At 64.0% G+C, this 217,758-nt stretch carries 228 protein-coding genes, 2 tRNA genes and 1 pseudogene (2 of these 231 running past the window's edge); 124 read left to right on the top strand and 107 right to left on the bottom strand.

The genetic code is table 11. The annotated features are described in order from the left end of the window. On the bottom strand, nt 1–1,107 hold the 5' portion of the coding sequence (locus ACFPWW_RS22450) for a class I SAM-dependent RNA methyltransferase (RefSeq protein WP_377313250.1). It extends 144 nt beyond the left edge of the window; 1,107 of the gene's 1,251 nt are visible here — the first part of the coding sequence; the start codon lies at nt 1,105–1,107; the stop codon falls past the left edge of the window. After that, nucleotides 1,104–1,889 (bottom strand): TlyA family RNA methyltransferase, encoded by a 786-nt coding sequence (locus tag ACFPWW_RS22445; RefSeq protein ID WP_377313249.1) that lies wholly within the window; start codon nt 1,887–1,889, stop codon nt 1,104–1,106. The genes ACFPWW_RS22450 and ACFPWW_RS22445 overlap by 4 nt, the downstream gene beginning before the upstream one ends. A gap of 274 nt (nt 1,890–2,163) precedes the next feature. Here ACFPWW_RS22445 and ACFPWW_RS22440 point away from each other — a divergent pair, with 274 nt between their 5' ends. After that, nucleotides 2,164–4,110, top strand: a complete 1,947-nt coding sequence (locus ACFPWW_RS22440) for a methyl-accepting chemotaxis protein (protein WP_377313248.1) — start codon at nt 2,164–2,166, stop codon at nt 4,108–4,110. Between the two features lie 65 nt (nt 4,111–4,175). On the opposite strand, the gene ACFPWW_RS22435 is transcribed toward ACFPWW_RS22440, so the two are convergent. Beyond that, nucleotides 4,176–5,051 (bottom strand): AraC family transcriptional regulator, encoded by an 876-nt coding sequence (locus ACFPWW_RS22435; RefSeq protein ID WP_112704323.1) that lies wholly within the window; start codon nt 5,049–5,051, stop codon nt 4,176–4,178. Between the two features lie 174 nt (nt 5,052–5,225). Between ACFPWW_RS22435 and ACFPWW_RS22430 the strand changes: the two genes are divergently transcribed. Both ACFPWW_RS22430 and ACFPWW_RS22425 read left to right on the top strand, forming a co-directional pair. After that, nucleotides 5,226–5,963, top strand: coding sequence for an SDR family oxidoreductase (locus tag ACFPWW_RS22430; RefSeq protein ID WP_113414483.1), 738 nt, complete (start codon nt 5,226–5,228; stop codon nt 5,961–5,963). A 41-nt stretch (nt 5,964–6,004) separates the two neighbouring features. Beyond that, nucleotides 6,005–6,295 (top strand): Atu4866 domain-containing protein, encoded by a 291-nt coding sequence (locus tag ACFPWW_RS22425; RefSeq protein WP_377313827.1) that lies wholly within the window; start codon nt 6,005–6,007, stop codon nt 6,293–6,295. Nucleotides 6,296–6,317: 22 nt separating this feature from the next. Here the strand turns inward: ACFPWW_RS22425 and dxs are convergent, their stop codons facing one another. Continuing rightward, nucleotides 6,318–8,234, bottom strand: coding sequence for a 1-deoxy-D-xylulose-5-phosphate synthase (gene dxs / locus ACFPWW_RS22420; protein ID WP_377313247.1), 1,917 nt, complete (start codon nt 8,232–8,234; stop codon nt 6,318–6,320). A 102-nt stretch (nt 8,235–8,336) separates the two neighbouring features. Beyond that, on the bottom strand, nt 8,337–9,260 hold the full coding sequence (locus ACFPWW_RS22415) for a pirin family protein (protein WP_377313246.1): 924 nt from the start codon (nt 9,258–9,260) through the stop codon (nt 8,337–8,339). Nucleotides 9,261–9,500: 240 nt separating this feature from the next. Between ACFPWW_RS22415 and ACFPWW_RS22410 the strand changes: the two genes are divergently transcribed. Continuing rightward, complete coding sequence (locus ACFPWW_RS22410; RefSeq protein WP_377313245.1) at nt 9,501–10,271, top strand: hypothetical protein; 771 nt, start codon at nt 9,501–9,503, stop codon at nt 10,269–10,271. Nucleotides 10,272–10,406: 135 nt separating this feature from the next. Here the strand turns inward: ACFPWW_RS22410 and ACFPWW_RS22405 are convergent, their stop codons facing one another. The 3 genes from ACFPWW_RS22405 to ACFPWW_RS22395 form a co-directional block, all read right to left on the bottom strand. Further along, nucleotides 10,407–11,174, bottom strand: a complete 768-nt coding sequence (locus ACFPWW_RS22405; protein ID WP_112573353.1) for an SDR family NAD(P)-dependent oxidoreductase — start codon at nt 11,172–11,174, stop codon at nt 10,407–10,409. Between the two features lie 86 nt (nt 11,175–11,260). Next, nucleotides 11,261–11,512, bottom strand: coding sequence for an exodeoxyribonuclease VII small subunit (locus ACFPWW_RS22400; protein ID WP_003545921.1), 252 nt, complete (start codon nt 11,510–11,512; stop codon nt 11,261–11,263). Nucleotides 11,513–11,514: 2 nt separating this feature from the next. Beyond that, complete coding sequence (locus tag ACFPWW_RS22395) at nt 11,515–12,450, bottom strand: histone deacetylase family protein (protein ID WP_377313244.1); 936 nt, start codon at nt 12,448–12,450, stop codon at nt 11,515–11,517. A 188-nt stretch (nt 12,451–12,638) separates the two neighbouring features. Between ACFPWW_RS22395 and ACFPWW_RS22390 the strand changes: the two genes are divergently transcribed. Further along, nucleotides 12,639–13,040, top strand: coding sequence for an acyl-CoA thioesterase (locus ACFPWW_RS22390; protein WP_112573357.1), 402 nt, complete (start codon nt 12,639–12,641; stop codon nt 13,038–13,040). A gap of 24 nt (nt 13,041–13,064) precedes the next feature. Here ACFPWW_RS22390 and ACFPWW_RS22385 read toward each other — a convergent pair whose 3' ends face one another. From ACFPWW_RS22385 to ACFPWW_RS22375, 3 genes are read right to left on the bottom strand one after another with little or no spacing between them, the layout of a single operon-like run. Further along, nucleotides 13,065–13,628, bottom strand: a complete 564-nt coding sequence (locus ACFPWW_RS22385) for a biotin transporter BioY (RefSeq protein ID WP_113414471.1) — start codon at nt 13,626–13,628, stop codon at nt 13,065–13,067. Nucleotides 13,629–13,651: 23 nt separating this feature from the next. Then, nucleotides 13,652–14,260: a CbiQ family ECF transporter T component gene (locus ACFPWW_RS22380; protein ID WP_112573361.1), complete on the bottom strand. Its 609-nt coding sequence runs from the start codon at nt 14,258–14,260 to the stop codon at nt 13,652–13,654. Then, nucleotides 14,260–14,934, bottom strand: a complete 675-nt coding sequence (locus ACFPWW_RS22375; protein WP_112758183.1) for an energy-coupling factor ABC transporter ATP-binding protein — start codon at nt 14,932–14,934, stop codon at nt 14,260–14,262. The genes ACFPWW_RS22380 and ACFPWW_RS22375 overlap by 1 nt, the downstream gene beginning before the upstream one ends. A 124-nt stretch (nt 14,935–15,058) precedes the next feature. Here ACFPWW_RS22375 and ACFPWW_RS22370 point away from each other — a divergent pair, with 124 nt between their 5' ends. Continuing rightward, complete coding sequence (locus tag ACFPWW_RS22370) at nt 15,059–16,249, top strand: winged helix-turn-helix domain-containing protein (protein WP_377313243.1); 1,191 nt, start codon at nt 15,059–15,061, stop codon at nt 16,247–16,249. Between the two features lie 155 nt (nt 16,250–16,404). Here ACFPWW_RS22370 and ribB read toward each other — a convergent pair whose 3' ends face one another. From ribB to ACFPWW_RS22355, 3 genes are all read right to left on the bottom strand, one after another. Then, nucleotides 16,405–17,508, bottom strand: a complete 1,104-nt coding sequence (gene ribB, locus ACFPWW_RS22365) for a 3,4-dihydroxy-2-butanone-4-phosphate synthase (protein WP_112573367.1) — start codon at nt 17,506–17,508, stop codon at nt 16,405–16,407. A 10-nt stretch (nt 17,509–17,518) separates the two neighbouring features. After that, a complete protein-coding gene (gene aroC / locus ACFPWW_RS22360) occupies nt 17,519–18,616 on the bottom strand; it encodes a chorismate synthase (protein ID WP_112704316.1) in 1,098 nt (365 codons plus the stop codon). A gap of 175 nt (nt 18,617–18,791) precedes the next feature. Beyond that, nucleotides 18,792–21,965 carry an EAL domain-containing protein gene (locus ACFPWW_RS22355; RefSeq protein WP_377313242.1) on the bottom strand — a complete coding sequence of 1,058 codons (3,174 nt, stop codon included), beginning with the start codon at nt 21,963–21,965 and terminating at the stop codon, nt 18,792–18,794. A gap of 246 nt (nt 21,966–22,211) precedes the next feature. On the opposite strand from ACFPWW_RS22355, the gene ACFPWW_RS22350 reads away from it, so the two are divergent. Then, nucleotides 22,212–22,472, top strand: a complete 261-nt coding sequence (locus tag ACFPWW_RS22350; RefSeq protein WP_112573373.1) for a DUF1344 domain-containing protein — start codon at nt 22,212–22,214, stop codon at nt 22,470–22,472. Between the two features lie 14 nt (nt 22,473–22,486). Here the strand turns inward: ACFPWW_RS22350 and ACFPWW_RS22345 are convergent, their stop codons facing one another. The 4 genes from ACFPWW_RS22345 to ACFPWW_RS22330 form a co-directional block, all read right to left on the bottom strand. After that, the gene (locus ACFPWW_RS22345; protein ID WP_112573375.1) at nt 22,487–23,077 is read right to left on the bottom strand and encodes a histidine phosphatase family protein; all 591 of its coding nucleotides are present in this window, start codon (nt 23,075–23,077) and stop codon (nt 22,487–22,489) included. Nucleotides 23,078–23,106: 29 nt separating this feature from the next. Further along, nucleotides 23,107–23,925 carry an enoyl-ACP reductase FabI gene (gene fabI / locus ACFPWW_RS22340; RefSeq protein WP_112573377.1) on the bottom strand — a complete coding sequence of 273 codons (819 nt, stop codon included), beginning with the start codon at nt 23,923–23,925 and terminating at the stop codon, nt 23,107–23,109. Between the two features lie 122 nt (nt 23,926–24,047). Continuing rightward, nucleotides 24,048–25,262, bottom strand: a complete 1,215-nt coding sequence (locus tag ACFPWW_RS22335; protein ID WP_377313241.1) for a J domain-containing protein — start codon at nt 25,260–25,262, stop codon at nt 24,048–24,050. A 291-nt stretch (nt 25,263–25,553) separates the two neighbouring features. Beyond that, the gene (locus tag ACFPWW_RS22330) at nt 25,554–26,012 is read right to left on the bottom strand and encodes an RT0821/Lpp0805 family surface protein (RefSeq protein ID WP_112573381.1); all 459 of its coding nucleotides are present in this window, start codon (nt 26,010–26,012) and stop codon (nt 25,554–25,556) included. Between the two features lie 63 nt (nt 26,013–26,075). On the opposite strand from ACFPWW_RS22330, the gene pdxH reads away from it, so the two are divergent. Next, a complete protein-coding gene (gene pdxH / locus ACFPWW_RS22325) occupies nt 26,076–26,696 on the top strand; it encodes a pyridoxamine 5'-phosphate oxidase (RefSeq protein ID WP_377313240.1) in 621 nt (206 codons plus the stop codon). A 5-nt stretch (nt 26,697–26,701) separates the two neighbouring features. On the opposite strand, the gene ACFPWW_RS22320 is transcribed toward pdxH, so the two are convergent. Further along, nucleotides 26,702–27,736 (bottom strand): polysaccharide deacetylase family protein, encoded by a 1,035-nt coding sequence (locus ACFPWW_RS22320; RefSeq protein ID WP_377313239.1) that lies wholly within the window; start codon nt 27,734–27,736, stop codon nt 26,702–26,704. A 232-nt stretch (nt 27,737–27,968) separates the two neighbouring features. Between ACFPWW_RS22320 and ACFPWW_RS22315 the strand changes: the two genes are divergently transcribed. Then, the gene (locus ACFPWW_RS22315; RefSeq protein ID WP_377313238.1) at nt 27,969–29,255 is read left to right on the top strand and encodes a D-alanyl-D-alanine carboxypeptidase family protein; all 1,287 of its coding nucleotides are present in this window, start codon (nt 27,969–27,971) and stop codon (nt 29,253–29,255) included. A gap of 62 nt (nt 29,256–29,317) precedes the next feature. Next, on the top strand, nt 29,318–29,623 hold the full coding sequence (locus ACFPWW_RS22310; protein WP_112704312.1) for a pyrophosphatase: 306 nt from the start codon (nt 29,318–29,320) through the stop codon (nt 29,621–29,623). Between the two features lie 110 nt (nt 29,624–29,733). On the opposite strand, the gene ACFPWW_RS22305 is transcribed toward ACFPWW_RS22310, so the two are convergent. From ACFPWW_RS22305 to ACFPWW_RS22295, 3 genes are all read right to left on the bottom strand, one after another. Then, nucleotides 29,734–30,231 (bottom strand): GNAT family N-acetyltransferase, encoded by a 498-nt coding sequence (locus ACFPWW_RS22305; RefSeq protein ID WP_112758201.1) that lies wholly within the window; start codon nt 30,229–30,231, stop codon nt 29,734–29,736. Between the two features lie 11 nt (nt 30,232–30,242). Further along, nucleotides 30,243–31,658, bottom strand: a complete 1,416-nt coding sequence (gene tldD, locus ACFPWW_RS22300) for a metalloprotease TldD (RefSeq protein WP_377313237.1) — start codon at nt 31,656–31,658, stop codon at nt 30,243–30,245. 80 nt (nt 31,659–31,738) lie between these two features. After that, nucleotides 31,739–32,404 carry an invasion associated locus B family protein gene (locus ACFPWW_RS22295; protein ID WP_377313236.1) on the bottom strand — a complete coding sequence of 222 codons (666 nt, stop codon included), beginning with the start codon at nt 32,402–32,404 and terminating at the stop codon, nt 31,739–31,741. A gap of 313 nt (nt 32,405–32,717) precedes the next feature. Here ACFPWW_RS22295 and coxB point away from each other — a divergent pair, with 313 nt between their 5' ends. From coxB to ACFPWW_RS22265, 6 genes are all read left to right on the top strand, one after another. Next, the gene (gene coxB, locus ACFPWW_RS22290; RefSeq protein ID WP_112568313.1) at nt 32,718–33,611 is read left to right on the top strand and encodes a cytochrome c oxidase subunit II; all 894 of its coding nucleotides are present in this window, start codon (nt 32,718–32,720) and stop codon (nt 33,609–33,611) included. Nucleotides 33,612–33,628: 17 nt separating this feature from the next. Continuing rightward, nucleotides 33,629–35,332 carry a cytochrome c oxidase subunit I gene (ctaD, locus tag ACFPWW_RS22285; protein WP_112758205.1) on the top strand — a complete coding sequence of 568 codons (1,704 nt, stop codon included), beginning with the start codon at nt 33,629–33,631 and terminating at the stop codon, nt 35,330–35,332. A gap of 64 nt (nt 35,333–35,396) precedes the next feature. Further along, nucleotides 35,397–36,353 (top strand): heme o synthase, encoded by a 957-nt coding sequence (locus tag ACFPWW_RS22280; RefSeq protein WP_112568744.1) that lies wholly within the window; start codon nt 35,397–35,399, stop codon nt 36,351–36,353. Next, complete coding sequence (locus ACFPWW_RS22275; RefSeq protein WP_377313235.1) at nt 36,353–36,490, top strand: hypothetical protein; 138 nt, start codon at nt 36,353–36,355, stop codon at nt 36,488–36,490. The genes ACFPWW_RS22280 and ACFPWW_RS22275 overlap by 1 nt, the downstream gene beginning before the upstream one ends. A gap of 4 nt (nt 36,491–36,494) precedes the next feature. Next, the gene (locus ACFPWW_RS22270) at nt 36,495–37,100 is read left to right on the top strand and encodes a cytochrome c oxidase assembly protein (protein ID WP_112568317.1); all 606 of its coding nucleotides are present in this window, start codon (nt 36,495–36,497) and stop codon (nt 37,098–37,100) included. Nucleotides 37,101–37,157: 57 nt separating this feature from the next. After that, complete coding sequence (locus ACFPWW_RS22265) at nt 37,158–38,036, top strand: cytochrome c oxidase subunit 3 (RefSeq protein ID WP_112704309.1); 879 nt, start codon at nt 37,158–37,160, stop codon at nt 38,034–38,036. Between the two features lie 78 nt (nt 38,037–38,114). Here ACFPWW_RS22265 and ACFPWW_RS22260 read toward each other — a convergent pair whose 3' ends face one another. After that, nucleotides 38,115–38,756: a chloramphenicol phosphotransferase CPT family protein gene (locus ACFPWW_RS22260; RefSeq protein ID WP_112704308.1), complete on the bottom strand. Its 642-nt coding sequence runs from the start codon at nt 38,754–38,756 to the stop codon at nt 38,115–38,117. Between the two features lie 126 nt (nt 38,757–38,882). On the opposite strand from ACFPWW_RS22260, the gene ACFPWW_RS22255 reads away from it, so the two are divergent. From ACFPWW_RS22255 to rnhA, 5 genes are all read left to right on the top strand, one after another. Further along, entirely contained in the window at nt 38,883–39,263 is a 381-nt protein-coding gene (locus ACFPWW_RS22255) for a DUF983 domain-containing protein (RefSeq protein ID WP_112704307.1), read from the top strand. Further along, nucleotides 39,256–40,008, top strand: coding sequence for an SURF1 family protein (locus ACFPWW_RS22250; RefSeq protein ID WP_377313234.1), 753 nt, complete (start codon nt 39,256–39,258; stop codon nt 40,006–40,008). Before ACFPWW_RS22255 ends, ACFPWW_RS22250 begins: the two co-directional genes overlap by 8 nt. Nucleotides 40,009–40,069: 61 nt before the next feature. Then, nucleotides 40,070–41,074 (top strand): 4-hydroxy-3-methylbut-2-enyl diphosphate reductase, encoded by a 1,005-nt coding sequence (gene ispH / locus ACFPWW_RS22245; RefSeq protein ID WP_112568327.1) that lies wholly within the window; start codon nt 40,070–40,072, stop codon nt 41,072–41,074. Between the two features lie 58 nt (nt 41,075–41,132). After that, complete coding sequence (locus tag ACFPWW_RS22240) at nt 41,133–42,098, top strand: homoserine kinase (protein WP_377313233.1); 966 nt, start codon at nt 41,133–41,135, stop codon at nt 42,096–42,098. Continuing rightward, nucleotides 42,095–42,547: a ribonuclease HI gene (gene rnhA, locus ACFPWW_RS22235; protein WP_112568331.1), complete on the top strand. Its 453-nt coding sequence runs from the start codon at nt 42,095–42,097 to the stop codon at nt 42,545–42,547. The genes ACFPWW_RS22240 and rnhA overlap by 4 nt, the downstream gene beginning before the upstream one ends. Here the strand turns inward: rnhA and ACFPWW_RS22230 are convergent, their stop codons facing one another. From ACFPWW_RS22230 to ACFPWW_RS22220, 3 genes are all read right to left on the bottom strand, one after another. Then, nucleotides 42,548–43,624: a zinc-binding metallopeptidase family protein gene (locus ACFPWW_RS22230; RefSeq protein ID WP_377313232.1), complete on the bottom strand. Its 1,077-nt coding sequence runs from the start codon at nt 43,622–43,624 to the stop codon at nt 42,548–42,550. A gap of 85 nt (nt 43,625–43,709) precedes the next feature. Then, on the bottom strand, nt 43,710–43,901 hold the full coding sequence (locus ACFPWW_RS22225) for a CsbD family protein (protein ID WP_377313231.1): 192 nt from the start codon (nt 43,899–43,901) through the stop codon (nt 43,710–43,712). An 89-nt stretch (nt 43,902–43,990) separates the two neighbouring features. Beyond that, nucleotides 43,991–44,596 carry a YqgE/AlgH family protein gene (locus tag ACFPWW_RS22220; protein ID WP_112568337.1) on the bottom strand — a complete coding sequence of 202 codons (606 nt, stop codon included), beginning with the start codon at nt 44,594–44,596 and terminating at the stop codon, nt 43,991–43,993. Between the two features lie 141 nt (nt 44,597–44,737). Between ACFPWW_RS22220 and ACFPWW_RS22215 the strand changes: the two genes are divergently transcribed. Both ACFPWW_RS22215 and ACFPWW_RS22210 read left to right on the top strand, forming a co-directional pair. Next, nucleotides 44,738–45,577 (top strand): protein-disulfide reductase DsbD domain-containing protein, encoded by an 840-nt coding sequence (locus ACFPWW_RS22215; RefSeq protein WP_377313230.1) that lies wholly within the window; start codon nt 44,738–44,740, stop codon nt 45,575–45,577. 70 nt (nt 45,578–45,647) lie between these two features. Further along, nucleotides 45,648–46,133: a peroxiredoxin gene (locus ACFPWW_RS22210; RefSeq protein ID WP_112568341.1), complete on the top strand. Its 486-nt coding sequence runs from the start codon at nt 45,648–45,650 to the stop codon at nt 46,131–46,133. Between the two features lie 50 nt (nt 46,134–46,183). Here the strand turns inward: ACFPWW_RS22210 and ACFPWW_RS22205 are convergent, their stop codons facing one another. Then, nucleotides 46,184–46,492, bottom strand: coding sequence for a type II toxin-antitoxin system RelE/ParE family toxin (locus ACFPWW_RS22205; RefSeq protein ID WP_112568343.1), 309 nt, complete (start codon nt 46,490–46,492; stop codon nt 46,184–46,186). A gap of 3 nt (nt 46,493–46,495) precedes the next feature. Beyond that, nucleotides 46,496–46,741: a type II toxin-antitoxin system ParD family antitoxin gene (locus ACFPWW_RS22200; protein WP_112568345.1), complete on the bottom strand. Its 246-nt coding sequence runs from the start codon at nt 46,739–46,741 to the stop codon at nt 46,496–46,498. 132 nt (nt 46,742–46,873) lie between these two features. On the opposite strand from ACFPWW_RS22200, the gene ACFPWW_RS22195 reads away from it, so the two are divergent. From ACFPWW_RS22195 to ACFPWW_RS22180, 4 genes are read left to right on the top strand one after another with little or no spacing between them, the layout of a single operon-like run. Next, nucleotides 46,874–47,002: a hypothetical protein gene (locus ACFPWW_RS22195; RefSeq protein ID WP_377313229.1), complete on the top strand. Its 129-nt coding sequence runs from the start codon at nt 46,874–46,876 to the stop codon at nt 47,000–47,002. Continuing rightward, entirely contained in the window at nt 46,999–47,739 is a 741-nt protein-coding gene (locus tag ACFPWW_RS22190) for a metal ABC transporter ATP-binding protein (protein ID WP_377313228.1), read from the top strand. Before ACFPWW_RS22195 ends, ACFPWW_RS22190 begins: the two co-directional genes overlap by 4 nt. Then, the gene (locus ACFPWW_RS22185; RefSeq protein ID WP_112758443.1) at nt 47,736–48,608 is read left to right on the top strand and encodes a metal ABC transporter permease; all 873 of its coding nucleotides are present in this window, start codon (nt 47,736–47,738) and stop codon (nt 48,606–48,608) included. The genes ACFPWW_RS22190 and ACFPWW_RS22185 overlap by 4 nt, the downstream gene beginning before the upstream one ends. 15 nt (nt 48,609–48,623) lie before the next feature. Next, complete coding sequence (locus tag ACFPWW_RS22180; protein ID WP_377313227.1) at nt 48,624–49,523, top strand: metal ABC transporter substrate-binding protein; 900 nt, start codon at nt 48,624–48,626, stop codon at nt 49,521–49,523. Nucleotides 49,524–49,534: 11 nt separating this feature from the next. Here ACFPWW_RS22180 and ACFPWW_RS22175 read toward each other — a convergent pair whose 3' ends face one another. From ACFPWW_RS22175 to thrC, 5 genes are all read right to left on the bottom strand, one after another. Beyond that, the gene (locus ACFPWW_RS22175; RefSeq protein WP_112568353.1) at nt 49,535–49,843 is read right to left on the bottom strand and encodes a Dabb family protein; all 309 of its coding nucleotides are present in this window, start codon (nt 49,841–49,843) and stop codon (nt 49,535–49,537) included. 114 nt (nt 49,844–49,957) lie between these two features. Continuing rightward, entirely contained in the window at nt 49,958–52,870 is a 2,913-nt protein-coding gene (locus ACFPWW_RS22170) for an EAL domain-containing protein (protein WP_112568355.1), read from the bottom strand. After that, on the bottom strand, nt 52,867–53,481 hold the full coding sequence (locus ACFPWW_RS22165) for a GNAT family N-acetyltransferase (RefSeq protein ID WP_377313226.1): 615 nt from the start codon (nt 53,479–53,481) through the stop codon (nt 52,867–52,869). The genes ACFPWW_RS22170 and ACFPWW_RS22165 overlap by 4 nt, the downstream gene beginning before the upstream one ends. Nucleotides 53,482–53,508: 27 nt before the next feature. Next, nucleotides 53,509–54,807, bottom strand: coding sequence for a M16 family metallopeptidase (locus ACFPWW_RS22160; RefSeq protein ID WP_112568359.1), 1,299 nt, complete (start codon nt 54,805–54,807; stop codon nt 53,509–53,511). A gap of 27 nt (nt 54,808–54,834) precedes the next feature. Further along, nucleotides 54,835–56,235 (bottom strand): threonine synthase, encoded by a 1,401-nt coding sequence (thrC, locus tag ACFPWW_RS22155; protein WP_377313225.1) that lies wholly within the window; start codon nt 56,233–56,235, stop codon nt 54,835–54,837. 265 nt (nt 56,236–56,500) lie between these two features. Between thrC and ACFPWW_RS22150 the strand changes: the two genes are divergently transcribed. Beyond that, complete coding sequence (locus ACFPWW_RS22150) at nt 56,501–57,178, top strand: hypothetical protein (protein WP_377313825.1); 678 nt, start codon at nt 56,501–56,503, stop codon at nt 57,176–57,178. Between the two features lie 246 nt (nt 57,179–57,424). On the opposite strand, the gene ACFPWW_RS22145 is transcribed toward ACFPWW_RS22150, so the two are convergent. Then, nucleotides 57,425–58,114: an HAD-IA family hydrolase gene (locus tag ACFPWW_RS22145; protein WP_112758221.1), complete on the bottom strand. Its 690-nt coding sequence runs from the start codon at nt 58,112–58,114 to the stop codon at nt 57,425–57,427. A 160-nt stretch (nt 58,115–58,274) separates the two neighbouring features. On the opposite strand from ACFPWW_RS22145, the gene ACFPWW_RS22140 reads away from it, so the two are divergent. The 3 genes from ACFPWW_RS22140 (at nt 58,275) to ACFPWW_RS22130 (ending at nt 60,149) form a co-directional block, all read left to right on the top strand. Next, a complete protein-coding gene (locus ACFPWW_RS22140; RefSeq protein WP_112568367.1) occupies nt 58,275–58,946 on the top strand; it encodes a GntR family transcriptional regulator in 672 nt (223 codons plus the stop codon). A gap of 191 nt (nt 58,947–59,137) precedes the next feature. Further along, nucleotides 59,138–59,719: a biotin transporter BioY gene (locus ACFPWW_RS22135; protein ID WP_377313224.1), complete on the top strand. Its 582-nt coding sequence runs from the start codon at nt 59,138–59,140 to the stop codon at nt 59,717–59,719. A gap of 4 nt (nt 59,720–59,723) precedes the next feature. Beyond that, the gene (locus tag ACFPWW_RS22130; RefSeq protein ID WP_112568746.1) at nt 59,724–60,149 is read left to right on the top strand and encodes a DUF1284 domain-containing protein; all 426 of its coding nucleotides are present in this window, start codon (nt 59,724–59,726) and stop codon (nt 60,147–60,149) included. Here the strand turns inward: ACFPWW_RS22130 and ACFPWW_RS22125 are convergent. Continuing rightward, nucleotides 60,146–60,832, bottom strand: coding sequence for an ArsR/SmtB family transcription factor (locus ACFPWW_RS22125; protein WP_113414462.1), 687 nt, complete (start codon nt 60,830–60,832; stop codon nt 60,146–60,148). The genes ACFPWW_RS22130 and ACFPWW_RS22125 overlap by 4 nt on opposite strands. A 72-nt stretch (nt 60,833–60,904) precedes the next feature. Between ACFPWW_RS22125 and ACFPWW_RS22120 the strand changes: the two genes are divergently transcribed. The 3 genes from ACFPWW_RS22120 to ACFPWW_RS22110 all read left to right on the top strand — a co-directional run bounded on the left by ACFPWW_RS22120 (nt 60,905) and on the right by ACFPWW_RS22110 (nt 62,870). Further along, a complete protein-coding gene (locus ACFPWW_RS22120; protein ID WP_113414461.1) occupies nt 60,905–61,234 on the top strand; it encodes an NIPSNAP family protein in 330 nt (109 codons plus the stop codon). After that, nucleotides 61,231–61,590, top strand: coding sequence for an antibiotic biosynthesis monooxygenase family protein (locus ACFPWW_RS22115; protein WP_377313223.1), 360 nt, complete (start codon nt 61,231–61,233; stop codon nt 61,588–61,590). The genes ACFPWW_RS22120 and ACFPWW_RS22115 overlap by 4 nt, the downstream gene beginning before the upstream one ends. Nucleotides 61,591–61,739: 149 nt before the next feature. Then, a complete protein-coding gene (locus ACFPWW_RS22110) occupies nt 61,740–62,870 on the top strand; it encodes a site-specific DNA-methyltransferase (protein ID WP_112568377.1) in 1,131 nt (376 codons plus the stop codon). Between the two features lie 175 nt (nt 62,871–63,045). Here ACFPWW_RS22110 and ACFPWW_RS22105 read toward each other — a convergent pair whose 3' ends face one another. The 3 genes from ACFPWW_RS22105 to mutY are packed head-to-tail and all read right to left on the bottom strand — an operon-like array spanning nt 63,046 to nt 65,123. After that, the gene (locus tag ACFPWW_RS22105) at nt 63,046–63,411 is read right to left on the bottom strand and encodes a nuclear transport factor 2 family protein (RefSeq protein ID WP_112704292.1); all 366 of its coding nucleotides are present in this window, start codon (nt 63,409–63,411) and stop codon (nt 63,046–63,048) included. A gap of 3 nt (nt 63,412–63,414) precedes the next feature. After that, on the bottom strand, nt 63,415–64,029 hold the full coding sequence (locus tag ACFPWW_RS22100; protein WP_112568381.1) for an HAD family hydrolase: 615 nt from the start codon (nt 64,027–64,029) through the stop codon (nt 63,415–63,417). 2 nt (nt 64,030–64,031) lie between these two features. Next, nucleotides 64,032–65,123, bottom strand: a complete 1,092-nt coding sequence (mutY, locus tag ACFPWW_RS22095) for an A/G-specific adenine glycosylase (RefSeq protein ID WP_377313222.1) — start codon at nt 65,121–65,123, stop codon at nt 64,032–64,034. 97 nt (nt 65,124–65,220) lie between these two features. Here mutY and ACFPWW_RS22090 point away from each other — a divergent pair, with 97 nt between their 5' ends. The 6 genes from ACFPWW_RS22090 to ppdK all read left to right on the top strand — a co-directional run bounded on the left by ACFPWW_RS22090 (nt 65,221) and on the right by ppdK (nt 73,880). Continuing rightward, complete coding sequence (locus ACFPWW_RS22090; protein ID WP_377313221.1) at nt 65,221–65,709, top strand: DUF721 domain-containing protein; 489 nt, start codon at nt 65,221–65,223, stop codon at nt 65,707–65,709. Between the two features lie 58 nt (nt 65,710–65,767). Continuing rightward, nucleotides 65,768–65,992, top strand: a complete 225-nt coding sequence (locus tag ACFPWW_RS22085; RefSeq protein WP_112568387.1) for a DUF6290 family protein — start codon at nt 65,768–65,770, stop codon at nt 65,990–65,992. Continuing rightward, nucleotides 65,976–66,245: a type II toxin-antitoxin system RelE family toxin gene (locus ACFPWW_RS22080; RefSeq protein ID WP_377313220.1), complete on the top strand. Its 270-nt coding sequence runs from the start codon at nt 65,976–65,978 to the stop codon at nt 66,243–66,245. The genes ACFPWW_RS22085 and ACFPWW_RS22080 overlap by 17 nt, the downstream gene beginning before the upstream one ends. A gap of 139 nt (nt 66,246–66,384) precedes the next feature. Continuing rightward, nucleotides 66,385–67,077: a DsbA family protein gene (locus ACFPWW_RS22075; protein WP_112568391.1), complete on the top strand. Its 693-nt coding sequence runs from the start codon at nt 66,385–66,387 to the stop codon at nt 67,075–67,077. Between the two features lie 78 nt (nt 67,078–67,155). Further along, the gene (locus ACFPWW_RS22070) at nt 67,156–70,614 is read left to right on the top strand and encodes a chromosome segregation SMC family protein (RefSeq protein ID WP_112704278.1); all 3,459 of its coding nucleotides are present in this window, start codon (nt 67,156–67,158) and stop codon (nt 70,612–70,614) included. A 599-nt stretch (nt 70,615–71,213) separates the two neighbouring features. Beyond that, the gene (gene ppdK / locus ACFPWW_RS22065) at nt 71,214–73,880 is read left to right on the top strand and encodes a pyruvate, phosphate dikinase (RefSeq protein WP_112758429.1); all 2,667 of its coding nucleotides are present in this window, start codon (nt 71,214–71,216) and stop codon (nt 73,878–73,880) included. On the opposite strand, the gene ACFPWW_RS22060 is transcribed toward ppdK, so the two are convergent. Then, complete coding sequence (locus ACFPWW_RS22060; RefSeq protein ID WP_112568401.1) at nt 73,874–74,149, bottom strand: hypothetical protein; 276 nt, start codon at nt 74,147–74,149, stop codon at nt 73,874–73,876. The two genes, ppdK and ACFPWW_RS22060, sit on opposite strands and share 7 nt — an antisense overlap. Before the next feature lie 248 nt (nt 74,150–74,397). Between ACFPWW_RS22060 and ACFPWW_RS22055 the strand changes: the two genes are divergently transcribed. Further along, a complete protein-coding gene (locus ACFPWW_RS22055) occupies nt 74,398–74,643 on the top strand; it encodes a hypothetical protein (protein WP_112568403.1) in 246 nt (81 codons plus the stop codon). 85 nt (nt 74,644–74,728) lie between these two features. On the opposite strand, the gene ACFPWW_RS22050 is transcribed toward ACFPWW_RS22055, so the two are convergent. Continuing rightward, the gene (locus ACFPWW_RS22050) at nt 74,729–75,118 is read right to left on the bottom strand and encodes a hypothetical protein (protein WP_112704272.1); all 390 of its coding nucleotides are present in this window, start codon (nt 75,116–75,118) and stop codon (nt 74,729–74,731) included. Nucleotides 75,119–75,344: 226 nt separating this feature from the next. On the opposite strand from ACFPWW_RS22050, the gene ACFPWW_RS22045 reads away from it, so the two are divergent. Next, a complete protein-coding gene (locus tag ACFPWW_RS22045; RefSeq protein ID WP_112704270.1) occupies nt 75,345–76,250 on the top strand; it encodes a DUF1499 domain-containing protein in 906 nt (301 codons plus the stop codon). A 178-nt stretch (nt 76,251–76,428) separates the two neighbouring features. Here ACFPWW_RS22045 and ACFPWW_RS22040 read toward each other — a convergent pair whose 3' ends face one another. The 3 genes from ACFPWW_RS22040 to ACFPWW_RS22030 are packed head-to-tail and all read right to left on the bottom strand — an operon-like array spanning nt 76,429 to nt 78,103. Then, complete coding sequence (locus tag ACFPWW_RS22040; RefSeq protein WP_377313219.1) at nt 76,429–76,887, bottom strand: thiol-disulfide oxidoreductase DCC family protein; 459 nt, start codon at nt 76,885–76,887, stop codon at nt 76,429–76,431. Nucleotides 76,888–76,889: 2 nt separating this feature from the next. Then, nucleotides 76,890–77,804: an MBL fold metallo-hydrolase gene (locus ACFPWW_RS22035; protein ID WP_112568409.1), complete on the bottom strand. Its 915-nt coding sequence runs from the start codon at nt 77,802–77,804 to the stop codon at nt 76,890–76,892. Nucleotides 77,805–77,806: 2 nt separating this feature from the next. Beyond that, on the bottom strand, nt 77,807–78,103 hold the full coding sequence (locus tag ACFPWW_RS22030) for a cupin domain-containing protein (protein WP_112568411.1): 297 nt from the start codon (nt 78,101–78,103) through the stop codon (nt 77,807–77,809). 159 nt (nt 78,104–78,262) lie between these two features. On the opposite strand from ACFPWW_RS22030, the gene ACFPWW_RS22025 reads away from it, so the two are divergent. Then, nucleotides 78,263–78,337, top strand: a tRNA-Gln gene (locus ACFPWW_RS22025). A 127-nt stretch (nt 78,338–78,464) separates the two neighbouring features. On the opposite strand, the gene ACFPWW_RS22020 is transcribed toward ACFPWW_RS22025, so the two are convergent. After that, complete coding sequence (locus tag ACFPWW_RS22020) at nt 78,465–78,875, bottom strand: hypothetical protein (protein ID WP_112704265.1); 411 nt, start codon at nt 78,873–78,875, stop codon at nt 78,465–78,467. A gap of 261 nt (nt 78,876–79,136) precedes the next feature. Here ACFPWW_RS22020 and ACFPWW_RS22015 point away from each other — a divergent pair. Beyond that, nucleotides 79,137–79,213 (top strand) — tRNA-Pro (locus ACFPWW_RS22015). 212 nt (nt 79,214–79,425) lie between these two features. Continuing rightward, the gene (locus ACFPWW_RS22010; RefSeq protein WP_112568417.1) at nt 79,426–79,611 is read left to right on the top strand and encodes a hypothetical protein; all 186 of its coding nucleotides are present in this window, start codon (nt 79,426–79,428) and stop codon (nt 79,609–79,611) included. Between the two features lie 336 nt (nt 79,612–79,947). Here ACFPWW_RS22010 and yghU read toward each other — a convergent pair whose 3' ends face one another. Continuing rightward, on the bottom strand, nt 79,948–80,826 hold the full coding sequence (yghU, locus tag ACFPWW_RS22005; protein ID WP_112756681.1) for a glutathione-dependent disulfide-bond oxidoreductase: 879 nt from the start codon (nt 80,824–80,826) through the stop codon (nt 79,948–79,950). Nucleotides 80,827–80,974: 148 nt separating this feature from the next. Beyond that, nucleotides 80,975–81,640, bottom strand: a complete 666-nt coding sequence (locus ACFPWW_RS22000) for a GNAT family N-acetyltransferase (protein ID WP_112756779.1) — start codon at nt 81,638–81,640, stop codon at nt 80,975–80,977. A 133-nt stretch (nt 81,641–81,773) separates the two neighbouring features. Here ACFPWW_RS22000 and ACFPWW_RS21995 point away from each other — a divergent pair, with 133 nt between their 5' ends. Beyond that, entirely contained in the window at nt 81,774–83,180 is a 1,407-nt protein-coding gene (locus tag ACFPWW_RS21995) for a PLP-dependent aminotransferase family protein (protein ID WP_377313218.1), read from the top strand. 161 nt (nt 83,181–83,341) lie between these two features. Here ACFPWW_RS21995 and ACFPWW_RS21990 read toward each other — a convergent pair whose 3' ends face one another. Continuing rightward, nucleotides 83,342–84,841, bottom strand: a complete 1,500-nt coding sequence (locus ACFPWW_RS21990; RefSeq protein ID WP_377313217.1) for a DegQ family serine endoprotease — start codon at nt 84,839–84,841, stop codon at nt 83,342–83,344. 519 nt (nt 84,842–85,360) lie between these two features. Between ACFPWW_RS21990 and ACFPWW_RS21985 the strand changes: the two genes are divergently transcribed. Beyond that, nucleotides 85,361–86,413, top strand: a complete 1,053-nt coding sequence (locus tag ACFPWW_RS21985) for a LacI family DNA-binding transcriptional regulator (RefSeq protein ID WP_377313216.1) — start codon at nt 85,361–85,363, stop codon at nt 86,411–86,413. 51 nt (nt 86,414–86,464) lie between these two features. On the opposite strand, the gene cysN is transcribed toward ACFPWW_RS21985, so the two are convergent. The 3 genes from cysN to ACFPWW_RS21970 are packed head-to-tail and all read right to left on the bottom strand — an operon-like array spanning nt 86,465 to nt 89,665. Then, nucleotides 86,465–87,949 carry a sulfate adenylyltransferase subunit CysN gene (cysN, locus tag ACFPWW_RS21980; RefSeq protein WP_112704256.1) on the bottom strand — a complete coding sequence of 495 codons (1,485 nt, stop codon included), beginning with the start codon at nt 87,947–87,949 and terminating at the stop codon, nt 86,465–86,467. A gap of 1 nt (nt 87,950) precedes the next feature. Beyond that, on the bottom strand, nt 87,951–88,904 hold the full coding sequence (gene cysD / locus ACFPWW_RS21975; protein ID WP_113414450.1) for a sulfate adenylyltransferase subunit CysD: 954 nt from the start codon (nt 88,902–88,904) through the stop codon (nt 87,951–87,953). Nucleotides 88,905–88,921: 17 nt separating this feature from the next. Next, nucleotides 88,922–89,665, bottom strand: coding sequence for a phosphoadenylyl-sulfate reductase (locus tag ACFPWW_RS21970; protein WP_377313215.1), 744 nt, complete (start codon nt 89,663–89,665; stop codon nt 88,922–88,924). Between the two features lie 420 nt (nt 89,666–90,085). Here ACFPWW_RS21970 and ACFPWW_RS21965 point away from each other — a divergent pair, with 420 nt between their 5' ends. The 3 genes from ACFPWW_RS21965 to ACFPWW_RS21955 all read left to right on the top strand — a co-directional run bounded on the left by ACFPWW_RS21965 (nt 90,086) and on the right by ACFPWW_RS21955 (nt 91,501). After that, nucleotides 90,086–90,532, top strand: coding sequence for an RrF2 family transcriptional regulator (locus ACFPWW_RS21965; protein ID WP_112568433.1), 447 nt, complete (start codon nt 90,086–90,088; stop codon nt 90,530–90,532). A 101-nt stretch (nt 90,533–90,633) separates the two neighbouring features. Continuing rightward, nucleotides 90,634–91,020: a DUF6152 family protein gene (locus tag ACFPWW_RS21960; RefSeq protein ID WP_112568436.1), complete on the top strand. Its 387-nt coding sequence runs from the start codon at nt 90,634–90,636 to the stop codon at nt 91,018–91,020. 10 nt (nt 91,021–91,030) lie between these two features. Further along, nucleotides 91,031–91,501 (top strand): DUF6644 family protein, encoded by a 471-nt coding sequence (locus ACFPWW_RS21955; RefSeq protein WP_113414448.1) that lies wholly within the window; start codon nt 91,031–91,033, stop codon nt 91,499–91,501. Between the two features lie 213 nt (nt 91,502–91,714). Here the strand turns inward: ACFPWW_RS21955 and betA are convergent, their stop codons facing one another. Genes betA through betI form a run of 3 tightly spaced genes read right to left on the bottom strand, consistent with a single transcriptional unit; the run spans nt 91,715 to nt 95,506 of the window. Then, on the bottom strand, nt 91,715–93,367 hold the full coding sequence (gene betA / locus ACFPWW_RS21950; protein ID WP_377313214.1) for a choline dehydrogenase: 1,653 nt from the start codon (nt 93,365–93,367) through the stop codon (nt 91,715–91,717). A gap of 52 nt (nt 93,368–93,419) precedes the next feature. Beyond that, nucleotides 93,420–94,883, bottom strand: a complete 1,464-nt coding sequence (gene betB / locus ACFPWW_RS21945; RefSeq protein WP_112704250.1) for a betaine-aldehyde dehydrogenase — start codon at nt 94,881–94,883, stop codon at nt 93,420–93,422. Continuing rightward, nucleotides 94,880–95,506 carry a transcriptional regulator BetI gene (gene betI / locus ACFPWW_RS21940; protein ID WP_112568444.1) on the bottom strand — a complete coding sequence of 209 codons (627 nt, stop codon included), beginning with the start codon at nt 95,504–95,506 and terminating at the stop codon, nt 94,880–94,882. The genes betB and betI overlap by 4 nt, the downstream gene beginning before the upstream one ends. Nucleotides 95,507–95,661: 155 nt before the next feature. Here betI and ACFPWW_RS21935 point away from each other — a divergent pair, with 155 nt between their 5' ends. The 4 genes from ACFPWW_RS21935 to ACFPWW_RS21920 all read left to right on the top strand — a co-directional run bounded on the left by ACFPWW_RS21935 (nt 95,662) and on the right by ACFPWW_RS21920 (nt 99,689). Further along, nucleotides 95,662–96,210 (top strand): HdeD family acid-resistance protein, encoded by a 549-nt coding sequence (locus ACFPWW_RS21935; RefSeq protein ID WP_112568445.1) that lies wholly within the window; start codon nt 95,662–95,664, stop codon nt 96,208–96,210. 203 nt (nt 96,211–96,413) lie between these two features. Continuing rightward, the gene (locus tag ACFPWW_RS21930; protein WP_112568447.1) at nt 96,414–96,656 is read left to right on the top strand and encodes a ribbon-helix-helix domain-containing protein; all 243 of its coding nucleotides are present in this window, start codon (nt 96,414–96,416) and stop codon (nt 96,654–96,656) included. Between the two features lie 153 nt (nt 96,657–96,809). Continuing rightward, entirely contained in the window at nt 96,810–98,615 is a 1,806-nt protein-coding gene (locus tag ACFPWW_RS21925; protein ID WP_112568449.1) for a GGDEF domain-containing protein, read from the top strand. A gap of 78 nt (nt 98,616–98,693) precedes the next feature. Then, on the top strand, nt 98,694–99,689 hold the full coding sequence (locus tag ACFPWW_RS21920) for an NAD(P)H-quinone oxidoreductase (RefSeq protein WP_112704242.1): 996 nt from the start codon (nt 98,694–98,696) through the stop codon (nt 99,687–99,689). Between the two features lie 10 nt (nt 99,690–99,699). On the opposite strand, the gene ACFPWW_RS21915 is transcribed toward ACFPWW_RS21920, so the two are convergent. Beyond that, a complete protein-coding gene (locus ACFPWW_RS21915) occupies nt 99,700–101,157 on the bottom strand; it encodes an MFS transporter (RefSeq protein WP_112756664.1) in 1,458 nt (485 codons plus the stop codon). A gap of 101 nt (nt 101,158–101,258) precedes the next feature. On the opposite strand from ACFPWW_RS21915, the gene ACFPWW_RS21910 reads away from it, so the two are divergent. Next, nucleotides 101,259–101,882, top strand: coding sequence for a helix-turn-helix transcriptional regulator (locus ACFPWW_RS21910; protein ID WP_377313213.1), 624 nt, complete (start codon nt 101,259–101,261; stop codon nt 101,880–101,882). A gap of 15 nt (nt 101,883–101,897) precedes the next feature. On the opposite strand, the gene ACFPWW_RS21905 is transcribed toward ACFPWW_RS21910, so the two are convergent. After that, nucleotides 101,898–103,109, bottom strand: a complete 1,212-nt coding sequence (locus tag ACFPWW_RS21905) for an MFS transporter (protein ID WP_377313212.1) — start codon at nt 103,107–103,109, stop codon at nt 101,898–101,900. Between the two features lie 196 nt (nt 103,110–103,305). On the opposite strand from ACFPWW_RS21905, the gene ACFPWW_RS21900 reads away from it, so the two are divergent. Both ACFPWW_RS21900 and ACFPWW_RS21895 read left to right on the top strand, forming a co-directional pair. After that, a complete protein-coding gene (locus ACFPWW_RS21900; protein WP_377313211.1) occupies nt 103,306–104,310 on the top strand; it encodes an asparaginase in 1,005 nt (334 codons plus the stop codon). 148 nt (nt 104,311–104,458) lie between these two features. Further along, nucleotides 104,459–105,196: a hypothetical protein gene (locus ACFPWW_RS21895; protein ID WP_377313210.1), complete on the top strand. Its 738-nt coding sequence runs from the start codon at nt 104,459–104,461 to the stop codon at nt 105,194–105,196. Here ACFPWW_RS21895 and ACFPWW_RS21890 read toward each other — a convergent pair. Then, nucleotides 105,171–105,926, bottom strand: a complete 756-nt coding sequence (locus ACFPWW_RS21890; RefSeq protein WP_377313209.1) for a DeoR/GlpR family DNA-binding transcription regulator — start codon at nt 105,924–105,926, stop codon at nt 105,171–105,173. The genes ACFPWW_RS21895 and ACFPWW_RS21890 overlap by 26 nt on opposite strands. Before the next feature lie 123 nt (nt 105,927–106,049). On the opposite strand from ACFPWW_RS21890, the gene ACFPWW_RS21885 reads away from it, so the two are divergent. Continuing rightward, a complete protein-coding gene (locus tag ACFPWW_RS21885) occupies nt 106,050–106,406 on the top strand; it encodes a DUF4406 domain-containing protein (RefSeq protein WP_112568754.1) in 357 nt (118 codons plus the stop codon). Nucleotides 106,407–106,495: 89 nt separating this feature from the next. Beyond that, the gene (locus ACFPWW_RS21880) at nt 106,496–107,116 is read left to right on the top strand and encodes a glutathione S-transferase family protein (RefSeq protein WP_112757978.1); all 621 of its coding nucleotides are present in this window, start codon (nt 106,496–106,498) and stop codon (nt 107,114–107,116) included. On the opposite strand, the gene ACFPWW_RS21875 is transcribed toward ACFPWW_RS21880, so the two are convergent. Together ACFPWW_RS21875 and ACFPWW_RS21870 are read right to left on the bottom strand one after the other, a co-directional pair. Further along, nucleotides 107,113–107,472: an MmcQ/YjbR family DNA-binding protein gene (locus ACFPWW_RS21875; RefSeq protein ID WP_112568463.1), complete on the bottom strand. Its 360-nt coding sequence runs from the start codon at nt 107,470–107,472 to the stop codon at nt 107,113–107,115. The two genes, ACFPWW_RS21880 and ACFPWW_RS21875, sit on opposite strands and share 4 nt — an antisense overlap. Nucleotides 107,473–107,515: 43 nt before the next feature. Next, nucleotides 107,516–107,689 carry a hypothetical protein gene (locus tag ACFPWW_RS21870; protein WP_377313208.1) on the bottom strand — a complete coding sequence of 58 codons (174 nt, stop codon included), beginning with the start codon at nt 107,687–107,689 and terminating at the stop codon, nt 107,516–107,518. 191 nt (nt 107,690–107,880) lie between these two features. Here ACFPWW_RS21870 and ACFPWW_RS21865 point away from each other — a divergent pair, with 191 nt between their 5' ends. Then, the gene (locus ACFPWW_RS21865) at nt 107,881–108,777 is read left to right on the top strand and encodes a LysR substrate-binding domain-containing protein (RefSeq protein ID WP_112756651.1); all 897 of its coding nucleotides are present in this window, start codon (nt 107,881–107,883) and stop codon (nt 108,775–108,777) included. Between the two features lie 2 nt (nt 108,778–108,779). Here the strand turns inward: ACFPWW_RS21865 and ACFPWW_RS21860 are convergent, their stop codons facing one another. Together ACFPWW_RS21860 and ACFPWW_RS21855 are read right to left on the bottom strand one after the other, a co-directional pair. Next, nucleotides 108,780–109,445 (bottom strand): glutathione S-transferase family protein, encoded by a 666-nt coding sequence (locus tag ACFPWW_RS21860; protein ID WP_112568469.1) that lies wholly within the window; start codon nt 109,443–109,445, stop codon nt 108,780–108,782. 95 nt (nt 109,446–109,540) lie between these two features. After that, nucleotides 109,541–110,923: a TIGR03808 family TAT-translocated repetitive protein gene (locus ACFPWW_RS21855; RefSeq protein ID WP_377313207.1), complete on the bottom strand. Its 1,383-nt coding sequence runs from the start codon at nt 110,921–110,923 to the stop codon at nt 109,541–109,543. 223 nt (nt 110,924–111,146) lie between these two features. Between ACFPWW_RS21855 and ACFPWW_RS21850 the strand changes: the two genes are divergently transcribed. Next, nucleotides 111,147–113,444, top strand: a complete 2,298-nt coding sequence (locus ACFPWW_RS21850) for a putative bifunctional diguanylate cyclase/phosphodiesterase (protein ID WP_377313206.1) — start codon at nt 111,147–111,149, stop codon at nt 113,442–113,444. Here the strand turns inward: ACFPWW_RS21850 and ACFPWW_RS21845 are convergent, their stop codons facing one another. Further along, nucleotides 113,445–114,416 (bottom strand): glycerophosphodiester phosphodiesterase family protein, encoded by a 972-nt coding sequence (locus ACFPWW_RS21845; RefSeq protein ID WP_377313823.1) that lies wholly within the window; start codon nt 114,414–114,416, stop codon nt 113,445–113,447. 96 nt (nt 114,417–114,512) lie between these two features. On the opposite strand from ACFPWW_RS21845, the gene ACFPWW_RS21840 reads away from it, so the two are divergent. Beyond that, entirely contained in the window at nt 114,513–115,121 is a 609-nt protein-coding gene (locus ACFPWW_RS21840) for a dienelactone hydrolase family protein (protein ID WP_377313821.1), read from the top strand. A 5-nt stretch (nt 115,122–115,126) separates the two neighbouring features. Here the strand turns inward: ACFPWW_RS21840 and ACFPWW_RS21835 are convergent, their stop codons facing one another. Further along, nucleotides 115,127–115,723, bottom strand: a complete 597-nt coding sequence (locus ACFPWW_RS21835; RefSeq protein ID WP_377313205.1) for a DUF922 domain-containing Zn-dependent protease — start codon at nt 115,721–115,723, stop codon at nt 115,127–115,129. Nucleotides 115,724–115,863: 140 nt separating this feature from the next. On the opposite strand from ACFPWW_RS21835, the gene ACFPWW_RS21830 reads away from it, so the two are divergent. From ACFPWW_RS21830 to ACFPWW_RS21810, 5 genes are all read left to right on the top strand, one after another. Continuing rightward, nucleotides 115,864–116,874, top strand: coding sequence for a ligase-associated DNA damage response exonuclease (locus ACFPWW_RS21830; RefSeq protein ID WP_377313204.1), 1,011 nt, complete (start codon nt 115,864–115,866; stop codon nt 116,872–116,874). 106 nt (nt 116,875–116,980) lie between these two features. Then, nucleotides 116,981–118,606 (top strand): cisplatin damage response ATP-dependent DNA ligase, encoded by a 1,626-nt coding sequence (locus tag ACFPWW_RS21825; RefSeq protein WP_377313203.1) that lies wholly within the window; start codon nt 116,981–116,983, stop codon nt 118,604–118,606. A gap of 115 nt (nt 118,607–118,721) precedes the next feature. Continuing rightward, on the top strand, nt 118,722–119,645 hold the full coding sequence (locus tag ACFPWW_RS21820; RefSeq protein ID WP_112568481.1) for an alpha/beta hydrolase family protein: 924 nt from the start codon (nt 118,722–118,724) through the stop codon (nt 119,643–119,645). A 112-nt stretch (nt 119,646–119,757) separates the two neighbouring features. Further along, on the top strand, nt 119,758–120,570 hold the full coding sequence (locus ACFPWW_RS21815) for a L,D-transpeptidase (RefSeq protein WP_377313202.1): 813 nt from the start codon (nt 119,758–119,760) through the stop codon (nt 120,568–120,570). Nucleotides 120,571–120,846: 276 nt separating this feature from the next. Further along, a complete protein-coding gene (locus ACFPWW_RS21810) occupies nt 120,847–121,572 on the top strand; it encodes a L,D-transpeptidase (protein WP_112568485.1) in 726 nt (241 codons plus the stop codon). A 277-nt stretch (nt 121,573–121,849) separates the two neighbouring features. On the opposite strand, the gene ACFPWW_RS21805 is transcribed toward ACFPWW_RS21810, so the two are convergent. Next, nucleotides 121,850–122,812, bottom strand: a complete 963-nt coding sequence (locus ACFPWW_RS21805; RefSeq protein WP_377313201.1) for a LysR substrate-binding domain-containing protein — start codon at nt 122,810–122,812, stop codon at nt 121,850–121,852. A 123-nt stretch (nt 122,813–122,935) separates the two neighbouring features. On the opposite strand from ACFPWW_RS21805, the gene ACFPWW_RS21800 reads away from it, so the two are divergent. Continuing rightward, nucleotides 122,936–124,336: an MFS transporter gene (locus tag ACFPWW_RS21800; protein ID WP_377313200.1), complete on the top strand. Its 1,401-nt coding sequence runs from the start codon at nt 122,936–122,938 to the stop codon at nt 124,334–124,336. A gap of 63 nt (nt 124,337–124,399) precedes the next feature. On the opposite strand, the gene ACFPWW_RS21795 is transcribed toward ACFPWW_RS21800, so the two are convergent. Beyond that, entirely contained in the window at nt 124,400–124,876 is a 477-nt protein-coding gene (locus ACFPWW_RS21795) for a MarR family winged helix-turn-helix transcriptional regulator (protein ID WP_112568491.1), read from the bottom strand. A 128-nt stretch (nt 124,877–125,004) separates the two neighbouring features. Here ACFPWW_RS21795 and ACFPWW_RS21790 point away from each other — a divergent pair, with 128 nt between their 5' ends. After that, complete coding sequence (locus tag ACFPWW_RS21790; protein ID WP_007818814.1) at nt 125,005–125,427, top strand: organic hydroperoxide resistance protein; 423 nt, start codon at nt 125,005–125,007, stop codon at nt 125,425–125,427. Between the two features lie 60 nt (nt 125,428–125,487). On the opposite strand, the gene ACFPWW_RS21785 is transcribed toward ACFPWW_RS21790, so the two are convergent. Further along, nucleotides 125,488–126,786, bottom strand: coding sequence for a cytochrome-c peroxidase (locus ACFPWW_RS21785; protein ID WP_113414438.1), 1,299 nt, complete (start codon nt 126,784–126,786; stop codon nt 125,488–125,490). Nucleotides 126,787–126,997: 211 nt separating this feature from the next. Between ACFPWW_RS21785 and ACFPWW_RS21780 the strand changes: the two genes are divergently transcribed. Beyond that, complete coding sequence (locus ACFPWW_RS21780; protein WP_112704214.1) at nt 126,998–128,542, top strand: acid phosphatase; 1,545 nt, start codon at nt 126,998–127,000, stop codon at nt 128,540–128,542. Between the two features lie 101 nt (nt 128,543–128,643). On the opposite strand, the gene ACFPWW_RS21775 is transcribed toward ACFPWW_RS21780, so the two are convergent. Further along, on the bottom strand, nt 128,644–129,090 hold the full coding sequence (locus ACFPWW_RS21775; protein WP_112704213.1) for a MarR family winged helix-turn-helix transcriptional regulator: 447 nt from the start codon (nt 129,088–129,090) through the stop codon (nt 128,644–128,646). A gap of 104 nt (nt 129,091–129,194) precedes the next feature. On the opposite strand from ACFPWW_RS21775, the gene ACFPWW_RS21770 reads away from it, so the two are divergent. The 3 genes from ACFPWW_RS21770 (at nt 129,195) to ACFPWW_RS21760 (ending at nt 131,363) form a co-directional block, all read left to right on the top strand. Continuing rightward, complete coding sequence (locus tag ACFPWW_RS21770; RefSeq protein WP_112568760.1) at nt 129,195–129,923, top strand: DUF899 domain-containing protein; 729 nt, start codon at nt 129,195–129,197, stop codon at nt 129,921–129,923. An 86-nt stretch (nt 129,924–130,009) separates the two neighbouring features. Next, complete coding sequence (locus ACFPWW_RS21765; protein ID WP_377313199.1) at nt 130,010–130,474, top strand: DUF1579 domain-containing protein; 465 nt, start codon at nt 130,010–130,012, stop codon at nt 130,472–130,474. A gap of 112 nt (nt 130,475–130,586) precedes the next feature. Further along, nucleotides 130,587–131,363, top strand: a complete 777-nt coding sequence (locus ACFPWW_RS21760) for a VOC family protein (protein WP_377313198.1) — start codon at nt 130,587–130,589, stop codon at nt 131,361–131,363. Between the two features lie 206 nt (nt 131,364–131,569). Here ACFPWW_RS21760 and ACFPWW_RS21755 read toward each other — a convergent pair whose 3' ends face one another. Then, complete coding sequence (locus ACFPWW_RS21755; RefSeq protein WP_377313197.1) at nt 131,570–133,087, bottom strand: ABC-F family ATP-binding cassette domain-containing protein; 1,518 nt, start codon at nt 133,085–133,087, stop codon at nt 131,570–131,572. Between the two features lie 379 nt (nt 133,088–133,466). Between ACFPWW_RS21755 and ACFPWW_RS21750 the strand changes: the two genes are divergently transcribed. Then, a complete protein-coding gene (locus ACFPWW_RS21750) occupies nt 133,467–133,970 on the top strand; it encodes a GNAT family N-acetyltransferase (RefSeq protein WP_112704209.1) in 504 nt (167 codons plus the stop codon). Between the two features lie 111 nt (nt 133,971–134,081). Continuing rightward, a complete protein-coding gene (locus ACFPWW_RS21745; protein WP_112568508.1) occupies nt 134,082–134,384 on the top strand; it encodes an alkylphosphonate utilization protein in 303 nt (100 codons plus the stop codon). Nucleotides 134,385–134,495: 111 nt separating this feature from the next. On the opposite strand, the gene ACFPWW_RS21740 is transcribed toward ACFPWW_RS21745, so the two are convergent. Beyond that, nucleotides 134,496–136,058: a helicase HerA-like C-terminal domain-containing protein gene (locus ACFPWW_RS21740; RefSeq protein ID WP_112704207.1), complete on the bottom strand. Its 1,563-nt coding sequence runs from the start codon at nt 136,056–136,058 to the stop codon at nt 134,496–134,498. A 227-nt stretch (nt 136,059–136,285) separates the two neighbouring features. Here ACFPWW_RS21740 and ACFPWW_RS21735 point away from each other — a divergent pair, with 227 nt between their 5' ends. From ACFPWW_RS21735 to ACFPWW_RS21720, 4 genes are all read left to right on the top strand, one after another. Continuing rightward, entirely contained in the window at nt 136,286–136,681 is a 396-nt protein-coding gene (locus tag ACFPWW_RS21735) for a hypothetical protein (RefSeq protein WP_112704206.1), read from the top strand. Nucleotides 136,682–136,789: 108 nt separating this feature from the next. Further along, a complete protein-coding gene (locus ACFPWW_RS21730) occupies nt 136,790–137,668 on the top strand; it encodes a MurR/RpiR family transcriptional regulator (RefSeq protein WP_377313196.1) in 879 nt (292 codons plus the stop codon). Nucleotides 137,669–138,018: 350 nt separating this feature from the next. Next, nucleotides 138,019–140,199: a TonB-dependent receptor family protein gene (locus tag ACFPWW_RS21725; RefSeq protein WP_377313195.1), complete on the top strand. Its 2,181-nt coding sequence runs from the start codon at nt 138,019–138,021 to the stop codon at nt 140,197–140,199. Nucleotides 140,200–140,360: 161 nt separating this feature from the next. Next, nucleotides 140,361–140,651: a hypothetical protein gene (locus ACFPWW_RS21720; protein WP_112568762.1), complete on the top strand. Its 291-nt coding sequence runs from the start codon at nt 140,361–140,363 to the stop codon at nt 140,649–140,651. Nucleotides 140,652–140,685: 34 nt separating this feature from the next. Here the strand turns inward: ACFPWW_RS21720 and zwf are convergent, their stop codons facing one another. From zwf to ACFPWW_RS21700, 4 genes are all read right to left on the bottom strand, one after another. Further along, nucleotides 140,686–142,194, bottom strand: coding sequence for a glucose-6-phosphate dehydrogenase (gene zwf / locus ACFPWW_RS21715; protein WP_377313194.1), 1,509 nt, complete (start codon nt 142,192–142,194; stop codon nt 140,686–140,688). Between the two features lie 152 nt (nt 142,195–142,346). After that, nucleotides 142,347–143,072 carry a hypothetical protein gene (locus tag ACFPWW_RS21710; RefSeq protein ID WP_377313193.1) on the bottom strand — a complete coding sequence of 242 codons (726 nt, stop codon included), beginning with the start codon at nt 143,070–143,072 and terminating at the stop codon, nt 142,347–142,349. Nucleotides 143,073–143,282: 210 nt separating this feature from the next. Continuing rightward, nucleotides 143,283–144,053, bottom strand: a complete 771-nt coding sequence (gene tam / locus ACFPWW_RS21705; protein ID WP_112704202.1) for a trans-aconitate 2-methyltransferase — start codon at nt 144,051–144,053, stop codon at nt 143,283–143,285. A gap of 360 nt (nt 144,054–144,413) precedes the next feature. Beyond that, nucleotides 144,414–144,878, bottom strand: a complete 465-nt coding sequence (locus ACFPWW_RS21700; protein ID WP_112568764.1) for a cupin domain-containing protein — start codon at nt 144,876–144,878, stop codon at nt 144,414–144,416. A gap of 273 nt (nt 144,879–145,151) precedes the next feature. On the opposite strand from ACFPWW_RS21700, the gene ACFPWW_RS21695 reads away from it, so the two are divergent. Beyond that, nucleotides 145,152–145,970: a sugar phosphate isomerase/epimerase family protein gene (locus ACFPWW_RS21695; RefSeq protein WP_377313192.1), complete on the top strand. Its 819-nt coding sequence runs from the start codon at nt 145,152–145,154 to the stop codon at nt 145,968–145,970. A 39-nt stretch (nt 145,971–146,009) separates the two neighbouring features. Here ACFPWW_RS21695 and ACFPWW_RS21690 read toward each other — a convergent pair whose 3' ends face one another. Then, nucleotides 146,010–146,933 carry an adenylate/guanylate cyclase domain-containing protein gene (locus ACFPWW_RS21690; protein ID WP_377313191.1) on the bottom strand — a complete coding sequence of 308 codons (924 nt, stop codon included), beginning with the start codon at nt 146,931–146,933 and terminating at the stop codon, nt 146,010–146,012. Nucleotides 146,934–147,093: 160 nt separating this feature from the next. Beyond that, the gene (locus ACFPWW_RS21685) at nt 147,094–148,134 is read right to left on the bottom strand and encodes a zinc-dependent alcohol dehydrogenase family protein (RefSeq protein WP_112704201.1); all 1,041 of its coding nucleotides are present in this window, start codon (nt 148,132–148,134) and stop codon (nt 147,094–147,096) included. 250 nt (nt 148,135–148,384) lie between these two features. Here ACFPWW_RS21685 and ACFPWW_RS21680 point away from each other — a divergent pair, with 250 nt between their 5' ends. Beyond that, on the top strand, nt 148,385–149,272 hold the full coding sequence (locus ACFPWW_RS21680; RefSeq protein WP_377313190.1) for a branched-chain amino acid aminotransferase: 888 nt from the start codon (nt 148,385–148,387) through the stop codon (nt 149,270–149,272). 12 nt (nt 149,273–149,284) lie between these two features. Here ACFPWW_RS21680 and ACFPWW_RS21675 read toward each other — a convergent pair whose 3' ends face one another. The 3 genes from ACFPWW_RS21675 to ACFPWW_RS21665 all read right to left on the bottom strand — a co-directional run bounded on the left by ACFPWW_RS21675 (nt 149,285) and on the right by ACFPWW_RS21665 (nt 153,445). Continuing rightward, nucleotides 149,285–150,511, bottom strand: coding sequence for an adenylate/guanylate cyclase domain-containing protein (locus ACFPWW_RS21675; RefSeq protein WP_377313189.1), 1,227 nt, complete (start codon nt 150,509–150,511; stop codon nt 149,285–149,287). Between the two features lie 29 nt (nt 150,512–150,540). Then, nucleotides 150,541–152,163: an MDR family MFS transporter gene (locus tag ACFPWW_RS21670; protein WP_377313188.1), complete on the bottom strand. Its 1,623-nt coding sequence runs from the start codon at nt 152,161–152,163 to the stop codon at nt 150,541–150,543. Between the two features lie 76 nt (nt 152,164–152,239). Further along, nucleotides 152,240–153,445 carry an HlyD family secretion protein gene (locus ACFPWW_RS21665; protein ID WP_112568532.1) on the bottom strand — a complete coding sequence of 402 codons (1,206 nt, stop codon included), beginning with the start codon at nt 153,443–153,445 and terminating at the stop codon, nt 152,240–152,242. Between the two features lie 137 nt (nt 153,446–153,582). Here ACFPWW_RS21665 and ACFPWW_RS21660 point away from each other — a divergent pair, with 137 nt between their 5' ends. Together ACFPWW_RS21660 and ACFPWW_RS21655 are read left to right on the top strand one after the other, a co-directional pair. Beyond that, nucleotides 153,583–154,485, top strand: coding sequence for a LysR family transcriptional regulator (locus ACFPWW_RS21660; RefSeq protein ID WP_113414424.1), 903 nt, complete (start codon nt 153,583–153,585; stop codon nt 154,483–154,485). Between the two features lie 40 nt (nt 154,486–154,525). Next, nucleotides 154,526–154,945 (top strand): annotated as a pseudogene (locus ACFPWW_RS21655) (TetR family transcriptional regulator C-terminal domain-containing protein); the annotation flags it as partial. Between the two features lie 4 nt (nt 154,946–154,949). Here ACFPWW_RS21655 and ACFPWW_RS21650 read toward each other — a convergent pair. The 4 genes from ACFPWW_RS21650 to ACFPWW_RS21635 all read right to left on the bottom strand — a co-directional run bounded on the left by ACFPWW_RS21650 (nt 154,950) and on the right by ACFPWW_RS21635 (nt 158,860). Continuing rightward, nucleotides 154,950–156,179, bottom strand: a complete 1,230-nt coding sequence (locus ACFPWW_RS21650; protein WP_377313187.1) for an MFS transporter — start codon at nt 156,177–156,179, stop codon at nt 154,950–154,952. A gap of 54 nt (nt 156,180–156,233) precedes the next feature. Further along, nucleotides 156,234–156,461 (bottom strand): hypothetical protein, encoded by a 228-nt coding sequence (locus tag ACFPWW_RS21645; RefSeq protein ID WP_377313186.1) that lies wholly within the window; start codon nt 156,459–156,461, stop codon nt 156,234–156,236. 34 nt (nt 156,462–156,495) lie between these two features. Continuing rightward, nucleotides 156,496–157,182 (bottom strand): class I SAM-dependent methyltransferase, encoded by a 687-nt coding sequence (locus ACFPWW_RS21640; RefSeq protein WP_377313185.1) that lies wholly within the window; start codon nt 157,180–157,182, stop codon nt 156,496–156,498. A gap of 130 nt (nt 157,183–157,312) precedes the next feature. Continuing rightward, nucleotides 157,313–158,860 (bottom strand): hypothetical protein, encoded by a 1,548-nt coding sequence (locus ACFPWW_RS21635; RefSeq protein ID WP_377313184.1) that lies wholly within the window; start codon nt 158,858–158,860, stop codon nt 157,313–157,315. A gap of 506 nt (nt 158,861–159,366) precedes the next feature. On the opposite strand from ACFPWW_RS21635, the gene ACFPWW_RS21630 reads away from it, so the two are divergent. The 5 genes from ACFPWW_RS21630 (at nt 159,367) to ACFPWW_RS21610 (ending at nt 162,043) form a co-directional block, all read left to right on the top strand. Then, nucleotides 159,367–159,969, top strand: coding sequence for a superoxide dismutase (locus ACFPWW_RS21630; RefSeq protein WP_112704194.1), 603 nt, complete (start codon nt 159,367–159,369; stop codon nt 159,967–159,969). Nucleotides 159,970–160,135: 166 nt separating this feature from the next. After that, on the top strand, nt 160,136–160,459 hold the full coding sequence (locus ACFPWW_RS21625) for an ArsR/SmtB family transcription factor (RefSeq protein WP_112568549.1): 324 nt from the start codon (nt 160,136–160,138) through the stop codon (nt 160,457–160,459). After that, entirely contained in the window at nt 160,456–160,860 is a 405-nt protein-coding gene (locus ACFPWW_RS21620; protein WP_377313183.1) for an SRPBCC family protein, read from the top strand. Before ACFPWW_RS21625 ends, ACFPWW_RS21620 begins: the two co-directional genes overlap by 4 nt. Before the next feature lie 41 nt (nt 160,861–160,901). Continuing rightward, the gene (locus ACFPWW_RS21615) at nt 160,902–161,123 is read left to right on the top strand and encodes a hypothetical protein (protein ID WP_112568551.1); all 222 of its coding nucleotides are present in this window, start codon (nt 160,902–160,904) and stop codon (nt 161,121–161,123) included. Between the two features lie 74 nt (nt 161,124–161,197). Further along, complete coding sequence (locus ACFPWW_RS21610) at nt 161,198–162,043, top strand: metallophosphoesterase (RefSeq protein WP_112704192.1); 846 nt, start codon at nt 161,198–161,200, stop codon at nt 162,041–162,043. Here ACFPWW_RS21610 and ACFPWW_RS21605 read toward each other — a convergent pair. Beyond that, entirely contained in the window at nt 162,040–162,954 is a 915-nt protein-coding gene (locus tag ACFPWW_RS21605; protein WP_377313182.1) for an AraC family transcriptional regulator, read from the bottom strand. The genes ACFPWW_RS21610 and ACFPWW_RS21605 overlap by 4 nt on opposite strands. A 165-nt stretch (nt 162,955–163,119) precedes the next feature. On the opposite strand from ACFPWW_RS21605, the gene ACFPWW_RS21600 reads away from it, so the two are divergent. Continuing rightward, a complete protein-coding gene (locus ACFPWW_RS21600) occupies nt 163,120–163,890 on the top strand; it encodes an SDR family NAD(P)-dependent oxidoreductase (protein WP_112568557.1) in 771 nt (256 codons plus the stop codon). Between the two features lie 35 nt (nt 163,891–163,925). Here the strand turns inward: ACFPWW_RS21600 and ACFPWW_RS21595 are convergent, their stop codons facing one another. After that, the gene (locus ACFPWW_RS21595; RefSeq protein WP_377313181.1) at nt 163,926–164,627 is read right to left on the bottom strand and encodes a helix-turn-helix transcriptional regulator; all 702 of its coding nucleotides are present in this window, start codon (nt 164,625–164,627) and stop codon (nt 163,926–163,928) included. A gap of 127 nt (nt 164,628–164,754) precedes the next feature. On the opposite strand from ACFPWW_RS21595, the gene ACFPWW_RS21590 reads away from it, so the two are divergent. The 4 genes from ACFPWW_RS21590 to ACFPWW_RS21575 all read left to right on the top strand — a co-directional run bounded on the left by ACFPWW_RS21590 (nt 164,755) and on the right by ACFPWW_RS21575 (nt 167,338). Next, on the top strand, nt 164,755–165,390 hold the full coding sequence (locus ACFPWW_RS21590) for a LysE family translocator (protein WP_377313180.1): 636 nt from the start codon (nt 164,755–164,757) through the stop codon (nt 165,388–165,390). Between the two features lie 133 nt (nt 165,391–165,523). Then, on the top strand, nt 165,524–165,964 hold the full coding sequence (locus ACFPWW_RS21585) for a c-type cytochrome (RefSeq protein ID WP_377313179.1): 441 nt from the start codon (nt 165,524–165,526) through the stop codon (nt 165,962–165,964). Nucleotides 165,965–166,106: 142 nt separating this feature from the next. Next, nucleotides 166,107–167,021, top strand: a complete 915-nt coding sequence (locus tag ACFPWW_RS21580) for a cytochrome c (RefSeq protein WP_377313178.1) — start codon at nt 166,107–166,109, stop codon at nt 167,019–167,021. 38 nt (nt 167,022–167,059) lie between these two features. Continuing rightward, nucleotides 167,060–167,338, top strand: a complete 279-nt coding sequence (locus ACFPWW_RS21575; protein ID WP_377313177.1) for a hypothetical protein — start codon at nt 167,060–167,062, stop codon at nt 167,336–167,338. A gap of 19 nt (nt 167,339–167,357) precedes the next feature. Here the strand turns inward: ACFPWW_RS21575 and ACFPWW_RS21570 are convergent, their stop codons facing one another. After that, entirely contained in the window at nt 167,358–167,936 is a 579-nt protein-coding gene (locus tag ACFPWW_RS21570; protein WP_377313176.1) for a type 1 glutamine amidotransferase family protein, read from the bottom strand. Nucleotides 167,937–167,976: 40 nt separating this feature from the next. Further along, the gene (locus ACFPWW_RS21565; RefSeq protein WP_112568768.1) at nt 167,977–168,471 is read right to left on the bottom strand and encodes a GNAT family N-acetyltransferase; all 495 of its coding nucleotides are present in this window, start codon (nt 168,469–168,471) and stop codon (nt 167,977–167,979) included. A 323-nt stretch (nt 168,472–168,794) separates the two neighbouring features. On the opposite strand from ACFPWW_RS21565, the gene dmeR reads away from it, so the two are divergent. The 3 genes from dmeR to bla all read left to right on the top strand — a co-directional run bounded on the left by dmeR (nt 168,795) and on the right by bla (nt 171,003). Beyond that, complete coding sequence (gene dmeR, locus ACFPWW_RS21560) at nt 168,795–169,067, top strand: Ni(II)/Co(II)-sensing transcriptional repressor DmeR (protein WP_112568571.1); 273 nt, start codon at nt 168,795–168,797, stop codon at nt 169,065–169,067. A gap of 23 nt (nt 169,068–169,090) precedes the next feature. Beyond that, entirely contained in the window at nt 169,091–170,047 is a 957-nt protein-coding gene (gene dmeF, locus ACFPWW_RS21555) for a CDF family Co(II)/Ni(II) efflux transporter DmeF (protein ID WP_377313175.1), read from the top strand. Nucleotides 170,048–170,118: 71 nt separating this feature from the next. After that, nucleotides 170,119–171,003 carry a class A beta-lactamase gene (gene bla / locus ACFPWW_RS21550; RefSeq protein ID WP_112705462.1) on the top strand — a complete coding sequence of 295 codons (885 nt, stop codon included), beginning with the start codon at nt 170,119–170,121 and terminating at the stop codon, nt 171,001–171,003. Nucleotides 171,004–171,098: 95 nt separating this feature from the next. Here the strand turns inward: bla and ACFPWW_RS21545 are convergent, their stop codons facing one another. From ACFPWW_RS21545 to ACFPWW_RS21530, 4 genes are all read right to left on the bottom strand, one after another. Next, nucleotides 171,099–171,602, bottom strand: a complete 504-nt coding sequence (locus ACFPWW_RS21545; RefSeq protein ID WP_377313174.1) for a hypothetical protein — start codon at nt 171,600–171,602, stop codon at nt 171,099–171,101. A gap of 74 nt (nt 171,603–171,676) precedes the next feature. Continuing rightward, on the bottom strand, nt 171,677–174,016 hold the full coding sequence (locus ACFPWW_RS21540; protein WP_377313173.1) for a glucose/quinate/shikimate family membrane-bound PQQ-dependent dehydrogenase: 2,340 nt from the start codon (nt 174,014–174,016) through the stop codon (nt 171,677–171,679). Nucleotides 174,017–174,137: 121 nt separating this feature from the next. Continuing rightward, entirely contained in the window at nt 174,138–174,683 is a 546-nt protein-coding gene (locus ACFPWW_RS21535; protein ID WP_377313172.1) for a glutathione peroxidase, read from the bottom strand. 34 nt (nt 174,684–174,717) lie between these two features. Further along, nucleotides 174,718–176,220, bottom strand: a complete 1,503-nt coding sequence (locus ACFPWW_RS21530; RefSeq protein WP_377313171.1) for a protein adenylyltransferase SelO — start codon at nt 176,218–176,220, stop codon at nt 174,718–174,720. 257 nt (nt 176,221–176,477) lie between these two features. Here ACFPWW_RS21530 and ACFPWW_RS21525 point away from each other — a divergent pair, with 257 nt between their 5' ends. Next, nucleotides 176,478–177,932, top strand: a complete 1,455-nt coding sequence (locus tag ACFPWW_RS21525) for an MDR family MFS transporter (protein ID WP_112756587.1) — start codon at nt 176,478–176,480, stop codon at nt 177,930–177,932. Nucleotides 177,933–177,947: 15 nt separating this feature from the next. Here ACFPWW_RS21525 and ACFPWW_RS21520 read toward each other — a convergent pair whose 3' ends face one another. Next, a complete protein-coding gene (locus ACFPWW_RS21520) occupies nt 177,948–178,187 on the bottom strand; it encodes a hypothetical protein (RefSeq protein WP_377313170.1) in 240 nt (79 codons plus the stop codon). Between the two features lie 18 nt (nt 178,188–178,205). After that, the gene (locus tag ACFPWW_RS21515) at nt 178,206–179,153 is read right to left on the bottom strand and encodes a homocysteine S-methyltransferase family protein (RefSeq protein ID WP_112756585.1); all 948 of its coding nucleotides are present in this window, start codon (nt 179,151–179,153) and stop codon (nt 178,206–178,208) included. 219 nt (nt 179,154–179,372) lie between these two features. Between ACFPWW_RS21515 and ACFPWW_RS21510 the strand changes: the two genes are divergently transcribed. Then, nucleotides 179,373–180,050 carry a TetR/AcrR family transcriptional regulator gene (locus ACFPWW_RS21510; RefSeq protein ID WP_112568587.1) on the top strand — a complete coding sequence of 226 codons (678 nt, stop codon included), beginning with the start codon at nt 179,373–179,375 and terminating at the stop codon, nt 180,048–180,050. On the opposite strand, the gene ACFPWW_RS21505 is transcribed toward ACFPWW_RS21510, so the two are convergent. Next, on the bottom strand, nt 180,047–180,571 hold the full coding sequence (locus ACFPWW_RS21505) for a DUF1697 domain-containing protein (protein ID WP_112756583.1): 525 nt from the start codon (nt 180,569–180,571) through the stop codon (nt 180,047–180,049). The two genes, ACFPWW_RS21510 and ACFPWW_RS21505, sit on opposite strands and share 4 nt — an antisense overlap. A 51-nt stretch (nt 180,572–180,622) precedes the next feature. Then, a complete protein-coding gene (locus ACFPWW_RS21500) occupies nt 180,623–182,731 on the bottom strand; it encodes a S9 family peptidase (RefSeq protein ID WP_112756581.1) in 2,109 nt (702 codons plus the stop codon). 232 nt (nt 182,732–182,963) lie between these two features. Between ACFPWW_RS21500 and ACFPWW_RS21495 the strand changes: the two genes are divergently transcribed. Both ACFPWW_RS21495 and ACFPWW_RS21490 read left to right on the top strand, forming a co-directional pair. Continuing rightward, entirely contained in the window at nt 182,964–183,356 is a 393-nt protein-coding gene (locus ACFPWW_RS21495; RefSeq protein WP_112568593.1) for a DUF930 domain-containing protein, read from the top strand. 150 nt (nt 183,357–183,506) lie between these two features. Then, nucleotides 183,507–184,292, top strand: a complete 786-nt coding sequence (locus ACFPWW_RS21490) for a polysaccharide deacetylase family protein (protein WP_112756579.1) — start codon at nt 183,507–183,509, stop codon at nt 184,290–184,292. 37 nt (nt 184,293–184,329) lie between these two features. On the opposite strand, the gene ACFPWW_RS21485 is transcribed toward ACFPWW_RS21490, so the two are convergent. The 3 genes from ACFPWW_RS21485 to ACFPWW_RS21475 form a co-directional block, all read right to left on the bottom strand. Beyond that, nucleotides 184,330–185,496 carry an AI-2E family transporter gene (locus ACFPWW_RS21485; RefSeq protein WP_112756577.1) on the bottom strand — a complete coding sequence of 389 codons (1,167 nt, stop codon included), beginning with the start codon at nt 185,494–185,496 and terminating at the stop codon, nt 184,330–184,332. Between the two features lie 80 nt (nt 185,497–185,576). Continuing rightward, entirely contained in the window at nt 185,577–185,981 is a 405-nt protein-coding gene (locus ACFPWW_RS21480; protein ID WP_112756575.1) for a DUF1398 family protein, read from the bottom strand. A gap of 41 nt (nt 185,982–186,022) precedes the next feature. Then, nucleotides 186,023–186,481 (bottom strand): MarR family winged helix-turn-helix transcriptional regulator, encoded by a 459-nt coding sequence (locus ACFPWW_RS21475; protein ID WP_377313169.1) that lies wholly within the window; start codon nt 186,479–186,481, stop codon nt 186,023–186,025. 142 nt (nt 186,482–186,623) lie between these two features. Here ACFPWW_RS21475 and ACFPWW_RS21470 point away from each other — a divergent pair, with 142 nt between their 5' ends. Continuing rightward, a complete protein-coding gene (locus ACFPWW_RS21470; protein ID WP_112568601.1) occupies nt 186,624–186,884 on the top strand; it encodes a LysR family transcriptional regulator in 261 nt (86 codons plus the stop codon). On the opposite strand, the gene ACFPWW_RS21465 is transcribed toward ACFPWW_RS21470, so the two are convergent. Beyond that, nucleotides 186,856–187,758, bottom strand: coding sequence for a LysR family transcriptional regulator (locus ACFPWW_RS21465; RefSeq protein ID WP_112756573.1), 903 nt, complete (start codon nt 187,756–187,758; stop codon nt 186,856–186,858). The two genes, ACFPWW_RS21470 and ACFPWW_RS21465, sit on opposite strands and share 29 nt — an antisense overlap. 96 nt (nt 187,759–187,854) lie before the next feature. Here ACFPWW_RS21465 and ACFPWW_RS21460 point away from each other — a divergent pair, with 96 nt between their 5' ends. Beyond that, nucleotides 187,855–188,928 (top strand): aldo/keto reductase, encoded by a 1,074-nt coding sequence (locus ACFPWW_RS21460; protein ID WP_112756571.1) that lies wholly within the window; start codon nt 187,855–187,857, stop codon nt 188,926–188,928. A gap of 43 nt (nt 188,929–188,971) precedes the next feature. Here ACFPWW_RS21460 and ACFPWW_RS21455 read toward each other — a convergent pair whose 3' ends face one another. Continuing rightward, nucleotides 188,972–191,791 (bottom strand): phospholipase D-like domain-containing protein, encoded by a 2,820-nt coding sequence (locus ACFPWW_RS21455; RefSeq protein ID WP_377313168.1) that lies wholly within the window; start codon nt 191,789–191,791, stop codon nt 188,972–188,974. 246 nt (nt 191,792–192,037) lie between these two features. Then, nucleotides 192,038–193,018: a VOC family protein gene (locus tag ACFPWW_RS21450; protein ID WP_377313167.1), complete on the bottom strand. Its 981-nt coding sequence runs from the start codon at nt 193,016–193,018 to the stop codon at nt 192,038–192,040. 198 nt (nt 193,019–193,216) lie between these two features. Here ACFPWW_RS21450 and ACFPWW_RS21445 point away from each other — a divergent pair, with 198 nt between their 5' ends. From ACFPWW_RS21445 to ACFPWW_RS21425, 5 genes are all read left to right on the top strand, one after another. After that, complete coding sequence (locus tag ACFPWW_RS21445; protein WP_112568610.1) at nt 193,217–193,627, top strand: universal stress protein; 411 nt, start codon at nt 193,217–193,219, stop codon at nt 193,625–193,627. An 11-nt stretch (nt 193,628–193,638) separates the two neighbouring features. After that, on the top strand, nt 193,639–193,959 hold the full coding sequence (locus tag ACFPWW_RS21440) for a TraR/DksA family transcriptional regulator (RefSeq protein ID WP_112568612.1): 321 nt from the start codon (nt 193,639–193,641) through the stop codon (nt 193,957–193,959). Between the two features lie 120 nt (nt 193,960–194,079). Continuing rightward, on the top strand, nt 194,080–194,748 hold the full coding sequence (gene trhA / locus ACFPWW_RS21435; protein WP_112568614.1) for a PAQR family membrane homeostasis protein TrhA: 669 nt from the start codon (nt 194,080–194,082) through the stop codon (nt 194,746–194,748). Nucleotides 194,749–194,847: 99 nt separating this feature from the next. Beyond that, nucleotides 194,848–195,357 (top strand): GNAT family N-acetyltransferase, encoded by a 510-nt coding sequence (locus ACFPWW_RS21430; protein WP_112568616.1) that lies wholly within the window; start codon nt 194,848–194,850, stop codon nt 195,355–195,357. A gap of 105 nt (nt 195,358–195,462) precedes the next feature. After that, complete coding sequence (locus ACFPWW_RS21425) at nt 195,463–196,161, top strand: pentapeptide repeat-containing protein (RefSeq protein ID WP_112568618.1); 699 nt, start codon at nt 195,463–195,465, stop codon at nt 196,159–196,161. A gap of 1 nt (nt 196,162) precedes the next feature. Here ACFPWW_RS21425 and ACFPWW_RS21420 read toward each other — a convergent pair whose 3' ends face one another. After that, nucleotides 196,163–196,909 (bottom strand): class I SAM-dependent methyltransferase, encoded by a 747-nt coding sequence (locus ACFPWW_RS21420; protein WP_377313166.1) that lies wholly within the window; start codon nt 196,907–196,909, stop codon nt 196,163–196,165. Between the two features lie 4 nt (nt 196,910–196,913). Continuing rightward, complete coding sequence (locus tag ACFPWW_RS21415) at nt 196,914–197,444, bottom strand: GNAT family N-acetyltransferase (protein WP_113413667.1); 531 nt, start codon at nt 197,442–197,444, stop codon at nt 196,914–196,916. A gap of 76 nt (nt 197,445–197,520) precedes the next feature. Between ACFPWW_RS21415 and ACFPWW_RS21410 the strand changes: the two genes are divergently transcribed. Then, entirely contained in the window at nt 197,521–198,588 is a 1,068-nt protein-coding gene (locus ACFPWW_RS21410; RefSeq protein ID WP_377313165.1) for an NAD(P)/FAD-dependent oxidoreductase, read from the top strand. A 45-nt stretch (nt 198,589–198,633) separates the two neighbouring features. Here the strand turns inward: ACFPWW_RS21410 and msrB are convergent, their stop codons facing one another. Beyond that, nucleotides 198,634–199,047, bottom strand: a complete 414-nt coding sequence (gene msrB, locus ACFPWW_RS21405; protein WP_112705446.1) for a peptide-methionine (R)-S-oxide reductase MsrB — start codon at nt 199,045–199,047, stop codon at nt 198,634–198,636. Nucleotides 199,048–199,262: 215 nt separating this feature from the next. Here msrB and ACFPWW_RS21400 point away from each other — a divergent pair, with 215 nt between their 5' ends. From ACFPWW_RS21400 to ACFPWW_RS21360, 9 genes are all read left to right on the top strand, one after another. Continuing rightward, on the top strand, nt 199,263–199,466 hold the full coding sequence (locus ACFPWW_RS21400) for a hypothetical protein (RefSeq protein WP_113500533.1): 204 nt from the start codon (nt 199,263–199,265) through the stop codon (nt 199,464–199,466). Between the two features lie 122 nt (nt 199,467–199,588). Continuing rightward, nucleotides 199,589–201,946: a putative monovalent cation/H+ antiporter subunit A gene (locus ACFPWW_RS21395; RefSeq protein ID WP_377313164.1), complete on the top strand. Its 2,358-nt coding sequence runs from the start codon at nt 199,589–199,591 to the stop codon at nt 201,944–201,946. Nucleotides 201,947–202,142: 196 nt separating this feature from the next. After that, nucleotides 202,143–202,562, top strand: a complete 420-nt coding sequence (locus ACFPWW_RS21390; RefSeq protein WP_112756559.1) for a Na+/H+ antiporter subunit B — start codon at nt 202,143–202,145, stop codon at nt 202,560–202,562. Beyond that, entirely contained in the window at nt 202,562–202,939 is a 378-nt protein-coding gene (locus ACFPWW_RS21385) for a Na+/H+ antiporter subunit C (protein WP_112568631.1), read from the top strand. The genes ACFPWW_RS21390 and ACFPWW_RS21385 overlap by 1 nt, the downstream gene beginning before the upstream one ends. Nucleotides 202,940–202,979: 40 nt before the next feature. Continuing rightward, entirely contained in the window at nt 202,980–204,527 is a 1,548-nt protein-coding gene (locus ACFPWW_RS21380; protein WP_377313163.1) for a Na+/H+ antiporter subunit D, read from the top strand. Continuing rightward, the gene (locus tag ACFPWW_RS21375; RefSeq protein WP_112568635.1) at nt 204,524–205,003 is read left to right on the top strand and encodes a Na+/H+ antiporter subunit E; all 480 of its coding nucleotides are present in this window, start codon (nt 204,524–204,526) and stop codon (nt 205,001–205,003) included. The genes ACFPWW_RS21380 and ACFPWW_RS21375 overlap by 4 nt, the downstream gene beginning before the upstream one ends. Continuing rightward, on the top strand, nt 205,000–205,311 hold the full coding sequence (locus ACFPWW_RS21370) for a cation:proton antiporter (protein ID WP_377313162.1): 312 nt from the start codon (nt 205,000–205,002) through the stop codon (nt 205,309–205,311). The genes ACFPWW_RS21375 and ACFPWW_RS21370 overlap by 4 nt, the downstream gene beginning before the upstream one ends. A gap of 2 nt (nt 205,312–205,313) precedes the next feature. Further along, nucleotides 205,314–205,646, top strand: a complete 333-nt coding sequence (gene mnhG, locus ACFPWW_RS21365) for a monovalent cation/H(+) antiporter subunit G (protein WP_377313819.1) — start codon at nt 205,314–205,316, stop codon at nt 205,644–205,646. A 437-nt stretch (nt 205,647–206,083) separates the two neighbouring features. After that, complete coding sequence (locus ACFPWW_RS21360) at nt 206,084–206,515, top strand: MucR family transcriptional regulator (protein ID WP_112568639.1); 432 nt, start codon at nt 206,084–206,086, stop codon at nt 206,513–206,515. Here ACFPWW_RS21360 and ACFPWW_RS21355 read toward each other — a convergent pair. Then, entirely contained in the window at nt 206,443–207,003 is a 561-nt protein-coding gene (locus tag ACFPWW_RS21355) for a hypothetical protein (protein WP_377313861.1), read from the bottom strand. The genes ACFPWW_RS21360 and ACFPWW_RS21355 overlap by 73 nt on opposite strands. On the opposite strand from ACFPWW_RS21355, the gene ACFPWW_RS21350 reads away from it, so the two are divergent. Continuing rightward, nucleotides 206,945–207,370 carry a YciI family protein gene (locus tag ACFPWW_RS21350; protein ID WP_377313161.1) on the top strand — a complete coding sequence of 142 codons (426 nt, stop codon included), beginning with the start codon at nt 206,945–206,947 and terminating at the stop codon, nt 207,368–207,370. The genes ACFPWW_RS21355 and ACFPWW_RS21350 overlap by 59 nt on opposite strands. A gap of 89 nt (nt 207,371–207,459) precedes the next feature. On the opposite strand, the gene ACFPWW_RS21345 is transcribed toward ACFPWW_RS21350, so the two are convergent. After that, a complete protein-coding gene (locus ACFPWW_RS21345) occupies nt 207,460–207,882 on the bottom strand; it encodes a SufE family protein (RefSeq protein ID WP_112568643.1) in 423 nt (140 codons plus the stop codon). A gap of 209 nt (nt 207,883–208,091) precedes the next feature. Then, the gene (locus ACFPWW_RS21340) at nt 208,092–208,622 is read right to left on the bottom strand and encodes a DUF5330 domain-containing protein (protein ID WP_112568778.1); all 531 of its coding nucleotides are present in this window, start codon (nt 208,620–208,622) and stop codon (nt 208,092–208,094) included. 450 nt (nt 208,623–209,072) lie between these two features. Here ACFPWW_RS21340 and ACFPWW_RS21335 point away from each other — a divergent pair, with 450 nt between their 5' ends. Continuing rightward, complete coding sequence (locus ACFPWW_RS21335; protein WP_377313160.1) at nt 209,073–210,611, top strand: sensor histidine kinase; 1,539 nt, start codon at nt 209,073–209,075, stop codon at nt 210,609–210,611. Next, a complete protein-coding gene (locus ACFPWW_RS21330; RefSeq protein ID WP_112568647.1) occupies nt 210,583–211,536 on the top strand; it encodes a peptidoglycan-binding protein in 954 nt (317 codons plus the stop codon). Before ACFPWW_RS21335 ends, ACFPWW_RS21330 begins: the two co-directional genes overlap by 29 nt. 72 nt (nt 211,537–211,608) lie before the next feature. Here the strand turns inward: ACFPWW_RS21330 and ACFPWW_RS21325 are convergent, their stop codons facing one another. Beyond that, nucleotides 211,609–212,676 carry an AraC family transcriptional regulator gene (locus ACFPWW_RS21325; protein WP_377313159.1) on the bottom strand — a complete coding sequence of 356 codons (1,068 nt, stop codon included), beginning with the start codon at nt 212,674–212,676 and terminating at the stop codon, nt 211,609–211,611. A 55-nt stretch (nt 212,677–212,731) separates the two neighbouring features. Here ACFPWW_RS21325 and ACFPWW_RS21320 point away from each other — a divergent pair, with 55 nt between their 5' ends. The 4 genes from ACFPWW_RS21320 (at nt 212,732) to ACFPWW_RS21305 (ending at nt 217,390) form a co-directional block, all read left to right on the top strand. Then, a complete protein-coding gene (locus ACFPWW_RS21320) occupies nt 212,732–213,706 on the top strand; it encodes an oxidoreductase (protein WP_377313158.1) in 975 nt (324 codons plus the stop codon). Nucleotides 213,707–213,820: 114 nt separating this feature from the next. Continuing rightward, complete coding sequence (locus ACFPWW_RS21315; protein ID WP_112705435.1) at nt 213,821–215,269, top strand: methyl-accepting chemotaxis protein; 1,449 nt, start codon at nt 213,821–213,823, stop codon at nt 215,267–215,269. Nucleotides 215,270–215,306: 37 nt separating this feature from the next. Next, nucleotides 215,307–215,645, top strand: a complete 339-nt coding sequence (locus ACFPWW_RS21310) for a DUF1491 family protein (protein WP_377313157.1) — start codon at nt 215,307–215,309, stop codon at nt 215,643–215,645. A gap of 122 nt (nt 215,646–215,767) precedes the next feature. Further along, a complete protein-coding gene (locus tag ACFPWW_RS21305; protein WP_377313156.1) occupies nt 215,768–217,390 on the top strand; it encodes an ABC-F family ATP-binding cassette domain-containing protein in 1,623 nt (540 codons plus the stop codon). On the opposite strand, the gene ACFPWW_RS21300 is transcribed toward ACFPWW_RS21305, so the two are convergent. Continuing rightward, a protein-coding gene (locus ACFPWW_RS21300) for an oxidoreductase (RefSeq protein ID WP_377313155.1) crosses the window boundary here: on the bottom strand, nt 217,377–217,758 show its 3' end. 590 nt of this gene lie beyond the right edge of the window; only the last 382 of its 972 coding nucleotides appear in the window; its start codon lies beyond the right edge, outside the window; it ends in the stop codon at nt 217,377–217,379. The genes ACFPWW_RS21305 and ACFPWW_RS21300 overlap by 14 nt on opposite strands.

The following is a 217,758-nucleotide window of genomic DNA, read 5'->3' as shown; positions in this document are numbered from 1 at the left end:
GATCTTCTTCACCGCCGAGCGCGCCAGTTCCTTGCACTGGAATTCGGCGCCCGCACGTGGCGGGTCGAAGACCACGGCGTCATAGACCTTGAGTTCGGATGTCATCAGCGGGCGGCGGAAGAGATCGCGTTTTTCGACGGTGACGGGCTTCAGCCCCTGCGTGTTGCGCGCCGCATGGTCGAGGGCCGCAACCGCCTTGCCGTCGCCTTCGACGGCGTGCACGCGGCCGATACGGGCAAGCTGCAGCGAAAACGTGCCGGCACCGGCGAAGAGATCGGCGATGCGCTTGGCCTTGCCGACATGGGCGAGCACCAGTTCGGCCATCGCCTCTTCGGCAGGCTTCGTCGCCTGTGTGAAGCCGCCGGCAGGCGGTGAGACCTTGACGCCGCCGAATTCGACGAGGGGCTTCGCCGGCTCGATCAGGATTTCGCCGTCGAGCGAGACACGCGCGATGCCGCGAAGGCCAAGAACCACCTCGATCGCCTTGCGCCGCTGCTGGTCGGAAAGCTTGCTTGCGCCCTCGACGGCAAGATCGAGGCCGGTGAGTGTTTCGAGAACCGCGATGCGGAACGCATTGGCGTTGGTCGCGACGGCCGCGCCGACGGCCTTGATCGCCGGCAGCCGGGACATGATCCCCGCCGAGGAGATGGGACATTCCTCGATGGCGACGATATGGTGGCTTTCGGCCTGGTTGAAGCCGATGAGCATGTCCTTCTCGGTCTTGCGCGCGGCAAAGACCACGCGCCGCCGCTCGCCGGGATGGGCCGGGACGATCTCCCTCACCTCTGCCGTCAGCCCCTTGGATTTCAGCGCGTCCATGACGAGCTGCCGCTTGAAGGCGCGGTAGGGGATGTCGGCCATATGCTGCAGCGTGCAGCCGCCGCAGGTGCCGTTGACGCCGTCAGGCCCGAAATGCCGGCAGACCGGCTCCTGGCGGTCGGCGGAGGCAGACGCGATCGACATGACCGTTCCGTGGTTCTTGACACGGGCGATCGCGACCGTCTCGCCGGGTAGCGTGAAGGGCACGTAGACCGGCCCGTCCTTGCCGCTGGCAATGCCGTCGCCCTGTGCGCCGAGCCTGTCGATGGTAATGGTTTCCGTGCTCACGCTTTCGTCCCTGCCAGTAGATATTCCTGATTGCCGTCGCCGCCCGAAATCGGCGAGGGGATGAGGCCGAAACTCTTCCAGCCCATATCCGCCGTGAACCAGCGTTCCAGCTCAGCCGCCACGTCAGGCCCGCAGGCCGGGTCCTTGAGCAGCCCGCCCTTGCCGATCGCCTCGCGTCCCGCCTCGAATTGCGGCTTGACGAGAATGGCGGCGATGGAACCGGGCTGCGCTAGATCGAGAGCCGGGGCCAGCGCCAGTTTCAGCGAGATGAAGGAGACATCCGAGACGACGAAGTCGACGGGCGCACCGATATCCTCGGCCGTCAGGTTGCGGGCGTTCAGCCCCTCGATATTGGTGACGCGGGGATCGGCCGAAATCCGCGGATGCATCTGCCCGTGGCCGACATCGACAGCCGTCACATGCGCGGCACCCCGCTCCAGCAGCACTTCCGTGAAACCGCCGGTCGAGGCACCGACGTCGAGACAGTGCCGTCCCGCCGGGTCGAGCCCGAAATGGTCGAGGGCTGCGACAAGCTTCAGGGCCGCGCGCGAAACATAGTCCTGCGCCGGGTCGTCGATCTCGATTGCCGCATCCGGGCCGAAGAGGGCGCCGGCCTTCGTCACGACCCTGCCGGCGACCTTCACCGTGCCGCGCGAGACGGCATCGCGCGCCCGCGAACGGCTCGCAAAGAGGCCGAGGGTGACGAGAAGCTGGTCGAGGCGCTGGCTGTTGTGATCGGACATCGGCTGTGAATGACGGGCAAAGCCGTCGGTTGCAAGCATTTTGTTGGCATTCCGGATGCGCGGGCACGACCCGGCATTGCCGGGAGCGCAATAATTTAAACTGATCTCTATTGCGGCGCACAAATTTAAACAAATTTAAATCCCTGCCCGCATAGGTTCACCTCGATTGCAGCGGTTCGCTTTTGAATCGCTTCGTGCCATGAAGGCTCCCGCGTCCTCCCCGCCGATCATGTTCCTCATCAAGAAGTCTTGTGGCCGCGCCTGTGCGTGGTCGCCCCTTGTCGCGCCTGATGTCGCCAGGAGAAATTGACCGATGTTCGCCCGAAACATATCCTTGAATGGCAAGCTTGCGGCCACGTTCGCAGCACTCATCCTCATCTTCGTATCCGTTTCCGCTTTCGTCTATTCCAAGGCAAACACGTCGGCGAGCGCTTCGGCCGAGCAGGAAAAATCCGAGCTTCTTGTCAACCAGATCGACGACGCGCTGCAGGCCATGCTCGAGCAGGCCGTCAACCTGCGCGGCTTCATTCTGTTCCGCAGCGACAGCACCTATGGCGACATTTTCGCCAACCGCGAACGCATGCTGAAGGCGATCGCCGCCGCCAAGCAGACCGCCGCCGCCGAGCCTCAGCTGGTCGCGATGATCGACGACATGCAGAAGGCCGCCGACCTCTACTTCCACGAACTCGCCGAGCCGCAGGCCAAGGCCCGCAAGGAAACCGAAACGCCGATCGCAGACGTCGTCAAGATCGGCGTCAACGCCACCAAGGGCCAGCTCGACGGCTTCCGCGCCGCCTCCGCCAAGATCAAGTCGCTGGCGCGCGAGAAGTCCACGGCCCTTGCCGCCGCTCAAGCCGATGCCAACAGCGATCTCAAGACCACGCTTCTGGCCGGCGGCATTGCCGCAGCACTCGCCGCAGCCGCGCTCGCCTGGGCTCTGTCGCGCACCATCGTCCGCCCGATCGTCGGTATGACGGCCGCCATGGACCGTCTGGCCGGCGGCGACCACAATATCGAGGTGCCGGCGACCGGCCGCCAGGACGAAGTCGGCCGCATGGCGCAGTCGGTGCTGGTCTTCAAGGAAGCCGCCATCGAAAAGCAGCAGCTGGCCGGCGAAACCGACCGCATGCGCGGCGAAGCCGAGCGTCAGCGCCAGTTGAGCGACGAGCAGAAGGCCCGTGAAGAGGGCGAGATCCGCTTTGCCGTCGAAGCGCTGGCCGGCGGCCTTGCCGGCCTTGCCAACGGCGATGTCGCCGCCCGCATCAACACGGCCTTCGCGCCGCAATATGACAGCCTGCGCAACGACTTCAACCATGCCGTCGAAAAGCTGCAGGCCGCCCTGCAGTCCGTCGGCCGCAACGCTTCGGCCATCAATGCCGGCGCCGGCGAAATCCGCTCCGCGGCCGACGATCTCGCCCGCCGCACCGAGCAGCAGGCGGCCGCCGTCGAAGAAACGGCAGCCGCTTTGGAAGAAGTCACGACCACGGTTCGCGACTCCGCCAAGCGCGCCGAAGATGTCGGCAACCTCGTCGAGCGCACCCGCCTCGGCGCTGAAAAGTCCGGTGAAGTCGTCCGCCGCGCGGTTTCGGCCATGCAGCAGATCGAAAAGTCTTCGGGCGAGATCTCCAACATCATCGGCGTCATCGACGATATCGCCTTCCAGACCAATCTCCTGGCGCTGAACGCCGGTGTCGAAGCCGCGCGTGCCGGTGAAGCCGGCAAGGGCTTTGCGGTCGTCGCCCAGGAAGTGCGCGAACTGGCCCAGCGCTCGGCCAACGCCGCCAAGGAAATCAAGGCGCTGATCACCACGTCGAGCGAACAGGTCAATGCCGGCGTCGGCCTGGTCGGCGAAACCGGCAAGGCGCTGGAAGCGATCGTCGCCGAGGTTCAGGAAATCAACCGCCATGTCGGCGCGATCGTCACGGCCACCCGCGAACAGTCGATCGGCCTGCAGGAGATCAACACGGCCGTCAACAACATGGACCAGGGCACCCAGCAAAACGCCGCCATGGTCGAAGAACAGACGGCCGCCAGCCACGCGCTCGCCCAGGAGGCGGCCGCCCTCGACGACCTGCTGCGCCAGTTCAAGCTCGGCGCCCAGGCCGCCGCTCCGGCCCCGCGGACCGTTGCCGCAACCCCGGCGTCCCGCCCGGTCGCCTCGCCGGCCCGTGCGCTCGCCAGCAAGGTCAACAAGGCTTTCGGCGGCAAGCAGGCCACCGCTGCCGCAGCCGTGGTCCAGGAAGACTGGACCGAATTCTGAGAGTGATCTCCCGACAGATGAACGGGGAGGGGGCGGCATTCGATGTCGCCCTTTCTTTTTGCAAACTAGCCGGCCGCCGCGCGCAGGCGCTCGATATCCCGCCGTGGCGGCACATGATGCACCCGGACATAATCGCGGCTGAACTGCGAGGGGCTGTCGTAGCCGACGCGGAAACCCGCCTCGGCGGCACTCAGGCCCTCCGTCACCATCAGCCGCCGCGCCTCCTGCAGGCGCAGCTGGGTGCGAAACTGCAAGGGGCTCATCGCCATCACGGTCCTGAAATGTTCGTAGAAGGATGAGGCGCTCATGCCGGCCACCGAGGCCAGGTGTTCGATGGCGAAGGGCTCGCTGAAATTCTTCCGCACGAAATCGATGGCCCGGCCGATCTGGTTGAGCCTGCTCTCGCCATTGGCGATCTGCCGCAGAAGCGCGCTCTGCGGCCCGCGAACGAGCCGGTAGAGAATTTCCCGCTCGATCAAGGGCGCCAGGATCTCCGCATCCTCGGGCGCATCGAGCAGCCGCAGCAGGCGCACGGCGGCATCGAGGAGTTCCGGCGTCGTGGCGCTGACGCCGGCTGCCGCGCTTTCCGGCGGACGACCCTGCGCCGCCGGCAGCATTTCGGCCAATAGGCCGCGCTCGAGCTGCAGCCTGAGACACAGATAGGGCCGGTCGGCGCTCGCCTCCACGACGGCGCCGATGACGGGCAGGTCGACGCCGACGACGAGATAGTGCGCGGCGTCGTAGACATGCGCGATCTCGCCGATGACGGCGCGTTTGCGCCCCTGCGCGACGATGCAGAGCGACGGTTCGTAAAGCGTGTGGATCGGCTCGGTGCGGGCGGAGGATCGTATGATGCCGACACGCGGCAAGGACGTCTCAAAACTGCCGTCCATGCGCGTGTGGCGATCGATCAGGTCTGCGAGTTCGGCAAGCTTTTCCATACGCTCAGCATGACCGACGCTGCGGCAAATGCCAAGCGCTGCGATCCGGTTTCGGACGATCGTGCAAGAAATCCGGAGAAGCTTGCTATCGGTTTGCGCCCCTCAGGCCCAATTTCATGCGCATGGACCGGCGGCATCCGGCTGCGGTCCGGATGCAAGCATGAGGACAGGAACATGAGTGGTATCAAGGACAAGACGGTTCTGATTACGGGTGCCAGCAGCGGCATCGGCGCCGGCACCGCGCGCGAACTGGCCGCCGCGGGCGCCAGGCTGATGATCGGCGCGCGCCGCACCGACCGGCTGGAAGCGCTGGCAAGGGAGATCCGCGAAAGCGGCGGCACGGTCGAGTTCCGCGCGCTCGACGTCACCGACCGGGCCGATGCGGAGGCCTTCGCCAGGGCGGCGGTGGACGCTTTCGGTCGCATCGACGTGCTCGTCAACAATGCCGGCATCATGCCGCTGTCGCTGATGGCCTCGCTCAAGGTCGAGGAATGGGACCGGATGATCGACGTCAACATCAAGGGCGTGCTCTACGGCATCGCCGCCGTATTGCCGATCATGAACGCGCAGGAGCGCGGCCAGATCATCAACATCTCCTCGATCGGCGGCCTGTCCGTCGTGCCGACGGCAGCCGTCTATTGTGCTACGAAATATGCGGTGCGCGCGATCTCCGACGGCCTTCGGCAGGAAAACAGGAAACTGCGCGTGACCTGCATCTATCCCGGCGTCGTCGAATCCGAACTGGCCGAGACGATCACCGAGCCCTTCGCGGCCGAGGCGATGGTGGCTTTTCGTGAGATCGCCCTGAAGCCGGACGCCATCGCCAGAGCGATCCGTTTCGCCATCGAGCAGCCCGAGGATGTCGACGTCAACGACATTACCGTGCGACCGACCTTGAGCGTGGGGATGTGACCGTGGCGATCCGCACAGCCCTTGCGGGAGCGGTCCTTTCGCTGGCCGCCTCCACGCCGGCTTTGCCAGAGGAGCAAAAAATGCAGAACCACCCCTATCTCGGCATGTGGATCACCGGCGACGGACATGTCCGCCAGGAATTGCTGCCGAACGGCCGTTACGACGAGGCGCGCGGCACGCGAAAGAGCGCCTATCAGGGGCGCTACGAAGTGACCGGCGACCATATCGAATATTGGGACGATACCGGCTTTTCCGCCGACGGCGATTTCGTCGGCGACGTGCTGCATCACGGCGGCATGGTCTTCTACCGCGACGGCAGGAAGCCGGAATAACAAAACCGGTCGGCCTGTTGCCTTAGCCGGCCACGCCGACCGCCACACCACGGCCGAGCGCGTTGAAGACGGTCGAGACGATGCCGGCGCGGTCGAGCCCGGCATGGGCGATCATCGCCTCCGGTTTTGCCTGCTCCATCCAGATGTCGGGCATCACGAGCGAGCGCACCTTCAGCCCGCGGTCGAGCAGCCCGTCCATCGCCATGAACTGCATCACCTGGCTGCCGAAGCCACCGACCGAGCCTTCTTCCACCGTGATGAGAATCTCGTGGTGGCGGGCAAGCTGGCGGATGAGGGCATGGTCGAGCGGCTTTGCGAAACGCGCATCGGCAACCGTCGTCGAAAGGCCGGCCGCATCGAGGTCCTCGGCGGCGAGAAGACAGTCGGCAAGCCGCGTGCCGAAGGAGAGAAGCGCGACCTTCGTGCCTTCCTTGACGATGCGCCCCTTGCCGATCTCGAGGATCTGGCCCCGTTCCGGCATGTCGACGCCCACACCTTCGCCGCGCGGATAGCGGAACGAGATCGGGCCGGCATCATAGGCGACGGCGGTGCGCACCATATGCTTCAGCTCCGCCTCATCTGCTGCCGCCATGACGACGAAGCCGGGCAGGGTGGAAAGGAAAGCCGTGTCGAAGGAACCGGCATGGGTCGGGCCGTCGGCGCCGACGAAACCGGCGCGGTCGATCGGGAAACGCACCGGCAGGCCCTGGATCGCCACGTCATGCACCACCTGGTCGTAGGCGCGCTGCAGGAAGGTGGAATAGAGTGCGGTGAACGGCTTGAAACCTTCGGCGGCAAGGCCGGCGGCGAAGGTCACGGCATGCTGTTCGGCAATGCCGACGTCGAAGGTGCGGGACGGGAAGATCCCGGCGAACTTGTCGAGGCCGGTGCCGCTCGGCATGGCCGCCGTGATGCCGACGATGCGGTCGTCGAGAGTGGCTTCCTGGATCAGCGACTCGGCAAAGACATTGGTGTAGCTCGGCGCGTTCGGCTTCACCTTCGCCTGCGCGCCGGTGATGACGTCGAACTTGTTGACGCCGTGATACTTGTCGGCTGCGGCTTCGGCCGGCGGATAGCCCTTGCCCTTCTGCGTCACGACATGGATCAGCACCGGGCCGTTGGCATTGTCGCGCACGTTGCGCAGCACCGGCAGAAGGTGGTCGAAGGAATGACCGTCGATCGGCCCGATATGGTAGAAGCCCATTTCCTCGAACATCGTGCCGCCCGTCACGTAGCCGCGCGCATGTTCGACGGCGCGGGTAATGGCGCGGTCGACATTCTTGCCGAGATAGGCCGTCAGTTTCTTGCCGAAATCGCGGAAGCCCATATAGGTGCGCCCGGAGGCGAGGCGGGCGAGATAGGCGCTCATCGCCCCCGTCGGCGGGGCGATCGACATGTCGTTGTCGTTAAGGATGACGATGAGGCGGGCATCGAGCGCGCCGGCATTGTTGAGCGCCTCGTAAGCCATGCCGGCCGAGAGCGCGCCGTCGCCGATGACGGCGATCACGCGCCGATCCGTCCTGTCGATATCGGCGGCGACCGCCATGCCGAGGCCGGCGGAAATCGAGGTCGAGGAATGCGCCGCACCGAAGGGGTCGTATTCGCTTTCGGCCCGGCGGGTGAAGCCGGAGAGGCCGTTTTCCTGGCGCAGCGTGCGAATGCGGTCGCGCCGCCCGGTCAGGATCTTGTGCGGATAACATTGATGGCCGACATCGAAGATCAGCCGGTCGTCAGGCGTGTTGAAGACGCTGTGAATGGCGATCGTCAGTTCCACCACGCCGAGGCCGGCGCCGAGATGCCCGCCGGTGCGGGAAACGGCATCGATCATTTCGTCCCTGACCTCGCGTGCAAGCTGCGGCAGTTCGCGATCCTCGAGCTTGCGCAGGTCGGCCGGATAGTTGACCTGATCGAGCAGCGGGGTCTTCGGGGATTGTGTCACGGGCGGGCGCTCTTCTTTGACTGATCGGCTTTGCTTTATTCGATTGAATTGCGGCAAAACAACTACTTTTGCATAACCGCAAGATTTTCACCTTAGTGCACTTCAGCCCTCCGGCAAAGGCACGAATTCCTCTTCGTCGCCGGGAACGATATCGAAGCGGCCGGTGCGCCATTCCTCCTTGGCCTTCTCGATGCGCTCCTTTGAGGAGGAAACGAAATTCCACCATATGTAGCGCCTGGAATTGAGCGCAGCACCCCCGAACAGCATCAGGTGACAGCCTTGCGCGCCGGCTTCCAGCGTGATCGAGTCCCCCGGCCGGAAGACGAGAAGCTGGTCTGCCGCAAACCTGTCGCCGGCAATGACGACCTCGCCCGAGAGCACATAGATCGCGCGCTCTTCGTGGGCAGCACCGAAGGGAAATTTCGAGCCCGGCTGCAGGGCGATATCGGCATAGAGCGTATCGGTGAAGACCTTGACTGGCGAGCTCAGCCCCTCGAACGAGCCGATGACGACGCGGCCGGCAACGCCGCCCTCGTCGATGACCGGCATGTCGCTCTTTTCGGTATGGGCGAAGGACGGGTCGATCTCCTCCTTGTCGTCGGGCAGCGCCAGCCATGTCTGCAGCCCGGACATGGACAGCGGATGGCCTCGCAGGTTGTCCGGCGTGCGCTCCGAATGCACGATGCCGCGGCCGGCCGTCATCAGGTTGATGTCGCCGGGGCGGATGACCTTTTCGGTGCCGAGACTGTCACGATGGCGGATTTCGCCGTCGAAGAGATAGGTGACGGTCGAAAGCCCGATATGCGGATGCGGCTTCACGTCCAGCGCCTCGTCCGGCTTCAGGATCGCCGGCCCCATGCGGTCGAAGAAGATGAACGGCCCGACAAGCCGGCGCTGGCGCGTCGGCAGGGCGCGACGCACCTGGAACCCGCCGATATCGCTGCTGCGCGGAATGATCAGGTTCTCGATCGCATCGCAGGCTAAGGCGTCGCCGGGCAGGGGATCTTTACCGGGGAAGAAGGACATGACGGGTCTCCGTTCGGACGGCGCACCTTAGCCGGAACAGCGACGGAGGCAAGCTCCACCACAAGACCCGGTATGCGGACCGCTCAATCTGTTCTTTCCCATAAATGACTCCTTCACCAAAGTACACTTTTACGATGTATGAAAGCGAAAAATCCTTGCTTGTGGTTGAGGTAACTGCAACCAAAAGAGGCATTTGATGGCCATGAATATGCACGACATATTGGATACTACGGATTTAAAATGAGAAATAAGCGACTGCTGGCTGCCGGCCTGATTGCGGCCCTGACCGTTCTTTCATCCTGCGCGGCAAATCCCAATTCGCTGAAAATGAGCGAGAGCGCCAAGGCCGCCGGCAAGCGGGCGCAATCCATGGTTCAGGAGAAAGGCGCGGCAGCCGTGGTGCGTGTCTCTTGGGACGGCGTATATTGCGCGCGCGGACGCGTTCGCCTCCAGAAGGTCGTCGATGGCAGGATCGATCCGGGACCCTTCGTCGAGATAGGACAGCCTACCGGCGTTTATGGCAATGCGGCATTGAAGGACTTCGCCAAGCTTTCGCTTCAGATGATGACGTTCAACCTGCCTGCGGTTGCCAAGGCCGCTGCCGTTGAGGACATCCGCACGTCGTTCCGGGCAATCGAATCCGGTCGCTATATCATCACCATGGTCTATTGCGACAACGGCAACAACAACGCGGCGATGGGGTCCGCCAATCTCGGATGGATGGGCGAGAACGGGGACAAGCCCCAGATCCCATTGCTCGGAGACAACTCCATCGTGATCGGCCAGGGTGAAATCGTCGATGCTGGTATCGTCGATATCGTGTCCACGGGTTCGACAGGGTTCCTTTTCGGCCGCGATACGGCCCGCCTTGCCGGATCCGAAGCACCGCAGCCCATGCGGGAGGCGATGAAGCTCAATCTGCCGGAAGTCTATGCCCGCACGACCTACACCAGGTTTTCGGCCTACAGTGGCCTCCTCCTTCCGGAAAGTCCGCAGCCCAAGGAAAAATAGGATCATGCCATCGCCAAGGGCTCCGCTCCCGGCATGACCGGAAGGGCGGCCCGCGTCGTCGTCGGCCTGAAATAGCCTTGGCGCTGCTTCCGGTGGCTGGAATCAGCGTCTCCCGAGATGTCGCAAGAGGGCTCGTCAGATCGCGGTAAAGCCGTTGTCGACGAACAGATGCGCACCGTTGACGAAGCTCGATTCGTCGCTGGCAAGATAGAGTGCGGCACGGGCGACATCCTCCGGCTCGCCGATCCGCCCCTGCTGGGCGGCAATCGCCGCATCGGAAACATCGACGCCATGCGCCTGCAGCTCCTTCACTTCCCGCAGGCCGTGCGGCGTGCGGATGAAGCCGGGGCAGACGGCATTGCAGCGGATGTTGCGGTCGCGGAATTCCACCGCGATGGCGCGCGCGAACATATGCACCGCGCCCTTGGTCGTATCGTAGAGCACCTCCATCGGCGTGGCGGCGACCGCCGAGATCGAGGACGTGCAGACAATCGATCCGCCGCCGGCCTCGATCATCCTCGGCAGCACGGCCTTGGTCATCAGGAACATGGAGCGCACGTTGACGGCGTGCAGCCAGTCCCATTCCTGCAGCGTGGTTTCCAGGAACGGCTTGATGACGATCGTGCCGGCATGGTTGAACAGGACGGTGACAGGGCCGAAACGCTGTTCGACATCGGTGACGGCGGCATTGACGGCCGCCTCTTGCGAAACGTCGGCCGTCCAGAAATCGGCCTCGCCGCCGGCGTCGCGGATCTGCCTGACGGTTTCGGCGGCTGCCTCGCCGTTGCGGTCGATGATCGCAACCCGCGCGCCTTCGGCCGCAAAGAGCCTGGAGGCGGCCCCTCCCATGCCGGTCGCGCCGCCCGAGATAATGGCGACCTTGTCCTTCAATCTGTCCGTCATCGCTCAGTCCCCCTTTTTCTTGAAAGGGGATCATAGATCGGTCGGAAGTGGGTCGCCAAGCGGCTTGGGGAGAGTTTCGCCGTTCGTCAGGCGCCGTCGAGCGGTTCCACGCCCTGCGGCTTGCCGGCGCGGTCGAGACGGATCTTCTCGATGCGGTTCTCGGCGGCCGAAAGCAGCGTCTCGCAATGCTTCTTCAGCGCTTCGCCGCGCTCGTAGATCTCGATGGATTCGTCCAGCGCCACGTCGCCGCGTTCGAGGCGCGCAACGATGCTTTCGAGTTCGGCAACCGCCTTTTCGAAGGAGAGGCCGGAAACCTCCGGCTTGGCGCTGTCAGTCATTCTCAACCCTTCATCATTCTGAGGATATGCATGCCCGCCGACTCGGCGAGTCCCTCCAGATCATAACCGCCTTCGAGCAGGCTGACGACCCGGTTATTGGCGCTGCGGTCGGCAACCTCCAGAAGCCGCCCCGTCGCCCAGTCGAAATCCTCGCCCGTCAGGTTGATCTGCGCCAGCGGATCGCGGTGATGCGCGTCGAAGCCGGCCGAGATGATGATGAGGTCCGGGCGGAAGTCGTTCAGCGCCGGCAGCACGCGCGATTTGAACGCCTCGCGGAAATGGTCGCTGCCGACATTGGGCGACAGCGGCGCATTGACGATCGTGCCATGCGCGCCGTTTTCGTCCTTGGCGCCCGTACCGGGATAGAGCGGCATCTGGTGGGTGGAGCAGAACAGCACTGAGGGATCGTCCCAGAAAATATCCTGCGTGCCGTTGCCGTGATGCACGTCCCAGTCGACGATGGCGACACGTTCCGCGCCGTGCGCCTTCTGCGCATGGCGGGCGGCAATCGCCGCATTGTTGAAGAAGCAGAAGCCCATGGCCGCCATCTTTTCGGCATGGTGCCCCGGCGGGCGGGCCGCGACGAAGACATTGTCGGCCTTGCCGCGGAACACGTCGTCGATGGCCGCCATCGCCCCGCCAATGCCGGTCAGCGCCGCCTGCAGGCTCTTCTGGCTGGCATAGGTATCGGCTTCGAGCTGGTTGATCCGGTCTTCCTCTTCCGGGATCTGCCGCATGACGGCGATCAGGTGCTCCTCCGGATGGGCAAGCAGCACCGCGTCTTCATTGGCCTGCGGCGCCTGCCTGCGGTCCAGCCGCCCGAAATTCGGATGCTCCAGCGCCACATTCAGCGCACGGATACGGTCGGAGCGTTCGGGATGGCCCGATGGGGTCACGTGCTCGAGAAAGATCGGATGTTCGTAAAGACGGGTGCTCATGCCGGCACTCTATCGATCGTATATGTCATGATCCACACGAGATGGGGCGCTGTGCGTTGATTTCAACAAGCCGCGTCGTCGCGGTTAACGGCCCGCCACCCGCCGTTTACGCTATTTTAATTGTTTCGTTTACTTCGCCGGACCCCCTCGCTAGGCTTACCGGGAAAACCTGCAAGGCAGACCAGTAAATGAGTAAGACGAACCGCCCGGATGTGGTGGACATACGAGTACCGTTTCGTGATGTGGACATGAACGGCCAGATGTTTCTGGCCTCCTATATTTCCTATGCCGAATCCGCACTCGCGGGCTTCTGGTCGTTGAGACCGGACGTGGAGGACGAGCCTGCCTATACTGCCGCCAAGGTTTCCTGCATCCTTCACCGGCCGCTGCACTACCATGAGGCCGTGACGTTCACCGCCGCCGTCGACAAGATCGGCGTGCGCTCCATCGGCTTCCTCATCGCCGCCGAGATCGACGACGAACGGGCCGCCGAGGTCGAAATCACCTGGCAGGCACGCAGCCGCGACGACGGCTCGCCGGCCGCGCTCCCCGAAGAGACGCGCGACTGGCTCTACGGTTTTCTGGATTAGCGCCTTCCCGATCAGCGGGAAGGATCAGGCGCGGATCGGCAGCAGCGGATATCCGGCCATGACGGCGCGGCCCACGAGCGCTGCGACAAAAGCCTTGACGACGTCGCCGGGAATGAAGGCCATGCTGCCGACGAATGCCTGCTTCAGGGTCGTATCGGTGGCGAAGGCGAGATAGGCGATGCCGAAAGCGTAGAGCACGACGATACCGCCGATCATCGCGGCCAGGAAGAAGCTGACCGTCTGCACGAGGCCGGACTGCTCTGCACGGACAAGCCGTTCGCTGAGAAAGCCCGTGACGAAAGCGGCAAAGGCCCAGCCGTACAGGAAGCCTGATGTCGGAGCCACGAAAGCGGCAAAGCCGCCGCGACCGCCCGAAAGCACCGGCAGGCCGACTGCGACAAGCACCAGCACGATCAGCACGGCAACCACGCTGCGCCTCGCGCCGAGCACGACGCCTGCCATCATCACGCCGAGCGATTGGGCCGTGATCGGCACCGGGATAAAGCCGAGATAGATCGGCGGCAGCAGGCCGAGAGCCACGATAATAGCGGCGAAAAGGGCGGCAAGAACGAGGTCGCGCGTGCTCATCGTCATCTCCAGTTCATGAATCGTTAACTGACATGCCGCCGAATGCCGCGCGCGTCAATCGCAGCCGCGATGTTATCCGCATCCCTGAGCGTCAGAATGATGAGCGGGATAAGGATCGTCGTCGCCCGCACCTTCAGCCCGCGTGCCGCATGCGCCTCGCCGATCGCGTGGTAGCGGGCCACGATGTCTGGCACGAACCGCAGGACGAGGCCGACGGCGAGCCCTATGTCGTCGGCTCTCACCCAGCCCGTCCGCTCCAGCGGGCGGGCAAGTGCTGCTATCTCGTCCATGAACTGGGTGATCGTCGTCGTGGCCGTGACCGCGGCGGCAAACAGCATCAGGGCCGTCAGCCGCAGAAGCGTCGCCAGCGCCTCGTGCCAGGGGTTGACGATGAGGGTGAAGAGAGCCACGACCGCAATCGTCAGGAAGATGGGCCGCAACCGGGCGGCCGATTGCCTCAACGACAGGCCGACGCTGCCGTAGATCAGCGCCGTCAGCAGCGTGACGGCGGCAAGCAGGGAAAGATTGCCGCCGATGAAAAGCAGGAAGCCGAGCAGGAACAGCGAGACGATCTTGACCCGAGGCGAAAGCCGGTGCAGCGCGCTGTTGCCTTCGACATAGAACGATTGCATCAGGCAGCAAGCTCCCTGTAGCGTGCGATCGCTTCGGCCGCCGGCGCATCGGCTGCCAGCTTGCCGTCGTGGAACAGCAGCACCCGCTCGAAGCCGGAAATCAGCTCGAGATCGTGGGTGATGACGACGACGTTTTCTTCCAGCCCCTCGATCGTCTTCTGCACCAGCACGCGGTTTCTAAGATCGAGCTGGTTGGTCGGCTCGTCGAGGATCAGTATATCGGGGCCGGTCGCCAGCACCGAGCAGAGGGCGGCGATCTGCAGCTCGCCGCCGGAAAGCTCGTGCGCGCGGCGATCGGCCAGTGCCTCGGCATTGAAGCGGGAAAGCACGCGCTCGACTTGGCGCTCGATCTCCGCCTTGCTGAGGCCGCGGCCTTTCAGCCCGAAAGCGATATCGTCCCTGACGATCGGCAGGATGATCTGGTTCTGCGGCGACTGGAAGATGAAGCCGACATCGGCAAGCGCCGCCTTCGCCTCGCGCGTATCCTTTCCGTTGACGAGGACCTTGCCGGTCGTGGGTTTCATCAGCCCGTTGATCATCCGCGCGAAGGTCGTCTTGCCCGAACCGTTGAGGCCGATGATGCCGAGGCGGTGTTCGGTGAGAGACAATGTCAGCGGCTCGACCGCGACCCTTGCTCCGAAACTGGCGCCTGCGCTCTCGAAACGAATATCCAATGATGCTCCCCTTGTTGGAGCCCTGCTTCTATAAGGCCGTGACGATGCGATAAAGGATCAAAATCGGCGCGTCGCAAATATGCTATCGGGTGGCTAGGAAGATTTTCCGCGCTATGATGGCGCCATGACGAATCTTCTTTCCAATTCCGATGCCCGCCGCGTCTTTCTTGCCAAGCAGGGGCTGAGCGCCCCGCCGAACCGCGCATTGACCAAGGCCGGCCTGCTGGACCTCATCCACGATCTCGGCTTCGTACAGGTGGACAGTATCCAGACCGTCGAGCGCGCCCACCATCAGATCCTCTTTTCCCGCAACCAGACCTACCGGCGCGAACACCTGACCGCGCTTCTGGAAAAGGACGGCGCGCTCTTCGAACACTGGACGCATGATGCCTCCATCCTGCCGAGCGCCTTCTTCAAATACTGGAAGCACAAGTTCCGCGCCGAGGAACTGGCGATCGTCGAGCGCTGGCGCAAATGGCGCGGCGAGGGTTTCGAAGCCTCCTTCGAGGAGACCTACGACCGGGTGGTGAAGGACGGGGCGATCCTTGCCCGCGACATGAAGGCGGACGGCCATGTCTCCGGCGGCTGGTGGAACTGGCACCCGAACAAGACGGCGCTCGAATATTTCTGGCGCACCGGCAAATTCGCCATTGCCGGCCGCTCCAATTTCCAGAAGATCTACGATCTTGCCGAGCGCGTCATTCCCGCCGAATTCCACGAGCCGGAGGTCAGCCGCGAGGAATTCGTCGACTGGGCCTGTCGCAGCGCGCTTTCCCGCCTCGGCTTTGCCACCCACGGCGAAATCGCCGCCTTCTGGGATCTGCTGTCGCCGGACGAGGCCAAGGCCTGGGTGGCCGGGCACCGCGACGCACTGGTCGAAGTGCTGATCGAGCCGGCGCTCGGCGGCAAGCCGCGCGCCTCATGGGCCTTTGCCGATTTCCTCGGCACGCTCGATGCCTATCCGGAAGCCCCGGCCCGAATCCGGGTGCTCAGCCCGTTTGACCCGATGATCCGCGACCGAAACCGGACAGAAAGACTGTTCGGCTTTTTCTATCGCATCGAGATCTTCGTGCCGGAACCGAAGCGCGAATATGGCTATTACGTTTTCCCGCTCCTGGAAGGCGACAGGCTGATCGGCCGCATCGACATGAAGGCCGACCGCAGGAAGGGCACGCTCGACGTGAAGCGCCTGTGGCTGGAGCCGCGCGTCAGGCCATCGGCCGGACGGCTGGAAAAGCTGGAAGCCGAGCTGGAGCGTCTGGCCCGTTTCGCCGGCGTGGAAAAGGTCGTCTATCTCGACGGCTGGAAGGGATAGGCCTTCGCCCCACCGGTGTTCAGACCGGGGAGAAGGTGCAGCAGCCGGATAAGGGGGCGGCAAACGCCAAGGGCGAATTATGGCGAGGGCAGCACGAGAGACCCCCTCATCCGACCCTTCGGGCCGCCTTCTCCCCGCGCGGGAGAAGGTGCCGATCAGCAGATCTCGGTCTTGGAAATCTTGATGCCGAAGCCTTCCAGGCCGACATAATGGCGCTCGCGGCTGGTCAGAAGCTTGATCGAGCCGACGCCGAGGTCCTTCAGGATCTGCGCGCCGAGGCCGATTTCCAGCCATTCGCTGTCGCGTGTCTGCGCTTCGGCATGAGCTTCGCGGCCCTGGTTGCGCGCCTTGCGGCCATTGTCGTAATGGCCGACGCCGACGGAACCTTCGCGCAGGTAGACAATGATGCCGCGACCCGCTTCGGCGATCTTCTGCATGTAGAAATCGACCGGCTTGCGCTTGCCGAACAGGTCGTCGGCCACGTTTTCCGGATGCAGGCGCACCGGGATATCGACGCCGTCGCGGATATCGCCGAAAACGACGGCCAGATGCTGCATCGGATCCCAGGGCAGGGAATAGGTATGCGCCTTGGCCTTGCCGAACGGCGTTTCGATATCGAAGCTCGAGCCGAGCTCGATCAGCGTTTCCTTGCGCTGGCGATAGGCGATGAGATCGGCGACCGAGACGAGCTTCAGCCCGTGCTGTTCGGCAAAATCCACAACCTGCTGGCCACGCGTCACCGTGCCGTCGTCATTGACGAGTTCGCAGATGACGCCGATCGGCGGCAGGCCGGCAAGCTTGCAGAGATCGACCGCCGCTTCCGTATGGCCCGAGCGCATCAGCACGCCGCCTTCGCGCGAAACGAGCGGGAAGATATGGCCGGGGCGGACGAAATCGGCTGCGCCGACATTCGGATTGGCAAGGTTGCGCACCGTCAGCGTGCGGTCGTCGGCGGAAATGCCCGTTGTCGTGCCGTGCTTGAAATCGACCGAAACCGTAAAGGCGGTGGTATGCGCGGAATCGTTTTCCGCCACCATGGCGTTGAGGTTCAGGCGCTTGGCCTCCTCCTTCGGCATCGGCGCGCAGACGATGCCGGACGTATGGCGCACGATGAAGGCCATCTTTTCCGGCGTCGCATGCACGGCGGCAACGATCAGGTCGCCCTCGTTTTCACGGTCGTTGTCGTCCATGACGACGACGATCTCGCCGGCTTCGAAAGCCCTGATAGCATCGACAACGCGTTTCTGATCGTAAGGCATGGGACTGGTCCTATTTCAGCCGGCCGGTCTGGCCGCGGTCGCGAAGATAATGGTCGGCAATGGCGCAGGCGACCATCGCCTCGCCGATCGGCACCGCGCGGATGCCGACGCAGGGGTCGTGACGGCCCTTGGTGCGGATATCGACATTCTTGCCGTCCGCATCGATCGACTGCCGTTCGGTGAGAATGGAGGAGGTCGGCTTGACGGCGAAGCGGGCGACGACCGGCTGGCCGGTCGAGATGCCGCCGAGGATGCCGCCGGCATTGTTGGACAGGAAGATCGGCTTGCCGTCATTGCCCATGCGCATCTCGTCGGCATTGTCCTCGCCGCTCGTCTCGGCCGCCGCAAAGCCGTTGCCGATCTCGACACCCTTGACGGCGTTGATCGACATCAGGAGCGAGGCGATATCCTGGTCGAGCTTGCCGTAGATCGGCGCGCCGAGGCCGGCCGGTACACCTTCGGCGATCACTTCGATGACGGCGCCGATGGAGGAGCCGGCCTTGCGGATGCCGTCGAGATAGTCTTCCCAGACCGGCACGATCTCGGCATCGGGCGCGAAGAAGGGATTCTGCCCGACCTGATCCCAGTCCCAGTTGGCGCGGTTGATCTTGTGTTTGCCGATCTGCACCAGCGCGCCGCGGATGGTAACGCCGGGCACGACGAGCCGGGCGATGCCGCCGGCGGCGACCCTTGCTGCCGTCTCGCGGGCGGACGAACGGCCGCCGCCGCGATAGTCGCGGATGCCGTATTTCGTGTCGTAGGTATAGTCGGCATGGCCGGGGCGGTATTGCCGGGCGATCTCGCCATAGTCCTTGGAGCGCTGGTCGGTATTCTCGATCAGCATGGAAATCGGCGTGCCGGTCGAAATCATCGTCTCGCCGTCGGCATCCATCATCACGCCGGAGAGAACCTTGACCAGATCGTCCTCGCGTCGCTGGGTGACGAAGCGGCTCTGGCCGGGCTTGCGCTTGTCGAGCCAGACCTGCAGGTCCTCGAGCTTGAAGCGCAGCCCCGGAGGGCAGCCGTCGACGACGGCGCCGAGCGCCGGCCCGTGGCTTTCGCCCCAGGTGGTTACACGGAAGAGATGACCGAATGTATTGTGCGACATGTGTTCCCGCCGGATGCGCGAAACCAGTCGTCACCGGCCGCGCCACTACGTAAAAAGGCGCGACACTCATAGGCCAAAAAGCCGTTCAGGCAAAAGCCTTTCTTTGCGCCTGAAGGCGCGATCGGGGAAATGGTATTTCCGGCCTCTGCCGGGGATGGCCTCGCACGTTCCGGCGTCAGGACGCCAGCAGCCAGGCCGTGCCGCGCGCCTCGATGGAAAAATCGTCGAAGGAGAGGGGGCGTGCGAAGGCGTAGCCCTGCAGCAGATCGCAGCCGAGATCGCGCAGCAGTTCGGCATGGTCAAGCGTCTCGACGCCCTCGGCCACGGTTTCGACGCCGAGCGAACGGGCAATGTCGATGATGGAGCTGACGAGCGCGCGCTCCTGCGAGGAGGCGACGATCGGCTGCACGAGCTGCCGGTCGATCTTCAGGCGCTTCGGCTTGAGCTTCAGCAGCGAGACGATCGACGTATGGCCCGTGCCGAAATCGTCGATCTCGATATCGATGCCGAGCGCCTTGATCCGTTCGAGGTTCTGCGAAACGACGTCCTCGCTCTCGTCGAGGAAGATGGATTCCACCAGCTCGAAGGAGATTTCGCCGGGGCCGATCTGCAGGTCGCCAAGCGATTCCAGCAGGCTGCCGTCATGCAGGCGCCGGGCCGAAACGTTGACGGAGATTTTCGGCACATGGATGCCCTGCGCGGCCCAGCGCATCTTGTCGCGCAGCGCCGTCTCCAGCACGATGCGGTCGAGCGTCTGCACGACGTTGATCTCGTCGGCGATGCGCAGGAATTTGTCGGGCGTCAGCAGGCCCCTGGAGGGATGGCGCCAGCGCACCAGCGCCTCGACGCCGGTCAGCTTCATCGAGCGGGCGCAGAACTGCGGCTGGTACCAGGCCGTGAACTCGCCATTGTCGATGCCGGCGAGGATCTCGTCGGCCGTGCGCTTGTTGTTGATGATATCGGCCTGCAGATTGTGATTGAAGAATTCGAAGCGGTTGCGGCCGAGGCTCTTGGCGCGGTAGAGCGCGATATCGGCGTTGATCAGCACCTTGCGGGCGTCGACATGGATGCCGTTTGCCAGCGCAATGCCGATCGACACGCCGCAGCGGCAGGCAAAGCCCTGGAAATCGATCGGCTGGCGCATTTCCTCGATGATGCGGCCGGCAAGCTCCGCCATGTCCCCGTCGCCCGCGTCGAAGGAGAGGATGACGAATTCGTCGCCGCCGATGCGGGCGACGACGTCGCTGTCGCGCAGGTTCCTGGAAAGCACGCGCGACGCATGCACCAGCATCGCGTCGCCGGCGGCGTGGCCCAGCGTGTCGTTGATTTCCTTGAATCGGTCGAGATCGATATGCAGGATCGCGAATTTCTGCCGCTCGCTGCGGCCGGCGTCGGTGAGGGTTTCCAGCGCGATATCGAGCTTGCGGCGGTTGGCGAGCGAAGTCAGCGGGTCGTGCAGCGAATTGTGCTCGATCCTGTTCTTGGCGAGTTCAAGTTCGATATTTTTCGCGATCGCCTCGTCCTTGGCGGCCTTGAGGCGCAGCGTCATCAGGGCGTCCTCGGTGGAATCGAAGGCGATGCCGATGATCTTCATCTCGCCGGTCGGCGTACGGTGCACCTTGCCGACCGAACGCACATAGCGCACGCCGCCGTTTTCGTCGGGTACGCGGCAGACCAGCGTATGCGTATCCCCGACCTGCTTGAAATGCCGTGCGCTTTCGAGCGCCAGCCCGCGGTCGTCGGGGTGGATGCGGGAGAGCCAGGTCTCTTCGGTGACGAAGGCATTGCTCTGCTTCAATCCGTAGAGTTCGTGCATGCGCTCGTCCCAGATCGAGCCGGCCTTGCCGAGAACGGCTTCCCAGATGCCGCATTGATAGGAATCGAGCGCCAGGTCGAGCTTGCCGGAAAGCTCGGAAAGCTCCGCCTCGCGGCTTGACAGTTCCTCCAGCGCCAGTTCCAGCTCGGCATTCTTGAGTTCGCTCGTTTCCTTGGCGAGGCGAAGCGTGTTGGTGACTTCCGCATCCGCCGTCACGTCCCAGACGATGCCGATCGTCTTCCCGGTGCCGCCGGCATCGGTATAGAAGGCGCCGATGGAGCGCAGGTGGCGGATACGGCCGTCCTCGCGCGTTACCCGGTACTGTGCCGTGCAGGCCTCTCCGGCGATGCTGCAGCCCAGGAAATGAACCTCGGCGATTTCCCGGTCCTCGGGCACGATCGTCGAAAGCCACACTTCCAGCGGCCGGCTGCCTTCGACGGCCTTGAGGCCGTGAAGGGTGGAGGCGCGGGCGTCCCAGGCAAGGCTGGTGGCGTTTTCCTGCAGTTCCCATATGCCGATCCGCGAGGATTCCAGCGCCAGGTTGAGGCGCTGCGACAGTTCCAGAAGCTTGGCCTCGCGGGCCTCGAGCTCGGCGATATTGCGGTTGCGCTCGCCAAGCAGCAGGGTGGCGAAAAAAATCGGGATGATGATCACGCAGCCCGCGGCCACGATGATCAGCCGCAGTTCGGTCTGGTTTTCGGGCACGGCATGCCATCCGCCGTTCGGCACCGCCGCCAGTTCCCACCGCCCGCCCGCGAAGCTGATTTTGCGCCGCAGCGGTTGCATGCCGTAAATATCGGCGGGACCGAAGAAGGGCGCGGCCGTCTCGTCGGGCACGCCGATGTCGCGCACGGCGATCGACAGATGGTCGAGATGCGGGTAGCGCTCCTGGTTTTCGCTGTTGCGCGCCGGCTTCAGGCCCGTCGCCTCGTAGAACATGTCCTGGTCGATGACCACTTCGACCGCGCCCCAGATGCGGCGCTGGCCGTTCTGCTTGACGAAGACAGGAAAGAAGATCGCAAAGGCGTCTTCCCCGTCCGTCGTCCTGAAGGGACCGTAGAAGCGGGCCGACTGGTCGCCCGAATTGCGGCTGATCGACATGCGTTCCATCAGCCGCTCGCGCACGTCCTTGCCGATCCTGTCCTTGCCCGATTGCGCCGGAAAGACCGACCGGACGATGAAATCCGGCGCGAGCGCGATATGGATGAAATGCGGGTTCTGGATCAGCAGCCAGTTGATCTGCCGCTCCATCTCGACCTCGTTTGCCTGCGTGCTCAGCGAGATCAGGTTGGAAAGGTCGCGGACGGCGGTAATGTCCATGTTGATCTGCGCCGTCATGCGGGCGCGGATCAGGTTCGTCTCGTTTTCCGTGCGGATTTGCAGCTCGCGCAGGTAGGCGGCAGTATTGGCTCGGTCGAGGGCGAAGCCGACGGCAATAACGACGACCGCCACCAGGGCGGAAACCAGCAGGGAAACGCGCGTATTCTTCAGAATACGCCGCAGCTGGTTGCCGTTGCTCAGCCGAGATTGCAAATCACCCACCCCTACATTCGGGCTGACTGTAGGGTGCAGGAGTTAATTTACGATTGCGCGAATTCGGGCCTGCTAAATCGCGCAAACAGAGAGAAAAAGACGGTGAACAGAGCCTCTTGATTATCCGTAAAATCCTATTCATCAATTGGGCGCGCAAAGCCATTCTTCCGGGCAATTTTCGCCATATTCAGGAGTTTATCTGTGGCCATTCGATATCTACGGCAGCGTTTCAAAGGGATTGCCGACATGCGTTTCGTTATTGCTACGCTTCTGGCCACGGCAAATTTTCTGTCGCCCATGAACAGTTTTGCCGAGAGCGCCGATGTCGAGGCGACGATCAAGAAGGTCGACACGACCAATCTCGTGCTGACGCTCGATGACGGCAAGACCTATCAGGCGCCTGCCGAATTCGATTTCGAGGGGCTGAAGGCCGGCGTCAAGGTGGTGATTTTCTACACGGAAGTCGACGGCAAGCGCGTCATCAACGATCTCGACATCGTCAAGTAAGCGGCCACACGGGCTCAGATCCAGCCGATCTGGCCCTGCGACGTCTCGATCCTCAAGATCCGGTCTTGCGGGATTTCACCCTCCGAGGCGACGTCCTTCGGCAGGTTGGAAATCATTTTGAACAGGCTTCTGATGACGCCGCCATGGGTGACGCACACGGTCGGCCTGTCGACCGAATTCAGCCAGGCGCCGGTGCGCCACGACATGATCTCGTAGCTTTCCGCATCCTCGCCCGGCGGAATGAAATCCCACTTGTTGATGTTGCGTTCGCTCACGCGCTCGGCCTGCGAGGCCCTGAGCTGCTTCAGCGTATAGCCTTCCCAGTCGCCGAAGGAGACTTCGACCAGCCGCTCGTCTGTGCGGTAGTCCTTGGGCGGCAGCCCCATGGCCGATCGCATGATCTCCATGGTTTCGCGCGTGCGCCCGAGCGGGCTGGCGACGAAATCGAATTCGCCGTCCTTGCCCTTCAGGATCGCCGCAAGGGCGATCCCGTTCTGTCTTGCCTGTTCGCGGCCGATCGCGTTGATCGGAATATCCTTCTGCCCCTGCAGGCGGCGTTCCGCATTCCAGTCGGTCTGGCCGTGTCTGATCACATAGATAAGCACGGGGATCGGCTCCGCTTGGGGAAGGACGATCAGTCCTTGATGACAGAAATATCCGGCGCGTCCACAGCCTTCATGCCGATGACATGATAGCCGCTGTCGGCGTGATGCACTTCACCCGTCACCGAACGCGACAGGTCCGAGAGAAGATAGAGGCCGACATCGCCCACTTCCTCGATCGTCACGGTACGGCGCAGCGGCGCATTGTATTCGTTCCACTTGAGGATGTAGCGGAAATCGCCGATGCCGGAGGCGGCAAGCGTCTTGATCGGGCCGGCCGAAACGGCGTTGACGCGGATGTTCTTCGGTCCGAGATCGACGGCGAGATATTTGACGCTCGCTTCGAGGGCAGCCTTGGCGACACCCATGACGTTGTAGTTCGGCATCACCTTTTCCGCACCGTAATAGGTGAGGGTGAGCATCGAGCCGCCTTCCGTCATCAGCTTCTCGGCGCGGCGAGCGACCGAGGTGAAGGAATAGACGGAGATCTGCATCGTCTTGGCGAAGTTGTCGGGCGTCGTATCGACGTAACGGCCGGTCAGTTCGTCCTTGTCGGAGAAGCCGATCGCATGCACGATGAAATCGATCTTGCCCCACAGTTTCTCGACATTCTCGAACACCGCATCGATCGTGGATTCGTCGCTCACGTCGCAATGGCCGACCATGACGGCGCCGATTTCAGCGGCCAGCGGCTCCACGCGCTTCTTCAGGGCGTCACCCTGATAGGTGAATGCAACTTCTCCGCCCTGCGCATGAATGGCCTTGGCAATACCCCACGCAATCGAACGATTGTTGGCGACACCCATGATGACGCCGCGTTTGCCTGCCATGAGGCCGGATGCTTGAGCCATATTTCGCTTCCCTAGGAATTCTGATGATCCTGCCTATGGCATAGGCCGTTAATCGGTTCAAGCAGGCCAAAGATCATCAACTGTTAGGGATCGTAACAAAGGGTGCGATTGTCACCGAAATTTCATAAAAACAGCCCTTCACGCATGCTGCGCATGAGGTCCGTGACTTTTGCGTCGGGCTTTTCCCACAACATAATACGCAACTCGACGACGAGATCGCCTTTTCCGCCGCTGTCGTTGGGCAGGCCCTGACCGGGGATGCGGATCGTCTTGTCGGAACCGGACCAGGCCGGCACCGTCACGTTGACCGGCCCAAGCGGGCCGTCCACGCGCGCCTCGGTGCCGAGCACCGCGTTTTCGATGTTGAGCGGCAGCACGGCATGCACGTCGAAACCGTCGACGGAAAAACGCGCATCGGGCGCGATGTGGATATTGATGACGGCATCGCCGCGCTGCATGCCCGGCAGCTTGAAGCCCTGGCCCTTGAGCCGGATCTGATGGCCCTCGGTCGTGCCGGCGGGCAGGGCGAAGCCCACTTCGCGTCCCTCGGGAAGGGAAACCGTCGTCCAGCTTCCGTTCATGATGTCTTCGATCGTCACCGTCGCGGTCGCCACCTCGTCGGGAGCCTTCTCCAGGCCCGGCTGGCCGGCACCGGTGAAGCGGCGCACGAGCGAGGTGAGCAGGCTGAGCGGCAGCGACATGTTGGCGCCGGCGGCAACGGCGGCGTCCATGTGCTCCTCTTCCGCCCTGGCGGCTTCGGAGTCCGTCGTTTCGTGTTCAGGCGGCCTTGCCGCGTCGGCCGCATGCGGCTTGGCCTGCGTTTGCTGAGGATGGGCCTGCTGAGCGTGCGCCTGCTGGGAATGGGTCTGCGACTGGCCCTGTGCGCCGGCGGCGCGGGCGGCCTGCGCGCCAAAAATGCGTTCGACCATTTCTTCCGCGGCTTCGGATGCGCCGGCCTGCTGCTGTCTTGCGCCGGCGGCGGCGGCCTTCTGCGCGCTGGCGTTGGCGCGTGCGAGCTCTTCCATCACGCGCTCGGCATTGGCCTGCGCCGCCTTGGCGCGGGCGGCGGCCTCGCGGGCAGCCTGGCGCTGCTGCATGATCGTCTGTTCCTGCTTCTTGGCTTCCGCCATGCGCAGGGCATTGTCGAAAAGATTGCGCTTGCGCGGGTCCTTCAGCGTTTCGTAGGCGCGGCCGATCTCGGCGAAACGTGCGCTCGCCGTCGGGTCGCCCTGATTGTGATCGGGGTGCACGGCCTTGGCCATGTTGCGCCAGGCCGCCTTGATTTCGTCCGCACCCGCGTCGCGCTTGACGCCCAGCACCTTGTATGGATCACGCATTGTTCGCACCGCCGCTGTCGCAATCCGGGAGGCATGTACCTCGTGGCCGTTCCCGGAAACCGAAACTCAACTCATGGCATGCCCTCCCGTCCGCTCTGGCGACAGGAAAGCCCGCTCGAAAGGCGATCGTGCGGGAGAGTTGCTAATCACTTCTTATTTCCGGAGCCGGATATGGGGTGTTTTGCCGCGAATGGTTAGTCTTTCACTAAACATTGAAGCGAATCGGCACGGTGCATTAACCCTGAGGCGCCAGGGCTCGCATCGCTGCGAAACAGGCTAAAGGGGGCGGGATCAGCTTTCCGGCTGGAAGCTCAGGAGCTGCCAGTTGCCGCCGCCGACAAGGCAGGTCTTGCCGTAGAATTTGGCGATGCCGACATAGGAGTGACGCGTCGTGCGGAACTGGCGGCAGACCTGGCCGGAATCGGTATTTTCCACGATCGTGTCGATCACGCCGGCGCTGCCGGTGGAGGCGTTCGCCCAGGGAAGCGGCTGCCCTTCGAGCTTCTGGATATCGGCCGAGGTCACGGCATTGCGCACCGTCATCTCGTCGGAAAGCGTATCGGTACTGGGGGCGGGCTGCGGCACCGTGCCGGTTGCGACCGAGCGATCCACCTTTGCCGAGCTCAGGAAATCGAACCCTCCGGCCACGCAGCCGGAAAGTGACAGGATCGCGATACCGACGATGGAGAGTCTGGCGCTGCGGCGCAGCGAACCCTTTGTATGGCGATGTGTCTTTGCTATGACTTCCACCCTGTATCCTTCCCCAGTCCGAGCGGCTGGGTCAGTTTAAAAAACCTCGGGATTTGAATTAATATGTCGGCAAACGGGTTAACAGGTGGTGACTTTACTGAAAGTGAGGAGCCCTTCAAGCTCTTTGGAGAATGGCTGAAGGAGGCGGAGGCTTCCGAACTCAACGACCCCAACGCCGTGGCGCTGGCAACGGTCGATGAAGAGGGGCTGCCCAATGTTCGCATGGTTCTCCTGAAGGGTTTCGATAGCAACGGATTCGTCTTCTACACGAATTTCGAGAGCCAGAAAGGTCGCGAAATCTTGGGGCAGAAGAAAGCCGCCATGTGTTTCCATTGGAAAACGCTGCGCCGGCAGGTGCGCGCGCGCGGCCCTGTGGAAATCGTCAGCGAGGCCGAGGCCGACGCCTATTTTGCCACCCGCGCCCGCGGCAGCCGCATCGGCGCCTGGGCTTCCAGGCAGTCGCGCCCGCTGGAAAGCCGTTTTGCCCTGGAAAAGGCCGTCGCCGAATATACGGCACGCTACGCCATCGGCGACATTCCGCGCCCGTCCTACTGGTCCGGCTTCCGCATCCGCCCGACCTCGATCGAGTTCTGGAAAGACCAGAAGTTCCGCCTGCACGACCGGATCGAGTTTCGCCGGCCGACGCCCGAAGGCGCCTGGGACAAGGTGCGGATGTACCCGTAGGGGCCTTATTTCCCGAGCAGTTTCAATGGAATGCCTGATGCGAGCGCAGAAACGTATCGCGGCTTCTGGTAAAAGCCGTTGAGCGAGATGCGCGGCATGTAGGTGGGGTGGCCCGCGGCCGGAAAACCCGGCTGCGTTGTCACCGCCACCGTGAAACCGAGCTTTGCCGCAAGGCCGGCGTCGCGATCCGTTGCCGCCTCCGGCGTGCCGTAGGGAAAGGCGATCGCCCGAGGGCGGATGCCGGTGATCTCCTCGACGTAGTCCGCCGAGATTTCCATCTCGATGCGCGCTTCCGCATCCGGCAGGCGGGCGAGCGCCCTGTGGCTGATCGTGTGCGCGCCGAGACTGGCAAGCGGGCTTGCCGAAAGCTTCCGCAGGTCCCGCGGCCCCATCACCAGTTCGCGCGTCACGTCGACCGGCTCGATTCCATGTCGCCGTGCCAGCGCATCGACGTCGGAGACGGCGCGGCTTTCGTCCTGCCTGTGGATAAACTCGGCGAACCGGTCGAAGGCGTCCCATTTCCGGACGGGCGTATCCAGCGCCAGCCTCTCCCTGCCGCGGCCGAAATTGAACTCGATGCTGTTTTCCCTGCCGAGCAGCAGCGCCAGCGTTTCCCACCAGATGCTGTGCGAGCCCTCGGCAAAACCCTGCGTTATGAAAACGGTGAAGGGTGCGCCATGCCGCTCGAAGACGGGCAGCGCATGGACGAGATTGTTGCGATATCCGTCGTCCAGCGTGAAAGCGGCGAACAGGCGGTCGTCCTGCGGGTCCGACAGGAGGGAGGGCAGCGCATCGAGCCGGACGAAACGATAGCCGGCCCGCTTCAGCCGCCGCAGCGCCGAATCCAGGAATTCAGGAGTGATTTCAAGATGTTGATTCGGCTCGAACGGCCGCGCCACATGCGGGCGGACATGATGGAGCGTGAAGATGACGCCGCGTCCGCGGGCCTCCTTCATGAGCCCGGCAGCACTTGCCAGCCACGCCGCTTCCAGCCCGCCGCCGATCGCGATGCGTTTCAGGCGCCGCTTCCACTGCCCCATTTTTTCCGTGACCCCGCTTTGTATTCGTGTCACACAGGCTAGCAATGCCGCCGTTAAACCTTGCTGAATCCGACTGGAGAAACGGTTTCTTTATCGGCCATTAACCAAGCGGAACAAAAGCTTGGAAAAATCTTGGCCGTTGCCTCAAAGTCGCGACAGATTGTGGGCATCTGTCGCAATACGGGACATATTCCGGTTGCATCGGTTCGCCGGAAATAATGAGGGGAAGTGCATGAGAAGGCTTTGGGCTGCCATTCTGACCGCGACGCTGGCACTTTCTGCACCCGTTGCGGCCTTCGCCGGCAGCGCCTCTCTCGTGCTCGATGCCCGCACCGGCAAGGTCCTCGCCTCCGAAAACGGCGATGTGCTGAACTATCCGGCTTCGCTGACGAAGATGATGACGCTCTATCTCACCTTCGAGGCGTTGAACCGTGGCAAGATCACCTGGGACACGCCGATCACCATGTCGAAATATGCGGCCTCCCGTCCGCCGACGAAGCTCGGTGTCAGGGCAGGCGGTACGATCACCGTGCGCGAGGCGGTCTACGGCATGATCGTCAAATCCGCCAATGACGCGGCCGCTGCGATGGGCGAGAAGCTCGGCGGTTCGGAAAGCAATTTTGCCCGGTTGATGACCCAGAGGGCTCGCCAGCTCGGCATGAGCCGCACCAGTTTCTTCAACGCCTCCGGCCTGCCGGACAAGCGTCAGGTCACGACGGCACGCGACATGTCCACGCTCGCCGTGGCGCTGATGAGGAACTATCCGAACGAATATCGCCTCTTCTCCATCGCCAGCTTCAATTTCCGCGGCAAGACCATCCGCGGCCACAACAATCTCATGTACCGCTATCAGGGCATGGACGGCATCAAGACCGGCTATACCAATGCCTCCGGCTTCAACATCGTCAGCGCCGTCAGGGACGGCAACCGCCGCCTCGTCGGCGTGGTGCTCGGCGGGCGCACCGCCCGCGCCCGCGACGCCAAGATGGCCGGATTGCTGGACCGTTACATGGGACGCGCTTCCTCCGGCAGCGCCGGGCTGACCGCCAGCGTCAACGCCAAGCAGCAGGTCGAGGTCGCTTCCGCCGCTGACGATGCCGATGTTCCGGTCCCGGCCAACGCGCCGCGCCCTGCGGACGATGCGGCAGCACCGGCGCCGAAGGCGCTCGGTTTTGCCGATGGCGGCGTTATCCCGCTGGAGCGCCCGGCGGCAATGGACGAGATCATGAATGCCGGCAAGACGGCAAAGGCGCCGGCCGGCAAGGCCGGCGGCTGGCAGATCCAGATTTCCGCCGCCCCGAGTGCCGATGCCGCCCGCGCGCTTCTTGCCCAGGCGCAGTCCGAGGCCGGCGCGCCGCTCCTGTCGGCTTCGCCCTATACGGAAGCTGTCGGCAAGGGTGCCAATGCTGTTTACCGCGCCCGTTTCGTCGGCTTCCAGAGCAAGGAAGACGCGACCTCTGCCTGCGATGCGCTGAGGAAGCGCTCCTATGATTGCATGCTCCTGCCGAACCAGGGCTGATCTGCCGGCTCTGGACAATATCGGGGAATCGGCGCTCTCCTCATAAACAAAAGGAGAACGCCATGCTGCAACGCCTCGCCGACCAGTTCGAGATCTCGTCGTCCGCCTACGCCGCCGCCAACGACATCGAGCGCGATGCCGACTGGTTCCTGCTGAAGCTGCAGGAGGAAATGGGCGAACTGACCCAGGCCTGGAACCGCCTGACCGGCCGCGGCCGCACCAAGGGCCGCTCGCCCGAGGACATGGAGCGCGACCTCGCCGACGAGACCGCCGATATCTTGGGCCACGTGCTGCTCTTTGCCCGGCGCCATGAGGTAGACCTCGCCGCCGCAATCGAGCGGAAATGGAAGTTCAGGCCCGACGCCTGATTCGCTGCCAAAGCAATTCCAGCAAAGGTGGGAACCGGTTTTGCGTCCGGAATTTCAGGAAAACAATGAGTTAGAGCATTGAAGGCGACTCCGTTTTCGCCGGAAATGCTCTAGTTTGCGACCACCTTGCGCCGATAGAACTTGCTGTCGACGGCCATCAGCGGAAACGACCGGGGCAGGTCTCTCTCGGAAACCTCTGTAAAGCCGTTCTTTTCGTAAAACCGGTGCGCGGCGATAAACTTGTCCGTCGTGCCGAGGAAGATATCGGTCACGCCGACCTTGCCGGCATGGGCAAAGAGGGCTTCGAGCAGCCGGGCGGCGACGCCGTGCTCGCGCCCGCGCACCTCGGACGCTACGAACATCTTGCGAAGTGCGGTCTGATTGTTGCCGATATCCTTGAGGCCGAGCGTGCCGACGATGGCGCCGTCTTTGACCGCAACCCAGAACTGGCCCTTTCCGGACTGATAGAAGTCGGGAATGACGCGCAGGTCCGGCTGCGCGTCGGCGGTGATGTCGATGCCGAACTCTTCGCGCTGGATCGGCAGGATGACGGAGATCACGCCGTCGGCATCATCAGGCGCAAAGGTTCTGATTTCGATTTCGACCATGGCAGCACCTCTCAGGCCTGTGTGCCGCCGACGGTCACCTGATCCATGCGCAGATGCGGCTGGCCGACGCCGACCGGAACCCACTGGCCGGCCTTGCCGCAATTGCCGATGCCGGTATCGAGCTTCATGTCGTTGCCGATCATCGATACGCGCTTCATCGCATCCGGGCCGTTGCCGATCAGCATGGCGCCCTTGATCGGCGCGCCGATCTTGCCGTTTTCGATGAGATAGGCCTCTGTGCAGCCGAAGACGAACTTGCCCGACGTGATATCCACCTGGCCGCCGCCGAAGGAGACGGCGTAAATGCCCTTCTTGACCGAGGCGATGATCTCTTCCGGCGTCTTGTCGCCGCCGAGCATATAGGTGTTGGTCATGCGCGGCATCGGCACGTGCGCATAGCCCTGGCGGCGGCCGTTGCCGGTCGGCGCCATGCCCATCAGCCGGGCGTTCTGCCGGTCCTGCATGTAGCCGACGAGCCTGCCGTTTTCGATCAGCACGTTGTAGGCGGACGGCGTGCCTTCGTCGTCGATGGTGATCGAGCCGCGGCGGCTGTCGATCGTGCCGTCGTCGACGACGGTGATGCCGGGGGCGGCCACCATCTGGCCGAGCAGGCCTGCAAAGGCGGACGTCTTCTTGCGGTTGAAGTCGCCTTCAAGCCCGTGGCCGACGGCCTCGTGCAGCATGACGCCCGGCCAGCCGGAGCCGAGCACCACATCCATCGTGCCGGCCGGCGCATCGATTGCTTCGAGATTGACGAGCGCCTGGCGCAGCGCCTCGTCCGCACCGTGCTGCCAGCTGCCGGTCGCGATGAAATCGCCGAAACCGATGCGGCCGCCCTGACCGTAGGAGCCGCTTTCCTGGCGGTCGCCTTCGCCGACCACGACCGAGATGTTGATGCGCGTCATCGGCCGGATATCCTGCACGCGATGGCCGTCGGCGCGCAGGATGTCGACCACCTGCCAGCTTGCGGCAACCGATGCCGTGACCTGCCGCACCTTGTCGTTCTTGCCGCGCAGATAGGCGTCGATATCCGTCAGCACCTTCACCTTCTCCTCGAAGGTCGGCGAGCCGATCGGGTTCTCGTCGGTATAGAGCTTGCGGTTGGTGCCCTGGGGGGCGGCGGCGTAGGAGCCGGAATAGCCGCGCGTGACGGCGCCGACCGCATCGGCCGCCCGCTTCAGCGCCGAAACGGAGAGATCCCCTGCATGCGCATAGCCGACGGCCTCGCCGGCCACCGCGCGCAGACCAAAACCCTGCTCGGTATTGAAGCTGCCGCCCTTGAGGCGGCCGTTGTCGAAGCTCAGCGATTCCGCCTGCGCGTGCTCGATGAAAAGCTCGCCGTCGTCGGCGCCGGAGAGCGCCTCGGCGACATGCTTGCGCATCGTCGCTTCATCGGCATCGAAAAGCGTCAGGAGATCGGTGGTCATGCTTGTTTGCTCCGCAGGAAGAGCGGGAATGCTCAATAGCCGATGTAGGTCCGTTGTGCTGCGCGAGCAAGCCCTGCCGGTCAGGGCAGGGCGTCGTAGCCTTCCGCGAAGCCTTTGAGGTCGACGGGGATGCCGATGCCTTCCTCCGGCGTCTGGAAGACGATGAAGGTTGCCTGCGCGCCGCTGCGGAAGGTCTTCAGCAGTTCGTCCTCGAGCACGACTTCGGCATAGCAGCCGTCCGCAAAGCAGCGCACGAAATAGGCGCGGCCGATATCCTTGCCGTCGACATTGAGGCCGAGGCCGTTGGGCAGCAGCACGCCGAGCGGCGCCAGCACGCGCAGGATCTTCGACTTGCGGTCGGCCGTCTTCAGGATGACGACGGAGAGGCCCACCTCCGGACGGTCTTCGGCGATGACGTTCTGCATCAGCGCGCACTGCTCGGTCGAGGCGCCGGCCGGCTTGTCGCAGACGACGGACCATGCGCCGTGGTTGGAACGGACCGTGCCGGGAGCCTGCGGCTGCGTCTGGCTGGGCGTCACCTGCTCGACATTCGGGGTCGCGGGCGGGGCGGCCTGCGGCGCCGGAGCGGCGGGCTTCGCAGCCGGCGTGGCGGGGCGCGACTGTGCCGGCGTCGGCGTCTGCTGCGCGAAAACGGGGCTCGTCGCGGCGGCCGCGATGCCTGCGGTCAGAAGAAGCGACCGCGAGAGGGAACGGAAACCCATGAAAACCTCTGGATATCGAATCATTGCCGCTATTTGTGAAGCTGCCCACAGAAAATGAAAAGCCCCACCCCGTGAAAACCGGGGGACTGCGGCAGAAATAGGACCTCGCCAAAAGAATGTGCAGCGGGCGGATTGGCCCTCGGGCGCGTTTTTCGTATGCTGATGAAAAGCTTGCAATGTTTTGTCGCGGGCGGGGAGGCGGCCTTTGAGCAAAAATGCCGCATAGACAATTGCTTCTGCCTGTTGCGGCGGATGCCAAACTGTGGTTTGAAGCGCAGAAGATGGCAAGATTCTGCGTCCTATTTGATGTAGATCAGCGCTCGAGGGAGATTTTAAGGTGATAAAGAAGGCTTTTGCAGCTCTGACCGCGCTGGTCTGTCTGCTTTTTGCTTCCGGCACATATGCCGATCAGCCGATGCCGTGGCAGGCGACCCTGCAGCCGGCAGCAACGCCGATCATGCGGGAGATCCACTGGTTCGAACAATATACGCTGTGGTTCATCGTTCCGATCACGCTGTTCGTTCTCGTTCTGCTCGTCGTGGTCTGCGTGAAGTTCCGCGCTTCGGCGAACCCGGTTCCCTCCAAGACGAGCCACAACACGCTGATCGAAGTCATCTGGACCGTGGGGCCGGTCCTCGTGCTTCTCTTCCTTGCCGTTCCCTCCTTCAACCTGCTGACCGCGCAGCTCACCCTGCCGGAAAACCCCGATGTCACCATCAAGGCGACCGCGACCCAGTGGCAGTGGAACTACGAATATGAAGGTTCTGGCGAAACGCCCGTCGCCTTCGATTCCTATCTTCTGAAGGAGCCGGATCGCGCCGCTGCCGGCAAGACCGATCTTTCCGTCTATCCGCGCCTGCTCGCCGTCGACAACGAACTCGTTCTGCCGGTCAACAAGACCGTCCGCGTGCTCGTCACAGCCGCGCCGACCGACGTTATCCACGCTTTCGCCATGCCGTCCTTCGGCATCAAGATCGACGCCGTTCCGGGCCGCCTGAACGAGACCTGGTTCCGCGCCGAGCGCGAAGGTCTCTTCTACGGCCAGTGTTCCGAGCTTTGCGGCAAGGACCATGCGTTCATGCCGATCGCCATCCGCGTCGTCTCCGAGGACAAGTACAAGCAGTGGCTGACCACGGCCGCCACCGACTTGCCCGGCGCCTACAAGACACTGATCGCCGCTGCCGATGGTCCTGCAAAGACCGTCGATGTCGCTGAAAACGTCGCAAAGTAAGATAGGGATCGGGACAAATGGCTGGACCTTCCGCTCACGACGATCATTCTCATGATCACCACGCTCATGACGCCCATGCGCATGACGACCATCACGATCACGCACATGCGCCGAGCTTTGCCGACCGCTGGTTCTTCTCCACGAACCACAAGGACATCGGCACGCTCTACCTGATCTTTGCGATCTTTGCCGGCATCATCGGCGGCCTTCTCTCCGTTGCCATGCGCATGGAGCTGCAGGAGCCGGGCATCCAGATCTTCCACGGCCTGGCCTCCATGGTCTACGGCTACGAAGGCGATGCGGCGATCGACGGCGCCAAGCATATGTTCAACGTCTTCACCACCGCTCACGCGCTGATCATGATCTTCTTCATGGTCATGCCGGCGATGATCGGCGGTTTCGCCAACTGGATGGTGCCGATCATGATCGGCGCGCCGGATATGGCCTTCCCGCGCCTGAACAACATTTCCTTCTGGCTGATCGTTCCGGCATTCCTGCTGCTGGTCATTTCGATGTTCGTCGAAGGCCCGGCTGGCGCCTATGGCGCGGGCGGCGGCTGGACCATGTATCCGCCGCTTGCCGTCGGCGGCCATCCGGGGCCTGCGGTCGACCTTGCGATCTTTGCGCTGCATATCGCCGGTGCGTCCTCGATCCTCGGCGCGATCAACTTCATCACCACGATCCTGAACATGCGCGCTCCGGGCATGACGCTGCACAAGATGCCGCTCTTCGCCTGGGCCGTTCTGATCACCGCCTTCCTGCTGCTGCTGTCGCTGCCGGTCCTGGCCGGCGCCATCACCATGCTTTTGACCGACCGTAACTTCGGTACGGCCTTCTTCGCGCCGGAAGGCGGCGGGGACCCGATCCTCTACCAGCACCTGTTCTGGTTCTTCGGTCATCCGGAAGTCTACATCCTGATCCTGCCGGGCTTCGGCATCATCAGCCACATCGTATCGACCTTCTCGAAGAAGCCGGTCTTCGGTTATCTCGGCATGGCCTATGCCATGGTCGCCATCGGCGCCGTCGGCTTCGTCGTCTGGGCGCACCACATGTACACGGTCGGCCTGTCGCTCGACGCGCAGCGCTACTTCGTCTTCGCGACGATGGTCATCGCCGTTCCGACGGGCGTGAAGATCTTCTCCTGGATCGCGACGATGTGGGGTGGCTCGATCACCTTCCGCACCCCGATGATCTGGGCGATCGGCTTCATCTTCCTCTTCACCGTCGGTGGCGTGACGGGCGTCCAGCTCGCCAATGCCGGCCTCGACCGCTCGCTGCATGACACCTACTACGTCGTGGCGCACTTCCACTACGTTCTGTCGCTCGGCGCCGTCTTCGCCATCTTCGCTGCCTGGTACTACTGGTTCCCGAAGATGACCGGCTACATGTACAACGAGTTCCTCGGCAAGCTGCACTTCTGGGTGATGTTTGTCGGCGTCAACCTCGTGTTCTTCCCGCAGCACTTCCTCGGCCTCGCCGGCATGCCGCGCCGCTACATCGACTATCCCGATGCGTTCGCCGGCTGGAACTATGTCTCGTCGGTCGGCTCCTACATTTCCTTCGTCGGCGTGATCATCTTCCTCGTCGGCGTCTGGGAAGCCTTCGCCAGGAAGCGCGTTGCCGGTGACAATCCCTGGGGCGAGGGCGCAACGACGCTCGAATGGCAGCTGCCTTCGCCGCCGCCCTACCACCAGTGGGAACAGCTTCCGCGCATCAAGTAAGATGCCGGGTCCAGACGCCGCAGGCTCCTGCGGCGTCTGACGATTGATAAATCAGGACGGAATGATGACGGTTTTCGACAATCACGAGGCTCTTGCTGAAGACGGCGACTTCCGCCTGTCGGAAGCCGGCGCGCGCGATTATTTCGAGCTTCTGAAGCCGCGGGTCATGTCGCTCGTCGTCTTCACGGCTTTTGCCGGCCTCGTGCTGGCACCGGGCCACATCAACCCGATCCTCGGCCTGATCGCCATTCTCTGCATTGCCGTCGGCGCCGGCGCCTCGGGCGCGCTGAACATGTGGTACGACGCCGATATCGACGCCGTCATGAGCCGCACCGCCAAGCGCCCGATCCCGGCCGGCCGCATCATGCCCAAGGAAGCTTTGGCCTTCGGCCTCGTGCTCTCCTGCTTTTCGGTGACGATCCTGGGTCTGGCGGTCAACTGGCTGTCGGCCTTCATCCTCGCCTTCACGATTTTCTTCTATGTCGTCATCTACACGATGTGGCTGAAGCGCTCGACGCCGCAGAACATCGTCATCGGCGGCGCTGCCGGCGCTTTCCCGCCGATGATCGGCTGGGCCTGCGTGACCAATTCCGTCACGATCGAAAGCACGGTTCTTTTCCTCATCATCTTCCTGTGGACGCCGGCGCATTTCTGGGCGCTCGCGCTGTTCAAGATGCGCGACTATGAGGCCGTCGGCGTGCCGATGCTGCCGAACGTCTCGGGTGAACGCACCACCAAGCACCAGATCGTCGCCTATGCCGTGCTGACGGCCGTTTGCGCCGTGCTGCCGACGGTCCTCGGCTTTGCCAGCGCCGGCTACGGGGTCGTCGCTGCGGCGCTCGGTGCGGTCTTCATATACTGTTCCATCGCCGTCTGGCGCATGCCCGACGGCGACCTGAAGATGATCCCGGCGAAGAAGCTCTTCGGCTTCTCGATCTTCTATCTCTTCGCCGTGTTCTCCGCGCTGATGCTCGACCGGCTGGTCGCCGTGCTGGTCTCGTACGCAGGAGGCTCGTTCTGATGGAGCTGGTCAAGCTGACGGAAGCGCAGCGCAAGTCGCGCCGCAACCGCAACATCGCACTCGGCGTCGTGCTCGCCGGCCTGGTGATCCTTTTCTACGCCATCACCATCATCAAGTTCCTGGCGCATGGAGGCTGATGGGATGAGCGACGCCGTCAACGCACCGAAGAAGCCGCGCAACAATGCCGCCGTCGTCTTCATGTGCCTGAGCTTCGTCGTCGGCATGGGCGCAGCAAGCTATGCCGCCGTGCCGCTCTACCGGCTCTTCTGCCAGGTCACGGGTTATAACGGCACGACGCAGCGCGTCGATCAGGCCTCGAGCGTCATTCTCGACCGCACCATGCGTGTCACCTTCGACGCCAACGTCGCTCCCGGCCTGCAATGGGAATTCAAGCCGGTCGAGCGTGAGGTCAATCCGAGGATCGGCGAAACGATCCAGGTCAATTTCATCGCCGAGAACCGTTCCAACGAGACCCAGCGCGGCCAGGCGATCTTCAACGTGACGCCGGGCGAGGCGGGCGCCTATTTCAACAAGGTGCAATGTTTCTGCTTTAATGAAACGGACCTGAAGCCGGGCGAAAAGCTTGAAATGCCGGTCGTGTTCTACATCGATCCGGAAATTACCAAGGCCGCTGAATCGAAAAGCATTCGCACGGTCACGCTGTCCTACACGTTCTATCCCAAAGAGGGTCCGAAGCCGGTGGCTTCGAATGAGGGTAGTGCGGGACAGGCTGAAAAGAAACTTTGATTGAGGAGTGTTTCCGGCAGCGCCGGAAGCGGAGAAGGAAGACACCGGGGATCTGACATGGCCGATGCTCATCAGAAAAATCACGACTATCACATCATAGCTCCGAGCCCGTGGCCGATACTGGCCTCGCTCGGCGCATTCCTGATGGCCTTCGGCGGCGTCGGCTATATGCGCTACCTGAACGGCGGCTCGCTGCATGTTCTCGGCATCGAATGGGCTCATCCGTGGGTCTTCTTCATCGGCCTGGCCGTCGTTTTCTACGTCATGTACGGCTGGTGGTCCGATACCGTGAAGGAAGCCCACGAGGGCGCCCATACGCGCGTCGTGTCGCTGCACCTGCGCTACGGCATGATCATGTTCATCGCTTCGGAAGTGATGTTCTTCGTCGCCTGGTTCTGGGCCTATTTCGACGCCAGCCTTTATCCGCACGAAGCCATCCAGGCCTCGCGCCTTGCCTATACCGGCGGCGTCTGGCCGCCGAAGGGCATCGAGGTTCTCGATCCCTGGCACCTGCCGATCTACAACACCGTCATCCTGCTGCTGTCGGGCACGACGGTGACCTGGGCGCACCACGCCCTGCTGCACAACGATCGCAAGGGTCTCGTTCAGGGACTGACCCTGACCGTCCTGCTCGGCATACTCTTCTCCTCCGTGCAGGCCTATGAATATGCCCACGCTCCCTTCGAGTTCCGCAACTCGATCTATGGCGCGACCTTCTTCATGGCCACCGGCTTCCATGGCTTCCACGTCCTGGTCGGCACCATCTTCCTGCTGGTCTGCCTCATCCGTGCGCTGCGCGGCGATTTCACCCCGAAGCAGCATTTCGGCTTCGAGGCGGCTGCCTGGTACTGGCACTTCGTCGACGTCGTCTGGCTGTTCCTGTTCTTCTGCATCTACGTCTGGGGCGGCTGGGGCGCTCCGGTCGCCGCGGGCTGATCGAGGCCGGACAAGAAATCGAAAAAGGCGGGTGCCGTCGGCCCCGCCTTTTTCTTTGCCCTGAAAAGATCCTCCGGCCTATCGCTGGCCGGCCAGCGTCTCGAAGGCCGAGGGCTCGGGAATGCCGAGGTCCAGCTGGTGGCGGATCGCCTCGGCGCATTCGAGCGCCGTCAGCACGGACGTATCGACCTCCATGTCGTAGAGGCCGGGGCGATGCACCTCGTCCTGCCAGCGCTGCACCGGTTCCGGTACGGGCATCTCCTCGCTGGCGCGCAGATAGAGGCCCTCGCGTCCCTCCTGAACGATCTCCCGCCGCTGCATGATCGTCTCCAGCGGACATCTGACACCGACGAACAGCACCGAGAGGCCCTCCAGGCGCCGGGCGCAATCGCCGAGAATGCCGAGCGGCTGCGAATAGCTGTCGTGATGGCCAAGGTCGGCGACGACATTGAGGCCCAATCCCGCATGGATGGCGATCGATTCGTAGAGCGCCGCATAGAGGAACGGCACCAGCTCCTCGAGGTCCGGCCGCTCGCCGCCGGGCCTTAAGCCTATGCCGGGCAGGTAGCGCTCCGGCGTCATGGCATTGTAGGTATCGACGCCGAGGTTGATCCACGGCCCCTCGAATTCGTTCTGGATTGCGCGCGCAATGCTCGATTTGCCGCTTCGCGGCGCGCCGTTCAGGATTATGATCTGTCCGGCATGGCTATCGTTGCTCATCAGTCTTCTTCTTCTGTTTGGCGCGAATCACCGAGGCGAAATCGCGCAGGTATTTCCTTTCGGGATGCGAATACTTTATGGGAGAGTTAAGGCAGAAGCCGAAAAGCCGTCCAAAAGGAGGTGGGCATGAACGAAGAGAGCGCGCAATTTCCGCCGGTCGATCCGGTCAAGACCGGCATCAAGGGATGCTGCCCGCGCTGCGGTCACGGCCAGCTCTTCGACGGCGTGCTGGGCCTCAAGCCGCGCTGTGCCGCCTGCGGGCTCGACTATTCCTTTGCCGATGCCGGCGATGGTCCCGCCGTCTTCGTCATCCTGATCGTCGGTTTCATCGTCATCGGCTCGGTGCTCTGGCTGCAGGTCAACTACGCGCCGCCGATCTGGGTTCATATCCTGCTCTTCGGCCCGCTGACGATCGTTCTCTCGCTGCTGGCGCTGCGCTGGTGCAAGGGCATTCTCATCGCCATGCAATACCGCCACAATGCCCGCGAGGGACGCCTGAGTGACTGACATCGAAAGTCCGGCTCCGCGCCGCAGGCTGCCGGTCTTCACCGGCATCGCCGTTCTCGCCGCGCTTGCCATCCTGATTTCGCTCGGCACCTGGCAGGTGGAGCGCCTTCACTGGAAGGAGGGACTGCTTGCCGATATCGCCGCGCGCCGCGCCGCCGCACCGGTTCCGCTCGCCGATATCGAAGCGCTGGCGGCCAAGGGCGGGGATATCGAATACCGCACGGTCACGGCCACCGGCCGTTACGTCAACAACAAGGAGCGCCACTTCTTCGCCACCTGGCGCGGCCAGACCGGCTATTACATCTACACGCCGCTGCAGCTTGCCGACGGGCGCTATCTCTTCGTCAACAGAGGCTTCGTTCCCTTTGAGAACAAGGAGCCGGAAATGCGCATGCAGGGCCAGCTGACCGACCAGCAGACAGTGACCGGCCTTGCGCGCGCCAGACTTCCGGCCAAACCCTCCTGGCTGGTGCCCGACAATGACGTGGCGAAAAACATCTTCTACTGGAAGGATCTCGACGTGATGGCTTCCAGCGTCGATCTCGACAAGGCCAGCATCGTGCCCTTCTTCGTCGATGCCGATTCCACGCCCAACCCGGCGGGCCTCCCGATCGGCGGCGTCACGCAGGTCGATCTGCCGAACGACCATCTTCAATATGCCTTCACCTGGTATGGGCTGGCGGCGGTGCTCGTCGTGGTGGTCGCCATTTCCTGGTTCCGCCCCCGCAAGGGTGCGGCGCAATAGTATCGCTTCAATTCCACCCCATATTGGGTTAGAGGTCCCTGAAGCTTAACCTGGATATGTCATGAACATTGCGGCAAAACCTCCTTTGACGATCAGGCTCTGCGGTCCGCGCGGTTTCTGCGCCGGCGTCGATCGCGCGATCCAGATCGTCGTGCTGGCGCTGAAGGCCTATGGCGCGCCCGTCTATGTCCGCCACGAGATCGTCCATAACCGCTATGTCGTGGAAGGCCTGGAGGCCAAGGGCGCCGTCTTCGTCGAGGAGCTTGACGAGATCCCGGCCGAACACCGCGCCCAGCCGGTCGTCTTTTCGGCCCATGGCGTGCCGAAATCCGTGCCCGAGGATGCCAATGCCCGCAACCTCTTCTATCTCGACGCCACCTGTCCGCTGGTCTCCAAGGTCCATAAACAGGCGATGCGCCACAACCGCCTCGGCCGCCACGTCATCCTGATCGGGCATGCCGGCCACCCGGAAGTGATCGGCACCATGGGCCAGCTGCCGGAAGGCACCGTTTCTCTTATCGAGACGGTGGAGGACGTGGACGCCTACGAACCGGCCGATCCGGACAATCTCGGCTACGTCACCCAGACGACGCTCTCGGTCGACGATACCGCCGGCGTCATCAAGCGGCTGGAAGAGCGCTTCCCCAAGCTGCAGGCGCCGGCTGCCGATTCCATCTGCTACGCCACGACCAACCGCCAAGAAGTGGTCAAGGAAGCAGCCCCCGGCTGCGATCTCTTCATCATCGTCGGTGCGCCGAATTCCTCCAATTCCAAGCGGCTCGTCGAAGTGGCGCTCCGGGCCGGGGCGAAGAAGTCGATCCTCGTGCAGCGCGCCTCCGAACTCGACTGGGACGAGATCGGCCCGATTGCCACGCTCGGCCTGTCCGCCGGCGCTTCCGCCCCGGAAGTGATCGTCAACGAGATCATCGAGGCCTTCCGCACCCGCTTCGATGCCCGCGTCGAGCTTGCCGAAACCGTGCAGGAAAACGAGCATTTCCTTGTCAACCGCGAACTGCGCAGCCTTGAACTGACCACGGCCGACATGGCATTCGTGAACGGGGAATGAGGCGAGGGCGGCTGCCCTGCCTATCCGATGATACCGCCTCTACAGCGAGAGACCCACCTTGGCAGTTTACACCGATATCGCCGAAGACGATCTGAGATGGTTCCTCACCGAATATGACGCCGGCACGCTGCTCTCCTACAAGGGCATTGCCGAAGGTGTGGAAAATTCCAATTTCCTGCTGCACACGTCCAAGGCGCCGCTCATCCTGACGCTTTACGAGAAGCGGGTGGAAAAGAGCGATCTGCCCTTCTTCCTCGGCCTGATGCAGCATCTGTCGGCCGGTGGCCTGTCCTGCCCGCTGCCGCTGCCGCGCAAGGACGGCGCGCTGCTCGGCACGCTTTCGGGTCGCCCCGCCGCGCTCATATCCTTTCTGGAGGGCATGTGGCTGAGAAAGCCTGAAGCCAGACATTGCCGCGAAGTCGGCAAGGCGCTGGCGCAGATGCATGTCGCGGGCGAAGGTTTCGCCCTGAGCCGGCCGAACGCACTGTCGCTCGACGGCTGGCAAACGCTCTGGGACAAGTCCGAGGCGCGGGCCGACGAGGTCGAACCCGGCCTGCAGAACGAAATCCGCAGCGATCTCGATTTCCTGCGGGCCTGTTGGCCGAAGGATCTGCCCGCCGGCGTCATCCACGCCGATCTTTTCCCCGACAACGTCTTCTTCCTGGGGGACGAACTTTCGGGCCTCATCGATTTCTATTTCGCCTGCAACGATCTGCTCGCCTACGACGTCTCGATCTGCCTCAACGCTTGGTGTTTCGAGAAGGATGGCGCCTATAACGTCACCAAGGGCACGCAATTGCTGGAAGGCTATCAGAGCGTGCGCCCGCTGAGCGAGGCCGAAATCGCTGCCCTGCCGATCCTCTCCCGCGGTTCGGCCCTGCGCTTCTTCCTGACCCGTCTCTACGACTGGCTGACGACGCCCGAAGGCGCGATGGTCACCAAGAAGGATCCGCTGGAATATCTGCGCAAGCTGCGCTTCCACCGCCAGATCTCCTCGCCGGCGGAATATGGACTGAGCCTATGAAACACATCGATATCTTCACGGACGGCGCCTGCTCCGGCAATCCCGGCCCCGGCGGCTGGGGCGCGGTGCTGCGTTACGGCGAGGTGGAAAAGGAGCTTTCCGGCGGCGAGGCGGAAACCACCAACAACCGCATGGAGCTTCTTGCGGCCATCTCCGCCCTCAGCGCCCTGAAGGAGCCCTGCGAGGTCGATCTCTATACCGACAGCGCCTATGTCAAGGACGGCATTTCCAAGTGGATTTTCGGCTGGAAGAAGAACGGCTGGAAAACATCCGACAACAAGCCGGTGAAGAATGCCGAGCTGTGGCAGGCGCTGGAAGAGGCCCGCAACCGCCACAAGGTAACGCTCCACTGGGTCAAGGGCCATGCCGGCCACCCCGAGAACGAGCGCGCCGACGAACTCGCCCGCAAGGGCATGGAGCCGTTCAAGAAGAGCAGGCGGGCCGGTTGATCACGCTGCCTGCCGCTCTTCGGCGGCGGCATTCCGTATCAGCTGGTGCATATATTCGAGTTTTGCCACGACCGGCGGCGACAGGACGAAGGGATAGGAATCCGGCTGTCCCATGCTGCGCTGGATGGCGTTGATCGCAAGGCTGAGCGGCACCCAGGCGCTGACCAGCTGTTCGGCGCTTTGCGCCCGGTAGGGATTGAAATCCACCTCGGCCGCAATCTCCTCGTGCCCGCGCGGGTCGATCGCCATGCCGAAACTGCGGGCCGTCTCCAGCGTGTCGACGATATGCAGGTAATGCGCGAAACATTCGGCAAAATCCTCCCAGGGATGGACGGAGGCATAGGCGCTGATGAAACTGTCCTGCCAGCCGGGTGCCGGCCCGTTGGCATAACGGTCCTGCAAGGCCGCACCATAATCCTGCCGCTCGTCGCCGAAGACGGCGCGGAATGCGTCGAGGCCATTGCGGTCGCGCACCAGCTTGTTCCAGATGAAATGCCCGGTTTCATGGCGGAAATGGCCGAGCAGCGTGCGGTAGGGTTCGTCCATCGCCGTGCGCGCCTGCTCGCGGGTCACATCGTCGGCCTCGGCCGCGCGGATGGCGATCAGCCCTTCCTCATGCCCGGTCATGGCCGGCACGACATTGCCGTCGGTCTGCACGGCGTCTTCGAGAAAATCGAAGACGAGCCCGCCTTGCGGATCCTCCTGCCGGTCGGGATGCGGCAGCGACCAGCGCAGCAGCGAATAGAAGAGGTGGCGCTGCGCCTGGCTGATGCGCCGCCAGCGGTCGATGCCCTCCTGCGTATCGGTATTCGGCACCAACCGGTTGTGCCGGCAGGCGAGGCAGAAATCGTTGCCGTCGTCGACCAGCCAGTTGCAGATGTCGAGACCGGCATTGGCGCAGAACCGCACGAGCCGGTTCGGATCGGAAACGAGCTGCCAGTTCACCTCGTCGCGCGATTCCAGCGCGTGCATGGAAAGATCGCCGGGCAGGAAGCCGAGGCGGTGGTTGCAGCGCACGCACTGCCTGTTGTCGAAATGGATGACCTGGTCGCAATTGTCGCAGGCAAACAACCTCATGGCAGCCCCCTACAGGCAGGATGGGACGGAAAATGCCCGCCGCAGGCGGGTGCGACAGGCATTATACGCGCGAATGAAGACGGCGTCAGAGCCGGTCGACGGCGCCCTTCAGCTTGTCCTTGGCCTTGCCGGTTGCGACCTGGGACTTGCCCTTGGCTTCCTGCATGCCGCCCTTGGCCTGCATTTCACGGTTGCCGGTGGCCTTGCCGGCCGTCTTCTTCGCCTTACCGGCCATCTCGTTGACCTTGCCGGAAATCTTGTCGCCAGTGCTACCCATATCGATCTCTCCTCTCGGATGGCGGACGGGGTGTCCGCGCTTGCCGACAGGAAACGCCAGTGAGCGGGTTTCGTTCCGGAATGATGCGGTCAGGCGTGGCCGGCTTCGGCCGAGAGCATGGCCGGCGTGATGCCCATGCTGGCAAGCGCCCGTTCATATTTGTCGTCGAGGCAGCGGTCGAAGATCAGCTCCTCGTTGGCCGCGCAGTTGAGCCAGCCATTGGCGGCGACCTCGTTTTCGAGCTGGCCCGCACCCCAGGAGGAATAGCCGAGCAGCATGGTGGCCCGCTTCGGACCGCCGCCCCTGGAGATGGCGCGCACGATATCGAGCGTTGCCGTCAGGCAGATATCGTCGCTGACGGGGATGGAGGAATCGCTGACATAGTCGTCGGAATGCAGCACGAAACCGCGGCCGCTCTCCACCGGCCCGCCGGTCTGGATCGGAAATTCCCGCGCATCCTTCGGCAGCACGATGGAATCCTCCTGCTTGATCATGTCGAGATGCAGCAGGACATCGGTGAAGGTAAGGCTCTGCGGACGATTGATGACGAAGCCCATGGCCCCCGCGTCCGAATGGGCGCAGATGTAAATCACCGTGCGTGCGAAGTTGCGATCTTCCATGCCGGGCATGGCGATCAGGAACTGACCGTCGAAAAATCCGCGTTCCCGTCTGTTCTTCAGCGTTGCTAGGGACATGGTTCCTCCTGCCGCCAGACCGCACAAAGGCTCCGACAAGAGAAACATGGGCCAATGTCACAAATCAATCAACCGAAAATGAAGGTTTAAATGGCCGGGACTTCTGGCGGCAACAGGCAAGTTTCTGTAAACCCATGTTCCATGAGAGTTATTTCATTGCGCGCGGGGTCCTTAATAATTGCGGTCGTTTCGGCTGTGTCCATGCTTGGACTGTCGCATCCGGCGCAGGCCGAAATGAGCGACTGGGCGCAGAACGAGGGCGGCCGCATGCGGCTCGTGGCGCTGTCGCCGGACGCCGACGGCCATATCAGGGCCGGCCTGCAGATCGAGCCGAAACCGGGCTGGATCACCTATTGGCGCGAGCCGGGCAACAACGGCATTCCGCCGCAGATCACCATCGCGCCGCAAAGCGGCGTGACGCTCGACGCCGTTTCCTATCCCGTTCCCAAGCATATCGTGAGCGGCAAGGTCGAGGATATCGGCTACGATGCGCCCGTCACCCTGCCGCTGTCGCTGACTGCGCCGAAGGCTGGCCCTGTCACGCTCGACGCCACCGCCTTCATCGGCATCTGCAAGGATATCTGCATTCCTTTCCAGGCGCAGCTTTCCCTGAAACTCGGTGGTGCCGCCCAGTCGCGCCCGCAGGAGGAAACGATCCTCCAGAGTGCCGCCGCCCGCCTTCCAGAGGCGCCGTCCGCCGATTTTAAGGTCGTCGCCCATATCCTGTCTCCCGATATGAAGCAGCTTTCCCTGAAGATCACTCTGCCGGAGGAGGGCGCCAGCACGCCCGATATCATCGTCACCGGGCCGACGGGCTATGCTTTTACCAGGCAGACGAATGCGGCGCGCGCGGGCAGGGCCTATTCCGCCGACATCGCCATCGGCAAGCTGCCGAAGAATTACGACATCCGCGGCAAACAATGGGGGGTGCTCGTCATCGACGGTACGCGCGCAATGGAAAGCACGCTTGCCTTTGAGTGACCGCATCTTATAGTCCCCCTCGATCCCCCTGCGGCCCTGCCGCAGCCAGCCAGAACCGAGGAGAAAATCCATGACTATCGCGATCGGCGACAAGCTTCCTGCCGCCACATTCAAGGAAAAGACGGCTGACGGCCCGGTCGAAACCACCACCGAACAGCTCTTTGCCGGCAAGCGCGTCGTGCTCTTCGCCGTGCCGGGTGCCTTCACGCCCACCTGCTCGTTGAATCACCTGCCGGGCTATCTGGAAAACCGCGACGCCATCCTTGCCAAGGGCGTGGACGATATCGCCGTCCTGGCGGTCAACGACTGGCACGTCATGGGCGCCTGGGCGCAGTCCTCCGGCGGCCTCGGCAAGATCCATTTCCTTGCCGACTGGGATGCCGCCTTCACCAAGGCAGTCGGCCTCGATGCCGACCTTTCCGCCGGCGGGCTCGGTGTGCGTTCCAAGCGCTATTCCATGCTGGTCGAAGACGGCGTCGTAAAGTCGCTCAATGTCGAGGAAACGCCCGGTCAGGCAACCGTTTCCGGCGCGGCTGCGATGCTCGAACAGCTCTGAGCCCGGAAGCCTTTCCATGTTTGCGTCAAAGGCGTCCTCGGGCGCCTTTTTCAATGCTGGACGTTGAAATGCGCATCGATATCGCGATGGCCTTCGAAAACTTTCACGACCTCGAAGTCATTGCCGGCGTAGCGGAATATGATGACGTAGTTGTTGTAGGCAAAGCTGCGGATGCCATCGCCCAGTTCCGGGCGCGGCCGTCCCATCTGCCCGGGAAGCGATGCAAGTTCCGAGCATTTCTGGATGAGCTTATCCGTGAAATTGCGTGCAACAGCCCGGTTGCCGCTCTCCCCGGCAATGAATCTGAAGATCTGGCCGATATCTGCCTTCGCGCTCTGCAGAAAGCGGAGTTGCGGCAATAATCAATAACCTTGCTTTGCCAGTTCAGCCTCTACGTCGTCCAGCGAGGCCTGCAACTCTTCCTCGCTCACAGCGCCGCCGGCTTCGATTGCTTCGGCGATTTCCCGGCGCAGCGCATTCAGCTTCGCCTCCCGCTCCTCCACCAGCCGCAGCCCCTCGCGCACGACTTCGCTTGCCGAGCCGTAACGGCCGTCTTTGACCGCCTGCTCGACGAATTTCTCCCAGCGTTCACCAATCGATACGTTCATGGCAATCGTCTCCGTTCGAGCCTGATAACAAAATATGCGCATTAGATAGCATCGCGTCAAGAAAGCTCGGCGCCTCATTCTTGCCACAATTGTTATAACATAACCGTAATGTTATTACATAAAGGAAAAGAGATGCCGACCGCCCCCGAACGTTTCGCCACCAGCCTGCTCGGGCAATCGGCGCTCCTGCGCGCCTGCAGCGCAATTGCCGTCGCCGCGCTCCTCTGGCTTGCCATCCATTGGGCGATCCTGCTGCCATGAGCGCGCCGGTCATCCGCCTCGACGACCTGACGGTCTCCTATGATCGCCATCCGGCAGTCCATCATCTCTCCGGCACGTTCCAGCCCGGCAGCCTGACGGCGATCGCCGGGCCGAACGGTGCGGGAAAATCCACCTTGCTGAAGGCGATCATGGGGGAGCTGCGTCCGGTCGAGGGGCGGGTGGAGCACCGGCTGCAGCGCGCCGATTTCGGTTATCTGCCGCAGGCAGCCGACATCAACAGGCGTTTTCCGATCTCTGTTCTCGATACGGTTCTGCTCGGCAGCTGGCGCTCGGCCGGCGCCTTCGGCCGCGTCGCCAAGCGGGACCGGATGCGTGCGCGCGCCGCCCTCGCCACCGTCGGGCTCGAAGGTTTCGAGACGCGCCATATCGGCGCGCTCTCGGCCGGCCAGTTCCAGCGCGTGCTCTTCGCCCGCCTGCTCCTGCAGGATGCCCGCGTCATCCTGCTCGACGAACCCTTTACCGCCATCGATGCTCGTACCACCAGGGATCTGCTCGACATCGTTGCGCGCTGGCACGGCGATGGCCGCACCGTCATCGCCGTGCTGCATGATTTCGAGCAGGTGAGGGCGCATTTCCCGCAAACCCTTCTGCTCGCCCGCCGGCTGATCGGCTGGGGGCCGACGCACCAGGTCCTGTCGTCGGCCAACCTGCTGCAGGCCCGCGCCATGGCCGAACGCTGGGACGAGGATGCGCAAACCTGCGAGCCTGCGGCATGACGGCCTACGATATCTTCTTCGCCCCCTTCGCCGATTACGGTTTCATGCGCCGCGCGCTCGTCGCCTGCCTGTGCCTCGGGCTCGGCTCCGGTCCCATCGGCGTCTTCCTGCTGCTGCGCCGCATGAGCCTGATGGGCGACGCCATGAGCCATGCCGTCTTGCCGGGGGCCGCGATCGGTTATCTCGTCGCCGGCTCGCTGTCGCTGACGGCCATGGGCATTGGCGGGCTCGTCGCCGGTCTTTCCGTCGCGCTCCTGTCAGGCGTCGTCAGCCGCATGACCGTGCTGCAGGAGGATGCGAGTTTCGCAAGCTTCTATCTCGCGTCGCTGGCGCTCGGCGTCCTCATCGTCTCGCTGCGCGGCTCCAACATCGATCTGCTGCACGTGCTTTTCGGCACGATCCTTGCGATCGACGCGCCGGCGCTGACGCAGATCGGCGCCATCACATCCGTGACCTTGCTCGCACTTGCGGTCATCTATCGGCCATTGGTCGCGGAATGTTTCGATCCCGGCTTCCTGCGCGCCGTCGGCGGGCGCGGGCCTGTCTATCACTTCCTCTTCCTGCTGCTGGTGGTGCTGAACCTCGTTGCGAGCTTCCAGGCGCTCGGCACGCTGATGGCCGTCGGCCTGATGATGCTGCCGGCCGCGATCGCCCAGCTCTGGTCGCGCAGCCTGCCGGCTATGATGGTCATCGCTGCCGTCAGTGCTGCGGCCTCCGGCTATCTCGGCCTCATCGCCTCCTACCATCTCGAACTCGCATCCGGCCCGACCATCATCATGACGGCGGCTTTGCTTTACGGCCTGTCCATCTTCTTCGCGCCGTCGGGCCTCGCCCGCCGGTTCTTTCCCCGCCCGCATGTGAAGGGCTGATACCAGGAGATACCAATGATACCCCGCAGACTGCTTCTTTCCGCCGCCTTGCCCCTGATGATGGCGTTTTCGGCCGTGCCGGCTTCGGCCGAAACACTGAAAGTCGTTGCCTCCTTCACGGTGCTTGCCGACGTCGTTCGCCAGGTCGGCGGCGATCACGTCAAGGTCACGAGCCTTGTCGGCCCGAACGGCGACCCCCACGAATTCGAGCCGTCGCCGGCCGATGCCAAGGCGCTGAACGCGGCCAAAGTCACCTTTGTCAGCGGCGAGGGGCTGGAAGGCTGGATGGATCGCCTCATCACCGCGTCCGGCTATAAGGGCAAGCCGGTCACGGTTTCAGAGGGCATCAACACCCGCACCATGGAGGAGGACGGCAAGACCGTCACCGATCCGCATGTCTGGAACAGCCCCGTCAATGTGAAAGTCTGGGTCGCCAATATCGAGAAGGCGCTGTCGGAGGCCGATCCGGCCGATGCTGCGGCCTATAAGGCCAATGCCGAAAAATATGCCGCCAAGCTCGACGAACTGGACGCCTATGCCCATTCCAAATTCGACAGGATCGCCGATCGCAGCCGCAAGGTGCTGACCAGCCACGACGCTTTCGGCTATTTCGGCCGCGAATATAACGTCAGCTTCCTTGCCCCCCTCGGCCTCTCGACCGAAAGCGAAGCATCGGCCGCCGACGTTTCCAAACTGATCGAGCAGATCAGGCAGGAACATGTGAAGACCTATTTCTTCGAAAATTCCAACGACCCGCGCCTCGTCAGGCAGGTCGCCAACTCAACCGGCGCGCAGCCCGGCGGCGAACTCTACGTCGAATCGCTGTCGGACGCGAAGGGGCCTGCCCCGACCTATGAGAAGATGTTCCGCTACAATGTCGACCAGCTCGCCGCCGCCATGGTGAAATCGAGCTGATCTCCGGGGCCTCAAAGCACGAGATCGAAGACCAGCAGGCCGGCCAGGCCTCCATCCGTCGACGTAACGATACGTTCGCCGACCACCACATGCTCGGGATGCACGAGATAGGCGTCCCGAGCCTGCGGGCTCTCGAAAGTCACGGCAAAGCCGTCGACGAAACCGCCATGCAGCCCCTCGGGCGAGACATTCGGCCCGTATTTGATATCCAGGATGCCCGGTATCACCTGCTTCAACGCCACGATGGCCTCGAACAGCGCCTGCTTGTCATCAGGCGTCATGGCGCTTTTCAGCCGCATGAATACGCAGTGCAGGATCATAGGGTGCCTCCCGGTTGTGTTTTTTGGCAGAATAGCGGTCACGGCGGTGAGGGCAAGGCGGCAGGCCGCGTCCTGCCCACATTCCCCAAGGGCGCAGACCTGAGCGAAATCCGCTCAGGCCCGCTTGGTCAGCGGAAAGCGTTCCCGCAGCAGCCGCAGCACCGATTCCGACGGCATCGGCGGGCCGAAGAGATAGCTCTGGCCGTAGCTGCAGCCCATCTTGGCAAGCTCGATCGCATCCTCGTTGGATTCGATGCCTTCGGCGACCACCTTCATCTCCAGCTCGCGCGCCATCGAAATGACCGATCTCAGCACGGTTGCCTTCTTGTCGCTGTCGTCGCGCACCAGCGCCTTGTCGAGCTTGATCGTGTCGAAGGGGAAGCGGGTGAGATAGGCGAGCGAGGAATAGCCGGTGCCGAAATCGTCGAGCGCCAGGCCGAGGCCGGCTTCCTTCAGCTTCTGCAGCACGAGGCGCGCCTGTTCCGGATTTTCCATGACCATGGATTCCGTCAGTTCCAGCTTCAGCCGTGCCGGATCGCAATGGGTCTTTGCCAGCACCGAACGGACGTCGTCGTAAAGCTCGTTGTTGAGAAGCTGCACGCTCGACAGATTGATGGAAACGAAGATCGGCAGTTCGCCGGTCTGGTTCTGCCATGCCATCAGGTCGTTGGTCGCCTGTTCCAGCGCGAAGATGCCGAGCGCGCCGATAATGTCGGAGGCCTCGGCGATCGGGATGAATTCCGACGGCGGGATATTGCCGCGCTTGGGATGTTCCCAGCGCATCAGCGCCTCGAAGCCGGCAATCTCGACATCCTCCAGCCTGGCGATCGGCTGGTAGACCATCGAAAGCTCCTTGCGCTCGATGGCGCGGCGCAGATCGGATTCGAGCTGCAGGCGGTCCGTGCCGAAATCGCGGAAGGCAGGCTGGAAGGGCTCGACGCGGTTGCCCCCGGCGCGTTTGGCCCGGTACATGGCAAGTTCGGCATCGCTGAGCAGGCCCGACGCGCTTTCCTGCTGGTCCACCCAGGAGGTGAGGCCGATCGAGGCGGTTAGGATGATCTCGCGGTTGGAGAAATTGATCGGCACCATGATCGCCTTGCTCATCGCGTCGGCGAAATCGGCAACCTTGGCCGGATCGTGCTCGGACACGAGGATGAGGCCGAACTGGTCGCCGGAAAGCCGCGCCAGCGTATCCTGCGGCTTCAGCAGGCGGCGCAGGCGCCGCGTGAGCGCGATCAGGATATTGTCGCCGGCAGCCACCCCGAGGGAATCGTTGACCAGCTTGTAGCGGTCGATATCGATCACCATGACAGTCGGGCGCAGCGTCTCGCCGCCCGGCGCGAGCGTCAGCACCGACTGCAGGCGGTCGAGGAAGACCTGCCGGTTCGGCAGGCCCGTCAGGTTGTCGTGCAGCGCATCGTGCAGCAGCCGCTCGACCGAATTCTTCTGCTCGGTCACGTCGACGATCGTGCCGACGCAGCGGATGATCTCGCCGTTCGAGCCGAGAACCGGCCGGGCGCGGATGAGCAGCCAGTGGAAATGCCCGTCTTCGGCGCGGATGCGGAACTCGTGGTTCAGGCGCCCGCGGCGATGCTCGAGGAGTACGTCCAGCGTCGCCCGGAAACGGTCGCGGTCGTCAGGATGCAGCCGCGGCAGCCAGTTGCGCGCCGCCCCGTGCATCGTGCCCGGCGAAAGGCCGAGTTTGACGGAAACGTCGGGAATGGTGACGACGCGGTCGCGCGCCACGTCCCAGTCCCAGACCATGTCGCCGGAGCCCGTCAGCGCCAATGACTGGCGCTCGAGATCGGAAAACAGCCCCTGCTGGAAGGCGCCGCCCGCAAAGGCATGCTGCATGACCGTAAAGCCGATCAGGAGCACGATGAGCACGAGGCCGCCGCCAAGTGCGGGCTGGATGATGTCGTTGTCGAGCCGGCCCGTGATCGTCAGCCACGCGCCGAACAGCCACACCAGCGTCAGCGCCCAGGCAGGCACCAGCAGGATGGCGCGGTCATAGCGGTTGAAGCCGAGATAGATGATGAGCAGCAGGCCCGTCGCTGCCGTCAGCGCGAAGGAGAGCCGCGCAATACCGGCCGCAATCGACGGATCGTAGATCGCGACGCCGAAGAGCAGCGCAAGGCCCAGCACCCAGGCAAGCGTGGCATAACCCAGATGCACATGCCATCGGTTGAGATTGAGATAGGTGAACAGGAAGATCACGAAACTGGAGGCGAGCGCCACCTCCGCACAGGCGCGCCATATTCGTTGATCCGCCGAGGCGACGCTGATGAGCTTTCCGAGAAAGCCGAAATCGACGCAGATATAGCCGAGCACCGCCCAGGCGAGTGCTGCCGTCGCCGGCAGCATGGAGGTGCCCTTGACGACGAAAAGGATCGTCAGGAATACGGCCAGCAGGCCGGCAATGCCGAGCACGATGCCGCGGTAGAGCGTAAACGCGTTGATCGTATCCTTGTAGGCGTCCGGCTCCCACAGATAGATCTGCGGCAGGTCGGGTGTCGCAAGCTCGGCAACGAAAGTGATGACGGCGCCGGGGTTCAGCGTGATGCGGAAGACGTCGGCCTCGTCGCTCGGCTGGCGGTCGAGTGCGAAACCTTCGCTCGGCGTGATCGCGATGATACGCTGCGAGCCGAGGTCGGGCCAGAACAGCTTGGAATTGACGAGGCGGAAGTGCGGCGCGACGATGACGCGCTCCAGCTGCTCTTCCGAGACGTTGGCGAGCGCAAAGACCGCCCAGTCGCCCTGATGGTTTTCCGAGCTGGCGCGCACCTCGATGCGCCGGCGAATGCCGTCTGCGCCGGCGGCGGTGGAAACCTGGAAGGCCTCGCCCTGGTTGGCATAGATTTCCGTCGTGGCCGTCAGGTCCAGCGCCGTGTCGTCGCGGGAAATCTTGACCGGTTCGGCCGCCCGAGCGCTGCCAGCGACAAGCGCGAACAGCGACAGGAGAAGGGCTGCGATCACCGCGATCATTCGTCCGGACGGTGACGTCAGCAGCATGCGGTCTTTGGTCATCGGCTGTTGGGTTTCCTGCCTGTATCCGCGTCGGTGGCGAGGCGTGAAAACATCACGTGATCGTGCCACTGACCGTTGATCTTCAAATATCCGCGCAGGTAGCCTTCCCGCTGGAACCCGGCTTTCTCAAGCAGGCGAATGCTCCGTGCGTTGTCTGGAATACAGGCTGCTTCGATGCGGTGCAACTCAAGCCCGGCGAAGATATAGGGAATAACCAGTTCAAGTGCGGCGAACATGTGGCCCTGGCCGGCATAACGTTCGCCCATCCAGTAGCCGATCATGCAGCTCTGGGCCGCACCCCGGCGAATATAGCCGATGGTGATGCCGCCGACGAGCGTCATGTCCTTCTTCAGGAAGATGAAAAGCGGGATCGCCTGGCCCGAGGCATATTCCTGCTTGCCGCGGATCACGCGGGCGCGGAACGAACCTTCGGTCAGCTCGTCGCGCCGCCATGTCGGCTCCCAGGGCTCCAGAAAACGGCGGCTGTCGGAGCGCAGCCGGTGCCATTGGTTGAAATCCTGGTAGCGCGGCAGGCGCAGGATATATGTGTCGTTTTCGAGTTCGACTGCTTCAGGCTGTCGCGACAGGAACCGAAAAACCGATTTTGGCATCGATAACCCCCGGCGCAACGGATGCGGTCAGCGGCTTGCCTGCTTCGTCTTCGGTGCCGGAACCGAAAGCGAGGCGGTGATGTCTTCCATCGGAGCAAGCTGCTCGAGCGGGCCGATCGCCGAAAGCGTCGGCACGGTATCGTAGAACAGCCGGCCGGCAAGATCGGTCAGCCGCTCGATGGTGATGCCCTCCAGCCGCTCCATCATCTCCGGATTGGAGATCGGGCGGCCGTAGAGCATCATCTGCCGGGCGATCTGGCCGGCGCGGGCGGCAGGGCTCTCCTGGCCCATGAGAAGCTGGGCGCGGATCTGCGCGCGGGCGCGCTCGATTTCCTTCTGGTGAATGGTATCTGCCGACTTGTGCAACTCGTCGATGATGACGGGCACCAGTTCCGGCAGGTTTTCGCCGCCGGTTGCGGCATGGATGCCGAAGATGCCGGTATCGGAAAAGCCCCAGTGGAAGGCGTAGACGGAATAACAGAGGCCGCGGAATTCGCGTACTTCCTGGAACAGGCGCGACGACATGCCGCCGCCCAGAATATTGGCGAGGATCTGCGAGCAGTAGAAATCGCGGGCATGATAGGCCTTGCCCTCGAAGCCAAGCAGGATCTGCGCGTCCATGAGGTCGCGCGGCTCGCGCACATTGCCGCCGATATAGCGGGCGGTTTCCATGACCGGCGGCGCCGTGGGCTCACTCGGCAGGCCGGCAAAGCGGTCTTCGACCATGCGCACGAACTCGTCGTGATCGACGGCGCCGGTTGCGACGACGAACATGCGGTCGGTCGTATAGTTGCGGCCGAGATAGGCGCGGATCTGCTGCGGCGTGAAGGAAACGACGGTTTCCGGCGTGCCGAGGATCGGCCGGCCGAGCGTCTGGCCGCGATAGGCGACTTCCGAGAAGCGGTCGAAGACGACGTCGTCGGGCGTGTCATTGGCGGCGTTGATCTCCTGCAGGATGACCTGCTTCTCTCGCTCCAGCTCGTCTTCCTCGAAGGCGGATTCCGTCAGGATATCGGCCAGGATATCGACGGCGAGCGGCACGTGATCCTTCAGGACACGGGCGTAGTAGGAGGTCGTCTCGGTGGAGGTCGCCGCGTTCACTTCGCCGCCGACATCCTCGATTTCCTCGGCGATCTCGCGGGCCGAACGGCGCGCGGTTCCCTTGAAAGCCATATGTTCGAGCAGGTGGGCGATGCCGTGCTCGTCTTCCGTTTCGTTGCGCGAACCCGATTTGATCCAGACTCCGAGCGCGACGCTTTCCAGGTGCGGCATGGTCTGTGTGACTACTGTCAGCCCGGATTTGAGCCGGGTGCACTCAACTGTCATGTGCTATCTTTCTGCGCCTGCCGTCATCTAGCTGCGGGCATGCTTGCCGATAAAGGTTTCAACCGCTTTAAGCTCGGGCTCAATGATCTGGAAGCGCTCCTCCCTGTGCATCAGATCAGCAAGCCACGTCGGAAGCGCCGGGTCAATACCGGAGGCGGATTTTACGGCGGCGGGGAATTTCGCCGGATGGGCGGTGGCAAGCGTCACCATCGGGGTATCAGGCTTTTCCCGCTCGGCGGCGACGAAGACGCCGATCGCCGAATGCGGATCGAGCAGATAGCCGGTCTCGGCATAGGTCTTGCGGATCGTTTCGGCCACCTGGCGCTCGCTGGCGCGGCCGGCGCGGAAGTCCTTCCTGATGAACTTCAGCGCTTCGGGCGCGATCTCGAAACCGTTGGATTGCTTGAGGCTTTCCATGGCGGCGCGCACCTTGGAGGCGTCGCGGCCGTAGGCCTCGAACAACAGCCGTTCGAAATTGGAGGAGATCTGGATATCCATCGACGGCGAGGTCGTCGCCTTGACCGATTTCATGTCGTAGCGGCCGGTCTTGAGGGTGCGCGCCAGGATATCGTTCTCGTTGGTGGCGATCACGAGCTTGTCGATCGGCAGGCCCATGCGCTTGGCGCAGTAGCCGGCGAATATGTCGCCGAAATTCCCGGTCGGCACCGTAAACGAGATCTTCCGGTCCGGCCCGCCGAGCGCGATTGCCGTCGTGAAATAATAGACGATCTGGGCCATGATGCGTGCCCAATTGATCGAGTTGACGCCGGAAAGCCTCACCCTGTCGCGGAAGGCGGCATCGTTGAACATGGCTTTGACGAGGTTCTGGCAATCGTCGAAATTGCCCTCGACGGCCAGCGCATGCACGTTGGCGGCCCTGGATGTCGTCATCTGCCGCTGCTGCACCGGCGAAACCTTGCCGTGCGGGAAGAGGATGAAAATATCGGTGCGCTCGCGCCCGGCAAAGGCGTCGATTGCGGCACCACCGGTATCGCCCGAGGTGGCGCCGACGATGGTGGCGCGCTCGCCACGCTTTTCCAGCGCATAATCCATAAGGCGGGCGAGAAGCTGCATCGCCACGTCCTTGAAGGCGAGCGTCATGCCGTGGAACAGCTCCATGACGAAACTGTTCGGGCCTGTCTGCACAAGCGGCGCGATCGCCGGGTGGCGGAACGTGCCATAGGCCTCGTCGATCATCGCCCGGAACGTATCGTCAGGGATTTCGCCGTTGGTGAAGGGCGAAAGGATGGCAAACGCGATCTCCTGATAGGTCTTGCCGCGCAGCGCCCTGATTTCCTTTTTGGAAAAGCTCGGCCATTTGCGCGGAACGTAGAGCCCGCCGTCGCGCGCAAGCCCCGCCAGAAGGGCGTCGCAAAAGCCGAGGGAAGGGGCCTCGCCGCGGGTCGAGATATAGTCCACGTTCGTCATCCTTGATCTATGGCTGGAGAGTTTTCGGGCGGAAAACGGCCTGTCGTCGCGCCGCCGAAAAGAGGGAGCTTGCCGGCCTGCCGGGGCATTGTCGCAGGTATCCTATTGAAGTTGCCCGCATCCGGCGCCGAAAAGTGCATCAAAACGGTGCTTACCCAATCGATTTTTCTTTGCGCCGCTGATATAGACCATCGCCAACTGTCATGAAAGGCCTTGCGCGAAAGTCGCAGGCGCCTAGAAGAAAAGCGTTCGCAAGGGGTGGAATATCGTGCTCGGCAAGGTCTCTCGTCTCATCGTTTCCGCATCGCTCCTTGCCGCTCTTGCCGGATGCAATTCGCTAGGCCTCGGCGGCGACAGCAAGCCTGATGCGACGGCAGCGGCAAGCGGCCCGGCGCCGCTGCAGCCGAACGGCAACGCCCAGATCATGCCGGTCGCTCCGGCCAATCCGTCGTCGAACCAGACCCCGATCGGCACCGGCGTCACGGCGCAGGGCAATGTCGCTCCCGTCGTCCAGGGCGCCTGCCCGCAGATCTTCATGCGCGATCAGGACGCGATCTACCGCACCTACGCGAAGGGCGCAAAGACAGGCGACCCGCAGCAGGTGGTCTTCCAGGCCTCTTTCGGGGATTACACCCGCCAGTGCACGCTGAACGAAACGGCGCTGTCGATGACCGTCGTGGCCCAGCTTCGCCTCGTCGCCGGTCCGGGCGGAACGCCGGGTCCAGTCACGCTGCCGATCCGCATCTCCGTGCTGGACGGCCAGGACGTTCTGTCGTCGGAAGTCGTCAACTTCCCGACGCAGATTCCGCCGGGCTCGCCCGCCACGCAGGTCATCTTCCGCCACGAAGGCGTCAAGATGCCGGTCGGCTCGGGCGCACTGGTGCGCGTCAATGTCGGCTTCGACAATCAGCCCGCCAAGAATTCCAAGAAGAAGAGCAGCTAAAGCAATTCCAGCAAAAGCGTGAAGCGGTTTTGCGTCCGGAATTGCTTGGAAACAAAGGGATAGAGCATCCCGGGCGCTTCGATCCTCGCCGGAAATGCTCTGATCGCCACGCGCTGATATAGGCTCGGCTCTCGGCTCTCGGCTCTCGGCTCTTTGCGACGGCAAGGCCCGCTTTTGCAGGCAGGGGTCCGTTTTTTAAGAATGGGCCTGCCGCCCTGGAGGCGGCATCCGGCAAGACCGCTGCCCTTAGAGCACGCCTTCCCACTCGGCCAATGCGGCCACGACGCCCGGAAGGTCGTTCATGCGCGAAATCACCGTTTCCGCACCCGCATCCGTCAGCTTGTCGGCATGCGAGGGATAGGTGTGCGAGCCGCCGGTAAAGCCGATCACCCGCATGCCGGCAGCGCGCGCGGCATGGACGCCGTGGGTGGAATCCTCCACGACGACGGTCTTGGAAGGCGAAACGCCCATCTGGCTTGCGCCGTGCAGGAAGATATCCGGCTTCGGCTTGGCCCGGTCGGGGCCGAGATCCTTGGCGGAGAAGATATTGGGCGCAAAGAGTTTCTTGAGCCCCACTTTGCCCAGCATCATGTCGAGCCGCTGGCTTGAGGAATTCGAGCAGACGCAACGCTTCATCGCAAGGCGGCTGATGGCGAGTTCGACGCCGGGAATGGCCTGGACTTCCTGTTCGAGCCGGATATCCAGAAGCTTCTGCGACTGGTCGATGAGGGAGGCCGAGAGCGGGATGCTGGCTTCGCGTTCGATCTGGAAGAGAATGTCCTTCCAGGTCAGGCCGGCGAAGCGCTCGTTCATTTCCTCGACGCTGATCGGGTAGCCCGCTTCCGTCAGCAGTGCCGATTCCACGTTTGCCGCGATGATTTCGGAATCGACCAGAACGCCGTCGCAGTCGAAGATGATGAGGTCGAAGCCGTCCATATACTCATGCCTTGTTCGGGGATGATGCGGCTTTACACGATGGCGGTCGAAAGCTCAACCGATGGCGGGGCATGGCTGGAATGCGCGCTGCGGGCAGCTTTGCGGGGTATGACTGTCATCCCACCTCGACAAGGCCCGCGGCGCTCGCTACTGGATGGCAATGAGCAGGGAACCCGAAGACAACACCATCGCCGCGCGTATCGCCCGCGTGCTTGCCGAACGCATCGTTCACGGCGAGCTTGCGCCCGGCGCCCGTCTTCGCCAGGACCATATTGCCGAGGAATTCGAGACCAGCCATGTGCCGGTGCGCGAGGCCTTCCGCCGGCTGGAGGCGCAGGGGCTGGCGATCAGCGAGCCGCGCCGCGGCGTTCGTGTCGCCTCCTTCGACCTCGCCGAAGTGCGCGAGGTGGCGGAAATGCGCGCCGCCCTCGAAGTGCTCGCCCTCAAACATGCCGCCCGCCACCTGACGCCCGCCATCCTCGACGCTGCGGAAGAGGCGACGCGCGAAGGCGATGCCGCCGCCGACGTGCATGCCTGGGAGGAGGCAAACCGCCGTTTCCACCGCCTCATCCTCACCCCCTGCGCCATGCCGCGCCTGCTGGCTGCAATCGACGACCTGCATGCCGCAAGCGCCCGCTTCCTCTTCTCGGCCTGGCGTTCGGGCTGGGAAAAGCGCACCGATCACGACCACCGCGCCATCCTTGCCGCCCTTCGCCAGGGCAAGGCGGAGGAGGCGGCCATTATCCTGCAGAAGCATGTGCAGTGGATCGGACGCGCACCGCAGCCTGCCCAGAAGGGCGGCGAGCGCGAAGCTTTTGCCATCGTCGGCTGATATCCGAAAAATTATAGATAATTTTGGAATGCGTGAAATGTCCTGATCTACAGTGTTCTCATGCAGATTCACGCTCGGCTGTTGTCCCCTCCTAACCGAAATTCGCGTGCTCTCTCTTGCGTTGCCGAAAAAACTCCGCCATCAAATAGATGGGAATCAAAAATTATCTATAATTTTGAAAGGAGAAATTCATGTCCCTCTCTGACCAGCCCCGTACCATCGTTTTCGATCCGCTGCGCCTTTCCGCCCGGTCGCTTGCGGTCAAGTACCTCTTCGTTCTCGCCGGCACGCTGGTGCTGGCGGCCGCCTCGCAGATCGCGGTGCCGATGGTGCCTGTTCCGATCACCATGCAGACCTTCGCCGTCACCATGATCGGCGCGCTCTACGGCTGGCGCCTCGGCACGCTCACGGTTCTTGCCTGGCTCGGCGAAGCCATGCTCGGCGCACCGGTCCTGGCAAACGGCTCCGGCGGATTTGCGCCCTTTGCCGGCCCGACGGCCGGTTATCTCGTCGCCTTTCCGCTGATGGCGCTGATGGTCGGCTGGCTCGCCGAACGTGGCTGGACCGGCGATAACATCGTCCGAAGCTTCACCGCCCATCTCGCCGCCAACATCTTCTGCCTCGCGCTCGGCGGCGTCTATCTCGCCTCCCTGATCGGCGCGGAAAAGGGCTGGCTGCTCGGCGTCGCCCCCTTCATTCTCGGCGGCGTGCTGAAATCCGCGCTTGCCGCAGCCGTGCTCAAGGGCATCCGTATCTATGGCGGCCGGGCATAGTGCCTTGACCGTCAGGCTGCGCGCCCACCATCTGCTCTGCATGCTGACATTCGTCGGTGAAGGCTACACTCCGGCCTTCACCGCCAATTACCGCCGCATCGCAGAGCGCCTCTCGGCCGGAGAGGAGATCGAAATCGTCTCCGGCCCCGACGATATCTGCGCACCGTTGATGTCGCAGTCCTCGGCCCATTGCCTTCTGCCCGGGCCGAAGGCCAGGGACGAAGCGGCCGCTGAGGCCGTCGCAAAGTTTCTCGGCGTGCGGATAGAGCAGGGCGCTCGCCTCATTCCCGACAAGGCCCTCCTGAAAAGGCTGCGCCGCGGTTTCGCGGCCGACCTCACCCGCAAGGCCTGCGAGGATTGCGAATGGAGCGAACTCTGCAGCACGGTCGCCCGCGACCGTTTCAGGAACACGCTGGTCGCGCCCTGTTAGCTCTCCAGCGGAAACAGCTTCAGAAACTGCCGCTCGCCTTCCGGTGAAAAGACCACCGAGCGGCTTTCCGGCACTCGCCGCGCCCAGCCCTTTTCCATGAAATTCGCAAGCAGCGCCTTGCCGAGGCTGCCGGCAAGATGGGCGCGGCGCTCGCTCCAGTCGAGGCAGGAGCGGCAGAGCGGACGGCGCGAGGATTTGAGGCTGCCGACGTCGATGCCGATACATTGCAGCTCGCTTTCGCCCTTGGGCGTTACCGCAAGCCCGTCGCCGATGGCGTCGATCGATCCCGAAGCGACGAGGTTGTCCAGCATGCGCACCCCGTAGTCGCCGGCCAGATGATCGTAGCAGATGCGCGCCTTGCGCAGCGCCGGGTCCTTCGGGCCGGGCTGGTGGCGCAGATGCCCGCGGCTGGCGGCAAGCCCCATCATGCTTTCGATCAGCCGGGCCACGGCCTCGTCGGCCAGCGTGAAATAGCGGTGCCGCCCCTGCTTGCGCTGCGCCAGCAAACCGCCGGTCTCCAGCTTCGACAGGTGGGTGCTGGCCGTCTGCAGCGTGATGCCGCCGGCCGCCGCAAGCTCGGTTGCCGTCAGCGCCCGGCCGCCGGTCAGCGCCGCCAGCATGTTGGCCCGCGCCGGGTCGCCGATGAGCGCGCCGATCTGCGCAATGTCGGGTCCTTCTTTCATACTTCGATCGTAACCGAAGCATTCTCGTGCCGCAATGTGCGAAAACGCCTTTGACACGAAAGGAGAAAACCGATGATCACCTGCTTCATCCGCTACGAGATCGACCCCTTCCGCAAGGAGGCTTTCGCCGAATATGCCCGCAACTGGGGACAGGCGATCCCGAGGAACGGCGCCGACCTGATCGGCTATTTCGGTCCGCACGAGGGCTCGGCGACGACGGCCTACGGCGTCTACAATATCGAAAGCCTCGCGGCCTACGAGGCCTATCGCGCAAGGCTTGCCGCCGATCCGCTCGGCCGGGAAAACTACGAATTTGCCCGCCGCGAACACTTCATCCTCAAGGAAGACCGCATCTTCCTGACGAATGTCTCGGCACCGCATGCGAAGCTGGTACTGCCGTGATCGCCGTCATCTTCGAGGTCATCCCCTATGTCGGCGAGCGCCACCGCTATCTGGACCTTGCCGGCGAACTCAGGTCCGAACTCGAGACGATCGACGGCTTCATCTCTGTCGAGCGTTTCGAGAGCCTGACGATGCGCGGCAAGATCCTCTCGCTCTCCTTCTTTCGCGACGAGGCGGCGGTGAAGGAATGGCGCAATCGCGAAGCCCATCGGGAAGCCCAGATGGCCGGCCGCAGCGGCATTTTCGCCGACTATCGCCTGCGCATCGGCCATATCGTCAGGGATTACGGCATGGTCGAGCGGGCCGGAGCGCCCGAGGACAGCCGGCGGACGCTCAGGCCGCAGGCGGCGGAGTGAAACCGGGGCGGGCCGAACCTCAGGTCCGCCTCCCGTTCGAACCCGAAGCGGAATATTTTCCCGAAACGGATCGGCGCTTCAGGCTTTAGTAACCAACTTGCGTAACCATAACGGAGAGTTAAGCGTAAAGCGTATGAGCGAGTATCTACATGGCGTCTGTTTTCCCGCTTGCCGATCTCAAGACTTCCGTAAAGCCGGGTTCTTGGATCGACACGATCATCAAGGGTGATTGCGTTGCAGCCCTTGAGGCTCTTCCGAACCAGTCGGTTGACGTCATTTTCGCCGATCCGCCCTACAACCTCCAGCTCGGCGGCACGCTGCACCGGCCGGACCAGTCGCTGGTCGATGCCGTCGACGACGAATGGGATCAGTTTGCCTCGTTCGAAGCCTATGACGCCTTCACCCGCGCCTGGCTGCTCGCCTGCCGCCGCGTGTTGAAGCCGACGGGCACGATCTGGGTCATCGGCTCCTATCACAATATTTTCCGCGTCGGCGCCACGCTGCAGGACCTGAATTTCTGGATCCTGAACGACATCGTCTGGCGCAAGACCAACCCGATGCCGAATTTCAAGGGCCGCCGTTTCCAGAACGCCCATGAGACGATGATCTGGGCAAGCCCCGATGCCAAGGCCAAGGGTTACACTTTCAATTACGATGCGATGAAGGCCGCCAATGACGACGTGCAGATGCGCTCGGACTGGCTCTTCCCGATCTGCAGCGGCAATGAGCGCCTGAAGGGCGAAGACGGCAAGAAGGTGCATCCGACGCAGAAGCCGGAAGCGCTGCTTGCCCGTGTCATCATGGCCTCCTCGAAACCCGGCGACATCATCCTCGACCCCTTCTTCGGCTCGGGAACGACCGGCGCCGTCGCCAAGCGTCTCGGCCGCCACTTCGTCGGCATCGAGCGCGAGCAGGACTATATCGATGCGGCATCCGCCCGCATCGCCGCCGTCGAGCCGCTCGGCAAGGCGGAACTGACCGTCATGACCGGCAAGAAGGCCGAAGCGCGCGTCGCCTTCAACGTGCTGGTCGAAAGCGGCCTCATCAAGCCCGGCCAAGTGCTGACCGATGCGAAACGCCGATACAGCGCCGTGGTGCGCGCCGACGGCACGGTCGCTTCCGGCGGCGAGGCCGGCTCCATTCATCGCCTTGGCGCGAAAGTGCAGGGCCTTGATGCATGCAACGGATGGACCTTCTGGCATTTCGACGACGGGCAATCCCTGCGCCCGATCGACGAATTGCGGTCCATCATCCGCAGCGACCTCGCAAAGGTGGATTGAGCCACATCCTTGCGAGGACGGGACGAAGCGTCTTCCGGTTTGTACCTCCAGTTACGGAAGACGCACAAAGGATGCCCGGGGCCGAAGACCCCGGGCTTCTTGTTTCAGGGCAATTTCGGCAACGCAGCAGGTCTGCGTGCGAGTTGCACAATGGCGATCGAGCTTCGATCCCGCCTCAGAAGTCCCGGTAGTCGGTCACATCGACGCGCGTGACCTTGCCGTCCTCGTTGAAGGTGATCGTTTCCTCGCCTTCGCGGATCAGCGGCTTGCCGGTCCTGCTATGCGTTGCCCGCACCGACCAGACGGCCCGGCCCGACAGCGGCGTCAGCGTTTCCACCAGCGAGTTTTCCGCCGTCTGATCCGGGTAGTCGTCGAAGTAACGGCGGAAGGCGGCCATGATCGCGGCCCGGCCGGCAAGGCTGCCGACGCCGTTCGAGACATAGGTCGCGTCTTCGGCGAACCAGTTCTCGATCTCGGGAAAATCGAGCGCGTTGATGGCCGCGTGAAAACGGTCGATGGCGGCGGCGGGATCGAAGGCCATGGCTTATGCCTTCAGCCCGAAGGTCGCGAGATCCGCCCGCAGCCTGTCGGCGCCGGTAAAGAGAACGGCGTTCCAGCCGGCCGCCTTGGCGCCCTCGACATTGGCCGGCGAGTCGTCGATGAAGATCGTGGCGGCCGGATCGAGGCCGAAGCTCTTCGCATGCGTTTCGTAAATCGCAATATCGGGCTTGATGAGGCCGATATCGCCGGAAACGGTGACGCCGCGCGGCTTCTTGAGGAAGGGGTAGCGCTCCTGCGCCTCGCGGAACGTGTCGGAGGCGAAATTCGTCAGCATCGTCACGTCCCGGCCTTCGTTTATGAAGCCTTCCATGATCGAAACGCTGTCCTCATAGGCATGCGGGACCATTTCGTGCCAGTTCTTGCGGAAGGCGCGGATATGCTCTTCGCGGGTCGGATGCTGCGCGATCAGCAATGCCTCGGCGTCCGCCCAGGTGCGGCCGCGGTCCTGCTCGATGTTCCAGTCGTGCGTGCAGACATTGGCGAAGAACCAGTTACGCTCGGCCTCGTCGGGAATAAGGCGGCTGAAAGGAATATTCGGATCGTAATGAATAAGAACTTTGCCAATATCGAAAACGATATGCTTGATGTCGGTTGCCATAATCATCCCTTGGCTGTTTTGAACGCGAGAGGAATAGCGGCTGCGATCGCTTTTTTCATGATAGTCGGCAGCGCCTGGGCTTCAAGATTTGTAACCGGCTCCCACCATCCGTCATCGGTTTGAACGCGTTCGCCAATCGCCACGCGGAAGATCGAAAGCCTGAGCTCGAAATGGGTAAAGACATGGGTGACGGTGCCGGCGCTTTCCCATCCGGCCTTGAAAGGCGCCGCTTCCGCAGAGGTTTCGCCGTCCTGCCGTGCCGTCCACGCCGTCGTCGGGATTTCCGTCATGCCGCCGAGAAGCCCGCTTTCGGCACGCCGCCGCAGCAGGATATCCCCATCGGACGTGACCGCCACGAAAGCCGCGCCGCGGCGGACCGGCTTTTCCTTCTTCGCGGCCTTGACCGGGAACCGTTCGGCATCGTGCAACCTCAGCGCCTCGCACGATCCGTTGAAAGGACAGAGCGAACAGGCCGGACGCTTCGGTGTGCAGATCGTGGCCCCGAGATCCATCATCGCCTGTGCGAAATCGCCGGGCCGGTCTTCCGGCGTCAGCAGCGCCACCTTCTGACGCATCAGCGGTTTTGCGGCCGGAAGCGGCGTGGCGATGGCATAGAGCCTCGAGATCACCCGCTCCACGTTGCCGTCCATAACGGCCGCCTGCCGGTTGAAGGCGATCGCCGCCACCGCCGCCGCCGTATAGTCGCCGATGCCGGGCAGGGCTTTCAGGCCCTCTTCGGTATCGGGAAAAATGCCGCCATGCTGGCTGGCAACGGCTTCGGCGCATTTCTTCAGGTTGCGCGCCCGCGCGTAATAGCCGAGCCCCGCCCAGGCCGCCATGACCTCTTCGCCCGGCGCCCGTGCGAGATCGATGACAGAAGGCCATTTTGCCAGGAAATTGGCGAAGTAGGGTTTGACCGCCTGCACCGTGGTCTGCTGCAGCATCACCTCCGACAGCCAGACATGATAGGGATCGGGCCTGACGCCGCGCCTTGCCATCGGCGGCGAAACCCGCCAGGGCAGGTCGCGGTGATGGCGGTCGTACCACTGGAGAAGAGGGGAGGCGGTGGGCGCGTCCGGTGTGCGTGTGCTCATTATTTGCCGCGGTCGGGGGAAGTGCTCTATACTTGGCGAAGCAAAGCGGCGCGATCAAGCCGGCGGCTTCGAACGGACGTCGCTTATCAGGGTTTAGATGACTTATCCACGCAAAGGTGAGAAGCAGATTTCCGAGCTGACGAACGGCATCATCGATCCCGTTCTCGCCCGCCGCGCCGGCATCAACAGCGCGCTGCTCGGCTCCTGGGACGAAATCGCCGGCGAGGATTTTGCCGATTGCACCCGGCCGGAAAAGATCGCCTGGGCGCGCGGCGGCGATGACGGCAGCTTTCGCCCCGGCGTGCTGACGGTTGGCTGCGAGGGCGCGCGTGCGCTTTTCCTCACCCATGCGCAGGGCGAACTGATCCAGCGCATCAACAGCTTCTTCGGCTTCGCCGCCGTCCACCAGCTCCGCATCGTCCAGAAGCCGGTCTACCAGCCGGTCAAACGCTCCCGCACTCCCCCGCCGCTGAAGGGCGAGGCCGCCCGCAGGCTGGAGGGCATGATGCAGGGCCTGGAGGACGAAAAGATCAGGCAGGCGATCGCGCGGCTTGGCACGGCGGTATTGGGCAAGCGGAGCAAATAGTTTCGTTTGATACCTGGCCCACAGAAATGCTATACATGTATAGCAAACGGAGGCTGCCATGCTTGCTTTAAGATTGCCGCCGGAGATTGAGGCTCGGCTGGACGCGCTTGCAAAACGCACCGGGCGAAGCAAAAGTTTCTATGCGCGCCAGGCCATTCTCGAACATCTTGACGATATGGAAGATGTCTTCCTTGCAGAGAAGCGCCTTGAGGAATTCCGCAAGGGAGAAACTGATACGGTCCCGCTTTCGGACTTGATGGCGCGGTATGGCGTGGAAAATTGAGTTTCACCGGGCTGCCGAGCGTGAACTCGAAAAGCTCGGCCGCGATGCCGCCGCTCGCATTCTCCGCTTTCTGAACGATCGCGTTGCAAGGCTCGATGATCCAAGATCGCTTGGAGAGGCGCTGAAAGGCTCTGAATTGGGAAGTTTCTGGAAATACCGGGTCGGAGACTATCGCGTGATCGCCGATATCGATGATGGCTCCGTCCGGATTTTGGTCGTGCGCGTCGGCAACCGGCGCGACGTCTATCGATAGGGCAAAATCCTGCTCTCTTTTCACTATTCGTCTTTCGCAGGTCACAATTCTTTGAAGAAAGTTGGCGAAGCGTGCCTTGTTAGCGGCTCTTGGCCGTTATATCGCACAAGCAGCTGCCACACTTGTTTATGGGGAACCCATGCGCATCTCTGAAATGCAATTGACGAAACGCCAGCTTCTGGGCGGTGTCGCCGCCGCAACCGCATCGATCGCGGTCTATGGGACGGCGCAGGCAGCCCCGGAAATCCCGCAGCCGGATGGCGATGTGGACATGGCCAAGGTCATGACGCCCGGCGCGCTGCCGGAAATGGCGCTCGGCAAGACCGATGCTCCGGTCAAGATCGTCGAATATATGTCGATGACCTGCCCGCATTGCGCCCATTTCCACAACACCACCTTCGATGCCATCAAGCAGAAATACGTCGATACCGGCAAGGTCGAGTTCGTGCTGCGCGAATTCCCTTTCGATCCGCGCGCCGCCGCCGCCTTCATGCTCGCCCGCTGCAACCCGCAGAAGCCGGAAGAGCTTGCGACGCCGGAACAGTATTTCCCGATGGTCGCCATGCTCTTCAAGCAGCAGCAGGTCTGGGCCGCTGCCGATGATGGCCGTGCGGCGCTGCTGCAGATGTCCAAGCTCGCCGGATTTACTGAGGATAGCTTCACGAAGTGCTTGACGAACCAGAAACTGCTGGATGAAGTGAATGCCACGCGGGAAAGGGGTTCCAAGGATTTTGGCGTCAACGCCACGCCGACGTTCCTCATCAATGGCAAGCGCTATTCTGGAGATATGCCGGTTGACACCATGTCGGCCCTCATCGACAGCCTCCTCTGATCCGTACCGTTTTAAGAAGGCGGGCGACGGCCAAAGCCGTGCGCCCGCTTTTTCGTATGTGCAGCGCGAGGCTGCGGCATGAAGTTCAACAAGCTCCGCCTTGTCGGCTTCAAATCCTTCGTCGAACCGACCGAATTCGTCATCGAGCGCGGCCTGACCGGCGTCGTCGGCCCGAACGGCTGCGGCAAGTCCAATCTCGTCGAGGCCCTGCGCTGGGTGATGGGCGAGAATTCCTACAAGAACATGCGCGCGTCCGGCATGGACGACGTGATCTTTTCGGGTTCGGGAAACCGTCCGGCGCGCAACACGGCCGAAGTCGCGCTCTATCTCGACAATAGCGAGCGTGTCGCCCCCGCCGCCTTCAACGACAGCGACGAAATCCAGGTCACGCGCCGCATCGAGCGCGAGCAGGGCTCCATCTACCGCATCAACGGCAAGGAAAGCCGTGCCAAGGACGTGCAGCTCCTCTTTGCCGATGCCTCCACCGGCGCGCGTTCTCCCTCCATGGTCGGGCAGGGGCGCATCGGCGAACTGATCGCCGCAAAGCCGCAGGCCCGCCGCCAGCTCCTGGAAGAGGCCGCCGGCATTTCCGGCCTGCATTCGCGCCGCCACGAGGCCGAGCTTCGCCTGCGTGCTGCCGAGACCAATCTGGAGCGGCTGGATGACGTCACCTCGCAGCTTGAAAGCCAGATCGAGAGCCTGAAGCGTCAGGCCCGCCAGGCAAACCGATTCAAGACGCTCTCCGCCGACATCCGCGCCCGCGAGGCCATGCTGCTCCATATCCGCTGGGTGCAGGCGAAGGAGGCCGAGGCCGAAGCCGACAGTGCGCTCAACCAGGCAACCGTCGTCGTTGCCGAGAAGGCGCAGATCCAGATGGATGCGGCGAAGAACCAGGGCATTGCCAGCCTGAAACTGCCGGAGCTGCGCGAAGGCGAGGCGCGCGCCGCCGCTGCCCTGCAGCGCCTGCAGATCGCCCGCAGCCAGCTCGAGGAGGATGCCAACCGCATCCTGCGTCGCCGCGACGAACTCACCCGCCGTCTCGCTCAGCTCGCCGAAGACATCCGGCGTGAAGAGCGGCTTGTCGCCGACAACGCCGCAATCCTTGCAAGGCTCGATGCGGAAGAAGCCGACATCGCCGAAATCCTGGCCGATTCCGGTCGTTATGCCGAGGAAACGCGGCAGGCTTTCGAAGAGGCGACCGCCAAACTCGCCGACAGCGAACGCATTTTCACCGCCCTGACCGCAGAGCGCGCCGAGGCCGCGGCCGGACGCAATCAGCTGGAGCGCGCCATCCGCGACCTCGCCGACCGCAAGCTCAGGCTGGAACGCCAGATGGACGATGCCAGCCGCGAACTTGCCGGCATCGGAGAAAGGATCGCAACCCTTCCGGACCCGGAAGAAAAGCGCGCCATGGTCGAGGCCGGCGAGATTGCCGTCGCAGATGCCGAAGCGACGATCCAGGCGGTCGAACAGGCGCTTGCCGGCGCGCGCGAGACGGAAGCGCTTTCGCGCGCGCCGGTCGAGCAGGCGCGCGGCAGGCTCAATGCGCTGGAAACGGAAGCGCGCACCATCCAGCGCATGCTGGCCGGCGCTGCGGCCGGCGAGTTCCCGCCGGTTGCCGAAGAGCTGAAGGTCGATCGCGGTTTCGAGACGGCGCTCGGAGCCGCGCTTGGAGACGATCTCGAATCCCCGCTCGATCCGAACGCGCCTGCCCACTGGTCGGAAAATGGCGACGGGGCCGGCGATCCGGCATTGCCTGCTGGCGCCGAGCCGTTGCTGAACCATGTCCGTGCGCCCGCCGCGCTGATCCGCCGCCTGCGCCAGATTGGTCTGGTCGCTGCCGCCGACGCACCGAATCTGGTGAAGGACCTGAAGGCAGGCCAGCGCCTCGTCACGAAGGAGGGCGCCGTCTATCGCTGGGACGGCCACGTCACCGGCGCGGATGCGCCGAGTGCGGCTGCGCTCCGCCTTGCCCAGAAGAACCGCCTGTCCGAGCTGGAAGGCGAGGCCGAGCTCGCGCGCGATGTTCTGGCCGAAGCGGAGGAGCGTCTGGCCTCAGCGGCGGACAGCATCCGCGACGAAGAGCGCCGGCTAGCCGAGGCCCGCGATATCAGCCGCCTGTCCGCCCGTCATCTGGCCGAGGCGCGCGAAGCGCTCGCCGCCGCCGAGCGCGCTTCCGGCGATCTCATTCGCCGCCGCGATGTCATCGCCGAAGCCGTCAGCCAGCTGCAGGCGCAGCTTGAGGATGTCGCGGTTCAGGAAGAAAATGCCCGCATCGAGCTGGAGGATGCGCCCGATCTGACCGCGCTCGACGATCGGCTGCGCTTCCAGCAGGCCGAGGTGGCGACGGATCGCGGTGCGCTTGCCGAGGCCCGCGCCCGCCACGAGAGCCTGAACCGGGAGAACGAGGCCCGCCAGCGCCGCATCGTCGCCATCGGCCAGGAGCGCGAGACATGGCGCCAGCGCGCCGCAAGCGCCGAGGACCATATCGCCACGCTGCGCGATCGCGAGGAAGAGGCCCGCGAGGAGGCGGCCGAGCTGGAAATGGCGCCGGACGAATTCGACGACAAGCGCCGTGCCTTGCTGACGGAACTGCAGAAGGCCGAGGAAGCCCGCCGCCACGCCGCCGATCTGCTGGCCGAGGCGGAACTGCTGCAGCGCGATGCCGACCACAAGGCGGCAACGGCGCTGTCCGAACTCGCCGAAAGCCGCGAGCGCCGTGGCCGCGCCGAGGAGCGCCTCGTCTCCGCCCGCGAAAAGCGGCAGGAGAGCGAGCAGCGCATTCGCGAGACGCTGAACGTTGCGCCGCATGAGGCGCTGCGCCTTGCCGGCCGGCCGGGCTTGCAGACGCTGCCCGATCCGCGCGAGGTCGAACGCGAGGTGGAGCGGCTGCGCATCGAACGCGAGCGTCTGGGCGCCGTCAACCTGCGCGCCGACGAGGAGCAGAAGGAACTCAGCGATAAGCTGGAAGCGCTGATCAAGGAACGCGACGACGTGATCGACGCGATCCGGAAATTGCGCGGCGCGATCCAGAGCCTGAACCGCGAAGGCCGCGAACGGCTGATCGCCGCCTTCGATGTCGTCAACGCCCAGTTCCAGCGCCTCTTCACCCATCTCTTCGGCGGCGGCACGGCGGAACTGCAATTGATCGAATCCGACGATCCGCTGGAAGCCGGCCTCGAAATCCTCGCCCGCCCGCCCGGCAAGAAGCCGCAGACGATGACGCTGCTGTCCGGCGGTGAACAGGCGCTGACCGCGATGGCGCTGATCTTTGCCGTCTTCCTCACCAACCCCGCGCCGATTTGCGTGCTGGACGAGGTGGATGCACCGCTCGACGACCACAATGTCGAACGCTACTGCAACCTGATGGACGAGATGGCCGCCTCGACCGAGACCCGATTCGTCATCATCACCCACAATCCCATCACCATGGCCCGCATGAATCGCCTCTTTGGCGTCACAATGGCCGAGCAGGGTGTTTCTCAGCTCGTCTCGGTCGATCTGCAGACCGCGGAGCGTCTGCGCGAAACGGCTTGAGCCGGCATTTTAATTAAAGACCAAAAAAGGTCACTCCGACATCGGGTACGTACCCCATTTGGGTGATGCTCTTTTGCGCGCATTGCATTAGAAGTTGTTTTATCGCAACCGCGCCGTTACGGATAAGTAGCAATCGGTCGTTGCGTTCTGTAGAATTTGCAATGCCGCTTTCGGGTTGAGTGAGACGCTGAAAGTCGCGAGGCATTGTGGGGACCCCCCGTCCGGTTTTCCTGGCCGGACGGAAACAAGGCTTTGCGGGACCGTTGTTGCAGTCCCGCAAAGCTTTTTTTATGCGCTTAAACAAAGCATGTCGCGCAAAAGTGTGCAGCGGTTTTGCGATTACGACATGCGTAGAAACAAAGCATGTCGCGCAAAAGTGCGAAGCGGTTTTGCGATAACGACATGCGTGGAAACAAAGCATGTCGCGCAAAAGTGTGCAGCGGTTTTGCGATAACGACATGCGAAAACAAGAGTTTCAATCGTTTGATTTTGCATCCCGTTAGGCATTTATTGTGCAGCGCAACATTTCGCCGCATTTGTCGATTTTCATTTCAACACCAAGGGATTAAGCTGGTCCCCGAAATGGTGTTGGGGGGAAGATGACCAAGTGGGTCTATACGTTCGGCAACGGGCAGGCTGAAGGCCGGGCGCGAGACAAGGAGATCCTTGGCGGCAAGGGCGCCAATCTCGCCGAAATGTGCAGTCTCGGCCTTCCGGTTCCGCCCGGCCTCACCATCGTCAGCGAAGCCTGCAATACCTATTACAAGAACGGCCGCAGGATCGATCCCGAGCTGAAACGGCAGGTGCTTGCGGGCATTGCCGGGATCGAGGAGATGACCGGCCGCCGTTTCGGCGCCGGCAGCCGGCCGCTTCTGCTCTCGGTCCGCTCCGGTGCGCGCGTTTCCATGCCGGGCATGATGGATACGGTGCTCAACCTCGGGCTGAACGACGAGACGGTGCAGGCGCTCGGCCACGATGCCGGCGATGCGCGCTTTGCCTGGGACAGCTATCGCCGCTTCATCCAGATGTATGCCGATGTCGTCATGGGGCTCGGCAACGACCTGTTCGAGGAGATTCTCGAAGATGAGAAGGCACGCCTCGGCCACGAATTCGATACCGAACTCAGCTCCACCGAATGGCAGCATGTCGTTTCGCTCTACAAGGCGCTGATCGAGGAGGAGCTGGGCGAAGCCTTCCCGCAGGACCCGGCGGTACAGCTCTGGGGCGCCGTCGGCGCGGTGTTTGCGAGCTGGATGAGCGCACGCGCCGTCACCTACCGTCAGCTCCACAATATTCCGGAATCCTGGGGCACCGCCGTCAATATCCAGGCCATGGTCTTCGGCAATCTCGGCAATGCCTCGGCCACCGGTGTTGCCTTTACCCGCAACCCCTCGACGGGCGAGAAGATCCTCTACGGCGAATTCCTGGTGAATGCGCAGGGGGAGGACGTCGTCGCCGGCATTCGCACGCCCCAGAGCATTACCGAGGAGGGGCGGATCGCCTCGGGCTCCGAAAAGCCCTCGATGGAAAAGCTGATGCCGGAGGCTTTCGCCGAGTTCGGCCGCATCTGCGCCGAGCTGGAATCCCACTACCGGGACATGCAGGACATCGAATTCACCATCGAACGCGGCAAGCTCTGGATGCTGCAGACGCGCTCCGGCAAGCGCTCGACGCGGGCGGCCATGAAGATCGCGGTCGACATGGTGGACGAAGGCGTTATCACCGAGGAAGAGGCGGTCCTGCGCATCGAGCCTTCGACGCTCGACCAGCTTCTGCATCCGACCATCGATCCCCGCGTTAGCCGTCAGGTGATCGGCTCCGGCCTGCCGGCTTCGCCCGGTGCTGCGACCGGCGAGATCGTTTTTACGGCGGAAGAGGCCGTCGAGGCGGAAGCGGAAGGCCGCAAGGTCATCCTGCTGCGCGTCGAGACGAGCCCGGAAGACATTCACGGCATGCATGCGGCCGAAGGCATTCTGACGACGCGCGGCGGCATGACCAGCCATGCGGCCGTCGTTGCCCGCGGCATGGGCATCCCCTGCGTGGTCGGCGCCGGCACCATGCGCATCGACGCCCGCAACGAGCGGCTGATCGGTGTCGGCGTGACGCTGAAAAAGGGCGATGTCATCACTATCGACGGGTCTGCCGGCCAGGTGCTGAAGGGCGAAGTGCCGATGATCCAGCCGGAACTGTCGGGCGATTTCGGCCGCATCATGGGCTGGGCGGACCGCGCCCGCCGCATGACCGTGCGCACCAACGCAGACACGCCCGCCGACGCCCGCGCCGCGCGCTCCTTCGGTGCCGAAGGCATCGGCCTGTGCCGCACCGAACACATGTTCTTCGAGGGCGAGCGCATCCATGTCATGCGCGAGATGATCCTGGCCGAGGACGAGAAGGGCAGGCGCGGCGCGCTCGACAAGCTCCTGCCGATGCAGCGGGGCGATTTCACCGGCCTGTTCAGCGTCATGCACGGCCTGCCGGTAACGATCCGCCTGCTCGATCCGCCGCTGCACGAATTCCTGCCGAAGACGGACGAGGAGATTGCCGAAGTCGCCTATGCCATGGGCATGGAGCCTTCGGCACTGCGCCAGCGTGTCGATGCGCTGCACGAGTTCAACCCCATGCTCGGCCATCGCGGCTGCCGTCTTGCCATCTCCTATCCTGAAATCGTCGAGATGCAGGCCCGCGCCATCTTCGAGGCGGCGGTCGCCGCGGCCCAGGAAACGGGCGCAGCCGTCGTGCCCGAAATCATGGTGCCGCTCGTCGGCCTGCGTTCCGAACTCGACTATGTGAAGGCGAAGATCGATGCGGTGGCGCAGGATGTCATGTCGGAAGCCGGAATGCGCATCGATTATCTGGTCGGCACGATGATCGAGCTGCCGCGCGCGGCACTGCGCGCCCATGTCATCGCGGAAGCCGCCGAATTCTTCTCCTTCGGCACCAACGACCTGACGCAGACCACGTTCGGCATTTCGCGCGACGATGCCTCAGCCTTCATCCCCACCTACCAGCGCAAGGGCATCATCGAGCATGATCCCTTCATTTCGCTCGATTTCGACGGGGTGGGCGAACTGATCCGCATCGCCGCCGAACGCGGAAGGCGCACGCGCAACGACATGAAGCTCGGCATCTGCGGCGAACATGGCGGCGACCCCGCTTCCATCCATTTCTGCGAGACGATCGGCCTCGATTACGTCTCCTGCTCGCCCTTCCGCGTGCCGATCGCCCGGCTTGCGGCGGCCCAGGCGGTGATCGCGGCCGCTCAGTGACGGTAGCGGTAATAGCGCGGATAGACGTAGGGGCCGTTCAGGTTATAGGCCATGTCGGCCATCACCCAGTCGCTGTCGTAGCGGGCCTGGGCGCGACGGTCGAGATCGATGCGCTGCAGGCAGGTGGCAAACCCGTCCGTTCCGCGCTTGAAGCCGTAACCGAGGCAGGTCTGTTCGTCACGCGCCCGCCGCTCTTCGGGCGTCAGCGTCTGGCAGGCGGCAAGCCCTGCTGCCAGAACGGCAAGAAGCGGCAGAATAGATAGGCGCATCGGTTTCTTCCTCGAACATGGACATCCGGCCAGGAAAATCCATCTGACCCGTGTCGTCAACCTGACTATATCAGGCCGCGCCCGCCCGGTCTCCTGTCGGCGGCAGCGCCGGGTGTCGCAATCGCATCTCGGTTCGGAATGGTTGCCTCCTTGCTTGGGTAAGGAACGGCAGGATGGGTGCCTGGTTCCACTTTCGTCTTCAGGCGTTCCTATGTAAGAGCAGAAGCAGCAGCACGGGAAAGAGCACCATGGCGATCCGCGACCGATTCTCGAAGAAACTCACCTGTCCGCAATGCGGCAACAGCGGCTTTGCCGAAGCCTCCGAGATCGACGACGCCAGGCGCAAGACCCCCGACTTCAAGGTGGACCAGCTGCCGCGCGGTTTCTTCGTGCAGCGCCCCTCGGTCCATCAGGAAACATTCATGCTGAAATGCGAATGCGGCCGCAAGTTTCCCTTCCGCTCGCTGGCAGAAGCGGCGGCCGGCCGGGACTAAGCAGGCCGCGCAAAAGTGTGCAGCGGTTTTGCGGTTGCGCAAGAAGAGGGCTCAAGCCTGTCGAGTCCGCGACATGCCCCGGAACTTATATCCGTTCGAGAACCTCGATGAAGGCATCGGCGAAACGCACCAGATGTTCGGTATCCTCGTCGGGCGCCTGCATGCGGATTTCCGTGCCGTTCTGGTCGAGCAGGGCCAGAACCACGCGCATCGTCCTGTCCGAGGCCGGAATGCGCAGCACGGCGATTCGCCGGCAATCCTCGACAAGCCCCGCCGCCGGCAGGTCGAAGAGGAATTCGCCGCGGCTTTCGGCGGCAGCCCTGCGCACCGTCTCGCAGAATCCGGCCTCGCCATCGGCATAGCCTTCCAGCGAAAGTTCCAGTTCGAGAAGTTCCAGCGGTAGGAGCGGTTCGGCACGCTCGATGCCGCCAGGCGAGGTTACCTGCGGCCTTTCCCTCATTTCGGACGAGATCATCTGTCTCTCCTGTTTCATGGGACACGTATCAGACCCCGGCAGAATGGCCTTTTTACGGCATATCAGCAATAGCTTACGGAAGGCGGCGCTGCCGGGCCTCACGCTTTGACGTGGATTGCGTTGGCAATGCTCAGACAAGAGTTTCAATTTAGACGAATCTTGCACTAGAAAAGTCGTTGGCAGCCGGCGCATCCCAAGCGTCGCCGCCGACCAACCGGTAGTTTTGATGGCCATCCGTTTCGATCGTCCCGTTTCCAGCGCTGCCCGCCTGTCGCGGCATTTCGGGGCGTTTGCGCTCGTGCTGTCGGTGGCGGTGCTGGTTGCCCATCGCTTCGGCGGCCTGGCGACCCCCTATCTCGTTCTGGTGCTGATCGTTTCGGTCGGTTGCGCTGCCCTTGCGACGCTCTTGTCGGCAATCGGCCTTCGCAGCCTCTGGATGACCGGGGCCGAGGGCGGGCTGAATGCGCTGGCGGCGCTCATCTACGCGGCCTTTCCCCTCGGAATCGGCGCCTTTGCGGCGGAGCGCTATTTCAACCTGCCGGCAATCTATGACGTGACGACGGATACGGCCTCCGCGCCCGACTGGCTCTCGCCGCCGCAGGCCGACCAGATCTGGCTGCCGCGCGATCCAGTCGTCACCGCCGGCGACCGCGAAAGGCAGCTTGCCGCCTATCCGGAGCTGACCGGCCGGCGCTACGACGGCGCGCTCGACCGCGTTCTCGAAGCCGTCAAGAAAGTCGCCAAGCAGAACGGCATCACCATCACCAGGAGCGAGGGCGACACGACGCCCGGCCGCGAACTGGAGGACAAGCCCGTTCCGGCCCAGCCCGAAAGCGGTGTCGCCGATTCGCCCGACGTCATCCCCGTGCCGACGCCGCGCCCCTATGACGACGACGTGGCCAAGCTGATCCGCGGCGCCAACGGCGTGATCCTACAGGGCACGACGCGCACCTTCATCCTCGGCCTGCGTTTCGACATCATCATCCGCCTGCGCGAAGAGGCCGAAACCACCTTCGTCGACGTGCGCGTCGCCTCCCGCTACGGCCAGCACGACCTCGGCTTCAGCGCCGAAGTGGCCGAGCAATATCTTGGCGCCCTGGACTCCGAACTCCTCGGGATTGCGGGCGGGTGAGGCCCGGTGCCGCAAAGCGGCAGTAATCGATCCGGTGGATCGATTACAGGGCCGAACGCCCTGAGCCACGCGAAGGGCCGGCATGCGGTGAGGCAAGCCAAAACGCCCTTACCGCAAACCTATCCTGTAAGATCGATCCGGCACCTGAGCCTCGGCGATGGCCGAGCAACCAGCGGACTTACGATTCCAGAAACCGCTCCCGCACCTCGGCCGTCGGCACCATGCAACTCTCCCGCCGCCCGGCAATCCTGAGCCTGTTGCGCGCCACCACCCCATAGGCGGCATCTGCAATCCGCCGCGGCACCACCCGCAGCACACCGGCCAGGGCCCACGGCATGCCGAGCCCCTCCAGCATCCGGATCGTCGCATCGGATTTGTAATAGGCACGCCCGCCATCGATCAGAAGATTGGTCTCGTAATCGCGCGTCTCCAGCCCGTAATGCCGGTAAAGCGCCTCGCCGAGCGGCGTCTGGGCGACGACGAAGCGAAAGCGCTTCTGCCTGTCCCGCTTCAGCAGGAACTGCACCCAGCCGGAACAGAACACGCATTCGCCGTCAAACAGGATCAGCGGCCTGTCGTCCGCAAAGGCGGGCACGGAAGGGTCGTCGCGATAGCTGTAATCCGGACGTGCCGCCACGCTCAGCCTCCCGCCAGCCGATAATGGGCAACGAGGGAGGGCGGCCGGTCGGCCGTCACCTCGCCGCGTTCCATCAGGTCCTCGATATGCGCCAGCACCGAAAGCGCCGCCGCGCCATGCAGCCGCCTGTCGACATCGCGATAGATCACCTCGACCATTTTGGCGATCGTGCCGTCTCCGGCGCGGATGCGCTCGACAATCGCGCGCTCCCGCAGGCGCCGGTGCGTCTTCAGCCCGCGCAGGAAGGGCGCCGGCGTCGTCACCGGGCCGCCGTGGCCGGGCAGCAGCAGGCCGTCGTTGCGGGCGATCAGCTTGTCGAGCGAGGCCATATAGTCCGCCATGGAGCCGTCAGGCGGTGCGACGACCGTCGTCGCCCAGGCCATCACATGATCGGCGGAAAACAGGATGCCGCTGCCTTCGAGCGCGAAGGCGGCGTGATTGGCGGTGTGGCCGGGCGTCAGCACGCCCGTCAGCGCCCAGCCGTCGCCCGAAATCGTCTGGCCGTCGCGAATGGCGATATCGGGCACGAAATCCATGTCCGAGCTTTCGGCGAAAGGATTGATCTCGCCTTCTCGCAGCGGCCGCGAGGGGCGGTGCGGCCCTTCGCCGACCGTCAGCGCCCCGGTTTCCCGTTGCAGCCGTCCTGCAAGCGGCGAGTGGTCGCGATGGGTGTGGCTGACGAAAATATGCGTCACCTGCCGGCCGGAGAGCGCTGCCATCAGCGCTTTGAAATGCGCCTCGTCCTGCGGCCCCGGATCGATGACGGCGACCGACGAGCCCCCGACGATATAGCTGTTCGTGCCGCGGAAGGTGAAAGGGTTCGGATTGTTCGCCGTCAGGCGCTGGATACCGTCGCCGACGCTGATCGCGCGCCCGTATGCCGGCTCGAAGAAAAGATCGAAGTTCGCGCCGGACATGATTATTTATATTCGATCTCGATGAAGGACATGGGTTTGTCGCCGGCATTGACGACGTTGTGCTCGGTGCCCGCCTCGCGGCGATAGGCGGCCCCCTTGGCGACATCCACCCGCCGGCTGCCCTGCGCATCCTCGATCAGAAACTGGCAGTCCGTCATCGGCACGACGACATAGCCGAACCCGTGCGTGTGAACGCCGGTATCGGCACCCGGCTCGAAATCCCATTGGGTGATGCGCACGACGGCATCGTCGAGGATCAGCGTGGCAAGCGCTGGCGGACGGGCGCGATATTGGCTCAACGGTATCTCCATTGGCTGTGTCGTTCCCCAAACTCCTACCATGCCGAACATGGCCGCGCATACAAATATGACGCCGCAGTGAACTTAGTGATTGTGGGCCAGACAGTCCTTTGCTAATCAGGCCACGTTTTGGCGAAGCGGCATCCGCTTCAGCTCTGGTGGGGCGTAGCCAAGCGGTAAGGCAGCGGTTTTTGGTACCGCCATCCCCTGGTTCGAATCCAGGCGCCCCAGCCACAATCAATCGACCGCCGTATCCCTGTCGTAAGCCGTGCGAGGCTTTCACCTTCTCCCCGTCACGACAAAGAAAAGCCCGCCGATTTTCACCGGCAGGCCGCAAATCACAAAAATCAGGCAGTCGGTCTTACTTCTGTTCCGGTGCCAGGAATTCGGCGCAGTAGGACGGACCGTTCAGGCCGGGAAGATCGGTGACGGTGCGGATATCGCGGATCGTATAATCGGAATTGGTGGTGATTTCGGCGGCGCAGCGCAGGTAGAGCGTGCGGGCGCTGGCAATCTGCTTGCCGCGCTTGCCGTCGGCACCTTCGGCATATTTGGCCGGAACGCGCACCGTCTTGTAGCCACCCTTCCAGGTGTAGATCGTGGAAGATCCTTCGTCGCGGTCGCTGAGCGGCGGGCCGTAGGCGGCAAAGAACTTGCCGGCCGACTGGCCGACCCAGCGTGCCTCGATCGGGTTGCCGGCAGAAGGTATGGTGGTGCATCCGGCAAGCGCAATCGCAAGCGCGGCGGCCCCGGTCATGGTGCGGAGTTTCATCGTGTCGTCCCTGATATCTAGCCAGTGGCTGCGAAGCCGCCTTCGCGACGGTTTCGCCTGTCCCGCCGAGCCCTTTAGCGCGTAACCCGGCAAAAGAAAATTGCCACTTGGCCGCTTCTGAAGAATTTGCGCGGGGTGTGGCTTTTTGCTGCATGGCCGGCCGAAAGGCCTTGTCACAAGCCTGTCAAAAATTCCCGCGCTTTTTTGAATTTTGGTGCTTGCGCAACATAATAGGCCGGTCTATAGAGGCGCCGCTGGTCACGGAGTGTAGCGCAGTCTGGTAGCGCACCACGTTCGGGACGTGGGGGTCGAGTGTTCGAATCACTCCACTCCGACCAGCCGAAAACCCCGCCTCGGCGGGGTTTTTTCATTTGCGGCTTTCTCGCCTTTTTACACATCGATTGATTTCCCCGCGGCGCGAGTCCATCGCTGCCCCGCGGCCCCGTCTTTCTCCGCTGCGCGTCCGCCTCGAAACGGCGATCATCAAATTTTAGATGTTGCTAACGAACAAATCGGCGCTAAGCTGGTTTCCTTCGGAGGAGGAAGATCAATGAAGAAGATGAACAATCGACAGGTTCGAATTCCCGGCCCGAAAGATCAGGACATTGCGGAACATTGCCGGAAATTCGGCATCGGTCCGGCCGAGGAGAAGAAGTTGAAGAAGCTCCTGGGCCATCGGGCACCGCTTCATGAAATCCAGGCGAACGCGCCGACGCCGCAGCCGAAGTGGCGCTAGTCCGGACCTCCTTTACCCGATCCTGTGCATGCGGTTGCCGGCGTCATCCGGCCGTGGCCGCCGGCAGGTTTCCCTTCGTTGCCGATGCCCGAAACAAAAAAATCCCCGCCGGTGGCATTCGGCGGGGCAGATGGGGAAAGCTCTCCGAAAGGTGGCAGGAGAGCTTTTGCATTTCAGCAAGACTGAAAGGATGAGGCGAGGGCACTTTTGCCCGAATCGGTACAGTTTGCGTCAAAACCCGTCATTTTTAGTGGGAAACACGCGTTTTGGGCCTGTCGCGATTCTGAGGGCAGGGCAGGCGCGCCGCCGTGACGGCCTGCCCGCCCGTCGATCCCGTCAGCCTGCCGCCTGCAGCTTGTCCTGCGTCTTCGTCTCGAAGTCGCCGGCGTCGTGGCGTTCGTGAAGCTGGCTGGACGGCTCGCCGCTGACGCGGTTGACCATGCGGCCGCGCTTGACGGCCGGGCGCTCGCCGATCAGGTCGGCCCAGCGCTGCATGTTCCTGTATTCCTGCACCTGCAGGAATTCGGCCGACTCGCCGTACATCCAGCCCTTGACGAGGCCGCCGTACCACGGCCAGATCGCCATGTCGGCAATGGTGAGTTCGTCGCCGGCAATATATTCGCTCTCGGCCAGACGGCGGTCGAGCACGTCGAGCTGGCGCTTGGTTTCCATGGCGAAGCGGTTGATCGCATATTCGATCTTCGTCGGCGCATAGGCGTAGAAATGGCCGAAGCCGCCGCCGAGATAGGGCGCGCTGCCCACCTGCCAGAACAGCCAGGAGAAACATTCGGCCCGCCTGGCCGGGTCGGTCGGCAGGAAGGCGCCGAATTTTTCCGCGAGATAGGTCAGGATCGCGCCGGACTCGAAGATGCGCACCGGCTTTTCGCCGCTGCGGTCCATCAGCGCCGGGATCTTCGAATTCGGGTTGACCGCGACGAAGCCGCTTCCGAACTGGTCGCCATTGCCGATCTTGATCAGCCAGGCATCATATTCGGCACCGCTGTGGCCGAGCGCCAGCAGCTCTTCGAGCATGATGGTGACTTTGACGCCGTTCGGCGTTCCCAGCGAATAAAGCTGCAGCGGGTGCTTGCCGACCGGCAGTTCCTTCTCATGGGTCGGCCCGGCGATCGGGCGGTTGATGTTGGCGAACTGGCCGCCGTTTTCCTTGTCCCAGGTCCAGATCTTGGGGGGCGTATAGTCGGACGAACTGGTCATATGAGCTCCTGACAGAATAACTTCGTGCTTTGAATGAAGAACCCAATCCTTAACGGCAATTGGGGCGCATGAACATATTGGTGGCAATGAAGTTTTTGTCATCGGCGCGGCGGCTCTTTTGTCGCCGCCGCCACGCTTTGAAGTTCGACTAGAAGCTGAGCCTGCTCTTCTGCCGGCCCTCGGCATCGAAATTCTCGGGCGCCAGCCAAGCCTCGTATCCGGCCTTCAGCTTCGGCCAGTCGCCGTCCGTCATGGCAAACCAGGCGGTGTCGCGGTTGCGGCCCTTCTGCACCATGTGCTGGCGGAAGATGCCCTCGAAGGCGAAGCCGAAACGCTGCGCCGCCCGCTTGGACGGTTCGTTGAGATTGTTGCACTTCCATTCGAAGCGCCGGTAGCCGAGCGTGTCGAAGACGTAAGCCGCGCAGAGATAGAGCGCTTCGGTCGCAACCCGCGTGCGGGCAATGGCCGGCCCCCAGAGAATGTTGCCGATCTCGATCACGCCATTGGCCGTGTCGATGCGCATCAGCCCCTGCCGGCCCTCCGCGCGTCCCGTCGCCTTGTCGATGACGGCAAAGAACAGCGGGTCCTCGCTGGTGACGGACCGTTCCAGCCAGGGCGTGAAGGCGGCCATATCGGCAGGCGCCGCCTCGAAGAGGTAGCGGAAACGGTCTTCGGCGCCCGGCTCCTGCGCCGAGCGCAGCAGGTCGGCGCCGTGTCTTGCCGCGTCCAGCGGCTCCAGGCGGGCGTAGCGGCCCTCGATCGGGGCGCGGGCGGGGCGGGCGACACCCTTCCAGTCGGCAAGGTCCTTTGTCATATCGGTCATTCCGTCAAACTGATGCATTGAAGGTCGATCGCTGAACTTCGCTCACCGATCCCGTCTGCTCTTGCCTTGCAAATGGACTGGAGTAAAAGTCCAGTTTTGATCTTTGCGGCAGACCAGTTGGCATATGACTTCGGCACCCACATGGCTGAGCCTCGATCGAAACGGCGGCGACCTGACCGGCCAGATCTATCGAAGCCTGCGCGAGCGCATCCTGCTCGGCCAGCTTCCGGCCGGCCACAGGCTGCCGTCGACCCGCGCCCTTGCCGCCTCGCTCGGCGTCGCGCGTTCCACGACGGTCGAAGCCTATGACCGGCTTCGGTCCGAAGGTTATATCGAGGCCACCGCCGGTGCCGCAACGCGGGTTGCCACGCTGGAGCGCATGCGGCCGGAACGGCAGCGCGACGCGCGTGCGCCCGTCGAGGAAAAGAGATCGGACCTGCCGTCCTATCGCGGCCTGTTCCGGCCCGGCGTGCCTGACGTGTCGGATTTTCCGCATGCCGCCTGGAGCCGCCACCTTGCGGCGCGCAGCCGCTCGCTGCGCAGCCATCATCTCGGTTACGAGAACCCGACCGGCATCGACGAATTGCGGCAGGCCATTCTCGGGCATGTTTCTGCCACGCGCGGCGTGGTCGCCGAGCCGGAGCAGGTCATGATCATGCCCTCCACGCGGGCGGCGATCGATATGCTGGCGAGATCGATGCTGAGGCGGAGCGGGCGCAGGGCCGCCTGGATGGAAGATCCCGGCTACGGCGCGGCGCGCCTGCTGCTTGCCGATGCCGGCGCCGACATCGTGCCGGTCCCTTGCGACGGGCAGGGCATCGACGTTTCCAGGGCGCAAGGCCCGCCGCCGGCGCTGATCTATGTCACGCCGTCGCATCAATATCCGACGGGCGCAACCCTCAGCCTGCCGCGCCGGCTGGCGCTGCTGGAGGCCGCCCGCCGTCACCAGAGCCTCATCGTCGAGGACGATTACGACAGCGATTTTCAATATGGCTCGCGGCCGATCGCCGCCCTGCAGGGCATCGACCGGGCCGAGGCCGTGGCCTATGTCGGCACCTTCTCGAAGGTGCTGGCACCGGGCCTGCGCGTCGCCTATGCCGTCGTGCCGCGCTGGCTGGTGGCGGAGGCCTCGGAGGCGCTGCATCGCAGGGGAGTCGCCGTCTCCACCCATATCCAGGCGGCACTGGCCGATTTCATCAACGAGGGCCGCCTGCGCGCCTATCTGCGGCGCATGAACCAGCAATATGCCGAGCGCATGGCCCGCACGGTCGGGATGCTGGAGAGCCAATTTGGCGAAAGGCTTGCCGTTTCGGGCGGCAATGGCGGATTGCAGCTTGCGGCCTGGTTTCGCGACGAGAGGGTGGACGACCGGGCGCTCGTCGCCAGGGTGAACGCGTCAGGTTATGGCCTGATGCCGATGTCGGGTTTCTTCATCGGCAGGGCCGCTCCCGGCATTCTCTTCGGCATCTCGCAGGCGCAGGCGGCTGCCGTTCAAAAACTGGCAGCCGATCTCGACGTGATGTTTGGCTAGGCAATTTCAGCAGAAGCGGGAACCGGTTTTGCGTCCGGAATTGCGGAGAAAACAATGAGTCAGAGCATTGAAGGCGATTCCGTTTTCGCCGGAAATGCTTTTAGCCCACGCGCGACTGCGCCCGGAACGAGGTCCAGGCGCAGCGCTTGCGTGGGTGTCCTTCAAGCGGCGGAGAAGGGCACGGCCACGAAGGTCTTGTTGCCGCCGCGTTCGATCAGCAGCAGCACCGACTTGCGGCCGGACTTGCCGGCATCGGCAACGGCGGTCTTGACGTCACGGGCGTCATGCACCGGCTTGTCGTTGACCGAGACGATCACGTCGCCCGGCTGGATGCCGGCGGCAGCGGCCGACTTGTCCGGGTTGACGTTGGCAACGACGGCGCCGGCAACGCTGCGCGGCAGGTTCAGCTGCTCGCGAATGTCGGGCGTCAGGTCGGCGAGGCCGATGCCGAGGCTCGGCTGGCCGGCCGCCTGGCCCTGGTCGTCGCTGCTTTCGGCTGCGGCCTGCTTCTGGCCGTCTTCATTGCCGCCGACGGTGACGTTGAGATCGACCGTCTTGCCGTCGCGCCAGACGGTGAGCGTCTCCTTCGCACCCGGCGACAGGTCGGCGACGAGGCGCGACAGGTCCTTCGGCGTCTTGACGCTTTCGCTGCCGACCGCCGTGACGATATCGCCGGTTTTGATGCCGGCATGGGCGGCCGGCGTTCCGCCGGTGACGGCAGCCACCAGCGCGCCTTCAGCCTTGCCGAGGCCGACCGCGTCTGCGACATCCTGCGTGACCGGCTGGATCTGCACGCCGAGATAGCCGTGGTCGATCGAGCCGTCCTTCTGCAGCTTGGCGACGATCGTCCTGGCCTCGTCCGAGGGGATGGCGAAGCCGACGCCGACGCTGCCGCCGTTCGGCGAATAGATGGCGGTGTTGATGCCGACGACATTGCCGTCGCGGTCGACCAGCGGGCCGCCGGAATTGCCGTGGTTGATCGGCGCGTCGATCTGGATGAAGTCGTCATAGGGGCCGCTGTGCAGGTCGCGGCCGCGGGCCGAGACGATGCCGGCCGTGACCGTCGTGCCGATGCCGAACGGGTTGCCGATGGCAAGGATCTGGTCGCCGAGTTTCAGCTTGTCGGAATCGCCCCAGGCAATCGTGGGAAGCTGGTGCGGCGCCTGGACCTTCAGGACGGCGAGGTCGGACTTGGCATCGGCGCCGAGCAGCTTGGCCGGCAGTTCGGTGCCGTCGTCAAGCGTGACCTTGATGTCGATGGCATTGTCGATGACGTGGTTGTTGGTGACGATCACGCCGTCAGGGCTGATGATGAAGCCGGAGCCGAGCGCCATGGCGTGCTGCGACTGCTGCTGCGGTGCCTGGTGCGGCAGGGGGATGCCCTGCTCTTCGAAGAAGCGGCGGAACTGCTCGTCCATCGGCGAATTGTCGGCGCTGGCGCTGGTGGCCTTCATCGTGGTGGTGATGGTCACGACCGCCGGCTTGTCGGCATCGACGATGGAGGCGAACGAACCGCCGGAGGCGAGAATACCGCCGGTCTCGGCCGCTGCGGCAAGAGCCGGCGAGGAAGAGGAAACGGCAAAGGGCAGGGCGGCCGCGCCGAGAACGATGGCCGCTCCGACAAGTGCTGCGGCCCGGTGCTTGCGAAGAATGTGTGACATGGTGGAAGTCCCTTGCGAGAGCGTTGGCATTGAATGGCGTCTTGGTTCCATGCCGTGGACCATGGCGTCGATGAGTATTGTCGCCGGTTATTGCCGTTGATTACTTTGATTTCGTCTGTATGATGCGACGAATACTGTGATCTGGAAGAACTGGCGCTTGATACCTATATGATCCGTTCCGCGGGATTTACAAATTAAACATTGATCATGTTTGTATTACGGTGATGTAAGACATTACTATAATTTAATCTTGGCTGACCAAGCATCGCCGCAATTTTGCCGGCGTTGCCTGTTGTCCGCTTCGCGGAGCGCCGCAACAGTAAAATATATTCCACTTTTCTGTGATCCGCCGGCCTGCGCGCTGCGTAGCAGCCCGGACAATTCGCGACGTTTGTTCATGCTTTTCAAGTTTTGGTTGAAATTGGGCATTGAAATGTTAGTGGACTCTAAATTAAATTTTCTTCAAAAAAGTGAAACTGCGAATCGTCGGGGGGCGAGGCTCGCCGTATGCGGGAAGTGATGAGGGATTCAGTGAAGCCGGGGCGGGAAAAGAAGCGCGGTTCCCATGTAAAGTTGAGCGATGTTGCAAAGCGGGTCGGGGTCAGCCCGATCACCATCTCGCGCGCGCTCCGCAACCCGGATATCGTTTCTGAAGAGCTGCGCGAAGTCATCCTGCGCACCGTCGAGGAGATGGGCTACATTCCCAATCTCGCCGCCCGCGCGCTTGCCGGCCGCCACAGCGGCATCGTCGGCGTCATCACGCCGTCGCTGCACCATCCCTGCTTCACCGGCGTGATGATGGGCATAGAGGAGCGGCTGCGCGCCACCGATCTGCGCGTGCAATATGCCAATACGCTGAGCGATGCCGGCCAGGAGATCGACCAGTTCAAATCCTTCCTGTCGCAGAAGCCGGCGGGCATCATCCTCGTCAACGCGGAATATTACGACGGGCTTGCGCTGCTGGTGGAGACGGCCGCCGTTCCGGTCGCCCATGTCGCCGATCTCAGCCAGCCGCCGGAAACCCTGCTTGTCGGCATGTCGCATCATGTCGCAACGGCCGCCGCCACACGTTTCCTCTTGTCGAAAGGCTACAGGCGGATCGGTTTCATCGGCGGGCGCACCGATATCCGCTCGCGCCGCTGCCGCTCGGGCTATGAGGAAGCCATGCGGCAGGCCGGCCTTGACGATGCGTCCCTGACGCATGGACAGGACGGCTCCACCAGCATCGGCCTCGGGCGGCACCTCTTCGTCGAGCTTCTGGAACGGGTGGCGGATCTCGATGCCGTCCTGGCGCAGAACGACGATCTCGCCCTCGGCGCGCTGATCGAATGCAACGCGCGCGGCATCCGCGTGCCCGACGATTTCGGCATCTGCGGTTTCAACGATCTCGAATTCGCCGAGTTCACCTCGCCGTCGCTGACGACGGTGCATGTTCCCCGCCACGATATCGGCCATCGCGCCGCCGACATGCTGCTGCGCGCCATCCGGGACGAGGCGCCGAAAGAGCAGCGGGTCGATATCGGCTTTTCGATCATCGAGCGCGGTTCGACGCGCGTCGCACCGAAACAGTGAGGCGGAAACGAAAAGGGACCGACCGGTCCCTTTTCCCCGATATCGCCTGTCTCAGATGTCGCTTGCCGCGCTCGACCAGAGCTCGGCCGCTTCGGAGGCCGTCATGCGGCGCACCTCCGCCTCGTGGCGGCGGTTGGCGAAGAGCTCGCTTGCCATGATCTGCTCGGCAAGGTCGGCCGGCAGCGACAGGATCACGCGGGCGTCGTTGCCATGCAGGCCGCTGATCTCGGCGCGCTTGCCGGTCACCATGCCGCCGGCGACGGTATTGTTCGTCTCCGGGTCGATCAGGATGAAGGAGCCGGTGGCGCGGTTCTGCTCGTAGGGATCGAAGATCGCCGCCTCGTCGAATACCAGGCGCACCTTGCCGATCGCGTTCATGTAGAGCCGCTGGGCGGAATTCCATGTGCCGGTCTTCAGTTCCAGCTGGCTGACGGGCTCGACCTGCACACGTTGGCGGCGCGAGCCGCTCTTCAGCCAGTAGCGCTTGCCCGCTTCGATACCCTCGGGCTGCAGGGCAACGACCTGCGCGTCGAAGGAGAGGCCGGTCTGCGGCTGGCTGTCGATCGAAACGATCATGTCGCCGCGGGCGACGTCCACCTGACGGTCGAGAACGAGCGTGATCGCGTCGCCGGCAACGGCCGCGTTGCGCACGAGGTCGAAGGTGACGATCTTGGTGACGTTGGCGACCATGCCCGAAGGCAGGATCATGACGCTGTCGCCCGGCTTGACGGAGCCGCCGGCAACCGTGCCCTGATAGCCGCGGAAGCTTTCGCCGGGGCGCGAGACGCGCTGGACAGAGAGGCGGAAACCGGTCGTCTGGCCGGAGCGCACGGTTGCGTGTTCCAGCGTCTCGACCAGCGTCGGGCCATTGTACCAGGGCATGGCGGCCTGACCGGAATAGACGACGTTTTCACCCTTCAGCGCCGACATCGGGATTGCGGTGATCTGCTTGACACCCAGCGACAGCGCGAATTCCTTGAACTCGTGGCTGATCTTGTCGAAGCCGGCGCGGTCGTAGTTCGTCAGGTCGATCTTGTTGACGGCCAGCACGAACTGCTTGATGCCGAGCAGCGAGGCGATCGTGGCATGGCGGCGCGTCTGCTCGAGGATGCCGGCGCGAGCATCCACCAGCAACACGGCGAGATCGGCGGTGGATGCGCCGGTCGCCATGTTGCGGGTGTACTGCTCGTGGCCGGGCGTGTCGGCCACGATGAAAGAGCGCTTGTCGGTCGAGAAATAGCGGTAGGCGACATCGATGGTGATGCCCTGCTCGCGCTCTGCCTGCAGGCCATCGAGCAGCAGCGCGAAATCGGGCAGGCCGAGATCGTTCTGCTTGCCGGTGGAATCGCGGCGAAGCGTTGCCGCCTGGTCTTCCTTGACGGCCTTGGTGTCCCAGAGCAGGCGGCCGATCAGGGTGGACTTGCCGTCATCGACGCTGCCGCAGGTGATGAGGCGCAACGGGCGCGAGTCGCGCACGGCCTTCAGCGGCTCGGCGGCGGGCACGGCGACGGCGGTTGCGGGAACGGCTGCGGTCATCTCAGAAATATCCTTCACGCTTCTTCTTTTCCATGGAGCCGGACTGGTCGCGGTCGATGGCGCGGCCCTGGCGCTCGGAAACCGTGGCGATTTCCAGTTCCGCGATAATGTCTTCAAGGGTGGTGGCGTTCGAACGGATCGCGCCGGTCAGCGGGAAGCAGCCGAGCGTGCGGAAGCGAATGAAATCTTCCTGCTTCGCTTCGCCGGGCAGCAGTTCCAGACGCGGATCGGACGCGGCGATCATCATGCCGTCGCGTTCCACATAGGGGCGCTTGGCGGCGAAATAGAGCGGCACGATCGGGATTTCCTCGGCCTGGATGTAACGCCAGATATCGACCTCGGTCCAGTTGGACAGCGGGAAGACGCGCACGCTCTCGCCCTTGCGGATCTGGCCGTTATAGATGTTCCAGAGTTCCGGGCGCTGGTTGCGCGGGTCCCAGCGATGGTCGGGCGTGCGGAAGGAATAGATGCGCTCCTTGGCGCGCGAGGCTTCCTCGTCGCGCCGCGCGCCGCCGAAGGCCGCGTCGAACTGGCCGGCATCGAGCGCGTTGCGCAGCGCTTCCGTCTTCATCACGTCCGTGTAGCGGGCCGAACCATAGGTGAAGGGCGTGATGTTTTCGGCCGCACCGCGCGGGTTGATGTGCTCGATCAGGTCGAGATCGTATTTCTTCACGATCTCGTCGCGGAAGGTAATCATCTCCGCAAACTTCCAGCCGGTGTTGACGTGCAGCAGCGGGAAGGGCACGCGGCCGGGATAGAAGGCCTTGCGGGCAAGGTGCAACAGCACGGAGGAATCCTTGCCGATCGAATAGAGCATGACGGGACGCTCGAATTCGGCGGCAACTTCGCGGAAGATGTGGATCGCTTCGTTTTCCAGTGCCTTCAGATGCGGGTCGAGCGGCGGCTTGGCGCTCTGCGGGTTGGTCAGTTCCGTATCCTGACGGGTATCGGCCATTTCGTACTCCAGACTTCCTATTGCTGCACGGCGATCGCGGCCGCCTCTTCGGCGACATGCAGACCGCATTCGCGCTTCTCGTCCTGTTCCCACCACCAGCGGCCGGCACGTTCCGGCTCGCCGGGCTTGATGGCGCGGGTGCAGGGTTCGCAGCCGATCGAGGGATAACCGCGGCCATGCAGCGGATTGACCGGCACGCTATTGTCGGCGACGAAGGCCTTGATCGTTTCGATATCCCAGTCGGCCAGCGGGTTGACCTTCAGCAGGTGCCGCTCGGCGTCATATTCGGCAAAGGGCGTCTCGGCGCGGTTGGCCGATTGGCCCCGGCGCAGGCCGGTGATCCAGATGGTGGCGCCTGCCAGCGCCCGCGCAAGCGGCTTCAGCTTGCGCACGCCACAACAGGCATGTCTGGCTTCGACGCTCTCGTAGAAACCGTTCATGCCGTATTTGGCCGCATAGGCGTCGATATCGGCCTGCTCCGGTTCGTAGCGGGCGATATGGATGTCGTACTGGCTCTCGGTCTCGTCGATCAGCGCCAGGGTCTCGGGGAAAAGCCGGCCGGTCTGCAGCGTCACCACGTCGATCGGCAGGCGATGCGTGCCGATTTCCGCGGTGATGACCTGGTCCTCGATGCCGAGCGAGGTGGTGAAGACCACGCGCCCGCCAAGGCCGGCGACGAAGGAAAGCCGGCCCGCGAGGTCGAGGCCCGCCAGCTTTTCAGCCAAAGCCTCGGCTTCTTCGATCGAATTGATAACAGTCATGGGGGGTCCTGTCCTTGATGTTGGCCGGAGTATTGCAGCTGAAGGACGGATCGGACAGAAAAAGGGATTTCGAAAGGACTGCCTGACGGAGCAAATATCTCTCCCATCCTGCCGCAATGCAGAAAAGCAGCCGCCGACGCCGGAAGTGCGCCTCGAACTTAATGTCTATAGAAATAGTAGTGTTACACGGCGCCTGTCAACTGGAAATCGGAAGTGATGGCGGCAATGGTGAAAATTGCCGTTTTTTGAGGTAAAATACGAACTGTTGGCCGAGGGTTAAAAACAGGGCCAAAACACTTGTCTCTCAAGGCTTTTTCCAGCGCGTTCAAATTCCGTTCATGCTGGCCGTGCAATAGAGGCAATCAGCTTTCTTGGCGATGTCGGGATTCGACACCGCTCTGTGTGTGTCGACGGTCCGAGATGATTACGCAAAAGGCAAAATATGCGCTGCGGGCGCTGACGGTTCTGGCGGAAGCCGCGGCCGACGAACCCGTCATGATTTCCGACATTGCCGTGCAGCAGAAGATCCCGAAGAAGTTTCTGGAACAGATCCTGCTCGACCTCAAGCATCACGGCATCGTCGTCAGCCGTCGCGGCAAGCAGGGCGGCTACCTGCTCCTGAAGCCGGCCCACAGCATCACCTTCGGCGAGATCCTGCGCATCATCGACGGCCCCATCGCGCCGCTGCCGTGCCTGTCGATCACCGCCTACCGCAAATGCGACGATTGCGACGGGGAGCAGACCTGCGAAATCCGTCACGTCTTCGCCAGGGTGGCGGACGCCACCCGCAAGGTCCTCTTCTCCACCACGATCGCCGACGCCGTCGGCAGCAAGCAGGGCGCGGAAGTCACACGCCTGCTCGCCTGATGCGTTTTCCTCCCACTCACCGGTCTTCAAAAATCGGTGAGTGTCCTTTTCATATGCCGGCGATGCTCCACCTGTCCGTGCATTCGGGTAGGGAGAACATCATGTCTGTACTTTCGGGAAAACGGGCGCTGGCGGCCGCCATGCTCTCGGTGGCATTCGCAACCGGTGCCGTGGCGCATCACGGCTGGTCCTGGGCGGAAGCCGACCAGATCGAGCTTCGCGGCACCATCCGGCAGATATCCATGGGCGGGCCGCATCCGACCCTCGACGTCGCAACCGCCGATGACGGCGTCTGGCGCGTCGAGCTCGGCAATCCGCGCCAGACGGAGCGCGCAGGCTTCGTGGAAGGTGTCGCAAAGCCCGGCGATCAGGTCGTCGCGCTCGGAAACCGCTCGCTGGATCGCAACGAGAAGCGCATGAAGGCGGTGCGCATCACCATCGGTGAAAAGCGCTACGACATTTATCCGGAACGCATCCGCACGAACTGACGCCCGCGTCATGGAGCTTCTCGAATGGCTGTCGGCCACCACGCTCGCGGTCGGGCTCAGGCGTTCCGCGACGCTCTACATGTTCGTCAATGCCGCCCATATCCTGGCGATCGGCCTTCTGGTCGGCGCTATCCTGCCGCTCGATCTGCGGCTTGCCGGCTTCTTCGGCAAGGTGCCGGTGCAGGTCGTCGCCCCGTTCCTGTCCCGCTCGGCCGGCTTCGGCCTCGCCCTGGCCCTGCTCACCGGCTTCTGCCTCTTCAGCGTGCGGCCGGTCCAATATGCCGCAAATCCGGCCTTCCTCGCCAAGCTCGGCCTGATCGCCTTCGGCCTCCTCAACGTGCTTGCCGTCCACATGGGACAGGGCTGGCGAACCGCAATCACGCTCGGCCTCGTCCGCCCGGCCGTCCGCTTTTCCGCGGCTCTTTCGGCGGCGATATGGATCGCAGCCGTCGTGGCCGGCCGCTGGATCGGCTTTCTCTGAGCCGAGGCCACTTCTTTCCCCAAGCCCGCCGCTGAACATGACATGCCGATCGGCCATGTTGCATCGCTCGTGCTCGCCGCCCGTCATCAGCGCGAAGAAGATTACCGCTGACGACAGCAATTCCAGCAAAAGTGTGAAACGGTTTTGCGTCCGGAATTGCTTGGAAACAAAGAGATAGAGCATTTCCGGCGTTCGATCCTCGCCGGAAATGCTCTACCGGTCGCTCACCGCCGCGCGCGGATTGGCCCACGGCTCCTGGTTGGAGCGGGCGAGCGGCTGCTTGCCGAGAATATGGTCGGCGGCCTTCTCGCCGGTCATGATCGACGGGCCGTTGAGATTGCCGTAGGTGACGTGCGGGAAGATCGAGCTGTCGGCGACCCGCAGGCCGTCGACGCCGATCACCCGCGTATCGGGATCGACCACCGCCATCGGATCGTCCTTCGCCCCCATGCGGCAGGTGCCGCAGGGATGATAGGCGCTTTCCAGATGCTCGCGCAGGAAGGCGTCGATCTCCTCGTCCGTCCGGACCTTCTCGCCCGGCTGGATTTCCGGGCCGCGATAGTGGTCGAAGGCCTTCTGGCCGAAGATCTCGCGCGTCAGGCGCACGCAATGGCGGAATTTCTCCCAGTCCTCGGCATGGCTCATATAGTTGAAGCGCAGCACCGGGTCGGCCTTCGGATCGGCCGAGCGCAGCGTCACGTTGCCCCGCGATTTCGACAGGTTGTAGCCGACATGCACCTGGAAACCATGCGTGTTGGCCGCCGCCTTGCCGTCATAGCTGATGGCGACCGGCAGGAAATGGTACTGGATATCCGGCTGCTTCAGCCCCGGCGCCGATCGCAGGAAGGCGCAGGCTTCGAACTGGTTGGAAGCGCCGAGCCCGCGCTTGGAAAGCAGCCACTGCGCGCCGGCCACGCCCTGCCAGAACCAGGGCAGCCAGGAATAGAGCGACACCGGCTTGGTCGAGACCTGCTGGAAATAGAATTCCATATGGTCCTGCAGGTTGGCGCCGACGCCCGGCCGGTCGGCCTTTACCTCGATGCCCATGTCCTGCAGATGCCCGCCGGGGCCGATGCCGGACAGCATCAGGAGCTTCGGCGAATTGAAGGCGGAGGCCGAGACGATCACCTCGCGATTGGCCTTGACGATCTCGACCGCGCCGCCGCGCTCGATCTCGACGCCTGTCGCGCGATCGTTCTCGATGACGACCCTGCGCGCAAAGCCTTTGACAAGCTCGACATTCGGCCGTTTCAGCGCCGGCTTCAGATATGCGCTTGCCGCTGACCAGCGCCGGCCGCGATGGATGGTCTGTTCCATCAGGCCGAAGCCTTCCTGCTTCGAGCCGTTATAGTCTTCGGTCGTCTCGAAGCCCGCCTGCTTGCCGGCATCGATGAAGGCGCGGAAGAGCGGGTTCTTGACGATGCCGCGCTGCACATGCAGCGGTCCGTCCGTGCCGCGCCAGCCATCCTCGCCGCCGTGCGAATGCTCCATGCGCTTGAAATAGGGCAGCACATCCGCATAGGCCCAGCCGTTGGCGCCGAGCTCTTCCCACCGGTTGTAGTCTTCCGCATGGCCGCGCACATAGACCATGCCGTTGATGGAGGAGGAGCCGCCGATCACCTTGCCGCGCGGCGCGGTGATGCGCCGGTTGTTGAGGTTCGGCTCCGGTTCGGAAAGATAACCCCAGTTGTAGCGCTTCATGCTCATCGGCCAGGCGAGCGCCGCCGGCATCTGGATGAACGGCCCGAAATCCGAGCCGCCCGCCTCGATGACGATGACCGTGTTCCTGCCGTCCTCCGAAAGCCGGTAGGCGAGCGCCGAACCTGCCGAGCCGGAGCCGACGATGACGAAATCTGCCTGTTGCATGCTGTTCCCTTTGGATTGTCGTGTGCAACGGATGCTTCGGTTCCGGATGGGCTCAGTAGGGCGAGGCGACCGGCCCCATGCCGACATAAACCGTCTTCAGCTCGCTATAGTGCTCAAGCGCCGCCAGGGAGTTCTCCCGCCCGAAGCCCGATTGCTTGGAGCCCCCGAACGGGATTTCCACCGGGCAGAGATTGTAGCTGTTGATCCAGAGCGTGCCGGCCTCGAGCTGATCGACGACACGGTGGGCGCGGGTCAGATCGGCGGTGAAGACGCCGCCGGAAAGGCCGAACTCGGTCGTGTTGGCGCGCTTGACGACTTCGCTCTCGTCGTCGAAATCGAGCACGCACATGACGGGGCCGAAGATTTCCTCGCGGGCGATCGTCATGCCGTCGGTCACGTCGGCAAAAACGGTCGGCTGCACATAATAGCCTTCGCCCGTCACGTGGTTCGGAATGCCGCCGCCGGCAACAAGCGTCGCGCCCTCCGCCTTGCCCTTCTCGATATAGGCGAGCACCTTCTCGCGCTGCGCCCAGGAAACCATCGGCCCGAGCTGCGTGGCCTCGTCCATCGGGTCGCCGATGAGGATCGCCTCGGTGCGCGCCTTCAGCCGCTTGAGGAATTCGCCCTTGATTTTCTTCTGCACGAAGACGCGCGTGCCGTTGGAGCAGACCTGGCCGGTCGAATAGAAATTGCCGAGCATCGCCCCGCCGACGGCGCTGTCGAGATCGGCATCGTCGAAGACGATCAGCGGCGACTTGCCGCCAAGCTCCATCGTCACGTGCTTGAGCTGGCCGGCGGCGGCGGCCGCCACCTTGCGCCCGGTCGGTACCGAGCCGGTCAGCGACACCTTGGCGACGTCGGGATGGTTGACGAGCAGCGGCCCGGTGTCCCGGTCGCCCTGGATGACGTTGTAAAGCCCTTTCGGCAGGCCGGCCTCATGCAGGATCTCGGCGATGGCAAGCGCGCCGAGCGGCGTGGTTTCCGAGGGTTTGAAGATCATCGCGTTGCCGGCCACCAGCGCCGGCGCGCCCTTCCAGCAGGCGATCTGCTGCGGATAGTTCCAGGCGCCGATGCCGACGCAGACGCCAAGCGGCACGCGTTTCGTATAGGCGAAATCCTGGCCGAGCGGGATATGTGAGCCGTTCAGCCCCGCCGGCGCCACGCCGCCGAAGAATTCGAACGCGTCGGCCCCCGAGGTCGGGTCGGCGACGATCGTTTCCTGGATCGGCTTGCCGGTGTCGAGCGTTTCCAGCTCCGAAAGCGCGCGGTTGCGCTCGCGCATGATCTCGGCCGCGCGTTTGAGGATGCGTCCGCGCGCCATCGGGCTCAGCGCCGCCCATTCCGGCTGTGCGCGCCTGGCGGCCGCGACCGCCCTTTCGACGATGGCGGGTGTCGCGGCATGGAGCCTGGCGATCACCTCGCCGGTTGCCGGATAGATGCTCTCGATGAGCGTGCCGCTTTCATCCTCGACATATTCCCCGTCGATGAAATGCGATGCTTTCGGCTGGGCTTTCATGTCATCTGTCCTTGGGTGGTTCGATCTGGTTGTCCCTTCTCCCCTCGGGGAGAAGGGGAGGTGGCTGCCAAGAGCGCATTCACATAATCCTCCGTCAGCGCGATCGAGGCCGTAATGCCGATCGGCGCCGATTTCAGACTTTGCCGGATATAGAGCCCGTCGATCATCGCGGCAGCGCCCTCGGCGATGCGTTCTGCGGCATCGGCCGGACAGAGCGCCTTGAGGGCGGCAAGCAGATTGGAGCGCAGGCGCCGCGCGTAGATGACGAGGAAACGCCGCGTCTCTTCGGATCGCTGCGCCTCGGCATAGAAGGCAAGCCAGGCCGCGATCGTCTGCGGGGCAAACTGGTCGGCGTTGAAGCTGACGCGGATGATGGCCGAGACCCGCTCGCGCGGGGTTGCGGCCTCCCGCAGCGCCGTCACCGCGTCCTTGCGCAGCTGGCGCAGAAGGAAACGGATCGTCTCGATCAGCAGCTGCTCCTTGCTGCCGAAATAGTGATGCGCAAGCGCGGGCGACACGCCGGCCCGCCGGGCGATGTCCGACATGGTGACGGTCAGCGAGCCGTGATCGCCGATCACCCGCAGCGCCGCATCCACTAGCGCCTTGCGGCGCACCGGTTCCATTCCGACCTTCGGCAAGCTCAATTCTCCCGAGAACAGCTGGAGCGTATTTTTGATTGACTGATCAATCAATAAAAATCTTTCGCCGAATTGACGCCGCGCATCTCTTTCCGCGCGAAATTGCTGCAGCATATTTCCGGCAATCAGGAGGTGTGCCCATGGCCAATATCTATGACGGAATGCCCGCATCCCCGCTGCGGTCGAAATGGATCTGGTTCGTCGGTCTCGGCGTGCTGCTTCTCATCTGCGGCCTCGTCGCCCTCAGCAACCTGCTGATGGCGACCGTCGCCTCGGTCTTTTACGTCGGCATGCTGATGCTGGCGGGCGGTGTCATCTATCTCATCCACGCCTTCCAGGTGCGCGGCTGGGATCACGTTCTCTTCTGGGCGTTGAGCGGCATCCTTTATGTGCTCGCCGGCATCTGCGCCTTTCTCAATCCCATCCTCACCTCGGCTGCCTTGACCATGCTTCTGGCGGTCGCGCTGGTCATTGCCGGTGTCTTTCGTCTCTTCGTCGGCAGGCGCATGCGGCCGCTCAAGGGCTGGGGCTGGATCGTGGCAAGCGGCGTCATCACCGCGCTCGCGGGCTTCGTGATCGCGCTCGGCTGGCCGGCGAACAGCCTCTGGATCCTCGGCCTGTTTCTGGCGGTCGATCTCGTCGTGCAGGGCTGGACAATGATTGCCTTCGGCCTAGGTATCCGCTCTTGAGCCCCTGGCAGGGAGGCGACCGTAGATCGTTTCTTTTTTGACAAGAGGGTGACGGAATACTAAAATTTAGGGGTTGAAGGCCGGCTCCGCAGAAGAGCCGCCTCCTGTGCTGAGGCACTTCGGCATTGGTGCGCGTCGCCACGAGAAGCCGAAAATGGACCCCCGAGGCAATCTCTGCCGAAATACAATGGGAGGAGAATTCCATGCCGATGGTCACCGTTTCCATCTCACCGCTCCAGGCAGCAGGCATTCGTGACGCTGTCGATCAAGGCGGATATGCGTCGAGCAGCGAAGTCGTGCGCGAAGCATTGCGCCTGTGGGATGCCGCCCGCAAATTGAACGAATATCGCGGCGATGTTCTGGCCGACGAAGGCACGCCGAGCGGCGGCAGGTGCGTCGCCGACATGTTTGCAGATCATGAAGCGGAACACCGCCGCACGGCCTGAATAGGCCTTTGATTGCAAACGGAAAATCTAATAAACGTTGGGCGCGTATGAACGCCTGCGCCTTTCACAAAAGTTTCATATTGGCGAAAGGGTTCGTTGACCCTTCTGCCCCATTGTCCGACCGAAAAAGAAAAGGTCACAGTGGAGATTGGCATGTCTTTGGCTGCCAGCGTCGAACCGGGTGTCGTGCGTCGTTACGCCAGCGACCAGATCGTCACCCTCGCTAAGCTCGTTATCGAAAATGCGTTTCAGCCGATTGTCGAAGCCGGCACCGGCACGGTGTTCGGTTACGAATCCCTCATGCGCGGGCAGGACCGCATCGGCTTCGAAACGCCGATCGAAATCCTCGACGAAGCCCATGAGACAGGTCAGCTCCTGCCGCTCGAGCAGATGGTCGCCAACCGTGCGCTCGCCAAGTTTTCCACGCTCTCGAACTTCGCCACCGCGACACTTTTCCTCAATCTCGATGTGCGCCTCATCCCGCATGGCAATCGTCTCGTCGAAAACCTGCTGCTGCAGTTGAAGACGGCCAACATTCCGGCATCCTCCGTCTGCTTCGAATTTTCCGAGCGTTTCGACAATACCAGCGTGCCGGAATTCGCAGACCTTGTCTCGCGCCTGCGCAAGGCCGGCTTCAAGCTGGCGATCGACGATTTCGGCGTCGGCCACGGCGAGATGAAGCTTCTGTGCGACTATTCCGTCGACTATCTGAAGATCGACCGCCATTTCGTCGCCGATATCGATCGCAGCCCGCGCAAGCGCCACCTGCTGAAAAGCATCGTCAACATGGCCCATGTGCTCGGCACCCGCGTGATCGCCGAGGGTATCGAGACGGAAGCCGAATTCATCGTCTGCCGCGACTATGGCGTCGATCTCGTGCAGGGCTGGTTCATCGCGCGCCCGTCCACGCATCTTTCCGAACTCGTGCCCGCCTTCCCGCACCTGCAGGAGCTTGGCAAGAACAAGGGCAACAGCCAGTCGCTCGACGAAATCCTCATCCGCAAGCAGATCGAAATGCTGCCGACCGTCTATGAGAGCGACGGCATCGACACGGTCTTCGAACTCTTCCGCCGCAATCCGCGCCAGGCCTATTTCCCGGTTCTGAATGCCAATGGCGAGCCGCGCGGCATCATCCACGAGCACCACCTCAAGGAATATATCTACCAGCCCTTCGGCCGCGACCTCCTGAAGAACAAGGTCTACGAGCGCACCATCTCGCATTTCGTCGAGCGCGCCCCGATCGTCGGCCTCGACAGCGACGCCGACCAGCTGATGGCGATCTTCGCCAATATGGAAGGCAGCAACTGCCTGATCCTGACCGACAACATGCGTTATGCCGGCGTCGTTTCCGCCGCCTCGCTGATCAAGGTCATCAACGAGAAGCAATTGAAGACGGCGCAGGACCAGAACCCGCTGACCGGCCTGCCGGGCAACCGCGCCATCAGAGATTTCATGCGCAATGCCGGCCGCGACGGCGATGAAGTGCGCCACTTCTGCTATTGCGACTTCGACAATTTCAAGCCCTTCAACGATGCCTACGGCTTCCATCTCGGCGACCACGCGATCTCGCTCTTTGCCGCGCTGATGCGCCGCTATTTCTTCGCCGAGCGCCATTTCCTCGGCCATGTCGGCGGCGACGACTTCTTCATCGGCGTCGTCGGCTGGACGAAGGAGGAGCTGACGGAAATCCTCGACCGGCTCATCAGCGATTTCCACGACGACGTGCTCGATCTCTATTCCGACGAGGACCGCGCCGCCGGCCGCATCCGCGGGCATGATCGCGCCGGCGCCGAAGCCTTCTTCCCGCTGATGCGCTGCTCGATCGGCGTCCTGGAACTGCCCGAAGGTCTCGTCATCGACGACATCAACCGCGTCAGCGCCGAGATCGCCCATGTGAAATCCGGCGCCAAGGAGAGCAACGAGGGCCTCGTATTCCACGTGCTGGGCGAGGCGAATTGACGCCTCTGCCACTTCCGGCCTTCCCAAGCCCTGGAGCCTGATTTATCTCCAGAGCTTCGGAATCGGGAGAGCCGGGTCATGTCGTTGCCGTCGCATATGCGTTTTGTCGATCTGCCCTCTTTCGGCGGGCCGGAGGCGATGGTCATCGCAAACGGGCCGGTGCCGCTGCCCTCGGAAGGCCAGATCCTCGTCCGCAGCGAAGCGGTCGGCGTCAACCGCCCGGATATTTCCCAGCGCCAGGGCAGCTATCCGCCGCCGAAGGACGCCAGCCCCGTCCTCGGCCTGGAGCTTGCCGGCGAGGTCGTCGCGATCGGTCCCGGCGTGACGGGATTTTCGCTGGGCGACAGGGTCTGCGGCCTTGCCAATGGCGGCGCCTATGCCGAATATTGCCTCCTGCCGGCCGGTCAGGTCCTGCCTTTCCCGAAAGGTTACGACGCGGTGAAGGCCGCGGCCCTTCCCGAGACCTTCTTCACCGTCTGGGCCAACCTCTTCCAGATGGCGGGGCTGACGGAAGGCGAGAAGGTGCTGATCCACGGCGGCTCCAGCGGCATCGGCACGACCGCCATCCAGCTTGCCCGCGCTTTCGGCGCCGAGGTCTATACGACCGCGGGTTCGAAGCAGAAGTGCGAGGCCTGCGAGAAGCTCGGCGCCAGGCGCGCGATCAACTACCGGGAAGAGGATTTCGCCGCCGTCATCCGGCAGGAGACCGGCCAGGGCGTCGATATCGTGCTCGACATGATCGGCGCGGCCTATTTCGAGAAGAACATCGCCTCGCTGGCGAAGGACGGCTGCCTCTCCATCATCGCCTTCCTGCAGGGCGCGGTGGCCGAAAAGGTCAATCTGACGCCGATCATGGTCAAGCGCCTGACGGTGACGGGTTCGACCATGCGCCCGCGCACGGCGGAGGAGAAACGGGCGATCCGCGACGATCTTCTCTCCGAGGTCTGGCCGCTTCTGGAAGCCGGCACGGTCGCCCCCGTCATCCACAGGACCTTCGCCTTCGAGGACGTGGCCGCCGCCCACCGGCTGATGGAGAGCGGCAGCCACATCGGCAAGATCATGCTGACGCTCTGACATCTTGCATTCACGCGTCCGGCTGTCTGCAAACCGGCGGTGATGTCCGCGCCGGTGCTGCAAGCGACAGCGCAGCGCCCGTTGCGATCAGCCCCGGCAGGGCCATGACGAGATAGAGCCAGCTCGCGGCCGAAAGCGTGCCCGCAATGCCGCCCGGCTCGACCAGCCCCGCGCCGTTGGCGATGACGCCGGCAAAGGCCGCGCCGAAGGCGCTGCCGAGCGAGCTCATGGTGGGGATGGCGGCGGAAGCCTTGTCCTGTTCGCTGTCGGCCACCAGCTTCAGCACCTTGGCGACGAGATGCGCCCAGCCGAGGCCGACACCGAAACCCATCATGAACATGGCGACCGCCGCCGGTCCGAGAATGACGAGATGCGCCTGCGGGTTCTCGCGGGCGAGGAAGACGGCGAGCACGGCCGTCGCGACCGCTTCGGTCAGGCAGCCCGCAACGATCGCGGCATTGGCTTTCCGGCCGGAGAAGGAGCCGCTGAAGAAGGCGGCCACCGTCCAGCCGAGCGCGACGAGAGCCACGAGATAGCCGGAAACCAGCGGCGTTACCCCGTGCAGGACCTGCAGGAAATAGGGAACGAATATGTCGCTGACGAGAACGAGGTTGAGGCCGATCATCGTCAGGTAGACCCGCGATATCGGCTGGCCCAGCGTGACCGCGCCCGATGGCAGCAGCCGGTTGCCGCCCCTGCGTTCCATCACCAGCATGGCGCCGACGGCGATGGCCGCGACAGTGATCAGCCCAGCCTTGGCTACCGTCACCTCGGTCGTGCCCGCGGTGCTGACCAGCAGCACTGCGGCAAGCAGCAGGCAGATCTGCGCGACAGGCATCCTTGTCTGTTCACGGTCGTCCTCGGCCTGCGGGAGCAGCCGCGGCGCCAGCGCCGCCATCAGCACGCCAAGCGGCACGAGTACGGCAAAGGCATAGCGCCAGGCGCTGCCATGCGCGAAGAAGCCGCCGAGCGTCGGACCGATGACGGTCGAAACGCCCCAGATCGCCGCATAGAGCGTCGAGGCCTTGGGCCAGAGCGGCTCGGGATAAACGAAGCGGATGAAGGCGTAACAAAGGGCGGCGAGGGCGCCGGTGCCAAAACCCTGCACCGTCCGGCCCATCAGCACGACCGGCATCGACGGCGCGGCCGCGCAAATCAGGCTGCCGACGCCGAAGATTGCGGCCGCGATGATATAGACGCCGCGCAGCCCGATATTCCTCGGCCGCATCGCCACGAAGATCGAACCCAATATGGTGGCGGCGACATAAAGCGTCGTCACCAGCGAAAACAGTTCCAGCCCGCCGACGTCGCGCACGATGCTGGGCGCGATCGTTGCCGTGATGTAGCTCTCGACGGCGGAAATCGTCATGCCGCCGCCCAGCATCAGCGTTGCCGGCAGAAGCGCGGGAGAAAACAGCCGGAAGACGGACGTGGGCGAGCCTGAAGGTTCCAGGGCGGTTTCGGACATGATGAATCCTTGCGTTTTTCCTGACCCGTGATTATTTTCCAAGTTATGCATTGGAAAATTGCATGGGTCTCGAATTAAAACAAGAGATAACTTGGAAAAATATGCGCCAGTCCCCCGTCAATCGTATCCTGATCCTGTTGAAGACAGAAGGGCCGCAGGTTGCCGCCGCGGTCGGCGATGCGCTCGGCATTTCCGGCGAAGCCGCTCGCCAGCAGCTCGCGAAGATGGCGGAGGAGGGGCTGGTGGAGCCCGTGGCCGTTGCCGCCGGGGGCAGGGGGCGTCCGAGCCAGCTCTGGCATCTGACGGCCGAGGGCAACAGGCATTTCCCGGACGGCCATGCCGAGCTGACGGCGAGCCTGCTGACGACCCTTGTCCGGCAGCTCGGCCCGGCGGCACTCGATGCCGTCATCACCGCCCGCGAAAACGAAACGCTGAAGCGCTATCGCGACGAACTGGCGGACAGGGCCGATCTTGCCGCCCGCGTCGAAGGGCTTGCCGCCATCCGCAGCCGCGAGGGCTATATGGCCGATTGCTGGCAGGAGGAGGACGGCTCGTTGATGCTGGTCGAGAACCATTGCCCGATCTGCGCGGCGGCAACTACCTGCGCCGGCTTCTGCCGCTCCGAGCTCGAAACCTTCCGCAGCGTGCTCTCGGCCAATGTCGAGCGCAGCGAACATATCCTGCTGGGGGCGCGCCGCTGCGCCTATCGCATCACGGCCGGATGACCGGACACGAGCCAGCTAGGCGGGCTGGCGCACCCGGCCGCCGCTTTCCAGATAGAGCAGGATGACGATGGTGACGACGCCGGTGGCTGCCGCGACAAAGGCCGTGCCGGAATAGTTCGTCACCGCCGTCCCCAGTGCGAAAAGCCCGGCGGCAACGCCGATGCCGATAAAGGTATTGAGCGAAATGAGCGAGCTGCCGAGGCCCGGCCGGTCGGCGATCAGGTCCTGCAGATAGGTGATCGGCAGGCTGAGGATGGCGGCTGCCCCGCAGGCGTTCAGGCCGAGCAGCGCGTAGAGTTGCCAGGGCGCGGTCGCAAAGCCGAGCAGCACCAGATAGAGGCAGTAGAGCGCCGTGCCGAAGGCCAGCACATGCACGGTATGGAAGCGCCGCTGCACCAGCCCCCACATCATCATGAAGGGCATTTCGAGGAAGGCCGTCAGCCCCGACAGGAAGCCGACATCGACGACGCTGCCGCCGATCGAGTGCACGACGATGAGCGGCGATACCATGCCGTTCAGCCGCTGCAGGCCGAGCAGCAGCGACATGACGAAGACGCGCAGGAAAACGTCGGGCGCAAAGACGCGCTTCAGCGAGGCGAAGAAACCGGGCTGGTTGGGCGCCGGCTCGCGCACCGGGCCGTTGCCGGGCGCGAAGAAGAAATAGAGGCAGAAGCAGATGAGGCTTGCGGCCGCCGCCACCCCATAGGCCGGCGTCATCGACGGCGACGTCACGAGCGCCAGCCCGACGAGGCCCGGCGCGACGGCCCAGGAGCCGGAATAGAGCGCGCGCACCGTCGACGTGATGGCGACCGCCTCGCTGCGGGCCAGCTGGTTGGTGCGCGCCCTGACGCTGGCAAAGAGCACCGAATAGGTGGAATTGCTCATCGGCACGAGGAAGAGCACCGAGAAGATGAAGACGGCGGGACTGTGGATGAGCGCGATCGATCCGAAGCCGATGATGCCGGCGACGGAAAGCGCCAGCACCAGCGGGCGTCTTTCCGTCAGCCGGTCCGACCATATGCCGAGCGTCAGGCTGATCGCCACGTTGACGACGGCGGCAAAGAAGACCAGCGCCGAATAGGCGCCGTCGCTCATGCCGAGTTCGCTGATGCCGATGATCGACTGGTAGGGAACCGTCGAGGCATAGGTGAAGGCCAGCGCCACCAGCGTGACGGTCGGAATGCGGATGCGGCTGTCGCGGATGATCGAAGAAAATGAGGATGGCATGAGAATGAGTCCTGACGCGCCACCTTTAGCCCCATCGCGCCTACACGCAAAACGATAGTTTGCCGCACCAACAGTCACTTCGTGTGATGGCTGTTCAGATACTGTGATTGGCCGATAACGCAGCGAATTCCATTGGCTTTCGCAGAGCGAGGCGGTATGGCTGCGGTCTTCTTGCCCATAATCCGGATTCATGCCCATGCCCAATCCCGTCCTCGTCGAAGTCACCAGGGGCTCGCTCGTCGAAAGCCGCCATCACGGCTCTGTTGCGGTCGTGGACGGCGATGGCCGTACCGTCTTTTCGCTCGGCGATATCGAGGCGGCTGTCTTTCCGCGCTCGGCCTGCAAGGCCATGCAGGCGCTGCCGCTGGTCGAAAGCGGCGCGGCGGACGCGTACGGTTTCGGCAACAGGGAGCTGGCGCTCGCCTGTTCCTCGCATAGCGGCGAGGACGAGCATGTGGCGCTTGCCGCTGCCATGCTCGCGCGTGCTTCCCGTGACGTCGGGGCGCTGGAATGCGGCGCGCACTGGTCCTCCGACCAGACGACGCTGATCCATCAGGCACGCACGGTCGAAAAGCCGACCGCGCTTCACAACAATTGTTCGGGCAAACATGCCGGTTTCGTCTGCGCCTGCTGCCATCAGGGCATCGAGAGCAAGGGCTATGTCGGCTACGGCCATCCGCTGCAGCAGCAGATCCGCGAGACCATGGAGAGCCTGACGGGCGCCGCACTCGGCCATGACAATTGCGGCACCGACGGCTGCTCCATCCCGACCTATGCGGTGCCGCTGAAAGCCCTGGCGCACGGTTTTGCGAAGATGGCGACAGGCAACGGCCTCGGCCGCGAGCGCGCGGCCGCTTCCCGCCGCCTCCTGCAGGCCTGCATGGCGGAACCTTTCTATGTGGCCGGCACCGGGCGCGCCTGCACCGAGCTGATGCAGATCGCCCCCGGCCGCATCTTCTGCAAGACGGGCGCGGAAGGCGTCTTCTGCGCAGCCCTTCCGGAGCAGGGCATCGCGATCGCGCTGAAATGTGACGACGGTGCGACCCGCGCCGCCGAGGCCATGGTCGCCGCAGCGCTTGCCCGCTTCTTCGACAGGGGCGGCAGGGAACATGCCGCCCTGAGCGCGCTGGCCAACAGGTCGATGCGCAACTGGAACGGCATCCATGTGGGCGATGTCAGGGTGACGGATGCCCTTGCCTGATCGCCGCCGATCCGCGCATTGTTAAACATATAAGTTATAAAAAAAATAAGAATTGCCTAATATAAAAGGGGCACGTCCCGGCGGTCGGACATGCCTTTCGCGGTGACGGAGCGAAAATACGGTTCCTCCGAAGCTGCGAGGGCAGAAGATGTTCGCAGGCCGCTATTTATGGTGGATGCTGACCGGCATCATTCTCCTGATATTCTCTGCCATCTGCCTGGACCACCTCACCTGGCTCGTGCTGCAGCTCTCCCATTGCGTGGAAATGGCCGGGTCCTGCATGCCGGTGGTGCGGTTCATGGGCGGTACGCTGAAAACCGCGCTCGCCTGGATCGCGATCGGCATTCTGTTCGGCACCGTGATGCTGCGGCTTGCCTATCTCGCGCTTCTGCGGTCTTGGGGACCGCTGGCGGCCCTGTGGTTCATGGCCTGCGCGCCCTTCCTGCTGTTCGTCGCAACCGGCGAACGCCTGCAATGGCAGGCGATTTCGGCTGCGTTGCCGCTCGCCTTCCTCTTCCTCGCCTGCCTGCTTGCCTATCTCGCCATTGCCTTCGAGGAGGGGGACACCAGGCCCTTCGGCGCCTCGCCGCTTCTGCGCGGCATTGTCCGCGCCGCCGCCCTCTATGGCGCGCTCGCCGCTCTTGCCGAAATGAGCTGGCTGCCATGGGCGGTGGCGAAGGCTCTGGCCCTGCCGGCGCTCCCGGCCGTGATCGCCAATCTCCAGCCGCGCCTGCAGGCTGCGCTGGCGCTTGGCTTCGGCACGATCCTGCCCGGCATCTTCGTGCTCTCGGTCTTCGTCGTCGCGCTGCTTCTCACCCTGCTGCCGCCGGGCCTCGTGCCGCCGCTCCGCCGCAAGCGGGTCAGGCTGCGGCAAGTGCGACATTGAGCTCGGCATAGGGCCGAAGCCGCTCCGCCGGCATCTCGGCCGGCACGATCATTCCCGCCACCTGGCTTGCGGCAAGCACCTGGCAGGGCGAAACCAGATCGAACTTCTCCGCCGTCAGCAGGACATGCGTCTCCGCCGAACAGCGCGCGATGTGCCGCTTGATTGCCGCCTCCTCGAAATCGCCGGTCGAGAACCCGTGCACGGGATGGACGGCCGTGACGCCAAGGAAGAAGAGATCCGGCCGCAGGGCCGAAATTGCCGCCATCGCCGCCGCGCCTGTCGCCACCATCGAATGTTTGTAGAGCCTGCCGCCGCACAGGATCACTTCCGCTGTCGGGTGATGCTCCAGCTCGGCGGCAATCGTCGGGCTGTGGGTGGCAATGGTGAAGGCAATGTCGCGCGGCAGCTGGCGGGCGACCTCCGCCGTCGTCGTGCCGCCGTCGAGAAACACCATCTGCCCGGCCTTCACCATCTGCGCCGCCTTTGCGCCGAGCCGCGCCTTGACTGCGGAAGCGACGTCGCGGCGGGCCGTGAAGTCAGGCAGGTCGGGGGCAACGGGCAGGGCGCCGCCATGCACGCGCTTCAGCAGCCCCTCCGCCGCCATCTCCCGGAGATCGCGGCGGATCGTATCCTCCGACAGCGCGAAGTCCTCGGCCACGCGTTTGGCGATCACCTGTCCGTCACGGCGCAGGATGTCGAGGATAAGGGCTTTGCGTTGCGTGGTCAGCATGGCGATCTCTGCACGAAAATTTACGAAATATCGTGAATATGCACGATACGACTCGACATTCAAGAAATATCATGCATTTTCGCGAAATCCCGTGCATGAAGCCGGGAGTTGATGGAGACGACCATGTTGATTTTGATTGCCGGGCCTTACAGGTCCGGAACGGGCGATGACCCGGCGAAGATGGCGGCCAATCTCAAGCGCCTGGAGGAGCCGTCCTATGCGCTCTTCAAGGCGGGCCATCTGCCTGTCATCGGCGAATGGGTGGCCTTGCCCGTCTGGCACGCTGCCGGCGGCAAGGCGGTCGGCGACGACCTCTACGAGGAAATCTTCCATCCGGTCGCCGGTCGCCTGTTGCAGCTGTGCGAAGGCGTGCTGCGCCTGCCGGGCGATTCCAAGGGCGCCGATAACGACGTGCGCATCGCCAGGGAGCGGGGCATCCCCGTCTGGCACCGGCTGGAGGACGTGCCGGGCTGCGCCTGATGGGCACAAGGCGGCGCGAATGACGAAACCTGGTCTTCCGTTCGCCGCGGCGCACGCGCTATAAGGCTCCCCGAAAGGGGAGTCCCACCATGCTCACACTCTATTTCGCCCCCGGTACCTGCGCGCTCGCAAGCCTCATCGCGCTCGAGGAATCCGGCCTTTCCTTCGAGACGAAGAAGGTCAACACCCGCGAGAACGAGCAGCGCTCGCAAGCCTATCTGGAGATCAATCCGAAGGGGCGCGTTCCCGCGCTTGCGACCGATCGCGGCGTCCTGACCGAGACGACGGCGATCCTCGCCTACATCGCCCAGATGGCGCCGGCAGCAAGGCTCGCGCCTCTCGACGATCCCTTCGAGTTCGCCCGCCTGCAGGCCTTCAACGGCTATATTTCGTCGACCGTGCATGTGAACCATGCCCACCGCCCGCGCGGCTCGCGCTGGGCCGATGACGAAGCGGCGCTGGAATCGATGAAGGCCAAGGTGCCGCAGACGATGGCGGAAAGCTTCGAGCTGATCGAAACGAAGATGTTTGCGGGACCGTGGGTGATGGGCGAGGCCTATACGGTCGCCGACCCCTATCTCTTCGTCATGACCGGTTGGCTGCCCTCCGACGGCGTCGATCCCGCCCGGTTCCCGAAGGTGAGCGAACATCATGCCCGGATGCTGGAGCGCCCGGCCGTCCAGCGCGCGCTGGCCCGCGAAAAAGCCTAGCCACAGGCCCGATAGGCCGAAATCAGCTTCTTCGGCGCCCGGTAGGTCCAGGCGTCGATCAGCCGCTGCCTGAGTTCGTCGTCGCCGATGGCCGCGATGCGAACCGGCAGGTGCGGCCAGCCGACATAATGGTTCGTCTGATAGTAGATATCGGGCGCCATCGTCAGCAGGTGCTCCTTGTGGTCGATCGGCACCGAGATCACCACCGTCTCGTCGTTCTTGACCGCCACGAAACTCTTGCCGCCGACCTTCAGCGCCAGGTTGCCGTAGGAGGTGCTTTCCTCGATGCCGGGCAGGCCGGCCTCCTTCGCCAGCCGCTTCAGCCGCGCCAGAATGTCTTCCACGCTCTCCGTCATGGTATCCGCCCTGAATCGTCCCCGGCGGAAATCTAGCATATATTCAGACGCATTTCTCTAGTTGTCGTTGCAACGGCGGTTTGGGAGCAAGCACCGGCAGAGGCAGGTCGGCAAGCTCCCGCTGCGACATGGAGGCAATGTCGGGATGGGCGAGAAGATCGGCATCCCCGTCATATTCGCCTTGCGAGACCCTGGCGGCAGGGTCTGACCGGCTCAAGAAAAACTTCAGCAATGACATCTTGCTCTCGCTTTCTGAGGGCGGGCTCGGCTTTCGCCGCACATATTCCCGCGGGCGCCCGCGCTCGGTTCATGCTACGCTTCGGACATCATCGTCCCGCCATGCCAATATTGGCGGCGAAGGCCTGTTTTTCAATTGAGATTACCGGGTTCCTGCTATAGGAAAACTATATGAGAAATCTCAACTCCGTCCATCTCAACGGCCTTCGGGCGCTGGAAGCCGTCGGCCGGCTCGGCTCGCTCCAGGCGGCTGCGGACGAGCTTGGCGTCTCCGTCGGCGCCGTCAGCCAGCAGGTCATCAAGGCTGAAGGCCAGCTCGGACGGCTGCTCTTCGAGCGCACGCCGAAGGGCATGCTGGTGACGGAAGCCGGCGCGCCTGTTCTGGCGGCGCTCAACGAAGGCTTCCTGCACCTTTCCGAAGCCGTCGCGATGGCGCAGCGCAAGGACGAATGCATCCTGACCATTTCGGTCGCACCCGTTCTCGCCGCCCGCTGGCTGGTCTGCCGGCTGGACCGCTTCATGGAGCGCCATCCGGAGATCAACCTGCGCCTCGACGCCACGACCAGGCTCGTCAATCCGGCCGCCTCCGATATCGATGTCGCCATCCGCGTCGGCAAGGGCCATTGGCCGGGCGTGAAGGTCGAGCATCTGCTCGATCAGGTCGTCTTTCCCGTCTGCTCTCCTGAAATGGCAGCACGGCTGAAGGAGCCGGCCGATATCCTGAAACTGCCTGCCGTCATCGATGCAAATGCCATGTTCACATGGGATGTCTGGATGCGCGCGGCCGGCCTTTCGGGCGCGCCGCCTGTCGTGCGCCACAGCTTCAACGACGCCTCGCTCTGCCTCGATGCGGCAATCGCCGGCCAGGGCGTCATGCTCGCCTGGCAGACGCTTGCCGGTTTTTCGCTGCGCGAAGGGCGGCTGGTCGCGCCCTTCTGCATCCGCGCCAATACCGGCGACGGCTATTATTTCGTGACGCCCGAAGGCGGCCGCGAACCGAAGACGGTGCGCGACTTCAAGGCCTGGATCCGGGAGGAAATGGCCGAGACGGCGGCGCTCTTCGAATAGCGTCAGACCTCGACCGGCTCCAGCGCGCGCTTGCGCTGCATTTCCAGATAGGCCGGGCGCGACTGGCAGCGCCGGATCCAGGCATCGATATTCGGATGCGCGGCAAAAAGGGCGGTTTCGCTCTGGGCGTAGCGCAGCACTTCCGCAATGTTGAGATCGACGACGGTGAACCGTCCGCCGACGATCCAGTCCTTGCCCTCGAGATGCCGTTCGAGAACCGACAGCGGCCGCTTCATGGTGCGGCAGGCGACATCGATCACCGCGCGTCCCGCCTCGGTGTTTTCGCGGCCGTTATCATAGGTCGAGACGATCTTGCCGGTATTGCCGTCAAGCTCGGAAACTGCCCAAACCGTCCACATCGTCATCAAACCGTCTTCTTCGACGGTTTTGCCGCCAAGCTCGCCGCCATATTTGCGCGCAAGGTAGAGGTTGATCGCCAGCGACTCGTTGAGCACGAGGTCGCCGTCCTTGATGGCCGGGATCATCGCCATCGGATTGATGGACAGGAAATCCGGCGAGAGCGTGTTGACAGGCGCATCCGGCGACAGCGGATTGGCAAGCCGGCTGGCCTGCAGCACCGGCACGGACTGGAATTCGATCCCCAGTTCCTCGGCCATCCAGTAAACGCGCGCGCAACGCGAGCGGTAAACCCCGTAGATCGTCAGCATGGCAATGTCCCCTTCCTTTGTCCGCAGCCTAGAGCCGGCAAGGCTGCGAAAAAAGCACCTTCGGATGATAGGTCGATGAAAGCTTTTGATGGCGCTCAGGAAATCCGGTTGCGCTCGACCGTCAGCTGCCCGTAGCGGGAATTGTCGCCGGCAAGCTCGTCCGAGACCTGCTTCTCCCATTCGAAGCCGAGCACGGCGCCCTTGCCCATGTCCTGGAAGATATTGTCGGTGATGACGGCCGAACCGGCGCCTTCGGCAACCGAAACCGCGCAGCCGACCGGCGATTTGCGCACCACGTTGCCGTTGACGACGACATTGCGCAGATAGGGTCCCCAGCCGATCTGCAGCCCCCAGCGCGGCGCATCCTCGATCACGTTGCCCGACACCAGCGTATCGGCTTCCGCCGCAATGCCGATGCCGAAGCCGACCTCGTGTTTGTACGGCCCTTCGAGCGTCAGGTTGCGGATGACGTTGCCCGTCACGCTGGCCAGCCGGCCGCCCTGGTCGAAATTGGCGATCGAAATGCCGTTCGCCGCCCCGTCGATCACATTGCCCGTGACGACGGCGCCGACGAATTCGAACTCCACATAGATCGCCGTCTCGCCGGAGCGGCGGCACTGGTTGTTGCCGATCAGGATGTTGGAGCCGGAATTGGCGCGAACGGCGGTGAAGGCGCAGTCGGCGATCTGGTTGTTCGTCACCGTCACGCCGTCGGCGCGGAAAATATTGATGCCGTTGCCGTTTTCGCCGGTGCCGCCGTCATTGGCGCGGATATTGGAAACGCGGTTGCCGGACACGATCGTGCCGTCCTCGGCCTTCTTCCAGCGATGCACCAGAATGCCGCCGTTGCCGCAATCCGAAACCGTGTTGCCCGTTATCGAAAGCCCCGAGGATTCCACCGCATAGATGCCCGATTGTCCGGCGCCCGAGATCCTGCTGCGCTCGATCCGCCCGCCGCAGCCCTCGAGCTGCAGCGCGTGCTTGCGGCTGCCGGCGATGTCGCAATTGTCGATCAGCACCTCGCCGACGCCGGTAAACTGCACGAGGGCGCCGGCATAATCGGCAAGCCAGCGGTTCGATCCGTCGATGACAAGATCGGAAAGCGCAATGCGCCCCACGTTGTCGGCGCTAAAGAGATGGCCCTCGCCGGTATAGACGATCCTTGTCGCGCCCGGCACGCCCGATATGCGCGTATTGTCCAGCAGCGTCAGGTTGGAAACGCGGTAGGTGCCCGGCGGCAGGAAGACCGGCACGTTGTCGCGCGCCGCCTTGTCGATCATCTGCTGCAGGTCGCGGTTCTTCCTGTCGCCGCTTTCGGGAACGGCGCGATACTGCACGGCATCGATTGCCCCGCGCAGGCCAGGCTGCCCGGCACCGGGCGGAGCCGCAAAGGCGCGCGGCGCGGCCATGGCCGCTGCCGAGGCGGCCAGCGCGCCAAGCATATCCCGCCGGGAGATCTTGCTGAAATCCGTTTTCATGCCGGCGCCGACGCAGGATTCGTGCCAGCCGAAATGCCTCTTTTCGGCACATATCCGCAAGAGAGGAATAACCGTGGGTCGAGTGGCAAGCGCAACCTTCCGTATATTTTTGTCTTGTTCACCTTTCCATTTAAACAACCCGAAGGAAATGCTCGCTATTTTGGAAAGCGGTTTCAGTTATGACTATTGTGCACAGGCCTGCGAGTACCGGGAGAACAGCGTCATGAGTGGAATAGGTGTCCGGCGTTGGCAATCTGGCGATAGTTTCACGGCCGAGACACAGCGCATCGTGGCCGCCACCGAGGCGATGATGGCGGCGACCGCCCATCACCTTTCCGAGGGCATAGAGAACCTTCGCCTCAAGGCCATCGTCCACGAGCTTCCCGATTTTCTTTACGTCAAGGATCGCGACGGCCGCTTCGTCTTTGCCAATGCCGTCATGGCGCGCAGCCACGGGCTGGAGAACGCCGCCGAGATCGCCGGCAAGCGCGATTTCGACCTGTTCGATTTTGAAACGGCCCGCCGCTATTTCGATATCGAGCAGCAGATCATGGCCGGCGGCGAACCCCGGATCGACATGGAAGAGCTCGTGCCCCTGCCGGGCGGCGGCGCCATGTACCGCCTGACCTCCAAGATACCGTTGCGCAACGACAGCGGCGAGGTCGTCGGCCTGATCGGCCTGTCCCGCGACATCACCGAGCGCAAACGGCAGGAAGAGCTCTATCGCGGCCAGGCGAACCTGCTGGAAATGATCGCCCGCAACGAACCGCTGCCGATGATCCTGGAGGCGCTGGTGCTGCTGATCGAGCGGCAGATGACCGGCATTTCCGGCTCGGTGCTGCTGCTCGACGGCGAAGGCACCCGGCTCTATCACGGCGCCGCGCCCAATCTGCCCGGCGCCTACAGCCGCATGATCGACGGCGTCGTCATCGGCCCGAACGTGGGCTCCTGCGGCACGGCGGCCTGGCGCGGCGAAACCGTCATCGTCGAGGACGTCATGGCCGATCCGCTCTGGGAGGATTTCCGGGTGATGGTCAGCCAGTTCGGCTTCCGCTCCTGCTGGTCGACGCCGATCTCCACCTCGCAGAAGAACGTGCTCGGCACGTTCGCGCTCTACTCGAAGGAGGTGCGGCGCCCGAGCGAGCACGAGACGAAGCTGGTGGCGCTCGCCACCCATATCGCCGGCATCGCCATCGAGCGCAAACGCGTCGACGACCGCATCCATTTCATGGCCCATCACGACGACCTGACGGGCCTGCCGAACCGCGCCTTCCTGAAGGAGCGCATGGCAAAGATCCTCGATCAGGCCCGCCGCAACAACCGCAAGGTGACGGTCGCCTATATCGATCTCGACAACTTCAAGGAGATCAACGACACGAGCGGCCACGCCGCCGGCGACGAGGTGCTGAAGGAAACGGCGGCCCGCATGGCGAACTGCGTGCGCGCCTCCGATATGGTCGTGCGCCTCGGCGGCGATGAATTCCTCGTCGTGCTCGTCCACCAGTCCAGCCACGATGCCGGCATCATGCGTCGCCTGCGCGAGCTGCAGAAGGCGATTTCCCGGCCGGTCCGCTCCGAGATCGGCGAGATCGCCGTCACCTCCAGCATCGGCATCGCCGCCTTCCCGCGGGATGGCGCCACGCCGGAAGAACTGCTCACCAATGCCGACCGCGCCATGTACCGTGCCAAGCAGCTCGGCCGCAACACGCTGCAATATCACGACGGCGTCGTCGGCAAGGCCGTCGACCTGCCGCTCAGCGAAGAGGAGGAGCTGCGTCAGGCGATCGTCGCCAATCAGCTTTTCCTGCTCTACCAGCCGCAGGTGGATGTCGCGACCGGCCGCATCACCGGCCTGGAAGCGCTCGTGCGCTGGAACCATCCGGCCAAGGGCATGGTTTCGCCCGCCAATTTCATCCCGCTTGCCGAAGAGACCGGGCTCATCGTGCCGCTCGGCCTCTGGGTGCTGAACGAGGCCTGCCGCCAGGCGCGGGCCTGGCAGGACATGGGCCTGACGCCGCTGACCATTGCCGTCAACGTCTCGCCCAAGCAGTTTGCCGATCCCGATTTCGCCTCGCATGTCGCCGAGGCGGTCGACCGCCACAGGCTCAATGCGCGCTGGCTGGAGCTGGAGGTGACGGAAAGCGTCATCATGCAGGATGCCGCCCGCGCCCTTGCGCTCATGTTGTCGCTGCGCGCGCTTGGCGTGCGCCTGTCGATCGACGATTTCGGCTCCGGCTATTCCTCGCTTGCCGCGCTGAAGACCTTTCCCTTCGACCGGCTGAAGATGGACCGGTCGCTGGTCGAGGCGCTGCCTGCCGACAAGACGGCCGTCGCCATCGCTTCCGCCGTCATTTCCCTTGCCCAGACGCTGAAGCTCTCGGTGCTGGCCGAAGGCGTGGAAACCGATGCGCAGCTGGAATTCCTGCGCCATGCCAGGTGCGAGGAGGCGCAGGGTTATCGTTTCTCCAGACCCGTCGCGCCGGAAGAGATCGTCGTCATGTTGCTGGCGCGGGGCGGCTGATCACTTCGCCAGACCGGCGATCGTCTCGATCTCGTTCGTCCATATGCCGCCCGAATAGTTCCGCGGCAGCCGCGCGAAGCTTTCGGCATCGTCGATACCGGTGGAAAAGCCGCCGCCGTGATAGGGACCGATGACGAAGACCTGCGTATTGGCTTCCTGCATCCGGTCGAGGAACCTGTCCGGCCAGCCCCAGAGCCAGGGCGCGTAGTTGATCGGAACCAGCATCATCGCATTCCTGCAGGCGTCGGGCAGAATGCCCGTCCAGCCGTAACCGATATAGCCGGTCAGGCAGCCCGTCAGGCTGGCGCGCGAGGCCGTGCGGATATCGGGCGCCAGGTGCCGGATGCGGTCGATCGGTTCGTTGCCGCCATAGACGATGATCCTGGCGCGCCGCTCGGCGGGAAGGCCGTTCAGCACGGCGGCGAGCTTCTCGCCCTCCGAAGGGTCGCGGCTCTTGACGTTGATGAGCAGATGTCTGTCCGGGAAGGCGGACAGGACCTCGTCGAGCGTCGGCATCTCTCCGATGCCCTTGCCGCGGAAGGGAAAGGTCTTGCCGCCATCGGCGGTATAGCCGTAGCCGATATCGAGCAGCTTCATTTCGGCCATGGAATGGTCGCGCGTGACGCCATGCCCGTCCGTGCGGCAATCGAGCGTCCAGTCGTGGAAGACGGCGAACTGCCCGTCGGTCGTCGGATGCACGTCGATCTCCACCACGTCGGCGCCGGCATCGTACCCCGCCCGCATGGAGCGGATCGTATTTTCCAGATAGTCGTGTTGCGGCGGCAGCATGCGCGCGGCCGTGCAGGTATCGTTCTTGAGGTCGGTCTCGTCGAATCGCTGGGCGATGCCGCGATGCGCCAGAAGCAGTGGCTTGCCGTCGCGATGTTCGGCCAGAAGGCTGCTATTGTTGAGATAAACCGCGGCGGCAAAGGCGAGAATTGCCATGCCTGCATATTTGAGCTTCCGTCCCATCATCCCCTCCGGTCGTGCCTCGGCAACGGCTAGAAAGCGATTCTGGTGGTTCTTTGGCTCGTTTGGGGTTTTTGTGCGGTAAATCTCGCCTTGGCGTTGTGGAAACCTTATGCTGAGCCCGCAAATCAGGAGGCAGCGATGGCGGCGATTGCACTTTTTCATTCGGTCTATGGATTTCGCTCGCTCGAGCAGGACGCGGCGGAGCGCCTTCGCGCGGCGGGCCATCAGGTCGTGACGCCCGATCTCTACGAGGGCAGGGTAGGGCGGACGATCGAGGAAGGTTTCGCCATCCGCGAGGAGATCGGCTGGATGCGGCTCTGCAAGCGCGCCGATCTGGCGATCGCCGACCTGCCGGCATCGGCCGTGCTTGGCGGCTTTTCCATGGGAGCCGGCATCGCGACCAGTCTCTGGCCGACCCGGCCGATGGCGTCGGGCATGCTCTTGCTGCACAGTATCGCGGAAATTCCGGCCAATGCGCGCGAAGGCATTCCCGTTCAGGTCCATCTTGCCGATCCCGACGATTTCGAGCCGGCGGACGAGGTGGCCGCGTGGCGTGCGCATGCGGCGAGAGCCAATATCGGCCTGGAGGTCTTCTTCTATCCCGGCGTCGGCCATCTCTACACCGATCCGTCGCTGCCGGATTACGATGCGGCGGCCGCCGAAGCCACCTGGAGCCGCGTCGATGCTTTCCTCGCCGCGCTCTGAACCGGTCAGGGGCCGTTCACCAGCTTCAGGATGAGTTGCTGGATATTGCCGCCTTCGCTCATCTCGACGCGGTCGAAATCCCGGCCGCGCTGGCGCTGCTTGTTGGAGAGTTCGCCGAGGCGCACCGTCAGCGCGGGCCTGATCTTCTTGCAGCCGGGATCGTCGGGCACGGAGAAGCCGTTGCTCAGCGCCTCGATTTCCCTGACCATCTCGATGATCGTCTCGCCGTGCCAGCGCTCGTGCGCGTGTACGCCGGCGATGAAGCTCTCCCAGCTTGCCTTTGTGGCCGCCGGCAGGTCGCCAGGCGCCTTCGGCAGCGTGTAGATGATCGTGAGCTTCGGCCTTGCCGATGTCAGCACGCAGGCGCTGCCCTGCTGTTCGTATTTGCGCGTCCAGGTCAGCTTGAAGGTCGTATGCGCGATCACCCGTCCCGGCCCGACCTGCGGCCCGCGTTCGCCGATGGAGCGGTAGAGTTCCATGCCGGTGCGGCCGGTGATCGCGTAAGCCTGCACTTCCTCGCCCGGCTGCCAGCCGGTTGCCGAGGCGGCCGCAGGCAGCGTCAGCGAAAGTGCCAGGAGTCCATATCCGATAACAGTCCGCATGCGCCTCTCATCTGCTTGCCCGCTGCAGCGCGGGCGAAGCTAGCGGGGCTCGGATCCGGATGCAATGGCAGGCCGCGCCGATAAAATCGGCGCCCGCCATCCCTCTGGCGCAAAACGCATTTCCCGCTATCTTTGCTGCCATGAGACCTGACGCGCTGCTCTATCCCGCCCCCGAAGGGCTCTATTGCCCGGAGGGCGGCTTTTATGTCGATCCGGTGCGGCCGGTGGAGCGGGCGCTGATCACCCACGGCCATTCGGATCATGCCCGTCCCGGCCACAGGAACGTGCTCGCCACCCGCCAGACGCTCGATATCATGGGCATCCGCTACGGCGACGGCTTCTCGGCCGCCCGGCAGCCGGTCGCCTTCGGGGAAGAGCTGGATATCAACGGCGTGAAGGTGAGCTTCCATCCCGCCGGCCACGTGCTCGGCTCGGCCCAGATCGCCATCGAGAAGGCCGGCACGCGCATCGTCGTATCGGGCGATTACAAGCGCCGCCCCGACCCGACCTGCGAAGCCTATGTGCCGGTGCCCTGCGATGTCTTTATCACGGAGGCCACCTTCGGCCTGCCGGTCTTCCATCATCCCGACCCGATCGCCGAGACGGGCAAGCTGCTCGCCTCGCTGCGCCAGTTCCCGGAGCGCACGCATCTGGTCGGCGCCTATGCGCTCGGCAAGGCGCAGCGCGTCATCCGCCTGTTGCGCGACAGCGGCTACAGCGAGCCGATCTATATCCACGGCGCCATGGAACGGCTCTGCGACTATTATATCGGCCAGGGCATCGATCTCGGCGAGCTTCTGCCTGCCACCGTCGAAAGCAGCGACAAGTCCGTCTTCAAGGGCGCTGTTGTCATCGGCCCGTCCTCCGCCTTTGCCGACCGCTGGGCGCGCCGTTTCAACGATCCGCTGCCCTCCTTCGCCTCCGGCTGGATGATGGTGCGCCAGCGCGCCAGGCAGCTCGGCGTCGAACTGCCGCTCGTCATTTCCGACCATTGCGACTGGCCGGAACTGACCGAGACGATCACGGAACTTGGCCCTCAGGAAGTCTGGGTGACGCATGGCCGCGAGGAGGCGCTGGTGCGCTGGTGCGAGCTGCAGGGCATCCGGGCCAGGCCGCTGCATCTGGTGGGGTATGAGGACGAGGGGGATTGAGGATGGAGCCTGTGGCTGAAAGCCCCTTCCCACGAACCGAAAAGTTTAGCGAGCGGCTGACCAAACATGTCTTCTCCCCAGCGGGGAGAAGGGCAGGAGGCTTGCCATGAAAGCCTTCGCCGACCTGCTCGACCGCCTCGTCCTCACCCCCAGCCGCAACGGCAAGCTCAAGCTCCTGGCCGATTATTTCCGCGACACGCCGGACCCCGATCGCGGCTACGGCCTTGCCGCGATTGCCGGCACGCTGGAGGTGCGCAACGTCAAGCCCGCCATGCTGCGCGAGCTGGTGCTGGAGCGCATGGACGAGGTGCTGTTCCGCTATTCCTACGACTATGTCGGCGACCTCGCCGAAACCATCTCGCTGGTCTGGGACAACGGGCGCGATATCGACCGCGCGGCATTTGCGCGGCCGCGTCTCGGCGATGTCGTCGTCCGGATGAATTCGCTTGGCCGCACGGAAGTGCGCAGCTTCGTGCGCGACCTGCTCGACCGGCTCGATTCCTCCGGCCGCTTCGCCTTCATCAAGCTTGCGACCGGGGCGCTGCGCATCGGCGTATCCGCCCGCCTTGCCAAACAGGCGCTCGCCGATCTCGGCGGCAAGGACGTGACCGAGATCGAGACCCTGTGGCACGGCCTGCAGCCGCCCTATGAATCGCTTTTCAAGTGGCTGCAGGGCGGGGCGGAAAAGCCGGTGCTGGCAACGCCCGCCATCTTCCATTCCGTCATGCTCGCCAATCCGGTGGAGGAGGGCGATCTCGATGCCCTCGACCCCGCCGATTACGCCGCCGAGTGGAAATGGGACGGCATCCGGGTCCAGCTGTCCCGTTCCGGCGAGACGCGCCGGATCTATTCCCGCTCCGGCGACGATATCTCCGGCGCCTTTCCCGATATCCTGCAATCGATCAGCTTCTCCGGCGTCATCGACGGCGAGCTTCTGGTCGGCGGCACGGCGCGTTCCAACAGCCCGACCCGCACCTTCTCCGACCTGCAGCAGCGCCTCAACCGCAAGACGGTGACGGCAAGGATGCTGGAGGAATATCCGGCGTTCATCCGCGCCTATGACATGCTCTTCGACGGCGAACGGGACGTGCGCGGCAAGAGCTATGTCGAGCGCCGCGACCGGCTCTCGGAGATTGTCGACCGCGCCCCGCACGACCGCTTCGACCTTTCGCCGCTTGTGCCTTTCTCCAACTGGGCGGAGCTCGACGATCTGCGCGCCGCCCCGCCCGATCCCGTCATCGAGGGCGTGATGATCAAGCGGCGCGACAGCATCTATCAGGCCGGCCGCGTGAAAGGGCCGTGGTTCAAGTGGAAGCGCAATCCCTACAATGTCGATGCGGTGCTGATGTATGCCCAGCGCGGCCACGGCAAGCGCTCCAGCTACTATTCGGATTTCACCTTCGGCGTCTGGGCGGAGGGAGAGGATGGCGAAGAGCTCGTGCCCGTCGGCAAGGCCTATTTCGGCTTCACCGATGCCGAGCTGGAAGTGCTGGACAAGTTCGTGCGCAACAATACGACCGAGCGTTTCGGTCCGGTCAGGGCCGTGCGCGCCGACAAGGAGTTCGGTTTCGTGGTGGAAGTCGCCTTCGAGGGAATCAACCGCTCCACCCGGCATAAATCCGGGGTCGCCATGCGCTTTCCCCGCATCGCAAGATTGCGCCCCGACAAGCCCTCCTACGAGGCCGACCGGCTGCGCACGCTCATCGCTATGATCGACGCCAAGGCGGTTTGATGACATCGGCCTGCGCAACAATGACGCAGGCCCCCCGTTTTCAACAGCATGTGTATTGGCGGTCAGCCTCTTCCGGTGCAGATTTTTTGCGCCGGGGAAATGATGGGTGCTGCGTATGAGCTCGCAAGAACGAAATGCCTTTTTCCGTCAACGCCGCGGCCTGCTTGCCGGCATGGCCGGCGCGCTTGTGCTGCCGCGGCTGGCGAACGCCTTCGATATTCCCGACGTTCCGAGGCTTGCCAGGCATGATTATGCCCATGTTCGCCGCCACTTCCGCACCAGGCTGCTGCAGAAGGGGCCGGCGCCGGACAAATACGAGCCGCTGACGGCACCCGCCGATGCCGACCGGATCTTCTATCGCTCCGGCTATGGCGGCGAGCTGGAACTGACCGCCTGGGTGTCCAAGTACAAGCGCGAGCGCAAGGCCAAGCCCGGCATCCTTTTTCTCCACGGCGGCAATGCCATGGGCATCGGCCACTGGCAGCTGATGAAGCCCTATATGGATGCCGGCTACGTCGTGATGATGCCCTCCGTGCGCGGCGAAAACGGCCAGATGGGCAATTTCTCCGGCTTCTACGACGAGGTGGACGACGTGCTGGCCGCCACCGAGCGCCTGCGCCATCTGCCGGGCGTCGATCCCGAGCGCCTTTTCATCGCCGGCCACAGCATCGGCGGCACGCTGACCATGCTGACGGCCATGAGCACGCAGCGTTTCCGGGCCGCCGTGCCGATTTCCGGCAATGCCGACGCTTTCCGCTTCTTCAGCCGCTATCCGGAAGACATCCGCTTCGACGATTCCAACGCGCACGAATTCGAGGTGCGCACCGCGCTTTGTTATGCGCACAGCTTCAAATGCCCGCTGCGCGTGTTGCATGGCACGGAAGAGTCGCACTTCAACGACCGCGCCGATCTGCTTGTCGCGCGCGCCCGCGCGGCCGGCACGCATATCGACGCGGCCACGGTTGCCGGCAACCATACCTCGGCGCTGCCGGCCGAGATCGCGCAGAGCATCCAGTTCTTCCACGGCGTGGCGGCCTGACTGCCGCCGTCCCCGGCCGGTTTGCGTCTCCGCCACCAGCCTCGCGCCAGCCGCGAATGCCATCCTGCGAGCAGATAATGCTGTCTCTGCTATCGCTGATGAGGATGGTTTCATGAATTTTCCGCGCCGGGCTTTTCCCTTTGTCGGGCTCGCGGCCGCTGCAATGACGCTCAGCGGCTGCAACATTCTCGTTCCCGATGTCGCAGCCGATTCGCCCGCGCGCTTCGTGCAGGAAATCTCGCCGGTGTTCTACGAGCCGCCGGGTGTCGACCCGCGCCGCGTCAAGCCGATCCCCGATCAGCCGGTGCCGCAGACGCGCGAACTCTACCAGACGCAGTTCCACCAGACCTACGGCCTGCCGGTCAGCAATCCGCTGAACCTCAACATGGGCATGTACGACCAGCTGAAGGACGGCGAGTTCACGCTGCCGGCCATTCCCGCCAGCCGCATCCATCCGGAATATCTGCGCCAGGAGGTCGATTACCAGACCAACGAGCGCCCCGGCACCATCGTCGTCGATACCAAGGACCGTTTCCTCTATTTCGTCGAAGGCAACGGCAAGGCGATGCGTTACGGCGTCGGCCTCGGCCGCGAGGGTTTCGCATGGAAGGGCCGCGGCGTCATCCAGTGGAAGCAGAAATGGCCGCGCTGGACGCCGCCGGTCGAAATGGTTTCCCGCCAGCCGGAGGTCCGTCCCTTCTCCGCCGAGAACGGCGGCATGAATCCGGGCCTTACCAATCCGCTCGGCGCCCGCGCCATGTATATTTTCAAGGATGGCCAGGATACGCTCTATCGCATTCACGGCACGCCCGACTGGCAATCGATCGGCAAGGCCGTCTCGTCCGGCTGCGTGCGCATGATCAATCAGGATGTGATCGACCTCTACGACCGCGTGCCGGCCAAGTCCGAGATCGTGGTGATGTAGGCCTGCAACAGAGCAGGCGAGATCGTCTGCCCGGAGCCGGACACGTCTGCGTGATGCTATGGTTTATTTAGCATAAGCCGATAGATTTTTCCTGCTGCATAATTCCTTAAATCGGAATCGCTTTAAGGATAAAATTATGCAGCAATTTAAAGTGCTACAGCGTCCTTTGCGCGTCTGAAGACGCGCGGCGCTGTAGTCGATATCGGCATTGGACGAATCAGGGTTCTGCTGCGTTTATGGCAGGCCCCGCATCACGAAGGAAATCAGTCCCGCGTTATGAGCCTCGATAAACCTCTCTCCCGTCGCAGCTTTCTCTCCTTTTCGGCTCTGACAGCGGCCTCCGCGCTGGCAGGCTGTGCCTCCACGTCGAACACGGTCGAAAATGGCGGCATGTCGATCAGCTACCGCTCGCCTTTCCGTCCGTTCCAGACGACGAGCGCGCCCGGCGAAGCAGAACTTGCCGTCATGTACGGCCCGATCGAAGACGGCGGCTTCCTCATTCCCGCCGTTCCCTACCAGCAGATCGATCCGCGCTACTATCGCCAGCAGGTCGTGGACCCGACCGGCCAGCCGCCCGGCACCATCGTCGTCGATACGCCCTCGCGCTTCCTCTATCTCGTCCAGCCCGGCGGCATGGCGATGCGCTACGGTGTTGGCATCGGCCGCGAAGGTTTCGCATGGTCGGGCAACGGCGTCATCCAGTGGAAGCAGAAATGGCCGCGCTGGAAGCCGCCGAACGAGATGGTCGCGCGTCAGCCGGAACTCGCGAAATATTCGATCGAGCGCGGCGGCATGGAGCCCGGCCTGCTGAACCCGCTCGGCGCGCGTGCGCTCTACATCTTCTCGAACAACGAAGACACGCTCTACCGCCTGCACGGCAATCCCGAATGGCGCTCCATCGGCAAGGCCGTCTCGTCGGGCTGCGTGCGCCTGCTCAACCAGGACATCATCGACCTCTACGACCGCGTCCCCAACAAAACCCCAATCGTCGTTTGGCAGTGAGGAGTGATGCCGCGCAGCGGCAACAATCGATCCAGTGAATCGATTGTAACGACGAACGCCCGAAGCGTAAGCGCAGGGCCGGGGCGGTCGGGCGTAGCCCGAGCAATCGATCCAGTGAATCGATTGCAGCAGCGAACGCCCGGAGCTTAAGCGAAGGGCTGGAGTGATGCCTGACCCGAAAGCAGATAAACCGCTCGCCAAACGGGCGGTTTATCTTATTGTGCAGGTGCTGAGCAGGACGGGGCACCCTCAACCGCCGCCAACACGCCGGCTCTCCTCAAGCCGCCTCGGCGCAAATCCCCGCCTTGCATCCCGAAGCAAGCAGTGCCTTGTCCGCCACTTCGATAAACAGCTGCCGGAACCACGCCGCCCGCTCGTCCGCCCTGTCCACCCGCCGGTACAGCATCGATACCGGATCGGCCGGCAGCACGATCGGCGGTATCGAGATTTCGAGGTTGTGAAGCTGCGCCATGCAGCGGCCGAGCGATTCCGGCACGATGGCGATCGACGGCATGGCTCTGAGCGCCGGCGGCACCGCCGAATAGCGCGGAACCGTCGCCACCACGTTGCGGCTGAGGCCCACCTTGTCGAGCGCGGCATCGACCGCCGTCGTCGCGCTGCCGACAAAGGAGATGGCGATATGCGGCGCTGCGACGAAATCCTCGATGCTGAGCGGCGGCTTCAGCTTCAACTGCTGCGGATCGTAGATAGCGATCGAGCATTGCTCGAAGAGCGGCAGGCGGACATGCCAGGAAGCCGGTTCGCCGTGAACGGAAATGCTGAATTCGTAAGCGCCGTCGTCGAGCATCTGCGCCGCATCGCGCTTGTCGGCGGCAACGCCGACCAGCCGCGCACCCGGCGCAAGCTGCCGCAGCCGGGCCGCCAGCGGGCCGAAAAAGGCGGTCTCCAGATTGTCGCACATGCCGACGCGGAATTCGCCCTGCCATGTGGACGGGTCGAAGCGGGTGGGCGGACGGATCGCCCGTTCGATGCCGGAGAGCGCATCCTCGATCGCCGGCGCGATGGCGAGCGCCCGCGCCGTCGGCTGCAGGCCGCGGCCGACGCGCACGAACAGCTCGTCGTCCAGCGCCTCGCGCAGCCGCTTGAGCGCGGCCGAAAGTCCGGGCTGGCCGAGCAGCAGCCTTTCGGCCGCGCGGCTGACGTTGCGCTCCTGCATCAGCACCGAGAAGGCGAGCAGGAGGTTCAGGTCGATTTTGCGGAGGACAGCGTCATTCATCATTATGAGTAATACCTGACATGGCTACTATCAATTTGCAATAGGGTTTGAACCTGTACATTTTCGCGTTCCCTGCCGCCCGCCAGCCTCCCGGCGAAGGCGGCAGCAAAGAAGGAACCGAGATCGATGACCAATTCCCCATCTCCGCGCGGAGCCGGCCTGGCGTTGCTGCTGCTCTGCGCCGCGAACTTCCTGGACGCCATGGATGTTTCCACCATCGGGGTCGCCCTGCCGGCCATCCAGAGCGAACTTGGTATGCCGGCAACCTCGCTTCAATGGGCCGTCAGCGCCTATGTGCTGGGTTACGGCGGATTCCTGCTGCTCGGCGGCCGTGTCGCCGATCTTTTCGGCCACCGCCGCGTCTTCCTCTGGTCGCTCGGCATCTTCGCGGCCGCCAGCATTGCCGGCGGCTTCGTCGACAGCGGCCCGACGCTGATCGCCGCCCGCCTGGTCAAGGGCATCGCCGCCGCCTTCACCGCGCCGGCGGCACTCGCCCTGCTGCTGTCCGTCTTCGGCGAGGGCGAGAAGCGGGCAAAGGCGCTCGGCGTCTTCGCCTCGACCGGGGCCACCGGCTTCGTGCTCGGCATGGTGCTCGGCGGCGCGGCCACCATCTTCAGCTGGCGGGCGACGCTCGTCATGGGCGCTCCGGTCGCGATACTGGCGCTCGCCATCGCTCCCTTCGTGCTTCCGGCGGATGAACGCCGCGACGACGGGCGCAAACATTTCGACTGGGCCGGCGCCCTGACGATCACGCCGGGTCTCCTGCTCTTCGTCTTCGGCATCACCAATGCCGCGGCCGCCGGCTGGGGTGATTTCTTCACCTGGGGCTCGCTCGTCGCCTCCCTGGTGCTGATCGCGCTGTTCCTGATCGTGGAATCGCGCCATGCCGATCCGATGGTGCCGCTGCACATCTTCCGCAGGGCAAAGCTCAGCCATGCCAATGCGATCGCCGCGCTGTTCCAGGGCGCCTATGTCGGCTTCCAGTTCATCGCCACGCTCTACTATCAGGATGTTGTCGGCTGGTCGGCCTTTGCCACCGGCTTCTGCTTCGCCTTCGGCGGCGTCTGCGTCATGTTCCTCGCGCCGCGTTTTGCCACTGTCGCGCAGAACCGCGGCACGACAGGCCTGATGGCGGTCGGCGTAGGCCTGCAGGCCACGAGCTACATTCTCTGGGTGGCGCTGGTCGGCCACATCGACCCGATCATCCTGGTTGCCCTCAACCAGATTCCGCTGGGCGTCGGTTATGCCATGACCTACCCGGCGATCCAGGTGGCGGCGCTGTCGGATGTCGAAGAGGACAAGTCCGGCCTTGCCTCCGGCCTGCTTTTCGCGTCCTTCCAGATCGGCGGCGGCATCGTGCTGGCGGCGGCATCGGCGATCTTTGCCGCGGCCCCGCATTTCGGCTGGGACCCCTATGTCGGCGGTATCGTCTTCGTGGCGCTGCTGGCGATCCTGATCACCCTGCTTGCCGCCGTCGGCCCGAAGACGGCGAGCTTGCGCCCCGCCGCCTATCAGGCAGCGGAGTAAGGGAAAACGGCCCGCGCCGGTCCGGCGCGGGCATCCTCTTCCAGCCCGTGAGGAAAGCCCGGCCTACAGGCTTCCGTTGAGATTTCCCCTGAGCCGGGTCAGCATCTCGCGCATGACGGTCATTTCCTCCAGCGTGCAGCCGATCGCCTCGCCGATCGAAGACATGATCGTATTGACCTCGCCCTTCATCGCCTGGCCTTTCGGCGTCAGCGACACGATGACCTGCCGCTCGTCGCGCGAATCGCGGGTGCGCTTGATGAGGCCGTTCTGCTCCAGCCGCTTGAGGAGAGGGGAGAGTGTGCCGGAATCGAGATCCAGCTGGTCGCCGATCGTCTTGACCGGCAATTCCGCCTTTTCCCACAGCACGAGCATCACGATATATTGCGGATAGGTGAGGCCCACCCTGTCGAGTATGGGCTTGTAGGCCCGGGTAAAGGCATGCGCCGTCGCGTAGACTGCGAAACAGAGCTGCTTGTCCAGCCGCTTTTCCTCTTCCGGTATTTCCATCACTTTCGCTGTTCTCGCTTTCATCGCTGCCATCCCTGGAGGCCCTTATTGTCCTCCTTTCGAATTCGGAATGCAATTTGCAAAATTCACTTGCGTACAACTTAATTGCGCGATATTAAAAATCCAACCCGAACGATCGGGGCCAACCAAAGGAGATTGTCATGCCTATTCTCTACACGACCAAAGCTTCCGCTACCGGTGGCCGCGCAGGCCGCGCCGTTTCTGAAAACGGTGTTCTCGACGTCACGCTCACCGTGCCGAAGGAACTCGGCGGCGACGGCGCAACCGGCACCAATCCCGAACAGCTTTTCGCAGCCGGCTACTCGGCCTGCTTCCTCGGTGCCCTGAAATTTGTGGCCGGCAAGGAAAAGGTCAAGATTCCCGAAGAAACCACCGTTTCCGCAACCGTCGGCATCGGCCCGCGTGAAGACGGCGGCGGCTTCGGCATCGAAGTCGCGCTGACGGTCAACATTCCGGGCGTCGATCGCGAAACCGCCGAAAAGCTTGCCGCAGCCGCCCACATCGTCTGCCCCTACAGCCACGCCATGCGCACCTCGACCGAAGTTCCGGTCACGGTAGCCTGATTAACCTGCAGCATCCGCCGCGAAGGGCCGGGGCATTGCTCCGGCCCTTTTCGTCTGATCTCAATGCGCCGCCTGCTGCGCCGGGCCGGGCAGCTGGTCCGCATCGGTCAGCGTGCCGAGAAAGGCGACGATATCGTCGATCTCCGGATCCGTCAGGGCCGGCGGGTCGCCCGGCTTGCGGCCGAACGGCGGGTCCTGGTTGAGATTGGCCCAATAGGCCTGCGGCACGTCGTCATATTTGCGGATCGTGCCGTCGGCATTCTTCGGATACCAGCGGCCCGGATCGCTGTCGCGCGTGGCGTAGAAGGAGACGACGTCGCGCAGCGAATGGAAATAGCCATTGTGGAAGAAGCTCTTCTTCAGCGCCACATTGCGCAGCGTCGGCGTGCGGAACAGGCCGCAATAATCCGGCCGGTCCTTGAAATCGGTGCGCTGCGGGCCGCAGAGGCCGAGATCGTGATAGTTCGGATCGCTGTTTGCCGGGATTGCCATATTGCGCGGCACGGCGAGCCCGAGAAAGCCGAAGTCGGAAAATTGCGGCGGCTCTCCGTCATTGGCGGGCTCGCTCAGATGACAGCTCGAACAGTTGCCCTTGGCCGGATCTTCGAAGAGTTCGCGCCCGTGCAGCTCCTGCGCCGTCAGCGTGCCCTTGCCGGCAAGGAAGGCGTCGTAGCGGCTGGAATAGGGGTAGAAGTCCGCGCCGCTCTGCTCGAAAGTGCTGAGCGCTTCGACCGCGCCCTGGAAGGCGTCCCTGGCATTGCCGAAGATGTCCTGGCCGAAAATCTCCCGGAAATCCTCCGCATAGGCCGCCTTGGCGAGCGCGGCGACGACTTGCGCTTCATCCTTGTTGCCCATTTCGAAGGGCGACAGCAGCGGGATCTTCGCCTGGTCGTAGCCGTGGTCCACGCGCCCGTCCCAGGTCAGGCCGCCGGTCGGCCCGTTATCGACGCTCTCGTCGCCTTCGTCCTCGGAATCGTAGAAATGCTCGGTGAAGGAGGGCACCGCCTGCAGGTAGCGCAGGGTCGGCACGGCGCGCAGGCCCGGCTGGTCCATATGCGGCCCGCCCGTTTCGATCGGCGCGGCCGAAGCCGGCGCGAATGCATGGTGCGGGTCGTGGCACGAGGCGCAGGCCTGCATGCCCGAGGCCGAAAGCGAGGCATCGAAGAACATCTTGCGGCCGAGTTCCGTCAGCGCTTCGGCCCGCGCATAGGCCCGCGCCCGCGACATCGGGCCGGGATGCACGCCGCCGGTGACGGCCGCGCTGCTTTGCCGCAGGGGCAGAAGGCTGAAACCGAGCGCTGTCGCGGCCAGACCGAGCGCCAGGCCGGATCGCAGGAGCCAGGTAATCTTTGTCGCCATGTCAGGAGTTCCAATGGGTTAGCATTGTATGCCCCCATGATCGAACCTGACTGCAACAGATTGATGACGCGCGCCTGCCGGCCGTGCGTGCAGGCCGTCCCGTGTCACAAAGTTGATAGATGGCGGTAATAGCGTCGCGCCTGCGCCTGGCCCATCCACATTCGCCGGGCGCTCCTCTAGCCACGCCCCCTTAGCCATGAGGTATCCCGCCATGACCAGACTGAACCTCCTCCGCAATCTTTCGCTGGCCGGCTCGGCCATGCTGCCGCTGGCGCTTGCCACGGCGGCCCATGCCGCACCCGCCGGTATCGACAAGATCCAGAATATCGTCGTCATCTACGCCGAAAACCGCAGCTTCGATAACCTCTATGGCAGCTTTCCCGGCGCCAACGGCCTTGCCAATGCAAGCGAAAGCCAGACCCGCCAGCTCGATCGCGACGGCACGCCGCTTGCCGAACTGCCGCCGGCCTGGGGCGGCCTGACCGCCAAGGGTGTCACGCCCGCCGTCACCGAGGCGCAGTCCGCCCACCTTGCCAATGCCGCCTTCTCGATCGACGATCCCAAGGGCTTTGCGCAGGCGCCGAGCGTGATTACCCGCGACCTCTGGCACCGCTTCTATCAGGAGCAGATGCAGATCGACGGCGGCAGGAACGACAAGTTCGTCGCCTGGGCCGATTCCGGCAGCCTCGTCATGGGCCACTATGACGGCTCGATCCTGCCCATGTGGCAGGTCGCCAGGAAATACGTCCTCGCCGACAATTTCTTCCAGGGCGCCTTCGGCGGCTCCTTCCTCAACCACTTCGCGCTGGTCTGCGCCTGCGCGCCCTATTATGCCGATGCCGACAAGAGCCCGGCCAAGCCCACCATCGCCAAGGTCGATGCCGACGGCATCTCGCTGACCCCTGCCGAGAACGGCCCGAAATCGGCCCTCGAAGGCGCGCCGAAATTCGTTTCCGACGGCAATCTCACGCCTGACTTCTACGCCGTCAACACCATGCAGCCGCCCTACCAGCCGAGCGCCAACGCGCCGGCCAAGGACGGTGACGCCGCCTATGCCGACCCGTCGCAGCCGACGACGCTGCCGCCGCAGCACGCCGTCACCATCGGCGACCTCCTGTCGCTGAAGGGCATCAGCTGGGCCTGGTATGGCGGCGCATGGCAGGCGGCCCTCGACGGCAAGAACGCCACGCCGGTGCCGAACTTCCAGTTCCATCACCAGCCCTTCAACTACTTCGCCAATTTCGCGCCCGGCACGCCCGCCCGCGCCGAGCACCTGAAGGACGGCGGCCTCGGCGGCGAGGCCTTCATCAAGGATATCGACGACGGCAAGCTGCCGGCCGTTTCCTTCTACAAGCCGCAGGGCAACCTCAACGAACATGGCGGTTATGCCGACGTGTCGAGCGGCGACCAGCACCTTGCCGATCTCGTTGCGCATCTCGAAAAGAGCCCGCAATGGGGCCATATGCTCGTCATCGTCACCTATGACGAAAACGGCGGCTTCTGGGATCACGTCGCACCGCCGAAGGCCGACCGCTGGGGACCGGGCAACCGCATTCCCGCCTTCATCATCTCGCCCTATGCCAAGGCCGGCACGGTCGATCACACCCAATACGACACGACGTCGATCCTGCGCCTGATCACCGCCCGCTACGACCTGCCGGTCCTGCCGGGCCTGCTTGCCCGCGACAGGGCGCTGGCGCTCAACAACGAGCCGCCGATGGGCAACCTGACGGCCGCCCTCGACCTGACGCGCTGATCGTTGTGTTTATCCTGTCTTCTCCCCGGATGTCGGGGAGAAGACATTGTGCCTTGCGGATGCCTTATCCGTGAGCGCGCGCATTTGCCGGCGGGGCAGGCTCACGCCAGGTATTGCAGATCTCGCCTCAAGCGGTCGCCGTTGCCTTCGGGCAATGTCGTCTCCAGCGCCGCATGCGTGTTTTCCCAGATCGGCAGCGCCTTCTGCAGCACGGCCCGTCCCTCATCCGTCAGGCGCAGCAGGCGGCCGCGCCGGTCTTTCGGGTTCGGCACGACATCGACGAGGCCCCGCCGCTGCAGCGGTTTCAGCGCCGCCGTCAGCGTCGTCTGGTCCATGGCAAGCAGGTTTGCGACCGGCCCCATCGGCGGCGGTTCCGGCCGGTTCAGGGACATGAGCAGGGAAAACTGGCCGTTGGTGAGCCCGACAGGCCGCAGCGCATCGTCGAACAGCCTAGCGAGCGCGCGGGCGGCGCGCTGCACATGCAGGCACAGGCACGTATCCCGCACCAGAAGCGTTGTCGAAAAAGGAATCGCGATCAGGTTTGACATGATCTATTTCTATTGATATCAATGTATTTAGTCAAGAAGAGGAGACTGTCCGCCGGAGAATCCGGCCGCGCCGGAGGAGGGCGCAGACCATGCTGAACAAAGTGATGCAGAATCCCGTCGTTTCCCGCGAGGAATGGCTCGAAGCCCGCCGCGCCCTGCTCCAGAAGGAGAAGGAGGCAACCCGTCTCAGGGACAGGCTGAATGCCGAACGCATGGCCTTGCCCTGGGTGAAGGTGGACAAGGAATATATTTTCGACACGCCGGAAGGGCCGAAATCGCTCGCCGACCTCTTCGACGGCCGCAGCCAGCTCATGGTCTATCACTTCATGTTCGGCCCCGAATGGGAGGCCGGCTGCGTGGGCTGCTCCTTCCAGGCCGATCATTTCGACGGCACCTTGCCCCATCTCAACCACCACGATGTCACCCTGGTCGCCATTGCCCGCGCGCCGCTGGCCAGGATCGAGGCCTACAAGCAGCGCATGGGCTGGAAATTCCCCTGGGTCTCGTCCTTCGGCAACGACTTCAACTTCGACTATCACGTATCTTTCACGCCGGAGGATCTTGCCAAGGACAAGGTCTTTTATAATTTCTCCGAGATAGCGCCCACCGAGGCCAATGACGAACTGCCCGGACTGTCCGCCTTTTATAAAAACGACAAGGGCGAGGTGTTTCATACCTATTCGAGCTATGCCCGAGGTGCGGAGGAAACGCTGGGAACGATGATGATCCTGGATCACGCGCCCAAGGGCCGCAACGAAGATTCGATCATGGATTTCGTGAAGCGCCACGACGAATATGAGGAAAGCCCCCAGGCCTCATCCTGCTGCCACTGACGCGATTCCGGCAAGAGATTGCGCGGTTTTGCGTCCGTAAATGCGTGAAGCATCCAGCCAGCCACCATCATCCGGAGGAGAGGACGATGAAGACTGCACAAGTGCTGAAGGAGCATGCTTTCCTGGAGAGAATGGTCGGTCGATGGACCGTCACCGCTTCGGACATGACCGGCCAGAAGCTCTGGGAGGAGACCGTGCGCTCCCTGCAGGGCATCTGGTTCGTCGCCGAAGGCACCGGTGAAATGGCCGACGGCAAACAGGCGACGACGATCCTGACCCTGGGCTACGACCCCGGCAAGGGCAAGTATGTCGGCAGCTGGATCGGCTCCATGATGGACTACATGTGGACCTATGAGGGCGAGGTCGAGCCGTCGGGCAACGTCCTGTCGCTCTACACCAGGGGACCGGCCTTCGAAGGCGACGGGCTTGCCGATTATCGCGAGCAGATCGCTTTCATCGACGATGCCACCAGAACCTTCACATCGAGCGCCCGGCAGCCGGACGGCAGCTGGAAGCCCTTCATGGAAGCCAGATATGCCCGCAAGGGCTGACATCGCCGGGGCATATTCGACAGGCGGTTCCCGCCGAAGCCTGTAGCGCTTCAGCGCCCGGAATCGCGCAAGGCAGAGAGACAGAACTCAAGCGTGGACCGAGGAGAACACGATGTCCGATACGCATGGCAAGTTCATATGGTGCGAGTTGATGACGCCGGACCTAGATGCGACGGCGAAATTCTACGGCTCCGTCGTCGGCTGGACGACGAAGCCGATGAAAGTGGACGACCAGCCGGAATATATCATCTTTGAGGCGAATGGCGTCGGCGTCGCCGGCATGATGCATTTCCCCGCGGAACTGGAAGGGCAGGGCATTCCGCCGAACTGGACCGGCTATGTCGATGTCGATGACGTCGATCAGTCGGCGCGCGACTTCGCGGCAAACGGCGGCACGATCCGCCGCCCGCCGGCCGACATTCCGACCATCGGCCGCTTTGCGGTCGTGGCCGATCCCGACGGCGCGGTGCTTTGCATCATGACGCCGCTGCCGATGGAAAACGCGCCGCCGGAACTGCCTTCCGACACGCCCGGCCATATCGGCTGGCACGAGCTCTACGCCAATGACGGGGCAAAGGCCTTCGCCTTCTATGCCAAGCTCTTCGGCTGGACGAAGGACCAGGATTTCGACATGGGTCCGATGGGCGTCTACCACATCTTCGCCGAGCACGGAAAACAGACCGGCGGCATGATGACCCGCCCGCCCGAGGTCGACATGTGTTTCTGGACCTATTATTTCACCGTGCCGGCGCTCGACGCCGCGATCGAGCGCATCAACGCCGGCGGCGGCAAGGTCGTCAACGGCCCGATGGAAGTGCCCGGCGCCTGGATCTGCCAGGCGGTGGACCCGCAAGGGGCGTTCTTCTGCCTGTCGGCGGGCGAACGTTAAAGCAATTCCAGCAAAAGTGGGAACCGGTTTTGCGTGCGGAATTGCGCTGGAAAGAGAGCAATTCCAGCAAAAGTGGGAACCGGTTTTGCGTCCGGAACTGCCGAGAAAACAATGAGCTAGAGTATTGAAGGTGCCCCGTTTCCGCCGAAAATGCCCTGGCGCCGGCGATAGGGTCGCAAACGGTCCGGTTTGCGACCCTTTTCTCGCTATCCCATGCTTGCAAAGAACCCTTCCGGGCTCTCCACCTCGATGAGCTTCTTCCGCTCGATCAGCCAGAAGCGGTTGCCGACGGAGCGCACGAAGCTGCGGTCGTGCGAGACGAGCAGGCAGCTTGCCTCATGTGCCATCAGCTCGCTTTCCAGCGCTTCCTGCCCTTCGATATCGAGGTGGTTGGTCGGCTCGTCGAGCAGGTAGAAATTCGGCTGCGTCAGCCGGAGCACCAGCATGCCGAGCCGCGCCTTCTGCCCGCCGGACAGCAGCTTCACCGGCTTGCCCTGCATCTCGATCGTCATGCCGGCGCCGGCCAGCAGCGCGCGCGCCCGCTGGTCGCCGACATCGAAGCGGCGGATGATCGTCTGCAGCGGCGTGTCGGCATCGCTGAGATCGGCCAGCAGCTGGTCGCCGTAGCCGAGCACCAGCGAGGGCGTGGCCTTGATGCCGGCCCTTGCCGTTTCCGGCTCGGCGATCGCCGCTTTCAGCATGGCGACAAGCCGTGATTTGCCCGCACCGTTGAGGCCGAGCAGCACGATGCGGTCGCCCTGGCAGATGAACTGTCTTCCGGTGCGCAAAAGCAGGCTGCCGTCAGGCGTCTTGACCTCGGCATCCTCGAGCGTCACCAGCACCTTGGCATGCGTGCCGCGATTGGCGAGGCGGATGGCGCCGGCCGAACGCTCCAGATGCGCGGGTCTTGCCGCTTCCTCCAGTTTCTCGGCGCGCTGCTTCAGTTGCTTCGTCTTGACCACCAAAAGGTCGCTGCCGGAATTGATGCCGATATTGTTGAGCTTCGCCGCCTGTTTGCGCAGTTGCTCGACCGTCTTCATGTCCTTCTCGTAGCGCCTGGCGTCGGAAGCGTCCGCCTCGTCGAGCGCGGCCCGCGCCCGGCTGTAGGGCAGGGAAAAGACCGGCGATTGCTCCGGCCGCAGGAAGAGCGTCCGGTTGGTCGTGGCATCCAGGAAGGCGCGGTCATGGCTGGAAATGATGACGGGCGTGTCGCGTGGCAGGGCGTTCAGCCAGCTTTCCAGCCGCGCGATCTTTTCGAGGTCGAGATGGTTGGTCGGCTCGTCGAGCAGCAGCACGTCGGGTTCGTTCACCCAGGTGCGGGCGATCAGCGCCAGCCGCTGCCAGCCGCCGCTGAGCTGGCGGAGCGCCCGCTCGCGTAATTCCTCTGGCACGTCGAGCGATTCCAGCACGACATCGGCGCGCCAGCTTTCGCTCTCGGCCTGCTCGGCCGGAAGCGCGCGCAGAACGGCCTCGCGGAACGTGGCGTCGAGAAGATCGGGCGGCACGTTCTGCTCCACATGGCCGAGGGTGAGCCCGCGCGCCCTGGTGATCTCGCCCTCGGTCGGCTCCAGCCTGCCCGTCATGAGGTTGAGGAGGGTGGATTTTCCGCGCCCGTTGGCCGCCACAAGGCCGATCCTGTCGCCGGCATTGACGACGAGGTTGAGCCTGGAAAACAGCGGGGCGGAAAGCACGATGCCGAGATTGCGGATATTGATGAGGGTCATGATCGGATCCTGGTCTTGCCAAGCGATCGCACCTGTCCGGGGCCTCAGCCATCGACGGAAAAGCGCGTTCTGCTTGGCGGATTGAGAAATGCATGCGGCTTGAACGGGGGCGTTAAGGCGCAGCAGTGCCACGAGGGGCGGACCAGGAAGAGATTTGCGAGAAACGGTCTCTGGTCAGCCCTGCAAACGCATCTGCAGGGCGTTGACTGGGCCACGCTGGCGATGATGCCGGAAATAGATATTCACGCGCAGCCCTCCTTTCTTTCTCGGTTGCGGGCATGGAAATACCATTGCCTGCCCTCGCACACAAGGGTTCCGGATGGTGAAAAACACGCTCTGATGGTATGAAATTCCTTCATCATTCGGGATGAGGCGAGGGATGATTTCCGTTTCGAGGGCCGCCAGCAGACAGGATTTCGTCATCGCCGCCGGCTTCTGCGAGGCGCTCGGCGCCCTGGACGTGGAGCTCGGGCGGGACCATGGCGTGCCCGCCGAGATCGTCATGGCGCTTTTCCACGGCGAGAACCATGAAAGCCTTGCCCGCAAATACGGTGCCGGCGAAGCCGTGATGTTCCTTGCCCGGTGGCAGGGCGCGCCCGCGGGCTGCATCGCGCTCGCCCCTTTCCGGACCGACGCGATGGAGATCCACAAACTTTACGTCGATCCCGCCTTTCGCGGCCGGGGCATCGGCAATCTGCTGATGCAGAGGATATTCGGTGAAGCGAGGAAGAGCGGGCGCCCCACCATGCTCGTCAACACCGCTTCCTATCTGAAAAGCGCTGTCTGTCTCTATGAGGCCTTCGGCTTTACCCATTGCCCGCCCTTCCGCAGCGTGCCGGCGGAAATCAGCCATACCGAAGTCTTCATGTCGCGGCCGCTTTGATCCCGGCGCAATCGCGTGGCGCCTGTTTGCCATCATGGTTGCGCAACATCGGGCGATCGTTGTAAGCGGCCTCCGACAGATTGTGGAAACTCTCGAACGGGGGATGATGTTATGGCAGGCGATGACGACGATTACGTTTATGACGAGGCGACAGGCGAATGGCGCCCGGCCTCGGAGATGGCGGCAGCCGCACAGGCCGCGTCAGAGGTTCGCGACGCCTCGGGTAATGTGCTGAAGGACGGCGATTCCGTCACGCTGATCAAGGACCTCAAGGTCAAGGGCGCCAACCAGACGCTGAAGCAGGGCACGGTCATCCGCTCCATCCGCCTGACGGACAATCCGGAAGAGATCGACTGCCGTCACGATACGATCAAGGGCCTCGTCCTGCGCACGGAATTCGTGCGCAAGCGCTGATCGAATCCTGTCGCGCCGGGCCGGCATGGTCTTGCGCGACAGGCGTCGGACATGGAAACGCGGCAGGCGATCCGAAAGACCGTGCCGCGCCGGAGCCTTGCCGCCTGAGCCCTATCGCTTGAGGCTTCCGAGGATGCCGCGCACCAGCGCCCGGCCGACCTGTGTCGCCACCGTGCGCGCCACGCTCTTCATCGCCGCTTCCATCACCGTCTCGCGCTGGTAGCCGGAGCGGCCGCGCGACTGGCCGCGGGCGGCGGGTTCGTCGTCGCTGCCGCCGAAGCCGGGCAGCGTCCATCCGGATGTGGTGCTGCCTTCCTGCGGCGCCGGAGCCTCTTCCTGCGCCCGCCGGGCGGCTTCGGAATCGGCGGCCTTCCTGGCGCGCGCGGCAAGCAGCTCGAAGGCGGATTCGCGATCGATATCCTCGTCATAGATGCCGAGAACGGGGCTGTGGTCCATGACCAGCTGGCGCTCGGCATCGCTCACCGGCCCGACGCGTGCGGATGGCGGGCGGATCAGCGTGCGTTCGACGATCGACGGCGCGCCCTTGGCCTCCAGCGTCGAGACGAGCGCCTCGCCGGTGCCGAGATTGGTGATGACGGTGGCGCAGTCGAAGGCCGGGTTGGGGCGGAACGTATCGGCCGCCGTCTTGACCGCCTTCTGCTCGCGCGGCGAATAGGCGCGCAGGGCGTGCTGAAGCCGGTTGCCGAGCTGGGCAAGCACCGTTTCGGGCACGTCGAGCGGGTTCTGCGTGACGAAATAGACGCCGACGCCCTTGGAGCGGATGAGGCGCACGACCTGCTCGACGCGTTCGATCAGCACCTTCGGCGCATCGTTGAAGAGCAGGTGCGCCTCGTCGAAGAAGAAGACGAGCTTCGGCTTGTCGGGATCGCCGACTTCGGGCAGTTCCTCGAACAGCTCGGAGAGCAGCCACAGCAGGAAGGTGGCGTAAAGGCGCGGGTTCATCATCAGCTTGTCGGCGGCAAGCACGGAAATCTGCCCGTAGCCGTTGTTCGACGTGCGCATGATATCGGAAATCTTGAGCGCCGGTTCGCCGAAGAAATGTTCCGCGCCCTGCTGTTCCAGCACCAGCAGCGCCCGCTGGATGGAGCCGACGGACGCCTTGGAGATCAGCCCGAACTGGCTGGAAAGCTCGGTGGCGTTTTCGCCCATATAGTTGAGCAGCGCGGTGAAATCCTTGAGGTCGAGCAGCGGCAGGCCGGCCTTGTCGGCGATCTTGAAGGCGATGTTGATGACGCCTTCCTGCGGCTCGGAGGCATCCATCAGCCGGGCAAGCAGCAGCGGCCCCATCTCGGCGACGGTCGTGCGCACCCGGTGCCCCTTCTCGCCGAAGAGATCCCAGAAGATGACCGGAAACTGGTCGAATTCGTAATCGGTAAAGCCGATCTGCTCGGCGCGCTTGGTCAGGAAATCCTTCGGCTCGCCCTTGGCGGCGATGCCCGAAAGGTCGCCCTTGATGTCGGCGGCGAAAACCGGCACGCCGGCCCTCGCAAAGCCTTCGGCCAGCACCTGCAGCGTCACCGTCTTGCCGGTGCCGGTGGCACCGGTCACGAGCCCGTGGCGGTTGCCGAACCTGAGATCCAGATATTCGCCCTTGTTGATGCTGTCGTCTGGATTGCGGCTTGCGCCGATGAAAATCTTGCCGTCCTCGAGCATGTAAGAATGTCTCCTCGGTCGATGCCGCCGCTCAGTGCCGGAATATGCGATCATCCTCTTTTCGCACATTCATGCAAATATCGTTTCTCTGTTATAAGCAGGCGACGGGAGACGGACAACTGTCTGCGTTAAAAGGAAAAGCGGAAGCCGACAGCGCACAGACGGCCGCTTGAGTTGCCGCCACGATTCGATTACGTTGACGTTAACGTCAAAACAGGAGGCAGACGATGAATGAGATTGTGACTGAAATCGCCAATCGGGTGGGCATTGAACCTGAGCTTGCCGAAAAGGCGCTCGGCATGATGCTCGGCTTCCTGCAGCGCGAAGCGGCCGACGGCCCTGTCGCCGTAATGATCGAGAAGATCCCCGGCGCGACCGAACTCGTCGCCCAGTTCAATGGCGAAGGCTCCGGCGCCGGCGGCGGCCTGCTCGGCGGCCTGATGAGCGCGCTCGGCGGCGGCGGCATCATGGGCCTCGGCCAGCAGCTGATGAGCGAAGGTCTCGGCATGGGCGAAATCACCTCGCTCGCCAGGGAAACCATCGCGATTGCCAAGGAACATGCCGGCGAAGAGGTGGTCGATCAGGTCGTCGCCTCCGTGCCGGGCCTCAGCCAGTTCGTCTGAGACGGCCCATCTCTTCGTGAGGTCCGGCATCATATGGCGGGCTTTTTTGTTCCGCCGGGACGCAAACTCGGTTATTCGGCCTTCTGGACATCAAATCGGGAAGGGCGGATGAACGCAAGCGATCGATCCTCGTCAGTGCTGAGAGAGCATTTCGAAGAGCACCGGACCAAACTCAGCCGGTCGGAACTGGCCGTGGCTGAACATCTGGTCAGGATGCCGATCGATGTCCTGATTTTCCGCAGCGCCGAGGAGATTGCCGCCGAGACCGGCACCAGCGACGCGACCGTCATCCGCACCGCCAAGCGCCTCGGCTTTTCCGGCCTGCCGGAGTTGAAACGCGTGTCGGGCCGCGTCATGGCGCGCACCATTTCCACCAGCGAGCGGCTGGAGCAGCGTTTCCGGGCGACCGGCGACGATCTGGAAAAGGTCGCCGGCCAGATGTTTGCGACCGCCCGCGAAGTCTTGACCTCCACCGAGGAACAGGTGGACGGCGCCATGCTTGCCGCCGCCATCTCGTTTGTCGAAGGCGCCGATACGGTCTGGTGCATCGGCCTCGGCACGGCCGAGGTCGAGGCCCGCCATTGCGCGATTGCGCTCAGCCGTGCCGGCGTGCGCACCCGCTGTACCGGGGCATCGGGCTTCACGCTTGCCAACGAGCTGATCGACCTGCGCCCCGCCGACGTCATCGTCATGTTCCATGCCGTGCGCGAGACGGCCGCGTTCAAGCTCGTCGTCCGGCAGGTCAGGGACATCGGCTGCAAGGTCATCCTGGTCTGCGGCGTGCAGCTGCGCGCCCGTTATGCGGACGAGGTCTCGGCCGTTTTGACCTGCATCGGCTCGCCCTCCAAGCTCGCAAGCTGGAGCATCGGCGCCATCGTCATGGCCGATCTTCTTGCCTATGGCGTGGCGGTCCGCAACCAGCAGCAGGCGACGGACGCCAAGAAGCGCCTTGCCGAGCTGCGCGATCAGGCGCTCGGCAACGACTGACTGCAACGGCGATGCCTTTGCCGTTCCGCGCCCGCGAAAATAAACATGAGAAATTGAGTTATGTTTATTGAAATGCAGACTACAATATTGTAGTCACCACGACATGGCGCCGTGCCGCAGCGGCGTCGACTGTCGGGGTTATTGCATGACGCGCCTGTTTGTTCGCTGCAGGACGGCTGAAGACCGTTCCTTTTCCCATAAGACCGTGCCCAGACGCCGACACCGGCAGAGCGGCTGACATCATCCGATAATCCTTCAACAAAAACAGTCCGTTACACCCGGAATGCCTCGGCGTTTCCGGCATGGCCGGCTGTTGTTCGAATTTCTCCAACGCCTACGGAAAACCCTCCATGTTCGCGCCCAGATTCCTCCCCAGATTCCTAGGAAAACATTTCGCTCTCGCTGCCACGCTTCTGGCATCCGCCACGTCGGCTCTCGCCCAGGAGGCCGCCAGCGGCCCCGTCACCGAGCTCGAAACGATCAAGATCACCGGCAACTGGCTGGAAGAGCCGAACGAAGAGAAGGTGCTGAAACATGCCGGCGCCCGCACGATCCTCGATCGCGAGCAGTTCGAGGAAAAGGGCGCGCAGGATATCCGCGATGCGCTGAACCAGATCCCCGGTGTCCAGGTGCAGGAGGCCAACGGCACCGGCGGCAGCGACGTGTCGCTGAATCTCGGCGTGCGCGGCCTGACCTCGCGCCTGTCGCCGCGCTCCACCGTGCTGATGGACGGCATCCCGCTGGCCTATGCGCCCTATGGCCAGCCGCAGCTGTCGCTCTTCCCGCTGACGCTTGGAAATGTCGAGACGATCGACGTGGTGCGCGGCGCCGGTTCGGTGCGCTACGGGCCGCAGAATGTCGGCGGCATCATCAATTTCGCCACCCGTCCGATCCCGGAGGATTTCACCGCCCGTTTCGCCTCGGGCGCGGAAGTCGCCGGCAATAACGGCCATGTGAAAGCAACGCCGAATTTCCTGATCGGCGGCACCAACGACGACGGGCTCGGCGCCGCCATCCTCTATTCCGGCATCCACGGCGAGGGCTATCGCGACGCCAACGACCGCACCGATATCGACGATATCATCGCCAAGGGCGCTTACGAATTTTCCGATACCGACAAGCTCGGCATCCAGTTCCACCATTACGAGGGCAAGGGCAGGATGCCGGGCGGCCTGACGAGCGCCGAATATGATGCCGATCCCTATCAGTCCACCCGCCGCTACGACGATTTCAGCGGCCGCCGCAACGATATCTCGCTGCGTTACCAGCATGACGACGGCGACAACAATTTCGAAGTGCTGACCTATTACGTCGATTCCTTCCGCGGCAGCCATGTCGAGCAGCAGGGCACGGGCGCCAATGCCGGCCGCTATCGCCTGACGTCGGCGCCGCGCAGCTACCGCTATTTCGGCATCGAGCCACGTTATTCCAGGCTCTTCGAACTCGGCGGCATCACCCAGGAAGTGACGGTCGGCTATCGTTACCTCTGGGAAGAAAGCTCGGAAGTCGCCTCCCGCACGTCCTTCTACGACAGGGCGTCGGGCGTCGATCCGACCACGCTTGCCTCGCCGACCTACCAGACGAGCGACGGAGGCACGATCGCGCACGCCTTCTACATCGACGACAAGATCGAGATCGGCGACTGGACGATCACGCCAGGCATCCGCTACGAGCTGATCAGCACGCATAATGACGTGGTCAATCTCAACGCCAGCGGCGGCGTCACCAGCGCGCTCTATCCGTCGATCGAGGCCAAGGAGGCCCTGCCGACGCTGTCGGCCTCCTACCGGCTTACCAACGACCTGACCGTTTTCGCCAATGTCGGCGTTTCCTTCGGCCCGCAGCAATACAGCCAGCTCGCTTCCACCACCGAGGGCCTGCACCCCGAAAAGGCGACGACCTACGAAATCGGCCTGCACTACGAAGGCGACAGCTGGAGTGCCGAACTGACCGCCTTCAACATCGATTTCGACAAGGAACTCTATCTCGGCCGCACCATCGTCGGCGAGGGCATCTGGACCGATCTCGGCGCCACCCGCCACCGCGGCATCGAATCCGCCGTCAATTACGACATCGGCGATGTCGTGCCGGCGCTGGACGGCCTGTCGCTGTCCGCGAGCTACACCTATACGGAAGCGACCTATCAGGCGGGCGCCTTCGAAGGCCGCGATCTGCCCTTCTATTCGCGGCAGGTCGCCTCGCTCGGCGCGCGTTACCGCTACAACGACTGGATCTTCAATGCCGACCTGCAGGCCCAGTCGAAGCAGCATTCGCCGGGCTCGGCCGATGCCGGCGCGACCTACGTGACGGAGGAGGATGCGACGGGCCGCCTCGGCGACATTCCGGGCTACGGCACCGTCAACCTGCGCGTCGCCTACCAGCCGGAAGACAACAGGAATGCCCCGCAATTCGCCTTCGGCGTGAAGAACCTGTTCGACAAGGACTATTTCACCCGCTCGACGGACAATAACGGCGGCAAGTTCGCGGGCCAGCCGCGCACCTTCTTCGTCAACGCCTCGGTCGCCTTCTGACGGCGAATGAATCCATCCGGCGGCGCCGGTCGCCGGATGGAAATCCGCATCGGCCTTCCTAGATTAATCCATGCCGGTTTTTTTCACCGACGGCCGGATCGGCTGGAACGATGCATAGCCAGATCTCGTTTCATATCGGCCGGATAGGAAGGAATATGGTCATGCGTAAGGTCATTGCAGCAGCCTCGATCATTCTCCTCGGCTTTGCCGCCCCGGTCTTGTCCCAGACCCTCGGTGACATGGATTATTCCGGCCGCTTCGGCGGCATGCCGCCCGGCACCGTGCCGGATGCCAATGCAAGCGGCGGCGGCATCTCCATTCCGCTCGAACCCGTTGAAAGCGACAATGTGACCGTCGTCATTCCGTCCGACCGGACGGCGTGCCCGCGGCCCGGCACCCGCGCCTATCGCACGGCCGAGCGTGACGGCACGCTGGCCGCCGCCTGCCGCTGACGGAAACAGCGGCTAAAGCCGCAGGATAGCAACGCTATTTGCCGTTCCTGTGCAGGATCACGCCCAGTTCATGCCATTCGCGGCCGTCGCGCTGGATCAGCGCGTCGGCGCAGGCCGGTCCCATGCTGCCGGGGGCGTAAGGGTCGGGAGTGCGGTCGTCCTTCGCCCATTCGTCCAGGAAGGGCTGCACCGCCGCCCAGCCGGCCTCGATGCCGTCGGCGCGCTGGAACAGCGTCTGGTCGCCGATGAAGAGGTCGTAGAGCAGGGATTCGTAACCGGTCGTCTTGCTGATGTCGAACTTGTCGGCATAACGGAAATCCAGTGAGACCGGCACGGTATCGACCGATTGCCCCGGCGACTTGATGGAAATCTCCATGCTCATGCCCTCGTCGGGCTGCACCTGGATGACGAGCCTGTTCGGCGGCAGGCGGCGGTTGACTTCCGTCTCGCGGAACTGCGCGAAGGGAACGGGCTGGAAAGTGATGACGATCTCGGTGTCGCGCGCCGTCATCGCCTTGCCGGTGCGCAGATAGAAGGGAACGCCGGCCCAGCGCCAGGTGTCGGCATAGAGCTTCAGGGCCACATAGGTCTCGGTCTTGCTGGTGGGCGAAACGTCCTTCGTCTCGCGGTAGGCGGGCAGATCGACGCCGTTCAGCGGGCCGGCGGTATAGGCCCCGCGCACCCCGTTCGCCCTGGCTTCCTCCGGCGTATAGATGCGCAGCGCCTTCAGCACCTTGCTCTTCTCGTTGCGGATCGCCTCGGCGTCGAAACTGTTCGGCGGCTCCATGGCGATCATCGCCAGAAGCTGGAAGAGATGGTTGGGGATCATGTCGCGCAGCGCGCCGGTCGCGTCGTAGAACTTGCCGCGCGTGCCGACATCGACGATCTCCGAGGCGGTGATCTGCACATGGTCGATATAGCGGTTGTTCCACAGGGATTCGATCATCATGTTGGCGAAACGCGCCGTCATCAGGTTCTGCACCGTTTCCTTGCCGAGGAAATGGTCGAGCCGGTAGACCTGGCTTTCCTCCACGCAGGCAAGAATGCGCGCATTGAGCGCGCGCGCCGAAGCGAGATCGGTGCCGAAGGGCTTTTCGATCGCCACGCGGCGGAAACAGCCGCCGCTTTCGTCCATCAGCCCGAGGCCGGCAAGCTTCTCCACGATCGGCCCGAAGAAACTCGGCGGCACCGCAAGATAGAAGGCCGCGTTGCAGGTCGTGCCGAGCCGCTTGCCGATCTCGAGGAAAATGTCGTCCTTGGTGAAGTCGCCCTGCAGGTAGGAGATGCGCGAGCGCAGGCTCTCCCAGGCCTCGTCCTTGCTGCTCGCCTCCTCGCCCTCGAGATGGGAGAGGAACGCATCCAGCCGCTGGCGCAGAAATTCGTCGTCGCCGGGCTCGATGCCGACGCCGAGAATGTTCAGATCCGCGCCGACCAGACGGCTGCGGGTGAGGTTGATGATGGCCGGAACCAGCAGTCGCCGTGTCAGGTCGCCGGTGGCGCCGAAGATGACGAGAGTGACGGGCGGGGTGGGGTGAGCGTCCATGCGTGCCATCTCCTGCTGGATTGTCCCGGCCGAATATAAAGCGCTTCCGCTTTACCGCAAGGGAACCTGCAGCCCAATGATAACAAGCATTTGACAGAGCGCCGCGGTGGCGGCGCAATATTGCGGAGCGGAACCTGTCTTGCCAGGGCAGCCTAGCTGCTCTTGGTCTCGTCCGTGTTGCTGTCGGCCGCCGGTTGCTGGGTGGCGGACGTATTCGCGGTCGTCGTCGTGTCCGTCTCGCCGCCGGCCTGTGCGGCGGGCTTCGTCTCGCTCTTTACCGGCCAGGTGATGTAATAGTTCTGCGTGCCCACCTGCCCGAAATAGACTTCGTTGCCGGTGCCCTTTTCGATGAAGCTGCCGTTCTCGCTTCTGACGAGGCGCCCGTGCGAATCGCGCTGCAGATGGTCGCGCAGGAAATCGTTCCAGTCGTCGGTCTCGATCGCGGTGCCCTTCTTCTGCTCGATATCGGCTTCCTTGGGATCGGTGACGTCCCAGGCCTGGATCGAAACGCCCTCGGTCGGATCGGTCACGGTCAGCTGGCCCTTCTCGAAAGCGGCCAGCATGGCGGCTTCCTGGCTGCCTTCGCCCTTGGCCTCGGCCGCGGCCGTCATGTTCTGGCGGAGCAGCGCCATGAAGGAGGCGGTGGTGATATCGGTGCTGGCAACGGTGTTGCCGTCAGCGTCCGTCGATCCGGCCTTGCCGGCATCGATCCTGTCGAGCATGACCGACAGCGCCGAGCGGGACTGCGAGGGAAGGCTGGAATAATCGTGTTCGCTGGCGGCGCTGCTGCCGGAACTGCTCTGCGAGGAGCCGCCCTTGATCACCTGCAGCGCGATCTGCGCTGACGCAAGCCGCATGTCGGAAACGGAAGTAACCATCTTGAAATCTCTTTGTCAGGCCCTGCGCGATGCGCAAGGGCGTTTGATGAATAGCGACGGAAGCCATGAATGTCGCAGGCGCACGTCTGGATTGAGAAACCCCAGGGCGAACCGCTACACTTCAAACTTTGCGTGTGGCTTGCCGATTGCCGACAAAGCGGCACCGGCAGCGACCGCCGCCGGTGTCCGGGAAATCGGGATGGTTTCACGTCAGGCCTTCACGGCCACCATGAACAGGCGCGGGAACTTCAGCAGCACTTTCCCGTCTGCCGCCTTCGGATAGGCCCTGTCGATGCGCTCCAGATAGTCGGCGAGAAACGCCTCGCGATGGTCTTCGCCGGCATGGTCGAGATAGGGGCGCAGGCCCGTTCCCTTGACCCATTCGACGATCGCGGCCGCATCGTCCATCGGGTGGTTGTAGATCGTGTGCCAGATATCGACGCGCGCGGATTTGGCAATCAGCCGGCTGTAATAGGTCGATGGCGGCGGCAGCACGTTGCGCCGCACGCTCCTGGCCTCGAACGCGGCCTTCCAGGCTCCGGCATGGGCCGTCTCCTCCATCGCCAGATGGCTCGGCTCGCCGAGATTGTCGGGCATCTGCACGGCAAGCACGCCGCCCGGCGCCAGCCCGTCCATCAGCCGGTCGAAAATATCGAGATGGTTGGGCAGCCATTGGAAGACGGCATTGGCAAAGAGCAGGTCCGCCGGTTCGGACGGCTGCCAGGTGGACAGGTCAGCCTCCACGAAAGCCGTGCCCGGCAGGCGCTTGCGGGCTGCCTCCAGCATGTTCAGATCGCTGTCGAGGCCCGATACGTTGGCCGCGCCGTAGCGGTCGATGATGAGCTCGGTCGAATTGCCCGGCCCGCAGCCGAGATCGACCGCATGGCGCAGCGCCGTCAGCGGCACCTGTGCGAGCAGGTCGCGCGCCGGGCGCGTGCGCTCATCCTCGAATTTCACATATTGGCTGGCTGACCATGCCATCGTCTTTCTCCTGATGTTGCGGGAAATGTGCCGGCAATTGCCTGCGCAACAGCCGCGGGCCTCTGGAGGCGCCGGAAGCTTTTGGCGGTCGTGAGCGGGAAACCGGCCGCCTGTTGTGCAGCCCCTGGAAGGCTGAGGAGCGGCGGAAGAAACCGCGCCGCCCATAGCTCTCGCCGCCATTCCTCTCAGGAATCCCCCTGCTGAAAGGGGCGAAACTGCTAGTGGACGGGTCGCTGCCGGGCATGCCGCAATTCTGTCGATGAAACGGGGCCGGCGCAAGGCGCGCCGGAGGAAAATCCTTGTAGATCCGTTATATGACAGTTTTCAGAAGAGGGGGATCGGCCGCAAGGGCCGACCCGCTCACGCCGCCAGGATCGTAATCCCGTGGGCGTTTGCCGCCGCGCGCATGCGCGCCGCCGTTTCCGGCGAAGGGCTGCCCTGCGGCTGTTCGCTGACGCCTTCGGTCTCGATGAATTCCGCCATGTCGCGGTCGACGACCGCTGAAAAGACCGCGGGCACGCTTCCGTTGTTGGCGTAGCCGTGCACCATGAAGGGCGCGATGGTGACGATGTCGCCGGCGCTGGCTTCGATCTCTTCCGGCCCGGTATCGGTGAGCCGCCAGATCGTCAGCGTGCCCTCGATGATGCGGAAGACTTCCGGGCTTGCATGGGCGTGGCGCGGCGTCTTGCCGCCGGGCGCGACCGTCACGTCGAAAATGTTGAGCCAGTTGCCTGTCAGGCGAGCCCGTCGCTCGACCTTGTCGCCCAGCACGAAGAAGCTTTTTGCCTCCGTCCGGGCATCCGTTTTCACAAATGAGTTGGACATGATGTCTCTTTCTTGTTCTTGCGGGGCGGTCCGATAGACCTTCGCGGCCGCTTTGGCAACCGCCGCAAAATCGGGGAAGGGCGGAAAACAGGCGGCTTTTGCACGCTTTGAAGCCCTCGGCAGGCCCTCGGGCCGACCGCGATCATATTGGTACGGCGTCTCCGCTTCGCAAGAGCGGCCGTCATTTCTGTAATATCGCCGACACAGAAGAGGTGCATAGAACGCGCCGATCCTTCCCCGCCAATCCGGCCATACCACCAGCGGAGCAACCCCATGTCTTCTCTTCCCGTCGTCGGCGCCGCCATGACGCTCGACGAACTCGAAACCCATCGTGACTGGCTTTTCGAAAAGTCCCGCGATCTCGAATTGCAGAGCTTCATCAACGCGGACGTTCTGAACGGCGACTGGACGCCGCGTGCCGAGCGCGCCCGCAAGCTGCTCGACGGCTTCAAGGGCCGCGTCGGCATCCATGGTCCGTTCTGGGGCTTCATCATCGCCTCGCAGGACCCGGATATCCGCTCCGTCGTTTCCCGCCGCATGCTGCAGGGCCTCGACGTCTGCGCCGCGATCGGCGGCACGCACATGGTCGTTCACAGCCCCTATACGACCTGGGGCTATAACAACCTCGACAACAATCCCGGCGAGCGCGAGAATATCGTCGAATATTGCCATCAGACGATGCGCGATGCGGTCAGGCGCGCCGAGGAAATCGGCTGCACGATCGTCATCGAGAACATCGAGGACAAGGACCCGCATATCCGCGTGGCGCTTGCCGAAAGCTTCAATTCGCCGGCTGTTGCCGTTTCCATCGATACCGGCCATGCGCATTACGCCCACGGCTCCACCGGCGCTCCGCCGGTCGATTATTACGTCCACGCCGCCGGCAACCACCTCGGCCATGTCCACCTGCAGGATGCCGACGGTTATGCCGACCGCCACTGGCCGCTCGGCCAGGGCACCGTCAACTGGCGCGCCGTTTTCGCAGCCCTTGCCAGGCTGGAAAGCAATCCGCGCCTGATCATCGAGATCAAGGACAAGTCGAAGATCATCGCTTCGGCCGAATACCTGGCCTCGCTCGGCCTCGCCCAGTAAACGCGAGCGGCGGCGGGATATCGCTCTCGCCGCCGCGCTTCAATCGCGCATCGCCCAGCGGATGCCCGCGGCGACGCAGAGCCCCAGAAGCGGCCATATCGCCCAGAACGTCCCGTGCCATGTCAGCATGTTGATGGCGACGATGCCGGCCCCGATCACGGCAAGGGGGGTAACGCGCCGGTCGAACCGGTCCTGCATCCGCGCCCATGCCATCGCCGCCACGAAGGCAAAGGCAAGCAGCGGCCATACCGCCCAGAACTCGCCTTCCCAGGTGGCGATGTTGATGACGACGAGCATGGCGCCGATGACGGCGAGGATGCTGCCAAGCTTGCGCAGGCGACCGCGCGGCGGCGGTGCCGGTGCCGGTGCCGCGGTCATCTCGGCGGCCCGTTGCGGCACGACACTTGCGGGCGTCTGCGGCTCCGCGCCGATGCTGCCGAGATTGCCGATGCGCACGGCATAACTCGGCACGGCATCGGCGACGTTCTTCATCTCCAGCGCACCCAGGAAGTCGAACGCGACCGCCACCTTGTTGCGCACCTGATCGTAGACCGTGTTCGAGATCACGATCCCGCCGGCCGGCGCCGAGGCCTGCAGCCGGGCGGCGATATTGACGCCGTCGCCATAGATATCCTCGCCCTCGACGATGACGTCGCCGAGATTGATGCCGATGCGAAAGAGCATGCGCCCGTCCATGGGCCGCGCGGCATTCTTGCCGGCAAGCTCGTTCTGCACGTCGATAGCCGCCCGCACCGCCTCGACCACGCTCGGGAAATCGGCAAGCAACCCGTCGCCCCAGGTGTTGACCACCCGCCCGCCATGGGCGGCGATGAGGCGGGACATGCCGTCGCGATAATGCTTGAGCATGGCGAGCGTGCCTTCCTCGTCCGCGCCCATCAGGCGCGTATAGTCCTGCACGTCGGCTGCAAAGATCGTCGTCAGCTTGCGTTGCGTCTCGCTCATGAAATCCCCCGTCGCCGCCGGCATGCGAAAACAAACTCAAGGCATGGCAAGCGAATCCGCAAGATCGCGGCACGCTTCAAGCCGGCTTCTTCAACCTATAGGTGGGATCTCAGTCGTGTTTCGGTAGCCCGCCCCGGCGCGGGCCGCCTGTTTGCGATCCCTAGAATTGCGTGATCACGCTGATGCCGGTGCCTTCCGCCTTGTCGAGCGTCATCAGCGCCGGCACCGCCTCCTCAAGGCTGATGCGCCGGCCGATCAGTTTCTGCGGCGCGATCCTGCCGGCGGCGAGCATGGACAGCATCGCGTCATAGCGCCATGCCTGCATGCCGTGGCTGCCGTAGATTTCCAGCTCGTGGCCGATCACCTGCGCCATCGGGATCTGCGGCGTCGAATAGTCGCCGAGCATCAGTCCCACCTGCACATGCCGGCCGCGGCGGCGCAGGTTCCGGATCGAGTTGAAGCAGGTGACGGGATGGCCGAGCGCGTCGATGGACACATGCGCGCCGCCGCCGGTGATCTCGCGCACGGCTTCCGCCACGTCGGCGACCGTGGATGCGTTCACCGTCGCCACCGCCCCGCATTGGCGCGCAAAGGCAAGCTTCTCCTCGGAAATGTCGACGCCGATCGCATTGGCGCCGAGCGCCGAAGCGATCATGATCGCCGAAAGCCCGACGCCGCCGCAGCCATGCACGGCGATCCATTCGCCCGGGCCGGTGCGCGCCTGGTCGGCAACCGCGCGGAAGGACGTGGCGAAGCGGCAGCCGAGGCTTGCCGCCGTGGCGTCGTCCACGCTGTCGGGCAGATGCACCAGATTGGTGTCGGCATAGTCGATGCCGACATATTCGGCGAACGAGCCCCAATGGGTGAAGCCCGGCTGGAACTGGTTGGGGCAGACCTGCTGGTTGCCGGAATGGCACTCGCTGCAATGGCCGCAGCCGGAAACGAAGGGCACCGTCACCCGGTCGCCGACCTTGAAGCGCACCACGCCCCTGCCGGCCGCAACGATCCTGCCGGCAAGCTCGTGGCCCGGCACATGCGGCAGCCGGATATCCGGATCGTGCCCCATCCAGCCGTGCCAGTCGCTGCGGCAAAGCCCGGTCGCGCCGACCGCAATCACCACGCCGTCTTCCGTCGGTGTCGGGTCCGGCACGGTGCGGATCTCGGGCGCCTGTTCGAAGGCTTCGTAATACATGGCTTTCATCTGTTCTTCTCCTCAGCCGGCATCGGCGCGTCCCCGTCCATGATGGCATGGGGCGAGGCTTTTCATCCAGTCGCCTTCCATCATTTTCCTTGATGAACCCATCGTCTCAAGGCGATGGCACGCGCATCAATATTTCAATCGCAGCAGGCGATCGGGCATTTTCTTGCTTCGGCGTTGCAACCGTCAATTTGCGCTTGACCCTGCCCGGCAGGGAGGATTTTGCTTTGCCGACTTCAGAAGGAGAGCCGTCATGACCGTCGATACGTCGCCCCGCACGACCACCTGGACCTATGTCGAGGGCGAGTGGCTTGCCGGAAACCCGCCGCTGATCGGCCCCACCTCCCACGCCATGTGGCTGGGCTCGACCGTCTTCGACGGCGCCCGCTGGTTCGACGGCATCGCGCCGGATCTCGACCTGCATTGCCAGCGCGTCAACCGCTCCGCCGTTGCCATGGGCCTGAAGCCGGTCAAGACAGCCGAGGAGATCGAGGCGCTCGCCTGGGAAGGCGTCAAGAAATTCGACGGCAAGACGCCGATCTACATCAAGCCGATGTATTGGGGCGAGCACGGTTCGCCGGGCAGCGTCGTCACCGTCGACGGCGAATCCACCCGCTTCGCGCTCTGCCTGTTCGAGGCCGCGATGGGCGGCCATGGCGGTTCTTCGCTGACGGTCTCGCCCTACCGCCGCCCGACGCCGGAAACCGCGATGACCGATGCCAAGGCAGGCTCGCTCTATCCGAACAGCGGCCGCGCCATTGCCGAGGCGAGAAGCCGCGGCTTCGACAACGCGCTGATGCGCGACATGAACGGCAACGTGGCCGAAACCGCCTCCTCGAACGTCTTCATGGTCAAGGACGGCGTGGTCTTCACCCCGGTCGCCAACCGCACCTTCCTTGCCGGCATCACGCGCCTGCGCGTCATCGGCCTCTTGCGCAAGGCCGGTTTCGACGTGCGCGAGGCGACGCTCTCGGTCGAGGATTTCATGGGTGCCGACGAGGTCTTCACCAGCGGCAACTATTCCAAGGTCGTCGCCGTCAACCGGCTCGACGGCCGCAACTTCCAGGAAGGCCCGGTCACGCGCAAGGCGCTGGAACTCTATATGGACTGGGCCTACGGCCGCTCCGGCAGCGACGAATAGCGGCTTTCACGCTCATTCATGGGCGGGCGGCAGCGCCGGCCCTTGCCGCAGCCCGTAGAGGTCCACGCCGTCCGCGAAGCCCTTCAGCCGATGGCTTCCCATGGGGACGGCATCGGCCGGTTTCACCTCTTCGAAAAAGGCCTCAGACATCAGCAGCTGCTCGGTAAGCTCGCTGCACACGCCCTGGATACGGCTGACGAGATTCACGTCGCCGCCGATCAGCGTGAAATCCAGACGCCGGCCGGAACCGATATTGCCGTAGCTGACCTCGCCGTGGTGCAGCGCGATGCCGGCTTTGGCGCCGATGCCGTCATGGCTGAAACCGTCGAGCGCTTCCAGGATTGCGCGGGCGGCCGAAAGCGCCGAATGGCAGGTGCGGGCCGCATCGTAGCCGGGGAAGAAGGCAAGCACCGCATCGCCCATGAATTTCAGCACTTCGCCGCCCTGCCGCGTGATCGCCGGAATGACCCGGTCGAAATAGGCGTTCAGCAGGCCGAGCACCGTTTCGCCGGGCAGCCGGTTGGACAGTTCGGTAAAGCCCCTGAGATCGCAGAGCAGCAGGGCCGCCTGCATGGATTCGATCTCGCCCTGGCGGATGCGGCCGGCAAGGATGCGGCTTGCCGTCATCGGGCCGATATAGGTGTCGAGCAGGCTGAGCTCGACCTGGCGCAGGATGCGAAGTTCGCTCGTGTTGCGCAGCGCCGGCAGGATGCGTTCGATGACCTCGATTTCGGAGGCGCTAAAGCCGCCCGGCCGCCGGGTGCCGAAGATGGCGGCGCTCACCGGGCCGTCGGCATTGCAGAGCGGGGCGATCACCAGCTGCACCAGCTCGCGCCCGGTGAAGATGTCGAGATGCTGCCAGCGGCCGTGCGGGCTCTTGCCCGGCCCCACGATCAGCATTTCGCGCGTTTCGAACACCCTGTGCAGCGGCGTGTTGGCGATGGTAAGCCGCGTGCCGTGGTCGCGGTCGTGGATCTCCACCGGTTCGCCCGGCGCCCAGGCGATGGTGCGGCCGATGAATTCCGGATGCAGGGTCATGAGATGCAGCGTCAGCCGGTCCACGGGAACGCCGAGCGCCCGCAGGCGGCGGCCGAGGCCGGAAACGAGGCCGGCCTCGTCGAGCGCATGGCATTCGTCGCCGGTCAGCCACTCGATGAGGTCGAGCACGGCCGTCGTGTTGCGGCTGCCGGCGGGAGCCCTGGTTTCGACTGCATGGTCGATGTCGAGCAGGTCGTTCATGGGTGTTCTCCTCCGTTGCGGCGCGGCGCTCAATGCGCGCCGCCGCCGGCGATCTGGCCGGGTTTCTTGAGAAGCAGGGTGGCAAGCAGCGCGACGACGAGCGCGATGCCGAGCAGGAAGAACGTATCGCTGAAGGCCATGATATTGGCCTGCTTGCGCAGCTTCAGCGCGATGGCGACGACCGCCTTGTGGCCGGCGAGCGCCTGGTCGCTGACGCCGTGGCTCATGAAATAGCCGGTCATCCTTGCGAGGCGGTCGCGGGTGGCTTCCTCGAAGACGGAGACCGAATTGGTCAGGATGTTGGAGTGGAACTGCTCGCGCTTCGACAGGAAGGTCTGCAGCGAGGCGATGCCGACCGCCCCGCCGAGATTGCGCATCATGTTGAAGAGGGCCGAGGCCGAGCCGGCATTTTCCGGCTCGATGCCCGATGTGGCGATCGCCGACAGCGGCGTGAAGACGAGCGCCTGGCCGACGGCGCGCACGACATTCGGCCAGAACAGCTGGTCGCTCGCATAATCGCCCGTCATATGCACGTTCATGAAGTTCGAGGCGGCAAAGAGCGCAAAGCCGACGATGATGAGCAGGCGGATGTCGAAGCGCTTCATCAGGCGCGGCACCAGCGGGATCAGCAGCAGCTGCGGAATGCCGGTCCAGGCAAGCACGAGGCCGATCTGCTCGGAATTGTAGCCCTGGATGCGGGTCAGGTAGATCGGCAGCACGAAGACCGAGCCGTAGAGCGCGATACCCAGCAGGAAATTCGCAAGGATGCCGAAGCCGAAGTTGCGGCGGGCAAACAGGCGCAGGTTCAGGAGCGGATGGGCGACCTTCAGCTCGATGACGAGGAAGAGCGTCAGCGAGACGGCTGCGATGACCGACAGGCGCACGATGAATTCCGAGCCGAACCAGTCCTCCTTGTTGCCTTCCTCCAGCACGGTCTGCAGCGCGGCAAGACCGATCGCCATGGTGATGATGCCGGGCCAGTCGCCCTTGGCAAGCAGGCCGAGGTTCATCGGCGCGCGGTCGAGCGAGGCCCAGAGCATGCCGACCATCAGTGCGCCGGGCACGAGGTTGATGTAGAAAATATATTCCCAGCCCCAGTTTTCGGTGAAATAGCCGCCGATGGTCGGGCCGATCGCCGGGGCGAAGGTGGCCGAAAGCGCAAAGAGCGCCAGGCCGATCGGCTGCTTGGGCTTGGGCAGCAGCGTGATGATGATGGTGAAGGCCATCGGGATCAGCACGCCGCCGGTAAAACCCTGGATGGCGCGCAGGACGATCATCTGCTGCAGGTTCGCCGCAAGGGCGCAGGCGACGGAAAAGACCAGGAAGAGGATGGCGTTGACCAGCAGGTAGTTGCGCACCGAAAAGACCCGGGCCAGCCATGCGCTGAGCGGAATGACGACGATCTCGGCGATCAGGTAGGAGGTCGAGATCCAGCCGCCGTCGTCGGTACCGGCGCCGATGGCGCCCTGGATATCGGCCAGCGAGGCGTTGACGATCTGGATGTTGAGGATCGCCATGAAGGCGCCGAGCGTGGAGCCGACGACGGCGCTCCACATGCGAAGCGGGCTCATCGCCGGCCTGGCGGCAGGGGCGGCCGCAGCGGCGGGGGGCGCGGCCTGATTGCTGTTTGCGGCGATCTGAAGCGTAGCCATGACTTGTCTCCTTCCGGTCCTGCGGAAACCGGCTCATGACGCTGTTCGGTAGATGTCGAAGGAAGAAACGGAAGGATCATCCGGCAGGACTGGACAATCCTTCCCCCGCGGCCGCGGAGGTCTGTGCGGCCTTGGTATCGATATCGGGCACGACCGACATGCCCGAGCGCAGCAGGCCGGCAAGGCGTTCGTCGTCGATGACGATCTTGACCGGGATGCGCTGGACGATCTTGGTGAAGTTGCCGGTGGCGTTGTCGGGCGGCAGCAGCGAGAATTCGAGGCCGCTCGCCGGCGAGACGCTGTCCACATGGCCCTTGATCGCAACGCCGGGGAAACTGTCGACCTTGATCTCCACCGACTGGCCGGGGCGCACGAAGGTCAGCTGCGTTTCCTTGAAATTGGCGACGACATAGACCGCATGCAGCGGCACGACCGCCATCAGCTGCGTGCCCGAGGTGACATACTGGCCGACGCGGATCGAGCGGGCGCCGACCGTGCCGTCAACGGCAGCCACGATATTCGTGTAGGAGAGGTTGAGCTCCGCCTGGCCGGCGGCGGCGGCGGCGCGGTCGCGCTGGGCAAGCGCCTGTTCGCGCTGCGTCTGCAGCACCGGCACCTTGTTTTCGGCCGCCACGACGGCGGCCTGGTCGCGCTCGACGGCGGCGGCCGCCTGATCCTTCTGCGACTGGCTCTGTTCGGCGCGCGACTGCGTGCCGGCGCCGTTGGTGATCAGCCGGCTGGCCCGCTCGGCGTCCGACTGGGCAAAGGCGAGCGAAGCCTGCGAGGCGGCAAGCGTCGCATGCGCCTGCGCGATGATCGACTGCTGCAGCGAAATCTGCGCGTCGAGATTGGTGACGGCCGCCTCGGCCGCCTTCACATCGGCTCTGGCCTGCGAAAGCGCCGCCTGGAAATCGCGGTCGTCGATACGGGCAACAACCTGGCCGGCCCTGACCGTGTCATTGTCGTTGACGAGCACTTCCTTGATATAGCCGGCAACCTTCGGGGCGACGGTGGTGTAATCGGCCTTCACATAGGCATCGTCGGTGGATTCGATGAAGCGGCCGACCGTCCAGTAGCGGTAGCCGAAATCGCCCGCGAAGGCGACGCCGGCCAGCAGGGCGGCGGCGATGACGGCGCGCTTGACGAGCTTGCCGCCGGGTTTCCTCGGGGTTTCCACGGCGGCTGCGGCTGCGGCCATCGCATCTGCTGCCGGTGCTGCGGTCTCAGCGGCCGGAGCGGTCCCGGCCTGCTTGAACGCGTCGTTGCGGGGCAGTTCAACCATTGTCCTTCTCCATTCATGCCGGCTTCGTTCGTGCGAAGCCCTGTTCGATGGCAGGAAGATGGACCCGGACATGCTTTCTGATAATCTGCTGTTTTCCGGAAGGATCATCAACTCTCAGCGGATAATCGAGGAACAATATGGATCGGCTGACCAGCCTCACAGTCTTCGGTCGCGTCGTGGAATGCGGCGGCTTTTCCGCTGCCGCGCGGCGCCTGAACATGTCCGTCACCATGGTGGGCAACCATGTGCAATCGCTGGAGGATCGCCTTGGCGTGCGGCTCCTGAACCGCACCACGCGCAAGGTCAGCCTGACCGAAACCGGCAAATATTACTACGAGCGCTCGTCGCAGATCCTGGCCGATCTCGAAGAGGCGGACCGCGCCGCCGGCGCCTTGAGCTCGACGCCGCGCGGCACGCTCAGATTCTATACGAGCAGCGCCATCGTCCGTTTCCTGCTGCCCGTCATCAACGAATTCATGACGCTCTACCCGGCCGTCCAGATCGATTTCAACATCGGCGAGCGCTCGGTGGACATGATCGAGGACGGCTATGACCTGGTGATCCGCACGACGCCGTCGCCGGATTCGAGCCTCGTGGCGCGCAAGCTGACGCCCTGGCGGCATTTCCTCGTCTGCTCGCCGGATTACCTGAAGACCCATGCCATGCCGACGACGCCGGCCGAGGTGGCCGAGCACAATTGCCTGCAATATGCCTATTATCCCTTTGGCGAGGAATGGCGTTTCGAGAATGCCGAGGGGCGGCAGGAGAGCGTCAAGGTCGGCGGCAGCATCATTTCCAACAGCGCCGAGACCCTGCGTTACCTCGCCTTGAACGGGCAGGGCATCTTCCTGGCGCCGAGCTTCGTCGTCTTCGAAGACCTCGCCGCCGGTCGTCTCGTGCAGATGATGCCGGACTATCGCGGCGTCGAGATCCATATCAACGCCGTCTACCCCAACCGCAGCCATCTGCCGACCAAGGTCCGGCTGTTCCTCGACATGCTGGTCGAGCGTTTTGCCGAACATCGCAAATGGATGGCATAAAAGCGTCCGGCGGGACGGTTCCTCCCGCCGGACGCTGCGCGTGGAAGGGTATCGGGCCGAAAGCATGGATGCGCTGGCCGATGCGCTCGATCCGTCCTTCCCCCTGCGCGACAATCTCGCACGCGTCTACGACAGCGCGCTCGCGGTCTATCTTCACGGAGAGACCGCCGCGCGCGGCTGTTTCCTCATCGGCACGGCGACGGCCGAGGCGATCCAGCATGAACGCGTCCGCGACCTCCTCAGCCGCAGCCTGGAGGATTTCGACGGCGCGATCGAACGGCGCATCGTGCTTGCCGTGGAGCGCGGCGAGCTGCCTGAAGGCACGGATGCCGGGATGCTCGCAAGGCTTGCCAGCGCCGTCATGCATTCGCTTGCCGTGCGCGCACGGGCCGGCGACAGCCGCGAGATGCTGGAGGCCCTGGCGAAATCCGGTGTCGACATGATCTGCGGCAGGGCCTGACGGTTCAGGCCTGCTCGTCCTTCGGGCGCACCAGCCACGCGAAGGCCGCACCGGCAAGCAGGAGCACGCAGGTTCCGAGAAAGACGGCCCGCATGCCGATATGCCCGCCGACGAAACCGCCGAGAACAGGCCCGACCACCTGGCCCACGAACTGCGAGGAGGTGGAAAGGCCGAGAATGCTGCCGGCCGCGCTGTCGGGAACATTGTGCCGGATGACGGCGGCGATGCAGGGGAGCAGCCCGCCAAGTGCCACGCCCATCAGGAAGCGCAGGGCAATCAGCTGCCACGAGGCGGTCACGAAGGCCTGCGGGATGAGCAGCAGGCCGGCTATCGCCAGCGCCCCGGCAATGACCGGCCAGTGGCCGATCCGGTCGGCAAGCCTGCCGAGCCGCGAGGCCGAGAGGATGCTGCCGAGCGCGGCCGCCGACATGACGATGCCGGCCACCATCGTCACCTGCCCCTGGTCGGGCACGAGCTGCGCCACATAGACGGTGATGATCGGCTCGATCGACATATTGGCCAGCATCAACAGCAGGCCGGTTGCCAGCATCGCGATAACAGGCCCCTTGTCGGAAACGGATTTCCAGCCGCCGGAGGCTTTCGCCGCCTGTTTGCGGGCGGCCGATTTCTCCTCCTTGATCAGGAAGGTGGTTGCCAGGAAGGCGAGGAAGATCATGCCGCCGGCGGCCAGGAACGTGCCGCGGATGCCGATGACGCGCGGCAGCACGCCGCCGATCAGCGGGCCGACGAGATTGCCGGCCATGATGCCGGACGACAGCACGCCAAGCGCCCAGGCGGATCGGTCCTTCGGCGTCTGCGTCGCCACCAGAACCATCGAGCCCGAGGCATAACCGCCCGCCAGGCCGACGAAGAGGCGCAGCGCCACGAGCTGCCAGACGCTGCCGGCCATGCCCATCAGCGAAATGGCGATCGTCATGCCGAGGCTGGCGCGCACCAGCATCAGCTTGCGCCCGTAAATGTCGCCGAGCCGGCCCCAGATCGGCGCCACGCAGGCGGCGGCAAAGAAGGTCGCGCCATAGGCGATGCCCGACCACTGCACGATCGCCGCATCGTCGCTGACGCCAAGCTCCTCCACGTAAAACGGCAGGAAGGGAAGAAGCAGCGTCATGGCAACGATCGTCGTGAACGAGCCAAGAAGCGAAATGACGAGATTGCGTTTCCAGTAGGCGGAGCCGGGCACCGCCTTTGCGGCGTCCCATTGGGTGTCGGTCATTGCGGAACTTCTTCGGTACAGTCTGGCCGCGGCCAAGATGAAGCGATCCTCACTTTACGCAGCGCCCCAGGGGCTGCCAAGGACGGATTCGGCCCGATCCGACCTGCCGCAGAAAAACCGTATCGCCGACGTGGCGATGATGACGATGGAAACCGCGACCGTCGGCGGTCTCACCGGCAGCTGCCTGACGGGGATTGCGCCGGAGGGCGCGGCGATCGTGCCGCCGATTGCTGCGCCATGGGCGTCCTGGCCCTGGCGGCCAGCACGCCGAGCGTCAGACACGCCTGCAGGCACGTTCAGGATGACAGGTTTCGCCTCAGACGTTCGGCGAACGCCGCTTGAGGCGGACGACCTTGAAGAAGCCGTTCGGGAAAACCGGCAAAATCTCAACGACTTCGAAGCCGCTCGCCTGCGCCCAGCCGGTGATCCGGCTGATGCGGAACGCCGAGCTCCAGCCGATGCGCCGTACCAGCGGCGCCACCGCCTCCTCGATCGCTCCCTGCAGGCCCGCGCCGTCGCCGAGCTTGCTGGCGAGGATGATCTCGCCGCCCGGCCGCAGAACGCGGGCGCATTCGTCCAGCGCCCGTTCCGGCTCGGGGATGAGGGTGATGACGAAAGGCAGGCAGACGGCATCGAAAGACCGGTCCTCGAAGGCCAGCGCGTGCGCGTCCATCACCTGCAATTGCCGCACGTGAAAGAGCTTGTCGCGGGCGATTTTTTCCCGCGCCCGGGCGATCATATGCTCGGAAATGTCGATGCCCGTCACCCGGCAGCGTCGCGGATAGTGGGAGAGCACCAGACCGGTGCCGACGCCGATTTCCAGGATCTCCGTCCCGGCGCCCGCCGCAAGCCGCGCCAGCGTGCGGTGCCCGTCACGCAGGATGCCGCGATAGACCTGATCGTAGACCGGCGCCCAGCGCTGATAGATTTTCTGCTGGTCTTCCGCCCGATACCGGCCCTGTCCCCGATTTTGAACTTGTTCCTTGTCGTGAACGCGTTCCATGTGCGCCTCCTCCAGACCCTGCTCTCAAACTCGTGAAGGCAGGCTCCGGTTCCCCGGCACGGCAAGGACCTGTCGGGCAGGCCGCATCTGCTTCGGCGGAAAGGCCTCTTCCCGCCGAAGAAAATGTGGGTCACTCCGCCGGCGGCGTGCGCAGATTGGCTTCGATGACGGCAAGCTCGTCATTGACCGAGCCGGCGACCATGCCGTTGCCGCGCAGCGACTTGCTGGAAATGTCGATCATCGGCGCGAAGGTGGCGGCCGGCATGCGGACCTCTTCCTTCAGCGGCTCTTCTTCCGGCAGGGCGGCCTCGGCCATGCTCGGGCGCTCGCCGCGCGCCACTTCGAGCTGGCCGTTGAGGATCGCGCGTTCGGCGCGCAGCTGGCGGATTTCCGACTTGGCGATTTCGAGGCTCGTCCGCAGCTGGCTGATTTCGTAGCGGTCGGTATCGAGGCGCGTGTCGAGATCGTTCTTGAAGGCTTCGATCTCGCGGTCGCGCTTGCTGCGCTGGCTTTCGGCCTCGCGCAGTTTCATGACGAGATCGTTGCTGTGGGCGGCAAGCTCGCGGCGGGCGGCTTCGCTTTCCGTGCCGTTCAGGCGAACGCGGTTGAGCTCGTCGGTCATCCGCTCCAGCCGCGCCAGCGCCGTGGCAAGCTCGCCCTTCGTGCGCTTCAGTTCCGCGCGGGTCGACTGCAGTTCCTCGTCCGTCATCTTGTTGCGGCTGTTGGCGGTCGACAGCAGCTTCTCGACGAGTTCGGACTTGGATGCGATCGCTTCCTGCTTGGTGCGCAGGTTTGCGATTTCGAGCGTCGAGGAGGTTTCCAGCGTCTCGAATTCAGCTTCCAGGCGGCGATAACGCTCCTCGGAAGCGACGAGGTCCTGCTTCAGGTTGGAAACGGAGGACTGCAGGCTGCGGGTCAGCGCCTCATGCTCCGAAAGGCTGGTCTTGAGATGGCTGCGCTCTTCGTTGAGGCGGGCGATTTCGCGAAGCTGGATGCTGTTTTCGCGCCGCGAGCTTTCGACGAGCAGCTGGTGGGCCGTGGTTTCCAGCTCCAGCTTCTCGCGCGTGCTCGCCAGTTCGCGGCCGCGCGCATCGTGGTCCTGCTGCGTGCGGCGCAGCTGCGAGGAAACCTCGTCGAACTGCAGCGCGCGTTCGCGGATCTCGCGCTCGGCATCGATCAGCCGTGCCTCGACGACGGTGAATTCTTCCCGCGTCAGTTCGTGCACGCCCTGCAGCTTCACCAGTTCTTCGCGATAGGTGCCGGCCTCGACGCGCAGCTGGCTGCTGTCGAGTTTCAGCTCCTTGTTTTCGACCGTCAGACGCTGGTTTTCGTGGTCGGCCTTGCGCCGCGCATTGCTCTCGTAGTCGAGCAGCGAGCCGAGACGCGAGCATTCCGCCCGCAGCGCGCCCGTTTCGTTGAGCGACTGGCTGTGCGCGCCGAGCAGCGAGGAAACCCGCTCCTGCAGCGAGGTCAGGCTGACGAGCAGCTCCTCGGAGGACTGCTTGTTTTCCTCGATTGCCGTGCCGAAGGCCTGGAAATCATCGACTTCCGAAACGTTGTACTGCACCGGCGGCTTGTCCACGAGGGCCGTCTGTTCGGTGACGGACAGCGTCTGGCGATGGCTGGATACTCTCAAACCCGGTTTGACGGGTTCTTCACTGCGACGAAAAAAGCTCATGACCATCACACGCCCCGAAGTTGATGTCAGAAGTCCCTGAAATGATTTATGCAATGCTAATTAAGCTACTCCTACCAGAGGTTGCGCTAGCACTCTCTGATGGCCTTGGATCGCATCTAAGACGCGCTATTCATCGCCTGTCAAAAGCGCCCAAAAGAAATTAACAGTTTTTTATTGAAATATCGGCGCCGGCCCCTAAGCGCGGCTGCGGGACGCGAGCGTGCCTCATTTTGCCGGCGCGATCGGGGGGGGGCGGGGCGCCGGCAAGGGGAGGGATTTTATTCCTGTGGGGCGCGCTCCCCGTCCAGCCGCCATGTCGCTTTCATAGGCCCGAAAGCGCGCTGTGTCGCGGCGATTTGCGCCTGCCGGGCGAGCCCGCGACGAGAGGCAATTTTTCCTCGAAGCGGTTGTTTTTTGATAATTCGCCGGTTGCCTCGCAATGCTTCCCCTCCTATGTTCCGCCTCACCTGCCGATGACGCAATCTATTGCCAAGAGGAGATCTGTTATGGCTTTCGAATTGCCTGAACTTCCCTATGACTACGAAGCGCTTGCTCCCTTCATGTCGAAGGAGACGCTCGAGTTCCATCACGACAAGCACCACAAGGCCTATGTCGACAACGGCAACAAGCTTGCAGCGGAAGCCGGCCTGGCCGATCTCTCCCTGGAAGAGGTGGTCAAGAAGTCCTTCGGCACCAATGCCGGCCTGTTCAACAATGCTGCCCAGCACTACAACCACATCCATTTCTGGAAGTGGATGAAGAAGGGCGGCGGCGGCAACAAGCTGCCGGGCAAGCTCGAAGCTGCCTTCAACTCCGACCTCGGCGGCTACGACAAGTTCAAGGCCGATTTCGCCAATGCCGGCGCAACGCAGTTCGGCTCCGGCTGGGCCTGGGTTTCCGTCAAGAACGGCAAGCTCGAAATCTCCAAGACCCCGAACGGCGAAAACCCGCTCGTTCACGGCGCCACCCCGATCCTCGGCGTCGATGTCTGGGAACATTCCTACTACATCGACTACCGCAACGCCCGCCCGAAATATCTCGAAGCCTTCATCGACAGCCTCATCAACTGGGACTACGTCCTGGAGCGCTACGAAGCGGCAACGAAGTAAATACATTCGCCATCCGGTTTTCAGCACCCGGCGCCGCAAGCGCCGGGTGTTTTCGTTTGCGCGGCAGACTGGTTGCGGCAGGCCGGATCGCGCCTCCAAAGGCGCTTGACTAATTCATACCCGTATGGCTATAAATCAATCCATAGCCAAACGGGTATGAATTCACATGTCGAATGCCCATGACGCGCTTTTCAGGGCGCTTGCCGATCCGACCCGGCGCGCCATTTTCGAGCGCCTGTGCCGCGAAGGCGAAAAGACGGTCGGCGCCTTGACGGCGCGGGCCGGCGTTTCGCAGCCCGTCGTTTCGAAACATCTGGCCGTGCTCAAGACCGCCGGCCTGGTGCGCGACCGCCACGAAGGCCGCCAGACCCATTATACCGCCGAGATCGGGGCGCTTGCGCCTCTGGCGGACTGGACGACGGAGATGGCCGGCTTCTGGGAAAAGCGGTTCGACGATCTCGAAGACCTGCTCAAAAGGATGGACCAATGAACGACACCGCAACTGAAATCCGCTCCGTCGTCGTCGAACGGGAGATCGCCTTCCCGCCGGAAAAGATCTGGCGCGCACTGACCCAGCCGCATCTGATCGCGGAATGGCTGATGAAGAACGACTTCAAGCCCGTTCCCGACCACCGTTTCACGCTCAGCGCCGAATGGGGCTCCGTCGATTGCCGGGTTCTGGAGGTCGAGCCGAACCGGACGCTGGCCTATACCTGGAATGCCTACGGCCTGGAAAGCACCGTCACCTGGACGCTGACGCCTGCCGGCGCCGGCACCCGCCTGCGCATGGAGCAGGCCGGCTTCCGCCCGGATCAGGAACAGGCCTATCAGGGCGCGAGCTTCGGCTGGCAGCGCTTCCTCGACAACCTGCAGCAGGTTCTGGCGCGCTGAACCCGATCGGTGAGCACAGCCCGTCAGAGGAGGAAATATCAATGAACTGGAACAAATCGATCCGCCAGCTTCATCGCTGGCTCTCCGTCGTCTTCACGCTGGCGGTCATTGCCAACTTCGCCGCAATGGCGCTCGGCACGCCGCCGGCCTGGGTGGTCTACGCGCCGCTGCCGCCGCTGTTCCTGCTGCTGTTCAGCGGCCTCTATATGTTCGCGCTGCCTTACGTCGGCGGCCGCCGGGAGCGGGCATCGGCCGCAGGCTGAGGCCCTTCGTCATGGGGTCGCGGCCGGCTGGCACCGTCACATCGCTGTCATCCGCGGCCTCTACATCACCCCGCATGTCTTCAGCCGATCTTCCCCTTTTCCGCTTCGGCATCATCGCCGACCCGCAATATGCCGCCATCGAACCGCAGGTCGAGATGGGGCGCTATTACGCCAACAGCCTCGCCAAGGTCGCGGCCGCCATCGAGACCTTCAATGGCGAGGAACTGAGCTTCGTCGTCACGCTCGGCGACATTATCGACCGCGATTTCAAAAGCTTCGACGACATATTGCCGGTCTATGAGAGGTTGCGCCACGAAGCGCATTTCCTGCTCGGCAACCACGATTTCGGCGTCGCGCCGGAGCATCTGGAAAGGGTCGCCGAACGGGTCGGCATGCCGGCGCCCTATTACAGCTTTCGGCGCCACGGTTTCCGCTTCGTCTTGCTCAACGGCAACGAGGTCAGCACCTTCGCGCCGCCGCAGGGCCATCCTTTCCGCGCCCTCGGCCATGAGCGCCTGGCGGCCCTGCTTGCAGCAGGCGCCGAAAACGCCCATGCGTGGAACGCATCGCTGAGCGACGAACAGTTCGCCTGGCTGGCTGGCGAAATCGCGCAGGCAAAGGCCGCCGGCGAGAAGGTGATCGTCATGAATCACTTCCCCGTCCATCCGCCTTGCGAACACGACATGTGGGACCGCGAGCGTATCGTCGCGCTATTGTCGGCGCAGGAAAACGTCGTCGCCTATCTCAACGGCCACAACCATGTCGGCAATTACGGCAAGGCGGGCGGCTGCCACTTCGTCAATTTCAAGGGCGTGGTCGATACCGAAAGCGAAAACACCTTCGCTGTCGTCGATGTCCATGCCGACCGTCTGGAAATCCGCGGTTTCGGCCGCGAGGACAGCCGAACGCTCGCATATTAAGCCACTTCGCTCGTGAGCGCCTGCGGCTGCGCCCTGTGCTCCAGCGCGTCCCTTTTCGGCGGCGTGCCGAACATGCGGGCATATTCGCGGCTGAACTGCGAGGCGCTTTCATAGCCCACCCGATAGGCGGCATTGGCCGCATTGAGGCCATCGGCCACCATCAGCCGCCGTGCCTCGAGAAGCCGGAGCTGTTTCTGATATTGCAGCGGGCTCATCGAGGTCAGCATCTTGAAATGCTGGTGGAAGGAGGAGGGGCTCATCTTCGCGGCTGCCGCCAGCTGCTCGACCCGAACGGGCGCCGTGAAATTGTCGCGCAAAAGGTGGATGGCGTCGGCCACGCGCCGCGTCCGGCTTCCGGGCAGCGCCAGCTTGCAGACTTCGCTGCCGTTTTCGCCCGACAGCAGCCAGAAGCTGATCTCGCGCAGGATCGCCTGCCGCAGGATCGGGATAGATTTCGGCGTGTCGAGCATGCGCATCAGCCGCAGAACGCAATCCTGCAGCTCCGCCCCGAAATTCTGGACGAAAACGCCCGGGCCGTCGTCGCCTGACGGTTTCGGCGGGCTTTCCATCTCCTCCAGGACCTCGCGCAGGATGGTCACGTCGAGCTCGAGCGTGAGCGCGATCATCGGCTGCTCGCGGCTTGCCCTGATCACCTGGCCGAAGGCCGGCATCTCGACGCTGATCACCAGGGCCTGCATCGCCTGATAGGTGAAAAGCCGCTCGCCGAACATGATCTGCTTGGCGCCGTCGACGATGATGCAGAGCGCCGGCCGGTAGATCGCCGGCTTCGGCATGGTGAGCGTGGAGGAGCGCATCAGGTAGAAGCCGGGCAGGGCCGTCGCATAGAGCCCGTCGCCGCCGCCATGGCTGGCCATGTAGCCGGTGACGGCTTTCCTCATTTCGTCGGACATCGTTTTCTCCGGTTCGGCCCCTGCCGCACTCTTGCAGCCATCTTACCCCACGGGCACCGGGCAGCAACCCGTCTGGAGGAATAGGCAAGAAGTTCGAGGCTTTCGGCATTCAGCCCAGGGGTGTCGGGACCTAGATTCCGGCCATCCGGACAAGGAGTAACCGAGATGAGCAATCAGACTGCAAATCCGAAAACCGCAATCGTCACCGGCGGCAGCCGCGGCCTCGGCCGCAATACCGTCGTCAGCCTGGCGCGCGGCGGTGTCGATGTGATCTTCACCTATCATTCCAACCGCGCCGAGGCCGACAGGGCCGTCGCCGAAGTCGAAGCGCTCGGCCGCAAGGCCGCCGCCCTGCAGCTCGATACCGGCAATGTCAGAGCCTTCGACGCCTTCGTGGAAAATGTCCGCTCGGTGCTGAAGGGCTGGGGCCGCGAGCGTTTCGACTTCCTCGTCAACAATGCCGGCACCAGCTACCACGCCTCGATCCTTGAAACGACCGAGGAGGAAATGGACAAGCTCTACAACATCCATTTCAAGGGCGTCTTCTTCCTGACGCAGAAGCTGCTGCCCGTCATTGCCGACGGCGGCCGCATCGTCAACCTGTCCAGCGGCCTTGCCCGCGTCGCCGTTCCCGGTTCCTCGGCCTACGGTTCGCTGAAGGGTGCCGTCGAAGTGCTGACGCGTTACATGGCCAACGAGCTCGGCGCCCGCGGCATCGCCGTCAACACGGTTGCGCCCGGCGCCATCGAGACCGATTTCAGCGGCGGCATGGTCCGCGACAATCCGGAAATCAACCGCCGCGTTGCCGCCATGACGGCCCTCGGCCGCGCCGGCGTGCCCGACGATATCGGCCCGATGATCGCCTCGCTGCTGACCGAGGCCAACCGCTGGGTCAACGCCCAGCGCATCGAGGTCTCCGGCGGCATGGCCCTCTGAATTGCCTGCCTCTGAGGACGGGGCGGCGCGGAACGTCAGGCATTCGCCGCCGTCGGCTTTTCCGTCCAGCTCTGCGTCCACAGTATGCGCAACCCGTCGCCTTCGCCCCGGAAGAAGGCGTCGGCCTCCGTGCAGGCCTCCACCCGGTCGCTGCGGAAATTGCGGATCGCCTGCCTGAGTTCGCACCAGGCGACGATATTGGCGGTCTGGGAATAGTAGATCAGCGCGATCGGGCGGATCGTCCGCTCGCTCGCGCGGCCCATTTCGTCGCGATAGCGGAGGTCGAGCTTGCGTTCGTCGCGGATCGCGCGGCGCACGATGGCAAGGTCCAGCCCGGTCGGCGCGCGTGCGACCGTGCCCCAGGCATAGAGCGCCTTGTTTTCCATCGCCTGGCGCAGCGGCAGCGGAACGGCGCCGGCAAGCTTCTGGTTGACGCGCCGCGCCGCAAGCTTCAGCTCCTCGTCGCCGGTGCGCTCCAATAGCGCCAGCGACAGCACGATCGCCTCCGTCTCCTCGATCGAAAACATCAAGGGCGGCAGGTCGAAACCCGGCCGCATGATATAGCCGATGCCGCGCCCGCCTTCGATCGGCACCCGCATCGCCTGCAGCGCGGCGATGTCGCGGTAGATCGAGCGCACCGTCACTTCCAGCCGCTCGGCCATGACGGCCGCCGTCATGGGCTTCTTCGCCAGCCGCAATATCTGGATGATCTCGAAAAGCCTGGAGGCCTTGCGCATCTGCCGCCCTTTCGCCAACGCTCCTGACAATACACTGTCAGTTGGCCTGCCGTATAGAGCCGTCTATCGAATTGAAATTCAATGCGCTTCGTCAAAAGTGCGCTCGAAAGCAGGACGGACAACTGACATGGATTACCACGAAAGCCTCTGGCTCTACTTCACCCTTCTCTTCGGCATCATCATCGTGCCGGGCATGGACATGCTCTTCGTGCTCGCCAATGCGCTGACCGGCGGCACGAAGCGCGGCCTTGCCGCCACCAGCGGCATCATGCTGGGCGGCGCCGTGCATTCGGCCTATGGCGCGGCGGGGGTGGGCATTCTCGTCGCCATGCTGCCCGGCGTCTTCAACCTGCTGCTCTTTGCCGGCGTCGCCTATTTGATCTGGATCGGGATCTCGCTGATGAAGAGTTCGATCACCGTCGAGGCGGTCGGCCCCGGCACGGCGCGCTCCGCCTGGAAGGCCTTCCGGCAGGGAGCCGTCACCTGCCTCGTCAATCCCAAGGCCTATATTTTCGTGCTCGCCGTCTATCCGCAGTTCATAAAGCCGGAATATGGGCCGATCTGGCTGCAGGGTCTGGTCATGGGCATCATGACCGTGCTGACCCAGTTCGCCATCTACGGCACGCTCGCCATGACGGCCGGCCGCAGCCGCGACCTGCTGGTCTCCAATCCGAACGCGACCGCCGTGATCGGCCGTCTGGCGGGCCTTCTGCTGGTCGTCATCTCCGCGATCAGCCTCTGGCAAGGCTGGAAGACGGCCTGAACATGCCCGTTCCTATCACATTGTTTTTATGAGGATCCGGCCAAAAGTGACTATGCGGCCACATGGATTTTGTCATGATCGCGGTGCAGATTGCCCCGGCCGGCTTTGCCGGCGGAACAATGGAGAGAGAAGAATGAATTGGAAAACAGTAGCGGCGGCTGTGGCCTTCGCCGGCATTGCCATCGGTTCGGCCATGGCTGCCGACGGCACGCATGAGGCGCGCGAGGCGCTGATGAAGAAGATCGGCGGCGCAGCAGGTTCTCTCGGCGCCATCGCCAAGGGCACAAAGCCCTATGATGCCGAAGCGGTGAAGGTGGCGCTGACGACGATCGCCGAAACGGCAAAGGTCTTCCCGGACCAGTTCAAGCCGGGCACCGAGACGGGCGACAAGGCCGCCAGCCCGAAGATCTGGGAAAACATGGCCGACTTCAAGGCGCGTGCCGCCAAGCTGTCCGCCGACGCCGAAACCGTTCTCGCCCAGCTTCCGGCCGATGCGGCCGGAGTCGGCGCTGCGCTGAACACGGTCGGCGGCAATTGCGGCGGCTGTCATCAGCTCTATCGCGTCAAGGAATAAGCGATAGAGCGTTTCCCGCAGGCTTCCACGATCCGCACCGGCCCTTGCCGCCGGTGCGGATCGCCTTATTCTCCCCGGCTGCGGGGCCGGGACGGCGAACCGGGGAAAAGCCCTGAACATCGATAGCAAGGAGAGGCGGCGCATGGTCCGCAGGTTCACCCGCTTTGTGCTCTGTCTCATCGGCGTCGTCTTGATCGGCGGCGCAGTTTTCTATTTCGTCACCGCGCCCGATCCGTTTCCGGAAAGCCACTGGGCCAATCTCGGCGCGCCTGACGTCGCGAGCGGCGAAAAGGTCTTCTGGGCCGGCGGCTGCGTCAGCTGTCACGCCGCCCCTGGGGCGCAGGGCGATGCCAAGCTGACGCTTGCCGGCGGCCTTGCGTTGAAAAGCCCCTTCGGCACCTTCCATGTGCCCAACATCTCTCCCGACGAGCAGGCCGGAATCGGCCGCTGGACGCTGGCTGAGTTCGGCAACGCGATGAAGCGCGGCGTCGGACCGGACGGCGAGCATCTCTACCCGTCCTTCCCCTACGGCTCCTATGCGCGCATGAGCGACAAGGACGTCAACGATCTCTTCGCCTATCTGAAGACGCTGCCGAAGAGCAGCAACGTCGCCCCGCCGCACGAACTGCCGTTCCCCTTCAACATCCGCCTGGCGCTCGGCGGCTGGAAACTGCTCTATTTCAACGACCAGCCGCGCGTCGTGCTCGCCAATGCCGACGACAAGGTGAAGCGCGGCCAGTATCTGGCCGAAGGCCTTGGCCATTGCGGCGAATGCCACACCCCGCGCGATGAGCTCGGCGGCTTCGTCGGCGACCGGTGGCTCGCCGGCGCCCCGAACCCGGAAGGCCAGGGCCGTATCCCCGACATCACGCCCGGCTCGCAGAGCATCGGCTCCTGGAGCGAGGCCGATATCACCAACTACCTGCAGACCGGCTTCACCCCCGACTTCGATTCCGCTGGCGGCCAGATGGTTGACGTGCAGCAGAACATCGCTCATCTGCCGCAGCCCGATATCGAGGCGATCTCCGCCTATCTGAAGGCGGTGCCGAGCAGGTAAGTCTGCCTCGCTCAAGCGCGGCAGGCCAAATTGCGCCCATGAAACATCCGACCCTTGAGGAAACCGACGCGGCGATTGCCCGCATGCGCGCGCGCCTTGCCGGACGCAACGCCGTGCTTGCGCGCTGGTTCAGCGATACGCTCGCCGCGATGGAAGTCAAAATCGCCGGCCGTCTCGATGATCCCGCCGATCTGGCGCAGGCGCGGGCCGCCGCCTTCCTCTTCGTGAAGCGGGCGCTGCATCAATGGGCGACGCGCCCGGCGCATGAGGCGGCGCCCGGCGACAAGCTGCCGAAAGCGGCTCGAAGGTCCGAATGACCGGCCGGTTTTGCGGGGCTCACGCCGCCTTCGGCTGATGTTCCGCGCCGAGGATCTGCACATAGGTGTCGAGTTCTTCGCTGCCGAAGCCGAGCGCGCGGTAGATTTCCGCCGTAAAGGTGATCGGGGCCGAGCCGGGCGCGGTCACGATCCTGCCGGATCGCACGGCCTGCGGGCCGTCGCGATAATGCGCCTGGCCGCGATAACCCTCGGCGCCGGCGATGAAATCGGGCGCGTTGCTGGTATGGGCGATATCGTTCAGCGCCCCGGCGCGCGCCAGCGCCAGCGTGCCGCCGCAGATGGCGGCCGTCACCTTGCCGCGCGCGATGAAGTCGTTGATGACGAGCGAAAGGTCGGGCGCCTTTTCCGTATCCCAGATCGTGCCGCCGCAGATGACGAGCGCGTCGAAGGCGTCGCCATGCAGGTTTTCGGCGACCGTGTCGGCCGATACCCGCAGCCCGCCCATGGAGCGCACCTCCTCGCCGCCGGGGCTTGCCGTCACCACGTCGAAGCCGAAATGGGTGCGGGCGGAGGCAGCAAGCTGCCCCACTTCCCAGTCCGCGAAACCTTCGGTCAGAACCACCGCCAGTCGGGTCATGCTCTCCTCCCTTGCAAGACGGCCGGGCGGCCGCAGCCGCTCACGAAAGAGCCTGCATATAGCGCATGCCGGTGACGGGGCGAGGGGTGAAGTCCATCTGTTCGTAGAAACGGTGCGCCTTCAGATTGCCGGTCGCGGCACTGACGGAGAGGTAGTCGCAGCCGGCAATGCGCGCCGTTTCGCGGGCGCGGTCGACGAGAAGCTGGCCGGTGCCGTGGCCGCGATGGCCGTCGCGCACGAAAAGGTGGTGCAGGTCCATGCCGCGCTTGCCTTCCTGCGCCCTGTAGAGCGGCACGAGAATGGCGTAGCCGATCAGGCCCTCGCTGCCTTCGGCGACGATGGCGGAAATCCACGGCGTCGGGCCGAAGAGATCGCGTTCGAGCTGTTCCGGCGTGGTGGCCGAAATGTCGCCGTGATGGGCCGCCAGCAGGCCGATCATCTCGTTGAGTTCGCTTATGTCGCGGGGTTTTGCGGCGCGCACGGTCACGACCGGCGGGCGCATGAGCGAAATTTCGCTATCTTCGATTTCAAGCATGGTCTTCGCGTCCTTTTCGAAGTTTATGCCGCCAGGACGCTGCCGATACAACAAAGCCGCCTGACGGCGGCTTGTTGACATGATGATCTGTCTTGGCCGCCCTTTACAGGTACAGCCAAAAATACGAGCTGATATGGTGCGCGTTCTTGATCATGCGCCCATCAATCTCCCCAATCCGGGTATTTGTCAATGGCTATGTCTCGCGCCGGTCTGTTCGGGGGATTGCACCGCCGCGCCGAACGGTTCGAGGCGCCGCAGATTGCCGCTTCCCCTGCCGGGCAAGGTCGTATAGGATACCCCCCTATCCTATAGCAGAGACTGCCATGTCCCATACGATCCACCAGAAGAAGAAGCTGATCGCCCGCGTCAGCCGCATCCGCGGCCAGCTTGAGGCCGTCGAGCGCGCGCTGGAGGGCGAGCGCCCCTGCGGCGAGATCCTCCAGCTTCTCGCCTCCGTGCGCGGCGCGCTGACCGGGCTGACGGGCGAGGTGCTGGACGATCATCTGCACGAGCACGTGCTCCACGCCGCCGACGAGAAGGCGAGGGCAGAGGCGGTCGGCGAAATATCGGAAGTCCTGCGAACCTATATCCGCTGAGCCGGGTCGACAAGGAGATGGCGATGAGATCGGGAACGGATGCCCACGGGCACGAGCATGTCTTTCTGGGGCAGGACCATGCCCGCAACGAGCGCCGCATCTGGCTTGTCATCGCGCTGACGGCGCTCATGATGGTGGTCGAAATCGGTGCCGGCACCGTCTACGGCTCGATGGCCCTGGTGGCCGACGGCTGGCACATGTCCACCCATGCCAGCGCGCTCCTGATTTCCGCGCTCGCCTATCTCTTCGCCCGCAAGCAGGCCCGCAACCCGCGCTTCACCTTCGGCACCGGCAAGCTCGGCGATCTCGCCGGATTCGCCAGCGCCATCGTCCTGGCGATGATCGCGCTGCTGATGGGGTGGGAGAGTTTCCTGCGCCTCGCGTCGCCGGTGCCGATCGGCTTCGGCCAGGCGATTGCGGTCGCCGTCATCGGCCTTGCCGTCAATCTCGCCAGCGCCTGGCTGTTGAGCGGCGGCGGCCATCACCATCACGGCCACGCGCATCATCACGATCATCACCATGACCATCACCATCACCATCACGGCCATCACGATCACGCCGACAACAATATCCGCGCCGCCTACATGCATGTCATCGCCGACGCGCTGACCTCGGTGCTTGCCATTGTCGCGCTCACCCTCGGCAGCCTGTACGGCTGGCTCTGGCTCGATCCGCTCATGGGCATCGTCGGCGCCGTCATCATCGCCCAATGGTCCTGGGGACTGCTGAAATCCTCGGGCGCCGTCCTGCTCGACGTGCTCTCGGAAGGGGAGACGCTGCCGGACGAGATCCGTGACGTGATCGAAGGCGACGGCGACCGCATCACCGACCTGCATGTCTGGCAGGTCGGCCCCGGCCATCATGCGGCGATCGTGGCGGTGCTGACGCCGCAGCCGCGCGACACCGCCTTCTACAAGCAGCGGCTCGCGCGCCTGGACGAGTTGTCGCATGTCACGGTGGAAGTCACGCGCGCCGCCTGATCCCGGCCGAAAGCCGAGATGCCGCCGCAATCGGCCCTTAGGCCTGTGATCCTGATTCCCCGGAGGTCGCCATGAACCACAGCCTTACCCGCCGCAGCTTCATGGGCTCCGCGCTGCTCTTGCCCGCGCTGGGCCTTGCGCGGCGCGCGCGTGCGGGGCAGCAGGACGAGGATATCGACAAGCGGCTGGCCGCGCTCGAGGCGCGCATCGGCGGGCGTCTCGGCGTCTCCGTTCTCGACAGCGACACGAACGTCTCCTTCGGCTATCGCGGCAGCGAGCCTTTCGCCATGTGCAGCACCTTCAAGGTCCTGGCCGCCGGCCTCGTTCTCGCCCGCGTCGACAGGGGTGACGAAACGCTCGACCGGCGCATCACCTACGGCAGGGAAAAGCTCGTCACCTATTCGCCGGAGACCGAAAAACATGCAGGCGGCGAGGGCATGACGCTGGCCGAGATCTGCAAGGCCGGCATCACGCTGAGCGACAATACGGCCGGCAACCTGATGCTGGAAAGTTTCGGCGGCCCGGCGGCCCTCACCGACTGGCTGCGCTCCATCGGCGACGGCACGACGCGGCTCGACCGCATGGAAACCGCGCTCAACGAAGCCGCAAAGGGCGATCCGCGCGACACGACGACGCCGGACGCCATGCTGGATTCTCTCGGCAATATCGCTCTCGGCTCGGTTCTGGCGGAAGATTCGGCCAATCGGCTGGTGGACTGGATGGTGGCGAACACGACGGGCGCGGCGCGCCTGCGCGCGGGCCTGCCCCGCGACTGGCGGATCGGCGACAAGACCGGCACGGGCGACAACGGCGCGGCCGGCGATATCGCCATCATCTGGCCGCCAGGCCGCGGCCCGATCGTCGCCGCCGTCTACATGGCCGAAACGACCGTGAAGATGGACGAATTCAACCCGGTCTTTGCGGAAATCGGCAGGATGATTGCCGAGATGGTGTAGGCCGCCGGGCGTTCGGCAATCTCTCCCGCGGGTTACAAGTCGCGCAAAAGCCTCGGGCGGCGTCGCTGCCCGCGGCTTTTCGATCGGGGGCGGGATCAGGCGGCCGAATTTTCGTCGGCCGGCTGCGCGGCCGGTGCCTGGGCGGCGGCGGGTTCCTCGCTGGCGTCTGCGCCATCTTCGATGCCGGCAAGTTCGCGCTTGATCTGCTCGGCGATTTCTTTCTCGATGGCCTCGCGCTGATCGGCCGGCATGGCCTTCAGGTCGTCTTCGGTCAGGCCATGGGCCTCCAGGTAGCGGGCGCGGATGAATTCCGCCGGGTCCATGTTGCTCCATTCGGAGAACTGGTCGACCAGGCTCTCATGCGCGGCCTTGGCTTCCCGCTCGGCATCCGACGGCGGGTTGATATAGGTCTCGTTGCCGCCCTGAACCGCCCACATCGTATTGGCGATGGACGGCGGGGTCGTGCTCGGCTGCAGGCCGGCGCCGGACTGGTTGCGCGTGCTGCCGCCGAATTCGTCGGTCAGTGCGGCCTTGGATTTGCCCTGCTCGAAGAGCATGCCGAGGCCGGAATAAATTGAAAGGCTGCTACCGATTTCCATGAAAAATCCCCCTGAAAAACGGCAGCAGCATGATCGGGCAATCCTGCCCGGAACTTGTGTCCGGCTGCCGCTCGCTACGGCAGCGTGTAGGCGATCACATAGTCGCCGGGCTTGGTGCCGACCGAACCGTGCCCGCCGGCAACCATGACGACATATTGCTTGTTGTCGTCGGCCGTATAGGTCATCGGCGTCGCCTGGCCGCCGGCCGGAAGCCGCGCCTGCCAGAGCTGGCGGCCGTTCGTCACGTCATAGGCGCGCAGATAGTTGTCGACGGCCGCGCCGAGGAAGGCGACGCCGCCCCTGGTCAGCATCGGCCCGCCGATGCCCGGCACGCCCACCTTGAAGGGCAGGGGCAGCGGCGTCATGTCGTGTACCGTGCCGTTCTTGTGCATGTAGGCGATGCGCCCCGCGCGCAGGTCCACGCCCGCGACATAGCCCCATGGCGGCGCCTGGCAGGGGATCTGCAGCGGCCCGAGGAACGGCCCCATGAACACGCCGTAGGGCGCGCCGTCATTGCGGTTGAGGCCCTGTTCGCTGCCCTTCTCGTCCTGCCCGCGCGGCGGGATATCGGCTGATGGCACGAGGCGCGAGATGAAGGCGAGATAGGTCGGCATGCCGAACATCACCTGCCGCTCGGGATCGACGGCGACCGAGCCCCAGTTGAACGTGCCGAAATTGCCGGGATAGACGATCGTTCCCTGCAGCGAGGGCGGCGTGTAGCGGCCCTCGTACCTGTAGCGGTGGAATTCGATGCGGCAGGCGAGCTGGTCGAACAGCGAGACGCCCCACATATCCTTTTCCTGCAGCGGCTCCGGCGAGAAGGTGAGGTCGGAGATCGGCTGCGTCGGCGCCGTGCGGTCTTCCGGGATCGCCCCGCCCGGTGCCGGGATTTCCTTGAAGGGGATGATCGGCTGGCCCGTGCGCCGGTCGAGCACGTAGATATCGCCCTGCTTGGTGGAGGCCACCAGCGCCGGCACCGCCGTTCCGTCCGGCTTCGTCAGGTCGAGCAGCACCGGCTGGGCCGGCACGTCCATGTCCCAGAGATCGTGGTGGACGAATTGCTGCACCCAGCGCAGCTGCCCCGTATCGATGTCGAGCGCCACCACCGAGGAGGAGAATTTCTCGACATCGGCGCTGCGGTTCATGCCAAGCTGGTCCGGCACCTGGTTGCCGAGCGGGATATAGACCATGCCGAGTTGCTCATCGACGCTGAAGACCGACCAGCTGTTCGGCGAGTTCGTCGTGTAGTGCTGCCCCTCCGGCAGCGGCGCCGTCTGGTCCGGATTGCCCGAATCCCAGTTCCAGATCAGCGCGCCGCTGTCGATATCGTAGGCGCGGATGACACCGGACTGTTCCTGCGTCGAATAGTTGTCGTTGACCGCCCCGCCGATGATGATCTTGCCCGCCACGGCGACCGGTGGCGAGGTGGAGTAATAGTAGCCGGCCGGATTGTACTCCATGCCGGTCTGCAGATGCAGGACGCCCTGATCGGCAAAGCCGGTGCAGACCTGCCCGTTGGCCGCATCGAGCGCAATCAGCCGCGCATCCGAGGTCGGCAGGTAGACACGCTCCTTGCAGGGTTCGCCGGCCGGTGCGGCCTCGTCGTTATAGTAGGTGACACCGCGGCAGGTCTGGTGCTGCCGGTCCGGGTTCATGCCGGAATTGGAATCGTATTTCCATTTCTCCCGGCCGGTCCGGGCGTCGAGCGCGATCGCCCAATTGTGCGGCGTGCAGAGATAGAGCGTGTTGCCCACCTTGAGCGGCGTCACCTGGTAGGTGGTCTCGCCGACATCGTCGGGCTTCTTCACGTCGCCCGTCTGGTAGCGCCAGGCTTCCGTCAGCGTGGACACGTTCTGCGTGGTGATCTGGTCGAGCGGCGAATAGCGCTGGCCGTAGGGCGTGCGGCCATATTGGTGCCATTCGCCGTCGGCCACAGTGCCGCCGAAGGCCGGGCTGGCCGCAACCGATTGCGTCGGCAGGTCGCCGGCAAGGTCATGCGGGTCTGTCGTCATCGAATAAAGGGCGACGAGCATGGCGGCGACGACCGGAACCGCCAGCGGCCAGGGATTGGCGCCGTAATAGGTGCCGGTCGGGCTGCGGAAACCGAGCGGGCGGCGGATCCAGGGCGTCAGCAGCCAGAGCCCGAAGAGAATAATCAGGCCGCCGCGCGGGCCGAGCTGCCACCAGTCGAACCCGACCTCCCAGATCGCCCAGGCAAGCGCCACGACCACGAGCACGGCATAGGCCCAGAGCGCCACGGCCTTGCGCAGGAGAAGCAGGCCTGCCGTCAGCAGGAACATGAGGCCGGCAAAGAGATAGAAGACGCTGCCGCCGAGCGTGACGAGCCAGAGCCCGCCGGCGCCGAGCGCCAGTCCGAAAATGACGAAAACTATGGAGGTGATGACGATTGCCATAAGGCAGTCTCCCGCTGGTTAGCCGGATCGGAGGATGGCGAAAAACATACGCCGATCAGGCAGATAGAGCGGGAGGCCTGCCTTTCAACCGCCGCAATTGGCGCTCGCGGCGGCTGCGGCTTTAGATCGCTTTTGCCAGCTCCCGGTCGATCGCCGAGACGAGGCGGCTGTCGTCCGCCGTCACGTCGGGAGCGAAGCGGGCGACGACCTTGCCGTTGCGCCCGACGAGGAATTTTTCGAAGTTCCAGAGGATTTCGTTGTCGTCACCGGCAAGGCCGGCACCCTTCAGCCGCTCGCGCATCGGCCCTTCGCCGGTTGTCTTCACGTCGGAATTCGTCAGGGTCTTGTAGAGCGGGTGCTTGTCCGGTCCCTTGACGGAAATCTTGGAGAACATCGGGAAGTCGACGCCGAAGGTGCTGGTGCAGAAATCGAGGATTTCCGCGTCCGTGCCCGGTTCCTGGCCCTTGAAGTCGTTGGCCGGGAAGCCGGCGATGACGAAGCCGCGCTCGCGCTTGTCGGCATAGAGCTTTTCAAGCCCCTCGTACTGCACCGTCAGGCCGCATTTGGAAGCGACGTTGACGATGAGCAGCACCTGGCCGCGATATTCGCTGAGCGTCGTCTCGCGCCCCTGAACGGTCTTGACCGGAATGTCGAGAAGGTCGGTCATCGCTGTCTCCAACTGATATGGGATTTGTCTGAAATCAGGTTCCGCAGAAGGTCTGCAGCACCCGTTCCTCGGGTTTCGGCGGGTCCATATAGGCGGCAAATGCCGGCTGCTCTTCATAAGGTTTCGAAAGTACGGCCAGCAACGCCTCGAACAGCGAGAAATCGCCGTCCTCGACGGCAGCCTCGATCGCCTGTTCGACCCGGTGGTTGCGCGCAATGAAAGCCGGGTTGACCCGCTTCATGGCGGCCGCCCGTTCGCCCGGCGCCTGGGCATCGCGGGCCAGCCGTTCGCGCCATTGGGCGAGCCATTCGACCGCAGCGGCCGGTTCGCGGAAACTCGAGACGAAGGCGGCCTCCGCCTCCGGATCGCCGGCCAGCGCGGAAAGCCGCCGGAACGCCAGCGTAAAGTCCGCGCCCTGTGCCTGCATCAGCGCCAGCAGCGCCTGAACGAGTTCGAGATCGCCGTCTTCGGCCGAGGCCAGGCCGATCTTGCCGCGCATGCCCTGCAGCCAGAAGGCGTGGAAACGCTCGCCATAGGCCTTGATGACGGCATTGGCCTGCTCGATCGCCTTGTCCCGGTCGGGATCGATCAGCGGCAGCAGCGCTTCGCCGAGCCGCGCCAGATTCCATTGCCCGATGCCCGGCTGGTTGGCATAGGCGTAGCGCCCGTGCTGGTCGATCGAGGAGAAGACCGTCATCGGATCGTAGCTGTCCATGAAGGCACAGGGGCCGAAATCGATCGTCTCGCCGGAGATCGCCATATTGTCCGTGTTCATCACGCCATGGATGAAGCCGACCTGCAGCCAGCGGGCGATCAGCGCCGCCTGCCGGTCGCAGACGGCTTCGTAGAGCGCCAGATAGGGGTTTTCCGCCGCCTTCAGGGCGGGATAGTGCCGCTCGATCACATGGTCGGCGAGCACCTTGACGCCGTCCTCGTCGCCGGTCGCGGCCAGGTACTGGAAGGTGCCGACGCGGATATGGCTTGCCGCCACGCGCGCAAACACCGCGCCCGGCAGGATCTCCTCGCGACGCACGCCTTCGCCGGTCAGCACCGCGGCAAGCGCCCGCGTGGCGGGAATGCCGAGCGCCGACATCGCCTCGCTGACGATATATTCGCGCAGCACCGGCCCAAGCGCCGCCCGCCCGTCGCCCCGGCGCGAAAAGGGCGTCTGCCCCGCGCCCTTCAGCTGGATGTCGCGGCGCTTGCCGCTGCGGTCGATCACCTCGCCGAGCAGGATCGCCCGCCCGTCGCCGAGCAGGGGCACGAATTGCCCGAACTGGTGGCCGGCATAGGCCATCGCCAGCGGTTCGGCGCCGTCAGGCACGCGGTTGCCGGAAAAGATCGCCGCGCCCTCGCGCTTCAGGATCTCGACGTCGAGACCCAGTTCCTCGGCCAGCGTTTCGTTGAGCTTGATGAGCCACGGCTCCGCCACCTGCGTCGGCGCCTGCCTGGCGAAGAAATGCGGCGGCAGGCGCGCATAGCTGTTGTCGAAGGAAAAGGCCGTATCCGGCCGGTTTTTCTGCAGGGCGGAGCTCATCTTCCATAGGTAGGCCCGCCGGTGCGGTCACGCAAGCCGATTCTGGCCCGCGGCGGGCCCTTCACGAAGGGCAATGGAGTGCAAGGAATGGTGATCCGTCTTTACCGATCGTCAAAGCAGATTTGCCATAAAAGACATAGCGCTGCCATGATTGCAGGCGTATAGCAAATCATCTCCTCTTGGCATTTTGCCATGTCATCTCCGCGGCCCCGTCGCCCCCGTGTGCTCTGCCGCGCCACTGCGAGTGATCCCTGACGATGTCGGATCAGATTTATCATGCGCCGATGGTCCGGCGCGCAGCACCCAATTTCCGGGTGATCGCGATGATTGTCGCGAGTGCCATGCTCATGGAAAACGTCGATGCCACCGTGCTGGCGACAGCGCTGCCGACGATGGCGCGCGATTTCGGCGTCGATGCCCCGGCCATGTCGATCGCGCTCACCTCCTACCTGCTCAGCCTGGCGATCTTCATTCCGGCCAGCGGCCGGGTCGCCGACAGTTTCGGCTCGCGCACCGTCTTCCGCTCGGCGATCGCCGTCTTCGTGGCCGGCTCCATTCTCTGCGCCTTCGCGCCGACCTTGCCCTTCCTGGTGCTCGCCCGCCTGCTGCAGGGCATCGGCGGCGCCATGATGATGCCGGTCGGCCGTCTGGTGCTGATGCGCAGCGTCGACCGCAAGGATATGGTCAGCGCCATGTCCTGGCTGCTGGTGCCGGCGCTGATCGGGCCGATCGTCGGCCCGCCGCTCGGCGGCTTCATCGTCACCTATCTCGACTGGCGCTGGATCTTCTACATCAACGTGCCGATCGGCATTATCGGCATGATTTTCGTGTCGATCTATATCGACGAGGTGAAAGGCAAGGCCGCCGGCCCCTTCGATACGATTGGCTTCATCCTCTCAGGCATTTCGCTCGGCTCGCTGCTCTTCGGCTTCGAACTGTCGAGCCATGAAGGGCAGGGCTCCTTCTCGATCTTCCTGATCGCCGTCGGCCTGCTGTTCGGCATCGCCTATCTGCGCCATGCCCGCAAGCATCCGTCGCCGATCATGGATTTTTCGCTGATGAAGGTGCCGAGCTTCGGCACTTCGGTCGTCGCCGGCTCGCTGACGCGCATCACCCAGGGCGCGCAGCCCTTCCTGCTGCCGCTGCTCTTCCAGATCGGCTTCGGCCTTTCGGCCGCCGCCGCCGGCCAGATCGTCATTTCCACGGCCCTCGGCGCGCTCTTCATGAAGCCGCTCGCCAAGGCCGTCTTCCGCCGCGTCGGTTTCCGCCGCAGCCTCGTCATCAACGGCATTCTCGGCACGATCGGCTACGGCCTCTGCGCCGCCTTCCGGCCGGACTGGCCGATGCCGCTGATCTTCGTCGCGCTGGTGCTCAGCGCCTTCTTCATGTCCTTCCAGTTCACGGCCTACAACACCATCGCCTATGACGAGATCGGCCAGGAGCGGATGAGCTCGGCCACGAGTTTCTACACCACCTTCCAGCAGCTCATGCTGTCGCTCGGCATCTGCATCGGCGCGCTGGCGCTGCACGGCTCGATGGCCTTCAACGGCGTCGAAACACCCGAGCTCGGTGATTTCTCCATCGCCTTCATCGTGGTCACGATCATTTCGATCACCGCCACCTTCTGGAACCTGCGCTTCTCGCCGACCGCCGGCGAGGAGATCAGCGGTTACAGGGCGAGGCAGAAGAAAGGCGCCGCAGCCGGAAGCTGAGGCGCCTTCCCATCGTCAGAAACCGACGAACTCCCGCAATCGCCTGCGCCGCAATGGCCGCCCCTCGCGTTGGTCCGCCCGGAGCCCGTAGGCCATGCGGCCGTCGAGGCCCTCGAAGGCTGCAAGATCGAGATCAAGCAGCGCCACCTCCTCGGCCGCACCCGGTTCGGCTTGCGTTCGCCGCCCTGTTATCGCAAGCCACAGATCGCGCCAGCTGCGCTGGCGCGTCGTTGCCCCCACCATCGTCACGATCATGCCCTCCCGTTTGCCCCGTCACGCCGCCTGCGGCAGGCAGGCCTCGCAGATCGCCGCGACATGGCGGTGGTCGGTGCCGCAGCAGCCGCCGAGCACGCGCACCTGCGGCATGCGGCGAACGAGTTCGCGGTAGCGCCGGCCGAGATCGGCAGGATCGCCGGCATCCAGCACCTCGCTATTGTCGAGCTGTTCGTGGCTCATGGTCGAGGCATTGGCGCGAATGCCGGAAATGCGCTTCACCCAGGCGCTGCCGTGATCGAGCGCGCCTTCGAAATGCGTCGGGTGTGCGCAGTTGATCATGTAATAGGCCGGCGCCCCGCCGGTGGCCGCATCCGTCGTCTCGATCGCCTCCTGGATGCTGCGGCCGGTCACGAGCCGGCCGTCGGTTTCCAGCGTAAAGGAGATGGCGCAGGGCATGTCATGCGCCCTTGCCGCCCGCGCAATGCCGATTGCCTCGTCGATATTGGTCAGCGTGAAGGCTGTCACCATATCGGCCTCGGTGCCGGCGAAGGTCTCGATCTGGAAGGCGTGGTAGTCCTCCGCCTCCTCGGCGCCCATGTTGCCGGCCTTGTAGCCGTCGCCGCGCGGGCCGATGGCGCCGCTGATGACGATCGGCTGCCCCGGCCGCTCATAGCTGCCGCGCAGGCCGACCAGCAGCTCGACGGCCTGTTCGTTTGCCGCCCGCAGCGCCTCGTTCGTATAGTGGAGCTTCCGGCCCCAGTCGGGATTGGCGCGCCATGTGGCGGTGTCGAGCACGAAGCCCGTGCCGTGCCGCCGGGCGATGTCCAGATAGCGGCGATAGTAATTCTTGGTCCGCTCCCTTCCGTCCTCGGAAGCCAGCAATACGAAGGAGGCGAAATGCGGAAGCTCGATGCCTTCCTGGAAGATCATCGTGGTCTCCATGCCGCCATCGGTAATGAAGGCGCCGCCTCTAAGCTGCGGCAGCCCATGCCTGTACTTTGCCATTGTGAAACCTCTCCAATCGCGGCGCCTGAAATGACTGCCGTCGATGGCCATGTTCTGCCGCTTATTCTGCTGCCAAACTAGGCGACTTGCGGTATACTAGGCGGGGTTTCGAATTTTGCGGATTGAAATCAATCCCTTGCATGGGCCGATGCTGCCGGGGGCGGAAGCGGGCTCGATCCTGCTGCACTGAAAACTGTACCGCGGGTACAGGAGGGAGACATGCGAAAGGGCGAGGAAACACGGAATCGCATCCTCGACGTGGCGGAGGCGGCGGTGCTGCAGAAGGGATTCGGCGGCACGTCCATCGAGGAACTGATCGTCGAAACCGGCATTACCAAGAGCGGCTTCTTCTACCACTTCAAGGACAAGAACGAACTCGCAAAAGCCCTGCTCAACCGCTACATTGAGAATGACGAGCGCATCTACGACGAGATTTTCAGCCGCGCGCGCGATCTGATGGACGATCCGCTGCAATCCTTCCTGCTCGGCCTGAAACTGCTCTCCGAACTGCTGGCCGACCTGCCGAACGGCCATCCCGGCTGCCTGGTCGCGACCGTCTGCTATTACGAGCGGCTGTTCGACCGCGAGATCCAGGAGACCAACAAGAACGCGGTGCTGGCCTGGCGCCGCCGCTTCGGCCGCATGTTCCGCGAGATCATGGCCGTCTACACGCCGCGCGAGCCCGTCGATGTCGACCAGCTGGCCGACATGGTCTCTTCGGTGCTGGAAGGCGGCATCGTCCTGTCGAAGACGCTGAAGGAGCCGAACACGCTCGCCGAACAGGTGCTGATGCTGCGCACCTTCGTCAGGATGCTCTTCCTGCCGGCGGTCGAATCGCCGCTGGCCGCCGTCAGGCACGACCAGCTCCATGGCATGGCTGGCAGCGGGCAGCCTTAGTTGCCGGCTTCCATCTCCGCCGCCATCTCGGCAAGATTGCGCACGGTGTTGAGGTTGCGCGAGGTCCCCGGTTTCAGCGCCGGCAGCTTGAGCTTCGAGCGGCCGGAGCCGTTGGGATAGTGCACGTAGATTTCGCGGCCGGCGAGCTTCGCCTCTTCGCCGTCGGGCGCCACCATCCCCTCCAGCGCATCGGAAGGCGCGGCCTCGGGCAGGAAGTAGACGAGCAGGAAATTCGGCTTCGCGTCCGGGAAGGGCGCTCCGGCGACGATGCCGTCAAGCTCGTTTCGGCCGCGCACCATCACGCCCGGCCGTTTGCCCATCTTTTTGCCGAGGGCCGCGTCGAGCTTTTCCTCGACCGCCTTTTCGGCTTCATCCGAGCGGAACAGCACGTTGCCGCTCTGGATGTAGGTCTTCACATCGGCAAAGCCGAGTTCTTCGCAGAGCGCTTTCAGTTCGCTCATCGGCAGGGAGCCTGTGCCGCCGACATTGACGGCGCGCAGCAGGGCGACATAGACGGCCATTTCTCCCTCCCTTGAGCAGGCGGCCCGCGCGGGGCAGGCCGCATCCGGACCTTACATCTTGCCCGCCACCTTGATCGCGAAGGTATATTCGAAGGCGATTTCCTCCAGCCGCTGGAAGCGCCCGGAGGCGCCGCCGTGGCCGGCATCCATGTTGGTCTTGAGCAGGATCGGCGCCGTGCCCGTCGTCTTCTCTCGCAGCCTTGCGACCCATTTGGCCGGCTCCCAATAGGTGACGCGCGGGTCCGTCAGGCCGCCGAGCGCCAGGATCGGCGGATAGGCCTTGGCGCTGACATTGTCATAGGGCGAATAGGCGGCGATCTGCTCGTATTCCTCGCGGCTCTCGATCGGGTTGCCCCATTCCGGCCATTCCGGCGGCGTGAGCGGCAGCGTGTCGTCGAGCATGGTGTTCAGGACGTCGACGAAGGGAACGGCGGCAATCAGGCCGGCGAATTTCTCCGGCGCCATGTTGGCGACAGCACCCATCAGCATGCCGCCGGCCGATCCGCCCTCGGCGATGATGCCGGCGTAAGAGGTGAACCTCTCCTGATTCAGATAGTCAGCCGCGGCGATGAAGTCCTTGAACGTATTGGTCTTCTTGTCCATCTTGCCGTTTTCGTACCAGGCAAAGCCGCGGTCCTTGCCGCCGCGGATATGGGCGATGGCATAGACGAAGCCGCGGTCGACGAGCGACAGGCAGTTGGTGTTGAAGCCGGCCGGAATGGTGATGCCGTAGGCGCCGTAGCCATAGAGCAGGCAGGGGGCCGAACCGTCGAGCGGCGTATCCTTGCGATAGAGCAGGGTGACGGGCACTTTCTCGCCGTCCCAGGCGGGCGCGAAGACGCGGCGGGTGACGTAGTCGTCGGGATTGTGGCCCGACGGCACTTCCTGCGTCTTGAGCAGCGTGCGCTCGCGCGTGACCATGTTGTAGTCGTAGAGCTGCGAGGGCGTCGTCATCGATGAATAGGAAAAGCGGATGACGTCGGTGTCGTATTCGGCCGCCCCCGAAAGGCCGAGCGAATAGGCTTCCTCGTCGAAGGCGATCGCATGTTCCTCGCCGCTGCGCCGGTCGCGGATCATGATCTGCGGCAACCCGTCCTTGCGCTCCAGCCACAGAAGATGGCGCGCATAGGCCATGTGGCTGATGATGAGCGTGCCCGGCTTGTGGGGCACGACCTCGCGCCAGTTTTCCTTGCCCGGTCTGTCAACCGGCGCTTCCATGATCTTGAAATCCTTGGCGCCGCCGTCGTTGGTGAGGATGTAGAAGACGTCGCCGCCTTCCGTCAGTGAATATTCGATGCCTTCCTCGCGCGCGGCGACCAGCTTCGGCTCCGCCGTCAGGTCCCTGGTCGAAAGCAGCCGGTATTCGCTGGTCTCGTGGTCGTGGATGTCGATATAGATGAAGTCGTCGAGCAGCGAGCCGCCGACGCCCATGAAGAAGCCGGCATCCTCTTCCTCGTAGACCAGCCGGTCCTCGCTCTGCGGCGTACCGAGAATATGGTGGAAAACCCTCGAGGGGCGGTGGTTCTCGTCGAGCGCCGAATAGAAGAAGCTCTTGCCGTCGGGCGCCCAGACCCCGCCGCCGCCGGTATTCTCGATCACGTCGGACAGATCCTCGCCGGTTGCAAGATCGCGAACCCTCAGCGTGAAGAATTCCGAGCCCTTGTCGTCATAGCCCCAGATGCCGCGGCTGTGGTCGCTCGAATGGTCGAGGCCGGCGAGACGGAAATAGGCCTTGCCGGCGGCTTCCTTGTCGCCGTCGAGCAGGACGGTGCGGATCGCCTCGTCCTTGACGTTGCCCTCGCGCGGGATGCGGAAATAGCGCGGCTGCTCGCCGCCGGTGACAAAGGACGTGCCGTAGGCATAGGCGCCGTCCTTCATCGGCACGGAACTGTCGTCTTCCTTGATGCGCCCGCGCATCTCGGCAAACAGCGCCTTCTGCAGCGGCTTGGTGTCTTCCATCGCTGCGTTCATGTAGCCGTTTTCGGCTTCCAGATGGGCGCGGATATCCGGGTCGAGAATGGAGGGGTCCTTGAACATGGCCTGCCAGTTGTCGGCCCGCAGCCAGGCATAGTCGTCGGTCCGCGTAATGCCGTGGCGCGTGTCGGAAACCGGTCTTTTTTCAGCGGCGGGCGGGGCAGGCAGGTTCTTGAAAGCGGTCAAGGAAGGCTCCGTATATGGCGGTATCGCTCGGCAAGAGATAGAGGTGCGGCCGGTCCGGATCAAGCGTCGGGCGGTGAACCGTCTTGAGACAAAATGGCCGCCGCGTTGCCTTGATGTCACCACATTGTTTAAGAATGTCCGCTAGCGTCGCGCGAAAACTACACCCGCGCCAGGCCCCGGCAGGCAGCCGGCGGCAGTATGAAGAATGCATAGCAGTAAAGGTTTCTCCGTCATGCCGAAACGTCTGGTCCTGTTTATGTCGCTCATCGGCCTTGCCGCCACTTCTTCCTATGCCGTGGATCCCGCCATCAAGAAGCAGCTCGAAAAGCTGGACCCTGCCACCCGCCTCGAACAGAGCTGCGATACCGAGGCCATGAGCCGTATCAACAAGGACGGCACTGGCTTCCGGCCGGACAAGGTCATCGCCTACACGTTCAAGGACCCGATCCCGAGCGACGACCGCCTGGAAGCCCCCGGCGCCGTTTTCCGCAGCAAGGGCGACTGGTACCACCTGTCCTATACCTGCATCACCGGCCCGCAGCACATCAACGTGCGCGACCTGAAATACAAGATCGGCGAGAAGGTTCCGAAGGACAAGTGGACCAAATATTATCTCTACGACTGAGCCTCCAGCACCTGCCGTCCTCTGGACTGGCACGGGAATGCGGGCGGATTGAGGCCGCGCCCGCGCCTTCGCGGGCGGCATCAGGCCACATGGCCCGCCTTCATGCTTTGCTTTAAGAAGCGGCAAAACAGCAACCGAATCTGATTCTTCATGAAGCGCTTTCTTCTTGGCTCTGCACTGCTGCTGGCCGCCGCCTCGTCGGCATTCGCCGCGGAAATCCCGCCTGCCGCACCTGCCGCCCGTGCGCCGGTCGCCGCCGGACCGAAGCTCGTCGAGCCGCATCTGCACATCGCCCGCTCGAATGTCGCGGGTCATGCCCGCATCGCGCTGACCTTCGACGCCTGCATGGGCGAGGCCGACGAGCGCATTCTCTCGACGCTGGTCAACGAGCGCATTCCCGCCACCGTCTTCGTCACCGCCCGCTGGCTGAAGCGCAATCCGAAAGCGCTTGCCGTCTTCCTGCAGAATCCCGATCTCTTCGAACTGGAAAATCACGGCGAGAAGCACATTCCGGCAATCGACAAGCCGGTGCTCGTCTATGGCATCCCCTCGGCCGGTTCGCCCGATGCCGTCAGGCAGGAAGTGGAAGGTGGGGCGGCCGCCATGGTCGCTTCGGGCATTCCCGCGCCCCGCTGGTTCCGCGGCTCGACCGCCAAATACGACCTTTCCGCCATCGGCCAGATCCGCGCCATGGGCTATCGCATCGCCGGCTATTCCGTAAACGGCGACGGCGGCTCGCTGCTGGGCGCCGCAGTCACCGAAAAGCGCATTGCCGCCGCCAGGGATGGCGACGTGGTCATCTCCCACATCAACCAGCCGACCCATGCGGCGGGCGAGGGTGTGGCAAGGGCGCTCGTCGATCTCAAGGCCAAGGGCACCGAATTCGTGCGCCTGCAGGATGTCGCCGATACCGGCGACGACAGGACGACGGAATAGGGCCGGGCTTCTCCCGGCTCGTTGCCGCCCGCTATCCTCACTTCGGCAGCTGCGGCTGCGGTCTTTCCTCGATCAGCAGTTCGTCGATGATCGTCATGACCATCAGCGAGAGCGGCAGCGCCAGCATGGCGCCGACCGCCCCCCACATCCATGTCCAGAAGATGATCGCCAGGAAGACGACGAAGGGGTTGATCTCCAGCCGCCGGCCCATCACCGCGGGGAAGATCAGGTTTTCCATCACCAGATGCACGGTGAAGAAGGCCGCGGCCGGGATCAGGCCGATGACGATGCCGTCATGCGCCATGATGCCGGCCACGGCCACGGCAAGGGTCATCAGCGTAATGCCGAGATAGGGAACGAAGCTCGAAAGGAAGGCGAAAAAGCCCCAGAGCACCGGCGTCGGCAGCCCGCCGACATAGGCGATGACGGTCATCACCACGCCGAGCGCCATGTAGATCAGCGAGGCCGTGGCGAAATAGAAGCCGAGCGCCTGTTCCACGGCATTGATGACGCGGATCGCCGCCAGCCGCTGCGAACGCTCGCGGAAGGTCATGATGATCGTCTTGCGCAGGCTGACCCGGCTTGCCAGAAACAGCAGCAGCGCGGCAAAAAAGATCAGCCCCTGAACCAGCGCCGGCGTCAGGTTCGTCGTCACCACATGCAGCACGTTGCCGGTATTTTCGAGCAGCGCGTCGATCGACATCGGGCCGCTCTGGAAGGTCGCGGGCGTGATGTGCAGCCATTCGATCCGTTCCAGATAAGGCATGAGGCGCTGCGTCGTGCGGTCGATGAAGCCGGGCGCCTCGTTGGCCAGCATCGTCAGCGGGCCGGCGAGCGAATTGATGAGCATGAAGATGATGAAGGCGACGCTGGTGGACAGCAGTGCCGCATTGGCAAGCCGGGGCACGCCCATCTTTGAAAGCTTCTCTGCCGCCATGCCGAGGATCATGCCGACGACCACGGCAAGCGTGATCGGGATCAGGATCAGCGACATCAGGTAGACGGCGGCAAGGCCGAGAATGCCGAAGATGCCGATGATCGCCCAGGCCATGGTGATATCCAGCCCGTCCTTCTCGACGCGGCGCACGGGAGCCGGCGGAAGCTCCTCCGCCGCCGCCTGAAAGGTGCGTGCCCATGAACTCATGGGGCGTTCGTCGAGACGGAACCTGTCGGCCTGTTTTCTGATGCCATTGGCGATGCTCATGTGCGGTTTGTCCCCGAAGCCCCATTGCTTCGCCAATCAACGCGCAAGGGTTGCCACCGGTTCCAGAGCGGGCGGACGGGCTACCGGTCCGGGAAATGCTCCACATGCGTCTGCCCGGTACGGCCGAAATAAACCGCGCGCCGGCCGGGCAGGGAGACGAGATAACCCATACAGCCGGCGGCCATGACCCTCCCGCAGAAACCCTTGTAGCTATAGTCGGCCGCGGCTGCCTGCGCCCATTGCACGGCCGCGCCGACCGCGGCGGCATCGAAGGTTTCGGCAACCGGCGGCCTTGCCGCGCCGGTGGCGATCTCAAGCGTTTCACCCGCAGGCAGGTAATAGACCTTCACCCCTCGTCTGAGGTCGGCGAAATAGCTTTCGATGCCGGCCTCCGAAAGGAGGCCCAATATCTGCGGAAAGCTCATGCGGTCCTCTTCGGACGCCCTGGTGCAATCTTCGGCAATAACTCTCTGCTGCGCGTTCATCGGCGCTCTCCCTTTCGGTTTTTAAGTCGGGTGTGGACGGCCTATTCGACCGGTATCGTGCGTATGTCCTGCCGCTTGGCGACAGCCTTCAGCATGTCTTCCATCGCCTTTCTTTCCGCAGGCGTCAGGTGGCCGAAATAAGCGGCATCGTTGGCATCGGCGAGGGCTGCCAGTTCTGGCACCAGCAGCCGGCCTTCGCCGGTCAGCCGCAGCGTCTGCGCCCGCCCGTCGGCGGGGCTTGCGTCGCGCGCGATGAGCGCCTTGGCGATCAGCCGTTCGGCAAGCTTGCTGATGGCGCCGCGCGTCATGCCCAGTCGGTCGGCAAGCAGGCTCGGGGCGAGCGTTTCGACATCGTAGAGTTCGCGCATGACGACCCATTCGGCGACGGTCACGGCCTTCGCCTCCAGCCTTTTTGCGAATGCCAGCGACACCTGGTTCGAAACCATCCGCAGCCAGTAGCCGAGATGCGTGGTCAGCGCCGGGACGGGCGGATGCGTCATGACGGGCTCCATTTTGTTGACTAGGAAACTACAATGATGTTGTTTCCTAGTCAACTATATTTCTCGGCGGCGCGGAACGAAAAGCTTGAATTCACAGTCGTTATATTTCTAGAAATATAACGATAAAGAGGATGCCCCAGCCATGCAGATCAGACACCTTTCCTTCTTCGTCACCCTTGCGGAAGAAAAGCACTTCGCCCGCGCGGCCGAAGCCTGCAACGTCGCCCAGCCGACCCTTTCGGCGGCGATCCGCCGGCTGGAGGAAGACCTCAACACCACGCTCATCCTTCGCGGCCGGCGTTACCTCGGGCTGACGCCCGATGGCGAAAAGGCGCTCGAATGGGGCCGGCAGATCCTGTCGGACTATCAGAAGCTCAGGAGCGAGATCGCCGGCGCCCGATGAAATCCACGAAGGCGCGCAGCGGCGGCGGCATCTGGCGCCGGCTTGGATAATAGAGGTGGAAGCCGGGGAAGGGCGGCGTCCAGTCGTCGAGCATCCTCACCAGTCGGCCGGCGGCGAGATGATCCGTCACATGCTCTTCGAAGAGATAGCCGATGCCGACGCCATCAAGCGCGGCGCGCAGCATCAGGTCGTTGTCGGTGGTGCTGAGCGGCCCCGAGACCGCCACTTCCAGCTTCTCGTCGCCGCGCTCGAATTCCCAGTGGTAGAGGCTGCCGTCCGTCGGCCAGCGGGAGGCGACGCAGGCATGGTCGCGCAGCTCCCGCGGCGTTTCCGGCATGCCGCGGCGCGCGACATAGTCCGGCGAGGCGACGACGACGAGCCGCATCTCGTCGCCGAGTTTCACGCTCACCATGTCCTTCTCCACCATCTCGCCCAGCCGGATGCCGGCATCGAAACGTTCGGCCACGATATCGGAGAGCTTGTCGTCCACGATAATGTCGAGGGCGATGTCGGGATAGGCCGCGTGAAAGGGCGCGACCAGCGGCGCAAGCCTGTGGACGATCGCCACGCGCGGCGCGTTGATGCGCAGCAGCCCGGCCGGCCTGTCGCGCAGCGCCGCAACGTCGGCCACCGCCTGGTCGAGATCGGCCAGCGCCGGCAGGAGCCGCGCCAGCAGCCGCCGGCCCGCCTCGCTGGGTGCGACGCTGCGCGTCGTGCGGTTGAGCAGCCGGATGCCCATCCGCTCCTCGAGCGTGCGGATCGTCTGGCTGAGCGCCGAAGGCGACATGCCGAGCCGCGCGGCCGCGCGGGCAAAATTGCCCTGTTCGGCAACCGCCGCGAAAGCCTTCAGTTCCGCATAGTCGCTGCCGCGCATTATGCGCTCTTTTCTAAAGAAGCCATGTCGATAATGTAGCATTGTTGTCAGTATCGGCAAGGCGCATCTTCCCTCTGCAACAAGAGGAGATTTCCCATGAGCGCTGCATTGTCTCTTAACCGCTACCGCCTGCTCGGCCGTTCCGGCCTGCGCGTCTCGCCGCTTTCGCTTGGCGCCATGACCTTCGGCACCGACTGGGGCTGGGGTGCGGACGAACAGGAATCGCGCCGCATGTTCGACGCCTATGTCGATCGCGGCGGCAATTTCATCGATACCGCCAACCAATATACGGGCGGCACGTCCGAAACCCTCGTCGGCCGCTTTGCCGAAGGCCGCCGCGACGAACTCGTCATCGCCACCAAATACACGATCACCTCACGCCCGAAGGACCCGAATTCCGGCGGCAACCACCGCCGCAGCATGGTCCGCTCGGTGGAAGACAGCCTGAAGCGGCTGAACACGGATTACATCGACCTCTTCTACCTGCACGCCTGGGACTTCACGACCTCGGCCGAGGAGGTCATGCGCGGGCTGGACGATCTCGTCCGTGCCGGCAAGATCGTCTATGCCGGCATTTCCGATACGCCCGCCTGGCAGGTTTCGCGCATGCAGACGCTTGCCGACCTGCGCGGCTGGGCGCCGCTCGTGGCGCTGCAGATCGAATACAGCCTGATCGAGCGCACGGTGGAGCGCGACCTGATCCCGATGGCGCAGGAACTCGGCCTCGGCGTCATCCCCTGGTCGCCGCTCGGCATGGGCGTCCTGACCGGCAAATACAGCCGCGCCGATCTCGATATTGGCGCGGGCACGGCAAGTGCGGTCGGCACCCGCAAGAATGTCGCCGCCGGCAACGGCGCGCTGACGGAGCGCAATCTCGCCATTGCCGACGTGGTGAAGCAGGTCGCCGCCGAAACCGGCCGGACGCCGGCGCAGGTGGCGCTAGCCTGGACGCTGGCCAATCCGGCGGTCACGTCGCCGATCATGGGCGTCAAGACCATGGCCCAGCTCGAAGACAATCTCGGCGCGCTCGAAACCGTGCTGTCCGATGAACATCGCGCCCGCCTTGCCGAAGCGAGCGCCATCGTCCTCGGCTTCCCGCACGATTTCCTCGCCAAGCCGCTGACGCGCGGCGTCATGTTCGGCGAGGTGACGATCGAGCCCCGCCGCTGAACCGGGCAGGGCGCCGCGGCCGCGAATGACGATGGCGCCGGCTTTAGCGCCCGAGCGCCATCGAGAGCGGGACGGCGATGTAGCCGGAGGGCGGTGCCGTCTCTCCGCCGGCCGGTGCGAGCACCGGCGGCGGCAGGTTTTCGTCTATTCTCGCCGGGCCGATACGGTTCCAGTCGTAGAGGAAGATTTCCTCGTAGAATTTGGCGATTTCAGCATCGTAGAAGATCAGGCTCGCATCCCGGTTGAAGCCGGTGCCGGCCGTCGTCCAGTTGTGGCTGCCCATCAGCACCGCTTCGCTGTCGACGATGATGCCCTTGGTGTGGCAGTTCTTCTGCTTGCGGATCTTGTTTGTATCGAAGCCGTAATCCTTGGCGTTGCTGATGACGTCGCGGTCCTCGGAGCCGAAGCTGCGGAAGATGATGCGCACGTCGAGCCCGCTCGTCTGCTTTTCCAGCAGCGCGTCGAGCAGCCGGCGATATCCGTCGCCCACCGTCTTCGTATTGAAGCTCTGATTCTGGAAGTAGATCCGGCTCCTGGCAGACTGGATGAACGGCAATACCGTGTCGATATAGTTGTCGGGCGTCAGGATCGGCTGCACGTCGATCGTCCGTTCGCCGGTCAGCGGCTCGAAGTAACGCGGCTTTTGCGGCGCTTCCAGCGTGTCGACGGCGAGGTTGGCCGGCAGGAAGACCAGCTGTTCGGCCACCAGCCCGGCCTCCGTCACCGTCTTGGCCTCTTCGAGGTCGCGCAGGATATGGTCCTCGAAGAGCTTGCTGAGCCCGGCATCTTCGAGGATCGCATGCCATTCGCGATTGTAGAGCCTGAGCGCCGATGCCGCGTCGTCCTTGTTCGTCAAAGGCGCCACGTTCGGCTGGTTGGAACTCTGCCAGTTGCCGCTCGAAAGCCACATGGCACTGTGGTCGCGCACGGCGACCTTGATATGGTAGGCGGAATCGAAGATGCCGTTCCTGCCGACGCTCGCCGGCGCGAAATCGAACTTGCTGCCCTTCGCGTCGCGGATCTGCGCGACCGCCTCGGCATCCGTCAGGTCGCCCTCATGCACCTTGCCGCCCATCTGCAGCACCATGGCGATCGTCTCGGCCTGGCCCTTGACGGCGTTGAGCACGCCGTTGGCGACATTGGTCGCCCCGAAATCGTACATGGCGACGACCAGCGACCTGCGCGTCTTCGACAGGAAGGGGCCAAGCTGCGGCCAGCTTGCGTCAGGCCCGGTATGGATGACGAATTTGCCGTTGACCGGGCGCCGGGTCAGCGGCAGGTCGGGGCGCGGCTGGTAATTCGTATGCCAGCTCGGTTGCCCGGCCTCTTCGATACCGAGGCCGAACAGGTCCTCCGCCGAGGCGACGGTAATGTCGGTGCGCACGCCGTCGATATAGTCGGGCAGTTTCGTGCGCCCGCGCGCTTCGAGGGCGCCGAGTTCGAGCTTGCGGTTGACCGCGATCACCACGGCGCGCTGATCGGTGATCTCGCCTTTCTCGAAGCGATAGCCGGGCTTGATGGCAACGACGTCGTCACGGTTGGCAAGCAGCGACCGTGCGGTGCGCACCGCCGCCAGCACCTGCTCCCTGGTCGGCATGGCGATCGGCGAGGGCGGCGGCGCATTGCCGCCGGGACCGGCTGCGCTGACGGTGACGGACGGCCCCGAAGGGGAGCCGGCCGCTCCGCCTGCGAGCGGGGATTGCAGCGCGGCGCTATCCAGTTCGACGGTGATCTTCAGCGGCACAGTGAACGTCACCTTGCCGCCGCCGCCTGCGCCGCTTCCGCTTCCCTCGTTGGTGCTCATGATGATCTCCCCGTTCAATGGCGCAAGCAGTCCGCGGGCGCGCTGCAGGCAGCGCCGCAGGACGGCCGCCGGCACCGCGTCGTTCTCGATGAATTCGGTTCCGCTGTAGTGAAGCCCCATCACCCTGCCGGTGCCGATGTCGAGCAGCGGCGAGCCGGAATTGCCGCCGAGCGTGGAGCAGGAATGGGTGACGCGGTTCTCGTCGGCGGCCAGCAGGTTGCCGACCGCAAGCCGCTTCTTGGTGAAGACGCCGCCGAAGATCTTTTCGGCAAGCCGCTGGTCGGAAAAGCGCGAATCGCTGGCGGGATAGCCGATCGCCGCCACCGGCAGGTTGCGCACCGGCGCCTCCGAGGCAAGGTCGAGCTTGATGCGGCCGACCGGCGAGGATGCCTGCTGCAGCTTCAGGAAGGCAACGTCAGGCCCGCTTTCGGGCGCCACCCAGACGATGCGTTCGATCTTCACCTCGTCGCTGGCGGGGTTGCCGTATTCCTCCAGGAAATCGATGTTGACGCCGATTTCGTGGCGCGCGTCGAAGCCGATCTTGAACTTGAAGCCGGTGCCGCTGGCTTCCGCAAAAAGGTTGGCCACATGGCGGTTGGTGACGACCAGACCGTCGTCGATCACCCAGGCCGTCCCGGCATAGTCGCGGTCGGCATTGGTCACGTCGACACGGCCGATCGAAACCATGGTCCGGTTCAGGTTGGCGGCATTGTCGGTCAGGATGCGGCGCCAGGCCCTGGCTTCCTCGCGGGCGCTGTCGATGTCGATGGCATTGTTCCTGACGAGGAAGACCGGCGTGCCCACCGCAAAGACGATCGTTTCCAGGTCGCCGACGGGCGGCGGGCCGATATCGACCCCTTCCTCGACCGGCTGGTCCCGGTTCATCAAGGCGCGCATGCCGCCGTAGCGGACATTCATGGCGCGGCCGGCCTCGTCCAGCCAGCCGGGCTTCTGCGCGCTGCGCATCAGCGCATTGATATCGGCCTGCACATCCGGCGGGCTGGCGGCCGCGACCTGCTCGGCGACCTGCCGGACGCGCTGGGAATCCTCCACTGTCATTCTGCCTCCTCCGTCCGCTGGCGGACATTTCGTCGGTATACGATGGGATTGGCTGCGAAATCTATTGAGGGTTGTAATCCTGGACGATACGACCAGTTTATTACAGGCGCATGATGGCGTCGAGCCCGGCTCCTGCGGCCGTCCCGGACACGCAAGCCGGTGCTCAACCGGGCAGATGCGCAAAAGGGAAAGGACCGCCCGGCGGGATGCCGGAACGGTCCTTTCGATGCCTTGGGAGACAGTTCTTCAGACGGAGAGCGTGAGCCCGATGCCCCACGGGTCTTTCAGGAAGACCCCGCCGTCGCGCTTCTCGCTGGCGATCTCCAGTTCGTCGAGCCTGGCGACGGCCTTGTCGAGCGTCTGCCTGTCGTTGAAGCGGATCTTGTAGTCGGAAAGGCCGGTCATATGTTCGGCCCGCCTGCCGGCGCCGCGGCTGTTCCAGATATTGGCGCCGAGATGGTGGTGATATCCGCCGCTCGCAAAGAAGCTCGCGCCCGGATAGCGCGCCATCAGCTTGAGACCCAGCACGTCGCGGTAGAAGACGTCCGCCTGCGGGATATCGCCGACCTGCAGGTGGATGTGGCCGATCGCGGTGCCGTCGGCCATGCCGGTCCAGGCGTCGTCGGGCGCGCTGTTGTAGAGCGCCTGCAGGTCGAGCCGCAGCGTCGCCATTTCCACCATGCCGTCGGGGTGGAACTTCCAGCTGTCGTGCGGCCGGTCGGCATAGATTTCGATGCCGTTGCCTTCGGGATCGGAGAGATAGATCGCCTCGCTGACCAGATGGTCGGAGGCGCCGTCGAGCACGACATTGTTGTTGGCGGCATGGCGCAGCCAGCGCGCAAGCTCGGTGCGGTCCGGCATCAGGAAGGCGGTGTGGAAGAGGCCGGCGGCGTTGCGGGGAGCCTCGCGCGCGTTGCCATCCGTCGTCAGCGTCAGGAGCGGCAGGCCCGCGACACCCAGAACCTCGCCGCTCGCCGTCTTTTCGATGACCGAAAGGCCGAGCATCTTCTGATAGAAGCCGGAAACCGCTGCCAGGTCTTTGACCACCAGGTGCGACTGGTCGATATAGGCAGGGCGCGTCAGCGCATAGGACGTTTCGGTCGATGTCATCGGGGGATCTCCTGCCCTGGAACCGGCCATCGAACTGGCTCGGGAATTGAAAGGCGTACCGGCGGTGGCGGCAAATGTGCCGCCCGTAGCGAGCGCGAGGAATTGTCGCCGGTCCATTCGCCTCTAAGCTCCCCTCGGCCGCTGTACTTGCCTTCTATATGGCGCATTCGCATTGTTCACAGAAGACCCGTTTTTGAGGATGAAGCGTTCTGCGAGCGTTGACGATCGGGGGTTCCCCACTTGATATCAGTCAATGCGCTTTATCTATCTAGGGAGGATGTTGTCGGTGAAGAGCAACGCCTCAAGGAGGATCGCATGTACAGGAAGATCATCGTTCCCATCGAAATCGGCGGCATCGAGAAAGGCGAGAGGATTTTCCGCAAGGCGGCAAAGCTGCTCGACACCGGCGGCGAGATCATCCTCCTCAACGTCGTCGAGGACATTCCGACCTATGTCGCGATCGAACTGCCGGGAAACATCGTCGAGGACGCCATGAAGGAAGGCCGCGATCGCCTGAACGAGCTTGTCGCCAAGACCGGCATCCGGGCCACCGTCGAAGTCCGCAACGGCCCGCCCGCCAACGGCATCCTTGCCGCTGCCGAAAGCCACGGCGCCGACCTGATCATGATCGCCTCGCACATTCCCGATTTCTACAACTACTTCATCGGCGCCACCGCCGACCGCGTGGTGCGCCACGCCAAGTGCTCCGTGCTGGTGGATCGTTAGGGCAGGCAGCCATGGATATGAAACTTCAGGAAAAGATCCTGCGCGACCGATGGCACGAACTGACGGCGCGGCTGCGCAGGATCGATACGGATCTCAGCCGCACCAGGGCGGCCGATGACGAGGACCGCGCCATCGAAAACGAGAATGACGAAGTGCTGGAAGGTCTCGGCCAGGCCGGCGAGGACGAGCTGCGCGCCATCGACGCCGCCCTCGAACGCATTGCCAAAGGCACCTACGGCACCTGCGCCCGCTGCGGCGCCGAGATCTCCGAGGCTCGCCTTGCGGTGCTGCCGCACACGCCGCTCTGCGAGGATTGCGCGGCCGGCAAATAGGCGCGCCATCAAGAACGGGCAGCGCCTGTCACAAAGATTTAACCTGGTGCTGCCGGGCGTCCGGTTGCGCCCCGGCCGTTTCGGTGCGACGATCCCCTTACTCTGAGTAAGGGCGCGTGCATGGGCGAGTTCAACGGCATTCGCTGGGCCTACGACAGATACGAGCTGATCGCCGACGGTATCGTCCATGGCGTCGGCCTGTTCTTTGCCCTGATCGGCGTGACCGTGCTGATCTTCTACGCCACCCTCTGGAGCCCCGCCGGCGCGCTCGCTGCCGCCTGGGTCTACGGGGTCGGGTTGGTGCTGACGCTCGCCATTTCCTTTTCCTACAATATCTGGCCGGTTTCGCGCACCAAATGGTATCTGCGCCGGTTCGATCATTCGGCGATCTTCGTCCTGATCGCCGCCACCTACACGCCCTTCCTGGAGCGCGGCGCCGACGATCCGCTGCTGTTCTGGATGCTGATCCTCATCTGGGCGATCGCCGCCTTCGGCATCTTCGTCAAATGCGTCTTTCCGGGCCGGTACGACCGGCTGGCGATCCTGCTCTACCTCGCCATGGGCTGGAGCGGCGTGCTGGTGGCCGAACCCGTCGCCTCGCGCATTCCCTATGCGTCCATGCTGCTGATCGTCATCGGCGGCATCATCTATTCGCTGGGCGTCGTCTTCCATGTCTGGGAGCGGCTGCGCTTCCAGAACGCGATCTGGCACGGCTTCGTGGTGGCTGCCGCCGCCGTGCATTATTCGGCCGTGCTGACCTGCTTCAGCCTGCCGGTCGCAAGCTTCTGACATCGGGCCGATATCCGGCGTTTACATCGGCCCCGGCGCAGCGTATGCCCCGGCAGACGCGATCAATCGAACAAGACCATTGCCAGCCGGGCCTGCCACATGACCGATAGCCTTCTCATCCGGGACGCCGCCGAAGCCGATCTTCCTGCCATCAGGGATATCTATAACCACGCCGTCGAACATACGACGGCGATCTGGAACGAGACGCTCGTCGATCTCGACAACCGGCTGGAATGGTTCAGGGCGCGCAAGGGCAGGGGCTTTCCGGTCATCGTCGCCGAAATGGACGGCAAGGTCGCCGGCTACGCCTCCTATGGCGACTGGCGCGCCTTCGACGGCTACCGCCACACGGTCGAACATTCCGTTTACGTCGACAAGGATTGCCGCGGCGCCGGCATCGGCGAAAAGCTGATGCGCGCACTGATCGAGCGGGCAACGGCGGCCGGCATCCACGTCATGATCGCCGGCATCGAGGCCGAAAATACGGCCTCCATCAAGCTCCACGAAAAGCTCGGCTTCCGCATCGCCGGCACGTTTTCCGAGGTCGGCATCAAATTCGGCCGCTGGCTGGACCTGACCTGCATGGAACTGCGCCTGCCGAAAGCCTGAGCCCCGCCGCCTCCAGATTGATTGGCGGCAAGGACTAACCATATTTTTATCCTAGTCTGCGTCCTGTAGGAATCTGTGGTGACGCGACTCGCGGAGGAGAGGTTGATGTTTGGACGCTCGGTGCTCGGTCTTTCTGCTTTCCTGGCCGTCGCGGCCTGTTCGCTGCCGGCAATGGCCGCCAGCTGCGGCAGCACGGCATCGCCCGAACTCGACTGGCAGGAATGCAACAAGAAGAACCTGATGCTGCAGGGCAGCGACCTGCAGGGCGCCAACCTTGCCGGCACGGATTTTTCGCTGACCGATCTCGGCGGCGCCAACCTCAAATCCGCCAATGCGGAAAAGGCCACCCTGGTGCGCGCCTCGCTGGCCGGCGCCAGCGTCGAGGGCGCCAATTTCGGCAAGATCGAGGCCTACCGCTCCACCTTCGCCGGGGCCGTGGCCGACGGCGCGAGCTTTGTCGGCGCGGAGCTGCAGCGGGCCGATTTCACCGGCGCCCGGCTGACCGGGGCCAATTTCGAGAAGGCCGAGCTCGGCCGCGCCAATTTCGACAAGGCGGTCCTGACGGGCGTCAGCTTCGCGCTCGCCAATCTCTCGCGCGCCGATCTGACCGGCGCCAAATATGACGGCCCGATCACCTTCGACCGCGCCTTCATGTTCCTGACCCGTATCGAAGGCATGGACCTGTCCGCCGCCACCGGCCTGCAGCAGGCGCAGATCGACCTTGCCTGCGGCGATTCCTCCACCAAACTGCCGTCCGGCCTTTCCGTCCCTTCGAGCTGGCCTTGCCCGCAGGAGCAGGACTAGCTCAGGCGAGGCGGCCGACCGGTATGATCTCGCGTGCCTGTGCATGGAAGGGATTGCCTTCCCAGTCGCCGTACCAGGCCTCGACGGCCAGCCCGGCATCGCCGATCATGGCTGCCAGCTTGTCGCGCGGCGTATAGAGGATTTTCGAGCGACCGGCGAAGCGCTCCCCGGTCGAAACGACGCGGTAGCCGTTCTCGTAGGAAAGAATGCCGCTCGTCTCATCGTAATAGGACTCGTCCGAGGCCTCGATCAGGCCGAGTTCGGCATGTTCGAGCCGCCGCACGCTGCTGTGGCGCACGTCGCGCTCCCCACGGAAGCCGGGATTGCGCGTGTCGAACACGAACCGGCCGGTCGGGCTGAGATGGGCGGCGATTGTCGAAAACGCGGCGCGCTGGTCCTCTTCGGTCAGGAAGACCTGGAACGCATGGCCTGTCAGCACGACGAGATCGTATCTCCTGCCCAGGCGGACGGTGCGTGCATCACCCTCGATCCACTCGACCTTGTTGCCGCCCGGCCGCGCCCTGCCGATATCGAGCATCGCCGTGGCGGGATCGACGCCGGTCACGGCACGTGTTGCGGCCAGTGCTGCCGTCAACTCGCCGGTGCCGCAGCCGAGATCGAGCGTGGAACCGGCGCCTTCCGCAAGCTTCATGCAGAAATCGAAATCCGGTCCCCAGCGATTGGCCGTGTCGTAGAACCGTGCGAGCGCAGGATCGCGGTAAAGAGGATCGTCGGAAATGTTGCTCATCGCCTCAAGTCTTCTCGCTGATGTAGAGATAGCGTTCCACCGTCGCGCCGGCGGCGTTCCGCTTGCTGAACGCTTCCCGCCGCTGGTGCACGCGCCCGGCGACCTTCTGCGAGGGAAGGTTTTCCGGGCTGACGATACTGACGAGCCGCGACAGGCCGATGACCGAGAAGGCATGGTCGCGGCAGGCAAGGGCGGCCTCGGTGGCGTAGCCCTTGCCCCAATGGTCCCGCCAGAGATGGTAGCCGAGTTCCGGCTCCATCCCGCGCGATGTCTCCTGCAGCGTGATCCCGCAGTCGCCGAGCAGGTCGCCGCTCTCGCGATCGATCACGGCCCAGAGGCCGAAGCCGTTTTTCGCGTAGCTTTCGAAGGCAAGCCGGTCGAAGAAATCGCGCGTGGCCGCGGCATCCTTCACGGACGGATAATAGCGCATGCACAGGGGATCGCCGAAGATGCGCCCGAGCGCCGGCAGGTCCGCAACGGTGATTTCGCGCAACACCAGCCGCTCGCTGCCCAGGATTTCCCGCATCACGGCCATTGTTTCATTCCCCTGTCACCGAGCGCGCCTAAGCCGCACCCGCTTTGTCAGTCCGCTTTATACGAGAGTTTCCGCCATGGCATCCGCAAAGATAAGCGTCGTCATTGTCGGTGCCGGCATTGTCGGCGCCGCGCTTGCCTTGCATTTCGCCCGCCGCGGCGCAGCCGTCCATGTGGTGGACGAGGGCGCGCAGGCGGGCAGCGGCGTGACAGCGCGCGCCTTCGGCTGGGTGAACATCGTCAATGTCGTGCCGGGAGCGGCAAATTATGCCCTCGTGCGGGAGGCGCTCGCCGAATATGCCCGCCTGCAGGCCGATCTGCCCGGCGCCTTTGCCGCCGCACGTTCCGGCTCGCTGTTCTGGCTTGAAACCGTCGCCGGGACCGAAGCCTTCGCGGCAGCCCATCGCGGCGCGGGCGCCGATGTCGAGCTGGTCGATGCTGCAACGGTTGCCGCATGGGAGCCCGCGCTGCGCCAGCCTCCCGCTTGCGCGATCTTCTCGCCGCGCGATCTCGCGCTCGATCCGGCAAGGCTGGCGCGGGACCTGATCGACGCCGCCGGCGCAAGCGTCACCTTCGGCCGCAAGGTCGAAAGCCTCGTCCTTTCGGGCCGCCGGGTGCGGGGCGTGCGCCTGGCCGATGGCGCGATCGAGGCCGATCTCGTCATCCTGGCGGGCGGAACCTCCGTCGACCGGCTGTGCGAAAATCTCGGTTTCCGGACCGGCGTCGAAGCCTCGCCCTCGATCATCCTGCGCTACAGTTGCGCGGCGCCTGTCGTAACCCGCATCCTGCGCGGCCCCGGTCTCGAGATCCGCCAGTCGCCGGACAACAGGTTGCACGTCGCCAAATCCTATATCGACGATCGGCAGGAAAACGCGCCGGAACGGATGGGCCAGCGGATATTGGAGGTCATGCAGGAGCGCCTGATCTTGCCCGAAGGCGTGGCGCTGGCGGAGGCCGCCGCGGGTTATCGTCCCGTCTTTTCCGATGGCCTGCCGCGGCTGGGCTTCCTGCCCGATGTCGAGGGCGCCTATGTCGCCGTCGGTCATCCCGGCGTCATTCTGGCGCCGCTGCTCGGGCGGCTTGCCGCCGAACATGTGCTGGAGGGGCGCCGCCCGCCGCTCGTCCCGGCCGCCGGCCTGAAATGAAAAAGCGGACCCGGTGAGGTCCGCTTTTCCGTCATGGACAGGCCTTTATTTGCCGGGCTCGAAAACCATCGCATGGCCGTTGATGCAGTAGCGCAGGCCGGTCGGCGGCGGCCCGTCCGGGAAGACGTGGCCGAGATGGGCCTCGCAGCTGCCGCAGCGGATTTCCGTGCGCACCATGCCATAGGTCGTGTCGCGATGTTCGGTCACGGCATCGGCGGAGACCGGCTCGAAATAGCTCGGCCAGCCGCAGCCGGCGTCGAACTTCGTGTCGGAGCGGAAAAGCGGCGCATTGCAGCCGACGCAGCGGTAGAGGCCGGTCTCGAAGGAATCCCAGTAGGGACCGGTAAAGGCGCGTTCGGTGCCGTGCTGGCGGGTGATGCGATACTGCTCGGGGGTCAGCAGTTCCTTCCATTCGGCATCGGTCTTGTGAACTTTGGGTGTGGTCGTCGTTTCGGCCATGGAGTGCTCCTTTCGCCGATGGGGCAATCTCTTTTCGTGCGCAAATGTGGTGCCTTGGGCACGATTGATCAAGTCCGCAAGCGGGCCTCGCGCGCGGGCCTGCCGCCGCAAGGCCCAATTTGCCATCTACCCAATTTGGGGGAAGACGACGAATCACCCGTGCCTTATCGTTACTGTGCCATTAAGCTTAATAGTGTGTTTTTCGGGGACAACCGGTGTTCCACACTCTGATGATCGTTCTCTACGGCGCCGTCGCCGCGATCGCTTTCAGCGTGACCCTGCTGGAAGGCTGGGTCAGCCACGACCGCTGGACCGTCCACCGTATTGCCGGCCTGATCGCCTGCCTTTTCTGGCCTTTGCCGCTCCTGTTCTTCATCCTGCACGGTTCCGTTTCCCGCCTTGCGACGCGCCTGTCCTGAGCCCTGGGCGCGCATCGGGCTATCCCCTGCGCCCGAAATTGCTTGAGGCGCCCTGCCGTTTCGCCTAAGTCATGGAAACGGACTGTTTTTACCGGCTTTGAACCGGCAAACGGGGAGGGGGCATGGCCGATGTCACGGCTCTGACATTTCTGGCCTTGTGTCTGCCGCCGATCGGAGCTCTTGCCGCTCCCGTCGTCATCCGCGCCCTCGGCGCCGGCGGCGCCTGGATGCTGGCCGCCGCCCCCTTGCTCGCCTTCCTGCATTTCCTGCGCCTCGTGCCGGAAGTCGCCGCCGGCAAGGCCGTAACCGGCGGTTACGACTGGGTGCCGGCCCTGGGCGTGCGCTTTTCCTGGTTCCTCGACGGTCTCTCGCTCACCTTCGCTTTGCTCATTACCGGCATCGGCACGCTGATCGTGCTCTATGCCGGCGGATATCTGAAGGGCCATCCGGACCAGGGCCGGTTCTTCTCCTTCATCTTCCTCTTCACGGGCGCCATGCTCGGTGTCGTCGTGTCGGACAGCTTCCTGATGTTCTTCGTCTTCTGGGAGCTTACCTCCATCACCTCCTTCCTGCTGATCGGCTTCGACCATGAGCGGGAGGCGGCGCGCCGCGCCGCCCTGCAGGCGCTCGTCGTCACTGGCGGCGGCGGGCTGCTGCTGCTTGCCGGCCTGCTTATTCTCTGGGGCGTGACCGGCGCTGCGCAGCTCTCCGACCTGCTGCAGTTCGGCGATGTCGTCCGCGGCAGCCCGCTCTATCTCGCCACGCTGCTGCTGGTGCTCGGCGGCGCCTTCACCAAATCGGCGCAGTTTCCCTTCCATTTCTGGCTGCCGAACGCCATGGAGGCGCCGACCCCCGTTTCCGCCTACCTGCATTCCGCCACCATGGTGAAGGCCGGCGTCTACCTGCTGATGCGGCTGAACCCGGTCATGGGCGCGACACCCGCATGGGAAGTCCTGCTGCCCGTCTTCGGCGCCATGACGCTCGCCACAGGCTCGGTGCTGGCAATCCGCCAGACGGACCTGAAGCTGAAGCTCGCCTATACGACCGTCTCGTCCCTCGGCCTGCTGGTGCTGCTGACCGGCTTCGGCTCGGATTATGCCATCGAGGCGGCCGTGCTCTATCTGGTGGCGCATTCGCTGTTCAAGGGCGCGCTCTTCATGGTCGCCGGCATCATCGACCACGAAACCGGCACGCGCAACATCACGCGGCTGAGAGGCCTGCGAAGCGCCATGCCGCTGACCTTTGCGATCGCCATGGCCGCCGCCCTGTCCATGGCCGGCCTGCCGCCCTTCTTCGGTTTCCTCGCCAAGGAGGAAATCTACACCGCTCTTGCCGGCGGCGATCCCTATTCCGTCCTGGTGACGGCCGTCGCCGTCTTCGGCAATGCCCTGATGTTTGCGATCGCCTTTGCGGTGGGGCTGAGACCTTTCGCCGGCAGGCTGGTGGAAACGCCCAGACATCCGCATGAGGCGCCGGTCCTGCTCTGGCTCGGCCCGGCCGTGCTTGCGCTGGCCGGCCCGCTCGCCGCGCTCTTTTCCGGCATCACCCATGGCGTGGTTTCGGCGCCCATGGCCTCCGCCGTCGCCGGCACCCCCAGGGCGGTCTCCGTTTCGCTCGTCCCGCATATCGGCGTGCCGCTTGCCCTGTCGCTGCTGACGATCCTGCTCGGCATCGCCGTCTACTGGCAGCTAGACCGTATCAGGACCCTGGTCGCCTATCTCCTGCATTCCGTTCGTGGCCCGGATCGCGGTTTCGATCATTTCATTGCCGGGCTCGTCCGTTTCGCGCACCGCGTCATCGCCGTCGTCCAGCCGGGGCGGCTCGATGTCTACGTTGCCTGCACCTTCCTCTGCGTGGCGGCGATCCTGCTCGTGCCGCTCGTCTCTTATGCCGAACTGCCGGCCGGTTTCGCCTGGCCCGCGGACCTGCGCGCCCACGAAGCGGGCATCATGCTCATCGCCCTGTTCGGCCTCGTCGCCGTGCTGATCGCCCGCGACCGGCTGACGGCGATCGTCTCGCTCGGCATTCAGGGTTTTGCCGTCGCGCTGATCTTCCTGCTCTTCGGCGCCCCCGATCTCGCCTTCACCCAGTTCATGGTGGAAACGCTCGCCGTCGTCATTCTCGCGCTCGTCATGACGCGGCTGCGCCTGTCGCCGACCGATCCGCGCCACGGCGCCCGCCGCCTTTTCGATATCGCCCTTTCGCTCGCCTGCGGCCTCGGCTTCGCGCTGCTCCTGATGCGCGCCACCGAGGCCCCGTTCGATACGGCGCTCAGCGATTTCTTCAACGCCCATTCGAAGCTGATCGCCCACGGCGCCAATGTCGTCAACGTCATCATCGTCGATTTCCGCGGCACGGATACGCTCGGCGAAATCGCCGTCGTGGCGGTGACGGGGCTCGCCATCCTCGCGCTCATCCGCATCCGTGGGAACACGGAGCGCAAGCTTGCTGCGAACGATCCTGACGGGGAGGGGACATGAGGCGGGTTTTTTCAAAGCTCTTCGCTGCAAATGCGGCAGTTGTGTCAGCGCGCCGAGTCACCATCCTTCTCATCCCTGTCCCCGGAACAAGTCCGAGGACAGGGATGAGGAGAGGAGAGGCTAGGCGCGCAAGATCGGCGAGAACCTGCCTTCCGCTGTCCGTCGTGTCTGTTACACAGCGACGCGGAGGTGCCCGATGAACACCCTGATCTTCCGCACGGTCGCCCCCTTCATCACCGCGCTGATGCTGCTCTTTTCCGTCTTCATCCTGCTGCGCGGCCATAACGAGCCGGGTGGCGGTTTCATCGGCGGGCTGATTGCCGCATCGGCCCTGGCGATCTACGGCATCGCCTTCGGCGTGGACGCGGTCCGCCGGGCGATCCGCTTCCACCCGCTGGCGATTGCCGGCTTCGGCCTGCTGCTCTCCTGCCTTGCCGGGCTCATCTCCATTCTGTTTGCCGTGCCCTTCATGACCGGGCTCTGGGTCTATCCGGTGCTGGCAGGCGTCGAAGTGCCGCTCTCCAGCGTCATGCTCTTCGATCTCGGCGTCTATTTCGTCGTGCTCGGCGCCGTCGTCTCGATTGCGCTGGCGCTGGAAGAACGGGAGGTGGATTGATGGAAGCGCTGTTTGCCATCCTCGTCGGCCTGTTCTTTTCGGCCGCCGTCTATCTGATCCTGTCGCGCTTCTCGATCCGCATCATGCTCGGCATCGCCATTCTCGGCAATGCCGTGAACCTGCTGATCTTCACGGCGGGGCGGCTGACGCGCCAAGTGCCGCCGATCATCCCCGCCGGCGCCGACACGCTGCCGCCGGCGGCCGCCAATCCGCTGCCGCAGGCGCTGATCCTGACGGCCATCGTCATTTCCTTTTCCTTCCTCGCCTTCCTGCTGGTGCTGACCTACCGCGCCTACCAAGAACTCGGAACCGACGATACGACCCGCATGCACGACGCCGAACCGGAAGAGCGGCCGCTGCCGCCTGTGGGGTATTGATGGCGAGCAAGATTCGGATGCTCAAGGAAGGCACCACCTGATGGCCGCCCCCGTCACCGACCTCTCGGCCGCCATGCTCACCGCCCCGGTCCCGGCGGCCCACTGGCTGGCGATCCTGCCGGTCGCGCTCTGCATCAGTCTCGGCGCGCTGCTCCTGATGCTGCGCGGCCGTCCCCGCCTGCAGGCATGGATCGCCATCGCCGGCCTCGTTCTCCTGCTCGCCCTCGACGCCGCCCTCCTGCGGCAGGTGGTCGGGCACGGCCCGCTCACCATGGTCATGGGCCGCTGGCTGCCGCCCTTCGGCATTGCCTTTACCGTGGATGTCTTCGGCGCGCTGATGGCGCTTGCCGCTGCCGTCGCCGCCCTTGCCGCCGGCATCTATGCGCTCTCGGATACGACCGAAAGCGGCCGGCGATACGGTTTCTTCCCGCTTTTGATGCTGCTGATGGCCGGCGTCACCGGCGCCTTCCTGACCGGCGATATCTTCAACCTCTATGTCTGGTTCGAGGTCCTGCTCATCTCCTCCTTCGGCCTGCTGGTTCTCGGCTCCGAACGGGCGCAGATCGACGGCGCACTGAAATATGCGGTGTTGAACCTGATTGCCACGACGCTGTTCCTCATCGCCGTCGGCATCCTCTACGCGAGCTTCGGCACGCTCAACATGGCCGATATCGCCGAGCGGGCGGCGGGCCTCAGCGCCACGGCGCCGCTGATGACGCTCGCCTGCCTCTTCCTGCTCGCCTTCGCCATGAAGGCGGCGGCCTTTCCGGTCAATTTCTGGCTGCCGGCCTCCTATCACACGCCGCGCATCGCCGTTTCCGCCCTCTTTGCCGGCCTGCTGACCAAGGTCGGCATCTATGCGCTGCTGCGCGTCCTCGTCATGCTGCTGCCGACCGAGCGCGACGAACTCAGCCTGCTGATCGCCATCGTCGCAGCCCTGACCATCCTCGTCGGCGCGCTGGGCGCGCTCGCCGAGACGGACCTGCGCCGCCTGCTCGGTTATGTGGTGATCGCGGGCATCGGCAACATGCTGGTCGGCGCCGCGCTCGCCACGGCGGAAGGTCTCGGCGGGGCGATCGTCTACGCGCTGCATTCGGTGGTGCTGATGACGGCGCTCTATCTGCTGGCCGGCGAGGCGGGCCGGCGGGGCGGTTCCTTCTCGCTGGCCGCGCTCGGCGGCCTCTATCGCCAGAACGGCTGGTTTGCCGCGGTTTCGCTGATGCTGCTTCTGGCCGCCTGCGGCCTGCCGCCCTTTTCCGGCTTCTGGCCGAAAGTGCTGCTGGTCAAGGCCTCGCTCGATGTCGGCGCCTGGTGGCTGGCGGGCGCGGTGCTGCTCGGCGGCTTCCTGCTGACGATCGCCTGCGGCCGCGTCTTCCTGCTTGCCTATTGGCGGCCGGCCCCGCTCGCGCTGCCGCCGGTGCGCACCGGCTGGACGGACGGCCTGCCGCTTGCCGCGCTGACCGTGCTCGTCATCGGCTTCGGCGTCCTGCCGGAACAGGTGCTGCAGCTTGCCCGCTCGGCCGCCGACGGGCTTGCCGATCCCTCGGCCTATATTTTCTCCGTCTTTCCGGAAGGGACCGTGCGATGATCGTCCTGTTCCTCAGCCTGCCGCTTGCCATTGCCTGGGTCGCCGTCACCGGCAGCGCCTCGCCGCATAATTTCGTTCTCGGCCTTGCGCTCTCGCTGCTGTCGCTTGCCGTCATGCGCGAGGCTTTTGCCCGGCGTTCGCTGCCGCGCCGCATCCGCCCCCTGTCCCTGCTGCTGCTGGCCGGCCTTTTCCTGAAGGAACTGGCGCTTTCGGCCTGGCGGGTGGCACTGACGGTGCTTTCGCCGCATATGCGGCTTGCGCCCGGCATCCTCGCTTTCCCGCTCTCGGCGCGGACGGATTTCGAGATCGCCCTGCTTGCCAATCTCATCACGCTGACGCCCGGCACGCTCTCGGTCGATGTCTCCGCCGACCGGCGCACGCTCTATGTGCATGCGCTGGACTGCGCCGACCCGGACGCGGTCCGGCGCGATATCGCCGCCGGCTTCGAACGCCGCATCATGGAGGCCTTCAGATGATACCGCCCGCCGCCATCGTTTCCGCCGCCGCCGTCGCAGCGCTCGCCATCCTTTGTCTCGCCTTGCTCGTCACCGTCTGGAGGGTCGTTGCCGGCCCCAGCCTGCCGGATCGCATCCTGGCGCTCGACATGCTGACGGGCATCGCCATCGGCTTCATCGCCGTCGTGGCGGTGCGCACCGGCTTCTCGCTCTATATCGATATCGCCATTGCGCTCGGCCTCGTCGGCTTCCTGGCAACCGTCGCCTTCGCCCGTTTCGTGCTGTCGCGCGCGCGGGAAAAGGATGCCGGCACGGGCGGGAGGCGCTGATGGTGGCGGACTACGCGCTCGCCGTTCTCACCGCCGTCCTGCTGCTGGCAGGCGCGTTCTTCGCGCTCGTGGCGGCGATCGGCCTCGTGCGCCTGCCGGACCTCTACACGCGCATGCACGCCGCCTCCAAGGCCGGCACGGTCGGCTCCGGCCTGTTGCTGCTTGCCGCCGGTCTTTACTCGGGCGAACTTGCCGTATTTGCAAGAGCGCTGGCCGGTTTCCTTTTCTTCATCTTGACGGCGCCCGTTTCTGCTCACCTTCTTGCGAGAGCATCGCATATAACGGGGCATTTTCCGGCCGATATCTCAGTACGTGACGATATGCGAATGCGCTGAAGGCGAGGGCTACTCGGAAGTTCAAGCAATTTATGCAAACTTATGCACTGGAAGCACGAGTAAAGCTTGCGGAGCTGCTGACCAATTCTTTGTGATGGACTTTTTTTCTAGGAAAATCGCAATTAATAATTGGCCTTTTGGGAAAACGATGGTATTTGAAAATCCAAGTAGAGTTCTGATTGTGAATTAGAATCGTACTGCTTCCAAGTCCCCTAGCCTTGATTGCCAATGTCTAACTGGGTGGCGGCCTGGAAGAATACGTAGTAGCTCACCTTCAGGCAGTATTGGCGCTGAGTACGGTCTTCGGAATCTAGGGGTGGATTTCCGGTTTTTCGAAACAAAGGCTGTAGTCTGCTCTTTTGCTGTTTGGCTCTACGAAGAGGGTTCTTCGTCTTTTGGGAGAAGGACCGTTTGAGCATGCTAACAGGAGAAAGAATATGACGGATATGGCGACCGGCAATGCGCCGGAGCTGCTTGTGGAACTGACGGCCGATATCGTCGCGGCCTATGTCAGCAACCACGTTGTCCCGGTCAGCGACCTGGCCAATCTGATTTCCGACGTACACTCGGCATTGAGCAACACATCCGTACCGCAGCCGGTGGCAGCGGTCGTCGAAAAGCAGAAGCCCGCAGTCTCTGTCCGCAAGTCCGTACAGGACGAGCAGATTACGTGCCTGGAATGCGGCGGCAACTTCAAGTCCTTGAAGCGCCACCTGATGACGCATCACAATCTCGCGCCGGAAGAATATCGCGAGAAGTGGGACCTGCCGGCCGACTACCCGATGGTCGCCCCGGCCTATGCCGAAGCGCGCTCGCGCCTGGCAAAGGAAATGGGTCTGGGCCAGCGCCGCAAGCGCGGCCGCGCCTGACCATCATAGCGATCGACGATACGAAGAGCCGGGCCTGGTGCCCGGCTTTTTCGTCTTTGGCCGGTCCTTTCGGCCGCCTCATCGGTCGTCAGAAAACAAAGCCATTTATCTTCAAAAAAACGCGACAGGAAATGTCGGCCCGGCGATTGCCCATCCGTCTCATAAGCAATTCCAGCAAAAGTGCGCAGCGGTTTTGCGTGCGGAATTGCGTGAGGGAACGAGCAATTCCAGCAAAAGTGCGCAGCGGTTTTGCGTGCGGAATTGCGTGAGGGAACGAGCAATTCCAGCAAAAGTGCGCAGCGGTTTTGCGTGCGGAATTGCGTGAAAGAAAGAGCAATTCCAGCAAAAGTGCGCAGCGGTTTTGCTGGAATTGGGTGAATTGACGACAGGCGGGCGCTGATGCCGCCGCACAAAAGAGGAGAAGAGACAATGCGCGTAATGGTGATCGTCAAGGCCACGGCAGACAGCGAAGCGGGGGTGATGCCCACGACCGAGCTTCTGGAAGCCATGGGCAAGTATAACGAGGATCTGGTCAATGCCGGCATCATGCTGGCGGGCGAGGGCCTGCATCCGTCCTCTAAAGGCAAGCGCGTCGCCTTCGACGGTCCGAAGCGCATGGTCATCGACGGCCCCTTCGCCGAAACCAAGGAGCTGATCGCCGGTTACTGGCTGTGGCAGGTCAAGGACATGGACGAGGCTGTCGAATGGATCAAGCGCTGCCCCAATCCGATGCCCGGCCCGAGCGAGATTGAAATCCGCCAGGTCTTCGAAGCGGCCGATTTCGGCGAGGCCTTCACGCCGGAGCTTGCCGAGCAGGAAGAGCGCCTGCGCGAACGGATGGCCGAGGGCAAATAATCCTGTCGGCAGACGTTATCGTCAGGCGCCCGGCGGGTTTCCTGCGGGCGCCTGACCCGATCGCGTTGCAGCTCGGGAATATCCGCCTGTCAGGCGGCGGCGCGCACGCGCGCTTCCTCGCGGATGCGGTTGACCATCGAACGCAAGCCGTTGGAGCGCTGCGAGGACAGGTTTTCCGTCAGGCCGATTTTTGAGAAGATCTCGAAAGCGTCGAGCGAGGCGATGTCGGACGCCGTCTTGCCGGAATAGGTGGCAAGCACGATGGCCACCAGCCCGCGCACGATATGCGCGTCGGAATCGCCTTCGAACGTCATGACCGGATTGTCCGGATTGCCTGCCGTATGCGTCACCAGCCACACCTGGCTGGCGCAGCCCATGACCTTGTTCTCGGACGTCTTCTTCTCGTCCGCCAGGTCCGGCAGCGCCTTGCCGAGTTCGATGACATATCGGTAGCGGTCTTCCCAATCGTCCAGGAAGGAGAAGTCGTCGATGATCTGGTCGAGGGTTGCCATTCTGTCAGGCCTTTCGCTGTTACCGTCTGATATAGGCGAAGCGACCCCGGATTTGAACCGTTAAAAAGAAACGCCGCGAGGGATGGGCATCCTCGCGGCGCAGCAAACTGCTGAAATAAACAGGGCAGGCACGTCAGGCATGGGGCATCTCCGCGTCATGCGGACCACCGATGCAAGCTTGGGTGCGGGCGGATCGCCCGCGATATCGGTCAGATGGCCGGTTTCGGCGTCGGCAGCGGGATCGGACGGGCCGGAACGGCGCCGGCCGAAATCGTGCCGGTGACGACCTGCGCGCCGTCGTCGACCGGCGGGCGGTAAGGCTGCGGCAGGTGCGGCATCGGCTGGTTCAGCGCGGCCTGCGCCTCGCGCACCGTGCCGGCGACGGCCTCCGGCAGGGAAGGGGCAGCGAGCGCCACGGAGGCCGGCGGCACGGCCGTCCTTGCCGAAGCGAGGTTGGATGCGTCGTCGCTGAACTGGCTGTCGAGCAGCTCGTAGGCGACACGGGCGCCTTCTCGCGCCCGGTAGCCGAGCGCCGTCAGGGTCTCTCCGCCCTTGGCGCAGACCTCGGGCTTTTCGGAGCACATGCCGGTCAGATAGTCATAGGCGCCGCTTGCCGCCGTGAAGGCGTCGGAAAGCTGCAATTGCGGGCGGCCGTCCTTGTCGGCGCTCTCCGAAGAGAAAACGGAGAGTGCGACGAGCACGAGGCCAAACCAGAATGATCCTTTGATCAGAAACCACATTGTCTTGCCCATCCTGTTTTCCCGTCCGGTCTTGTCGCCGAATCGGGCCGGTTGTCCGGTGTGTCTGCACCTTACCGCCGAGTTGCGAATGCCGCTTTTCGAAACTTGTCGGCATTTGCGGCAAATTTAATTCGAATTTTAATGATCGGCATTTTCGGGGCATTTCACTCAAATTCTATCCACTGCCGTTAAGCATGGTGGCAGCCGCCGCCTGCAATTGCTGGGCTTTTGGCCCGCCGCTTTGCCACAAGCGTTAACGCGATGCTGAAATATGAGGAAAATCCGTCGCTTACCTGCTATTAACCACAAAATTCAAAGAGCTGCGCGGATGGCCCAAAATGGGACTTTTAGCGTTTTTGGGCTGTGGAAGGCGACTTTGCCTTATCCTTTCCTTAAGCCGCGGGGGCCTATTGTCCGGGGTAGTGAAAGGCCTTTTCGGGCAGGTATTGCGTGCGTGTATTGAGTGACATTGGCGGCCGGGCGACAGCCCTCGTGGACCGGGCAGCGGCAGGCTGGCTTTCCCGCACGAGCGGCGGCGAAGCCGTGCGCCAGAGCGAGCTCGCCATCCTGCGCCGTCTCGTCTTCCTCTCCTCTGCCGCGCTCGTTGCCGCTCCGCTCGGCCTCTCGCTCGTCACCAGCCCGGCTGTGGCGCTGCCGGCCGGTGTCGCCACCGTCTGCGCCGCCTTCCTCTTTTCCGCCGTCGGCTCCATCGCGCTCGCCCGCCAGGCCATTCCCCATGCGGCGGCCGCAGCCAGCGCCGACGATCTCTTCCTGGAGATGAGCCCCGGCCTCGTGCTCTTCCTCGATCCGCATGGCAGCGTGACGGTGACGGGCGGCCGCGACAAGCGCGACTATGTCTGCTGGATGCGCGACCTGAAGGGGCGCGGCTTTCTCGAGCAGGTGCATGTTTCCGACCGCATCCTCTTCCTGCAGGCGCTGGACGCGCTGCGCCAGGGCGAGGAAAAGGCGGTCGTCGATCTCCGGCTGGAGCGTCCCTCCGTCTCGCGCGACAACAGGCAGTTCGCCTACCTGCGGGTGGACATGACGGCGCGGCGCGATATCGACGGCACGCTTTCGGCCGTCATCGCCCAGCTGCACGACGTTTCGGTGGAGCAGCGGCTTCGCGCCGAGGCGCAGACGCGCGCGGCTGACGCGGAATCGGCCAACGACGCCAAATCCCGCTTCCTTGCCGCCGTCAGCCACGAGCTGCGCACGCCGCTCAACGCCATCCTCGGCTTTTCCGATATCCTGATCGGCGAATATTTCGGCAAGTTCGAGAACGAGCGCCAGCGCGAATATGCCGGCCTGATCCGCGAGTCAGGCGCGCATCTTCTGTCCGTCGTCAACACGATGCTGGACATGAGCAAGATCGAGGCCGGCCGCTACGAGCTGATGCTGGAGCCTTTCGATATCGGCGCGTCGATCCGCTCCTGCGAATCGATGCTGGCGCTGCAGGCCAAGAGCAAGGGCGTCACGCTGACGAGCCGCGTCCAACGCGGCATCGGCGAGGTCGTGGCCGACCAGCGCGCCCTGCAGCAGATCCTCATCAACCTCGTCGGCAACGCGGTGAAATTCACCGAGGCCGGCGGCGTGGTCACGGTCGATGCGGCCATGCGCGACGGCATCCTCAAGCTGACGGTCAGCGATACCGGCATCGGCATTCCCGCCGACAGGCTCGCCACGCTCGGCCAACCTTTCGTCCAGATCCAGAACGATTATACCCGCCGATTCGAGGGCACGGGTCTTGGCCTCTCGCTGGTCAAGGGCCTTGTCGCCCTGCATGGCGGCCATTTTGCCATTGCCAGCCAGCCGGGCGAGGGCACGATCATCACCATCGAGCTTGCGGCGGACGGTTCGGGAGCGCCGGCCGCAGAAGATAGCGGCCACGCCGAAATGGTCGAGTTCCCGCCGCGGCTGAAGGGCACGCCGGGTGCCGCAGAACTGGAAGAGGGGCTTTTCGATGGCCGCGCGCAAGCGAAAATCGCCTAAGGGCAGGAAAGGCCGGCAGCAGCCGGGCCTTCTGATGACCGGTGCGGCCGCACTCGGCAGCGTCGGCCTGCAGGGCGCAACCGCGCTGGGCGGTCTTGGCCTTCAGGGCGCCGGCGCCCTCGGCAGCGTCATCGGCCGCAATCCCTCCGTTGCCGGCGGCACGATCGCCTTCGTCGTCATCTTCTCCTTCGTGGCCGCCAACGCGCTCTGGTATCAGCCGGGCGCGCATCCGCATCCGATCTTCCGCACGCGCGATCCGGACGCGCCGAATGCCATCGGCTTCCGCCCGCAGGCCGGGCTGCAGGGCGATGTCACCACCTTCCGCATCGAGCGGCCGGACGATGCCGCCGCCACGACCCAGACGACGCCGCCGCCTGCCGCGGCCGGCCCGCAGCCGAGCCAGCTCGTCATGGATATCCAGAAGGAGCTGATCCGCCGCGGCCTCTATAACGGCAATGCCGATGGCGTCATCGGCCCGCGCACGAGTGCCGCCATTCTCTTCTTCGAGGAAACGGTCGGCATGGCCCAAAGCGGCGAAGCGACGCCGGACGTTCTCGCCGCGCTCAGAACCGATGCCGCCGGCGCCTCCACCATTCCCGTCGAGAAGCCGCCGGAGGACGTGACCTCCAAGGCGACGGAGGAAGACCCGGTCGCAGCCGCCATCCGCAGCGCCGAAAAGAGCGTCAAGACGGCGCCGGCCGCGCCGAAACAGGTTCCGCTGTCGGGCGTTTCCAGTGTCGATCTGGTGCTGAAGATCCAGAAGGGCCTCACCAACATGGCCTATGCCAATGTCGGCGTCGACGGTGTCGCCGGCGAACAGACCCGTGCCGCCATCCGGCATTTCCAGAAGCACTACAATCTGCCGGAGAACGGCGAGCCGAGCGAGGCCGTGCTGAAGAAGCTCAAGGAAATCGGCGCGCTCTGAGCGGCGGCTCCGCAAACCGTCCGATTGTTGCGGCAACGCCCGTTTGCCGTCGATGGCGCCGGCGCGGCCGGCTCAGCCCTGCCGTGCCGCCCCCGGCGAAGCGGCAGCCGGCCGCGGCGGCCGGTAATCTGCCGTCGGCGCCCGCCCTTCGACGTCGACCACTTCTTCGATCGGCCCGATATCGATGGCGGCCGAGGTCCGGTAGCGCTTCGGCGCGATGCCGGTCACGCGCTTGAAGGCATTGCTGAAGGCGCTTTCCGAAGTGTAGCCGAGCGAAAGCGCCAGCGAGGAGACGGGCATGGAGCCCTCGCGCAGGGCGCGCTCGGCCAGCCGCATGCGCCAGGCGGTGAGATAGGTCAGCGGGGCGACGCCGGCGACCGTCTTGAAGCGCAGCGCAAAACTGGTCCGCGACATGCCGGCCGATTTCGCAAGCTCTCCCAGCTGCCAGTCATGCGCCGGGTCCGAATGCATCAGCCTCAGCGCCGGCGCGATCTTCTCGTCGCCGAAGGCGCGCAGCCAGCCGACCGTCAAGGGCTCCGACGTCATGATATGGGCGCGCAGCACCTGCACGAAGATGAGCTGCGAAAGCTGGGCCGAGGCCAGCAATGCGCCCGGCTTGCCCGCCGCCATTTCCCGCACCAGCTGGTCGAGCAGCCAGCGCAGCACGCCGGCTTCCGCAAGGGCTGCCCGCACATGGATGACCGGCGGCAGCACGTCGAGCAGCAGCTCCATGCCGGTCGGCCCGAGCGCGATATGCCCGCCGATATAGAGGAAATCCTCGCCCGTGCCGTGGCGCGCCATGCCGTTGACCCTCTTTTCCCGGAAGGCGGTCACGGCGTCGGTGGGCGTCAGCGCCAGATCCGTTGCCAGCACGAAGGAATGCTTGCCGTTCAGCAATATCACGTCGCCCGCTTCGAGCAGGATCGGCGCGCTGCCATTGTCGAGCGCCAGCCAGCAGCGCCCCTTGGCGACGGCGCTGATCTTGATGCGGTTCGGCTGCGGAAAGGCGAGCGCCCAGGCGCCGCCGGCAATCAGCCCGCCGGCCATCAGGCAGCGGGCATCGAGCAGGCTGAGCATTTCGGAGAGCGGATCGCTTGTCATCTTTGTACGATGGCGCAAGAAATCGGGATTTACAAGCATTCAGAATCCCGCCTGCCGGACATAGATCTTCTCCAGACAGAAAAGGAGACAGTCCATGTCCACTCCCCAGGCTCCCATCGGCTCCGGCTTCGGCGCAGCGTCCACGGCGCAAGAGGTGATTGCCGGCCACGATCTTTCCGGCAAGGTGGCGATCGTCACCGGCGGTTATGCCGGCCTCGGCCTCGAAACTGCCCGTGTATTGCTGGCAGCCGGCGCCAAGGTCATCGTTCCCACCCGCAATATCGAGAAGGCGCGGGCGGCCGCCGAAATCGTTCCGGGTCTGAAACTCGATTATATGGACCTGATGGACCCCGACACGATCGACGATTTCGCCGACCGTTTCCTGGAAGGGGGCGAGCCGCTGCATTTGCTCATCAACAATGCCGCCGTTATGGCCAATCCGCTGACGCGCGACAGCCGCGGCTACGAATCGCAGTTTTCCACCAACCATCTCGGCCATTTCCAGCTTGCCGCCCGCCTCTGGCCGGCGCTGGTGAAGGCGGAAGGCGCCCGCGTCGTCGCCGTTTCCTCGCGCGGCCATATCCGCGCCGGCGTCGATTTCGACGATCCGATGTTCGAGAACCGGCAATACCAGCCCTATACGGCCTACGGCCAGTCGAAGACGGCCAATGCGCTCTTTGCCGTCTCCCTGGACGCTCTGGGGGCGAGGGAGGGCGTGCGCGCCTTCTCGCTGCATCCGGGCGGCATCGTCACGACCGATCTCGTCCGCCACCAGTCGCGCGAATATCTGCAATCGACGGGCTTTGTCGATGCCGACGGCAACCCGGTCATCGACCCCGAAAACAACAAGAAGACCATCGCCCAGGGAGCGGCGACCACCATCTGGTGCGCCGTCAGCGAAAAGCTCGAAGGCATGGGCGGCGTCTATTGCGAAAACTGCGATATCGCGACGGCCGTGCCCGCCGATTCCGACGCGATGCTCGGCGTGCGCCCCTGGGCGACCGACCCGGAGCTTGCCGAACGGCTCTGGCAGATGAGCGAAAGACTGACGGGCCTGACACCGAGCTGAAGAAACAGCCGAAGCACGGCGGCCATGCGACCTAAGTATAAGCCGCGACATTCTTAGCCAATTGTTAACCACGTTGTCTGAAGCTTCCCTAATGTAGCTTGGGGGAGCTCGATCATGCAGGCGTTGAAGGCGGTGGGGGAGAATGCCGCAAATGCGGCCGAGGAGCCGGATGGGCCGGATCGCGCGGCGCTGCGCCATATCCTCTCGCGCCTCGCCGAAGAGGCCTCCACGCTTGGCGTCGACCTCGTCGACATAGCCGGCGCCATCCAGGACATGGCGGCGATGTCGGCCCGCCATGCCGCCGCCTTCGACGACGTCACCCGCGCGGCCCTTTCCATCGCCGAAACCAACCGCTCCGTCGCCGTTTCGCTGCGCGAGACCGACAGCACCGCCACGCAGGCGCGCCGCATGCTGAAGGAATCGGCCGATCGCCTCACCGGCTCGGTCGAGGAAATCCGGCACATGGTCCAGTCCTCGGACGAGATCAGCACGGAAATTGCCGGCTTCTCCCGTTCGCTGACCGACGTGGACAAGGTGGCCGCCGAAATCGGCACCATCGCCCGCCAGACCAATCTTCTGGCGCTCAACGCCGCAATCGAGGCCGCCCGCGCCGGCGAGGCGGGCAAGGGCTTTGCCGTCGTCGCCTCCGAGATCCGCGCCCTGTCGCTGCAGACCTCCAAGGCGACGGCCTCCATTCAGGAAACGCTGGAGCAGCTTCGCGTTAAGATCGACCGTCTCTCGGCCGTCGGCGGCGGGGCGCGCAAGAGCGCAGCCGGCGTCAGCGAAAAGTCCGAGGCGATGCGCGGCGCCTTTGAAAGCATGGAGCATGTCATCACCCGCATCCTCGATTCCTCCGCCGTCATGGCCAATACGACCGAGGCGGTGGACCGCGATTGCGCCGGCTTCGTCGCCACGCTCGGCGAAATGTCCGCCGAGGTGCTGGATTCCAACGGCCGGCTGCAGCAGGCGGCAAAACGCGTCGAGAGCGTCGTCGGCCTGTCGGAAACGCTGATCCAGCTGACCGCGAGCGCCGGCGTCGAGACCGCCGACCGCCACTGGATCGAACAGGCCCAATCCGTCGCCGGCCAGATATCCTCCGTTCTGGAACGGGCCGTCGCAGAAGGCGCGATCGGCATGGAGAGCCTGTTCAGCCGCCAGTACCAGCCGATACCGGGCACCGACCCGGTGCAGATGATGGCCCCCTTCACCGAACTTGCCGACCGCCTTCTGCCGCCGATCCAGGAGCCGGTCGCCGCCTCGCACGAGCGCATCGCCTTCTGCGCCGCCGTCGATGAAAACGGCTACCTGCCGACCCATAACCGCAAGTTCTCCGAGCCGCAGCGGCCGGGCGATACGGTCTGGAACACGGCCAACTGCCGCAATCGCCGCATCTTCAACGATCGCGTCGGCCTTGCCGCCGGCAGGAGCACCGCGCCCTTCCTCGTCCAGACCTACCGGCGGGACATGGGCGGCGGCAATTTCGTCATGATGAAGGATATTTCCGCCCCGATCACCGTCGGCGGCCGGCATTGGGGCGGGCTGCGGCTGGCGGTGAAGGTATAGCGTTGCCGCCACCGTCCGCGCGGTCTATACCGCGCCGATGAGATTGCGCGCCGATATCTACGTTTCCGCTCTTGTCCGCAGGGTCTTCTCGGCGGGCGATTTTGCCGCCGTGGAGAAGAAGGGCGCGGAGGAAGCCGGCGCCATCTTCATCCGCCAGCGCTTCCGCGACGGGCTCGAAACCCTCTATGCGCCGGCCCCGCAGAGTTTATTCGACGAGGAGAGCAGCGGCGAGCGCCTGTTCGAAATCAGGCTGGAACGCGCCGAGCCCGACAGCGTGCGCGAGATGCTGGAGCGCGAGCGCAAGTTCGATCCCGACCTCTGGATCGTCGAACTGGAAGCGGACGAGATCTCGGACCTCATTCCGCTCGCCGGCTGACCCCGCCTTGAATCGATGCCGGTTCCCGGCTATTTTGCCGCCATCCGCAATACCAGCAGGACGGTGCTCCATGGATACGAACCTGATCGCAACGCCAATTTGCCTTGCCATCGGGGATTTCCATGCCTGCATCCGTTACCCTTTCCAATCTTTCGTGGTCCACGCCTGACGGCCGGCCGCTTTTCTCCAATATCGACCTGAGCTTCGGCGCCGAGCGCACCGGCCTCGTGGGCCGCAACGGCGTCGGCAAGAGCACGCTGTTGCAGCTGATCGCCGGCGAGCTGCAGCCGCAGACGGGCTCCGTTGCCGTCAGCGGCACGATCGGCATCCTGCGCCAGAGCGTGCAGGTCCGGCCGGACGAGACCGTTGCCGATCTCTTCGGCGCCACGCAGGCGCTTGCCGTTCTCGCGCGCGCCGAAAGCGGACAGGCGAGCGCCGACGAGCTTGCGGCTGCCGACTGGACGCTCGAAGCCCGCGTCGCAGCCGCGCTGGAACGATCGGGCCTTGCCGCCGGCCCGCAGACGCTGCTGGCCGCGCTATCCGGCGGCCAGCGCACCCGCGCAGCCCTTGCCGCCCTGATCTTCGAGGAGCCGGACTTCCTCATTCTCGACGAGCCGACCAACAATCTGGACCGGGACGGGCGCCAGGCGGTGATTTCGCTTCTCGGCGGCTGGCGCCAGGGTGCGCTCGTCGTCAGCCATGACCGGGAGCTCCTGGAGACGATGGACGCCATTGTCGAGCTGACGACGCTCGGCGCCACCCGCTACGGCGGAAACTGGAGCGATTACCGCGCCCGCAAGGCGCTGGAGCTTGCCGCCGCCGAGCACGATCTGGCCGATGCCAGGAAACGCGTGGCGGACGTGGCCCGCAGCGCCCAGGAGACGGCCGAGCGCAAGGCCCGCAAGGACAGCGCCGGCAAGAGGAAGGCGGCGCGGGGCGACATGCCGCGCATCGTCGCCGGCGGCCTGAAACGGCAGGCGGAGAATACCAGCGGCGAGAATGCCCGCCTTGCCGAGCGGCGGCACGCGCAGGCGCTCGCCGATGCCGAGGAGGCGCGCAGGCGCATCGAGGTCCTGCAGCCGCTCTCCGTCAGGCTGCCGTCGACCGGCCTGCCGCCGGCGCGGACGGTGCTGAAGATCGATGCCGTCACGGCCGGCTACACGGCGGGCGAGCCCGTCATCCGCAAACTCTCCTTCGATATATCCGGCCCCGAACGCATCGCCCTGACCGGCCCCAACGGCTCGGGCAAGACGACGCTGCTTGCGCTCGTTTCGGGCGATCTGCAGCCGTGGGAGGGAACGGTCCATGTGCTGGCCTCCGTCTCCATGCTCGACCAGCGCGTCAGCCTGCTCGATCCCGCCGCCTCGATCCGCGACAATTTCCGGCGTCTGAACCCGCAATCGGATGAGAATGCCTGCCGCGCCGCACTTGCCCGCTTCATGTTCCGGGCCGATGCGGCGCTGCAGATCGTCTCGACCCTGTCGGGCGGCCAGCTTCTGCGCGCCGGCCTTGCCTGCGTTCTCGGCGGCGCGACGCCGCCGTCATTGCTGATCCTCGACGAGCCGACCAACCACCTCGACATCGATTCCGTCGCCGCCGTCGAAGCCGGTCTCAGGGCCTATGACGGCGCGCTGCTGATCGTCAGCCATGACGCGGTGTTCCTGGACATGGTCGGCATCACGCGCCGGCTGGAACTGCCCGGCCGGGCGCATCAATCCGACCGGGAAAGGCTCACGCGAAGGTGATGCCGAGAAGCCTTTCGCTGAGCGTCCAGAGCCGTGCGGCCGCCTCGGTGTCCATCGCCCAGGGCATGACGCCGCGCAGCTCCTTCGTGTCGGCCGGCAGCGCCTCGGCAATGTCGCAATCCTCGCAATAGACGCCGCCCATGCCGTCGAGCTGGCGGCTCGTCGCGCACCAGACCGTGGTCGCCGCTCCCTGTTCGATCGTCTTGAAGAGGGCGGCGATATGCGCCGGGATATTGCCGTCGGCATCGCGGAAGCCGATCGCCTCCATATCCGCATCCGAGACGTAGCGGGTCAGTTCCGTCCTGATCGAGCCGGGGTGAACCGAGAAGGCGCGCACGCCGTGTTCCGCCCCGCGCCGGTCGAGTTCG

Origin of the sequence: Rhizobium sp. GCM10022189 (assembly GCF_042656325.1) — a bacterium.
In the GTDB taxonomy this organism is placed as follows: domain Bacteria; phylum Pseudomonadota; class Alphaproteobacteria; order Rhizobiales; family Rhizobiaceae; genus Rhizobium.
The sequence above is the reverse complement of the archived record's forward strand: the minus strand, read 5'-3'. Positions and strand labels throughout refer to the sequence as shown.

Excerpts from the sequence above, each read along its gene's own strand:
- ACFPWW_RS21830 (WP_377313204.1), top strand. The coding sequence starts at position 115,864 with ATGAGACCTGACGCGCTGCTCTATCCCGCCCCCGAAGGGCTCTATTGC.
- ACFPWW_RS22060 (WP_112568401.1), bottom strand. The coding sequence starts at position 74,149 with ATGCGCCTATCTATTCTGCCGCTTCTTGCCGTTCTGGCAGCAGGGCTT.
- ACFPWW_RS21490 (WP_112756579.1), top strand. The coding sequence starts at position 183,507 with ATGAAGCGCTTTCTTCTTGGCTCTGCACTGCTGCTGGCCGCCGCCTCG.
- ACFPWW_RS21325 (WP_377313159.1), bottom strand. The coding sequence starts at position 212,676 with ATGCTTGTAAATCCCGATTTCTTGCGCCATCGTACAAAGATGACAAGC.
- ACFPWW_RS21425 (WP_112568618.1), top strand. The coding sequence starts at position 195,463 with ATGTTTGGACGCTCGGTGCTCGGTCTTTCTGCTTTCCTGGCCGTCGCG.
- cysN (WP_112704256.1), bottom strand. The coding sequence starts at position 87,949 with ATGACCGCAGCCGTTCCCGCAACCGCCGTCGCCGTGCCCGCCGCCGAG.
- rnhA (WP_112568331.1), top strand. The coding sequence starts at position 42,095 with ATGAAACACATCGATATCTTCACGGACGGCGCCTGCTCCGGCAATCCC.
- ACFPWW_RS22370 (WP_377313243.1), top strand. The coding sequence starts at position 15,059 with ATGACGAATCTTCTTTCCAATTCCGATGCCCGCCGCGTCTTTCTTGCC.
- ACFPWW_RS22000 (WP_112756779.1), bottom strand. The coding sequence starts at position 81,640 with ATGACAAAGGACCTTGCCGACTGGAAGGGTGTCGCCCGCCCCGCCCGC.
- ACFPWW_RS21650 (WP_377313187.1), bottom strand. The coding sequence starts at position 156,179 with ATGACCGACACCCAATGGGACGCCGCAAAGGCGGTGCCCGGCTCCGCC.
- ACFPWW_RS21800 (WP_377313200.1), top strand. The coding sequence starts at position 122,936 with ATGACCAATTCCCCATCTCCGCGCGGAGCCGGCCTGGCGTTGCTGCTG.
- ACFPWW_RS21520 (WP_377313170.1), bottom strand. The coding sequence starts at position 178,187 with ATGATCGTGACGATGGTGGGGGCAACGACGCGCCAGCGCAGCTGGCGC.
- ACFPWW_RS21815 (WP_377313202.1), top strand. The coding sequence starts at position 119,758 with ATGAATTTTCCGCGCCGGGCTTTTCCCTTTGTCGGGCTCGCGGCCGCT.
- ACFPWW_RS21785 (WP_113414438.1), bottom strand. The coding sequence starts at position 126,786 with ATGGCGACAAAGATTACCTGGCTCCTGCGATCCGGCCTGGCGCTCGGT.
- ACFPWW_RS21750 (WP_112704209.1), top strand. The coding sequence starts at position 133,467 with ATGATTTCCGTTTCGAGGGCCGCCAGCAGACAGGATTTCGTCATCGCC.
- ACFPWW_RS21665 (WP_112568532.1), bottom strand. The coding sequence starts at position 153,445 with ATGGTTGAACTGCCCCGCAACGACGCGTTCAAGCAGGCCGGGACCGCT.
- ACFPWW_RS21780 (WP_112704214.1), top strand. The coding sequence starts at position 126,998 with ATGACCAGACTGAACCTCCTCCGCAATCTTTCGCTGGCCGGCTCGGCC.
- ACFPWW_RS21985 (WP_377313216.1), top strand. The coding sequence starts at position 85,361 with ATGAGGGATTCAGTGAAGCCGGGGCGGGAAAAGAAGCGCGGTTCCCAT.
- ACFPWW_RS21465 (WP_112756573.1), bottom strand. The coding sequence starts at position 187,758 with ATGCGCGGCAGCGACTATGCGGAACTGAAGGCTTTCGCGGCGGTTGCC.
- ACFPWW_RS22170 (WP_112568355.1), bottom strand. The coding sequence starts at position 52,870 with ATGACCAAAGACCGCATGCTGCTGACGTCACCGTCCGGACGAATGATC.
- bla (WP_112705462.1), top strand. The coding sequence starts at position 170,119 with ATGAACCACAGCCTTACCCGCCGCAGCTTCATGGGCTCCGCGCTGCTC.
- ACFPWW_RS21790 (WP_007818814.1), top strand. The coding sequence starts at position 125,005 with ATGCCTATTCTCTACACGACCAAAGCTTCCGCTACCGGTGGCCGCGCA.
- ACFPWW_RS21865 (WP_112756651.1), top strand. The coding sequence starts at position 107,881 with ATGAGAAATCTCAACTCCGTCCATCTCAACGGCCTTCGGGCGCTGGAA.
- ACFPWW_RS22090 (WP_377313221.1), top strand. The coding sequence starts at position 65,221 with ATGACTTATCCACGCAAAGGTGAGAAGCAGATTTCCGAGCTGACGAAC.
- ACFPWW_RS21680 (WP_377313190.1), top strand. The coding sequence starts at position 148,385 with ATGACCGTCGATACGTCGCCCCGCACGACCACCTGGACCTATGTCGAG.
- ACFPWW_RS21795 (WP_112568491.1), bottom strand. The coding sequence starts at position 124,876 with ATGGCAGCGATGAAAGCGAGAACAGCGAAAGTGATGGAAATACCGGAA.
- ACFPWW_RS22400 (WP_003545921.1), bottom strand. The coding sequence starts at position 11,512 with ATGACTGACAGCGCCAAGCCGGAGGTTTCCGGCCTCTCCTTCGAAAAG.
- ACFPWW_RS21670 (WP_377313188.1), bottom strand. The coding sequence starts at position 152,163 with ATGGCTACGCTTCAGATCGCCGCAAACAGCAATCAGGCCGCGCCCCCC.
- ACFPWW_RS21605 (WP_377313182.1), bottom strand. The coding sequence starts at position 162,954 with ATGTCCGACGAAATGAGGAAAGCCGTCACCGGCTACATGGCCAGCCAT.
- ACFPWW_RS22070 (WP_112704278.1), top strand. The coding sequence starts at position 67,156 with ATGAAGTTCAACAAGCTCCGCCTTGTCGGCTTCAAATCCTTCGTCGAA.
- ACFPWW_RS21915 (WP_112756664.1), bottom strand. The coding sequence starts at position 101,157 with ATGTCCGAAACCGCCCTGGAACCTTCAGGCTCGCCCACGTCCGTCTTC.
- ACFPWW_RS21875 (WP_112568463.1), bottom strand. The coding sequence starts at position 107,472 with ATGACGGAGAGCGTGGAAGACATTCTGGCGCGGCTGAAGCGGCTGGCG.
- ACFPWW_RS21330 (WP_112568647.1), top strand. The coding sequence starts at position 210,583 with ATGGCCGCGCGCAAGCGAAAATCGCCTAAGGGCAGGAAAGGCCGGCAG.
- ACFPWW_RS22390 (WP_112573357.1), top strand. The coding sequence starts at position 12,639 with ATGAGTAAGACGAACCGCCCGGATGTGGTGGACATACGAGTACCGTTT.
- ppdK (WP_112758429.1), top strand. The coding sequence starts at position 71,214 with ATGACCAAGTGGGTCTATACGTTCGGCAACGGGCAGGCTGAAGGCCGG.
- ACFPWW_RS21530 (WP_377313171.1), bottom strand. The coding sequence starts at position 176,220 with ATGAGCTCCGCCCTGCAGAAAAACCGGCCGGATACGGCCTTTTCCTTC.
- ACFPWW_RS22120 (WP_113414461.1), top strand. The coding sequence starts at position 60,905 with ATGATCACCTGCTTCATCCGCTACGAGATCGACCCCTTCCGCAAGGAG.
- ACFPWW_RS21480 (WP_112756575.1), bottom strand. The coding sequence starts at position 185,981 with ATGAACGCGCAGCAGAGAGTTATTGCCGAAGATTGCACCAGGGCGTCC.
- ACFPWW_RS21570 (WP_377313176.1), bottom strand. The coding sequence starts at position 167,936 with ATGACCCGACTGGCGGTGGTTCTGACCGAAGGTTTCGCGGACTGGGAA.
- ACFPWW_RS21370 (WP_377313162.1), top strand. The coding sequence starts at position 205,000 with ATGATACCGCCCGCCGCCATCGTTTCCGCCGCCGCCGTCGCAGCGCTC.
- ACFPWW_RS21485 (WP_112756577.1), bottom strand. The coding sequence starts at position 185,496 with ATGAGCATCGCCAATGGCATCAGAAAACAGGCCGACAGGTTCCGTCTC.
- ACFPWW_RS21730 (WP_377313196.1), top strand. The coding sequence starts at position 136,790 with ATGAACGCAAGCGATCGATCCTCGTCAGTGCTGAGAGAGCATTTCGAA.
- ACFPWW_RS21965 (WP_112568433.1), top strand. The coding sequence starts at position 90,086 with ATGATTACGCAAAAGGCAAAATATGCGCTGCGGGCGCTGACGGTTCTG.
- ACFPWW_RS21445 (WP_112568610.1), top strand. The coding sequence starts at position 193,217 with ATGTACAGGAAGATCATCGTTCCCATCGAAATCGGCGGCATCGAGAAA.
- ACFPWW_RS22165 (WP_377313226.1), bottom strand. The coding sequence starts at position 53,481 with ATGCCAAAATCGGTTTTTCGGTTCCTGTCGCGACAGCCTGAAGCAGTC.
- ACFPWW_RS21855 (WP_377313207.1), bottom strand. The coding sequence starts at position 110,923 with ATGAAAACGGATTTCAGCAAGATCTCCCGGCGGGATATGCTTGGCGCG.
- ACFPWW_RS21495 (WP_112568593.1), top strand. The coding sequence starts at position 182,964 with ATGCCGAAACGTCTGGTCCTGTTTATGTCGCTCATCGGCCTTGCCGCC.
- ACFPWW_RS22210 (WP_112568341.1), top strand. The coding sequence starts at position 45,648 with ATGACTATCGCGATCGGCGACAAGCTTCCTGCCGCCACATTCAAGGAA.
- ACFPWW_RS22395 (WP_377313244.1), bottom strand. The coding sequence starts at position 12,450 with ATGAGCACCCGTCTTTACGAACATCCGATCTTTCTCGAGCACGTGACC.
- ACFPWW_RS21345 (WP_112568643.1), bottom strand. The coding sequence starts at position 207,882 with ATGGCAACCCTCGACCAGATCATCGACGACTTCTCCTTCCTGGACGAT.
- ACFPWW_RS22085 (WP_112568387.1), top strand. The coding sequence starts at position 65,768 with ATGCTTGCTTTAAGATTGCCGCCGGAGATTGAGGCTCGGCTGGACGCG.
- ACFPWW_RS22020 (WP_112704265.1), bottom strand. The coding sequence starts at position 78,875 with ATGAAACTCCGCACCATGACCGGGGCCGCCGCGCTTGCGATTGCGCTT.
- ACFPWW_RS22310 (WP_112704312.1), top strand. The coding sequence starts at position 29,318 with ATGCTGCAACGCCTCGCCGACCAGTTCGAGATCTCGTCGTCCGCCTAC.
- ACFPWW_RS22185 (WP_112758443.1), top strand. The coding sequence starts at position 47,736 with ATGACGGCCTACGATATCTTCTTCGCCCCCTTCGCCGATTACGGTTTC.
- ACFPWW_RS21845 (WP_377313823.1), bottom strand. The coding sequence starts at position 114,416 with ATGGGACGGAAGCTCAAATATGCAGGCATGGCAATTCTCGCCTTTGCC.
- ACFPWW_RS22255 (WP_112704307.1), top strand. The coding sequence starts at position 38,883 with ATGAACGAAGAGAGCGCGCAATTTCCGCCGGTCGATCCGGTCAAGACC.
- ACFPWW_RS22215 (WP_377313230.1), top strand. The coding sequence starts at position 44,738 with ATGAGAGTTATTTCATTGCGCGCGGGGTCCTTAATAATTGCGGTCGTT.
- ACFPWW_RS22410 (WP_377313245.1), top strand. The coding sequence starts at position 9,501 with ATGAGAAATAAGCGACTGCTGGCTGCCGGCCTGATTGCGGCCCTGACC.
- ACFPWW_RS21415 (WP_113413667.1), bottom strand. The coding sequence starts at position 197,444 with ATGGCCGTGATGCGGGAAATCCTGGGCAGCGAGCGGCTGGTGTTGCGC.
- ACFPWW_RS21695 (WP_377313192.1), top strand. The coding sequence starts at position 145,152 with ATGTCTTCTCTTCCCGTCGTCGGCGCCGCCATGACGCTCGACGAACTC.
- ACFPWW_RS22415 (WP_377313246.1), bottom strand. The coding sequence starts at position 9,260 with ATGTCCTTCTTCCCCGGTAAAGATCCCCTGCCCGGCGACGCCTTAGCC.
- trhA (WP_112568614.1), top strand. The coding sequence starts at position 194,080 with ATGGGCGAGTTCAACGGCATTCGCTGGGCCTACGACAGATACGAGCTG.
- ACFPWW_RS21545 (WP_377313174.1), bottom strand. The coding sequence starts at position 171,602 with ATGGAAATCGGTAGCAGCCTTTCAATTTATTCCGGCCTCGGCATGCTC.
- ACFPWW_RS21805 (WP_377313201.1), bottom strand. The coding sequence starts at position 122,812 with ATGATGAATGACGCTGTCCTCCGCAAAATCGACCTGAACCTCCTGCTC.
- ACFPWW_RS21770 (WP_112568760.1), top strand. The coding sequence starts at position 129,195 with ATGCAGAATCCCGTCGTTTCCCGCGAGGAATGGCTCGAAGCCCGCCGC.
- ACFPWW_RS21900 (WP_377313211.1), top strand. The coding sequence starts at position 103,306 with ATGCCCAATCCCGTCCTCGTCGAAGTCACCAGGGGCTCGCTCGTCGAA.
- ACFPWW_RS22080 (WP_377313220.1), top strand. The coding sequence starts at position 65,976 with ATGGCGTGGAAAATTGAGTTTCACCGGGCTGCCGAGCGTGAACTCGAA.
- tldD (WP_377313237.1), bottom strand. The coding sequence starts at position 31,658 with ATGACCACCGATCTCCTGACGCTTTTCGATGCCGATGAAGCGACGATG.
- ACFPWW_RS21620 (WP_377313183.1), top strand. The coding sequence starts at position 160,456 with ATGAACGACACCGCAACTGAAATCCGCTCCGTCGTCGTCGAACGGGAG.
- ACFPWW_RS21590 (WP_377313180.1), top strand. The coding sequence starts at position 164,755 with ATGGATTACCACGAAAGCCTCTGGCTCTACTTCACCCTTCTCTTCGGC.
- ACFPWW_RS21760 (WP_377313198.1), top strand. The coding sequence starts at position 130,587 with ATGTCCGATACGCATGGCAAGTTCATATGGTGCGAGTTGATGACGCCG.
- ACFPWW_RS22305 (WP_112758201.1), bottom strand. The coding sequence starts at position 30,231 with ATGGTCGAAATCGAAATCAGAACCTTTGCGCCTGATGATGCCGACGGC.
- ACFPWW_RS21340 (WP_112568778.1), bottom strand. The coding sequence starts at position 208,622 with ATGTGGTTTCTGATCAAAGGATCATTCTGGTTTGGCCTCGTGCTCGTC.
- ACFPWW_RS21990 (WP_377313217.1), bottom strand. The coding sequence starts at position 84,841 with ATGTCACACATTCTTCGCAAGCACCGGGCCGCAGCACTTGTCGGAGCG.
- ACFPWW_RS22075 (WP_112568391.1), top strand. The coding sequence starts at position 66,385 with ATGCGCATCTCTGAAATGCAATTGACGAAACGCCAGCTTCTGGGCGGT.
- ACFPWW_RS22195 (WP_377313229.1), top strand. The coding sequence starts at position 46,874 with ATGCCGACCGCCCCCGAACGTTTCGCCACCAGCCTGCTCGGGCAATCG.
- ACFPWW_RS22140 (WP_112568367.1), top strand. The coding sequence starts at position 58,275 with ATGAGCAGGGAACCCGAAGACAACACCATCGCCGCGCGTATCGCCCGC.
- ACFPWW_RS22035 (WP_112568409.1), bottom strand. The coding sequence starts at position 77,804 with ATGTCCGGCGCGAACTTCGATCTTTTCTTCGAGCCGGCATACGGGCGC.
- ACFPWW_RS21440 (WP_112568612.1), top strand. The coding sequence starts at position 193,639 with ATGGATATGAAACTTCAGGAAAAGATCCTGCGCGACCGATGGCACGAA.
- ACFPWW_RS22190 (WP_377313228.1), top strand. The coding sequence starts at position 46,999 with ATGAGCGCGCCGGTCATCCGCCTCGACGACCTGACGGTCTCCTATGAT.
- ACFPWW_RS21835 (WP_377313205.1), bottom strand. The coding sequence starts at position 115,723 with ATGCGGACTGTTATCGGATATGGACTCCTGGCACTTTCGCTGACGCTG.
- ACFPWW_RS22180 (WP_377313227.1), top strand. The coding sequence starts at position 48,624 with ATGATACCCCGCAGACTGCTTCTTTCCGCCGCCTTGCCCCTGATGATG.
- ribB (WP_112573367.1), bottom strand. The coding sequence starts at position 17,508 with ATGCCTTACGATCAGAAACGCGTTGTCGATGCTATCAGGGCTTTCGAA.
- ACFPWW_RS21635 (WP_377313184.1), bottom strand. The coding sequence starts at position 158,860 with ATGAGCTTTTTTCGTCGCAGTGAAGAACCCGTCAAACCGGGTTTGAGA.
- ACFPWW_RS22280 (WP_112568744.1), top strand. The coding sequence starts at position 35,397 with ATGACGGTTTTCGACAATCACGAGGCTCTTGCTGAAGACGGCGACTTC.
- ACFPWW_RS22385 (WP_113414471.1), bottom strand. The coding sequence starts at position 13,628 with ATGAGCACGCGCGACCTCGTTCTTGCCGCCCTTTTCGCCGCTATTATC.
- aroC (WP_112704316.1), bottom strand. The coding sequence starts at position 18,616 with ATGTCGCACAATACATTCGGTCATCTCTTCCGTGTAACCACCTGGGGC.
- ACFPWW_RS21895 (WP_377313210.1), top strand. The coding sequence starts at position 104,459 with ATGTTCGCAGGCCGCTATTTATGGTGGATGCTGACCGGCATCATTCTC.
- thrC (WP_377313225.1), bottom strand. The coding sequence starts at position 56,235 with ATGACGAACGTGGACTATATCTCGACCCGCGGCGAGGCCCCTTCCCTC.
- ACFPWW_RS21540 (WP_377313173.1), bottom strand. The coding sequence starts at position 174,016 with ATGGCAATCGTCATCACCTCCATAGTTTTCGTCATTTTCGGACTGGCG.
- ACFPWW_RS21700 (WP_112568764.1), bottom strand. The coding sequence starts at position 144,878 with ATGTCCAACTCATTTGTGAAAACGGATGCCCGGACGGAGGCAAAAAGC.
- ACFPWW_RS22440 (WP_377313248.1), top strand. The coding sequence starts at position 2,164 with ATGTTCGCCCGAAACATATCCTTGAATGGCAAGCTTGCGGCCACGTTC.
- ACFPWW_RS21395 (WP_377313164.1), top strand. The coding sequence starts at position 199,589 with ATGGCCGATGTCACGGCTCTGACATTTCTGGCCTTGTGTCTGCCGCCG.
- ACFPWW_RS21510 (WP_112568587.1), top strand. The coding sequence starts at position 179,373 with ATGCGAAAGGGCGAGGAAACACGGAATCGCATCCTCGACGTGGCGGAG.
- ACFPWW_RS22110 (WP_112568377.1), top strand. The coding sequence starts at position 61,740 with ATGGCGTCTGTTTTCCCGCTTGCCGATCTCAAGACTTCCGTAAAGCCG.
- ACFPWW_RS21475 (WP_377313169.1), bottom strand. The coding sequence starts at position 186,481 with ATGACGCATCCGCCCGTCCCGGCGCTGACCACGCATCTCGGCTACTGG.
- ACFPWW_RS21810 (WP_112568485.1), top strand. The coding sequence starts at position 120,847 with ATGAGCCTCGATAAACCTCTCTCCCGTCGCAGCTTTCTCTCCTTTTCG.
- ACFPWW_RS21660 (WP_113414424.1), top strand. The coding sequence starts at position 153,583 with ATGGATCGGCTGACCAGCCTCACAGTCTTCGGTCGCGTCGTGGAATGC.
- dmeR (WP_112568571.1), top strand. The coding sequence starts at position 168,795 with ATGTCCCATACGATCCACCAGAAGAAGAAGCTGATCGCCCGCGTCAGC.
- ACFPWW_RS22445 (WP_377313249.1), bottom strand. The coding sequence starts at position 1,889 with ATGCTTGCAACCGACGGCTTTGCCCGTCATTCACAGCCGATGTCCGAT.
- ACFPWW_RS21450 (WP_377313167.1), bottom strand. The coding sequence starts at position 193,018 with ATGGACCGGCGACAATTCCTCGCGCTCGCTACGGGCGGCACATTTGCC.
- ACFPWW_RS22405 (WP_112573353.1), bottom strand. The coding sequence starts at position 11,174 with ATGACGGACAGATTGAAGGACAAGGTCGCCATTATCTCGGGCGGCGCG.
- ACFPWW_RS21580 (WP_377313178.1), top strand. The coding sequence starts at position 166,107 with ATGGTCCGCAGGTTCACCCGCTTTGTGCTCTGTCTCATCGGCGTCGTC.
- ACFPWW_RS21735 (WP_112704206.1), top strand. The coding sequence starts at position 136,286 with ATGAATGAGATTGTGACTGAAATCGCCAATCGGGTGGGCATTGAACCT.
- ACFPWW_RS21375 (WP_112568635.1), top strand. The coding sequence starts at position 204,524 with ATGATCGTCCTGTTCCTCAGCCTGCCGCTTGCCATTGCCTGGGTCGCC.
- ACFPWW_RS22200 (WP_112568345.1), bottom strand. The coding sequence starts at position 46,741 with ATGAACGTATCGATTGGTGAACGCTGGGAGAAATTCGTCGAGCAGGCG.
- ACFPWW_RS21885 (WP_112568754.1), top strand. The coding sequence starts at position 106,050 with ATGTTGATTTTGATTGCCGGGCCTTACAGGTCCGGAACGGGCGATGAC.
- ACFPWW_RS21820 (WP_112568481.1), top strand. The coding sequence starts at position 118,722 with ATGAGCTCGCAAGAACGAAATGCCTTTTTCCGTCAACGCCGCGGCCTG.
- ACFPWW_RS21675 (WP_377313189.1), bottom strand. The coding sequence starts at position 150,511 with ATGAACGACCTGCTCGACATCGACCATGCAGTCGAAACCAGGGCTCCC.
- ACFPWW_RS21390 (WP_112756559.1), top strand. The coding sequence starts at position 202,143 with ATGAACACCCTGATCTTCCGCACGGTCGCCCCCTTCATCACCGCGCTG.
- ACFPWW_RS21380 (WP_377313163.1), top strand. The coding sequence starts at position 202,980 with ATGGCCGCCCCCGTCACCGACCTCTCGGCCGCCATGCTCACCGCCCCG.
- ACFPWW_RS21890 (WP_377313209.1), bottom strand. The coding sequence starts at position 105,926 with ATGCTGACCACGCAACGCAAAGCCCTTATCCTCGACATCCTGCGCCGT.
- ACFPWW_RS21755 (WP_377313197.1), bottom strand. The coding sequence starts at position 133,087 with ATGACCCTCATCAATATCCGCAATCTCGGCATCGTGCTTTCCGCCCCG.
- ACFPWW_RS22350 (WP_112573373.1), top strand. The coding sequence starts at position 22,212 with ATGCGTTTCGTTATTGCTACGCTTCTGGCCACGGCAAATTTTCTGTCG.
- ACFPWW_RS22435 (WP_112704323.1), bottom strand. The coding sequence starts at position 5,051 with ATGGAAAAGCTTGCCGAACTCGCAGACCTGATCGATCGCCACACGCGC.
- ACFPWW_RS21765 (WP_377313199.1), top strand. The coding sequence starts at position 130,010 with ATGAAGACTGCACAAGTGCTGAAGGAGCATGCTTTCCTGGAGAGAATG.
- ACFPWW_RS22315 (WP_377313238.1), top strand. The coding sequence starts at position 27,969 with ATGAGAAGGCTTTGGGCTGCCATTCTGACCGCGACGCTGGCACTTTCT.
- ACFPWW_RS22430 (WP_113414483.1), top strand. The coding sequence starts at position 5,226 with ATGAGTGGTATCAAGGACAAGACGGTTCTGATTACGGGTGCCAGCAGC.
- ACFPWW_RS21690 (WP_377313191.1), bottom strand. The coding sequence starts at position 146,933 with ATGAGCGAGACGCAACGCAAGCTGACGACGATCTTTGCAGCCGACGTG.
- ACFPWW_RS21625 (WP_112568549.1), top strand. The coding sequence starts at position 160,136 with ATGTCGAATGCCCATGACGCGCTTTTCAGGGCGCTTGCCGATCCGACC.
- ACFPWW_RS21575 (WP_377313177.1), top strand. The coding sequence starts at position 167,060 with ATGAAACATCCGACCCTTGAGGAAACCGACGCGGCGATTGCCCGCATG.
- dmeF (WP_377313175.1), top strand. The coding sequence starts at position 169,091 with ATGAGATCGGGAACGGATGCCCACGGGCACGAGCATGTCTTTCTGGGG.
- ACFPWW_RS21935 (WP_112568445.1), top strand. The coding sequence starts at position 95,662 with ATGGCCAATATCTATGACGGAATGCCCGCATCCCCGCTGCGGTCGAAA.
- ACFPWW_RS21710 (WP_377313193.1), bottom strand. The coding sequence starts at position 143,072 with ATGGTTACTTCCGTTTCCGACATGCGGCTTGCGTCAGCGCAGATCGCG.
- ACFPWW_RS21305 (WP_377313156.1), top strand. The coding sequence starts at position 215,768 with ATGCCTGCATCCGTTACCCTTTCCAATCTTTCGTGGTCCACGCCTGAC.
- ACFPWW_RS21525 (WP_112756587.1), top strand. The coding sequence starts at position 176,478 with ATGTCGGATCAGATTTATCATGCGCCGATGGTCCGGCGCGCAGCACCC.
- ACFPWW_RS22335 (WP_377313241.1), bottom strand. The coding sequence starts at position 25,262 with ATGCGTGATCCATACAAGGTGCTGGGCGTCAAGCGCGACGCGGGTGCG.
- ACFPWW_RS21740 (WP_112704207.1), bottom strand. The coding sequence starts at position 136,058 with ATGCTCGAGGACGGCAAGATTTTCATCGGCGCAAGCCGCAATCCAGAC.
- ACFPWW_RS22100 (WP_112568381.1), bottom strand. The coding sequence starts at position 64,029 with ATGGCAACCGACATCAAGCATATCGTTTTCGATATTGGCAAAGTTCTT.
- ACFPWW_RS21860 (WP_112568469.1), bottom strand. The coding sequence starts at position 109,445 with ATGCTGACGATCTACGGGGTTTACCGCTCGCGTTGCGCGCGCGTTTAC.
- ACFPWW_RS21430 (WP_112568616.1), top strand. The coding sequence starts at position 194,848 with ATGACCGATAGCCTTCTCATCCGGGACGCCGCCGAAGCCGATCTTCCT.
- ACFPWW_RS21970 (WP_377313215.1), bottom strand. The coding sequence starts at position 89,665 with ATGACTGTTATCAATTCGATCGAAGAAGCCGAGGCTTTGGCTGAAAAG.
- ACFPWW_RS21310 (WP_377313157.1), top strand. The coding sequence starts at position 215,307 with ATGAGATTGCGCGCCGATATCTACGTTTCCGCTCTTGTCCGCAGGGTC.
- ACFPWW_RS22055 (WP_112568403.1), top strand. The coding sequence starts at position 74,398 with ATGGCGATCCGCGACCGATTCTCGAAGAAACTCACCTGTCCGCAATGC.
- ACFPWW_RS21880 (WP_112757978.1), top strand. The coding sequence starts at position 106,496 with ATGCTCACACTCTATTTCGCCCCCGGTACCTGCGCGCTCGCAAGCCTC.
- ACFPWW_RS21595 (WP_377313181.1), bottom strand. The coding sequence starts at position 164,627 with ATGCGCAAGGCCTCCAGGCTTTTCGAGATCATCCAGATATTGCGGCTG.
- yghU (WP_112756681.1), bottom strand. The coding sequence starts at position 80,826 with ATGACCAGTTCGTCCGACTATACGCCCCCCAAGATCTGGACCTGGGAC.
- ACFPWW_RS21725 (WP_377313195.1), top strand. The coding sequence starts at position 138,019 with ATGTTCGCGCCCAGATTCCTCCCCAGATTCCTAGGAAAACATTTCGCT.
- ispH (WP_112568327.1), top strand. The coding sequence starts at position 40,070 with ATGAACATTGCGGCAAAACCTCCTTTGACGATCAGGCTCTGCGGTCCG.
- zwf (WP_377313194.1), bottom strand. The coding sequence starts at position 142,194 with ATGGACGCTCACCCCACCCCGCCCGTCACTCTCGTCATCTTCGGCGCC.
- betI (WP_112568444.1), bottom strand. The coding sequence starts at position 95,506 with ATGGAACCGGTGCGCCGCAAGGCGCTAGTGGATGCGGCGCTGCGGGTG.
- ACFPWW_RS21350 (WP_377313161.1), top strand. The coding sequence starts at position 206,945 with ATGCGCGTAATGGTGATCGTCAAGGCCACGGCAGACAGCGAAGCGGGG.
- ACFPWW_RS22380 (WP_112573361.1), bottom strand. The coding sequence starts at position 14,260 with ATGCAATCGTTCTATGTCGAAGGCAACAGCGCGCTGCACCGGCTTTCG.
- ACFPWW_RS21385 (WP_112568631.1), top strand. The coding sequence starts at position 202,562 with ATGGAAGCGCTGTTTGCCATCCTCGTCGGCCTGTTCTTTTCGGCCGCC.
- fabI (WP_112573377.1), bottom strand. The coding sequence starts at position 23,925 with ATGGCTCAAGCATCCGGCCTCATGGCAGGCAAACGCGGCGTCATCATG.
- ACFPWW_RS21925 (WP_112568449.1), top strand. The coding sequence starts at position 96,810 with ATGTCTTTGGCTGCCAGCGTCGAACCGGGTGTCGTGCGTCGTTACGCC.
- ACFPWW_RS21470 (WP_112568601.1), top strand. The coding sequence starts at position 186,624 with ATGCAGATCAGACACCTTTCCTTCTTCGTCACCCTTGCGGAAGAAAAG.
- ACFPWW_RS22175 (WP_112568353.1), bottom strand. The coding sequence starts at position 49,843 with ATGATCCTGCACTGCGTATTCATGCGGCTGAAAAGCGCCATGACGCCT.
- ACFPWW_RS21615 (WP_112568551.1), top strand. The coding sequence starts at position 160,902 with ATGAACTGGAACAAATCGATCCGCCAGCTTCATCGCTGGCTCTCCGTC.
- ACFPWW_RS21320 (WP_377313158.1), top strand. The coding sequence starts at position 212,732 with ATGTCCACTCCCCAGGCTCCCATCGGCTCCGGCTTCGGCGCAGCGTCC.
- ACFPWW_RS22270 (WP_112568317.1), top strand. The coding sequence starts at position 36,495 with ATGAGCGACGCCGTCAACGCACCGAAGAAGCCGCGCAACAATGCCGCC.
- ACFPWW_RS21515 (WP_112756585.1), bottom strand. The coding sequence starts at position 179,153 with ATGGCAAAGTACAGGCATGGGCTGCCGCAGCTTAGAGGCGGCGCCTTC.
- ACFPWW_RS22010 (WP_112568417.1), top strand. The coding sequence starts at position 79,426 with ATGAAGAAGATGAACAATCGACAGGTTCGAATTCCCGGCCCGAAAGAT.
- ACFPWW_RS21775 (WP_112704213.1), bottom strand. The coding sequence starts at position 129,090 with ATGTCAAACCTGATCGCGATTCCTTTTTCGACAACGCTTCTGGTGCGG.
- ACFPWW_RS21410 (WP_377313165.1), top strand. The coding sequence starts at position 197,521 with ATGGCATCCGCAAAGATAAGCGTCGTCATTGTCGGTGCCGGCATTGTC.
- ACFPWW_RS21585 (WP_377313179.1), top strand. The coding sequence starts at position 165,524 with ATGAATTGGAAAACAGTAGCGGCGGCTGTGGCCTTCGCCGGCATTGCC.
- ACFPWW_RS22145 (WP_112758221.1), bottom strand. The coding sequence starts at position 58,114 with ATGGACGGCTTCGACCTCATCATCTTCGACTGCGACGGCGTTCTGGTC.
- ACFPWW_RS22260 (WP_112704308.1), bottom strand. The coding sequence starts at position 38,756 with ATGAGCAACGATAGCCATGCCGGACAGATCATAATCCTGAACGGCGCG.
- ACFPWW_RS22265 (WP_112704309.1), top strand. The coding sequence starts at position 37,158 with ATGGCCGATGCTCATCAGAAAAATCACGACTATCACATCATAGCTCCG.
- ACFPWW_RS21825 (WP_377313203.1), top strand. The coding sequence starts at position 116,981 with ATGAAAGCCTTCGCCGACCTGCTCGACCGCCTCGTCCTCACCCCCAGC.
- betA (WP_377313214.1), bottom strand. The coding sequence starts at position 93,367 with ATGCAACAGGCAGATTTCGTCATCGTCGGCTCCGGCTCGGCAGGTTCG.
- ACFPWW_RS22125 (WP_113414462.1), bottom strand. The coding sequence starts at position 60,832 with ATGAAAGAAGGACCCGACATTGCGCAGATCGGCGCGCTCATCGGCGAC.
- ACFPWW_RS21920 (WP_112704242.1), top strand. The coding sequence starts at position 98,694 with ATGTCGTTGCCGTCGCATATGCGTTTTGTCGATCTGCCCTCTTTCGGC.
- ACFPWW_RS21600 (WP_112568557.1), top strand. The coding sequence starts at position 163,120 with ATGAGCAATCAGACTGCAAATCCGAAAACCGCAATCGTCACCGGCGGC.
- ACFPWW_RS22105 (WP_112704292.1), bottom strand. The coding sequence starts at position 63,411 with ATGGCCTTCGATCCCGCCGCCGCCATCGACCGTTTTCACGCGGCCATC.
- pdxH (WP_377313240.1), top strand. The coding sequence starts at position 26,076 with ATGTCGGCAAACGGGTTAACAGGTGGTGACTTTACTGAAAGTGAGGAG.
- ACFPWW_RS21360 (WP_112568639.1), top strand. The coding sequence starts at position 206,084 with ATGACGGATATGGCGACCGGCAATGCGCCGGAGCTGCTTGTGGAACTG.
- ACFPWW_RS22275 (WP_377313235.1), top strand. The coding sequence starts at position 36,353 with ATGGAGCTGGTCAAGCTGACGGAAGCGCAGCGCAAGTCGCGCCGCAAC.
- ACFPWW_RS22230 (WP_377313232.1), bottom strand. The coding sequence starts at position 43,624 with ATGAGGTTGTTTGCCTGCGACAATTGCGACCAGGTCATCCATTTCGAC.
- ACFPWW_RS21720 (WP_112568762.1), top strand. The coding sequence starts at position 140,361 with ATGCGTAAGGTCATTGCAGCAGCCTCGATCATTCTCCTCGGCTTTGCC.
- ACFPWW_RS22220 (WP_112568337.1), bottom strand. The coding sequence starts at position 44,596 with ATGTCCCTAGCAACGCTGAAGAACAGACGGGAACGCGGATTTTTCGAC.
- ACFPWW_RS21905 (WP_377313212.1), bottom strand. The coding sequence starts at position 103,109 with ATGCCATCCTCATTTTCTTCGATCATCCGCGACAGCCGCATCCGCATT.
- ACFPWW_RS22050 (WP_112704272.1), bottom strand. The coding sequence starts at position 75,118 with ATGATCTCGTCCGAAATGAGGGAAAGGCCGCAGGTAACCTCGCCTGGC.
- mutY (WP_377313222.1), bottom strand. The coding sequence starts at position 65,123 with ATGAGCACACGCACACCGGACGCGCCCACCGCCTCCCCTCTTCTCCAG.
- tam (WP_112704202.1), bottom strand. The coding sequence starts at position 144,053 with ATGGCATGGTCAGCCAGCCAATATGTGAAATTCGAGGATGAGCGCACG.
- ACFPWW_RS21955 (WP_113414448.1), top strand. The coding sequence starts at position 91,031 with ATGGAGCTTCTCGAATGGCTGTCGGCCACCACGCTCGCGGTCGGGCTC.
- cysD (WP_113414450.1), bottom strand. The coding sequence starts at position 88,904 with ATGGCCGATACCCGTCAGGATACGGAACTGACCAACCCGCAGAGCGCC.
- betB (WP_112704250.1), bottom strand. The coding sequence starts at position 94,883 with ATGAAAGCCCAGCCGAAAGCATCGCATTTCATCGACGGGGAATATGTC.
- ACFPWW_RS22295 (WP_377313236.1), bottom strand. The coding sequence starts at position 32,404 with ATGATTCGATATCCAGAGGTTTTCATGGGTTTCCGTTCCCTCTCGCGG.
- ACFPWW_RS21565 (WP_112568768.1), bottom strand. The coding sequence starts at position 168,471 with ATGCTTGAAATCGAAGATAGCGAAATTTCGCTCATGCGCCCGCCGGTC.
- ACFPWW_RS21535 (WP_377313172.1), bottom strand. The coding sequence starts at position 174,683 with ATGACCGACCTTCTCGACATTCCGGTCAAGACCGTTCAGGGGCGCGAG.
- ACFPWW_RS21745 (WP_112568508.1), top strand. The coding sequence starts at position 134,082 with ATGGCAGGCGATGACGACGATTACGTTTATGACGAGGCGACAGGCGAA.
- ACFPWW_RS21850 (WP_377313206.1), top strand. The coding sequence starts at position 111,147 with ATGAGTGGAATAGGTGTCCGGCGTTGGCAATCTGGCGATAGTTTCACG.
- ACFPWW_RS22225 (WP_377313231.1), bottom strand. The coding sequence starts at position 43,901 with ATGGGTAGCACTGGCGACAAGATTTCCGGCAAGGTCAACGAGATGGCC.
- ACFPWW_RS21995 (WP_377313218.1), top strand. The coding sequence starts at position 81,774 with ATGACTTCGGCACCCACATGGCTGAGCCTCGATCGAAACGGCGGCGAC.
- ACFPWW_RS21505 (WP_112756583.1), bottom strand. The coding sequence starts at position 180,571 with ATGGCCGTCTATGTCGCCCTGCTGCGCGCCGTCAATGTCGGCGGCACA.
- ACFPWW_RS21610 (WP_112704192.1), top strand. The coding sequence starts at position 161,198 with ATGTCTTCAGCCGATCTTCCCCTTTTCCGCTTCGGCATCATCGCCGAC.
- ACFPWW_RS21315 (WP_112705435.1), top strand. The coding sequence starts at position 213,821 with ATGCAGGCGTTGAAGGCGGTGGGGGAGAATGCCGCAAATGCGGCCGAG.
- ACFPWW_RS21685 (WP_112704201.1), bottom strand. The coding sequence starts at position 148,134 with ATGAAAGCCATGTATTACGAAGCCTTCGAACAGGCGCCCGAGATCCGC.
- ACFPWW_RS21420 (WP_377313166.1), bottom strand. The coding sequence starts at position 196,909 with ATGAGCAACATTTCCGACGATCCTCTTTACCGCGATCCTGCGCTCGCA.
- ACFPWW_RS21960 (WP_112568436.1), top strand. The coding sequence starts at position 90,634 with ATGTCTGTACTTTCGGGAAAACGGGCGCTGGCGGCCGCCATGCTCTCG.
- ACFPWW_RS22135 (WP_377313224.1), top strand. The coding sequence starts at position 59,138 with ATGTCCCTCTCTGACCAGCCCCGTACCATCGTTTTCGATCCGCTGCGC.
- ACFPWW_RS22320 (WP_377313239.1), bottom strand. The coding sequence starts at position 27,736 with ATGGGGCAGTGGAAGCGGCGCCTGAAACGCATCGCGATCGGCGGCGGG.
- ctaD (WP_112758205.1), top strand. The coding sequence starts at position 33,629 with ATGGCTGGACCTTCCGCTCACGACGATCATTCTCATGATCACCACGCT.
- ACFPWW_RS21460 (WP_112756571.1), top strand. The coding sequence starts at position 187,855 with ATGAGCGCTGCATTGTCTCTTAACCGCTACCGCCTGCTCGGCCGTTCC.
- ACFPWW_RS21930 (WP_112568447.1), top strand. The coding sequence starts at position 96,414 with ATGCCGATGGTCACCGTTTCCATCTCACCGCTCCAGGCAGCAGGCATT.
- ACFPWW_RS21455 (WP_377313168.1), bottom strand. The coding sequence starts at position 191,791 with ATGACAGTGGAGGATTCCCAGCGCGTCCGGCAGGTCGCCGAGCAGGTC.
- ACFPWW_RS22045 (WP_112704270.1), top strand. The coding sequence starts at position 75,345 with ATGGCCATCCGTTTCGATCGTCCCGTTTCCAGCGCTGCCCGCCTGTCG.
- ACFPWW_RS21640 (WP_377313185.1), bottom strand. The coding sequence starts at position 157,182 with ATGGAACGCGTTCACGACAAGGAACAAGTTCAAAATCGGGGACAGGGC.
- ACFPWW_RS22160 (WP_112568359.1), bottom strand. The coding sequence starts at position 54,807 with ATGACAGTTGAGTGCACCCGGCTCAAATCCGGGCTGACAGTAGTCACA.
- msrB (WP_112705446.1), bottom strand. The coding sequence starts at position 199,047 with ATGGCCGAAACGACGACCACACCCAAAGTTCACAAGACCGATGCCGAA.
- ACFPWW_RS21630 (WP_112704194.1), top strand. The coding sequence starts at position 159,367 with ATGGCTTTCGAATTGCCTGAACTTCCCTATGACTACGAAGCGCTTGCT.
- ACFPWW_RS21910 (WP_377313213.1), top strand. The coding sequence starts at position 101,259 with ATGCGCCAGTCCCCCGTCAATCGTATCCTGATCCTGTTGAAGACAGAA.